The organism is Faecalicatena orotica, assembly GCF_905197545.1.
Classification (GTDB): Bacteria; Bacillota; Clostridia; order Lachnospirales; family Lachnospiraceae; genus Faecalicatena_A; species Faecalicatena_A orotica.
Genome location: NZ_CAJJZH010000001.1, coordinates 403,701 through 634,386, shown reverse-complemented (window position 1 = coordinate 634,386; position 230,686 = coordinate 403,701). Strand labels below are relative to the sequence as shown.

General features: G+C 45.0%; 198 protein-coding genes, 3 pseudogenes and 3 riboswitches (2 of these 204 only partly in view). Of the genes and pseudogenes, 28 read left to right on the top strand and 173 right to left on the bottom strand.

The window, feature by feature from the left end; all coding sequences use genetic code 11:
- Window positions 1-1,414: the 5' portion of a glucosyltransferase domain-containing protein gene (locus ABIN22_RS02750; protein WP_346906422.1), read on the bottom strand. Its footprint begins 122 nt before the window's first position; only the first 1,414 of its 1,536 coding nucleotides appear in the window; the start codon lies at window positions 1,412-1,414; the stop codon falls past the left edge of the window.
- Window positions 1,415-1,651: 237 nt separating this feature from the next.
- Between ABIN22_RS02750 and ABIN22_RS02745 the strand changes: the two genes are divergently transcribed.
- Window positions 1,652-2,632, top strand: a complete 981-nt coding sequence (locus ABIN22_RS02745) for a glycosyltransferase family 2 protein (RefSeq protein ID WP_346906420.1) — start codon at window positions 1,652-1,654, stop codon at window positions 2,630-2,632.
- Between the two features lie 50 nt (window positions 2,633-2,682).
- On the opposite strand, the gene ABIN22_RS02740 is transcribed toward ABIN22_RS02745, so the two are convergent.
- From ABIN22_RS02740 to ABIN22_RS02705, 8 genes are all read right to left on the bottom strand, one after another.
- On the bottom strand, window positions 2,683-5,136 hold the full coding sequence (locus ABIN22_RS02740; protein ID WP_346906418.1) for a glycosyltransferase family 2 protein: 2,454 nt from the start codon (window positions 5,134-5,136) through the stop codon (window positions 2,683-2,685).
- A gap of 9 nt (window positions 5,137-5,145) precedes the next feature.
- Window positions 5,146-5,748 (bottom strand): hypothetical protein, encoded by a 603-nt coding sequence (locus ABIN22_RS02735; protein WP_346906416.1) that lies wholly within the window; start codon window positions 5,746-5,748, stop codon window positions 5,146-5,148.
- A 17-nt stretch (window positions 5,749-5,765) separates the two neighbouring features.
- Window positions 5,766-6,500, bottom strand: a complete 735-nt coding sequence (locus ABIN22_RS02730) for an ABC transporter ATP-binding protein (protein WP_346906414.1) — start codon at window positions 6,498-6,500, stop codon at window positions 5,766-5,768.
- Between the two features lie 10 nt (window positions 6,501-6,510).
- Complete coding sequence (locus ABIN22_RS02725; protein WP_109729428.1) at window positions 6,511-7,287, bottom strand: ABC transporter permease; 777 nt, start codon at window positions 7,285-7,287, stop codon at window positions 6,511-6,513.
- A gap of 93 nt (window positions 7,288-7,380) precedes the next feature.
- Window positions 7,381-9,270 (bottom strand): hypothetical protein, encoded by a 1,890-nt coding sequence (locus ABIN22_RS02720; protein ID WP_509909728.1) that lies wholly within the window; start codon window positions 9,268-9,270, stop codon window positions 7,381-7,383.
- A 41-nt stretch (window positions 9,271-9,311) separates the two neighbouring features.
- Window positions 9,312-9,662 carry a DUF2304 domain-containing protein gene (locus ABIN22_RS02715; protein ID WP_109729430.1) on the bottom strand — a complete coding sequence of 117 codons (351 nt, stop codon included), beginning with the start codon at window positions 9,660-9,662 and terminating at the stop codon, window positions 9,312-9,314.
- Between the two features lie 3 nt (window positions 9,663-9,665).
- Window positions 9,666-10,358 carry a glycosyltransferase family 2 protein gene (locus ABIN22_RS02710; protein WP_118619050.1) on the bottom strand — a complete coding sequence of 231 codons (693 nt, stop codon included), beginning with the start codon at window positions 10,356-10,358 and terminating at the stop codon, window positions 9,666-9,668.
- A gap of 1 nt (window position 10,359) precedes the next feature.
- Complete coding sequence (locus ABIN22_RS02705) at window positions 10,360-11,511, bottom strand: glycosyltransferase family 4 protein (RefSeq protein WP_346906410.1); 1,152 nt, start codon at window positions 11,509-11,511, stop codon at window positions 10,360-10,362.
- Between the two features lie 272 nt (window positions 11,512-11,783).
- Between ABIN22_RS02705 and ABIN22_RS02700 the strand changes: the two genes are divergently transcribed.
- Window positions 11,784-12,926 carry a CDP-glycerol glycerophosphotransferase family protein gene (locus ABIN22_RS02700; RefSeq protein ID WP_346906408.1) on the top strand — a complete coding sequence of 381 codons (1,143 nt, stop codon included), beginning with the start codon at window positions 11,784-11,786 and terminating at the stop codon, window positions 12,924-12,926.
- A gap of 88 nt (window positions 12,927-13,014) precedes the next feature.
- On the opposite strand, the gene ABIN22_RS02695 is transcribed toward ABIN22_RS02700, so the two are convergent.
- The 31 genes and pseudogenes from ABIN22_RS02695 to ABIN22_RS02550 form a co-directional block, all read right to left on the bottom strand.
- On the bottom strand, window positions 13,015-14,037 hold the full coding sequence (locus ABIN22_RS02695; RefSeq protein WP_346906406.1) for an acyltransferase family protein: 1,023 nt from the start codon (window positions 14,035-14,037) through the stop codon (window positions 13,015-13,017).
- A gap of 23 nt (window positions 14,038-14,060) precedes the next feature.
- Window positions 14,061-15,107: a glycosyltransferase gene (locus tag ABIN22_RS02690; RefSeq protein WP_118619058.1), complete on the bottom strand. Its 1,047-nt coding sequence runs from the start codon at window positions 15,105-15,107 to the stop codon at window positions 14,061-14,063.
- 19 nt (window positions 15,108-15,126) lie between these two features.
- Window positions 15,127-16,197 (bottom strand): glycosyltransferase, encoded by a 1,071-nt coding sequence (locus ABIN22_RS02685; protein WP_118619060.1) that lies wholly within the window; start codon window positions 16,195-16,197, stop codon window positions 15,127-15,129.
- An 11-nt stretch (window positions 16,198-16,208) separates the two neighbouring features.
- On the bottom strand, window positions 16,209-17,297 hold the full coding sequence (locus tag ABIN22_RS02680) for an NAD-dependent epimerase/dehydratase family protein (RefSeq protein ID WP_346906404.1): 1,089 nt from the start codon (window positions 17,295-17,297) through the stop codon (window positions 16,209-16,211).
- Window positions 17,298-17,310: 13 nt separating this feature from the next.
- Window positions 17,311-18,180 (bottom strand): glycosyltransferase, encoded by an 870-nt coding sequence (locus ABIN22_RS02675; protein ID WP_118619064.1) that lies wholly within the window; start codon window positions 18,178-18,180, stop codon window positions 17,311-17,313.
- An 11-nt stretch (window positions 18,181-18,191) separates the two neighbouring features.
- Complete coding sequence (locus ABIN22_RS02670) at window positions 18,192-19,376, bottom strand: nucleotide sugar dehydrogenase (RefSeq protein ID WP_346906402.1); 1,185 nt, start codon at window positions 19,374-19,376, stop codon at window positions 18,192-18,194.
- Window positions 19,377-19,402: 26 nt separating this feature from the next.
- Window positions 19,403-20,863: a flippase gene (locus tag ABIN22_RS02665; RefSeq protein ID WP_346906400.1), complete on the bottom strand. Its 1,461-nt coding sequence runs from the start codon at window positions 20,861-20,863 to the stop codon at window positions 19,403-19,405.
- A gap of 6 nt (window positions 20,864-20,869) precedes the next feature.
- Complete coding sequence (locus ABIN22_RS02660) at window positions 20,870-21,718, bottom strand: LicD family protein (protein ID WP_346906398.1); 849 nt, start codon at window positions 21,716-21,718, stop codon at window positions 20,870-20,872.
- A 13-nt stretch (window positions 21,719-21,731) separates the two neighbouring features.
- Complete coding sequence (gene ispD, locus ABIN22_RS02655; RefSeq protein WP_118619071.1) at window positions 21,732-22,454, bottom strand: 2-C-methyl-D-erythritol 4-phosphate cytidylyltransferase; 723 nt, start codon at window positions 22,452-22,454, stop codon at window positions 21,732-21,734.
- Between the two features lie 141 nt (window positions 22,455-22,595).
- Window positions 22,596-24,344 (bottom strand): glycoside hydrolase family 25 protein, encoded by a 1,749-nt coding sequence (locus tag ABIN22_RS02650; protein ID WP_346906395.1) that lies wholly within the window; start codon window positions 24,342-24,344, stop codon window positions 22,596-22,598.
- Window positions 24,345-24,369: 25 nt separating this feature from the next.
- Window positions 24,370-25,395 (bottom strand): acyltransferase family protein, encoded by a 1,026-nt coding sequence (locus ABIN22_RS23350; RefSeq protein WP_430517192.1) that lies wholly within the window; start codon window positions 25,393-25,395, stop codon window positions 24,370-24,372.
- Window positions 25,396-25,498: 103 nt separating this feature from the next.
- Window positions 25,499-27,880 (bottom strand): glucosaminidase domain-containing protein, encoded by a 2,382-nt coding sequence (locus ABIN22_RS02645; RefSeq protein ID WP_346906393.1) that lies wholly within the window; start codon window positions 27,878-27,880, stop codon window positions 25,499-25,501.
- A 68-nt stretch (window positions 27,881-27,948) separates the two neighbouring features.
- Window positions 27,949-30,612 (bottom strand): BNR-4 repeat-containing protein, encoded by a 2,664-nt coding sequence (locus tag ABIN22_RS02640; RefSeq protein WP_346906391.1) that lies wholly within the window; start codon window positions 30,610-30,612, stop codon window positions 27,949-27,951.
- Window positions 30,613-30,722: 110 nt separating this feature from the next.
- A complete protein-coding gene (locus ABIN22_RS02635; protein WP_109729446.1) occupies window positions 30,723-31,637 on the bottom strand; it encodes a nucleotidyltransferase family protein in 915 nt (304 codons plus the stop codon).
- A 40-nt stretch (window positions 31,638-31,677) separates the two neighbouring features.
- Window positions 31,678-31,953: an HPr family phosphocarrier protein gene (locus tag ABIN22_RS02630; RefSeq protein WP_109729447.1), complete on the bottom strand. Its 276-nt coding sequence runs from the start codon at window positions 31,951-31,953 to the stop codon at window positions 31,678-31,680.
- Between the two features lie 16 nt (window positions 31,954-31,969).
- Window positions 31,970-33,262 (bottom strand): CdaR family protein, encoded by a 1,293-nt coding sequence (locus ABIN22_RS02625; RefSeq protein ID WP_346906388.1) that lies wholly within the window; start codon window positions 33,260-33,262, stop codon window positions 31,970-31,972.
- Window positions 33,249-34,121 carry a diadenylate cyclase CdaA gene (gene cdaA / locus ABIN22_RS02620; protein ID WP_109729449.1) on the bottom strand — a complete coding sequence of 291 codons (873 nt, stop codon included), beginning with the start codon at window positions 34,119-34,121 and terminating at the stop codon, window positions 33,249-33,251. Before cdaA ends, ABIN22_RS02625 begins: the two co-directional genes overlap by 14 nt.
- Window positions 34,122-34,172: 51 nt before the next feature.
- Window positions 34,173-35,321, bottom strand: coding sequence for a hypothetical protein (locus ABIN22_RS02615; protein ID WP_346906386.1), 1,149 nt, complete (start codon window positions 35,319-35,321; stop codon window positions 34,173-34,175).
- Window positions 35,322-35,324: 3 nt separating this feature from the next.
- A complete protein-coding gene (locus ABIN22_RS02610) occupies window positions 35,325-35,720 on the bottom strand; it encodes a hypothetical protein (RefSeq protein WP_346906384.1) in 396 nt (131 codons plus the stop codon).
- Between the two features lie 70 nt (window positions 35,721-35,790).
- The gene (locus tag ABIN22_RS02605) at window positions 35,791-36,417 is read right to left on the bottom strand and encodes a ComF family protein (protein ID WP_242995944.1); all 627 of its coding nucleotides are present in this window, start codon (window positions 36,415-36,417) and stop codon (window positions 35,791-35,793) included.
- A 53-nt stretch (window positions 36,418-36,470) separates the two neighbouring features.
- Window positions 36,471-38,681: an SF1B family DNA helicase RecD2 gene (recD2, locus tag ABIN22_RS02600; protein ID WP_346906382.1), complete on the bottom strand. Its 2,211-nt coding sequence runs from the start codon at window positions 38,679-38,681 to the stop codon at window positions 36,471-36,473.
- A gap of 137 nt (window positions 38,682-38,818) precedes the next feature.
- A complete protein-coding gene (locus ABIN22_RS02595; RefSeq protein WP_109729454.1) occupies window positions 38,819-39,808 on the bottom strand; it encodes a rod shape-determining protein in 990 nt (329 codons plus the stop codon).
- A 307-nt stretch (window positions 39,809-40,115) separates the two neighbouring features.
- Complete coding sequence (uvrA, locus tag ABIN22_RS02590; protein WP_346906380.1) at window positions 40,116-42,968, bottom strand: excinuclease ABC subunit UvrA; 2,853 nt, start codon at window positions 42,966-42,968, stop codon at window positions 40,116-40,118.
- Between the two features lie 80 nt (window positions 42,969-43,048).
- On the bottom strand, window positions 43,049-45,037 hold the full coding sequence (uvrB, locus tag ABIN22_RS02585; RefSeq protein ID WP_346906378.1) for an excinuclease ABC subunit UvrB: 1,989 nt from the start codon (window positions 45,035-45,037) through the stop codon (window positions 43,049-43,051).
- A gap of 26 nt (window positions 45,038-45,063) precedes the next feature.
- Window positions 45,064-46,584: an RNA-binding domain-containing protein gene (locus tag ABIN22_RS02580; RefSeq protein ID WP_346906376.1), complete on the bottom strand. Its 1,521-nt coding sequence runs from the start codon at window positions 46,582-46,584 to the stop codon at window positions 45,064-45,066.
- 48 nt (window positions 46,585-46,632) lie between these two features.
- Window positions 46,633-46,758: a hypothetical protein gene (locus ABIN22_RS02575; RefSeq protein WP_346906374.1), complete on the bottom strand. Its 126-nt coding sequence runs from the start codon at window positions 46,756-46,758 to the stop codon at window positions 46,633-46,635.
- A 3-nt stretch (window positions 46,759-46,761) separates the two neighbouring features.
- Window positions 46,762-46,965, bottom strand: a complete 204-nt coding sequence (locus ABIN22_RS02570) for a hypothetical protein (RefSeq protein ID WP_346906372.1) — start codon at window positions 46,963-46,965, stop codon at window positions 46,762-46,764.
- A 166-nt stretch (window positions 46,966-47,131) separates the two neighbouring features.
- Entirely contained in the window at window positions 47,132-48,334 is a 1,203-nt protein-coding gene (locus ABIN22_RS02565; RefSeq protein WP_346906370.1) for a hypothetical protein, read from the bottom strand.
- 192 nt (window positions 48,335-48,526) lie between these two features.
- Window positions 48,527-49,170 (bottom strand): annotated as a pseudogene (gene rhuM / locus ABIN22_RS02560) (RhuM family protein).
- Window positions 49,171-49,823: 653 nt separating this feature from the next.
- Window positions 49,824-49,937 (bottom strand): annotated as a pseudogene (locus ABIN22_RS02555) (DEAD/DEAH box helicase family protein); the annotation flags it as partial.
- A gap of 68 nt (window positions 49,938-50,005) precedes the next feature.
- Window positions 50,006-50,431 carry an ATP-binding protein gene (locus ABIN22_RS02550; RefSeq protein ID WP_346906368.1) on the bottom strand — a complete coding sequence of 142 codons (426 nt, stop codon included), beginning with the start codon at window positions 50,429-50,431 and terminating at the stop codon, window positions 50,006-50,008.
- 291 nt (window positions 50,432-50,722) lie between these two features.
- Between ABIN22_RS02550 and ABIN22_RS02545 the strand changes: the two genes are divergently transcribed.
- Entirely contained in the window at window positions 50,723-51,430 is a 708-nt protein-coding gene (locus ABIN22_RS02545; protein ID WP_346906366.1) for an ATP-binding cassette domain-containing protein, read from the top strand.
- Complete coding sequence (locus ABIN22_RS02540) at window positions 51,411-52,172, top strand: ABC transporter permease (protein WP_181368547.1); 762 nt, start codon at window positions 51,411-51,413, stop codon at window positions 52,170-52,172. Before ABIN22_RS02545 ends, ABIN22_RS02540 begins: the two co-directional genes overlap by 20 nt.
- Before the next feature lie 207 nt (window positions 52,173-52,379).
- Here ABIN22_RS02540 and ABIN22_RS02535 read toward each other — a convergent pair whose 3' ends face one another.
- The 3 genes from ABIN22_RS02535 to ABIN22_RS02525 all read right to left on the bottom strand — a co-directional run bounded on the left by ABIN22_RS02535 (window position 52,380) and on the right by ABIN22_RS02525 (window position 57,010).
- Complete coding sequence (locus tag ABIN22_RS02535; protein WP_346906363.1) at window positions 52,380-52,574, bottom strand: hypothetical protein; 195 nt, start codon at window positions 52,572-52,574, stop codon at window positions 52,380-52,382.
- 180 nt (window positions 52,575-52,754) lie between these two features.
- Window positions 52,755-54,155, bottom strand: coding sequence for an MFS transporter (locus tag ABIN22_RS02530; RefSeq protein ID WP_346906361.1), 1,401 nt, complete (start codon window positions 54,153-54,155; stop codon window positions 52,755-52,757).
- An 86-nt stretch (window positions 54,156-54,241) separates the two neighbouring features.
- A complete protein-coding gene (locus tag ABIN22_RS02525) occupies window positions 54,242-57,010 on the bottom strand; it encodes a family 78 glycoside hydrolase catalytic domain (protein ID WP_346906359.1) in 2,769 nt (922 codons plus the stop codon).
- A 175-nt stretch (window positions 57,011-57,185) separates the two neighbouring features.
- Here ABIN22_RS02525 and ABIN22_RS02520 point away from each other — a divergent pair, with 175 nt between their 5' ends.
- Together ABIN22_RS02520 and ABIN22_RS02515 are read left to right on the top strand one after the other, a co-directional pair.
- Window positions 57,186-58,382: a helix-turn-helix domain-containing protein gene (locus ABIN22_RS02520; protein ID WP_118619103.1), complete on the top strand. Its 1,197-nt coding sequence runs from the start codon at window positions 57,186-57,188 to the stop codon at window positions 58,380-58,382.
- A 120-nt stretch (window positions 58,383-58,502) separates the two neighbouring features.
- Complete coding sequence (locus ABIN22_RS02515) at window positions 58,503-61,265, top strand: family 78 glycoside hydrolase catalytic domain (protein ID WP_346906357.1); 2,763 nt, start codon at window positions 58,503-58,505, stop codon at window positions 61,263-61,265.
- A 55-nt stretch (window positions 61,266-61,320) separates the two neighbouring features.
- Here the strand turns inward: ABIN22_RS02515 and ABIN22_RS02510 are convergent, their stop codons facing one another.
- The 17 genes from ABIN22_RS02510 to ABIN22_RS02430 form a co-directional block, all read right to left on the bottom strand.
- Window positions 61,321-62,709 carry a family 43 glycosylhydrolase gene (locus ABIN22_RS02510; protein ID WP_346906355.1) on the bottom strand — a complete coding sequence of 463 codons (1,389 nt, stop codon included), beginning with the start codon at window positions 62,707-62,709 and terminating at the stop codon, window positions 61,321-61,323.
- Window positions 62,710-62,724: 15 nt separating this feature from the next.
- Window positions 62,725-64,632 carry a molybdopterin biosynthesis protein gene (locus ABIN22_RS02505; RefSeq protein WP_346906353.1) on the bottom strand — a complete coding sequence of 636 codons (1,908 nt, stop codon included), beginning with the start codon at window positions 64,630-64,632 and terminating at the stop codon, window positions 62,725-62,727.
- Between the two features lie 24 nt (window positions 64,633-64,656).
- Window positions 64,657-65,889: a molybdopterin molybdotransferase MoeA gene (locus ABIN22_RS02500; RefSeq protein ID WP_346906351.1), complete on the bottom strand. Its 1,233-nt coding sequence runs from the start codon at window positions 65,887-65,889 to the stop codon at window positions 64,657-64,659.
- Window positions 65,886-66,491: an ATP-binding cassette domain-containing protein gene (locus tag ABIN22_RS02495; RefSeq protein WP_118619113.1), complete on the bottom strand. Its 606-nt coding sequence runs from the start codon at window positions 66,489-66,491 to the stop codon at window positions 65,886-65,888. The genes ABIN22_RS02500 and ABIN22_RS02495 overlap by 4 nt, the downstream gene beginning before the upstream one ends.
- The gene (locus tag ABIN22_RS02490) at window positions 66,478-67,161 is read right to left on the bottom strand and encodes an ABC transporter permease (RefSeq protein ID WP_118619115.1); all 684 of its coding nucleotides are present in this window, start codon (window positions 67,159-67,161) and stop codon (window positions 66,478-66,480) included. The genes ABIN22_RS02495 and ABIN22_RS02490 overlap by 14 nt, the downstream gene beginning before the upstream one ends.
- Window positions 67,162-67,209: 48 nt before the next feature.
- A complete protein-coding gene (locus tag ABIN22_RS02485) occupies window positions 67,210-68,115 on the bottom strand; it encodes an ABC transporter substrate-binding protein (RefSeq protein ID WP_346906348.1) in 906 nt (301 codons plus the stop codon).
- A 120-nt stretch (window positions 68,116-68,235) separates the two neighbouring features.
- Window positions 68,236-68,373: riboswitch (molybdenum cofactor riboswitch) on the bottom strand.
- A gap of 16 nt (window positions 68,374-68,389) precedes the next feature.
- Complete coding sequence (locus ABIN22_RS02480) at window positions 68,390-69,160, bottom strand: 2Fe-2S iron-sulfur cluster-binding protein (protein ID WP_118619119.1); 771 nt, start codon at window positions 69,158-69,160, stop codon at window positions 68,390-68,392.
- Window positions 69,157-70,977, bottom strand: coding sequence for an NADH-ubiquinone oxidoreductase-F iron-sulfur binding region domain-containing protein (locus tag ABIN22_RS02475; RefSeq protein ID WP_346906346.1), 1,821 nt, complete (start codon window positions 70,975-70,977; stop codon window positions 69,157-69,159). Before ABIN22_RS02475 ends, ABIN22_RS02480 begins: the two co-directional genes overlap by 4 nt.
- Window positions 70,978-71,451: an NADH-quinone oxidoreductase subunit NuoE gene (gene nuoE, locus ABIN22_RS02470; RefSeq protein WP_346906344.1), complete on the bottom strand. Its 474-nt coding sequence runs from the start codon at window positions 71,449-71,451 to the stop codon at window positions 70,978-70,980.
- Window positions 71,452-71,465: 14 nt separating this feature from the next.
- Window positions 71,466-71,741, bottom strand: coding sequence for a MoaD family protein (locus tag ABIN22_RS02465; protein ID WP_109729839.1), 276 nt, complete (start codon window positions 71,739-71,741; stop codon window positions 71,466-71,468).
- Window positions 71,742-71,804: 63 nt separating this feature from the next.
- The gene (locus ABIN22_RS02460) at window positions 71,805-73,607 is read right to left on the bottom strand and encodes an aldehyde ferredoxin oxidoreductase family protein (RefSeq protein ID WP_346906342.1); all 1,803 of its coding nucleotides are present in this window, start codon (window positions 73,605-73,607) and stop codon (window positions 71,805-71,807) included.
- On the bottom strand, window positions 73,604-74,083 hold the full coding sequence (locus ABIN22_RS02455) for a 4Fe-4S dicluster domain-containing protein (RefSeq protein WP_346906340.1): 480 nt from the start codon (window positions 74,081-74,083) through the stop codon (window positions 73,604-73,606). The genes ABIN22_RS02460 and ABIN22_RS02455 overlap by 4 nt, the downstream gene beginning before the upstream one ends.
- A gap of 49 nt (window positions 74,084-74,132) precedes the next feature.
- Window positions 74,133-74,263, bottom strand: a riboswitch (molybdenum cofactor riboswitch).
- Window positions 74,264-74,365: 102 nt separating this feature from the next.
- The gene (locus tag ABIN22_RS02450) at window positions 74,366-75,517 is read right to left on the bottom strand and encodes a ThiF family adenylyltransferase (RefSeq protein ID WP_346906338.1); all 1,152 of its coding nucleotides are present in this window, start codon (window positions 75,515-75,517) and stop codon (window positions 74,366-74,368) included.
- 115 nt (window positions 75,518-75,632) lie between these two features.
- Window positions 75,633-75,959 (bottom strand): hypothetical protein, encoded by a 327-nt coding sequence (locus tag ABIN22_RS02445; RefSeq protein WP_346906336.1) that lies wholly within the window; start codon window positions 75,957-75,959, stop codon window positions 75,633-75,635.
- Between the two features lie 81 nt (window positions 75,960-76,040).
- Complete coding sequence (locus ABIN22_RS02440) at window positions 76,041-76,352, bottom strand: ArsR/SmtB family transcription factor (RefSeq protein ID WP_118619131.1); 312 nt, start codon at window positions 76,350-76,352, stop codon at window positions 76,041-76,043.
- 99 nt (window positions 76,353-76,451) lie between these two features.
- Entirely contained in the window at window positions 76,452-79,079 is a 2,628-nt protein-coding gene (locus tag ABIN22_RS02435; protein ID WP_346906334.1) for a hybrid sensor histidine kinase/response regulator, read from the bottom strand.
- Between the two features lie 61 nt (window positions 79,080-79,140).
- Window positions 79,141-80,862, bottom strand: a complete 1,722-nt coding sequence (locus ABIN22_RS02430; RefSeq protein WP_346906628.1) for a two-component system response regulator — start codon at window positions 80,860-80,862, stop codon at window positions 79,141-79,143.
- A 245-nt stretch (window positions 80,863-81,107) separates the two neighbouring features.
- On the opposite strand from ABIN22_RS02430, the gene ABIN22_RS02425 reads away from it, so the two are divergent.
- On the top strand, window positions 81,108-82,565 hold the full coding sequence (locus ABIN22_RS02425) for a GntR family transcriptional regulator (protein ID WP_346906332.1): 1,458 nt from the start codon (window positions 81,108-81,110) through the stop codon (window positions 82,563-82,565).
- A 51-nt stretch (window positions 82,566-82,616) separates the two neighbouring features.
- Here ABIN22_RS02425 and ABIN22_RS02420 read toward each other — a convergent pair whose 3' ends face one another.
- From ABIN22_RS02420 to ABIN22_RS02395, 6 genes are all read right to left on the bottom strand, one after another.
- Window positions 82,617-84,830, bottom strand: a complete 2,214-nt coding sequence (locus tag ABIN22_RS02420; protein WP_346906330.1) for a sensor domain-containing diguanylate cyclase — start codon at window positions 84,828-84,830, stop codon at window positions 82,617-82,619.
- Between the two features lie 115 nt (window positions 84,831-84,945).
- Window positions 84,946-85,149, bottom strand: coding sequence for a hypothetical protein (locus tag ABIN22_RS02415; RefSeq protein ID WP_346906328.1), 204 nt, complete (start codon window positions 85,147-85,149; stop codon window positions 84,946-84,948).
- Between the two features lie 78 nt (window positions 85,150-85,227).
- Window positions 85,228-86,643 (bottom strand): glycoside hydrolase family 1 protein, encoded by a 1,416-nt coding sequence (locus ABIN22_RS02410; RefSeq protein WP_346906326.1) that lies wholly within the window; start codon window positions 86,641-86,643, stop codon window positions 85,228-85,230.
- 29 nt (window positions 86,644-86,672) lie between these two features.
- The gene (locus tag ABIN22_RS02405; RefSeq protein WP_118619141.1) at window positions 86,673-88,553 is read right to left on the bottom strand and encodes a glucose PTS transporter subunit IIA; all 1,881 of its coding nucleotides are present in this window, start codon (window positions 88,551-88,553) and stop codon (window positions 86,673-86,675) included.
- Window positions 88,554-88,582: 29 nt separating this feature from the next.
- Window positions 88,583-89,437 (bottom strand): PRD domain-containing protein, encoded by an 855-nt coding sequence (locus ABIN22_RS02400; RefSeq protein WP_207666081.1) that lies wholly within the window; start codon window positions 89,435-89,437, stop codon window positions 88,583-88,585.
- 231 nt (window positions 89,438-89,668) lie between these two features.
- Window positions 89,669-90,295 (bottom strand): sugar O-acetyltransferase, encoded by a 627-nt coding sequence (locus ABIN22_RS02395; protein ID WP_346906323.1) that lies wholly within the window; start codon window positions 90,293-90,295, stop codon window positions 89,669-89,671.
- Between the two features lie 244 nt (window positions 90,296-90,539).
- Between ABIN22_RS02395 and ABIN22_RS02390 the strand changes: the two genes are divergently transcribed.
- Window positions 90,540-91,775 (top strand): threonine/serine exporter family protein, encoded by a 1,236-nt coding sequence (locus ABIN22_RS02390; protein WP_118619157.1) that lies wholly within the window; start codon window positions 90,540-90,542, stop codon window positions 91,773-91,775.
- An 82-nt stretch (window positions 91,776-91,857) separates the two neighbouring features.
- Here ABIN22_RS02390 and ABIN22_RS02385 read toward each other — a convergent pair whose 3' ends face one another.
- On the bottom strand, window positions 91,858-92,184 hold the full coding sequence (locus ABIN22_RS02385; protein WP_118619159.1) for a DUF6951 family protein: 327 nt from the start codon (window positions 92,182-92,184) through the stop codon (window positions 91,858-91,860).
- Window positions 92,185-92,337: 153 nt separating this feature from the next.
- Between ABIN22_RS02385 and ABIN22_RS02380 the strand changes: the two genes are divergently transcribed.
- Window positions 92,338-92,712 carry a BlaI/MecI/CopY family transcriptional regulator gene (locus ABIN22_RS02380; protein ID WP_346906321.1) on the top strand — a complete coding sequence of 125 codons (375 nt, stop codon included), beginning with the start codon at window positions 92,338-92,340 and terminating at the stop codon, window positions 92,710-92,712.
- Window positions 92,713-92,725: 13 nt separating this feature from the next.
- Entirely contained in the window at window positions 92,726-94,525 is a 1,800-nt protein-coding gene (locus tag ABIN22_RS02375; protein ID WP_346906319.1) for a BlaR1 family beta-lactam sensor/signal transducer, read from the top strand.
- A gap of 25 nt (window positions 94,526-94,550) precedes the next feature.
- Here the strand turns inward: ABIN22_RS02375 and rbsK (ABIN22_RS02370) are convergent, their stop codons facing one another.
- The 19 genes and pseudogenes from rbsK (ABIN22_RS02370) to ABIN22_RS02280 all read right to left on the bottom strand — a co-directional run bounded on the left by rbsK (ABIN22_RS02370) (window position 94,551) and on the right by ABIN22_RS02280 (window position 111,809).
- Window positions 94,551-95,444: a ribokinase gene (gene rbsK, locus ABIN22_RS02370; RefSeq protein WP_346906317.1), complete on the bottom strand. Its 894-nt coding sequence runs from the start codon at window positions 95,442-95,444 to the stop codon at window positions 94,551-94,553.
- A gap of 9 nt (window positions 95,445-95,453) precedes the next feature.
- Window positions 95,454-96,248, bottom strand: a complete 795-nt coding sequence (locus ABIN22_RS02365) for an energy-coupling factor ABC transporter ATP-binding protein (RefSeq protein ID WP_346906315.1) — start codon at window positions 96,246-96,248, stop codon at window positions 95,454-95,456.
- Window positions 96,238-97,098 carry an energy-coupling factor ABC transporter ATP-binding protein gene (locus ABIN22_RS02360; RefSeq protein ID WP_346906313.1) on the bottom strand — a complete coding sequence of 287 codons (861 nt, stop codon included), beginning with the start codon at window positions 97,096-97,098 and terminating at the stop codon, window positions 96,238-96,240. The genes ABIN22_RS02365 and ABIN22_RS02360 overlap by 11 nt, the downstream gene beginning before the upstream one ends.
- A gap of 12 nt (window positions 97,099-97,110) precedes the next feature.
- Window positions 97,111-97,908 carry an energy-coupling factor transporter transmembrane component T family protein gene (locus ABIN22_RS02355; RefSeq protein ID WP_346906311.1) on the bottom strand — a complete coding sequence of 266 codons (798 nt, stop codon included), beginning with the start codon at window positions 97,906-97,908 and terminating at the stop codon, window positions 97,111-97,113.
- 12 nt (window positions 97,909-97,920) lie between these two features.
- Window positions 97,921-98,493 carry a hypothetical protein gene (locus ABIN22_RS02350; RefSeq protein WP_346906309.1) on the bottom strand — a complete coding sequence of 191 codons (573 nt, stop codon included), beginning with the start codon at window positions 98,491-98,493 and terminating at the stop codon, window positions 97,921-97,923.
- Between the two features lie 30 nt (window positions 98,494-98,523).
- Entirely contained in the window at window positions 98,524-99,507 is a 984-nt protein-coding gene (locus ABIN22_RS02345; protein WP_118619169.1) for a nucleoside hydrolase, read from the bottom strand.
- On the bottom strand, window positions 99,508-101,199 hold the full coding sequence (locus ABIN22_RS02340) for a PfkB family carbohydrate kinase (protein ID WP_346906626.1): 1,692 nt from the start codon (window positions 101,197-101,199) through the stop codon (window positions 99,508-99,510).
- Window positions 101,200-101,301: 102 nt separating this feature from the next.
- Window positions 101,302-101,436: pseudogene (locus ABIN22_RS02335) on the bottom strand (LacI family DNA-binding transcriptional regulator); the annotation flags it as partial.
- A 285-nt stretch (window positions 101,437-101,721) separates the two neighbouring features.
- Window positions 101,722-102,654, bottom strand: a complete 933-nt coding sequence (locus ABIN22_RS02330; RefSeq protein ID WP_346906307.1) for a DUF4097 family beta strand repeat-containing protein — start codon at window positions 102,652-102,654, stop codon at window positions 101,722-101,724.
- Window positions 102,655-102,663: 9 nt separating this feature from the next.
- Complete coding sequence (locus ABIN22_RS02325) at window positions 102,664-103,329, bottom strand: permease prefix domain 1-containing protein (protein WP_346906305.1); 666 nt, start codon at window positions 103,327-103,329, stop codon at window positions 102,664-102,666.
- Window positions 103,319-103,669: a PadR family transcriptional regulator gene (locus tag ABIN22_RS02320; protein WP_109729494.1), complete on the bottom strand. Its 351-nt coding sequence runs from the start codon at window positions 103,667-103,669 to the stop codon at window positions 103,319-103,321. Before ABIN22_RS02320 ends, ABIN22_RS02325 begins: the two co-directional genes overlap by 11 nt.
- Before the next feature lie 141 nt (window positions 103,670-103,810).
- Entirely contained in the window at window positions 103,811-104,686 is an 876-nt protein-coding gene (locus ABIN22_RS02315) for a MurR/RpiR family transcriptional regulator (RefSeq protein WP_109729495.1), read from the bottom strand.
- Window positions 104,687-104,768: 82 nt separating this feature from the next.
- A complete protein-coding gene (locus tag ABIN22_RS02310) occupies window positions 104,769-105,722 on the bottom strand; it encodes a phosphoglycerate dehydrogenase (RefSeq protein ID WP_182440622.1) in 954 nt (317 codons plus the stop codon).
- 34 nt (window positions 105,723-105,756) lie between these two features.
- Window positions 105,757-107,250 carry a gluconokinase gene (locus ABIN22_RS02305; RefSeq protein WP_346906302.1) on the bottom strand — a complete coding sequence of 498 codons (1,494 nt, stop codon included), beginning with the start codon at window positions 107,248-107,250 and terminating at the stop codon, window positions 105,757-105,759.
- A gap of 43 nt (window positions 107,251-107,293) precedes the next feature.
- Entirely contained in the window at window positions 107,294-107,938 is a 645-nt protein-coding gene (locus ABIN22_RS02300) for a bifunctional 2-keto-4-hydroxyglutarate aldolase/2-keto-3-deoxy-6-phosphogluconate aldolase (RefSeq protein WP_109729498.1), read from the bottom strand.
- Window positions 107,939-108,035: 97 nt separating this feature from the next.
- On the bottom strand, window positions 108,036-109,334 hold the full coding sequence (locus ABIN22_RS02295; RefSeq protein WP_109729499.1) for a TRAP transporter large permease: 1,299 nt from the start codon (window positions 109,332-109,334) through the stop codon (window positions 108,036-108,038).
- A 6-nt stretch (window positions 109,335-109,340) separates the two neighbouring features.
- Complete coding sequence (locus tag ABIN22_RS02290; RefSeq protein ID WP_146203247.1) at window positions 109,341-109,781, bottom strand: TRAP transporter small permease; 441 nt, start codon at window positions 109,779-109,781, stop codon at window positions 109,341-109,343.
- A gap of 103 nt (window positions 109,782-109,884) precedes the next feature.
- The gene (locus tag ABIN22_RS02285; protein ID WP_346906299.1) at window positions 109,885-110,892 is read right to left on the bottom strand and encodes a DctP family TRAP transporter solute-binding subunit; all 1,008 of its coding nucleotides are present in this window, start codon (window positions 110,890-110,892) and stop codon (window positions 109,885-109,887) included.
- Between the two features lie 2 nt (window positions 110,893-110,894).
- Window positions 110,895-111,809 (bottom strand): dihydrodipicolinate synthase family protein, encoded by a 915-nt coding sequence (locus tag ABIN22_RS02280; RefSeq protein ID WP_346906297.1) that lies wholly within the window; start codon window positions 111,807-111,809, stop codon window positions 110,895-110,897.
- Between the two features lie 273 nt (window positions 111,810-112,082).
- Between ABIN22_RS02280 and ABIN22_RS02275 the strand changes: the two genes are divergently transcribed.
- Entirely contained in the window at window positions 112,083-112,544 is a 462-nt protein-coding gene (locus ABIN22_RS02275; protein ID WP_346906295.1) for a hypothetical protein, read from the top strand.
- A 122-nt stretch (window positions 112,545-112,666) separates the two neighbouring features.
- Here the strand turns inward: ABIN22_RS02275 and ald are convergent, their stop codons facing one another.
- Window positions 112,667-113,794: an alanine dehydrogenase gene (gene ald / locus ABIN22_RS02270; RefSeq protein ID WP_346906293.1), complete on the bottom strand. Its 1,128-nt coding sequence runs from the start codon at window positions 113,792-113,794 to the stop codon at window positions 112,667-112,669.
- 344 nt (window positions 113,795-114,138) lie between these two features.
- On the opposite strand from ald, the gene ABIN22_RS02265 reads away from it, so the two are divergent.
- A complete protein-coding gene (locus ABIN22_RS02265; protein WP_109729842.1) occupies window positions 114,139-115,494 on the top strand; it encodes an MATE family efflux transporter in 1,356 nt (451 codons plus the stop codon).
- A 50-nt stretch (window positions 115,495-115,544) separates the two neighbouring features.
- Here the strand turns inward: ABIN22_RS02265 and ytvI are convergent, their stop codons facing one another.
- The 7 genes from ytvI to ABIN22_RS02230 form a co-directional block, all read right to left on the bottom strand.
- Window positions 115,545-116,669 carry a sporulation integral membrane protein YtvI gene (gene ytvI / locus ABIN22_RS02260; protein WP_346906291.1) on the bottom strand — a complete coding sequence of 375 codons (1,125 nt, stop codon included), beginning with the start codon at window positions 116,667-116,669 and terminating at the stop codon, window positions 115,545-115,547.
- Between the two features lie 2 nt (window positions 116,670-116,671).
- Window positions 116,672-117,274: a ribosome biogenesis GTP-binding protein YihA/YsxC gene (gene yihA, locus ABIN22_RS02255; RefSeq protein ID WP_346906289.1), complete on the bottom strand. Its 603-nt coding sequence runs from the start codon at window positions 117,272-117,274 to the stop codon at window positions 116,672-116,674.
- Window positions 117,271-119,616, bottom strand: a complete 2,346-nt coding sequence (gene lon, locus ABIN22_RS02250) for an endopeptidase La (RefSeq protein WP_346906287.1) — start codon at window positions 119,614-119,616, stop codon at window positions 117,271-117,273. Before lon ends, yihA begins: the two co-directional genes overlap by 4 nt.
- 114 nt (window positions 119,617-119,730) lie before the next feature.
- On the bottom strand, window positions 119,731-121,002 hold the full coding sequence (gene clpX / locus ABIN22_RS02245; RefSeq protein WP_109729507.1) for an ATP-dependent Clp protease ATP-binding subunit ClpX: 1,272 nt from the start codon (window positions 121,000-121,002) through the stop codon (window positions 119,731-119,733).
- A 24-nt stretch (window positions 121,003-121,026) separates the two neighbouring features.
- Window positions 121,027-121,608, bottom strand: coding sequence for an ATP-dependent Clp endopeptidase proteolytic subunit ClpP (gene clpP / locus ABIN22_RS02240; RefSeq protein ID WP_109729508.1), 582 nt, complete (start codon window positions 121,606-121,608; stop codon window positions 121,027-121,029).
- A 96-nt stretch (window positions 121,609-121,704) separates the two neighbouring features.
- Complete coding sequence (gene tig, locus ABIN22_RS02235; RefSeq protein ID WP_346906285.1) at window positions 121,705-122,991, bottom strand: trigger factor; 1,287 nt, start codon at window positions 122,989-122,991, stop codon at window positions 121,705-121,707.
- Window positions 122,992-123,268: 277 nt separating this feature from the next.
- Window positions 123,269-123,817 (bottom strand): DJ-1 family glyoxalase III, encoded by a 549-nt coding sequence (locus tag ABIN22_RS02230; protein ID WP_346906283.1) that lies wholly within the window; start codon window positions 123,815-123,817, stop codon window positions 123,269-123,271.
- A gap of 207 nt (window positions 123,818-124,024) precedes the next feature.
- Here ABIN22_RS02230 and ABIN22_RS02225 point away from each other — a divergent pair, with 207 nt between their 5' ends.
- Together ABIN22_RS02225 and ABIN22_RS02220 are read left to right on the top strand one after the other, a co-directional pair.
- Window positions 124,025-124,477, top strand: coding sequence for a CYTH domain-containing protein (locus ABIN22_RS02225; protein WP_109729511.1), 453 nt, complete (start codon window positions 124,025-124,027; stop codon window positions 124,475-124,477).
- A gap of 110 nt (window positions 124,478-124,587) precedes the next feature.
- Complete coding sequence (locus ABIN22_RS02220; protein WP_109729512.1) at window positions 124,588-124,968, top strand: helix-turn-helix transcriptional regulator; 381 nt, start codon at window positions 124,588-124,590, stop codon at window positions 124,966-124,968.
- Between the two features lies 1 nt (window position 124,969).
- Here ABIN22_RS02220 and ABIN22_RS02215 read toward each other — a convergent pair whose 3' ends face one another.
- From ABIN22_RS02215 to ABIN22_RS02135, 17 genes are all read right to left on the bottom strand, one after another.
- Window positions 124,970-126,421 (bottom strand): HAMP domain-containing sensor histidine kinase, encoded by a 1,452-nt coding sequence (locus ABIN22_RS02215; protein ID WP_346906281.1) that lies wholly within the window; start codon window positions 126,419-126,421, stop codon window positions 124,970-124,972.
- A gap of 207 nt (window positions 126,422-126,628) precedes the next feature.
- Window positions 126,629-127,837, bottom strand: a complete 1,209-nt coding sequence (locus ABIN22_RS02210; RefSeq protein WP_109729514.1) for an aspartate kinase — start codon at window positions 127,835-127,837, stop codon at window positions 126,629-126,631.
- Between the two features lie 45 nt (window positions 127,838-127,882).
- Window positions 127,883-129,088, bottom strand: a complete 1,206-nt coding sequence (locus ABIN22_RS02205; RefSeq protein WP_346906279.1) for a cofactor-independent phosphoglycerate mutase — start codon at window positions 129,086-129,088, stop codon at window positions 127,883-127,885.
- 21 nt (window positions 129,089-129,109) lie between these two features.
- Window positions 129,110-130,327: a homoserine dehydrogenase gene (locus ABIN22_RS02200; protein ID WP_346906277.1), complete on the bottom strand. Its 1,218-nt coding sequence runs from the start codon at window positions 130,325-130,327 to the stop codon at window positions 129,110-129,112.
- Window positions 130,321-131,446, bottom strand: a protein-coding gene (prfB, locus tag ABIN22_RS02195; protein WP_109729843.1) for a peptide chain release factor 2 whose coding sequence is annotated in 2 segments (ribosomal slippage) — window positions 130,321-131,370 and window positions 131,372-131,446 — 1,125 coding nt in all. Because the reading frame shifts where the segments join, the coding sequence is not laid out codon by codon here. The genes ABIN22_RS02200 and prfB overlap by 7 nt, the downstream gene beginning before the upstream one ends.
- A gap of 83 nt (window positions 131,447-131,529) precedes the next feature.
- The gene (gene secA, locus ABIN22_RS02190) at window positions 131,530-134,100 is read right to left on the bottom strand and encodes a preprotein translocase subunit SecA (protein WP_109729517.1); all 2,571 of its coding nucleotides are present in this window, start codon (window positions 134,098-134,100) and stop codon (window positions 131,530-131,532) included.
- Window positions 134,101-134,206: 106 nt separating this feature from the next.
- Window positions 134,207-134,974: a phosphoribosylformimino-5-aminoimidazole carboxamide ribotide isomerase gene (gene hisA / locus ABIN22_RS02185; RefSeq protein ID WP_346906275.1), complete on the bottom strand. Its 768-nt coding sequence runs from the start codon at window positions 134,972-134,974 to the stop codon at window positions 134,207-134,209.
- Window positions 134,975-135,035: 61 nt separating this feature from the next.
- Window positions 135,036-136,268 (bottom strand): phenylacetate--CoA ligase family protein, encoded by a 1,233-nt coding sequence (locus tag ABIN22_RS02180; protein ID WP_109729519.1) that lies wholly within the window; start codon window positions 136,266-136,268, stop codon window positions 135,036-135,038.
- A 12-nt stretch (window positions 136,269-136,280) separates the two neighbouring features.
- Window positions 136,281-136,880: an indolepyruvate oxidoreductase subunit beta gene (locus tag ABIN22_RS02175; RefSeq protein ID WP_109729520.1), complete on the bottom strand. Its 600-nt coding sequence runs from the start codon at window positions 136,878-136,880 to the stop codon at window positions 136,281-136,283.
- Window positions 136,873-138,684 carry an indolepyruvate ferredoxin oxidoreductase subunit alpha gene (gene iorA / locus ABIN22_RS02170; RefSeq protein ID WP_346906273.1) on the bottom strand — a complete coding sequence of 604 codons (1,812 nt, stop codon included), beginning with the start codon at window positions 138,682-138,684 and terminating at the stop codon, window positions 136,873-136,875. The genes ABIN22_RS02175 and iorA overlap by 8 nt, the downstream gene beginning before the upstream one ends.
- Window positions 138,685-138,854: 170 nt before the next feature.
- On the bottom strand, window positions 138,855-139,193 hold the full coding sequence (locus ABIN22_RS02165) for a hypothetical protein (RefSeq protein WP_109729522.1): 339 nt from the start codon (window positions 139,191-139,193) through the stop codon (window positions 138,855-138,857).
- Window positions 139,194-139,279: 86 nt separating this feature from the next.
- Entirely contained in the window at window positions 139,280-139,615 is a 336-nt protein-coding gene (locus ABIN22_RS02160) for a transporter (protein ID WP_109729523.1), read from the bottom strand.
- Entirely contained in the window at window positions 139,608-140,474 is an 867-nt protein-coding gene (locus tag ABIN22_RS02155; protein ID WP_346906270.1) for a sigma-70 family RNA polymerase sigma factor, read from the bottom strand. Before ABIN22_RS02155 ends, ABIN22_RS02160 begins: the two co-directional genes overlap by 8 nt.
- Before the next feature lie 21 nt (window positions 140,475-140,495).
- Window positions 140,496-142,448, bottom strand: coding sequence for a fructose-1,6-bisphosphatase (locus tag ABIN22_RS02150; RefSeq protein WP_346906268.1), 1,953 nt, complete (start codon window positions 142,446-142,448; stop codon window positions 140,496-140,498).
- A 28-nt stretch (window positions 142,449-142,476) separates the two neighbouring features.
- On the bottom strand, window positions 142,477-143,235 hold the full coding sequence (gene dapB, locus ABIN22_RS02145; protein ID WP_109729526.1) for a 4-hydroxy-tetrahydrodipicolinate reductase: 759 nt from the start codon (window positions 143,233-143,235) through the stop codon (window positions 142,477-142,479).
- A gap of 129 nt (window positions 143,236-143,364) precedes the next feature.
- On the bottom strand, window positions 143,365-144,255 hold the full coding sequence (gene dapA, locus ABIN22_RS02140; protein WP_109729527.1) for a 4-hydroxy-tetrahydrodipicolinate synthase: 891 nt from the start codon (window positions 144,253-144,255) through the stop codon (window positions 143,365-143,367).
- Between the two features lie 108 nt (window positions 144,256-144,363).
- The gene (locus tag ABIN22_RS02135) at window positions 144,364-144,993 is read right to left on the bottom strand and encodes a single-stranded DNA-binding protein (protein WP_109729528.1); all 630 of its coding nucleotides are present in this window, start codon (window positions 144,991-144,993) and stop codon (window positions 144,364-144,366) included.
- Window positions 144,994-145,482: 489 nt separating this feature from the next.
- Between ABIN22_RS02135 and typA the strand changes: the two genes are divergently transcribed.
- The 3 genes from typA to hpf all read left to right on the top strand — a co-directional run bounded on the left by typA (window position 145,483) and on the right by hpf (window position 148,638).
- Window positions 145,483-147,309 (top strand): translational GTPase TypA, encoded by a 1,827-nt coding sequence (gene typA / locus ABIN22_RS02130; RefSeq protein ID WP_109729529.1) that lies wholly within the window; start codon window positions 145,483-145,485, stop codon window positions 147,307-147,309.
- A 75-nt stretch (window positions 147,310-147,384) separates the two neighbouring features.
- Window positions 147,385-147,996, top strand: a complete 612-nt coding sequence (locus tag ABIN22_RS02125) for a transporter (protein ID WP_109729530.1) — start codon at window positions 147,385-147,387, stop codon at window positions 147,994-147,996.
- Window positions 147,997-148,080: 84 nt separating this feature from the next.
- Window positions 148,081-148,638 (top strand): ribosome hibernation-promoting factor, HPF/YfiA family, encoded by a 558-nt coding sequence (gene hpf / locus ABIN22_RS02120; protein WP_109729531.1) that lies wholly within the window; start codon window positions 148,081-148,083, stop codon window positions 148,636-148,638.
- 67 nt (window positions 148,639-148,705) lie between these two features.
- On the opposite strand, the gene ABIN22_RS02115 is transcribed toward hpf, so the two are convergent.
- On the bottom strand, window positions 148,706-149,359 hold the full coding sequence (locus ABIN22_RS02115) for a YigZ family protein (protein ID WP_109729532.1): 654 nt from the start codon (window positions 149,357-149,359) through the stop codon (window positions 148,706-148,708).
- 190 nt (window positions 149,360-149,549) lie between these two features.
- Between ABIN22_RS02115 and ABIN22_RS02110 the strand changes: the two genes are divergently transcribed.
- The gene (locus tag ABIN22_RS02110) at window positions 149,550-152,102 is read left to right on the top strand and encodes a transglycosylase domain-containing protein (protein ID WP_346906266.1); all 2,553 of its coding nucleotides are present in this window, start codon (window positions 149,550-149,552) and stop codon (window positions 152,100-152,102) included.
- Window positions 152,103-152,236: 134 nt separating this feature from the next.
- On the opposite strand, the gene ABIN22_RS02105 is transcribed toward ABIN22_RS02110, so the two are convergent.
- The 4 genes from ABIN22_RS02105 to ftsH all read right to left on the bottom strand — a co-directional run bounded on the left by ABIN22_RS02105 (window position 152,237) and on the right by ftsH (window position 158,440).
- Entirely contained in the window at window positions 152,237-153,166 is a 930-nt protein-coding gene (locus tag ABIN22_RS02105; RefSeq protein WP_109729534.1) for an ROK family glucokinase, read from the bottom strand.
- A 36-nt stretch (window positions 153,167-153,202) separates the two neighbouring features.
- Entirely contained in the window at window positions 153,203-154,132 is a 930-nt protein-coding gene (gene hprK / locus ABIN22_RS02100; RefSeq protein ID WP_109729535.1) for an HPr(Ser) kinase/phosphatase, read from the bottom strand.
- A 251-nt stretch (window positions 154,133-154,383) separates the two neighbouring features.
- Window positions 154,384-156,240, bottom strand: coding sequence for an excinuclease ABC subunit UvrC (gene uvrC / locus ABIN22_RS02095; protein ID WP_109729536.1), 1,857 nt, complete (start codon window positions 156,238-156,240; stop codon window positions 154,384-154,386).
- Window positions 156,241-156,400: 160 nt separating this feature from the next.
- The gene (ftsH, locus tag ABIN22_RS02090; protein WP_346906265.1) at window positions 156,401-158,440 is read right to left on the bottom strand and encodes an ATP-dependent zinc metalloprotease FtsH; all 2,040 of its coding nucleotides are present in this window, start codon (window positions 158,438-158,440) and stop codon (window positions 156,401-156,403) included.
- 142 nt (window positions 158,441-158,582) lie between these two features.
- Here ftsH and ABIN22_RS02085 point away from each other — a divergent pair, with 142 nt between their 5' ends.
- Both ABIN22_RS02085 and pyrG read left to right on the top strand, forming a co-directional pair.
- Window positions 158,583-160,061, top strand: a complete 1,479-nt coding sequence (locus ABIN22_RS02085; RefSeq protein WP_109729538.1) for a DUF1846 domain-containing protein — start codon at window positions 158,583-158,585, stop codon at window positions 160,059-160,061.
- Window positions 160,062-160,753: 692 nt separating this feature from the next.
- Window positions 160,754-162,379, top strand: a complete 1,626-nt coding sequence (gene pyrG, locus ABIN22_RS02080; protein ID WP_346906264.1) for a CTP synthase — start codon at window positions 160,754-160,756, stop codon at window positions 162,377-162,379.
- Between the two features lie 89 nt (window positions 162,380-162,468).
- Here pyrG and ABIN22_RS02075 read toward each other — a convergent pair whose 3' ends face one another.
- Complete coding sequence (locus tag ABIN22_RS02075; protein ID WP_109729540.1) at window positions 162,469-163,047, bottom strand: phosphatase PAP2 family protein; 579 nt, start codon at window positions 163,045-163,047, stop codon at window positions 162,469-162,471.
- A gap of 153 nt (window positions 163,048-163,200) precedes the next feature.
- Between ABIN22_RS02075 and ABIN22_RS02070 the strand changes: the two genes are divergently transcribed.
- On the top strand, window positions 163,201-163,785 hold the full coding sequence (locus ABIN22_RS02070; protein WP_207657839.1) for a DUF4230 domain-containing protein: 585 nt from the start codon (window positions 163,201-163,203) through the stop codon (window positions 163,783-163,785).
- 336 nt (window positions 163,786-164,121) lie between these two features.
- Here the strand turns inward: ABIN22_RS02070 and ABIN22_RS02065 are convergent, their stop codons facing one another.
- From ABIN22_RS02065 to ABIN22_RS02050, 4 genes are all read right to left on the bottom strand, one after another.
- Entirely contained in the window at window positions 164,122-164,334 is a 213-nt protein-coding gene (locus tag ABIN22_RS02065) for a hypothetical protein (RefSeq protein WP_346906263.1), read from the bottom strand.
- Between the two features lie 230 nt (window positions 164,335-164,564).
- Complete coding sequence (locus ABIN22_RS02060) at window positions 164,565-165,491, bottom strand: cation diffusion facilitator family transporter (RefSeq protein WP_346906262.1); 927 nt, start codon at window positions 165,489-165,491, stop codon at window positions 164,565-164,567.
- Window positions 165,492-165,627: 136 nt separating this feature from the next.
- Window positions 165,628-165,733: riboswitch (NiCo riboswitch) on the bottom strand.
- A 191-nt stretch (window positions 165,734-165,924) separates the two neighbouring features.
- Entirely contained in the window at window positions 165,925-166,269 is a 345-nt protein-coding gene (locus tag ABIN22_RS02055; RefSeq protein WP_346906261.1) for a hypothetical protein, read from the bottom strand.
- 121 nt (window positions 166,270-166,390) lie between these two features.
- Complete coding sequence (locus ABIN22_RS02050) at window positions 166,391-167,524, bottom strand: M23 family metallopeptidase (RefSeq protein ID WP_346906260.1); 1,134 nt, start codon at window positions 167,522-167,524, stop codon at window positions 166,391-166,393.
- 106 nt (window positions 167,525-167,630) lie between these two features.
- Here ABIN22_RS02050 and ABIN22_RS02045 point away from each other — a divergent pair, with 106 nt between their 5' ends.
- Complete coding sequence (locus tag ABIN22_RS02045) at window positions 167,631-168,236, top strand: manganese efflux pump (protein WP_181368551.1); 606 nt, start codon at window positions 167,631-167,633, stop codon at window positions 168,234-168,236.
- 101 nt (window positions 168,237-168,337) lie between these two features.
- On the opposite strand, the gene ABIN22_RS02040 is transcribed toward ABIN22_RS02045, so the two are convergent.
- The 11 genes from ABIN22_RS02040 to ABIN22_RS01990 form a co-directional block, all read right to left on the bottom strand.
- Window positions 168,338-169,273 (bottom strand): tRNA dihydrouridine synthase, encoded by a 936-nt coding sequence (locus ABIN22_RS02040; RefSeq protein WP_346906259.1) that lies wholly within the window; start codon window positions 169,271-169,273, stop codon window positions 168,338-168,340.
- On the bottom strand, window positions 169,270-170,181 hold the full coding sequence (locus ABIN22_RS02035; RefSeq protein ID WP_109729548.1) for a DMT family transporter: 912 nt from the start codon (window positions 170,179-170,181) through the stop codon (window positions 169,270-169,272). The genes ABIN22_RS02040 and ABIN22_RS02035 overlap by 4 nt, the downstream gene beginning before the upstream one ends.
- A 98-nt stretch (window positions 170,182-170,279) precedes the next feature.
- The gene (locus ABIN22_RS02030) at window positions 170,280-171,191 is read right to left on the bottom strand and encodes a sensor histidine kinase (RefSeq protein WP_109729549.1); all 912 of its coding nucleotides are present in this window, start codon (window positions 171,189-171,191) and stop codon (window positions 170,280-170,282) included.
- A gap of 36 nt (window positions 171,192-171,227) precedes the next feature.
- Complete coding sequence (locus ABIN22_RS02025; RefSeq protein WP_346906258.1) at window positions 171,228-172,004, bottom strand: ABC-2 transporter permease family protein; 777 nt, start codon at window positions 172,002-172,004, stop codon at window positions 171,228-171,230.
- Window positions 171,998-172,924, bottom strand: coding sequence for an ABC transporter ATP-binding protein (locus ABIN22_RS02020; protein ID WP_118619229.1), 927 nt, complete (start codon window positions 172,922-172,924; stop codon window positions 171,998-172,000). Before ABIN22_RS02020 ends, ABIN22_RS02025 begins: the two co-directional genes overlap by 7 nt.
- Before the next feature lie 105 nt (window positions 172,925-173,029).
- Complete coding sequence (locus ABIN22_RS02015) at window positions 173,030-173,740, bottom strand: response regulator transcription factor (protein ID WP_346906257.1); 711 nt, start codon at window positions 173,738-173,740, stop codon at window positions 173,030-173,032.
- A gap of 59 nt (window positions 173,741-173,799) precedes the next feature.
- On the bottom strand, window positions 173,800-174,915 hold the full coding sequence (locus tag ABIN22_RS02010) for an ABC transporter permease (RefSeq protein ID WP_346906256.1): 1,116 nt from the start codon (window positions 174,913-174,915) through the stop codon (window positions 173,800-173,802).
- Window positions 174,884-175,786 carry an ABC transporter ATP-binding protein gene (locus tag ABIN22_RS02005; protein WP_346906255.1) on the bottom strand — a complete coding sequence of 301 codons (903 nt, stop codon included), beginning with the start codon at window positions 175,784-175,786 and terminating at the stop codon, window positions 174,884-174,886. The genes ABIN22_RS02010 and ABIN22_RS02005 overlap by 32 nt, the downstream gene beginning before the upstream one ends.
- On the bottom strand, window positions 175,774-176,523 hold the full coding sequence (locus tag ABIN22_RS02000) for a hypothetical protein (protein ID WP_346906254.1): 750 nt from the start codon (window positions 176,521-176,523) through the stop codon (window positions 175,774-175,776). The genes ABIN22_RS02005 and ABIN22_RS02000 overlap by 13 nt, the downstream gene beginning before the upstream one ends.
- Window positions 176,516-177,070 (bottom strand): RNA polymerase sigma factor, encoded by a 555-nt coding sequence (locus ABIN22_RS01995; RefSeq protein WP_346906253.1) that lies wholly within the window; start codon window positions 177,068-177,070, stop codon window positions 176,516-176,518. Before ABIN22_RS01995 ends, ABIN22_RS02000 begins: the two co-directional genes overlap by 8 nt.
- A 559-nt stretch (window positions 177,071-177,629) precedes the next feature.
- Window positions 177,630-178,655, bottom strand: a complete 1,026-nt coding sequence (locus ABIN22_RS01990) for a LacI family DNA-binding transcriptional regulator (RefSeq protein WP_346906252.1) — start codon at window positions 178,653-178,655, stop codon at window positions 177,630-177,632.
- Window positions 178,656-179,024: 369 nt separating this feature from the next.
- On the opposite strand from ABIN22_RS01990, the gene ABIN22_RS01985 reads away from it, so the two are divergent.
- Together ABIN22_RS01985 and ABIN22_RS01980 are read left to right on the top strand one after the other, a co-directional pair.
- Complete coding sequence (locus ABIN22_RS01985) at window positions 179,025-179,798, top strand: nitroreductase family protein (RefSeq protein WP_346906251.1); 774 nt, start codon at window positions 179,025-179,027, stop codon at window positions 179,796-179,798.
- 11 nt (window positions 179,799-179,809) lie between these two features.
- Window positions 179,810-180,160: an ArsR/SmtB family transcription factor gene (locus ABIN22_RS01980; protein ID WP_118619255.1), complete on the top strand. Its 351-nt coding sequence runs from the start codon at window positions 179,810-179,812 to the stop codon at window positions 180,158-180,160.
- Between the two features lie 55 nt (window positions 180,161-180,215).
- On the opposite strand, the gene ABIN22_RS01975 is transcribed toward ABIN22_RS01980, so the two are convergent.
- From ABIN22_RS01975 to ABIN22_RS01925, 11 genes are all read right to left on the bottom strand, one after another.
- A complete protein-coding gene (locus ABIN22_RS01975; RefSeq protein WP_118619257.1) occupies window positions 180,216-181,631 on the bottom strand; it encodes an MFS transporter in 1,416 nt (471 codons plus the stop codon).
- Between the two features lie 54 nt (window positions 181,632-181,685).
- The gene (locus ABIN22_RS01970) at window positions 181,686-182,627 is read right to left on the bottom strand and encodes a sugar phosphate isomerase/epimerase family protein (protein WP_346906250.1); all 942 of its coding nucleotides are present in this window, start codon (window positions 182,625-182,627) and stop codon (window positions 181,686-181,688) included.
- Between the two features lie 36 nt (window positions 182,628-182,663).
- Window positions 182,664-183,584 (bottom strand): sugar phosphate isomerase/epimerase family protein, encoded by a 921-nt coding sequence (locus tag ABIN22_RS01965; protein WP_346906249.1) that lies wholly within the window; start codon window positions 183,582-183,584, stop codon window positions 182,664-182,666.
- Window positions 183,585-183,605: 21 nt separating this feature from the next.
- Entirely contained in the window at window positions 183,606-184,622 is a 1,017-nt protein-coding gene (locus ABIN22_RS01960; protein ID WP_346906248.1) for a Gfo/Idh/MocA family protein, read from the bottom strand.
- Between the two features lie 83 nt (window positions 184,623-184,705).
- Window positions 184,706-185,311 (bottom strand): cytidylate kinase-like family protein, encoded by a 606-nt coding sequence (locus ABIN22_RS01955; protein ID WP_346906247.1) that lies wholly within the window; start codon window positions 185,309-185,311, stop codon window positions 184,706-184,708.
- Window positions 185,312-185,530: 219 nt separating this feature from the next.
- Window positions 185,531-186,061, bottom strand: coding sequence for a hypothetical protein (locus ABIN22_RS01950; protein ID WP_346906246.1), 531 nt, complete (start codon window positions 186,059-186,061; stop codon window positions 185,531-185,533).
- A complete protein-coding gene (locus ABIN22_RS01945) occupies window positions 186,052-186,702 on the bottom strand; it encodes a J domain-containing protein (RefSeq protein ID WP_118619269.1) in 651 nt (216 codons plus the stop codon). The genes ABIN22_RS01950 and ABIN22_RS01945 overlap by 10 nt, the downstream gene beginning before the upstream one ends.
- Entirely contained in the window at window positions 186,683-187,540 is an 858-nt protein-coding gene (locus ABIN22_RS01940) for a DUF5685 family protein (protein ID WP_346906245.1), read from the bottom strand. The genes ABIN22_RS01945 and ABIN22_RS01940 overlap by 20 nt, the downstream gene beginning before the upstream one ends.
- 207 nt (window positions 187,541-187,747) lie before the next feature.
- A complete protein-coding gene (gene lpdD / locus ABIN22_RS01935) occupies window positions 187,748-188,131 on the bottom strand; it encodes a prenylated flavin chaperone LpdD (RefSeq protein WP_118619271.1) in 384 nt (127 codons plus the stop codon).
- Complete coding sequence (locus ABIN22_RS01930; RefSeq protein WP_346906244.1) at window positions 188,116-188,688, bottom strand: UbiX family flavin prenyltransferase; 573 nt, start codon at window positions 188,686-188,688, stop codon at window positions 188,116-188,118. The genes lpdD and ABIN22_RS01930 overlap by 16 nt, the downstream gene beginning before the upstream one ends.
- A complete protein-coding gene (locus ABIN22_RS01925; RefSeq protein WP_346906243.1) occupies window positions 188,681-190,159 on the bottom strand; it encodes a UbiD family decarboxylase in 1,479 nt (492 codons plus the stop codon). Before ABIN22_RS01925 ends, ABIN22_RS01930 begins: the two co-directional genes overlap by 8 nt.
- A 159-nt stretch (window positions 190,160-190,318) precedes the next feature.
- Here ABIN22_RS01925 and ABIN22_RS01920 point away from each other — a divergent pair, with 159 nt between their 5' ends.
- Complete coding sequence (locus ABIN22_RS01920) at window positions 190,319-191,197, top strand: LysR family transcriptional regulator (protein ID WP_346906242.1); 879 nt, start codon at window positions 190,319-190,321, stop codon at window positions 191,195-191,197.
- 16 nt (window positions 191,198-191,213) lie between these two features.
- Here the strand turns inward: ABIN22_RS01920 and ABIN22_RS01915 are convergent, their stop codons facing one another.
- The 9 genes from ABIN22_RS01915 to ABIN22_RS01875 all read right to left on the bottom strand — a co-directional run bounded on the left by ABIN22_RS01915 (window position 191,214) and on the right by ABIN22_RS01875 (window position 199,913).
- Window positions 191,214-192,773, bottom strand: coding sequence for an SPFH domain-containing protein (locus ABIN22_RS01915; RefSeq protein WP_109729568.1), 1,560 nt, complete (start codon window positions 192,771-192,773; stop codon window positions 191,214-191,216).
- A 178-nt stretch (window positions 192,774-192,951) separates the two neighbouring features.
- On the bottom strand, window positions 192,952-193,737 hold the full coding sequence (locus ABIN22_RS01910) for a LytTR family transcriptional regulator DNA-binding domain-containing protein (protein ID WP_109729569.1): 786 nt from the start codon (window positions 193,735-193,737) through the stop codon (window positions 192,952-192,954).
- Window positions 193,738-193,773: 36 nt separating this feature from the next.
- Complete coding sequence (locus ABIN22_RS01905; protein WP_118619279.1) at window positions 193,774-194,349, bottom strand: DNA-3-methyladenine glycosylase I; 576 nt, start codon at window positions 194,347-194,349, stop codon at window positions 193,774-193,776.
- A gap of 15 nt (window positions 194,350-194,364) precedes the next feature.
- Window positions 194,365-194,685 carry a YolD-like family protein gene (locus ABIN22_RS01900; RefSeq protein WP_330405226.1) on the bottom strand — a complete coding sequence of 107 codons (321 nt, stop codon included), beginning with the start codon at window positions 194,683-194,685 and terminating at the stop codon, window positions 194,365-194,367.
- Window positions 194,678-195,943 carry a Y-family DNA polymerase gene (locus tag ABIN22_RS01895; protein ID WP_346906241.1) on the bottom strand — a complete coding sequence of 422 codons (1,266 nt, stop codon included), beginning with the start codon at window positions 195,941-195,943 and terminating at the stop codon, window positions 194,678-194,680. The genes ABIN22_RS01900 and ABIN22_RS01895 overlap by 8 nt, the downstream gene beginning before the upstream one ends.
- A 2-nt stretch (window positions 195,944-195,945) precedes the next feature.
- Window positions 195,946-196,482, bottom strand: a complete 537-nt coding sequence (locus ABIN22_RS01890) for a methylated-DNA--[protein]-cysteine S-methyltransferase (RefSeq protein ID WP_346906240.1) — start codon at window positions 196,480-196,482, stop codon at window positions 195,946-195,948.
- Between the two features lie 110 nt (window positions 196,483-196,592).
- Window positions 196,593-197,957 (bottom strand): APC family permease, encoded by a 1,365-nt coding sequence (locus tag ABIN22_RS01885; protein ID WP_346906239.1) that lies wholly within the window; start codon window positions 197,955-197,957, stop codon window positions 196,593-196,595.
- 29 nt (window positions 197,958-197,986) lie between these two features.
- Window positions 197,987-199,174, bottom strand: a complete 1,188-nt coding sequence (locus ABIN22_RS01880) for a MalY/PatB family protein (protein ID WP_182440625.1) — start codon at window positions 199,172-199,174, stop codon at window positions 197,987-197,989.
- A gap of 250 nt (window positions 199,175-199,424) precedes the next feature.
- A complete protein-coding gene (locus ABIN22_RS01875) occupies window positions 199,425-199,913 on the bottom strand; it encodes a MarR family transcriptional regulator (protein ID WP_118619289.1) in 489 nt (162 codons plus the stop codon).
- Window positions 199,914-200,272: 359 nt separating this feature from the next.
- On the opposite strand from ABIN22_RS01875, the gene ABIN22_RS01870 reads away from it, so the two are divergent.
- The 3 genes from ABIN22_RS01870 (at window position 200,273) to ABIN22_RS01860 (ending at window position 201,372) form a co-directional block, all read left to right on the top strand.
- Window positions 200,273-200,635 carry a DUF2089 domain-containing protein gene (locus ABIN22_RS01870; RefSeq protein WP_109729577.1) on the top strand — a complete coding sequence of 121 codons (363 nt, stop codon included), beginning with the start codon at window positions 200,273-200,275 and terminating at the stop codon, window positions 200,633-200,635.
- Window positions 200,636-200,709: 74 nt separating this feature from the next.
- On the top strand, window positions 200,710-201,096 hold the full coding sequence (locus ABIN22_RS01865) for an SHOCT-like domain-containing protein (RefSeq protein ID WP_109729578.1): 387 nt from the start codon (window positions 200,710-200,712) through the stop codon (window positions 201,094-201,096).
- 12 nt (window positions 201,097-201,108) lie between these two features.
- Window positions 201,109-201,372, top strand: coding sequence for a hypothetical protein (locus tag ABIN22_RS01860; protein WP_109729579.1), 264 nt, complete (start codon window positions 201,109-201,111; stop codon window positions 201,370-201,372).
- A 92-nt stretch (window positions 201,373-201,464) separates the two neighbouring features.
- On the opposite strand, the gene ABIN22_RS01855 is transcribed toward ABIN22_RS01860, so the two are convergent.
- From ABIN22_RS01855 to ABIN22_RS01755, 21 genes are all read right to left on the bottom strand, one after another.
- Window positions 201,465-203,438 carry an oleate hydratase gene (locus ABIN22_RS01855; protein WP_346906238.1) on the bottom strand — a complete coding sequence of 658 codons (1,974 nt, stop codon included), beginning with the start codon at window positions 203,436-203,438 and terminating at the stop codon, window positions 201,465-201,467.
- A gap of 183 nt (window positions 203,439-203,621) precedes the next feature.
- A complete protein-coding gene (locus tag ABIN22_RS01850; protein ID WP_346906237.1) occupies window positions 203,622-204,182 on the bottom strand; it encodes a TetR/AcrR family transcriptional regulator in 561 nt (186 codons plus the stop codon).
- 94 nt (window positions 204,183-204,276) lie between these two features.
- Window positions 204,277-205,197, bottom strand: coding sequence for a D-ribose ABC transporter substrate-binding protein (locus ABIN22_RS01845; RefSeq protein WP_346906236.1), 921 nt, complete (start codon window positions 205,195-205,197; stop codon window positions 204,277-204,279).
- A 20-nt stretch (window positions 205,198-205,217) separates the two neighbouring features.
- Window positions 205,218-206,156, bottom strand: a complete 939-nt coding sequence (locus tag ABIN22_RS01840) for an ABC transporter permease (RefSeq protein WP_346906235.1) — start codon at window positions 206,154-206,156, stop codon at window positions 205,218-205,220.
- Window positions 206,156-207,643, bottom strand: coding sequence for a sugar ABC transporter ATP-binding protein (locus ABIN22_RS01835; RefSeq protein ID WP_346906234.1), 1,488 nt, complete (start codon window positions 207,641-207,643; stop codon window positions 206,156-206,158). The genes ABIN22_RS01840 and ABIN22_RS01835 overlap by 1 nt, the downstream gene beginning before the upstream one ends.
- A gap of 38 nt (window positions 207,644-207,681) precedes the next feature.
- A complete protein-coding gene (gene rbsD, locus ABIN22_RS01830; protein ID WP_346906233.1) occupies window positions 207,682-208,089 on the bottom strand; it encodes a D-ribose pyranase in 408 nt (135 codons plus the stop codon).
- A 23-nt stretch (window positions 208,090-208,112) separates the two neighbouring features.
- Window positions 208,113-209,003, bottom strand: coding sequence for a ribokinase (gene rbsK / locus ABIN22_RS01825; protein ID WP_346906232.1), 891 nt, complete (start codon window positions 209,001-209,003; stop codon window positions 208,113-208,115).
- Between the two features lie 39 nt (window positions 209,004-209,042).
- Window positions 209,043-210,038, bottom strand: coding sequence for a LacI family DNA-binding transcriptional regulator (locus ABIN22_RS01820; RefSeq protein ID WP_346906231.1), 996 nt, complete (start codon window positions 210,036-210,038; stop codon window positions 209,043-209,045).
- A 298-nt stretch (window positions 210,039-210,336) separates the two neighbouring features.
- Window positions 210,337-212,013, bottom strand: a complete 1,677-nt coding sequence (locus ABIN22_RS01815; RefSeq protein ID WP_346906230.1) for a methyl-accepting chemotaxis protein — start codon at window positions 212,011-212,013, stop codon at window positions 210,337-210,339.
- Between the two features lie 160 nt (window positions 212,014-212,173).
- Window positions 212,174-213,496 (bottom strand): ATP-binding protein, encoded by a 1,323-nt coding sequence (locus ABIN22_RS01810; protein ID WP_346906229.1) that lies wholly within the window; start codon window positions 213,494-213,496, stop codon window positions 212,174-212,176.
- The gene (locus ABIN22_RS01805) at window positions 213,493-214,206 is read right to left on the bottom strand and encodes a LytR/AlgR family response regulator transcription factor (protein WP_346906228.1); all 714 of its coding nucleotides are present in this window, start codon (window positions 214,204-214,206) and stop codon (window positions 213,493-213,495) included. Before ABIN22_RS01805 ends, ABIN22_RS01810 begins: the two co-directional genes overlap by 4 nt.
- A 98-nt stretch (window positions 214,207-214,304) precedes the next feature.
- Window positions 214,305-217,289 carry a glycoside hydrolase family 3 N-terminal domain-containing protein gene (locus ABIN22_RS01800; protein ID WP_346906227.1) on the bottom strand — a complete coding sequence of 995 codons (2,985 nt, stop codon included), beginning with the start codon at window positions 217,287-217,289 and terminating at the stop codon, window positions 214,305-214,307.
- Window positions 217,290-217,498: 209 nt separating this feature from the next.
- Window positions 217,499-219,337 (bottom strand): FtsX-like permease family protein, encoded by a 1,839-nt coding sequence (locus ABIN22_RS01795; RefSeq protein ID WP_346906226.1) that lies wholly within the window; start codon window positions 219,335-219,337, stop codon window positions 217,499-217,501.
- A 10-nt stretch (window positions 219,338-219,347) separates the two neighbouring features.
- Window positions 219,348-220,025, bottom strand: coding sequence for an ABC transporter ATP-binding protein (locus tag ABIN22_RS01790; RefSeq protein ID WP_346906225.1), 678 nt, complete (start codon window positions 220,023-220,025; stop codon window positions 219,348-219,350).
- A gap of 9 nt (window positions 220,026-220,034) precedes the next feature.
- Complete coding sequence (locus ABIN22_RS01785; RefSeq protein ID WP_346906224.1) at window positions 220,035-221,954, bottom strand: MerR family transcriptional regulator; 1,920 nt, start codon at window positions 221,952-221,954, stop codon at window positions 220,035-220,037.
- 217 nt (window positions 221,955-222,171) lie between these two features.
- Window positions 222,172-223,326, bottom strand: a complete 1,155-nt coding sequence (locus tag ABIN22_RS01780; RefSeq protein WP_346906223.1) for an aldo/keto reductase — start codon at window positions 223,324-223,326, stop codon at window positions 222,172-222,174.
- Window positions 223,327-223,377: 51 nt separating this feature from the next.
- Window positions 223,378-224,001, bottom strand: coding sequence for a DedA family protein (locus tag ABIN22_RS01775; protein ID WP_109729593.1), 624 nt, complete (start codon window positions 223,999-224,001; stop codon window positions 223,378-223,380).
- A 107-nt stretch (window positions 224,002-224,108) separates the two neighbouring features.
- Complete coding sequence (locus ABIN22_RS01770; protein ID WP_346906222.1) at window positions 224,109-227,045, bottom strand: transporter substrate-binding domain-containing diguanylate cyclase; 2,937 nt, start codon at window positions 227,043-227,045, stop codon at window positions 224,109-224,111.
- A gap of 184 nt (window positions 227,046-227,229) precedes the next feature.
- Entirely contained in the window at window positions 227,230-229,575 is a 2,346-nt protein-coding gene (locus ABIN22_RS01765) for an ABC transporter permease (protein ID WP_346906221.1), read from the bottom strand.
- Window positions 229,576-229,588: 13 nt separating this feature from the next.
- Window positions 229,589-230,347, bottom strand: a complete 759-nt coding sequence (locus ABIN22_RS01760) for an ABC transporter ATP-binding protein (protein ID WP_346906220.1) — start codon at window positions 230,345-230,347, stop codon at window positions 229,589-229,591.
- A 52-nt stretch (window positions 230,348-230,399) separates the two neighbouring features.
- A protein-coding gene (locus tag ABIN22_RS01755; protein ID WP_346906219.1) for a nicotinate-nucleotide adenylyltransferase crosses the window boundary here: on the bottom strand, window positions 230,400-230,686 show its 3' portion. The gene runs 277 nt beyond the window's last position; 287 of the gene's 564 nt are visible here — the last part of the coding sequence; its start codon lies beyond the right edge, outside the window; the stop codon is at window positions 230,400-230,402.

Here is a 230,686-nt window from a genome sequence, read left to right as displayed (position 1 = left end):
TTAGTTCCAAGGCTGACTGAATGACAGATGGTTCCGGTGCTGTTACGCGGTAGCCTTCTGTCTTCATAAAATTGCACATCCTTGCAATATTGCCGTCATCCCATGCAAATACAGAACTTCCAACAGTATCCGAAACAGGCAGGCCCACTTCATCCATATCTTCCATTCCTAAAAAGACAACGGGTTTGCTGTGATAATCATATCCAAGTTTTTTGATATCATACATAACCTGATTTGCTACGGTTCTGTCATGTTCATATGCGACATTTGCAGAATAAAACAGCATATTCATATTCTTTGCATTTAAAAACAGCAGATACGCCGCGGCTGCAATACCAGCCTTTTTTAAGTTTTCCCGCTTTATACATATAAGCATCATATATAATTCTGCTGCCCCTGCAAGGGACAGTCCCAGAAGTACACGGCCGTGGGTCTTATAAGTTCCTAATGCCAGAAACAATGCGAACGGGGCTGCTGTAAGGACAAAAGCATAGAATAGAACTCCTGCCTTTCTTGCAGTGCCCTTTTCTTTTACCAGTTGCCATATAACGAAGATAAGGAAGGCAAGTGTGACAATTCTGATCACTTCACCTCCATATATCGTTTCCCCGGCAACCGGCACTGCAAATGATACTCTTGCAATATTGGCAACAGCCATAAACAGAGCCTTTAATATCCCGCCTTCCTCAAACCAGCCGACATAGTTATCCGTCAGATAACTGGAGGTCCCGACAGCTTTCATTAATATGATATGTACACCATAGTAAATCCCTATCCCAAGAAGGCAGAGCAACGCCCAGGAGCAGATACGGTATACCAGATGGTCTTCCTTCTCCAGATATGCCTTGAAACAATATACGGCCACTGCCGTGATATAGACACAGATATATGCCTGATATACGGCAAACGCATAGACTAAAAACAAAAGCGCAGCCACCCACACCCTTTTTCCCCCGCCTTGCGCTGCCCGGACACTATATAGAAATGCAGCAGCCACACTCAGCATCCCCAGAGCGATCTGGAAGCTGAACATGGAAAACGAGAACATCTCCCCCAATACAAACGGCAGTGAACACAAATATGCCTGAAAGAAAAACAACGGGACTTTCTTCACCTTGTCTCCAAACAGAGTATAGCTGAACAGAACCCCCGCCGCATTCCATGACAGGATAGCCAGTATGTCCCACATAACCGGGGCATAACGCCCCTGATCCATAGAAAGGAAATTAAAAATATCAATACCCCACCGTCCCTGGACTAGCCACATGGCAAACGGCTTTTCAATCTGGATCCATGTTTCCTCATCAATCGAGATCCCCGGTTTAACCAGCATGTAACAAAAACAAAGCAGCGAAAACAGACATGCTGATAAAAATACTTTTTTATAATTTTTTATGTACTCTTTTATATTCATCTTTTTCTCCTGCGTTTTCTTAAGAACTTGAATCATTGTACCATAAATACTAAACTCGTGTAATACCTCGTTAAGTATTTAGGTGTATGTCTTACTAGGCTCGAAAGTACCTCGCCAAGTGCGAGCATTATACCATATTGGGCACCGCAATTCAAGATAACCCCGAGTCTGTAATTGCATACCACCCCGTTCTCTGATATAATAAGCAGATATTATAGAAACCGAGGATATACACTCATGGAAGTTACTATCGTTATTCCGAATTATAATGGAAAGCATTTTATGAAGCCTTGTCTGGATTCTTTAGCCTGCCAGACATTCACTGATTTTAAGGTTTTGGTTGTTGATAACGCCTCTACTGACGGCAGTCCTGACTATATGAAAGAACATTATCCGGATATAGAGGTCATAGCCCTGAACAAAAATTACGGGTTCAGCAGGGCTGTCAATGAAGGAATCCGCCATGCGGACACCCCATATGTCATCCTGCTGAATAATGACACCACTGTCGATGCCCATTACGTAGGGGAATTGGTGAGGGCCATCCGGCGCTCACCCCGCATCTTTTCGGTCAGCAGTAAGATGGTACAGATGTACCACCCGGATCTGATCGACAGCGCCGGGGACCTGTATACCCTGATCGGCTGGGGAATCTGCCGGGGGAGCGGGCGCCCGGTCACAAACTACACGGAACCGTCCGTAATCTTTACCGCCTGCGCCGGTGCTGCCATCTACAGGAGGTCCGTATTTGATAAGATCGGCTATTTTGATGAAAACCACTTTGCCTATCTGGAAGATATCGATATCGGCTACCGTGCCAGAATTTACGGCTACCGTAATATTTATTCCCCGACAGCACTTGTTTATCATGTTGGAAGCGGGACAAGCGGCTCCAAGTATAATTCCTTCAAAGTAAAATTATCCGCCCGCAACAGTGTCTGGCTGAATTACAAAAACATGCCGTTTTTACAGCTGTTGCTTAACATTCTGCCTCTGGCGGCCGGTTATTGTATCAAATACCTCTTTTTCTTAAAGACAGGGTTTGGGAAAGATTACCGGGAAGGAATTTCAGAAGGTCTTCAGACATTAAAAAAGCAGAAAAAGGTTCCTTTCCGTTTTCTGCATCTGCCGAACTACTTTATGATAGAACTGGAATTGATCATAAATACATTCTCCTATGCCAGAGACTGGTTTACGCGAAAGCTTTTCAGGAAATAAGAAGGACAGGATGACTCGCTATCGGAGTCATCCTGTCCTTCTTTTCAATTCTACCGCATATGCACGTTAATGCTAAAATCGTTCTTATCCAATGTCAGGTTCGGACTATAGTATGGATCTCCTTTTTCCAGAAAGTCGGCCCATCTTTTCGAAAACAGTTCGATCTCTGAGTTAAATCTCCTCACTTTTTCATCCGTATCCTCATATCCTCTGGACTTGGATTCATAATGCTTTAATTCTGCATAAGGAGTATAGACGATCAGATATCCAGCCTTTCGTATCTTCAGGCAAAAATCAACGTCATTAAATGCTACAGCAAATTTCTCATCAAAACCGCCAACTTCTTCAAATACCTTCCGTTTCACCAACATACAGGCAGCTGTTACAGCGCTGTAATCCTGTGCAGTCACGATTCTTCTGAAATATCCCGGATCATCCTGATCATATCCGACAAATGCGTGACCGGCAATACCACCAAGCCCTACTATGACACCTGCATGCTGTATGGTATTGTCTTCGTAGTACAGCCTTGCTCCCACTGCCCCGACATCCTCACGCATACAATATCCCATCATTTCTTCTATACAATCTTCCACCAGAATCTCCGTATCATTATTTAAGAAAAGGATATAGTCACCGTTTGCATGTTCTACGCCAAAGTTATTGATCAGCGGATAGTTAAAACCTTCTTTATCCCATTTAACGACCTTTGCCTTCGGGTACTTACTTTCCAGTTTCTCGTAATATACAAATGTCTCTGGATCCGTGCTGTTGTTTTCAACAATAATGTACTCAATATTCGTATATTTGTTTTTTTCTTCCAATGAACGAATACATTTGTCCAGATCCTCCGTATGATCTTTATTAGGTATCACTACGGAAACAAGGGGGGAGTCTTTCAAAATATACCTGGTGCGGTACAGCCCGTCATATGGCGTCATCTTCACTTCTGCCTGTATTCCGGTTCTGTCATAATGAGCCTGAATCGCCTTCGCTCCGGCTCTGAATGCATACTTCTTACTTTCCGGATTCTCGGCCGTTGAATTCTTATGCGCGCGCCAGTGATATAAGATCTTTGGTATATGCCGGATGTTGTCTGTCTGCTCTACACAACGTAATACAAAATCATAATCCTGTGCCCCGTCAAACTCATGATTCAGCATACCTGCCTTCTCATATATCTCCCGTTTTACTATAAACAGATGGCAAATATAATTTGCACTCCTAAGCATGTCGATATTGAAGTCTGTCTTAAAATGTGGCATGAAATGTTCTTTTCCCTTCATGTCCACTTTGTCTTCGTCTGTATATAGAATTTCTATATTTTGATCCTTATTCAATTCAGATACACATTCATACAGTGCATTTTGGGCCAGCAGGTCATCATGATCCGCAAATGCAATATAGTCACCTGTGGAAATCTCCAGTGCTGCATTTGTATTATCTGAAATATGAAGGGATTTGTTATGATAAACCACCTTAATTCGCTTATCCTCTTTTTCATAAGTCTTCAGCAAATTCTTAATTGGTGAATCACTCCCGCTGCCGTCTGAAAGACATAATTCCCAATTGGAATATGTCTGCTCTTTTACAGATTCTATCATCTCTTTGAGATAGTTTTCAGGTGTCTTGTATAATGGGACAACAATTGAAATCTTTGGCATATAGGAGAATTTTTTTCTCTTCTGCTCTGCTAGAGCCGCTTTTGAAGGAGTCTGTGCCTTATACCATTCTCTGTAACTGATATTATCACGCTTTGTAATCTTCCCAAGAATCTTCTTAATTGTAGACCCTGCCCCATATTGATGGTAATAGCCTTTTGCCTTCTCAAATCCCTTCTTAAGCCCAGCCCCCTTTTTCTCTAAGGCTGACATACGCAGTGGCATAACATAATCTGTCTTCTTTGAGTCTGACTGAAGATGTACTCTTACTTTCTTGGGCACTTCACCTTTATAAGATGCAGTAAATCCTACGACATCTTCCTCTTCAACTTCTGGATAGAGCCGAAGTACATCACTGCGTCTTTTAGAAACCATTGTAACTGGATATTGCTTCCCATCCATGTCATAAAAACCAATCTTTACATGATCCGTGTCAATGTACCAGCCAGAAATGCTAAACCCACTTTCTGTAACGATTCCTTTGTCAATGTACTTCGGGAGCTTTCCTTCAATCCTCTTCAGCCGATCAATTGTGAGCATACAGGAAACATCTCTTTTGGTGCCATAGTCATTAATAACCCGCAATTTTTTCGCTGCTTTCCAGTCCTTTGGAAGATCCACCCAAAGATAATACTGCTTCGTTATGAGCTTTCCATCTTTGCTGCGCAGTTCGCTCATAAACATATCCCTTTCTTCTATATCAACCCGCAGCCTTTTTTTATCCAACAGTACATATAATTTATTATCATTCTTCAGATTATTCCAGAACCACCCCATAATCAGTAGTTTATTTTTATGTTTCGCATGAAATCTACATGCAGTGACTGCAAATCTGTTCTTCATTTTAACTCCTTACTTAAATAATTTATACAGTACCTTTATAAATCCAGTGACAAATGCTACAAATCCCAACAATACAATAAATGTCTCCAGATCAAATCTATGACTTAACGTTCTAGCCACCAAAGTCCCCTGACTCTTTTGATCCTTTATGAACAAAGTATCCTGCCTGTTTTCTGCCGGGTCCACATAAAAACTAATTCCATTGTTTTCATCGGTACCGGTTGCTTTCAGAATAATCGTATATTCTCTTCCCTTTGTACCGCTTATACGTTGAAATTTATACTTATTGAACTTATTGTTTTTTATTTCCGTTCCCTGTATTGTACCACCTATAATCTCATTCGTCCCATTATCCTGCACAGCATATTCCAAAGCAACATTTTCCGCGCTGCCAACGATGGTCGATTTCAGATTGATACCATCCAGTATTTCTTCTTCACACACAAATGTCTGGGTGATGAGATCTCCCTCCAGCAGTACCCCTGTACTTACATAATCCTCAGATGGAGTATCCGTGTCATACAAATACCTGTTCTTATCAATATGTGCGTATAAAAAAACCAATATTGTAATTACGACAAATAAAACGGCCATTTTTATCTTTTTCTTCATTTTACGTGTTCCTTTACTTATGATTCCGCATAAATTTTACAGATTTCCTCAGCATCCCCAAACATTTTCAAATGACCTTTTTCAAGCCATACTATCCTGTTGCATATACTCAGCACCTGTTCCAGACTATGAGATACAAATAAAATCGTAGTGCCGTGATCCCGCATCTTTTGAATGCGGTCCGCACATTTTTCCTGAAAACGGAAATCACCAACCGATAATACCTCATCCACAATCAGGATATCCGGTGTCCCGATGGTTGCTATTGCAAATGCAAGCCTGGATACCATACCAGATGAGAAATTCTTAACGGGAACATCCATAAATTCAGCAAGCTCAGAAAATGCTACAATATCATCATACTGCTCTTCCATCTGAGAACGTCTGTATCCAAGAAGCGCACCATTCAGGAATACATTTTCTCTTGCTGTTAAATCCATATCAAATCCGGCACCAAGTTCAATCAATGGAGCAATATTCCCATTCACTGACACTTTACCCTCCGTAGGCTTGAGAACACCGGCGATTGTCTTGAGCATTGTACTCTTCCCACTACCGTTCAAACCAATCAGGCCAAGAGACTCTCCTTTCTTTACTTCAAAAGAAACGTCCTTCAGAGCCCAGAACTCATCGTAACTAACCTGTCTTTTAATACTCTTAATCACATATTCTTTGAAACTGTCAAATTTTTCTGAAGACAGATTGAATTTCATAGATACATGTTCGGCTTTTACAATTGTATCATTTTCCATATCACAGCTCCTATAAATTTAAAATAAACTCATCCTGATTCTTATAAAACACGTAAACGCCCAGTAAAAGCGCTGCTGCTACTTCTGCCAGTCCAATCAAAAATGATGACAGAGACGGCAGTGTATTTCCCATCATAAGATCACGGAACATAATCAGATAATTGGTCAGCGGATTGATCATTACAATGATTTTGATTTTCTCCGGCAGGATGGACATCGGATAGATGACAGGTGTCAGGTACATCAGGCCAGTTGTAAATACAGAATACAGATGTATAATGTCCCTGAACTTAACAGTTAACGCCGCCAGTATCAGTCCAACCCCCAGTGAAAAACCTACCACCATCATAAGAGGTATGACAGATAAAAATGCAGTATAATGCAGTTCTGCACGTGTTGCCACCATAACAAGTAAAAGAGCCGTGAACGATGCCAACAGATTTATAAAACTAGATACAACTCTTGATAATACAAACAAATATTTCGGGACATACACTTTCTTAATCAGCGATGCGCTGCTGATGATTGATGACATCGAACTGGTTGTCGAATCATTAAAGAAGTTAAATATAACCTGTCCGCTCAATACATACAATGGAAAATTTTCCACATCAAACTTAAAAATGTTCGAAAAAACAATAGACAGAATGATCATCATACACAGTGGATTCAATAAAGTCCACAATACTCCAAGTACGGACCGCCTGTACTTTATCTTTATATCTCTCGCCACCAGCTCTGACAGCAATGGCTGAAATTTCAAAAAATTCTTAATATAACCTGACACAATAATCCTCCCTGCCCATCGACAAAATATCCTGATATAGTATAGCATTGCAGTTTGAAAATAGCAAGGATAAAGGCAATATCCGGGGCGGTGCTATCTATACCATATATAATACGGCCCCTCCTCTATTTCCGAGTACAATACATATCCCATGTCTTCCAGCCATTCTGTACACGCCTCATTCTGGCTGACAATGCAGTTCACACCAGCCGCATCCGCCTGCTCCTTAAATGCTTCACTGCTCTCCTCGTTTGGATCCGACGAAAACTGCATATATTTCTCCTGCTCAAATGATGCTGCCGGAGAACCGTTATTAACCGGAAAACGTTCCACCGCAGAAACCGAAACAATATCCGGGGCATAGGTCCTGATCATAACTGAAAGACCATGCATGGCTCCATTCGGGTAAACCCAGTTTGGCGTTACCACATACAATTTCTCTCCTGACTCCTTTGTCAGTTTTTCCAGTTCTTCTCCCAATTTTATTGTAGATTCAGGCATAAAATATTTATTACCCAATATTACTTTAATGCTATTTTTCACATCGGTTTCCGCTACCGGATCTCCGGGCACAAGTGTATCTCCGGTTTTATTAAACCCGTAAGGAATTCCTGCCATAAGAATCATTCCAATAACAAGATATCCAGCTTTAATGAATCTTTCTTTTGCCTTCAGCTTTAAAAAAACCACACACAAATATATGGAGCTCAGGATGATAAGCGTATATATCCACGTTGTCCATGCCCGCCCGGAAACAAAGCGATATACAGATGCCTGTTCAAAAATATCATTCACTTGCGGGATTATCATGCATGCCGCAATCAGTATCATAACCCCGTTTATTTTGTTTATCACCCGTTCTTTTAACAGGAAACTGCCGAGGAAGATAACCAGACTGACAACCACCACAGGGGAATGCAGGCTTTGCCGAACATCTGCATATAGTGTCTCCTGACATCCTGCCGAGCCCGGCAGAATAAAGCCAGCCACACAATAAAGCAGCAGTACAGCCACTGCAAAAACTTTTTCTTTTTTTCCATAGTTCATCAAAAGGCTTACAATAAAATAAGAAATCGCAGTAACGATGAGAACCGGCAAAACAATCGTAGTTTTTGAAATCATGACAAGAGAGATTGCTGCAACACTTAGGATCATCTTTAAATTGATCCGGGAAACTTCTGTAAAATAGAACAGCAATAGGATAATCCCAAGCATTTTGGGCATAGTTGCGCCCAAAAACATTCCTGTATTGAAATGAAAGGTGTCACGAAGCGGCAGTATATTGTATGAAAACAGAAAAATATAGTACATTCCAAATAACAGTGTAATCAATACAGAAAATTGAATAAGTGAGGATTTTATCTTCACATTTAATTTCGTTAGTATATTTTCGGCGAAGCCTTTTACAACGTTTAGAAATAGGAAGTAATAAAAGACAGACTGAAAAAGTCTTAAAAAAAGTGCGGGATTTACTCCCAGCAGCTTCACATAAACGGATGCCTCCAATTCCCATGTATTCAGAATGTAAGAATCAAAGCCGCACCTTTCTACCCCTACCGCATAATTCGATGCATAGCCAGTTGTTGTGTATGGTAGAGTCGCCACTTTAGTAATATAATAACCATCATCCAAATGATTTCCAAGCCAGAACCCTCTAAAATAAAAAAACAGCATTACTGTAAAAGCTGCCAGTATCACATAGAGAATCCAATTTTCTCTTATATAAAGCCCTAATTTAACGCGAAATAATTCTGCATCCTTTTTTTTACGGACGTATATAATATATCCGCACAATACAACCCATATTACAGCCATACAGCCTGCAAATACAATCCAGGGAAGGTTTAAAAACTGTACAATAAGCCCACAGACAGCAACAGGAAAGCTATAAACCAGATATCCGGTTGTCAGGAAATGTGACTCACTTTTCTTCTCTCCTGCAGCAGCTTTTCCCAATAGTACTAAAAATACAGTGAATAACATCCAAAATATAAAACAAACGATATATTCTTTCATGGCATTTTCTATTCCTTCTCCGCATCCTTATCAATCTTACGGTCTATTGCAATCTGCTGTGCAAGCGCATCCACTTTGTTCTCTAATTGTGATATCTGTATTGTCATGAAAAACATCTTAACAATCAGCACAAAGATAATCACAAGAAATACCATGCTGATTGGAGACTGGAATCCGATCAGGCCGGATATTCTGTAAAAGACCTTAGGAAATATCCCCATCAAAACAAGAAGCGTTGAGAAGGCTATCCAAAATATGGTATACTCAATTTTAAGTTTCGACTGACGAATTCTTTTCAGCATAAAAACGAGCATCAATATTGCACTGATAATCAATAGTATTCTAATTAAAAAAGTCATAATCTAACCTCTTTTCCTAAAATTCTGCACGAACAGAATAGATATCAACATCTTCAGCATATACTTCGCAGATCCCGTCAAATTCAAATAACTCTCTCCGAATTGTCTTTCTTCCATTTTTACCTGAACCTCTGAAATCTTCGCTCCGTTCTTCAGAAGATAGGAAACTGTATCCGGTTCCGGCCCATAATTCAGATTCTGTGCAAACTCTTTTATCATTGGGCGTGAGAACATTCTCATACCTGAAGTTGGATCTGAAACCCTCACTTTTGTTGTCATTTTAATAGCAACTGTCAGGATCTTGCTGCCGGCCATCCGCAAACTTTTCCCCTTCTTCTGATTTAAAAAGCGAGATCCAATCACAATATCATATCCTTCTTTTATTCGATCCAACATAGCCTTGATAAACTCAGGCCTATGCTGTCCATCAGCATCAAACTGTATTGCATACTGGTAGCCCTTCACATAAGCATATTTAAGTCCCGCCTGAAATGCACCTGCCAGTCCCAGATTGGTAGGCAAATCTAAAAGCTCATATCCCTTTTCCCTGCAGATTTCTGCTGTTCTGTCTTTAGAACCATCGTTTACAACGACATAATCATACTCTGAATAATTATTTGTAATATAAGTCACTACACTTTCTATATTCTCTTCCTCATTGTACGCAGGTATCACGATCAACAATTCATTCTGCATCTTAAATCCCTTTCTTTGCTTTTGTTATTTCTTCCACCTCTCTGGCACGGTCATCCCAGGTAAATCTATCTAATACTTTATTATAACTCTTTTCCACTGCACCCAGCCTCATCTTTGGATCTCCCAGAACCTTGTCGATAGAAGATTTCAAAACATCAGCGCTCTGTCCCTTCGGAATTATGGTACCATATTCCAGACTTGTTATCAGCTCTTTTGACCCTCCGGCCGTTGTCGTTATAATATAACATTTACAAATCGCCGCCTCGAGAACAGATGTTGGAAATCCTTCTGGATAATCTGTTGGGAGGCAAAAAATCATGGCTTCCTTCATGAGCTTTAATACCTCCTCATGTTTCAGCCTTCCAAGATATATGCAGTGACTATTCTTAGCTTTAGAAAGTTTCTCGTACAATTCCCCGTCACCCGCAACAACCAGATACAGGTCAGGATACTTGTCCTCCAATTTTGAAACTGCTTCTACTAGTTTTTCAATCCCTTTTTCTTTTAACAGTCTTCCCGCAAATAAAATAATCTGTGCTTTGTTTGGAATATTATATTGTTCATAAATATTTTGTGGTTCCATTTTGCAGACAGATTCTTCTACTGAATTATATAAGACACCTTCTGCTGTAATCCCAAAATGCAGCAGCCATTCATTGCAGGCCTGTGACACTCCCATAAAACTGCATTGTGAACGCTTTATGACCGATGTCATGATATGTTCGTATAGTTCAAACCCCTTGTTCACGATTCCCTTCCCGAAGTCAAGATGGGCCGTTGAGTGATCTAATAAAATGCAGGGTATCCTTTTCTTTGCTGCGTATTTTGCACCAAACAGTGATAAGGGGTAATATCTCGTCTGTACAATCACTAAGTCAAACTGGCATTTTATGATATATTTATAAAAACTGCGAAAATGACTGTTGTAATTTATAAGAGGCAGTCTCCCATTACAAGTCTGAAAACTAGGAAGCTTAATCAGCCTGATTCCTTCTTCCATTACATTCTCAACTTTTTTCCCTTCTCCGCAAGTAATAACAGTGACAAAATCCCCTCTCTTTACCAAAGCCTTTGCGAGACATTTTGTATATATTTCAACACCGCCCAGTTTAGGCAGGTAATTCGCTGTAAAAAAACAATATTTTCTGGACATGCTACATTCCTTTCCTGACTCAGACATATAGATCAGACATGGTTTATCTTATCATTTGTGGTCGATTTTTTCTACCCCTTTTTGTAATTACCGCTTAAATGTGTCTTTTTAAAAACACAATTGCCATGAAATAATTTCTCAAATATTTGAGAATTCCTTTGAACATATGGTATGATAGGCGTATAATTTTATCGTTACTTAAGCCTCACTGAAACCACGAAGGGCACGACAATACACTATAATTCAGATACCGTTCAGAAAGGAAATCATAAATGTCCGATTATTTACAAACTATCATAGCATGTCTTCTGCGCCATCTTCTTAAAATACTCTCCGTTGGCAGGCAGCATGCTAAAAGGGTGGTCTTCTTCAGCTACTTTGGGTCGCAGTACTCATGCAACCCCAAATACATCTGTGAATACATGCTGGAGCATGCTCCTGATTATGAAATCGTATGGGCTTTTGTACAGCCTGAAAAATTCTTATTTTTGGAAGAAAAAGGGATTAAAGTTACAAAGTACCTTTCCCTTCCCTTTTTAAGAATCTGCCTGACTTCCAGATATATTATTACAAACTCTGAGATACCAGCATGGTTCCCGCTCACCGGAAAACAGACGCTGATCAACACATGGCATGGCGGAGGCGCTTACAAAAAAGTCGGAGCCGCCTACCAGAAGGAAACTTCCGGCAAGCAGAGACGGGCCGCAATAGCACGTAAAAACCCCTGCATCTATCTCTCGAGTTCAAAAGCCTTCACTGAAATGACCTTGAAAGAAAGCTTTCAGCATACCGGAAAAGTTCTCTCCTTCGGCATGCCGAGAAATGATATGCTTGTACGGCAGGACCGTGATGACCTGTACATGAAAATCAAAGATTTCTATCATATTCCTGCTGAAAACCACATCCTTTTATATGCCCCGACTTACCGGGATTCAAAAAAGGCTTCCGAATATCTGTTTGACTGTCCAAAAGTAAAACAGGCCTTGAGCAGGCGCTTCGGGGGCAGCTGGTCAGTCCTTTACCGGATGCATTATTTTGTCATGAACCAGCTTCCGGAATCTGACGATTATATCGACGCATCCGGATATCCTGACATGCAGGAATTGTTATATGCTTCTGATGTCCTGATTACAGATTATTCCTCCTCCTTGTGGGACTTTTCTTTAAAGAAGGGACCGTGCTTCCTTTTTGCAACAGATCTGGACCACTATGACCTTTCCAGGGGATTCTACACGGATATCCATACATGGCCTTTCCCCCTCTCAGAGAATACCGAGGAACTGACTGCAGCCATAGAACATTTTGATGAAAGTCAGTATCTGGCTGATATCCAAAAACATCTTGACGGTCTGGGAAATCAGGAATCCGGAAAGTCAGCGGAAAAGGTTTTTGAATATTTACAAAGTAATCAATAACATGAATGGGGAGCGCAGCAAAATGCCGTGCTCCCCGTAATTTATTAAAAATAATATTCTTACATGAAATAATCTCCATGCAAGTATCTTACTTTGATCCAAATTTTATTTTATCAATCAATGAATGAGCAAGCATACTGAGGACGATGCTCAGAGCAATCGTTATACAGGGTATTACAATAGAATACAAAGGGGATGAAACCTTACCATCTTCTTGTATATAATATTCATAAACAGACCTCAAAAATATATGGATCAAATATAATTCCAATGAGCAGGCTCCAAACTTGCTCAAAAGACGATTGAGCCAGCCACAATCCAACAGCCATAGGATCACCGCTGACAGAAGGCAGCAAATGAATCCGATTGGCAGATATGCCGTTCTAAATATGCCAGGAATACTTACCATACGGCTTATTACAATTACAATGGCAATGGTTCCGATCACTGCGGCTGCACTCCCCAGAAACTGCATCCTGCTGAACTTGTGCCCCTCCATCACCCAGACAGCCAAAAGACTTCCAAGAATAAAACTGCTGATACGCCAAAACGCAATCTCTGTTAAAGCAAAGTAGGATGGATTCACCGCATAAATTAATAGCGGCAAAATCAAACTCAAAGCCATCAGTGCAGCCTTCTTATAAGCTTCTTTCCCCTTCAGGAATCCTTTGAAAATAAAAGGATAGACTGCATACAAAATAAGTATCAGAGCTATGTACCATACCTTTCGGTCCCCACTTTTCCAAAAAGCAATAAGACTGTAGTCTAAAAAGAATTTAACAATATCTCTTTTCACCCAGATATCCTGCCAGATCCAATAAGGAAGAGAGATTATCAAATACGGAACCAACACACGTAATGCTCTTTTAGAATAAAATTCTTTTATATTTTCATTTTTCGTCATAGAAAAGAATAAGCCAATTCCTGACACAAGCAGGAACATTTCTACTCCGGTCATCCCCCGTTTAGTTATAAAACTAACAAGAGGTATTGAATGAAATAATTCGGACCAATGAAAGAGCATAATCCAGATTATTGCAATACCCATAATCTGGCTTCTGTATGAACTCAGTATTTTCCAACTCAATTCACTTCGTTGTTTAATTTTCATAAATACTTCCTCTGTTTATGTGCTTATTTATGAATCAGCTTATATAACTTATTCACCCAAAATAAGCACCGTACTTTTTTTCTCTTTATCAATGTCCAGAATACTTTTGTCTGAAACGGTACACCACTCATATCAATTCTGGAGAATGCATCTGCATAAATTTCGTTGCTAATCATTTCTTCCAATTCCTGACGTTTCTCCTTCCGGGACTTTGGATTATTCTCATGAAAGCAGTCATTCTCCATAGCAGTTACTAAGAGGGATGCACACTTTCTGTAATATGCCTGATAAAAATAATCTGGTTTCTGATATTCTTTGATAAATCTTAATATATGTTTCAAAATCCGGGTCAGATATATGATTGCTCCATCTGTATACTTGTGTACTGCCGAGGCATCGTTCAGTCGGTAATGATATAGGTACGCATCAATATAAAGTACTCTATCTGCCCTCTCAAATGCATAAAGATTGAATATCGTATCCTGCCCCCTTCTCAATTCCGGCTCATACTTGAGCTGATTATCAATGAGCCACTGCCTTCTATATCCTTTGCACCATGTAGTTCCAAACGTTGCAAACTCCGGTATAAAATCAGCAGCCTTCCTGTAAATACTCTGCAGCTGCAGCTGTTCCTTTTCTTTCCCTTCAAAAATCTTCCTTTTACAATTCCAGAAAGGATTCTTTTTTTCTTCTTTCTGACTATTTAAAAAAGAAGCAAAGACACATATCTGAATGTCCCTGTTCTGGTCAAACTCCTCTTTCAGTGTTCTGCACATATGAGGTTCGACCCAGTCATCTGCATCCACAAATGTTATAATTGGAGCTGAAGCATGCAGAATTCCATTATTCCTTGCCACCGAAACCCCCGCATTTAACTGCGTCAGGTATAGAATACGCGATTCCTTTTTAGCATAATCCCGGCAGAGTTCTTTACATTCTTCTGTTGTCCCGTCATCCACGATTATAATCTGAATATCTTCAAGGCTCTGATTCCTCAGGCTTTCTATACATTTACGCAGATATTCCTTATCCACCCGGTAAACCGGGATCACAACACTAACCTGTGCCATATTTTTCCCCTTTGTAACCTTATGATTTCCTTTTTAATAAACTCCGCAGTGCCCTTTCCAACTTCACATCAGCAAACAGGACACCATACATATGTGCTTTTAATAACATGAGGCGCAGACGGGTAACAGAAATCCGCATTCCGGTTAATTTCATCTGTTTTATAGATGTTGCATATGGTTCTTCTGAAACCATATGTTTAAACTGCTTTAATCTGGTTCTCTCATCAGTCAGATTATTCTGTGGATGGAGATAATACTTTCCAATCAAAAACCATGCTATATATGCTGTCCGCATGTAATAAGTATTCCTGTATCTCGGGTTATCCTTTATTTTTGGTTCCATCAGATAATATTTTTTTAATATTCTGTTAGAAGTATCCACATTTTCCGGGAAAAATGTATGGGTAGTAGATTCAGAATGCAGCCTGTAATGATACATCGGGCGATTTAGATAAGCAAAGGACTTAATATGCATATGATATGAATAGTTAAACAGCTTATCTTCTCCCTGCTTCAGCGTATTGTCAAATAGCAGATGATTATCTATAATGATATCTCTACGATACAGATGACATGTTGTACTTTCCAGGGTCTGTATCCTGATTTCACCCTTTTTAACGGAAATTGTGCGTAAAAAATTAAGGTTTATCTCCTCTAAAAGAACCGGATCCTTTACTATAAGATCCTTTCCGTAATTCTTTCTTATGATTTCACGGCCTGGGGGATTTAAATATGTATTCCAGACCATCATATCGACCTGCTCCCTGTCTGCAATCTGGACCGCTTTTTCAAAAGCGTCTTTTTCAATCCAGTCATCCGGATCAACGAATGCGATCCAATAACCGGACGCTGCCTGAATTCCATTGTTTCTCACATTAGATAATCCCTGGTTTTCCTGATGAATCACCTTGATTCTTTCGTCTTTCCCCGCATAACTATCACAGATTTCCCCACAATTATCAGGTGATCCGTCATCAATGAGAATGAACTCCAGATTTTTATAAGTCTGCTCCAACAGGCTTTCCATACATTCATGCAGATACTCTTCTGCGATCTTATATATAGGTACAATAACACTTATCTTATTCATACTTCATACCTCTATTTATCTTTTGGCATATCATAGATCATTCTCTGATATGCCTCAATCATATCTACTTCCGGACTCCAACCCAGCGCCCTCATCTTTTCACCACTCAGCCTCATCTTCACAGCAGGAGCATAACCGTAGGTCAGTGCCGATTCCGGAATATCAAATTTTACACTGATATTTCCGTCACATATTTCTTCCGCCACCAGTCTGGCCATCTCTCTGATCTGCATGTGGGAATTTTCATTCACAATATTGTATGGTTCCCCATTATTACCACTGTAACCCAATATAAGAAGAGCTTTTAAGACATCCCTGATATAACAGTAGTTTCCCTCGGATGTGCCTTCGGTATGGAGTATGATATCTTCTCTATTGATAGCACTTCTGGCAAACTGAACATAAACCCTGTTGTCACTCTCTAAAATTCCAGCACCAAATGTCTGTGCAAGCCGTGCCGATCTCACTGGCACCCCGTACTCGGCGGCAAATGCCGTACAAAGGCACTCACATACTCTCTTTCCTTCTGAATAACTGCTTCTGACATTTTCTATATCGATATATCCCAGATCTTTTTCCGTCACTTCTTTTAAAGATACATCTGGTATACCATATACTTCCATTGACGAAACATAAACCATCCCTTTCACATGCTTCTCTCTTGCCAGTTCCAGCATATGAAGGGTACCCTGATACGAAGTCTCCAGTGTACACACCGGATGTTCCACCATCATTTTTGATGCAGTTACGCTTACCGTATGAAAAATATAATCAATCCGGCCCTCGTAACAGACTGGCTTTGTAATATCATCAATGTATATCTCCAATTCTGTTCTTTTTAAAAGATCCCCGAAAAGTTTTGAAGCTTTATTTTCATCTCTTACAGCGGCCACAATATGGATATCCAGATGCTTTTTACGGTTCCCGCACAGAAAACATCTGACCAGAGATGAACCAATCAACCCTGTTGCGCCGGTAATAAACACCGTACTCCCCTGATACTTCTCAAACGAAATATCACTTTCCATAATAAGTTCAAGATCCTCCTGCTGCATGGATCCCTCACTGCATTCTCCTTTTAATTCAAAATGCTGCTTCATATCTCTGCTCCTTCTAGTGTTTTTCATATTCGCTGTAAACATCTAATAAAATATTCAAAGACTTGATATGGTTGTCTAACTCAAAGAGGGCTTTCTGCTTTTCCGTCTTCCTAAACTGATCGGTTGCAGCATCCTCTTCATGGAACACGGTAATCTCAGGCTGGTAAACAGTAACCATATTGTTCTCCAGCATATGTTTATAAAGAATTGCTTCTTCCCGGAAAAGGAACGTCCTATCATCCAGACCGTCAAAACGCTCGGTATATTTTTCTGAGAACACGAGAAAACAGCCATGAAGCTGAACGTTCTTACACCCCTGAATATAATTTTTAGCAGCCCTTTTTCTTTCTGTTCCTTTCAAAAGCTGTAATATCTTATTTCTCATTCCCATTAGATGGTATTTATACAGAAATTGCCTGCGCTTATAAATCTGAATATCTTTTATGATTGCATCCTTTGTCATAGGTGTCGTCCTGATCGGATTAATGTCACACCTTCCATCTGCTGTCATTATAAGCGGACCCGATACCGCAAATCCACTTTTCTTAAATTCTGCGTCAAGTTTGTGTAACAGTTCCTTTTCCAACAGATAGACATCATTATTCAAGAGCACTATATATCTCGGATTCCAACGCTTTTTCGCATATAAGAAACCGACATTATTTCCTTTCGCAAATCCCAGATTTTCTGCGTTGAGAATAACGGTTATTCCCGCCTGCCGGCTATAATAATCCTTAAGCACCGCACCACTTCCGTTGGCTGAGGCATTATCAACGATTATAATCTGATAACTCTCTGTATCTATATTCTCAGTTATATAATCCACACATTTTCTGGTTTCATCAATTGCCAGATAATGCAATATCACAAATACTATATCCATGATGTCTGCTCCTAATCCCGGTAAAAGATATCTCTTGTATATACTTTTTCTTTCACACTATCCAGTATCTTATCATATCGGTTTGCGATAATGACATCGGCTGTTTCCTTGAATTTTTCCAGATCCTGAATGACCTCAGAATGATAAAATTCCTTTTCCTTAATTGTGGGTTCATATACAACTACCCGTATACCTTCCCCTTTAAGCCGTTTCATAACCCCCTGGATAGAAGACTGCCTGAAGTTATCTGAATCAGCTTTCATTGTAAGTCTGTAAACCCCCACAGTGTGTGGATTTCTCTTCATGATCTGTGAAGCAATAAAATCTTTTCTTGTACGGTTTGCCTCCACTATAGCCCCCATAATATCATTCGGTACATCATTATAATTAGCAAGGAGCTGTTTTGTATCTTTTGGGAGACAATAACCGCCATATCCAAATGAAGGATTATTGTAATGATTGCCAATACGCGGATCAAGACCTATTCCTTCGATAATCTGCCTTGTATCAAGCCCCTTCGATTCTGCATATGTATCCAGCTCATTAAAATATGCAACTCTCAGGGCAAGGTACGTATTTGCAAAAAGTTTGACTGCCTCTGCTTCCGTTGTATCTGTAATGAGCACCGGTATCTCTTCCTTGATTGCACCTTCCTTTAATAGTCCTGCGAATTCTTTCGCTTTTTCATGAAGCAGCACATTTCCTTTTGGAACTCCCACTACAATTCGTGAAGGATACAGATTATCATACAAAGCACGCCCTTCCCTTAAAAATTCAGGAGAGAACAGGAAATTATGCTCCCCATATTTCTCAATTAGCTTACTGGTATAACCGACAGGAATTGTTGATTTTATTACGATAGTAGTCTCTGGATTCTCTTCTAGTACCTGCGTGATCACAGCCTCTACTGAAGAAGTGTCAAAATAATTTTTTTCAGGGTCATAATTCGTAGGGGTTGCAATGATAATATAGTCAGCACTTTTCAGTGCCTCTTTGAGGTCTGTTCCGGCATTCAGGTTCAGCTGTCTGTGTTCCAGATAATCTTCTATCTCGATATCCTGAATCGGGGACTTCCGCCTGTTAACGAGCTCAACCCTTGTTTCTGAAATATCATATGCAAAAACCTTATGATGCTGAGACAATAATACTGCATTTGAAAGACCTACATAACCAATTCCGGCAACTATAATATTCATTTTTTACCTCCTCATTTGCAAAAAAACTATCTTCTTTTTAATTTACTGAATAATTTATTTTTGTATTCATTTATATATGGATCCCTTATAAGCAGCAGGATCAAAAAATAGCCGCACAAACAAACTGCCATAGTGACGATGAGACGGACAATCTGATCCTGAAACAACCTGTTAACGCCCCACCTTGCGGCGAAAAACCAGATACTGGCCCCCAGATAAACCGGTAACCTTGTATAGAGGGATTTCATTCCCATTATATTTCCGGCATGTTTTGTTAAAACCAGAAATACCACTGTCTCTGACAGCAGTGTTGCTATAGATGCCCCTGTAACACCTGCGAGTGGTATCAATACAGCATTTGCAACCAGATTAAAAACCGCCCCCGATGAAGTAGAGATCAATACTTCTTTATCTTTCTTGTAAGGCGTACATATCTGATACGCGAGCACTCTGTTAATCGCACCCACAATGACCTTCGCAGACAAAATTTTTGCCGCCAGTGTACCAGCCAGAAATTCTTTTCCACTAAATAATAGAATTAAAATATCACTAGTGCATATCATACCAATTGATGCCGGCACAGATATCATGAGAAGGACATCCATCGAGGATTTCAACAGTTTTTCATATTCCTTTTTCAATCCATTCCCGATATAATAAGAAACCCTCGGCAGTATCGTTGAGGATATCGTTCCAATCAGGGTACTAACCACTGAATTTATCTTAACCGCCGCTGTATAAATACCAACAGCAGAGTCCCCTTTCATCGCCCCAAGCATAGTCGTATCCATTGTCATATATATACTGGATGCCAGACTTGTACCAAAAATCAGAATAATCGGTTTTAAGTGCTTTTTATACTCCAGAACCTGCCTATTTCTCCAGTCGACAAACTTTCTTGAATGCCACAGATTCAGAATAGCCGAACCACCTGAAGAAATCACCGTCAGCGCGGCATACCAGTAATAATCATCTTTACTCCTGACAAGCATGAAGAGCAGTATCAATGATACGAATTGAAATAAAACAGCCCGCTTCGTAATATATGCATATTCTTCCTTTATAATGAAAAGCCACTCCATACCTATTGTAGTAAAAACGATGCCTGCGCTGGAGATAACCATCAGCGTCTTATATCCATGAAGGATAGGAAGCTTTAGAAATATAATCAGTAAAGAATAAGAAATTATTGTTGTAAATAAATTAATATTGAGAATTTCTCTTGAAAACTTATTGAATTTCTCTCTATCATCCCGGATACGGGCGCCTTCCCTCACTGCATAAGTACTGATCCCCAGCGAAGCAAGCAGGGCAAAATAAGATATAATTGAACTGGCATAGCTTACCTTTCCTATACCGGCGGATCCAAGAATTCTAGATGCATAAGGAAATGTTATTAAAGGGAACAAAACGCTCATCAGCGTTTTAATCCCGTTGGCTATTAAATTAAATGTAATTGATTTCTGACGCATACTCTTCTTCTCCATACAGACTTATTCTTCTCCGAAGTCGATAATGTATGGTCTGTGATTCACGCGCTTATCCTCTGGTGGCATCTGCATATAGTCCCCGAAAATTCTGGTCAGCAGCTGGTCAGTATTCTTGGGAATATATACTGTAAAGTCCATAAATGGCATCTTCTTCATAGGATAAACATCACTCTTCTTCATCGCATTCAGCCAGGGTTTCGGTGTTTCAAACGCGGCATAACATTCCGTATGCCTTTTATTATACCGCTGTGATTCTTTCTGGAACCGGCGGTAAACTTTTAACGGTGTGATATGCAGCATTCTCAGTCCAAGCCGAACCATACTGCAGATGAATTCCGACGCCTTCTTTTTGATTCCCTTATAAGGAATAAATGGGATTCCTTTTCCACTCAGGTACAACAGACGCCCTAAAAACCATGTCATAAAAAACTGATATTTCCTTGCTATCGCTCCATCCGCAAGATGATCATAAACGAAGATATCAATATTAATACCTGGCGTATAATCACAATTTTTCACATCTCTTGAGACAAACTTTGTTCCTTTTTTCTGAAAATGTGTAACCGTACATGCATAATTATGATTCGTCTCACAAGTTAGGAATTCGTATTTACTGCCAAGTTCCTCCTTAGCCGCTTTTGTAAAGCGGGGCAGGTCCTCTCTGAAGATTCCAATATCAATATCATCATCCCACGGGATAAAGCCCTGATGGCGTACTACACCAAGTGCACTTCCAAATATGATAAATGTATCAATCACATGTCTATCGCATAAATCCAGAACATCCCTTAATATATCCGCCTGAGTCTGCTGAACTCTTTTTAATGTTTCCTGATCATAAAATTCTTCCATAAATTACCACCACTTATTCATATCCAAAAATCTGTGAATTTTCTTCAGCTTCTACAATCGCCCGGAATGTATAAAAATCAGACGGCGTTGTTATTTTTATATTTTCAGGTCTTCCGATAACCGGATACAGAGTATATCCTTCTTCAGACATCATCGTGGCTGAATCAATCAAGTTATTGATTCCCCTGCTCCTTGCTTTATCATGCGCCTTAAGCAGATTCTCATAGACAAAACTCTGCGGAGCCCTCACGACTCTACATTTGTTTCTGTCGACACTCTGTACGATCTGTTCTTGTTCATCTACAAGCATCACCGTTTCTGTCGCAGGCACAACAGTCACTGCACAGCCTTTTTCTTTGGCTGCCCTGATATTTTCTGTAATCAGGTTCTGATCTATAAGTGGCCGGACTCCGTCATGGATTAAAACGATTGAATCTCCGTCCACGTCATGGCGCATTGCATCCAAACCATTAAAAATAGACTCCTGGCCTGTACTGCCTCCCGGTGATATCCATTTCACCTTCTTAATCTGATACTTCTCCAGAAGTTCTTTCAAATATCCTATCCACTCTGCAATACAAACAACCGAAATCCCATCAATCTCCGGATGCTTTTCAAAATGTTCCAGTGTGTATATAATGATCTCTTTGCCATGCAGGGTAAGAAATTGCTTTGGACGTGTCTTAGTGTTCATCCGGGTCCCGGTTCCTCCCGCAAATATTACTGCATAATTCATTCACTTTTCTCCTTATTAAACCTGAAAAAATACATTTTCACATTCGTAAAGTATAACACTAATTTCTCTCACAGGCAACCGCAGAATACTGAATAAGAAAAAAGCAATGTTTTTTCGCAAAAACATTGCCTCCTTCTTACCTTATTTCCATTTTCCGGCATAGGTAACATCATCTTTTCTTCCATATAAGATAATCTTATCCGCACCTCCGCTCTGGATACTGTTTTTGAAATGATATTCGTTATCTCTTCTCACACACAGTGTATCCATTCCATTCCCATTCCAGTCACCGACAAGGATAGAATCTGTAGCATAACCATATGGGATTGTTGAATCCGCAGCTCCGTTCGATAAGCTGTTTTTAAAGTAATAGGTATTCCCTCTCCGAACACACAGTGTATCTGTACCGTTGGCATCCCAGTCACCCACAAGAACGGAGTCATTTACCCGTCCGTATGTAACCACTTTATCCGCCACACCCCCGGAAAGGCTGTTTTTTATATGATATGTGTTATCCCTTCGTACACATAGAGTATCTACTCCGTCTCCATTCCAGTCTCCTGACAGGACAACATCCCCGGTTCTTCCATAAGTCACCACTTTATCTGCCGGTCCGCTGGACAGGCTGTTCTTGAAATAATAAGTATTTCCTCTGCGCACGCACAATGTATCAATCCCGTCTCCGTCCCAATCTCCTACAAGTACCTCATCATTAGCATATCCATACCTGATAATCAAATCAGCACCTCCGTTACTCAGAGAGTATTTGAAATGATATTCATTCCCTCTTCTGACGACAAGAGTCGCCCCTGCCGTCTGCGAAGTACCCGGATTGCTGTCTGGTTTGTCATCCGGATTACTGTCTGGTTTGTCATCCGGATTGTTATCCGGTTCATTCCCCCCACTGTCCGGGTTCATATTTCCACTGTCTCCATTCATCCAGAAATTCACATCTACATATCCATTGATTCCCTTAACCGTACCACTTGAAGTGCACTGCCACATATCATAGCTTTCCGGAAAATCACAGCTTGCATTATACTGTGCAACCCATTTTGACCAGGAGCTGTTATCGAAAACCGAACTGGTGAGATGATTCAGCCACCAGTGAAGATTTGCATAAATCCCCACCCGATATCCGGCTGCCGTTATTGTATCGCAAAATGTCTGGGCAATCTCCCCTTTTAATTTTTCACTTAAATTTGCTGTAGAATCATCTTCCATGTCAAAATAAACTGGATATGCGAGACTTTTCCCCTGAACCAGTCTCAGCACATGCTCTGCCTCACTCTTTGCCGCTGCCGTAGTTTTCGCATAGGAATAAATATAAACACCATAAGGTATTCCCAGCCGTTCACATTCGGATACATTATTGAGCCACTGCTTATCATCCTGTGAAGTATAGTTATTTCCAAATCCGCAGCGGATGATTGCATAATCAATCCCGTCTGCCTTGACCTTTTCCCAGTCAATCTTTCCCTGATGCTCACTGACATCAATCCCTTTTTTAACAGCACCCTCAATCACTTCACCTGCACTGTTCATATATACGCCATCCACCTTCTGCCATGCATACGGATACTCTGCTGCCCTCGATCTATAGAACTGTGACTTTTGAATCACCTCACCATTCTGGTACCTCCAACTGTTCTCCGTCTGATCCTGCTGTTCTAAAGCGTCATCAGCAGTATCTGTTCCCTGCCCGTCTTTGTTTTCATATTCGGCATCTGTTCCATTTAAATTGGTATTTTCTCCCATCTCTTCTGCAGAGTTTTCCTGCGTTACCTGTGTCTGTACATCTGTTGCATAGACCGTGGTCAGAGACATTATATTGTTTGTCATCATCCCTATTGCCAATATTCCTGCCAGTATTTTTCCCTTATTTTTCAATTGTATGAACCCTCCCGTTGAAAGACTACTCTGATTTCAGAGAAAGCCTTGAATAAAATTGCCTTATAACCTTTGATAGATACAATCTGACAGCCTCTATTATGCTCCCCACACAAAATACTGCGGCTATCACTGCGGCCGAATACAGGATAAAGTAAGGACTCCCGGAATGGGTATTTCCATGAAATATCTTTATCCACAGTAAATTCCTAATTTGGGGATTATCATGAAACAGATAAATCCCAAATGTAGTTGCCGCAACCCTGTTTATAAACTTACTTTGTATATGCAGCGTCTGAAATGCCAGAAACATAAGGACTGCACATACTACCGTAACTGCACGGTTCATTTCTCTGACATTTTCGACCATACCTCTGAAGAATGGATATCTTGTACTCAATAAGTCAACAACGATGATAAGCACAAGCAGCAACACAAAACTACCAGCCGCACACAGCCGTATCCAAATCCTTTTACTTTCCATTTGAACCGGATAAAGTTTAAAGTATGCTGCAATAAAGTACAATACAATAAACCATGCCAGATAGTTAAAACTAAATGACGCCCCAGTAAAACTTGGAAATATACACCATATGATAAGTCCTGTTACAACAAATTTGAAATGCATCCTTTTCCCCATGCTCTTTATGAGGCAGTTTAGATACGGTGAGAATAAATATAACAGAAAATATGTAGTAGCAAACCAGTATTCCCCGAATGGGATAGGCAGTAAGGCTGTTTTTGCCAACTGGATGGCATCAGTCACCGAGTTAACCTGTATTTCCCCCGTCAGAACCAGTAACACCGTGCAAAATGCTGCATATTCAGTTACCTGCAGTACTAGTTTCAAAAGTTTTTTAGGCTTACACTCCGAATTCACTAAAAAGTATCCAGATATCAATATAAACAGGTCTACTCCTAATCTGCCCCCACCGGACAAAATCTGAACCCATATCCGATTAAACGTAATTCCTGATTCTGTAAAATCAAAACCTCCATGTACTGAAAAATGATGCATAACAATTAATATCATCGAAATAATACGAAGCAGTTCAAAATTCGATGCCCGTTCTTTATTGCCTGCTATGCCTGCTTTTATTTCTTGTTTTTCTTTTATGTCTGTTCACCTCTAACATGACAGAAAAAAGTCAGAATCATTTCCTCCAAGTTCCTGCATAAGTAATATCATTAGTTCTTCCATATAGCACTATTTTATCTGCACCACCGCTTGAAATGCTATTTTTAATATGATATGCATTATCCCTTCTTACACATAAGGTATCTTTGCCATCCCCATTCCAGTCTCCGGCAAGAATCTTATCACTGGCATATCCATAAGGAATTGTAGAATCTGCAACACCACTTGTCAAGCTATTTTTAAAGTAGTAAGTATTGCCGCGGCGGACACATAAGGTGTCAATACCATCCCCATCCCAGTCTCCTACAAGAACTTTATCATTTGTCCTGCCATACGGGATTGTAATATCAGCCACACCGCCGGACATACTGTTTTTAATATAGTATATGTTCCCGCGGCGGACACACAATGTATCAACACCGTCCCCATTCCAGTCCCCGGCTAAAACCTCATCATTATCCCGTCCATAGCGTATTACATAATCCGCTGCACCACTTGACAGGCTGTTCTTAAAGTAATAGAGGTTGCCTCTGCGGACACACAGCGTATCTATGCCGTCTCCATTCCAGTCCCCAATGAGCACTTCATCATTTGCCTGACCGTAAGAGTATGTAAGATCTGCTGCACCATTCGATAATGTATACTTAAAATAGTAAGTGGCCCCCCTGCGCACTACTAACGTATCTGCTATCGTTTCTGGTGTTCCGCTGCCTGAACCACCGGAATTACCGGAACCACCGGAATTTCCGGAGCCGCCTGTGCTTCCTGACCCATTCGAAATGCCGGGGGCTGCATAATCCTTATTACCGGAAACTACGCTGACGTAATCTTTACTTACATACAGATACATAGAACCGAAATTATATTCACCGGAATTTCCATTAACGGCTGTTCTGCCACTATTCAGAACCGGATCACTCTGGACTTTGTAAAACCCGTTTGACTCTCCCAAAAGAAGAAATGCATGGCTTGACTGTGAGCCTGTCGTAAAAAGACTGGCAGAAGAAGCACTACTTTCCTTTCTGACATTCAAATCTGTATGTCCGATTCCATCGGCATTTTTTACGCCAATTGTATATTTATACCTGTCACTTCCATCGGAGTCCAGATTCCATGCAATATTAGCAGCTTTTTCGCCCCAGTACGGGTCAGATGCATACTTCACGTTGATCCCACTTGCCTTGTTTCCAAAAAAACTGCCATAATAAAGACTGTTATTCGGATTAAAATACCGTTTTGACATCCATCCTTCAGCAAAATTTCTTACGCAGGCATCTGGAGTTGTATATGTATTGGCACTTGCCCCCGGCGAACTGTCAACGGCATTCAAACCAAAAAGATTATTTTTCTGCTGTGCAATAGAGCTTTTCCCCCAGGCACTTTCATTTGCCGCCAGACCAGCCATCAACAATGCATTCACACCATATGCATTTTGATTGGTAACCATACTGCTGCCTATATTCCACATTTTAGAGGTACTGTCTGTCTTAGCATTGATTTTACTGTTCAACTGTGCCCCTGTATAAGTCGTCGTACTTCTAAGCGGAAGATACTGATAATAATTGTAATAAGGACTGTTTGGATTAATTGACTGTTTTCTTGTATTATTTTTGTAATCCGCAAGCATCACCGAATAATCTGTGTAAAAATAATGACCGTCATAACTGTAGTATGTTGTTCCTGTTGTCATATAGGACTGCTGCGGTCCGACCTTCAGTGAGCTAGACGCACCTGAATTCATATTTAAACATATTTTATGTACTATATTTGTGCCATCAGCGTAATAACTGCTGACTGTTCCCACACTATTTCTGGTGACAATCTGTACTTTGGACGCGTCCACAAGTCCCACTACACCACTGATCATGAACTTGACCTTACCGTTTTCAGTTCCAAGATATGCAGCATCCGTTCCGGATAATCCATACAGATAACCTGCTTCACCAGTTCCATATTCCGTATACTCGGTAACGTCACTTACTACCGTACCATTTTTCATAACCCTTAGATTCACAATGTAGTCATTCGCCGCCCGTGACCTATACTCCACTGACTTGACTGATGGAGATACATCATCTGTAATGTAATAGATATTCCCCTCTTCATCCATGCATTGAATCTCGACTGGCGTCACTCTATCTCCTGATGGAACCTGTTCCCCATCATTACCCTCATCCACATTATTTTCTCTGTTTTCAGTATCCTGATTCTCTGAAGTATCCTGCCCAGTCTCCTGTCCTGCATCCTGTGACTGGTCCTCTCCTTCCACACTTTCCTGCCCTGTCCCCTGCATTTCAGTGCCGTCCAGTTCTCCTGCAGACACCCTGATGCCTGGTACAGAAAATAACCCTATGCTAAGGCATAAACTGAGTGTAATTGCTAAAACCCTTTTTTTCATATACTCACCTTTTATCTCTAGTCCCTTCCGTGCTCACTGCACTAATCTGAACAGACATTTATATACGTCTATTCTTTTATAAATGAAGTTGCATTAATCACATAGATGTTTTCTGTATTATACTGTATCTGTCCCCCATCCGCATGATAGTATTCTTTCTGCAAAAAGATGTGAAGCTGTCTGTTTTTATTCCATAACTCAATATCGTAATTAGGCTCCCACTCCCCTAATGATGAAGCTGTAATATCGATCATTTTTTCTGTGGTAATTTCCATACCCTGCATACTTAACTTTGCAATCGATGACTTACCATCTCTTTCATCATCCCGGAACAGTACATATATATCGGCTTCATCTCCGGATCCGTTAACCAGAATCTGCGGCCTTCCACATGGCAGCTGTCTTGTACCTATTCCTGATAAATCAAAATTAGTATTTCTAATATCTGTATTATATATAATCCATTGTTCTCCCGTAAAACGGATAATATTGTACTGGACTACACCATTCACACGCCAGTAAGAAATAATATATGGTTTGTTATCATTATCAACAGTCATAGAGGTCTGGTTGATGAGGGCACTGTCTTTCGGGATTTCGCAGATAACTTCGGATGTAGATTCTGTAATAGGCAGAAGCTGTGCATCCCCCAGAGAATTCACAAAAGTGCTGCCGCTTGCATCTGTCGATACCGCATACGACATATTATAATTTGTTGTAACATTTCCGGTTTCCCGCCATACCCATGATATATGAAGTCTGCCCTTACTGTCAACACATGCCTGCCAATATGGAGAAATGCGGCCCTCTCCGGAAATCAGATTATCCTGAACCCTCTGCCAGGATCCTGATGACACACTGTATCTGTTCAACACAATATTACCGTTACCAGAGCTGCCATTCCTATATAAAAAGAACATATCTCCTGATGGCTGCACATAAAATTCAGGATATGTTGCCCGGTCTTCAAGGGTACCTATCATCTGAACCTCTTTCATTTCCATAGAATCCGGGGATACAGATTTGGCATACATCAATCTACCTGAGTGATGACTCCACGACATATGCAGATAGCCCGTACCATCAACAGCCAGTGAAACCGCGTTATGAGCGTCACTGATATCTCCTTTGAAACCGGTCCACTGAAATTCCCAGCTACCTTCATTCTGCCTTCTGGCAAGTACGATCGTGCCAAAGGAATCATAATAAGCACAATACTGTACCTGATTGCCTGCATTATCCGTATGTGTTGTCAATGCGCTCTTTCTAAAGGATGCACCGTTCACACAATTTCCCGCAAAAGCCTGACTAAGCTGGGTATATTCAAATCCCCGGGATAAATTAAAGCTTAAATCTTCTTCGCCATCTACTTCCATTTTGGGATTCGAAGACCAGCTCCCTGAATACGTAATATCGTTAGCCCGGCCATAAACTACAGTCGCATCTGCCACGCCTCCGCTGATACTGTTTTTTATGTAATAAGCATTCTGCCGCCTAACACAAAGTGTATCCCTGCCGTCTCCGTTCCAGTCCCCGGTTAGCACCTCATCCCCAACTCTGCCATATCTTATCTCGGAATCAGCAATACCGCCCGAAATGCTGTTCTTAAAATAATAAGTATTGGACCTTCTTACACAGAGTGTATGCTTTCCGTCTCCATCCCAGTCTCCTACCAGTACATTGTCACCGGTTCTTCCATAACGGATTTCGTAATCCGCCACTCCGCCTTCTATACTGTTTTTGAAATAATAGACATTGCCACGCCTAACACAAAGAGTATCCTTTCCATCTCCATCCCAATCTCCGGCAATCACTTCATCTCCAACCCTTCCATAGCGGATCACGTAATCTGCCACCCCGCCTGTTATGCTGTTTTTAAAATAATAGAGGTTTCCCCGCCGAACACACAGGGTATCTCTGCCATCTCCATTCCAGTCTCCTACCAGAACCTCATCACTTGACCAGCCATATGTAACCACTTTATCTGCCACACCATTACTTAATGTATTCTTAAAATAGTATACATTACCTCTGCGGACAACGAGAGTATCTGATTTTTTATCCATTTCACCAGTTAATGTCCCATTCTCAAATTTCTGGGAAATGTGGCCATTCACTGTTAACTGCTCTTCAACCGGTGCCCCAAGGCTTTCCACTCCGCCACTTGATAGAAGAATATTCAATATCGGCTGCCGCACACTAAAAGTTCCCAAATCTGAAGTAACAATCATTGTATTTTCATATTCATAATACGCCGTCTTTGTCCCTTGTATCTGTCCTCCCCTGACCCATTGACCAAACTCTATATCTTTCTGATTTTCTGTCTTATATCTTTCGATCCTGTTTTTTAATGCAGCTTCAACCTCAATGTCAGCCGAAGCTGTCGGCAGCATGCCAAACCTGTCGGCATCGCTTTCTAATGTGGCAGGTGTAATGCCTTTCCCGCGCCCCCAAATAACCCTTTTATTATCATCATCTAGAGGGCTGTTCTCTGCAGGGTCTGTGACCTCTGATACTCCATCCTCTCCTCCATTTGGGGATGAATCATCCTCTGCATCCTGACTGTCTGTATCATTATTCTGATTTGCATTATCCTCAGAATCTACATGATCAGTGCCTTCTTCAACACTTTCATTCATTCCGGAAACATTGTCCGCTTCTTCCGCGTAGCTGATATTTGAAACACCAAGCAGTAAGGCTGTAAGCAGACATGCACCTTTTTTCCACTTCATAATTTATTCCGCTGCCCTTTCATTTTTCCAGTTTTTACCGTTCCCACAAAAACGCACGAAAGCACATGCACCCTAATCAAGGATGCACATGCCCTCCATTATCACTCAACTTAAAATAACTTCTCCGGATATACTCCCGCATCGATCAGTCCCCTTACCGCTGAAACAACAGCTTCTTTATCTTCCTTATAAGTTACCCCAAACCATTTGTCTTTTGACTTCAGTACCTTGACAGCTATCTTTTTCTCTTCCAGCAGCTCCCCTATTATTGTCGGAAGAAGATATTCGCCTTTCAGGTTCTCTGGTTCTACTTTGCTTAGAAACTCTTCAAATCCACTCTCCAGTATCTGGAAGAAGTCCGGCCTCAGCCCCCACATGTTCATGGAAACCGGTGAATTAACATCTATGCTGACTGCACCGTCTTCTTTCTGTACTGCGGCGCCGCCGTCTACTTTCTCTATATTGTGTGTCTCTACAATCTCTGTCAGCATTCCTGCTTCATTTACGCTGCAGATTCCTCTGGTCACCGCACCGTTATCACTGAGTGTATTTTTCAGGACGAAGCTAATCATGCAGATTTCCATGAGGTCTGTAGCAGCCTTGCCTGTCAGATATTCAAATCCTTCCCTGAATGCCTGCTTTCCATAGTAATCATCCGCGTTGATGACCAAAAATGGGCTGTCCACCACATCCTTGCAGCATAGAATTGCCTGTCCGGTTCCCCAGGGTTTGGTCCTCTCCTGAAACCGCTCTTTATATGGCTGCGGAATATCGTTTACTTCCTGATATGCATACCCCACTTCGATGACTTTTTCAATGCGGTTGCCTATTACCTCTTTAAAGTCCTTTTCAAGATCTTTTCTAATCACGAAGACCACTTTGTCAAAACCGGCCTCCATCGCATCATAGATGGAATAATCCATGATAATCTCTCCATTCGGCCCTACAGGCTCAAGTTGTTTGATACCTCCCCCGAATCTGCTTCCTATCCCGGCTGCCATAATCACTAACGTAGCTTTACTCATTTTTTTCTCCTTGTTCCTTTTCCTTATCTTTTATCAAATCCTACTCTCCAAGACCATCCTCTACAATGCGTACCATTTCCTTCAGAGCCGCTTCTTCATCCTCGCCCTCACAGACAATACGGATCTCATCACCACTTTTAATACATGCACCGAGTACGCTTAAGACGCTCTTTGCATTCGCAGTCACATCCTCGGACTTCGACTTTTTCTCTACTGTAATCTTACTGCCATACTGCATGGCCGTCTTACAGAACAACCCCGCTGGCCGAAGATGCAGACCTGTCGGATTCTTGATAATCACTTTTTCACTAACCATCTTTGAGTGCCCCTCCCTATTGTTCTTCCTTTGGTTCTGACGGCTCTGTCTGTTCTTCCTTCTCAGTGACAGTTACCTTAATGACAGGCCTTTTCGTCAGTTTTACCTCATTTTTTATATCATCCGGTAAGGTTACACTTACCTGAACATCATATTTACCAGGCTTTGTATGGTTCTTCATGTCAATCGATACTGCATCTTCCATATCCAGCTTCTTAAGCACATCCTGAGGACCTTTGAACTGCATTTCAATCTCTGTCTCAGACTCATAAGATATCAGAAGGTTATCCTTCAAGTTATCCACACGGATAGATTCCACCGGCAGTTCAATCGTCCTTGCATCGATCTGCTCAATCTTCACCGTCACAATGATATTATTGGCCGTCTCATCTACCAGTTCAATACCTTCCGGAAGATAAGGCAGGATATCTACCGTTTTCTCAAATTTTCCAGTTGCCCCGCTTATATCAAGCGCATCATCCGTTATATCCAGAGATGAAATTTCAGCGAGTGCTTCCTTCGTTCCGCAGACCTGTATCTTTTCAGGTTCACAGGTCAGACCGCTGAATACATAGCCATCTTCCGGCGTCCCTGTGACATTGAAGTTCAATGCGAGATTTTTCGTATCCAGCACCGTCACATTTACAGTAACTCCTTCTTCACCAATGTTATCTGTAAGCTGACTGCGGCCAACCACATTGCCACTGCTGTCATAATATTCCAGCTCGGCCGGCAGGACCCCTGTCTTCGAGATACCGGAAACATCAACCTTTGCCACAGCCTTGTCTATACTGTTAACAAGCGACTCCGAACCTCTGACCTGAACCTTATCCGGATTCGTCGTAATATCCCCTATAACATGACCATCACGCGGGGTTCCGGAGACGCTGACCGTCAGGGGAAGTGTCCTGAGTATACGCTTTTCTACCTTTACTTTTAAATTCCCGGGTACTGCTTCTGCCGTATACTTGCCCTCATAACCGGGAATCGTCGGCGTGATTGGAACCAGAGTTTCAAACTGCATCTCGGCCATATCGGCATTGGCAACAATATTACTAACCGTAATCTTCGCCAGAACGGAACGTTTTGCCTTTACAATGACACTGACGGACTCTGTATCATCAAGCACCCTGTACGTGTGCCCGTCGTTTGTTACAAGCTGCACATTCTGCATTGTAACCGGAACATTTCTGAAAGTGGCAGTCTCTACAGGGTCATCTACATTTACAACGATCAGCCAGAGGAGCGCGGCAAAAACAAGTGCCATAATCTTAAGTCCCAGATTGTTCGTAAACTTATACTTCTTCATGTCTCTGCCGTCCTTTCCGTATAGTAAATTTCTTCCCTTCCGAAGTTCTATACTGGATCTGGCTCAGCCTTGTAGCTAGATATTCTGGTGTAACTCCTCTTGCCAGCTGCCCGCCCATTGCAACAGACACCTGCCCGGTCTCTTCCGACACCGCAATGATAAGGGCATCGCTCACTTCGCTCATTCCCAGAGCGGCCCTGTGCCTGGTTCCCAGGTCTTTGCTGATCTGCATATTGTCAGACAGCGGCAGATAGCATGTAGCCGATGTAATCCTGTCGCCCCGTACGATCACCGCACCATCATGCAGCGGAGTATTGTGTTCGAATATATTAAGCAGAACCTGAGATGAGACTTTACAATCCAGTTCAATTCCTGTCATCTCATATTCCGTAAGACGTATTGCCTGTTCCACGACAATCAGCGCACCTGTACAGACACTTCCCATGTCAAAGCACGCCTTTACAAGGCTCTCCACTGTTTCATCTGAAAAACGCTGATTCTCTTTATTCCTGTCGAACAAATTAATATTGCTCAGCAGGTTCTTTTCGCCAAGCTTCTCCAAAGCCCGGCGCAGTTCCGGCTGGAATACAACGACGGCAGCAACTGCCAGTACATTGATCGACTCTCTTGCCAGAAACAGGATCGTATGCATCTGAAATATTGCCGCGACCAGAATGAAAAGTCCAAGGACGATCATTCCCTTTAAAAGCATCCAGGCTTTTGTATTCTTTATCCACAGCATGATCTCATAAACAATCACTGATACAATCAATATCTCTATGATATCGGTCAGGTGTACATTTGGAAAGTACATATCGCTCACGTAATTTGAAAAAAAGTTTCTTATCCACTGTTCCATACTGCCACCTCCTGTCTTAATTATTATAACTCCCTTATATCATTTTCAAAATTACTTATTTAATTCATCTTCCAGATTCTCTAACCCAAGTTCCTTTGTGAGGCTTCTGGTCAGTAGAATTTCATCCGCGGCCCTGGCATGGTCCACTCTTCTCACCTGATTCCTTGGCTTCGGAACCGGCCGTTTTTTCTGCTGTGGCTGGCGCCTTACTTCTGATGCCTGTTTCACATCCCTTGAATCAATCAGAACTGTCTCCTGTGAATCTGTCTGTTCTTTTCTTTCATTAATATGCTTTACACTCATCTCGGGTGCAGAGACTCCGATTTTGGGAACTGCCTTCACATAATAATAGTATTCGTCATCTTCAAACTGCATACGTTCCGTCCGTGAATAATTCACTGAGAAAAACAGGAATTCGAGTATCAGGCCGACAGCAATAGCCGCCACACCACTCAGGGCCATAGGCCCGTAGGATAGGTGTACATTCAGTGCAATTTTCCCGGCCGCCCCGATAATAATAGCCGTAACAGCCCCCGATGCAGAAGCGATCTTCCATGCATGGTCCACGGAACGGGTACGTACCGCATATACGATGAGGAGGCTGACTGAAAGTGCAGCTACCATCACCCACATTTCTTTGTTTGTCAGGGACTGTTTTGTAAATGCCATCAGTCCTTCCACAAGACTTTTTGCATCGTCACCTTTATATGCTGAGGAAGACATCTTCACAAAATGTATCATATAATAAACAATCGTCCCGAATGCCGCCGGAAGAACACAGATCGGAGCTGAGAGCAGCCCGAATGCTACCGGTATCACGAAAGGTATCTTTAATGCGAATGCTACCGGAGTCAGCAGAACAAGCCATGCTTTTTTCGGTGTGAATCTGAAGTAAAAAATATACATAATCAGAAAGATAATGGCAGACACCAACGCAATCGGCATCGACAGCGCGTAAAAATGTACGAGGACTAGTGCGGTTGCCGCAATAACCATCACGACCAGGGGCAGAAATGCACATATCACCGAAAGTCCCACTGTACACAGTATCGAAGAAGCGGCTTTCATAAATCCAATGTTTGAGTTAATAAGACCGAAAACACATAACCCTAAAACAAACTGCAGTGCTTTCATTATATATGTGGAATACCTGGCGTATATCTTTTGAAGCTGCTCTTTCCAGACAAGTAAAGTACTCATTTTTTAATTATTCTCCTTCATATACATCTTTCCCAGACGGGATAAATCTCGGTAATACTTTTTCACACGCTGCTTTGCCTTATTATGTCTGGACTTGTAAAAACTGCCTGCGCAGACACAATATATAACCAGCAGCACAACATATGCCCCCAGTGCCACGGCAATAATAAAAATCAGCTTGGTCACTGTCAGGTCCTTCAACAGGGCATCTACATTGCATAATATCACCAGCCCCGCCACAAGCGCATACCCTATGGTAACCCAGATTGCTGTAATCAGGGTGTTCAGACTCGCGTAATCTTTTTTATAATAACTGCTGATTTTCAAATCCTCCGGCGCCATTGTCTTCTCATACTGCGCCATCTTCGTCATCAGCCTGATACGGTTCTTATCTAACATGTCTTCACCTCGAAGTATTCTTCTGTTTTCACCAGATGTTAATAAACATCATTTTTAGTATAGCATACAGTCAGAGTCCTTGTCCAATGCTTATGGTTAAAAAATACACTTTTTCAGCCCCTGCAGCCTTTAGCTTTTCAGCCACTCTTTCTATTGTATTTCCGGTCGTATAAATGTCATCTACAATCAGTATATTCGGCTTTATTTTCTGATTTTCCGGCACTGCAAAGGCACCTTTCAGATTATGGATGCGCTGTGTATCGTTTAACTCCTTCTGTGGTCTGGTGTTCCGGATTCTTAAGACTGCCCTGTGATTCACCGGGATATGGAGCAGTTTTCCAAGTTCTTCCGCCACAATGCCTGCCTGATTATACCCACGTTTCCTCTTCCTGCTTTTGTGCAGCGGAACCGGAATAATCTCGTCAATCTTCCATCTCCTGACCTGTGCTTCATAGCACAAAGCCATCTCCCGTGCAAATACCTTTCCAAAATTCCTCTTGTTCTTATACTTGAACTGATAAACAGCACCAGATACCGGCATGCGGTGCAGCCAGATGCTGCGCCCCTGCTCAAAGGAGGCTTCATGCCCGCTGCAGTCACGGCAGTATTCCTGCTCCTCTTTTTCCACGGGCTTTCCGCAGCGCATACAGCGCGGTTCTTTGATGTACCTGACCTTCTTTCTGCAAGACGGACAGATGCCGTCCGGACTGATCTCCCCACAGAACGGACAGACCGGCGGGTAAAGGAGGTTTAAAATTTCTGTATACGCTCTGCCAGACTTGTATAACGGTTCTGTTCGTTTTTGTTTTGTATCATTTCCTGAAATGTTGCATCACTCCCTACGATTGTCAGGCATTTTTTTGCACGTGTGACTGCGGTGTACAAGAGGTTTCTGTTATACAAAAGCCTTGGTCCCGGAAGAAGAGGAATGATAACTGCCGGATACTCGCTTCCCTGTGATTTATGAACCGTAATGGCATAGGCCAGTTCCAGTTCCTCCAACAGCTCATATGGATATTTCACCTTTCTCCCCTCATCATATTCCACTTCTATCGTCTCATCAAATGTATTGATATCTGTTACAATTCCCATGTCACCGTTGAAAATCCCGGTGCCTTTGTCTACTGTGAGTCCAAACTTCGTACAGATCTCCCACTCCAGCTGGTAGTTGTTCTTGATCTGCATCACTTTATCCCCGACACGGAAAATTTTCTGGCCGAACTCCTTTTCAGCCTTTTTCGGACCTGGGGGATTCAAATACTTCTGAAGAATGGTATTCAGCCGTTCTACTCCCAGCAGGCCTTTCCTCGTCGGCGTCATGACCTGGATATCGGTCGGTGCCGCATCTACATACTTTGGAAGCTTTTTCTGGATCAATGTAATCACCACACTGATGATCACATCCGCTTCCTGACGCTTCAGGAAAAAGAAATCCCTGCTTTTATTATTTAATATGACAGCTTCCCCTGCATTAATCTTATGTGCATTCACGACAATGTCGCTCTCCCCTGCCTGCCGGAAAATCTTTGTCAGTGTGACCACAGGAAAACTGCCGGATGCGATAATATCCTTCAGCACGCTCCCGGGTCCTACGGACGGGAGCTGGTTTACATCTCCCACAAGAATCAGGCGTGTTCCCTCCACAACTGCAGACAGCAGTGCATGCATCAGCGGAAGGTCTACCATTGACATTTCATCGATGATTAGCACATCTGTCTCCAGAGGGTTCTGCCGGTTTCTCATAAATCCGTTGACATTTCCTTCCTCCTCCGGATTCCCGCTAACTTCCAGAAGCCGGTGGATCGTCTGTGCCTGATATCCGGTTGCCTCAGTCATTCGCTTCGCCGCGCGCCCTGTAGGGGCCGCAAGCAGAATGCTCATCCCTTCGCTCTCAAAGAACTGGATCATCGTGTTGATCGTCGTCGTTTTCCCGGTTCCGGGGCCTCCTGTCAGGACGAGAAGGCCGTGCTTGATGGATTCGATAACCGCCCGGTGCTGCATCGGGTCCAGTGAGATATCTTCCTGCTCCTCAACCTTTCTGAGCCGCTTTTCCATCATATCTTCAGGCATGTTACAATCAATATTCAGGTCATGGAGCATGCGTGCCGCATTCAGCTCCAGATAGTAATAATGCGCCGGGTAAATCCTGATCTCGTCCTGTTCTTCTTTCCTGACCACCTTCCGCTCAATGCAGAGGTCCATAATATACTTTTCCACGTCCTGAATCTGCACCCCGAGAAGCTGTCCCGCCCTTGCGGCGAGTATGTGCTGGGGAAGGTAGATATGGCCTTCGCCCACAGACTGCTGCAGGGTATAAAAAATTCCGCTCCGGATTCTGAAATCTGAATCCGTGTGGATTCCGATCCGGGAAGCAATCTCATCTGCAGTCTTGAATCCCACACCTTCAATGTTATCTGCAAGCTGATAGGGATTTTCTTCCAGAACCTGATAGAGCTTTGAACCATAATGTTTATAAATTTTAACGGCAAGGGTCGTGGAAATCCCGTAATTCTGCAGGTATATCATGGCCTTGCGCATATCCTTTTTGTCTTCTACCTGCTCCGCAATCTCTCTTGCCTTGCGCTCACTGATCCCTTTTATTTCTGCCAGCCGTTCCGGTTCTTCTTCAATGATCCGGAATGTGTCCTCTTTAAACCTTCTGACGATCCTTGCTGCCAGAGCAGCACCGACCCCTTTGACTGCGCCGGATCCCAGATAACGTTCAATCGAAACCAGATCTTCCGGTTCTTTGACTTTATGGGAATTCACCTTTAACTGGCTTCCATATACGCTGTGATTCACATAATCCCCCTGAACCTCCAGCATTTCCCCCTCATTTATATAATGAAAACTCCCGACACAAGTTACTTCTCCGTCTTCACTGTCCAGATTGAATACGGTATAACCATTCTCCTCATTCCGAAACACGATGTGCTCCACATATCCGGTAACTACTTCCACAATTGCCTCCTAACCAGAACTGGCTATGTAAATTCTCCTCCTGTACCCTGACGCCACACATCAGGTATAACATAAGTTAAGACAGACTCCTCCCTATATTTCCCCGAGGTAGTCTGTCCCATCCCTTTTATCTGCCTTTAGAAATCTGTTCTGCCGCTCATAAATTCTACAAACTGGCCTGTCCCGATCGCCACGACTTTCATCGGGTCTTCCGCAGTCATTGTATGAATCCCCGTCTTTTCTTCAATCAGTTCCTCCAGCCCCCGAAGCATTGCGCCCCCGCCTGTAAGAACGATTCCGCGGTCCAGAATATCCGCGGACAACTCCGGCGGCGTCTGTTCCAGAACTGCGATAACGGCTTCCACAATCTGCCCAGTGGCCTCCCGCAGCGCCTCCTCAGTCTCGGACGAAGTCACCGTGACGGTCTTTGGCAGCCCTGTCACAAGGTTACGCCCCCTGACCTCCATTGTCTCCTCCTCGACGAGAGGATATGTTGTTCCTATCTTAATCTTGATATCTTCCGCGGTGCGCTCACCGATCAGAAGATTATGTTTCTTTCGCATATAGCGAACGATCGCTTCATCAAAATCATCACCCGCGATCTTGATCGAAGTATTCACAACCGTACCGCCGAGTGAAATAACCGCGATGTCCGCAGTCCCTCCCCCGATGTCCACGATCATATTCCCACACGGCTTGGAGATGTCTATCCCCGCACCGATCGCCGCCGCCACCGGTTCTTCAATCAGATGTACTTCTCTTGCCCCGGCTGCAAATGTAGCCTCTTCCACTGCTTTCTTCTCGACCTCTGTTACCCCGCTGGGCACACAGATGCTGATGCGCGGCTTTTTAAATGTCCTTTTTCCGAGTGACTTCTGCACAAAATATTTGATCATCTTCTCTGTGACCGTGTAATCTGAAATCACACCCTGACGAAGCGGGCGGACAGCTATGATATTGCCCGGTGTTCTCCCCAGCATCAGGCGTGCCTCTTCTCCGATCGCTTTGATCACATTCGTATCTCTGTCAAACGCTACAACGGATGGTTCCTTAAGTACCACTCCTTTGCCTTTCACATACACAAGCACACTGGCCGTCCCCAAATCTATCCCGATATCTACAGACATAATGACTCTCCCTTCCAAAACCCTTATTAATCCTTATCATAATCACTGTTCCTCTGCGTTTCTCTGCCAATGGCAGGAATTCTCCCTGGTATAGTAACAATTCATTTGTTTTTATATGACACTTTTCCCTTAAGTTGCACAAATAGTATAATAAACTTTTCCAAAAATGGAAACCCTTTTTTTATAATTTATTTTTTCTTAAGGAATAAAAATTAACCCCGCAAAATCCGACTTTTTCCGCCGGTACGCCTTTTATATGAAACTCCAGCCCGGAATCCCAAGGGAGACCGGGCTGGAGTTTTCTCTGTCAGACCCTGCACTTTGCAAGTGCTTCCGTGATATACCTGCCTGTATAAGAATTCGGATTCTCCGCCACTTCCTCCGGTGTTCCTGTCGCCACAATAGTCCCGCCTTTATCGCCGCCTTCGGGACCGATATCTATGATATAATCTGCCGTCTTTATAACATCCAGATTATGTTCGATTACGACTACCGTATTTCCGTCGGCTGAGAGCCTTCTCAGTATTTCTGTCAGTTTATGGACATCTGCAAAATGAAGCCCTGTGGTCGGCTCATCCAGTATATATACCGTTTTTCCCGTGCTCCTCCGGCTCAGTTCTGCCGCAAGCTTGATACGCTGTGCTTCACCTCCGGACAGCTCCGTGGAAGGCTGTCCCAGACGGATATAGGATAACCCGACATCATTAAGCGTCTCCATCTTCCTGCGGATGCTCGGCACGTGCTCGAAGAATGTCAGTGCTTCTTCTACTGTCATGTTCAGAACATCATAAATCGTCTTACCTTTATACTTCACTTCCAGCGTCTCCCTGTTATAACGCTTGCCTCCGCAGACTTCACAGGGCACATATACGTCCGGCAGGAAATGCATCTCTATCTTCAGGATTCCGTCACCGCTGCACGCCTCACATCGTCCACCTTTGACATTGAAGCTGAATCTTCCTTTTTTATATCCCCTTGATTTTGCATCCGGAGTCGATGCAAACAGGTCCCGGATCAGGTCAAATACACCGGTATACGTGGCCGGGTTGGAGCGCGGTGTACGTCCGATCGGAGACTGGTCAATGTCAATAACCTTATCCACCTGTTCCAGCCCCTCTATCCTCTTATGCCTGCCCGGAATCGTCCTCGCACGGTTCAGTTCCTTTGCCAGTTTTTTATATAAGATCTCATTGACGAGTGAACTCTTTCCCGAACCAGACACGCCCGTCACACAGGTCATGACTCCCAGAGGAATCTTTACATCAATATTCTTCAGATTATTCTCCTGGGCGCCCACGATCTTCAGGTACCCGCTTGGCTTTTCCCGCTTCTCCGGCACGGGTATCTGAAGCTTTCCGCTTAAATATGCCCCTGTTATAGAGTTCTTATTCTTCATGATCTCCTGGGCCGTACCAACCGCAATGACCTCGCCGCCGTGTTCCCCTGCACCGGGTCCGATATCTACGATACAATCAGCCGCCAGCATGGTATCTTCATCATGCTCGACTACGATCAGTGTATTTCCCAGATCGCGCAGATGCTTCAGCGTATCCAGAAGCTTATCATTGTCTCTCTGGTGCAGGCCGATACTCGGTTCATCCAGAATATAGGCGACACCGACCAGACCTGAACCGATCTGGGTGGCAAGCCGGATCCTCTGGGCCTCCCCGCCTGACAGAGATGCTGTCGCCCTAGCAAGTGTCAGATAATCCAGACCGACGTTCATTAGGAACTGGATTCTCGCTTTAATCTCTTTTAAAATCTGGTTTCCGATCATCTGCTGTGTCTGGGTCAGTTGGAGATTTACCAGAAAATCGTGAAGCCTGTCGATTGAATATGCCGTCACTTCCGCAATGTTCTTACCTCCGACAGTAACTGCCAGAGATCCCTTCTTCAGTCTCTGGCCGCCGCATTCTGAACACGGGGTGATATTCATAAAGGTCTCATATTCTGCCTTCATCGTTTCGGAGCCTGTCTCACGGTACCGTCTCTCCACATTCTTGATCAGTCCCTCGAAGGAAACATCATACACGCCTTCCCCGCGCTGTCCCTTATAATAAACTTTTACAGACTTTCCATTTGTACCGTGCATAATGACATCATGTATTTTCTTCGGGTATTTTTCAAACGGAGTATCCAGATCAAATTTATATTCCTTGCAGAGGGCATCCAGAATCGCTCTTGTAAAGCTGGATTTATCTGTGCAGGACTGCCATCCGGTCACGGTGATAGCCCCTTCATTAATACTCAGTGACTTATCCGGTATCATCAGGTCCTCGGAGAACTCCATCTTATAACCGAGTCCAAAGCAGACCGGGCATGCCCCGAATGGATTGTTGAAAGAAAAGCTTCTTGGCTCGATCTCGTCAATGCTGATACCGCAGTCCGGACATGCAAAACTCTGGCTGAAATTCATCGGCTCCCCGCCAATGATATCCACGATCAGCAGTCCTTCCGCAAGACTCAGCACACTTTCAACAGAATCCGTCAGTCTTTTCTCTATTCCCGGTTTTACAATTAAGCGGTCGACAATAATCTCTATATTGTGCTTAATATTTTTATCCAGTGTAATCTCTTCCGTCAATTCATAAAGGTTCCCGTCAACACGCACTCTCACATAGCCGCTTCTTTTTGCCCTTTCCAGAAGCTTTGCATGGGTTCCTTTCCTGCCTCTTACAACCGGCGCCAGCAGTTGGATCTTCGTTCCCTCAGGCAGCGCCATAACCTGGTCCACCATCTGGTCTACCGTCTGCTTCATGATTTCTTTCCCACACTTCGGGCAGTGCGGGATTCCGATTCTCGCGTAAAGCAAACGGAAATAGTCATAAATTTCCGTGACCGTCCCGACGGTAGAACGCGGATTATGGTTGGTAGACTTCTGGTCAATGGAGATTGCCGGGGAAAGTCCCTCGATGCTCTCCACGTTTGGTTTTTCCATCTGTCCCAGAAACTGTCTTGCATAAGAGGACAGTGATTCCATATACCGCCTCTGGCCTTCTGCATAAATCGTGTCAAACGCCAGAGAGGACTTGCCGGACCCGCTAAGCCCGGTCAGTACCACAAGTTCATTCCTCGGGATATCAAGATCGATATTCTTCAGATTATTTTCATTTGCACCGCGTATCTTAATGTACTTGCGGGCATCCATCTTTTTAGCCATGTTCTTCCCTTCCTGTACTCCTGTCTATTCTATTCTTCTGTATTTTCTGTAAATTATTCACCGATATCGGATTGCTTTCGTTAGTCATCCATATCATTGAGACTCTTCTTCAGTTCCACCAGTTTGTCCCTGAGTTCTGCCGCTGCCTCGAAGTTCAGTTCTGCTGCTGCCTTCTTCATCTGCTTAGACAGATCTGCAACCAGCTTCTCCAGTTCTTTCCTGCTCATAGACTCCGGATCTTTCTCCATCTGCATCTCTTCCGCAGCCACTTTTTTAGATATGCTGATTAAGTCCCGCACTGCCTTCTGGATCGTGGTCGGCGTGATATGATGTTCTTCATTATACTTTATCTGGATCCCACGGCGACGCTGTGTTTCATCCATCGCAGTCTGCATGGAATCGGTAATCTTATCGGCATACATGATCACATGCCCCTCGGAGTTTCTCGCGGCACGCCCGATTGTCTGGATCAGGGAAATCTCAGAACGGAGGAATCCTTCCTTATCTGCATCCAGTATCGCAACCAGCGTAATCTCCGGTATATCCAGACCTTCTCTCAGCAGGTTAATCCCGACAAGCACATCAAATACATCCAGACGCATGTCACGGATAATCTCTGTTCTTTCCAGTGTATCCACATCCGAATGCAGGTACTTCACACGGATACCGACCTCACGCATATAATCGGTCAGGTCCTCTGCCATTCGCTTAGTAAGCGTAGTAACAAGCACTTTATTCTTCTTTGCTACTTCTTTATTCACTTCTCCGATCAGGTCATCAATCTGGCCCTCCACAGGGCGCACTTCCACCTCTGGGTCCAAAAGTCCTGTAGGCCGGATTACCTGCTCCGCACGGAGCAGTTCATGCTCTGCCTCGTACACACCGGGTGTGGCCGAAACAAACATGACCTGATTTATCTTACTCTCAAATTCCCCGAAATTCAAGGGCCTGTTATCCTTCGCGGACGGAAGGCGGAATCCATAATCCACAAGCGTCGACTTACGCGACTGGTCCCCGGAATACATGCCTCCTATCTGCGGAATTGTCTTATGTGACTCATCAATCATCATAATGAAGTCATCCGGGAAATAATCAATCAGTGTATACGGTGGCTGACCCGGCGCCAGCCCCGAAAGATGCCTCGAATAATTTTCGATTCCGGAGCAGAATCCGGTCTCTTTGAGCATCTCAATATCAAAATTCGTACGCTCTGCAATCCGCTGGGCTTCAATCAGCTTGTCCTGACGCTTAAACTCCTTCACCCGCTCTTCCAGTTCTACCTCTATATCTTTTACCGCACGTGCGATGTTCTCTTTATCAACAACATAATGGGAAGCCGGGAAAATCGCTGTATGCTTAAGCTCATCCTTAATCTCCCCTGTCAGGATATCAATCTCCGTGATCCTTTCTATCTCATCCCCGAACCATTCGATACGGATTGCACTCTCCTCCGCATTAGCCGGAATCACCTCCAGTACATCCCCGCGCACCCGGAAGGTTCCCCTGTGGAAATCCATCTCGTTGCGGTCGTACTGGATCTCGATCAGCTTGGCCATCACTTCATCCCTGTCCCTGACCATGCCCGGACGGAGCGAGATTACCATGTTCTGATAATCGACCGGGCTTCCCAGGCCATAAATACAGGAAACACTGGCTACAATGATAACATCGCGTCTCTCCGACAGCGACATCGTCGCAGAAAGACGGAGCTTGTCAATCTCATCATTGATGGAAGAATCCTTCGCAATGTAAGTATCGGATGAAGGGACATAAGCTTCCGGCTGGTAATAATCATAATAGGACACGAAATATTCCACAGCATTATCTGGGAAGAATTCTTTGAATTCTCCGTATAGCTGTGCCGCCAGCGTCTTATTATGTGCGATGATTAATGTTGGTTTATTCAGTTGTTGTATCACGTTCGCCATTGTGAACGTCTTTCCCGAACCGGTGACACCAAGAAGGGTCTGGCACTGGTTACCTTCCTTGAAGCCTTTAACGAGGGCTTCTATGGCTTGCGGCTGGTCGCCGGTTGGGGAGTACTCTGATACTAAGTTAAAGTGGTTCATAATTATACTCCTCTGTTATTTTCTACCTAATCAATATTTTTTATAACCCAACGGCCGTTCCTGTTTGAACCTTCTCTTTCAAGTTTTCCTTCCTCCTGCAACTCTTTTATATCTGTTTGGATTTGCTTTCGGGTTAAGGCTAATTCATTCATTAACTGTTTTTGAGTTATAGTAGGTGTTTCAACTATTAGATTTAAAATTGCCTGCTTTCTTTCAGTTCCTTTTTTCAGCTCCTTTTCGGCTCCTTTTTGGCTCCTTTTCGGCTCCTTTTCCGATATATCATATGTCTCTCTATTCTTGAACCCATTATGAATGTAAAACCGTGATATAAAGTAGGTTCTTGCTTCATCTGTTTCAAATTCTGGTTTTGGTGAGCCATTTGCCTCTAATGCATCAAGAATTTTCTTAAATCCGGTATTTCTGCCCTCAGTCAAATGTAGTTCTTTTAAAAAATCTCCAATCCTACGATTTCGATACCGACGATTTGATACACGATAAGATTTTAATCCTTCCATTGTTACAGAACGATCCGGCCCTGGAAAACTTAAAATCTCTATTCGATCATTTTCCACCCGAACCTCAATTGGCTCTCTTTCATCATAAGCACGATGATACACAGCATTAGATAATGCCTCCTCAATTGCTGCAAATGGGTAATTGAAAAAACGATCTGCTTCCGCACGTTCCGGATGTTTTACAACTTTTTCAGTAATAATTGTATTTCTGATATACTGTAACGCGTCTCTAAGTTGCTGCTGTATCGGTCCTTTAAAAGTCTGTTCAATAATACTATTACCACCTAGTCCATCTGGAAACTGAACAACATCTATCTGTGTATATGGGAAAAACTTATCAGGTTCCATACTAAAAAACATTAATCCCACATTCTTGGGTTTCGTATATTCAGGAAGATTACTGATAATATTCATATCGCTACATACTTCAACAAAATCTCCCGTTTTTGATCTTTCATACAACGAACTTTTAACTTCCTTCAAATAATTCTGAATAAGTGTAATATTTAAATCTGATATTTCTGCCTGATGATTTACACGATCATCAAACGGAATTCTATTTGCTAAAGAAAACAAATCTTTTTCTTCATCATCCGTTGGTTCCACCGTACTAGACATTTTTCGAATATAGTGAATACGTTCTTTATTATCTTTTGCCATTGTTTTCGGAGATGAATATGGTCTGCTATCTCCACCCGGACACCAAAGAACAATAAATTTTTTATTTTTATAATCTACAACTTCCACTATTGGCATATACGCAGGTCTAATCAACTTACATTTCTCTAAAATACTTTTCTGATAAGCATCGACTTTATCTACAGGTATACCTTCAAGAGGGTAAACTGGTTGTCCTTCATTTTCTCTTACACCTATAACAATATATCCGCCACCCCAGTTATCTAAATCATTCGCAAAGGCACATACTGATTTCAAAGTTGTTTCTGCATTCCACATTTCCTTAAATTCAATTCTTGCCCATTCAACAACATCTCCTGCTAACAACGTTTTTATATTTGTTGGTATTGCCATAAGATTCCCTTCCTTTCATATATCATACTAGAAATTCAAGAATACCTTTTAACATATTTTTATAAAATCCCTAAGTAAATCCTCTTTATCATTTCCGTTATGCCAGAAGCACTCTTCCAGAATTTCTACAACATCAGTTAAATTTTTCAATTCCAAAAGTGCTGCCCAGAACATTCCTTAATCATCTTTTCTTCCTTTATCACTATAAATTCTTCTTTCCAAACAACTACCACTACACTTCAAATCTTCTTTCTCAAAAATCCGATCTATTTGTTCACATAAAAGTTTTGCACTTTCCGGCTCAATTTTATCTTCTCTAAACTTAATCTCAACTTTATACATAAGAAATGTAATCTTTTCCTTTACCCTATTCTTTTTCATTAGTATTATTCCGTCTATTGAACTATTTCCCCTTTGGAACAGTTGACCTTTTATTATTTTACTTCTAATTCAGGCAAATTTTCTAGTCTTACAGCCTCCAATATCTTTAATTGCTGTGTTTCCAGTTGGCGAAGCAACTCCATTCTTTCCACACTATAGTATATATTTATCCCTTGGGCGTTGTATACTTTTCCAGTAATTTTCTAGCCTCCTCAGCCTGCAAATAGATTGTCATGTTCTTCTTTTTAATCTTCTTCCACATTTTTTCTTTGCTCAAGCCACTTTGCATTGTTAAATCATCTATAGTCATATATTCATTCTGCATATAATCCCCGCTATCCGAAACAGAATTAACCAATTCATATATACTATCACTATTTTCTTCCAAAAAAAACTCCGCATTATATTTAGGCGATTTTTTCAAATATTTATAAAGATAATGATAGATAAATGTCACTGATTGGGAATAATCCTCATCTGGATTATATTGAAACGCACATCTATGAATTTCTTGTTCATCTCCACCTCTAATATTGCCGTCAACTATTTCATTTTTTAATTTATTATAAGCCAACACAATGCTTTCTTCGTCTGTTAACGAACATTTGGATTTAATTTGCATGATTCCTACAGTTGCGCTCCTCCCCACCAACATCTTTAATTTTTCTATTTTTCTAACAAATTTTCCTCTATTATAATTTTCAAAAAGCATAATAGAAAAAAGCAATATCCATATACCATTATCTTCCCTTTTAATATATACCTCATTTCGAAATTTCTTGTAAAAAAATTCGAACTTATGAATAATATATTGTTCTAACATCTCCTCACTTACAACCGTTTTTTGTTTAAATATCTTATCACAAACTAACACTGCAAATTTATAAACAAGCAGGATTATAATCAACCAAAATTCATTCACCAGTTCCGTTATTGGAATAAAAATCTGCTCTGTATTTCTCAAAAAATCTTTTACTAAAAAGACAGCTATTCCTATTCCAATTGTACAATTTAAGAGCTCATATCTTGCGCAAAACAATTCCTTACGGTTCAGAATCCAACAAATTAGTATCACTCTATAAAAATAATAAAAACAGACATATAAGATTAATATGTCTATATTTTTTAATATTTGATTTTTATAACAAAATGCATACATAAAAACCAGACAAATATTTGGCATCAAAATATTTATAAGCATATTCGTTGTCATTGGTTTATTCTGATCATAACGAAAGGTGAAAACTGCATATTGACTCCCGCCGACACTAGGTACACTATGTAATACACTCCCTATCCAAGAAGTTATATGTACTGTAAATCCTCCTAATAGAAACAATATCGCTATCTCTAAAGCTTGTCTCCACATTTTTCTTTCCCCTTTACTGCATTTCTAAATTCAAACCAGTATGTCAAAATTTACGACATACTGAATTGACATTAATAATTAAATACTAGTTTTCACTTTCTATTTCCAGCAATACACGGTCAAAATCACTCTGATATAACCTAGCCTGCTTCACACGATATTTTTCAAACTCACTCAACACATACTGTTCCGCTATTTTGTAGAAATAGTTCTTGAATGTGTCAAGATTTCTTTTTTAGACAAACTTAAAATCCCCTCAAACTGTTCTGCCCAGTCCTCCATAGTCCTGGGAACATGCTCTTCTGCGCGCATTTCTGCAATATCTAAATAGGCATTCACATTACTTCTGCCGCTGTTTCACCATGAATTGCCCAATGCAATAGATTTTGAACTTTTGCAAAAAACAATCTAGTTGTCTGTAATTTAGGGTCATAAACAATACTCGTTGCATAAATACCTGTAATCTTTTGATAAAATCTCTGTTCAGACAAGCGAATCTCCCGAATTCTCTGCAACTGTCCTTCAAAATAATCCTTTGTCAGTATAGTGCCGAAATTCTTTAACCGTTCATCATCCATTTTAAAACCTTTTATTGTAAATTTCTCTATAATACCATTCGCCCATTTCCGGAATTGAACTGCTCTCAGTGATTCAACCTTATTCCCTACAGCAATAATTGCTTTTAAATTATAATGATTCGCGTTATAACTTTTCCCGTCAACAGCAGTTATTCGAAATTTTCGAATAACTGAATTCTCATCCAACTCTCCATCTGAAAATATTTTTTTCAAATGATAGTTTATGGTATGCGTCTCTACATTGTAAAGAAAACCCATCATTTTTTGTGTCAGCCATACATTTTTATCGCAATATATGGCGTTCACATCACTTTCTCCAGTTGCTGTAATTATTCTGAATAAAGTATGAATTTATCCATAGTCTGATCCTTTTCTATTTTGGATTATATATCAATTGATTTCGTTTTAATTATTTTTGTAATTCCTCTACTGTTGGTAAAACAGTCTTCTTCCAACATTCCAATAAGCATGCTTCACTATAGCACTTGCATTTTCATATGCATGTTCACGTGCTTACTTTAATATATTTCGTATATCCTGATAAAATTTTTCTTCTTGTAATCCTAGCAATGTATCTTCAGTATGCTGTATTAATTCTTTCTTATCCATAGTTCCTCCCTTGTGGATTCGATACACGCGTGTAGCGAATCTTTTTTTGCAATCATTATATTACATGTCTTATGGATAACCCTCAAACACTTCTAGACTTATGTCGCGTTTACGAAATCCCATTTTGCTTCCATTTCAATCATATTCTGCACACAATATTTTTTCCAAAACTCGATATAATTTGATGTTTCTTTGACTTCACGTTCATAATTTTCATTTAGTTTTCCATTTGCAATTTTATCTAACTCATCGCAAACCGCTTTCCGTTCTGGCTTCTTCAATTCTAAGATAGCATTATATGTTTTATTCAGTTGTTGTATCACGTTCGCCATTGTGAACGTCTTTCCCGAACCGGTGACGCCAAGCAAAGTCTGGCATTGGTTGCCTTCCTTGAAGCCCTGAACGAGGGCTTCTATGGCTCACGGCTAGTCGCCGGTTGGGGAGTAATCTGATACTAGGTTAAAATGATCCATTTTTCTTTCCTCTATAATTTTGTAAATTTATATTTGCCTGCACCAAGACCGGTAACTTTTTCAATTACTTTGGCGGCTTTCATTGCATTCATAATATTCATTGCTTTTGATTTTGCCCCCCCTAAACACCTCATTATATTTGCCTGTCCAAATGGTTTCTCAACTCCAACTTCTTTAAATATATATCCTATATTTTCCACAAATTTTGTAGTTATTTCTGCTTCCTTAAATAAAGGTAAATAATTATCAAAAGTGTTGCTTACTTTTCCCAGAGTGTTGCTTACTTTTCTAAACATCGTAACCTTAAAGCCATCACCAAATTCTTCAAAAGCAGGCTCTGGTAATCCATATTCTTTACATCTATTAATAATCCTCGGCATTCCAGTTCCCCACGCTTCTACAATACGCATATAATGAAATGCCTCCACTAGTACCATTGATTCTAATATAATACACCAAAGAACAAATGTTCTTTTTTATTTTACTCCAGATAAGCGTTAGAGTCAATCAAAATAGTATTCCTTTTTTCTTTAAATTCATGACATTAGTTTTAATCCCACAGTATTCTCAAGGGAGGTGTGCCTATATTTTTCCCATAGTGCTTTGACTTGCTATTACAAATGACATATAATAAATAAGTAAGCCATTTCCTCTATATTATTAGTGTTTATTTGGAGTTCTGCTGTGCTTTTTACTATACTATTAAACAAAAGGAGTTGAAAATCAAAATGATTCATATAAAAAACATATCAAAATCATTTGATAATAAGGCTGTGCTTAATAATGTTTCTTTTAGCATTGGCGATAATGCAATTACATCCTTGATAGGTCCCAATGGTATAGGCAAGACTACCCTTCTAAATATACTTTGTGGTGTTTTGTCTCCAGACCAGGGAATCATTGAATGTGAAACCCCTCATTTTACCAGAAAAATATTTACAGTTTTGTCAGGAACCCAACATTTGTATGCAAAAAATACAGTTAAAGAAAACATTTATTTTCTCTCCACTCTTCGTGGTTTATCAAAAGGAGAAATAAAGTCCAATATAGAAAAGTACCACACCTATTTCCCGCTATATGACTCAATACAGGGTTCTTTATTCGAAGAACTTTCTTTTGGCCAAAAACAATTAACTACTATTTTCGCCGCATTAGTCGCCAACTCTCAATATTTGTTTTTAGATGAACCAACGGAGGGGTTAGATCTAGCTCACAAAAAGCAATTAGCCTCAGTTTTATCTTTAATCAAACAATTTAAGACTATTTTGCTTACATCTCATGATTTGGATTTTGTTTCATCTCTTTCAGATGAACTCGTTTTTATAAACAATGCTAAAATTGTTAATATTTCAAAATCACTTTCAAAAGAGCAGTTTCTAAAAGTTTATGAAACAATATATGGGGAGGAGCAGGGGAATGAGAATTATTTACTATGAATTCAAAATGGATTTTCTAAGAACAATCAGATATAAAATGGGGATAGTATCAGACATTGTTGTGTTCACTATACTACTATGCTTTTTTTATATATCAAATACTGGTGCTTCATTTCAAAAAGTATATGGAACAAATAACTATAAAACCTTGTTGTTATTAGGTTACATTGCCTGGACTCTTGCTGTTTCTGCAATTTCCACCATTGGGAATCAAATCACCAGTGAATTACAGCGCGGTACATTGTTTTTTAAACTCAACTGTAAACTTCCACTACAAATTGTATATATTGGAGATCTCGTATCAGCAAGTATCATACAACTTTTTATTATTTTTATATACTCCATAGTAACACATTTTGCATTTGGCGTGGATTATTTTGTAAGTCCTGCTGTTTTAGTATCTCTTATAATCTGTACCTTTGGTATGTATGGAATAGGACTTATTGTCGCTGGATTATCAATTTATTTTAAAAGAATTGGCTCGATTATATTTTTAATCCAGCTATTTCTGCTTTTTGTCACTAATACGGTACCAACAGCATCAATAATCACAAATGTTTCAAAAATTTTACCCCTGACTATGTGTAATACAGTTTTACGATTAAGTTTTTCAAATGAAAATATCTATTCTTCTTTTGTCTTACTATTATTAACAAGTATTTTTTGGTTTGCCCTTGGATACATAGTTTTTGGCCTTTTCATAAAATTTTCTAAGAAAAAGGGGAATTTACTATTATATTAAAATCTTCATTGAAGGTATCAGGCCATACAGAAAAAGAAGCTGCGTGACACAGCTTCTTTTTTGTACAATCTAATCAATTCCGTTGTTTTTCTTACCGGTCCTTTTATATTTCGGACTCCTTTAAAACTTCAACTTTACACTGATGCTTTTTTTCTGTCCTGTCATAGCTAATGCCTACTGCCATAGCTTAGGAGCGGTACTTCCGTATTAGCGAATCTCTCTGCTCTCATCATTAAAGTCAAAAGCCTCCAAAAGCTGCCTTTTTTCTTCCTCTGCACACGGAATCTGCCCGCTCTTCACCATCTTCACAAGACCCAATGCCTGTTCCAGTGTATACGGCTCCCCATAGTTTTCCTCCGCCCAGTCCTGATCCGCAAGGGAGAGCCCGTGACGCCCGTGCAAGATCTTTTGCAGGCTGGTCTTTCAGGGGTGCAGCTCCCGTTATATTGACGGTGTATGTACACACGAATGTCTGATAACCTTTCTCATAGAATTTCTTAGCAACGATTTCCCCTTCTTTCCATAGGTTATACCGCTCTCTGATCATAATCCATTCCCTCTCTTTGCGATTTGATTTTCCCATTATTTTGCCTGATCTTTCCTCTGGGCAATCTCTGCATGGATCTGCGGCAGTTTCTTCTCAAGGTCAAATTTGATTGATAGGATAAACAGCACCGTAAACAGGATCAGCGGCACATAAATATTGAATGCAAAAACCGCTTGTTTTACCGCCGTGGAAGCCACTGCAGCCTCCGGATTATAAGATGCGATTGCTAGACACCATGCAACAAGAGATGCACCCAGTCCGTTTCCTACTTTGCTTCCAAAACCGCAGGCCGCCTGAGATGACGCCAGCATACGGTTGTTGAATTTGTATTCATTGTAGTCAATCGTCATCGCTGTCAGGACTCCAAGAAGGCACATCATCGGGATGTTGGCAAATGTTCCGAAACATCCAAGCACTGTGTTGTATACAAAATTGTACGGATTAAGCAGACGCAGGGCGTTCCCCGCCATTCCGATAAAGAACGACACTTTCAAAGTCTTTGTGACGCCCAGCTTTTTGATCATCGGCCCTACGAGTATAAACCCAAGTATTGTTGGGATCATACCGATCGCTCCCTGAATACCGACGAGATTATCGTTTCCGTAGATCCATTTCGCATAATAAGTTCCGGCTGAGTTTGCAAGTCCGTATGTAATATTTACCGCCAGTCCCATGATAAGGACCATGACCCAGTATTTATTGTGAAACAGGTTAGTAATTGCTTCTTTAAACGGAAGTGCCTCATCCTGCACTCCTGCATTATTTTCCGCTTCCATGACGGGGTTTGTCTCCTTGCCCGTCTTCCATGTAATCAGCAGGCAGATTACAGCGACAACGGCAAGCACTGCACTGAATTTGATCCATGCTGCCTGATCACCACCGAGCATATTCGTGATTGGAATGATTGCCACCGCGATGATCATACCGGATACATAACCCGCCCCTGCGCGCCATGTTCCCATGTTTCCTCTCTCCTGCTGACTGGCGGTCCTGACGACCATAAGAGATGCGTATGGAATACAGAGCGCCGTATAGATCACTGCCGTTAGCAGAAAGTTTGTGATAAACATGTAAACCATCTGCATCGTTGAACTAACATTCGCCGGCACGGTGAACAAAAGTACAATCATAACCGCTGCGGGTACCGACATCTTAAGAAGCCACGGGCGGTAACGCTCTTTCCCCGGTTTCGTGTGGTCTACAATGTATCCCATGATAAGATCGGTAAATGCATCTATTAACTTAACGATCAGAAAGGCTGTACCGACTGCCCCTGCTGCCAAGCCAACCTTATCGGTATAAAAATATGTAAGCTGTCCGACCAGACCGCTGATTGCGTTCAGCGTAAACTGCCCTGCAGCATCTCCGAGATAATCACCAAAGCGCATCACTTTCTGGATGCCGTCTTTATCTTTTCCTAATGGTTTCCTACTCATTATATTTCTCCTCTTTCCTTTTTCTCCGGTTCAGATCTGATGGTATCAATTTACCACAGTCTCACGCTTCCGTATTGTAATTTTGATTAAATACTTGTAATCTGGTTTTCATTTCTATATTTCTCGTTCAGCGCGCTAATGACCGCGATATACATTGGTTTCGCGTCCGGAGCCTGCACAAGCAGCTCCGAGATTGTCATCCCGTATGCGAATTTAATCATCGGACTGTCCAGAATTCCCGGCGCCATCTGTTCGAACATCTGCCGTCCCAGATCCTCCGCCATCAGTTCCCCGAAGGTCGACTCCACCGTATATTTTTCCAGTTCCAGACTTGTCACCGTCTCATATTCGTAGTGATACCGTCCGGATCCGGTCTCGATCTCCTCTTCTTTCTCCGGCAGACAGATCACAGCAGTCGTATTAGCGGGAATCTCCACATCTACGCAGATCTTCCCTTCTCTGCATGTCCATGAGCTCCGGATCGTTCCGTACATGGACTCAAAAGAAGCGGACACCTCCGTCATGCCCTTCGTCAGGATCGGCTGTATACGGATCTTTCTGTACCCCGGCTCCGCACACCGGATCCCCGCTGCCTTCTCATAGAGCCAGCTTCCAATAGAGCCATACGCATAGTGGTTCAAAGAGTTCATGCCTGATTTATCAAAGTCCCCCTCCGGGAGTACCGAGTTCCAGCGTTCCCAGATCGTCGTCGCGCCTTTCTTCACAGCGTAGAACCATCCTGGAAAATCTTCTTTCATAAAGATTTCATCTGCAAGATCATGCAGTCCGTTTTCCGACAAACAGTGGCACAGATAGGGCGTTCCTACAAATCCCGTCGTCAGATGATTGTGGTGTGCTCCGATATTTGTCTCCAGAATATGCAGGATACGTTCCCGGAATTCCGGTTTCACAAGATCAAAGTAGAGCATCAACACACATGCTGTCTGCGTCTCACTTACGAGCCGTCCGCCCGCTGTCACAAATTCCCTGTTAATAGCTGTTACGATTTCTTCATATAAATCTCCATATGTCTTTTCATCTTCTTTATATTCCAGTGCTCTGGCCGCATCCCGGACAATCCTCGCAGAATATGCATAGTACGCGTTTGCGACAAGATATTTGTCCGTACCGCCCGTGCGGTCCGTACTTCCTGACTCAATATCAAGCGCCAGCCAGTCCCCATACTGGAACCCGTTCTGCCACAATCCGTTGTCCGACGCTTTCGAATGAATATAATTTACCCACTGTTTCATCATGGGATACTGTTCCTTTAGCATCTCCTTATCTCCGTAAACCTGATAGAGCGTCCACGGTATGATAGTCGCGGCGTCACTCCATGCCGCGGCTCCTGCCTGATCGCCAAGGATGTTTGGGACCACATGGGGTACGCCCCACTCGTCCGTTGTCTCCGCCGCCATGTCACGCAGCCATTTCCGGAAAAACAGCGCTGTATTGAAGTTGTAGGAAGCCGTACCGCAGAATACCTGTGCATCACCCGTCCACCCAAGGCGCTCGTCTCTTTGCGGGCAGTCCGTCGGGATATCCAGAAAGTTTCCTCTCTGTCCCCACTGAATGTTACTCTGAAGCTGATTCACCAGCTCATTATCTGTGGAAAACTTTCCTGTCTGCGGCATATCCGTGCACATCGCGCATGCGGTGAAATATTCCGCTCCCACTTCAGTCCCCGCTCCTTCCACACAGATATAACGGAAACCGTGGAATGTAAAATGTGGCATCACTGTCATTCCCACCTGATCGCTTCCATAAATATAGGTATCCGTACATCTTGCCGTGCGCAGGTTTTCCGTGTAGAAGTTCCCGTCCTTGTCCAGAGTCTCCGCATGCCGGATCACCAGCTTTCCACTCTCAGTCTCTGGAAGCCTCACTTCCACAAGTCCCGCCATGTTCTGTCCAAAGTCAAATACCACTTCCCCTTTCGGAGTCACGATCTTCTCTTTCACTTCAAACCGCTTCGTCACGCGGACAGGCTCTGACTCCTGTGCAGTGATGTGCCCAATGCGGTTTTTCTCCTCAAAGAGGACCGCCTGTCCCGCCTGAGTTCTCCCGGCCGTAAAGTCCTGTGTCTCGCCGTGATAAATCTCAGAAAACCGGATTTCTCCTGTTTCAACCTCCCAACCGGTATCCGTGCCGAACTTAAGCACCTCTCCATCCTCATATTCCACACGGACCATCGCCGTAAGCGCCGTCCTGTTTCCATAATGATCTGGTTTCACATCAAATCCGAGTTCGCCCCTGTACCAGCCGTTTCCAATCTTAATAGTGATCTCATTTTCTGAAGGTCCAAGCAGTTCTGTAATATCATACGTCTGGTACTGGATGCGGTTGTGATAGGACGTCCATCCCGGAGCCATAAACTGGTCTCCCGCTTTCTCTCCGTTGACGCATACCTCGTACACGCCGCACGCCGTTGCATACAGCCTCGCCTTCTTAACCGGCTTCTCTGCCTTAAAACGCTTCACAAAGATTGGGCACGCAGTCTCTCCGGCCGGAAGCGTATGTGTGATCCACTCCCCGTTCCAGTTCTCCTCCCCGATAATGCCTGTCTCAAAACATCCTGACATCTGGCCGAACCTGCCATAATTATTCCATACATTCACCTGAACCTGATACTCTGTAAACGGCTTTAATGCTTCTCCCCGGTATGGCACAAGAACAGACTGGCTGCTCTTCACCCTTCCACTGTCCCACATCATCCTGCCGCCGCTTATGACCAGTATCTGATAGTCTGTCTGTATAATGTCCTGTCCCGTATTCTCAATTTTCCATGAAAAACGGGGCCTCTCATCCAGCCCGACCGGATTGTCTCTGTACTCGATTGTAAGATCGTAAACCATTTTTATCCTCCTTATGCCCTGCTGCCTTTATCGGCATCAGTTTTTAACTTGTTTTCTATAACATATCAGTTTATATGTCTTTTGTATTATGATATCGTTTTTAATATTGTAATTTTGGCTTTACGGGTCGACAATTCTGCACTATAATAAAAGGAAAAACAAAGGAGCATCCGATATGATCACAGATTTAGAAGCATTCTGCCGCCTGTTTTATGCCACCACCTCCGTCCCCATCACCTGTTATCAGGCTCCATCCGGGAATATATTCTCATTTCCCTCCATACTTGGAAACCAGTCACTCTTTCAAAATGACCTGTCCAGCCTGTTTCATTTTCAAAAAAATCCGGAATATTATATCTCACAGTCGTTCGGCTATTTTGGTTCTATCCGGTCAGTCAGGGACGGGAGCTTCTTTACGGTCGGCCCAGTCTTCAGTACTCCGGTATCAGAACTTACCATCCGTCATTTCATGCAGGAATGGGCCATTGATCCTGAATACAGGGAAGAGATTTCCCGCTTTCTGTCCAATACGCCGCTGATCTCCTTCAACCGCTTTCTGCACACTCTGGCGTATCTACATCTGTCTGTCAATGATGAGGAGATCGATGTGGGAGAACATTTCGGGATTGAGAATACGAATGCCATCGGAGAATTTTCCACGCTTCATTCTGATCAGGTCATAAATGCAAAGGAAAACCAGCATTTCCACAACACATGGGATTTCGAGCGCCGGCTGACACAGTGCATCCAGAGCGGCGATACGGAAAAGCTGAAAGCAATCCTCAAAGCGACTCCCCAGCTCTCCGGCGGGATCGTAGCCGACAATTCCCTGCGTCAGGAAAAAAATATCTTCATTAGCATGACAACACTTGCAACACGCAGCGCCATCGCCGGTGGCATGGATATGGAGCAGGCTTACATGTTATCCGACATCTATATTCAGGAATGTGAGCGTTCCCAGAACATCACACAGGTTTCTGCACTGAACTACAGCATGCTGACCGACTTCACGGAGCGTGTTGCACAAAATAAGATCCCACAGGACATGTCGCCGGAGATCTTTAAATGCATCCAGTTCATCTCCCACCACGTCAATGAGCCAATCCAGGTTGGCGATGTCGCGGAACATATCGGCAGGAGCCGATCCTACCTGACCGGTAAATTTAAAAAGGAACTGGGCTTTGATGTAAGCAGTTTTATCATGAGATGCCGTCTTGAAGAGGCGAAAAGTCTGCTCACTTATTCCAATAAGACACTGAGCGAGATCAGTAATTACCTCTGCTTCTCCAGCCAGTCTTATTTCCAGAATGTATTCAAGAAAATGTATGGTATGACGCCGCTTCAGTACCGCAATCATACACACAAAGTATAGAGGATATCTATTCAGGTATGAGCTTTTCAATATTTACAATTTTATCTCCATATTTACAATAACAATCGTCTCTGTCCTGTTAAAATACAGTCATCATTCATAATATAGGAGGTATCTTTCATGAATATTCAAAATGTAACCTGTGAATTTACACATCACCCCATCTCTTTAGACTGCAGGCATCCTCGTTTCTCGTGGGAGATTGAAGCACAGGAAAACAATATCTTTCAGGCTTCATATCAGATCATCGTCCGTGACGAAAGCGGAAATCTTATGTGGGACAGCGGCGTCCGAAACAGCTCTGATTCGACCGGGATCCCCTATGACGGAACAGAACTCAAGTCCGCTTCTGTCTATACCTACAAGATCTCTATCCGGACAAATACCGGAGAAACGGCCGATAGCGGGGAACATGCTTTTGAGACGGCTTTCTTCGATCTCTCCGGCTGGAAGTCCCGCTGGATCGAGCCAGACCCACTCCCGCAGCTTCCTGTTAATCCGCTTTTGACCGCCCGGCAGGAGTGGGAGACCTCCCTGGCCGCTATGATGAGGGGTGAGCCGGTGGAAATGAAGCTGGAGGGCGATATTCTGGACGGGCTCCCACTTGAACCCTACGATCCCGCCGTCCGCCTGCGCCATACTTACGTCTCTGCATCTCCCGCCGTAAAGGCACGTCTGTATGTCACAGCCCACGGCATGTACGAAGTAAAAATCAATGGAAAACCAGTCACAGATAGTCTGCTTAATCCCGGATTCACGACTTATGACAAACGGTTGAAATATCAGGTCTACAATGTGGACAGCCTGATCTGCCCCGGTCAAAACGCTATTGCGGCTACTGTCGCCGACGGCTGGTACAAGGGTAAGATTGCGATCGGAAGAGGCTGCGAGTATGGAGAAGTTCCTGGACTACTTCTGCAGTTGGAACTCACGGGTCCGGACGGTACACAGCAAATTGTTACTTCCGGTGAGGGTTGGAAATATTCCTTTGACGGGCCGGTCCGCACCGCGGATCTCTTCCTCGGGGAAGTGTTCGATGCACGTATGGATGACGGAGACCCTTCTCTGTCAGGATATGACGATTCTGCATGGAAAACAGCTCAGGTGAAGTCCTCTCCCGACAAGACTCTGGAGGCACAGGCCAGCCCCCTTGCCCGTGTGTTCAAAGAGGTTCCTGCCCGGGAAATCCTGACTGCTCCAAACGGCGATACAATCATTGATTTCGGCCAGAATCTTGCCGGAGTGATCCGTGTACAGGTTCATGAACCCACAGGAACAGAGATTACGTTTGAACACGGAGAACAACTTGATAAAGACGGAAATTATTTCTACTGTTTCTCGGGAACAAACAAAGAGCAGAAAGACACCTACATCTGCGGCGAAGCAGAATACGAGACATTTGAACCGCATTTTACATACCACGGGTTCCGTTATGTACGCGTAACAGGCGGCACTGACTGGAAGAAAGAGGATTTTACTGCCCTCGCTGTCAGCACGGATAACGAGGTAACCGGAACCTTCTGCTGTTCAAATGAGCAGATAAACCAGCTGCAGAGCAATATTTACTGGAGCCAGCGCTCTAACAATATCACAATCCCGACCGACTGCCCTACCCGTGAAAAGGCCGGCTGGACCGGGGACGTCTTCGTTTACGGAGCGACCGCCCTTTTTAATCAGGACATGACTGCATTCTATGAGGACTGGCTGAAAAGCATACGCGCAGAGCAGATGGAGAATGGACACATCCTCGGGACTGTTCCACAAATCAAAAACTATGTACAGCAGGCCTACGCCGGGTCTCTCGGATGGGGAGACGTGATAATGACCCTGCCTCTTCAGCTTTACGGATTGCGCGGAGACAAAGATGTCCTTGCCGCTAATTATGAAGCAATGGGAAAATGGATGGAAGCGATGGTTCAGGCTGCCGACGAACTCCCGATGCCCTCCAATACACTCGGTGCTCCCACTTCGGATACTCCTGAAAGCGGGCGCAGCCTTGAGAATCAGCATTACCTGATAAACAGCGGCTTCCACTTCGGTGACTGGATTATCCCAAGTGTCGTAAACGAACAGGGATTTACGGACGGCCCTGCCTCCGCATTCCTGACGATGAACTATGTAGGAAGCAGCCTTCTCGCTGCCGACGCAGATATGTATGCAGAGATCTCCGAACTGCTCGGACACAAGAAAAATGCAAAGAAATACTGGGCTTACGCCGCAAGGGTACGTCAGGCGTTCGAGGAGGAATATGTATCCCCGGACGGACGTCTCGGTCAGGAAATGCAGGGCAATTACATTCTGGCCCTGAAACACCATATGGTCTCTGCCGAAAAAGAGCCGCTGCTGGCTGCACGCCTGGATGAACTGGTCGCGGCAAACCGTTTCCGTCTCGATACCGGATTCATGTCCACGCCGCACCTGCTGGATATTTTATGTGAATATGGATATCAGGACACTGCATGGAAGGTTCTCCTCCAGACAGAATGCCCCTCCTGGCTGTATGAGATCCGACAGGGCGCGACGACCATATGGGAGAACTGGGATGCCGTCCGCCCGGACGGGGAACTGGCGGGATGCTCCTTTAACCACTACGCATTCGGCTGCGTCGGCGACTTCCTATACCGCAGGGTGCTCGGACTTCAGAACGCCGGAACTGCTTATGACAGAATTCTGATCTCACCGGAATATGGATGCCCGTTTGAGTGGGCAGAGGGAAGTTATCACTGTCCGCACGGCACGATCAAACTGAAATGGGAGAAAGACGGGGATAAAGTACTCGTCACAGGCAGCATCCCGGCCAATACATCTGCTGGGCTGAAACTGCCGGATGGAACAGTGAATGAACTCGGAAACGGAAAATTTAAGGTGGCAGCACCACTTTAACATGTTATAGGACAGGAAAGGCACGGAGGAATCCCCCGTGCCTTTCCTTGGTAAATCATATATCTCCTCTTTTATCCGAAAATAATCTGACCTCCAGTAATTCCATCCCTTCCGGATTTTCAAACCGCAGCATGAGCTCATACTCTCCCGCGTCCATAGTAATCGGAGCGCTGACCGTATGCACATTTCCTTTTTCCCCTGAAATACTTACTTCTCCCGCCTTTTCCCCATTCAGGAATACAGCGGCCGTGCCATTTCCAAAGCAGGTAAGTTCAATCCTGTTCCACGAGGTTTCACTTTTTACATAGCGGAACACAGCCTCATCGGCATCACATATATTCGTCAGTTTTTCTTCATAACCGTGGTCATTGTCAACATCAATATAGCAGTTTCCTTTCAGAGAGCATGCCTGATATCCCATAATCTTTTCTCCAGGCGCGAACGGTTCTCCGATCCCCTGGGAGGTCATCTTTACTTCATCAATCGAGCCGTCGGGATTGACTGTGAGTTTCTCAACGCACAGCCTCCTGTGCTGCTGTGTCCCCCTGCTGCAGCGGTGGTAGAATACATACCACTGCCCTTCCACACACTCGATTGAGCCGTGGTTATTCCAGCTTTGCGGGTCACATCCGTCATTATCAATGATGATGCCCCTGTATGTAAACGGTCCAAGGGGATTCTTCCCTGTAGCATATCCCAAAGAGGTGGGCTTTCCCCTCTCCATATCCGCATAGACATAGTAATAGGTATCACCGATTTTACGCATGGATGATCCCTCATGAAAACAGTGCTTTTCCTCTGTTACGATATCATCCACGACACTGTCTGTGTCAATGGATACCATATCATCATTTAGTTTTGCCCCATGTGCGAAAACCTGTCCCCAGTAATAATATGCCTGCCCGTCGTCATCAATAAAAACCGCAGGGTCAATCCCTCCGCAGGGAAGCCGGACAGGATCTTTAAATGGCCCTTCCGGCCTGTCAGATACCGCAACACCTTCACTGTCATCAGATAAACAGAAATATAAATAATATTTTCCGCCGCGGCTGATACAGTCCGGGGCGAACAGAAGCTCCTGCTCTCGTTCCCCTGCATCTGTATACTGTGCTTCAACGTTTTCTGTCTTCGCCTCCTCTGGCATTGCATCGATCATCTTCTGAAGAAACGGAGTCGGATGATACCAGTCGATCCCCGGATAATGTTCCGCCTCAGGATCTCCCATCCACGGCACATCCTGCGCCTTAAATGCCACATCATAAACCGTCCAGTGCTCCATATCCTTAGTAGATATAACATGATACTCCTGGCTGCAGTATGCCATATCCAGCGCATCATAACTGCCATACACATACAGTTTCCCATCTGGCATCACATGCGCTTCTCCATCCGGCACATGGTATCCGGGAGGAAGAATAGGGTTTCTTTTGTTTACGTATTCCATCAAACTTTGTCTCCTTTATACTTCAATGACTTCCCCTGCCATGCTGAGTTCATACCCTCCTATTGTCATAGCCTTTTCTTTAAATCCGCTGCTTTTCAGCACTTCTATGAATGCCTGCATCTTCGGCAGCTCCAGATTTTTCTTTTCCGTGGCAAAATCATATTCTTCCTCTCCCACCGGGATGAAATCCAGGTCCATTGCTTTAGCAGCGGAATAAATTCCCATACCTGCATCTGCGCCGCCATTTTTCACCAGGGCGGCTACTGCCATGTGTGTTGCCGCCTCTCTGTCGTACCCGTTGACTTCTGAAGGGGCAATTCCCGCTTCTTTTAATTTGTAGTCAAGGAAAACTCTTGTACCCGCCCCCCGCTGGCGGTTCACGTAATTTACCCTAGTGAGGTCACGGATTTCTTTGATTCCCAGTGGATTGCCTTTTTTCACAATGATCCCCTGAATTCGCCTGACGCCCTTGATCAGCACCATATCTCTGTCACTAAACAGCCTCTTCAGATAAGGTATATTGTAAACACCTGTATCTTCATCCAGAAGATGTGTGGGGGCAATGTGCGCTTCTCTTCGCTTTAATGCCATCAGGCCGGCCATACTGCCTACGTGGGTGCTGGAAAGATATATTCCCGGATGGGCAAGGGGCATCCTGTCTGCCAGAATATCCAGAATTAAGTCATGGCTTCCGATCGCTACCACCGTATTACTGATTTCTTCAATATCCCTGAATAACTCAACACTTACCGTCTCCCCGGCCTCATATCCTTCACTGTTTTTTTCTATAATACAGAACCCGTCGGCGCGGACAAGGCTCATCGCGGCACCTGCGCCTCTGGCAAGGGGGGATGCCACAAAACGGTCATCCACCTTTCCCACTTTCACACGGACATATTCCTTATGTTTTAAGGAGGACACAAGACGCTTGGACAAAACGGCTTTCATCACATTCCTTGATGAGTTCATTTCCCCGGAATACAGGTCCATAACCGGACGGACGAAATTTTCAAAATCAATATATGCGGATACAGGATATCCGGGAAGTCCAATCACAGGTTTACCTTCTACAATGGACAGAATTACGGGTTTACCGGGCTTGATTGCCACCCCGTGGACAAGTACCTCGCCCAGCTCTTTTAAGATATGCACCGTATAGTCCTCTGTCCCTGCGCTGGAGCCTGCATTTACAATCACAATATCATTTTCTTTCACTGCCGCCTGTACCGCATGCTTTATTTTTTCATAGTCATCCGGGATGGGCGGATAGCGTCTCGGAATCCCACCTGAGCTTTCTGTCATTGCCGCAAACATCCGGGAATTGGATTCAATAATATCTCCCTCCCGGGGCACCTGATCTGCCTCTATGATTTCTGTACCTGTAGGGATAATGCCTGCCTTAGGTTTCTTTATGGCTTCTATCTCCACAATTCCCCCACTCAGGAGAACGCCAATATCAATGGGGCGGATTTTATGGTTTCCTGCCAGCAGCATCTCTCCGGCCACAATGTCTTCACCCACGGGACGGATATGCTGCCAGGCCGGAACCGAGGCTGTGATTTTCACACTGTCATCTCCTGCATCAAGCAGGTCTTCCGCCATAATCACGGCATCATAGGGCATACGCACCGGATCGCCTGTATCGACAATCTGATAATCCGTTCCCTGTTTCAAAACGAGAGGGTTCACTTCTGAAGCCGTCACCGTATGTGCGGATATGACTGCAATACCATCCATAGCCGCCGCATTGTAAAGGGGGGAGCAGTACTTTGCATACACTGCCGACGCCGTGATCCTCCCCAGACTTTCCTCTGTCTTAACCATCTGTGTCTCCCGGTGCATCACCTTAAGGACAGCATTTCTGTAAATAGCCGCCGCTTCTTCTGCCGGGATCGTATTCAAATATAAATTTCTCCTGCCCATATTCCTTCCCCTTCCCTTCGTCTATCAAAACAGGTATACCGTTACCTGTTCTCCCTTTTTCAGTCCTTCTGCATGCTCCCCGGTCATGACATAACCGTCTGCTTTTGTAAGAATCGTTATAAGCCCGGAACTGCCCAGTACGGGAACCGCCAGATTTTGTCCGTCTTCTTCCTTTTTCAGTTTTACAAGCTGGCATGTCTGCCTGCCGGGCGCTGACGGAAGGTTGGTAGACATTACCGCCGTGATCCCGAAGGCTTCTTTTTCCCCTGTTAGTTCCCGCCAGAGCCATCCTGCCAGAATCTCAAATACCATCATCGCGGCAGCCGGATGCCCCGGCAGCCCCAAAAGTAATGTCCCGGATGGTTCATCATAGCCGGTAATTGTCGGTTTCCCCGGTTTTAATGCAAGACCGTGGGTAAACACGCCTTCACTTGCAATCTCTTCTATGACAGATGCTGTCACATCCTTTTTTCCCTGGGAGCTTCCTCCCGATACCACCACGATATCGCTGTCCGGCATAAAACTTTTCACTGTGTTTTTGAGAAGGGTCCGGTCGTCCCTTAAGACTGCCTCATGCTGTATGCGGAAATTTAACTTTAGAGCCAGGGCATGCAGGCCATAAGTGTTAATATCCCGGACCTGTCCCGGAGACGGTACTTCCTGCGGGGATACCAGTTCATCTCCCGTGGATATAATAGAGATGCAAAAGGGCTCATATACCTGTACCCCGGTAATTCCAAGTGCTGCCAGGGCTCCCGCTTCCTGAGGCCTTATTTTCCTTCCCCTTTTTAAGACAGCTTCCCCCGCCTTCATGTCTTCTCCTGCCTGTACTACATACGCCCCGCAAGACGCGGCCTTGTACACCGCTGCTTCCTCACTTGAGAAAAGCTCGCAGAATTCCACCATAACCATAGCATCTGCCCCATCCGGGACCATGCCACCGGTAGGGACATAGACACACTCCCCTGCATGAAGTTTCATTTCTGCCGGACAGCCCATCTGTACTTCACCGGTAATCTTTAGGAATACCGGCATATTTTCCGACGCCCCTCCTGTGTCCAGAGACCTCACCGCATAACCATCTACTGTAGACCTGCGAAACGCAGGTACCGGTTCACTGCAGCAGATATCTTCCGCCAGTACATACCCCACTGCATCCAGTATCCCCTTCTTTACCGTTTTCCTGCCCTTTTCCTTTACCGCATCAGCAATTTTCCTGCGGGCCTCATCAATCGTATCAACCTTAAGCAGCTTCATTTTTTTACAAACCTTCCTTTTTCCATGTAGTGTATCTCGTCACAGAGCTGGTATATATGATCCATCTGGTGATTCACAATCAGCCAGGTGATAGGCCTTTCCTTTTGAATCTCACTGATTATTCCTACAAACATCTCTTCACTCTCTGAATCCAGATTGGACAATGTCTCATCCACCATAATCAGCTTTGGTTTGAATATAACAGCCCTAAGGAAAGACAGCTTCTGGCGTTCTCCGCTGGACAATGACCTGGCATACTGGTTTTTCTGTTCCCTAAGCCCAACGCGGTTTAACATTTCATCAATCTCATCCTCATCCGGGCGGGTCCCCCTGATTTTCAGGGGATATACCAGGTTCTCATACACAGAAGTATGCATCAGATAGGGCTGCTGGGACATCATCGTAATATCCCGGGATGAGAGCCCTTCATAATCAAGTATCCCTTTATCCGGCGTGATAATTCCGGCCAGCATTTTCAGGAATACCGTTTTCCCGCAGCCGTTAGGCCCTACAATACCATGTATTTTTCCCGGCTCTATATAAAAATCGTTCACTTCCATATGGAACTTCCCGATCGTCTTTTCAAGATTAGTAATTCTCATCTTCCTCCCCTTCTTTCTGAAGCAGGTCACAAATCCACTGCAGGATAAATGCCATTACAAGCAGCAAAATCCCCAGGGCTACCCCTTCCGTAAATATCCCCTGGCTCTTTAGGAGAGAAATCGTCGTAGTCATGGTACGGGTCCGGCCTTTAATATTCCCGCCTACAAGCATCACAGCCCCTACTTCACTGATTGATCTGCCGAATCCGGTTACCATGCAGAAATAGATTTCTTTTCTCAATTCCCTGATAATCAGTTTTGCCGTCTGCCATCTTGTCGCCCCCATAGTGACAGCAAACACCCTGATTGACGGGGCCGATTTTCTGGCATAAGAATAAATCATGCCGCTTATGATCGGGGTAATAATCAGAACCTGGGCGATTACCATTCCCTTAATGGTGAATAAAAGCGACAGAGGGCCTAAAGGCCCCCTCCGCATAATAAGAAGGTACACGACCAGCCCCGCCACAACCGGAGGCACTCCCATAAGCGTCCTGTTAATCCGGACAATGATTTTTTTGCCGGGAAAGGAAAAACGTTCCAGCAAAAGTCCAAATAAGATTCCCAGTACAGATGAGATGGCAGTCGAGGAAACTGCCATGATAAACGTCACCTTGACCGCACTTATTATTCCTGCATCCGATACTACACTTTTCAGCCATTCCAACATATTATCCTTCCCCCGCTGCAATCAATCATATTACGTTGTAAACAGTAACTAAGAATCTGTACCTGCATTTGGTGTGAATAATGCCTGTCCATACTCATCAATTCCATATTCGCCAATCAGCTTCTGGATTTTATCTGAACAAATCCACTCGATAAAATCATTTGCCCCTTCATTATTAAGTTCCGGATATTTTTCAGGGCTGACTGCAATGACACCATATTGATTTAAAAGATTGGCATCTCCTTCACAGACAATTTCCAGTTCACTTTCCAGCGTTGCATCTTTGCTCTGCTTTAACCATGTTCCCCGGTCTGTCAGGCAGTACGCTTTCTGCTCGTCTGCCATCGTAATGGTTGCCCCCATGCCCTGTCCGGATTCTATATAATTCGGATCCGATGCCGGATCAAGACTTAAGTTCTCCCAGATTTTCTTCTCCTTTTTATCCGTACCGGAATCATCTCCCCTTGATACGAATGGAAGCTGGTCATTGATAATCTGCGTGAATACTGCATTGATGTCATCTGTCTTTGCAATTGGCTCTTTCGGACCAATTACTACAAAATCATTATACATGACAGGGAACCGCTCTACTCCGAACCCATTGGCAACAAATTCTTCTTCACTGGCTTTTGCATGGACCAGCACTACGTCCACATCGCCATTTTCGCCCATCTTAAGCGCCTCTCCTGTTCCTACTGCATTCCATTCCAGATCCCAGCCGGTATCTTCTTTAAAGATAGGCTTCAGATAATCTAAAAGCCCGGTATCTTCCGTACTGGTCGTGGTTGCCATCATAAGACGCCCCTTATCCCCGGCCTTTTCTTCCTTCTGTTCTTCTGTCGCCGCTTTTGTCTCTTTTTTCTCTTCTTTCTTCTCTTCCCCGTTTCCTCCACAAGCTGCCAGAGAAACGCACATCACTGCAGCAACTAAAACTGCTAATACTTTCTTCTTCATAAATTTTCCTCCTTTTCAAATTCCATGTAATATTTACAGCAGGCCATCATATAAAGTCAAAGCTACCGGGAATAAAAAATGGCCTCTTGAAAAAGAAGACCACGCAATACTATCCCCATAGGGATTCAGTGCGGATATTCTTTTCAAATACGGAAGGCATCCTCCTTTCGGAACATACCCATTGGCTTTCCATCATGGCATCCCGGATATTATCCTCCGGGATACTTTAGATGGCAAAGCTCGAATTCCTGCAATCAATATGTTATTTTATTTTTCACTCTGTGCCATAGGTATGTGCCATCACATCCGACATCTTTTTCTTCCTGCACTCCGGGCACAGGTCCTGTACCTCTTCCCCGCTTTTCCCTGCAGCAAGGGCAATCTCTTCTCTGGTCCCTATAACCGCCCCGCATTCCTGACAGTGTACAAGAGGGAACTCCCTTCCCCAGATGCTCCTCTTTGTTTCATCCTCTGTATAGGGAATGGCATCCACAGGACACACCCTGGTACAGCTAAGGCATCCCACGCAGGCATCTGAAGGTTCATCATAGGGTGTAGATATCTTTTTTGACGTTCCCCTTAAAACCGTTGAAATAGCCCCGGTCCCCAGACTTGCACAGGCTCTTGCACAAAGGCCGCACATGATGCATTTCTCCCCCTCAATGGGTTTAAAACGGCTTCCGTCCATGACCCCGTACTGTCTGCACAGAGCTTGTATCTCCGTGCTTTCGGGGGCCCGCAGGGCAAGGAGCATCAACACTACTTTCCGGTCTTCTTTCACCCGTTCACTGTCTGTATATACTTTACAGGGCTTCTCTACCGGGTAGACACAAGATACTACAATCTTACTCCTTTCGTTTTCCACCACTTCTGCGAGGCACACCCTGCAACACCCCTGTTCTGCGATTCCCGGATGATGGCAGAGTGTGGGGATATAGAAACCGTTCCTCCTCGCTGCTTCCAGAAGAAACTCCCCTTTTGTGCAGGTACAGGCCCTTCCATTGATTTCAATTTGTATCTGGTTATCCGGTTGAAATTCCGTCATACAGCCTGCCTCCCTTCTATCACATTCTGCCGGGCACCAGTCCTGACCGCGTCAAATTTACAAGTTTCACGGCAGCTTCCGCAGGCAATGCATTTTGATGCGTCAATGATATGTACTTCTTTCTTCCCGCCACTGATCGCATCCACTGGGCATCCTCTGGCACACATATCACATCCGGTACATTTTTCTGCCTCAATTTCAAAACATGTCAGATTTTTGCATACCCCTGCCGGACATCTCTTTTCCCTGATATGTGCCTCATACTCCTCCCGGAAATACTGTATTGTTGTCAGCACCGGATTGGCTGCCGTCTTGCCCAGACTGCACAGGGATGCCTCCTGCATCGTATGGCCCAGACGTTCAAGCAGTTCAATATCTCCTTCCCTGCCCCTGCCTTCGCAGATATCTGTAAGGATTTCCAGCATCCTCCTTAAACCTTCCCTGCAAGGCGTGCATTTTCCACAGCTCTCTTCACACAGGAAGTTTGTATAATATCTGGCTACCTCCACCATGCAGCTCCTGTCATCCATGACAATCATGCCGCCGGAACCCATCATGGCACCATAACTTGCCAGAGAATCAAAATCAACCTCCAGGTCCAGCATGGATTCCGGGATGCATCCCCCGGAAGGGCCTCCGGTCTGGACCGCTTTAAATGGCCGGTTTCCAATAATCCCACCGCCGATATCATAAATCAGGTGCCTTAAGGTCGTTCCCATAGGCACTTCCACGAGCCCCGTCCTTTTCACTTTACCAACAAGGGAAAATACTTTCGTGCCAGTGCTCCCCTTTGTTCCTGTAGCGGCAAATTTTTCTCCGCCCTCCAGAATGATTTTCGGAATATTTGCCAGCGTCTCCACATTATTTAACACGGTGGGCTGGTTCCAGAGCCCCCTCTGGACAGAACGGATATATTTTGCCCTCGGTTCCCCCACCCTGCCTTCAATAGAGGCCATAAGGGCCGTTGATTCCCCGCAGACAAACGCTCCGCCGCCCCGGACTACCGATAGCTTCAAAGAATATTCCGAGCCCATTACGGATGCTCCAATGATCCCCCTTTCTTCTGCATCCTGAATGGCTTTTTTAATACGCTTTACCGCAAGGTCATATTCATCCCTGATATAGAAAAAGCCCTCTTTGGCCCCCACTGCAATGGCTGCAATTGCCAGGCCTTCAATAACGGAGTGGGGGTTTCCTTCCAGTATGGAGCAGTCCATGAACGCTCCCGGATCTCCTTCATCCCCGTTGCATGCCACATATTTGGGAAAATTATTGTACCTTTTCGCAGTCCGCCATTTCCGTCCTGCCGGAAATCCCGCACCGCCCCTTCCCCTTATTCCGGATTTTTCCACCTCATCAATAATTTCATCCTGGGACATGGACACTGCTTTCCTTAATGCTTCATATCCCCCCCTTTCCAGATAATCTCCGATATTCTCCGGGTCAATCTCCCCTACATCGCGCAGCACCATTTTGTACTGATGTGCATAAAAAGGATTTTCTTCCTGAGAGCGGACCGGCCTGCCGGAATCGTCTTTATACATCAGGCGTCCTATCTCTTCTTCCCCCAGTACACTTTTTTCGACGATCTCGTCTGAATCCTCCGGCTTTACTTTATAGTATACCAGATTATCAGGCAGAATTTTAACAATTGGGCCATTTTCACAAAAACCGTGACATCCTGTTGTTTTGATGTCTGCTATAACCTTAGCATTTCCATTATGGCTTTTCACAGCCTGATTCAGGGCCTCAGCCACTTTCATGCTTCCATTGGCACGGCAGCCGGTGCCGCAGCAGATTAAGATCTGTTTTTTCACTTACTTCGCACCACCTTCCCGGACCGTCTGTATGATTCCTTTGAGCTTTTCCGGTGTTACCCTGCCATAATACACATCATCCACCACCAGTACCGGGGCCATCGCACAGGAACCAAGACAGTTTACCGTTTCAAAAGAAAAAAGACCGTCACTGGTCGTCTCTCCCGGTGAAATGCCAAGTTCCCTCTCCACCCCGTCTATCAGTGTGGATGCCCCGCGGATGTGGCATGCAGTCCCGTCACAGCATTTAATAATATGCTCTCCTTTCGGCATAAGACTTAATGCTTTATAAAAAGTAGCCATAGCATAAAGGGAAGACACCGGACAACCGAGGTACTTGGCAAGCGCATTTAGGCCTTCCCTCGGAATATACTGGTATCTCCTCTGCATATCCTGCATGATTGCCAGGGCATGTCTCTGACTGCACTCATAAGAGTGGATTAACTCTTCAATATTCTCTCTGGATACCTCCAATATTTACACCACCTTTATCCCCCTGCTACAACCGGAAAAATAGACACAATATCTGAAGGCACCAGTTTTGCATGGATTCCTCCCAGATGTGCCACATGTCTTCCGTTCACAAGGATAATAATCTCTTCTCCTAAATCTTCCCCATCCGGCGAAAGCATCTTCCCTCGAAGTTTGTCTCCATATTTATCGCACAGTGCATGTGCAAGCTGGTAAATATCTTCCTGATAAGGAAAATCCGTTATCTTACAGCCTGTATAATCACGTAGATATGCAAAAAATTTTATCTGCATCTTCTGTCCTTTCTTTTTGGGGAAGGACAGCCTTCCCCAAATACAGCGATCCGGCATTCTGGATTACAGCCCAAGTTCCCGGTCTTTCTCAGCCGTGGGAACACCGTCTGTATCCCAGCCTCTTACCCGGTAGTATTCTTCCAGCATGGTATGAAGTTCATTTACCTTACCCTGTGCCGGTCCTTCCGGAAGCTGTTCCCTTAGAAGCCGTGGCGGCAGAGTATCCTTTTCTACACCTGCAGCCAGATTGAATTTCTTCTCCAGATTCCACACGCGTTCTCCCTTTAATAAGATATCCGCATCTGATTCGTCACTTCCAACTGCTTCCCTGTACTGGGCTGCAACTTCCGGAAGACCAATTGCAAAGGAAGTGAACAGGCAGATTCCTACAGAGTCTATTAAGGCAGTCAGGTCCTGGAAAATCTTCAGCATTCCTGCTTTTCCCTCTGTCACAAGGGGATCCATCTTTGTTGGAAGGCCTAATACTTCCGGCGATGTCATATATCCGCGTACATGGCAGCCGCCCCGGTTGGACGTTGCATATTCCAGACCGATTCCCTGCATTGCCCTTCCGTCATATGCCGGCATTTCCTGTTTCTTTACAGACATTGACAGTTCCGGATGTCCGTATTTTTCTGCCAGCCTGTAAGAACCTAGTGCCAGCTGCGCTCCAAAGCCTTCGTTTTTGCCGGTCAGCTCTGCAAGCTTCACCATAGTGGCGGCATCGCCAAAGCGGATGGCAATTCCACCGGTATCTGCTTCTGTAAGGTGGCCTGCTTCAAATAATTCCATAACACAGGCTATGGTCGCACCCAGTGTAATCGGGTCAAAACCATATTCATTGCAGATAAAGTTCGCTTTGCATACTGCTTCCAGATCATCAATGCCGCAGTCTGCCCCAAATGACCATCCTGCCTCATATTCCGGCCCTTCTCCCCTTGATTTAAACGGACCGTCAGGAATATCAACAACACGCCCGCATCCTATACAACAGCCAAAACAGCCCTTATTGCGAACCAGATATTTCTCTGCCAGCGTCTCGCCGGAAATATTGTCTGCATCTGCAAATACGGAGCCATCGCGGCCATTGCGCAGAGGCAGTGCACCGGACTCATTAATAATATTGACCAGAATCTCTGTCCCGTAAGCTCCGAGCCCCTCTCCTGTTACCGGGTGTGCCTTCAGCATTTTACGTGCATTGGTAATTGCATCCATAAAACCTTCCGGGCGGGCTACACGGATAGATTTTGTACCTTTCACTACAACTGCCTTTAACTTCTTGCTTCCCATTACAGCCCCCAGGCCGCCCCTTCCGGCTGCACGGTGTTTATCATTCATAACTCCTGCATAAAGGCAGAGATTCTCACCCGCAGGCCCGATACAGGATACCCGGAAGGAAGCCCCGCATCTGTTGTTCAGTTCATCTGTTGTCTCAAAAACTGTCCTGCCCCACAGATCTCTGGCATCTCTAAGTTCCACTGTATCGTCATTAATATACAGATAAACCGGGTGGTCACTGGCGCCTTCAAATATAATGCCGTCATATCCTGCATACTTTAGTTCAGGTCCGAAATGCCCTCCCGAGTTGGCTGCACCAATTGTACCCGTGAGTGGTGCCTTAGACACTACCTCGAACCGGCCGCCGCAGGAAGCCGCTGTTCCGGTCAAAGGCCCTGTCATAAAAATAAGCTTGTTATCCGGGCTAAGGGGTTCTACTTTTGGGTCTGCCTCGTCACAGAAATACTTTGTCCCCAATCCTCTGGCTCCTACAAAATCTTTGGCCGCCGCCATATTCAGCGGTTCTTTCGTTATCTTCCCACATGCCAGATCCACTCTCAATATTTGTCCCATATATCCGTTCATCATGCTTTTGCCTCCTCTCCAAATACATCCTTAAAGTGGTCAGCAACTGCACGCCTTCTGTCAATCCCTTCTTCCGGGTCTTCATATGTAATAGCTTCGGTAGGGCAGAATTCCGCACATTTTGGTTCTCCGCCGCACAGGTCACATTTATGTACCTGCCGCCGTTCTGTGTTAAATCCAATATTGCCGAGCGGGCACGCATTCATACACATCTTGCAACCTATACATTTTTCTCCGTTAATCACAACTGCATCTTTGTCGTCCCGTGAGATAGCGCCAACCGGGCATACTTCCAGACAGCAGGGGTCTTCACACTGCATACACATAACAGGAATGCTGATAGCTGCCTCTTCATATGACATGACACTTACATTGGCAAATCTCGGATTAAACGCACCGTTATGGCCAAAGGAACAGACCAGTTCACATGTTCTGCACCCCAGGCATTTTTCGGGTTTAATCAATAACTGTTTCCCCATGTTTCAAATACCTCCTTTACTACATAGAAAAATCCATTATCATACCTACCCGATATAATAATGGACTCCTTCGCAATCAGGCAGGCACCCCTGTTCCCAGCGATACCCATTGGTCCTGCTTTCCCGTATGGTTTTCGGCTCCATGCGTCGGAAATGCAGGACTCGGAGTTTATTAATTTGTTCTTATACATAGTATAATATATGTTCACAGAAAATGCCATCAAAAAACTTCTTTTTTTGTATAATTTTATGTATTTTTAACTATTTTTCGTTATTTTTTTGTCAATTATACACATTTCCACACACTGCGCACTCTGGGTTCTTTTTTACAGGAAGTTCTTCCAGTGTTCCATATATTCCATCATAGCTTAAGACTGTTCCTCCTTTTATCGGAATCCCTGCAAGATGCTGCAGTGCAAACTGTGCTTCCAGGGCACCCACAACCATTGTGGTCGTTCCAAGGGAGCTGCTTGTGCGGGAGGGTTCCTTTCCTTCCGGGTTGATACACGCCAGACAGGGGCATTCATTCCCGAAAATTGCTGTTACTGTACCATAAAAACCATCGATAGCCCCGTCAATCAAAGGCTTCCCTGAAGAAACAGCGGTTCTGTTAATCAGAAGCCTTGTCGATATACGGTCAACTGCCGCGATCACCAAATCATAATTGTTTATAATAGAACTTCCATTTTCTTCTGTAAACCATTCCGGATAGATGTCCGTCTGACAGTCCGGACGGAATGCACTTACCCATCTTCCGGCACATTCTGCCTTGTTTTTTCCTAAATCTAAAGGGCTGTAAAGAAACTGCCTGTTCAGGTTGGTCTCTTCCACTACGTCCCCGTCCATAATGCCAATCCGCCCCACACCGGCTTCTGAAAGCGCTGTCAGTACCGGACAGCCAAGACCTCCTGCTCCAATAACAAGGACGGAAGAATTACAAAAGGCGTCCTGTTCTTTCCTTCCGATGGAAGGAACCATCATCTGTCTTTCATAGCGGTTCCAATTGTAACCACACTGAACTTTGTCACCAATATGTATCTCACCATCTGAGACTGCCGATGCATACCAACAGGAATCTTTCAGCATACAGTCCATATGTTCCCTGCAGCGTGCGCACTCTTTAAAACAGTGCTTTTTACCTTCCACTGCAAGCACTGCCCCTCCGGCTTTTAATCTCGGTCCCGGTATGCTGCCTCCTTTGGTATCTATTACGATATTAGCCTTAAACCTTCGGAAACATAAGCCCTCCACTTCCTGTGCCTGTATCCATTCATATGCATTCCTCGTCATAATGCTGATTTGTCTGTCTTTGTCAAAACAGTGGCGGTCTCCTTCAATCCCGCCTCCTTTTAGAACCTTTACTGCATCCTTTTCGATGCCGGGCTTCCCCTTCTCTTCAAACATCCACAAACCGCTGACTTCCTGATCTTTCATAACAGGCACCTCCAATCAATATACCATTATTCATAGCATTAACATATCCAAATTATACTATGTTTCATATGTAAAGTAAACGAAGGTGCCCTATGTGAAGAGAATCCTGAATTAACTATACTTTGTTTTTCTCAACAAATTCTATGATATATGTATGCAATTGCTCTAAAGCCGTTTTTTCGACAGGATAATGACTTCCGTTTTCCAGCTTCTTGGCAAGCGGTCTGCCTATGATTGTCGTCATTTGACGCCCGTTCGTTCCGACTCCATGAAATAAAATGATTTTAACTTTGGCATCCGGGTTTCTGTATGCATCCATATGAACGATATTTCCATGCCAGTCCCAGTGCTCCTCCCGAGGCAGAAATTTTCCTTTAAAATGAAACTCCTCCGGAAGGTAAGACATAATTCTTTCCCAGTTTTTTTGTTCTAAATAATCCATATAATGTTCTTCTTTATTTTTATAAGTTTAAACACATAAACCTATCATCTGAAAGATAACACCTCACAATGGAGGTGTTATTTACTTCATTTGCTCAATATCCTTTTCGATAGATGCAGTCAGATTTTTCAACTGATCAAGCGCTGTCTTCAAATTCAACTGATAGTATCTTTCTTTTCCTTCCTGGCGGACCGTTACTAGTCCGGTATCCAGCAGTAATTTCAGATGGTGTGACACTGCCGGGCGGGATAATGATAACTTCTCAGTGAGCGAAGAAACACTTAATTCACGGTTCTCAAACAAAAGCTGCGTTATCTCCTGACGTCTCTCATCCTGAAGCATTGAAAATATAGGAGCGCATTCCTTCATGTAAAACATTGTCTTCTTGCTCATAGGTTCTCCTTTTAATACAGGTTTACATGTTTGAACATATATTATCATTTTCTAACTTAAATTTCAAGATAAGTAAATAATTCAGAAAATTATTTATTTTCAGGCATTCGCTTTATGAATACATTCCGTAAGTATCCTGCAGAGCTGCAGGACATCCAGCGGCTTGCTGACGTGGGCATCCATCCCGGCTGCAAGGGCCGCGGAGATATCTTCATTAAACGCATTGGCGGTTGTGGCAATAATCGGAATCGTGAGAGCCATTGGATGGTCTGAAGCGCGGATGCATCTCGCAGCCTCATGCCCATCCATGACCGGCATCTGGACATCCATCAAAATGGCATCGTAATCACCTGGGTCAGAGTCAAGGAAGGTATCCAGCGCCTGTTTTCCATCCTCCACGCAGTCAACCTCGGCTCCATTCATGCGAAGCAGTGTTGCCGCAATCTCCTGATTAAGTATATTATCCTCCGCCATCAGCAGGCAGAAGCCATCCAGAGGTTTTACGCCAGAGTTTTCTTCTTCTGCAGGCACCCGCCCTTTTTGTTCCAGCGCAGACTTGATCGCCGCATAGACAGAAGACCTGTAGAGGGGCTTTGGAAGAAATCCGTTCACACCTGCAGCACGCGCCTCCTCTTCCATTTCTGAAATATCATATGCTGAAATCATCACAATAGGAACGTTGTTTCCTACTTCCCGGCGAATACGCCGTGTCACCTCGATACCATCCATATCCGGCATTTTCCAGTCAATTAGGCAAAGGTCGATATCCCGGCCCTTCCGGTGTGTCTCTTTCACTTGTTCTATGGCCTCGGTACCGGACTGGTACCACTTCGCATCAATCTTTATTTTATTCAGAAGGACCGCTGTCTGTTCGCAAACCTGCTGCTCGTCGTCTACAATGATCGCATGCAGTCCCTGTTGTGCAAAATCAGGCTCCGGCAGACTGCTCTCTTCCCCTTTCTTAAATGGCAGATCTACAATACAGGTCGTTCCCACACCGGGTTCACTCTCTATCTGAATCTGTCCATCCATCAGAGTAATCAGGTTGCTGGTAATGGACATCCCCAGTCCTGTTCCTCCGTAACGTTTTGCAATAGAGGCATCTGCCTGTTCAAATGGCTGAAAAATCTTCGCGACAGCCTCCTTCGTCATACCGATTCCGGTATCAGACAGGATAAATCGAAGAATATCCGTCGTGTTTCCGTTCCTGTGACGCGAGACATCAAGCCGGATGGTTCCTCCCGGTGAAGTAAATTTCACTGCATTGGAGCTGAGATTCAAAAGAATCTGGTTGAGCCGCAGCGAATCGCCGATAAAGATAGTGTCTGCACCAAATCCTTCCATTGTTTCTTCGAACTTTATACCCTTTTCTTTTGTCTGCGCATAAACGGTGGATACAAAACCATTGACAACCTCAAAAATATCAAAAGTTTCCTTCTGCAGCACCATCTTACTGCTCTCAATCTTTGACATATCGAGTACGTCATTGATAAGCATGAGTAAATGTTTGGAGGAAATATTTATTTTGGAGAGGCAGTCCTCCACTCTGGCAGGCTCTTTGACCGAAGCTGCCGCAATGGTTGTCATACCAATAATTGCATTTAAAGGGGTACGTATTTCATGACTCATCCGGGACAGGAATTCACTCTTTGCCATGTTGGCACGTTCCGCCGCCAGCATAGCGTCCTGCAGTGCCTGACGCGACCGTACCTCGTCTGTCCGGTCAGAAAACACCGTGATTAACTGAGGAGTATTTAAATCTTCGATCCGGTAGACACGGATCAGCATCCAGCATTTTTCATGGTCCGGTTTTGTATACTCCACCAGTCTTTCAAACGGGGAAGCGAAGTTTGGATCTTTGATCCCTTCCTGAAACGCCAGGGTATCTTCTTCCGTCAGCCCCTTGTAAAGAGTCTCAACATCTGGCATATGGATCCCCAGAATCCGTTCCAGATTGAGTCCCCGGTAATTGATAATACCAGTGTTTGCATCCCGGATAATGAATGCATCGTCAATACTCAGTGATAAATTGTCAAAGAGCTTACTTCGGTAAACCAGCTCCTTCCGCTGTCGGTGCAGAACATACTGGGAACCAAGCAGCACGACAATCATCAGCCCCATCAGCACAATAGATCCGACCAGATTGGTGATTCGCAGTTTCTCTGAAGTTACACCATACCCCACTTTTTTTGCCTGGGCAATTCCTATAATATCTTCTGTATAACGGAGCGCCTGATCATAGAGTGGCTGCAGATGTTCCTGAGCGTATTTTTCTATATTCTCCTCTGTAAGGTCCTGCTGTCCACAAAATGTCAGATACTTCATCTGTTCTGTCCGCAAAACTGCCAGTGCGTTCTTAAGCTCCCGCACATCTTCTGCATCGCCCAGATACAATTCCTCAATCCGTGAAACCGGTTCTTCCAGTAGAACTGAAAGTTCCTCCAGCTTGCTGCCGGCAATTTCCACGTCCTCACTGTTATGATGGCGCTCCAGCCGCCCGGTCCGCAGGCTCATCTCTGATACATAGAGCTTCACATCACCGGCAGAAATCACCACCTCGAAGGGATGGTTCGATATGATCTCCGTCTGCGCCGCCAGCTTAGCGGAATTACTGATAGTCATAGCCAGAAAGCAAAGCATCAGCAGAATCAGAATTCCCGTACTAACCACACTCATCCGCTGGCTCCGCCCTACAGAGTTCTTTTTATCCCCCATAATTTTTTGCATCTGTCTTAACTCCTTGCCTTTCCGGCTGCATACTATTCCTTTCCAAATATCTGCCGCCCATTCATTTTTTTACCTTTAAGTCCATATCATCTAAATGGGTACCTGCATAGGCATTCTGCACCGCAGAATCTGCAGATTCCATAAGCAGTTCAAATTCTTTCACGGGAAGCGGTTTAGAAAAAAAGTATCCCTGCATACAGTCACAGCCGATCTCCCGCAGGCGCTCCAACTGCTCCGCTGTCTCGACACCCTCTGCCACCACATCGAGTGACATCAGGTCGGCAAGGTTTATAATGAAACGCATAATCTCCTGATTGACCGGAGTTACCGGATCATTCTGGATAAATTTCATATCCAGCTTTAAAACATCGACCGGCATCTTATGGAGCATATGCAAAGATGAATATCCGCTTCCAAAATCATCCATCTCCACGACGAACCCCAATTCCCGCAGATTGCTGACAGTCTCGATAATCTGCCGTGGGTTTTCAGTATAGGCACTCTCGGTGATTTCCAAATGAAGCCTTGCAGCCGGCAGGGCGTATTTTCGCAGAAGCCCCGTTAAAATGTCTGCCAGATCTACATTATAGATATCCGCCCGGGACACGTTTACAGAAACAGGCAGGGGAGGCATCCCCCTATTCTCCCAGTCACGCATAACAGCACATGCTTTTTCCCAGACATACTGGTCCAGCCTTGTAATAAATCCGTTACGCTCAAACAGCGGTATAAACACAGCCGGGGACTGCTGCCCCCACTGCGGATGGTTCCAGCGGACCAGAGCTTCGGCTCCATCCATCCGGCTGTACCTGATATTGTATTTCGGCTGAAGATAAATCTCAAACTGCCCCAGATTCAGGGCCGACTCCATGCTATCAACGATTTCCTGCTCCTTTAACAGTTTTCTGCGAAGGACATCATCGTAATATGCAAAATACTTCTTGTACTGTCCCTTGATACTCCGGGCAGCCAGCAGTGCACGGTCACACATATGTTCTACGGGAACCTCCCTGTTCTCCACCCGGTAAATACCCCATTTCATCACTATATTCTGTGTCTGGGACATGGCATTGAGCCGGGCGCAGGCATCCTGAAACATACTGACTGTATACTGCCACTTATGCTCTATGATGCATGCAAACTGATCTGCATGGAAATGGCTGCAAATCCCCTTTCCACGGGTCATCTCAGTATACATCTGTGCAGCCATGCAAAGAATGCGGTCCCCTGCAGGAATACCAAATACATCATTGACAAGCTTAAAATTAACAATATCCGAGCAGATGATATCATACTCTTTATCCGGGTTCTGACGCAGGAGTTCTTCCACCTTCTGACAGAAAAAGCCTTTACTGTACAGTCCTGTCAGCCGGTCATACTGATACTCATTCACCAGCGCAGCTGTTTCCCGCAGATGAATAATATTTGCAACCCGGTGCAGGATAATCTGCGGCCTATAGGGCTTGGGCACAAAATCGGCGGCACCACAGGACAAAGCCGTTACCTCTTCAGATTCCCTGTCATTTTGTGTCGTAACAATTACCGGGATTGACGAGAATTCCGGTGTGTCCTTGACGGCAGTAAGGAACTCATATCCGTCCATAACAGGCATGACAAGATCCAGCAGGATGAGAGAAAAACTTCCCGCATACTGCTGTAAACATTCAAGTGCTACCTTCCCGTTTTCCGCCTCCACAAGGTCATAGTCAGGCTTCAGTATCTCACACAGGAGACCACGATTGAGTGCGTTATCTTCTACAACAAGAATTTGTTTTTTTACCATTACTGTCACAGAATTCACCTCTTTACACAGAATGCATCTGATCTGGTCCTGTCTTTATTGCTCACATACATATGTCATTGTTCATATACATATATAATTGAGTATAGCAAATACAAAAGGAAATAGCAACTCTCTATGTAAGCTTAATCACATGTAAACTTAAAGAGATTATAGAAACACAGCATAAAAAATGTTATACTAAATTCACTATCTATTGAATGGCCATTGAAAACGGAGGAATAAGTTTGGAAAACAGTGTAGAATTACGCAGGGTGGTTTACAGCGTCCTGCTTACCCAGATACAATTCGGTATTTATCATTACCGGGAGAAGCTTCCTAATATAGAAGAAACAAGTACACGCCTCTGTGTATCGATTGATACGGCGCGTGCGGCATACCTCAAACTTAAGGAAGAAGGGTATATAACCCTGTCGAAAAATATCGGTGCCACGGTTAAGGTCAACTATGATGCCAACGAAACTGAGCATTTTATCCAGACCTTTTTTTCTGCACGGGAAAAAGCCATGACCGACCTGAAAAACTCCATACTGCCTTTATTAGGTAATGCCCAGTGGACAGGCTTAAAGAATGCATCCCCTGAGACACTGCTGGCAATGGAGCAGCTTTTTCATCATGAAAATCCCGTAGTACCTTATGCGATGTTGAAGCACCTCAATCAAAAATACCGTTCCCTTGGAAACAGCCTGCTCATGCGTCTTGTCTGGCAGATTTTCATGTTTCTGTATGATCCCTTTTTTGGTATAGAAGAAAATCTCCAGTATTTTGATCAGTCGAACGGTTATCTGCCTAAGGTCCTGTCGCTTTGCCGTAATAAAGACTGGTACTCACTGCGTATTGAGGTTAATCAATCTATAGAAAGATTGTCATCTGCCCTTTCACGGTTTTACGAGAACAGGATTACTATGTCCCCACCGGAAACGGAGGTTGCTTTTACATGGAGCTCCTATAAAAAAAGCCAGCAGCTTTGTTATTCCATTGCCATGGAACTGCTCATATCAATCAGCCGGGGAGTCTATCCGGCCGGAAGTCTGCTCCCATCGCAGAAGGAACTTGCAAGGCAAAAGGGTGTTTCATTAAGTACCATGCGCAGGGCACTAGAACTCCTTGGCAGCGTCGGGGCGATAAAATCCACCAAATATGTGGGAACACAGGTCCTTTCCTTTGATCAGGCAACAGAAAACAGTGATTTTACTAAGCCGGTCCTCCAGAGACGTCTAATCGATATGGCTGAAAGCATTCAAATGTTCGCATTGTCCTGTCAAAACGTCTCCCTGCTCACGCTCTCGTCTTCCGGCTCCGATTTAGCAGAAGTACTGTGCCGGCAGTTAAGAGAACACAGACAGTTTCAGCGCGGTGAAACCCTATCCTATTTTATATTAGACTTAATCGGAAAATCGGCACCCTGTCAGGCTATCCGCACCGTTTATTCCGAGCTGCTCCGTCAATTCTTTTGGGCCTATGCACTACGCGGAATGGAAAAGGACCAGAATATTATCAATACCATGTACGCCCCTTATTTTGATTCATTAATCGGGTCGTTAGAAAACTTGGATTATTCTCAATTTTCTGCCAGTCTGGAGGCACTTATTGTTTTTGAACTTCGCAGAACTTTAAGTACTATGTCCCGGCTTGGTATACCGGGAGTTGAAAATATTCTGGTCCCGGATACAAACGTTAACTGAGAAAAAAGACCCTGTGGTTCATTTTTACCGCAAGGTCTTTTTTCATATAATCTATTTTGAGTCATTCTCTTTTCCCTGTATCCGTTTATATTCTGTAATATCGATACAACTGATCAGATACGCGCTGCTGCCGCCCCATTTCATGGTGGAATACTGAACTTTAGTCCAGACGTTATACTGTGGGTTGTATACTTCCACTGCACCGGTCAGGGGACAGGCTTCACATGGAATACTCCTGCCGAAAAAGGCCTGATAGCAGGTCATGCCTGTTTTGGCATACGGGTCAAGCCGGAGTGTCTTTTGATTCAGATACAGCAGTTCATAGTTGTCCTGCCTGATGGCATAAATATAGGCATTCTGCATATCAAGTATCGTGTTGAGCTGGACCAAAATCTGTTCATTACGGTCCGACTCACGCTTTTTCAGTAAAAATGTAGTCAGAATCTGGGCAATCAGCGAGAGTGTGCCTACTTCCTCCTTATTCCACATCCGCAGTCCCGTGCATTCATCGAACCCAATGAAGCCACGGAATTCTTTCCCGTCATACAGCGCACACTGTAGTGTCGAGCAGATACCCTGACTCTCAAAAAGCCGGGTTTGTTCAGGCGTGAGGGATCGGATATCCCGACAATAAAAAACAGATTGATCCTGAAACAGTTCCTTATACCCCTTCACATTTTCATAGGGATAGTGCTGTAAGAACTCCTTCTGGGGCTTAATTCCTTCATTGCACCATTCGTATGTATTGTCGACATATTCTCCGTCATCGCTGTTTTCGAACACATAGGCCCTGCTCACATCGAACCGTCTGCCTACAATTTCCAGAATCGCATCCACGGCTATATCGATATCATTTGTATCATACAGGATCTGGAATACATAATTAACCAGATCCCCACGTTTACCCCTTGGAGCTTCATCTGAATCAATGGCTGCGCCCAAAGATGAGTATCCGATCCTGTCCACAGCCTCCATACTCTTGGCATCAAACCGGGCATACCGGTTTTTCCCCAGGCTTTTTGCCTGATAAAGTGCCAGATCCGCACAGTGGTAAAGGGTCTGATAATCAGTACCATCTAAAGGATAAATTGACAGTCCTATACTGCAGGTCACCTTAATGGGCTGTTTTTCTCCCTGAAAAAGCTGTTGGAACATCTCTAACAGCTTCCTTGCCTTTTCCTCTGCAACCTGAGCGGAAGGAAGGTCTTTCAGGAACATCGCGAACTCGTCCCCGCCGATCCTGCCTATCACATCTGTCTTTCGCGTCAGCTTCTTCATCCCCGCCGCCAGTTCTGTCAGTACGGCATCTCCAAAAAGATGTCCCTGTCCATCGTTCACTGATTTGAAATTATCCACATCAATGATAAACATAGCCCCAACCGACTTGGGATTTCCTGCCAGATACCGCTTTGTCCTCTGCTCTGTTTCAGCATGATTATAAAGTCCGGTAAGGGCGTCCAGCTCCGCGCGTCTGCGCAGGTCTTCCACCATCCTTTTTTCTTCATCAATGTCAGAAATGGTCCCTACTGCACGGAAGGGGACATTTTCTGTACTGAACTGGGTAGTAGCCCTTATCCGGCACCAGATGTACCTGTCTTCCAATGCCCGGATGCGGACGTCAATAGATGAGTTGGGTGCACCCTTTCTGACTGTTTCCATAAACGCAGCCATAGGATCAATATCATCGGGATAAAAGTTATGCAGAATTTCTTCCTTCTGCAGACTTCCATCATAGCGCGGGGCATATCCAAACTTTTCCAGCCAATTAGGAGAAATAGATATAGAATCTGAGGTAAAATCCCATTCGAAAATAATATCGGAGGATTGGCTCATAATAATTTCCAGATGTTCCAGTGACAGGCGCAGTTTCTCCTGTGCATCCCGTACTTCAGTAAGATCCAGAAAAATACAGAAAAAACGTTCTTCCTGTTCGTCCCCAAAAAGCTGGGCACTATTGGCTGTCCACTTGTAGGTACCGTCCTTGCACAAGACACGATAGCTTAAGGAAAGTTTATTTCCTTTGTTCATTTGCCGGTCGACCTCTATAAGAAAATTCTGCCGGTCTGACGGATGAACCAGGCTGAGGAACTGATTTTGAAACTTTTCATCCAGTTCTTCCCTGGTAAATCCGAACATACTAAGAAAACCATCATTGACCTCAATAATGGTGTAAACGCTGTTATTCCTGCATTGCATGACTCCGCCGGGAATAAGATTTAAGAGGGCCTCACATTCAGGGCTGAGCCCTTTCAGCAGTCTTCTCATGTTTGCCTCCTCACGATCCTAAATCCGCCTGCCGCTCTCATTACGGTTACCGGATTACTATCCGCTATGATAAAATAGCTTTTTCCAAAAACTCTCTAATTGTTCATATACATATTTATATGCTATTTAGTATATCAAAAGGATCAATAAATATCAATAGGGCATGAAGGATCCCCTCTGGAATTGATGCTTTCACAGCATTTAAATTTCCAGAGGGGATAATCATCCTCAATCTTTGTGCATCACTGAAAAAAAGCATTTCATCTTCCGTTTTCTCGGCAAGGACAACATCCTTTGGGCTGCATGTCTTGGGATACATCGGTCCAGATAGCAGCAGACTCTGCTTTCTTCAATGATCCTATAAATATGCCTTCCTGTTTTTCATACCGGAACATAATTATAAAACTTCCCCGTTAGACTCAATTACCCTTTTGTACCAGTAAAAACTGTCCTTTTTATAACGGTTCCCTGTACCCGTCCCGTCGTCATTTAAATCAACATAGATAAAACCATACCTTTTACTCATCTCTCCCGTAGACTGGGAAACCAAATCAATACATCCCCATGTTGTATAACCTAGTACATCCACCCCATCGTCGACTGCCAGATGAAGCTGTCTGATATGTTCCCGCAAATAACTGATTCTGTAATCGTCATGAACCTGAAGGTCATCTGTCAATACATCTTTCGCTCCAAGGCCATTTTCCACAACAAACAGCGGCTTTCCATATCTTGTATAAAATTCATTGGCTACAATACGTAATCCAACCGGGTCAATAGACCATCCCCACTCACTTGTCTTCAGATAAGGATTCTCGAACATTTTTGTCCCGCTATTGTCTGAAAGATCTACCTTGTCCAGTTCTACAGGCATTCTGCTCATGTAGTAGCTAAAGGGAATATAGTCCCCGGTTCCTTCTTTTAAAACCTGAAAATCTTCCGGTCTCATATCGAGCTTCAAGTTTAATCTTTCAATTCTGTTTAACCAGAAATACGGGTACTCGCCTTTCAGCAATACATCCAGATACGCATAGGTATACTCCTGATTAGAACACAGGGTCCTGAACACATCATCTGGGCTACAGGTGGGCTGGTAGGCAATTGCCGCTTCCATCATGGCACTGATACAGGAATCCGGAATGATTTCATGACACAGTTTCACGCATTTTGCATTTGCGACAAACTGATTGTGTGCAACCTGATACTGCAATTGTTTGATGTTATCATTCTCATGCAGAATAACACCGCCATTTTGATACAGAAATCCTTTCATGAAAATAAAATTGATTTCATTAAAAGTAATCCAGTACTTCACCTTCTTCTGGTATCTGGTAAACATCGTCTCTGCATACCGCACAAAGATATCAATTAAATCTCTGTTTCTCCATCCACCATACTTTTTCAGCAGAGCCACCGGCATCTCGCAATGCGATAATGTAACCAGCGGTTCGATTCCATATTTCCGGCATTCATCAAATACACTGTCATAATGACGGAGTGCCTTCTCATTCGGCAGCTCGTCATCTCCGTTTGGGAAGATTCTGCTCCAGGGAATGGAAAGCCTGAAGCATTTGAATCCCATTTCTGCAAATAACTGAATATCTTCTTTATAAGTATGGTAAAAATCAATTGCTGTATGGCACGGATAATAGTAATCCTGATTTAATTCCAGTTTCATCTCATCTTTGCCATACGTTTCTCTGCACAGAAGGTCCGCGGTACTCAGCCCTTTTCCGTCTTCCTGAAAGGCACCTTCACACTGGTTGGCAGAAACCGCGCCGCCCCATAAAAATTGTTCCGGGAAATTTTTCATAATCCTGACTCCTTTTCATTTTTGTTCTTTTAATTAATACTGAAAATAATATCCCCGCTCCTTACATTGCCTTTTGCCGCCAGTGTAATGCTGTGATAAGACTCTTCATTCGTTATAATGACGGGGGTTACGAGGTCATACCCCTTACTTTCCAAAGCTTCTTTATCGAATTCAATTAATTTGTCCCCCATGTGGACATGATCACCGACATCTACAAATTTCCTGAAACCGTTCCCCTCATTCATCACAGTATTCAGTCCAACATGAATCAGAATATCCGATCCATTCTGTGCCCTGATTCCTACTGCGTGCTTTGACGGAAGCAGCACAGAAACCTCACCGTCACAGGGCGCCGTCACTACATTATTCTGAGGGAGCACCGCACAGCCCTGCCCCACAATTCCCTTTGAAAATATTTCATCCTCTACCTTTTCCAGTTCCATCACTTCCCCTTCTAATGGAGAGCATATATCTAATTCCTGTACCGCTTTTGAACCTGCCTCCATTATGGGAACAATATTCTCTGCCATCGGAACAGCCTCATGACTGGCTCTGTAATCTTCCATCTCGGATTCCGGAATAGCCCAGAAATAGGTTAAGACAGTTGCAATTGCGAAAGCGGCAATAACAGCAATCAAAATCCCATGTAATGGGGTGTAGGACATAAAGGCCAGTGAAAATACATTGTGCAGCACATATGCCTTCTCTGCTGATCCGAATAATCCGGCAATGAATCCGCCGATACCGCCTGCAATCATGATCGTTGGAATCAGACGCTTATGCTTCAAAACAATACCGTACAGTGTAGGTTCCCCCACACCTGCCAGAAGCTGTGAAGACAGGCAGGAAGCCGCAACAGCCTTCATCTTGGAATGTTTCTCCGCTTTTAGGTATGCACCGAATGCAATCCCTGCGCATCCATAATTCGAGGCAATACCACCGGTTCCTTCATATGGGTCAAGTCCTGTCCGGGATAAAGCGTCGAAACAGATAGGCGCCAGCCCCCAATGAATTCCGAAAATAACAAGAATCTGATAAAACATACCCAGAATCCCTCCGGCAATAGCTGTATTTAAGCTAAACAGATATGAAACAACACCCGCAATCCCCTCCGATATAATTGTCCCAAAAGGTCCAAAAACTATAGTACCCAACGGCACGAGTATAATAAATTCCAGAAATGGCACCATAAAGAAGGCGATTCCGTCAGGCACATGCTTTCTTAAAAATTTATCAAGTCCGGCATATATCAAAATGATAATAAATATCGGAAGCAGTGAGGAGCCATAATCAATTGCTTTTAACGGAATGCCAAAAAAAGTGCTGCCCGGTACATCAATCAGGCTCTGGAAGTTTGGTTCAAGCAAAGCTGCACCAATTACCGCACCCACATATGGATTTACGTTCAACTGCTGAGAAAGTGTAAAACCAACTAAAATAGGCAGGAAATAAAAAACAGCATTTGCCGCCGCTGTTAAGACAAGGCAGGTAGAACCAGTCTCGGCAAGGACCCCGAAGTTAACCAGTGCCGAAAGAATGGCCCTGATCAGGGCACTGCCGCAGACAGCCGGCAGTAATGGCGTAATAGAACCAGAAATACAGCGAATCACAAAGTCGGCTGCCCCGCCCTTTTTTATTTTTTTATTTGCTTCCTTACTCTTTTTTATATCTATCTGGTCATTAATTGCCTCAAAATACTTTGAAACCAGCGGGCCAATTACAATCTGGTACTGCCCGCCTTTATTCACTACAGATAAGACGAATCCCAACTTTTCAATCTCTTCTGTGTCTGCCTTACCGTCGTCTGCTAATTGAAAACGTAATCTTGTGGCACAATGTACTAAAGAGAGAATATTTTTTTCACCGCCAAGAAGTCCGATCAGCTTCCTGCTTTCTTCAATAATACTCATAATATTTTCCTTTCTGATTTTACATCGTTTCAGTCCTTTATTGATGCTGAGACTCTATTGAGATGTAATGTCAAATACAAAAGTTCACTTTTATCAATTTCCCATTTATAGGCTTTAACAAGAAACTTCTCTATTTTTTTTGCACAGGCATAATCAAAAGGACATTTCTCCGCAACAATTTCCAGTAATTCAGAATTGCTTTTCATATCAATTCCTTTTAACTGTCTCCTCACAAAATAACGGACATGGATCACAAAACGTGAAAATTCAAAAGAATTTTGGTCCACTTTAAATCCATAATGATATCTCGTTATATCTAAAATGTTCTGGATGATTCCTGTATAGAGGATTGTTTCTGTCATATCATTCAAGCTGTTGGATTCATTTGCCTGCGAATTGATGAAATGTAAAGCTATGAAAGGTGCCTCTTCATTAGGCATCTTAATCTTGCAGTAATCAGCTATATATTGGACCGCTTTTAATGAAAATTCATACTCCTTCGGGTATATGACCCGTATATCCCATTCCAACGGTGTACTGAAAAACGTATTGTTTCTTCCACGCGAAATTGCAAAATCCAAATGGTCCGCAAGCGCCAATAAAATAGAATCATTACATTTATAGCCTAATTCTTTCTCCCCTGCCTCAATAATCTTGCTGGCCAGTACAATATTATCCGGCTGGATGTTTTGAATTACCTTTTCCAGATTAGAATATTTTGTGTCTTCGTCCTTGACAACATAAATATTCTGGATTTTACTTTGGTCTACTTCATCGCCTTCCCGTTTCTTGAATCCAATCCCATTACCTATGGCGACTTGTTCAATACCATTTTCATCCTCTGTTAATATTGCATTATTTCCTAACGGCTTTTTAATCTTCATCAAGATTTCCTCCTACGCTAAATGGACATGCAGATTTCTTTATAACAAAAAAATGGCACAACATTACACCATAGTGCAAGGTTGTACCTAATTTAATAGTAATACGCTTGATATATTCATATTATATTTTCGTTTCATTGTTTTGTCAACAATAAACGAAACATTCATTCTTTTTCAGGAAAAACCACCAAAATCAAACAAGATGCATTTACATTTTTCTTCGTAAATTTGTTAAAATTCCCTAATCACCTGACAATCACTGTCATTTAAATATTCCTGAAGCTGTTCCTTCCAGTACCGGCTGTCCTCCTCAGTAATCTTCCTTAACACTTTACAAGGATTTCCTGCCGCAACAACTCCGTCAGGAATGTCTTTCGTAACTACACTCCCAGAACCAATAACAACATTATTTCCAATTGTAACCCCAGGATTGATGACCGTATTCCCGCCGATCCATACATCATCTCCAATCGTAACAGGTTTCGCACATTCCAGATCCATGCTGCGTACCTCAGCATCAATCGGATGTGTCGCCGTATAGATACTAACATGCGGTGCCAGAAAGACACGGCTGCCTATTGTTACATAATTCTCATCTAAGATAGTAAGTCCTGTATTTGCATAAAAATGATTCCCGATGCTTATTCTGTCTCCGTGGTCACAATAAAAAGGCGGTGTGAGTATCACGTCCTCCCCCACGGAACGAAATAAACTTTTAAGCCGCTCCAATGCAGAAGTATCTTTCCAGAACTCCGAATCATTAAATTCTTTTACTGCTTTTCTGATCTTTGGCCACTGGCTTTTCACTTTACATGGGTTATAAATTTTTCCTGCAAACATTCTCTCTTTTTCATTCATTTTAACTACCCTCTTTTTTCTAAATTAACTCAATACTATGTGCCCCTTTATCCCCTCACTTTCCTGTATTATTATACCTTTTTATATTATAAATGTAAACAAAAGCCACATCTGCGGCAGCATGACTCCTCATTATATAATATTTTATGCAGATTTTTGAAACATAAAGGAAATTTTTGTTGACACCTGCGAAAACAATGCTATGATTACATCATGTGATATTAAAAAGGCAGGGGGCGATGTGATGGATTATAATAAGATAGTACAGGGTATTCTTGATATCGGAGAAGCGATGCTTGTGTGCGGAGCAGAGAATTTCAGACTGGAAGACAGTCTTTACAGGATGTGCAGGAGTTATGGATTTAAGCAGTATGATGTGTTTGCCATCCCCAGCAACATCCAGATAACGGTAGAAACGCCGGAAGGTGAAATCATTACCCAGATCCGGCACATTGAATCGACCGACATTGATTTCGACAGGCTGGACTATCTGAATAATCTGTCCAGATTTGTCTGTCAGAATAAACCGGATGAAAAGCAGATGCGCGAAAAGTATGAAGAGGTCATGAACAGGCCGCCGCAAAAGCCATATACAAAATATTTTGCTGCTGTAATGGGAGGTACCGGGTTTGCGGTCTTTTTTGGGTGTAATTTTCAGGATGCAATTGTTGCAGTAATTGTATCGCTTATGATCGTTATCGTCGGAGGGTGGCTTAGCAAAAGGGAAGAAAACCTGATGGTATATAACCTGATCCTGTCTTTTTTCTCGGAGGTTATCATTCTTCTGTCGGTCCATCTCGGACTAGGGAGCCATCCTGAGAGAATTATGATCGGTATCGTTATGCTGCTGATCAGCGGGCTTAGTACTACGAACGGGATTCGGGATGTGCTCCAGAGGGATTTCATCTCCGGCTCGATCAATATCATGAATTCGATACTCGGTGCTGCCGGTATCGCATGTGGTACTGCGCTTGCCCTTCTTCTTTTCAAAGAGGTATCACCGGAAGGCTATATATTGAACAATAACCTTACCATTCAGTTGATATCCTGTACGGTTGCCTGTATCGGATTTGCCTTCTGGTTTAAAATCCGCGGAAGGCAGGTTGTCTACTCAGGTGTAGGTGCATTCATCACATGGGGGATTTATGTGGCAGTCTATTATTTCTGGCCAAGCAACTTTTTAGCAACACTGGTGGCATCCGTCTTCGTTGCACTTTATGCGTTTATCATGTCCCGAATTAACCGGGCGCCGTCCACAATCTTTCTGACCGCCTCCGTATTCCCGCTGATCCCGGGACCCAATCTCTATTATATGATGTACGGATGTGTGAGCAGGGACTATAATATGGCAATTGACGAAACGATTATTCTGCTTGTCACTTGTCTGGCCATCGCTTTCGGATTCAACATCGTAGATATCCTATCGAGGTCAGTAATGAAACTCTTAAAAAGAGACTACCATATCGGGAAGAATTCGTAGTCAGAATAGAAATGAATACATAAGAACTTATTTTTATCAGAAAAGCTATCGTATCCGTACTGAATACGATAGCTTTTCTTTTTTATTCATCCTTCATAAATGTAATAGACACATCCTTCGGCAGCGCCAGTCTGCATTCCACTTCAATGCATTTGATAACCCCTGCGATAGCAGGGCAGGATGCATGTCCCGGCATGTGCTCTTCTGCATATTCATACAACGGTCCGGTTCCCGGTTTCCCCAGACAGACATCATATGCATCCCATGTGTCACCCAATACCTCTGTCATCTTCGCAATAGATTCGCAGGCAGATGAAATTTTCACCTGTACTTCCATCCCGTCCTCTGACACGGCCTCTACTCTTGTTTCTAAATTACACGGTCCCGGCTGAATCTTGACTTTTGTCATTCGTATACCTCCATTTCGATTACACAGACTTCTGTAAATAGTACCCTAATTATATTCCCTCTCTGCCAGCCGCGTCAATCTAATCTACATTGACAGAAAGCTTTTCCGCCGGTATAATATTTTTATTACATATGTAAGATTTGGAGGGTGCTTATGAAATCTTTACCTCAGATTACCGAAGCAGAATACGAAGTAATGAAAGTTGTCTGGGCCTGCGCGCCGATCAGCACGAATGATGTGACAGAACATCTGACAAGGACAACCGACTGGAAGCCGAAGACGATCCAGACACTGCTGAAACGTCTCGTAAACAAGGGCGCCCTGACTTATGAGAAGCAGGGCCGGGTGTTCGTCTACACCCCTTTAGTTGGAGAACATGAGTATATCAGCCAGGAAAGCAGTACCTTCCTGAACCGTTTTTTTCACGGCGATATCACTGCTATGGTATCCTCTTATCTGGAAAATGAACACCTGACAGAAAGTGAAATCGACTCGCTTCGTTCTCTCCTCTTTGAGGAAAAGGAATAAGGAGGAAAATAATTTGGCCGCATTCAGCATCCGGTTTTTGATCAGCAATCTCTATATTGCCTTGTTTATTGCCATCTTGTATATGGTGAAACATCTCATGAAGAAGCAGTTATCCGGACGTACGCAGTACCGGCTCTGGTTCTTCATGCTGTTTCTTCTGCCTTTTCCTTTCCTGCCTTTTCAACCTGCCGGTTTTTTCAGGATTTCCTCATGGATTTCCTCGCTGCAGAGGACCTCTTTGCATAATGCAGCTTCCGGGCAGCCCGCGGTTACAGGCCTGAACGTTGCTGCTACGGAACTGACAAGAGATCTCAGTGTATCCGTCACTGGTAATCCTGACCATCTTGGAACGGCAATACTCGGTCTCTGGCTTTTCGGAATAGGTGTCATGATTCTATATTTTTCTTATATGAAGATACATATGCACCGGATAGAACGCACTGCACTTCCTCTTCAGAATAAAGAGGCCAAAAGACTTTATGAGGACTGTAGGAAGGAACTGTTTATCCGCAGAGAAATACCGGTATACACTACTGCCTATATCAGCTCACCTTTTACGGCCGGAATCCTAAACCCCCGCATTTACCTGCCCCTCCATCTGGTTTCAGACTTTTGCGGCAGTGATATGAGGTACATGTTCCTGCACGAGCTCCAGCACTATAAGCACAAGGATTCCATCCTTAATTTCTTTATGAATCTGTCACTCACCGTATACTGGTTCAATCCGCTCGTGTGGTTTGCCTTAAAGCGTATGCGCGATGAACGGGAAGTGGCGTGTGACTCTTCCGTTTTGCAGATGCTTGGGGAAGATGAGTATAAGAATTATGGAATGGTCCTATTGAATTTTGCACGGAAGATGTCTGAAAGAACCATTCCTTTTGTTTCAGAAATGGGTGGAAACAAGAGTCATATAAAGGAGCGTATCTTAAATATTGCCTCTTACCACCGGTGCAGCACTAAGGAAAAGGTAAAAGGCATCTGCATCTGTATACTGGCAGCTGCCCTTTTGTTTATCTTTATCCCGCTGCTCCCTGCCCATGCCGAAAGCAGCGATTACGCCCCGGTCCCGGCAGGAACAGAAGACATCTCCTATGCAGACCTGCGTTCCCACTTTGGAACATATGATGGAAGCTTCGTGCTTTTTGATGCCTCTTCTGAGCATTGGACAATTTATAATAAGGACCTTGCACATACTCGTTTTTCACCGGACTCTTCCTATAAAATATATGATGCACTGCAGGGTCTGGAGGCCGGGATCATCACACCCGGAAATTCGCAGATGGCATGGGATGGAAGCACGTACCCATTCGATTCCTGGATGGCAGACCAGAATCTGGATACTGCCATGCATAACTCAGTCAACTGGTATTTCCAGTCCATTGACAGCAGACTGGACAGAGCTTCCGTAAAAGAGTACCTCCACAGAATCGGTTATGGTAATGAACAGGTGTCCGGGGACCTTACCACCTACTGGCTGGAATCTGATCTAAAAATTTCGCCTTCTGAACAGGTGGCTCTTTTGAGAAACTTCTATTATAACAAATTCGGGTTCGCCCCGGAAAACATTGAGGCAGTGAAGAAAGCAATTCTCACTGCCTCCGGCCCTGAGGGCTCCCTGTATGGAAAGACAGGCACCGGGCAGATCGACGGGCAGGAAATCCGGGGCTGGTTCATTGGATTCATTGAGCGGTCCGAGAATCCGGTCTTCTTCGCCTGCTATATACAGGATGAGGAAGAAGCTACGGGAAGCAGGGCCTCCGATATCACATATTCTATACTGAAAGACATGAATATCTGGACCCCGGAGCCATAAAACTAATCATTGTTTCTGCTTCTTGTCAGGCTTCTTCCAAAACCCTTTCCACATCAGCCAATGCCGGCATTCCCGACTGGGCCCCGTATTTCTGTACGGAGAGCCCTGCTGCCGCATTGGCAAATCTCAGCGCCTCTTTCTCACTCATATTTTTAGATAGCCCCACACAGAAGGCGCCATTTAAAGTATCCCCTGCCCCCGTTGTGTCCTTCACATCCACCTTCATGGCCGGAATGGTAATGATCCCCTCTTCTTTAAGGTTTACGCTGACCCCTTTTTCTCCCCGGGTCACGACCAGTTTTTCGGGGTAATGCATAAGAAGGTCATCCATGCTTTCTGCTTTTTCTCCCCAGATTACTCCTGCTTCATGCTCATTTGGTGTCATATAGGTGATCATATCCAGAAGCTCTCTGTCCAGTGTTCTCGCCGGCGCAGGGTTCCAGATGATCTTCTTATTGCATTTATGACACATACGGATCACATACTCTACCGTTTCTTCCGGTATCTCATTTTGTAGGACAATGATATCGGCTTTCAGTATACTTTCCCTGTTGGCCTCTGCATAAGCTGTACTGACACAGTCATTAGCCCCTGCTATAATCACAATCGTGTTATCACCCTCACCGACAGTTATGACAGCCTGTCCCGTTGGCACCCCCTCCACAGTCTGTATTTTTTCTGTATTTACTCCACACGATGACATATGGTCAATCAATTCTTTTCCAACCGCATCATTTCCTGTGCAGCCGTACATCGTAACACTGGCCCCGAGTTTTGCCATCGCAACTGCCTGGTTTGCCCCCTTGCCTCCCGGCTGGTACTCTATCCCGCCGCCCGCGATTGTTTCTCCTTTCCTTGGAATCCTGTCCGCATGAACGATCATATCCATATTCATACTTCCTACTACAGCTATTTCCATATTCTTCTCCTATCTTAGTGCATTTGTAAGTTCTTCCCGGAACAAGATGCTGCCCGGCAGGTTCAGCCGCTCTGCAACCTGCGCAATCTGCGGCTTTTTGATTCTGGATTCTTCCACAATCGCAGAATTCCAGAAAATCTCCTTGGCAGTTCCGTCCGCTATAATATTTTTGTGTGCCATTGCTACAATCCTCGGGAAATTTTTTGCGACAAAATCCATGTCATGTGTAATGGCAATGACACCGGTTCCATCCCTTTTTAGTTCTTTGATAATATTCTCAAGAATCTCATTCCCCCGCTTATCCTGACCAGCCGTAGGTTCATCCAGAATCAGGTATTTTGGCTGTGTCGCAATGATCGCGGCAATTGCTACAAACTTCCGGATTGCATAAGGAATATCCAGAGGGTTCATTTTCAGATAATGACTGATTCCTGTCATTTCTATCGCCCTGCTGCTTCTCTTCTTCACCTCTTCTCCTGAAAGTTTCATATAACGCGGCATATATTCTATCTCCGCAAGAGCTGTACTGTTGAAGATCTGGTCATCTGGATTCTGGAAGACATATCCCACCGTTTTCGAAATCCACGCACAGCTTTTTTCTTTCGTATTCACGCCGTCAACCAGCACATCCCCCTTCGATGGCTTATTCAGACCGTTCATCAGCTTCACGGCTGTCGTTTTACCCGCGCCATTCTGCCCGACGATCGACAGAAGTTCTCCGTCCTTTATAACAAGATTTAAATCCTCATTTGCCACATATCCATTCGGATAGGCAAAGGAAACATCCTTAAGTTCAATTGCCATCAGCCATACTCCCCCTTTCCCTGACAAGCCTGACCGCCTGTTCTACTGTAATCGGAATCTCCTGAAGCGGCATCCCTGCCCTGCCCATCTCATGCCCCCAGACTGCGACCTGAGGAATTAAGGCGCCATAATCCAGTAATTCCATTCTGGAGAGGATATCCTTCGTCTCGCCGGAGCACACAATCTGTCCCTTCTCCATCACGATAATCTCGTCACAATATTCTGCAATCAGATCGATTTTATGTTCAACCAGAATAATCGTTTTTCCTGCCTGTTTCAGCTTTCTGATAATCTCAAACACATTTTCCGTCCCCTGCGGGTCCAACTGGCTGGTCGGCTCATCAATAACAAGCATATCGTTATCCATCACTATGATGGATGCGAATGCAACTCTCTGCCGCTGGCCCCCGGAAAGTTCATTCGGGTTTTTTGTCATCAGATCCTCTATCCCAAGCAGTTCCAGCACATCTTCCACCTTCCGGATGATCTCATTTTTTTCAACTCCCAGATTTTCCAGTCCCATCGCCACTTCTTCGAATACAGTACTTTTAATCCCACTCATCTGATTAAATGGATTCTGAAAAACATAGCCAATCTTTACTGCCAGTTCTTCTACATTATGTTCCTTAATATCTGTCCCGAAAACCTTCGCGCTGCCTTCCAGCTCACCATTATAAAAGTGGGGAATCAGCCCTCTGATCAGATTACACAATGTTGTTTTTCCTCCGCCGTTTTCGCCAATCAGGCCATAAAATTTCCCTTCTTCAAACTGGAAATTGATTTCTTTCAGGGCATATTCATCCGTCAGAGGATACTTATAATTTACGTTCTTAAATTCTGCAACAACCATCTTCAATCCTCCTTATCCGAATACCTGATAAATCTTAAATACAACCAGAAGTACAAAACAAATATCTGTCAGAATCACGACAACCTTTTCTGGGAACGGCACCGGCCGCAGTTCTCTTAAAAAGGTGTGTCCGCATTTCACGGAAAAAGCTCTCGCATCCATCGCAATTGATTTTTCTTCCGTACTTGAAATAGCTCCAAGGACAAGCGGTCCCAGAATCGGGAAAAATGCTTTAATTCTGTTAAGGACATTCCCTTCTGTCTCAATGCCGCGGGCTTTCTGGGATTCCATGATCAGGTCCGTGTTCTTTTTCAAGTCAATAATTGTCTGGAATGAGGCCAGCACAATATACGATATTTCATGCGAAACGCCCTTTTTTTCCAACGCATACATCAGGTCCCGCATCTCTGTCGTTACAAAGAACAAAACGATTGCACCGGAAAATCCAAGCAGGTAGGAAGCTGTGTTCAAACCGTTGATGAGCGCTTCCTTTGTAACAGGAAGCACCCCGAACAGTTCAAATAATACCGTCGTTCCGGACACGGAAAACTGACGGATGACCAGTGTGAAAAATCCAAAGATCAGTACAATCACACTGAATGGTTTCATAAACTGTTTTCCCCGTCCAACTGCAAACGCAAGTATACAGAACAGGATACACAGGCTGAATCCATATTTCCAGTTATTCAGCAGCATACTGGAAAATCCGAGGGCCAACAATATATTCAGTTTTGACAAAGGATTAAAATTGATAAACCAATTGTCAAACTTCTGATATTCCCGAAATGAATCAATAAAACTTTTCTCCACGCTTTTCACTCCTTATTTTTTGATATAAACATTTCCAAGACGCAGTTTCACAAGGAACCGGTTTGGCATACTCTTCAGGATAAAGAAGGTTGCCAGAATTGCCAGGAATTTATCCGCAACATCCATACAGATCGCTGCGACCATTTCTGCCAGGAATTTCGGCAGCCCGACTACAGAATGCAGCGGAATTGCAAAAAGCGCTGTTGTATCCGTTGCAAAGTTGAAACCAAACAGAATCCATGTAATGCAGGAGTTCATGACTCCCCCGATCAGTGCAAATAAGAATGCGGCCAGGATGGACTTCCATAAGGTACAGAATACTTTCCGCTTAGACAGGTATGCTGCCAGTACACCATAGATTGCACTGATGACCCCGTACCAGATATATGTAGGATATGTAATCGAATTGATGGTATTAGAAATAACACCGACTACTGCGCCGGGCAGTCCCCCACAGAGGGCACCCACCACGATGGTTCCTATCGCGTCCAGATACACCGGCAGTTTCAGGAGCATCGCGATTTGTGCTCCGATAAAGTTAAGTGCCACGCCGATAGGGATCAGAAATACTGATAATTTGTCCATTTTTTTCATATTGATTTTCTCCTTTTCCTTTTATCTTGTCAGCTTCTCAACCAGGTCCTCCAGAAGATTATCCCGGTTGATATAATATACATACTTATAAAAGTGGCCGTCTTTCCTGACTGAATACCGGTTGTCATATTCCGGAACCGGGGCATATTCGATCCGGTCATTCATCAGGTCTTTCCCAATCAGCCAGCCGACTGCCGTCACATCCCATATCGGCCTGCTCCAGGTTTTCCCTGCACCGCATGAGACAGCCTCTTGTTCCGTAAAATCTGCCAGATAATCACAAAGTGGATTTTTCCCCCGCAAATGAGTTTCCAGTTCCGGCCCGCTGACGGTAAATGCAGAAACCACACCCATACACGGAAGCTGGACGAGAGGGACCCCGCATCCGAATACAATCCTTGCACCTGCAATGTCCTGATACAAATTATATTCCCTGTTATTGGGCCAGTCATGGGCATTTCCGCCCAGCCAGACAAGAACGATCCGATTGATAATCTCCGGGTTCATCAGAATTGCAGATGCAACATTTGTTATGGCTGCAATCGCTACCACATACAAGGGATGCTCTTCGGAATAGTTCATGGCACGCCTGGCGAGATCTCTGGCTGCGTCTGAAACCACGGGTGTATGTTCATCCTGCAGGTAGTCTTCTGAACCTTTATAAACACTCCCGTACATATCCTCCCGTCCCATCAGTTCCAGCACATGTCTGATTTCCTCATAGCTCTTTTCCATGCCATCCTTCGGCCCGTCTGACTTACAGTTTGTAAAGGGTGCTGCGTAGATAGCTTTTACCCGGACCGATTCTTCAGATTTCAGCATATATGCCAGTGCATACTGGTCATCTATTTCATTGTAAGTATCCGTATCAAGCACAGCATCCACGATCTCACCGGGTTTTTCCAGCCGTTTCAGAATCCGGATATTGCGCTCACTCTGAAACACTCCGCCCTCAGATAGTCCTGCAAACTCCTCCCATTCCTTCTTCAATTCTTCATTTACCATTTAACCTGCCTCCCTTTCATCCTTTTTCAAATATTTTGAATAAATCTCTTCTTCATAGATGTCCACCGCTTTTCTGTCCGGCAGTGCAGGCTGGACTCCATATCTGGTCACACTCAGGCCGGATGCATAGATCGCGAATCCTATAGACTGTATGATGTTCTTGCCCTCGCTGAGATAAACCGCCAAAGCACTTATGAAGGAATCTGCACCCCCTGTCGTATCTACCGGTTCGAACCCTGTCCCTTCAAAATACATGGACGTCCCTGCATTCCTGAAATAACAGCCCCTTGCCCCAAGCGTAACGATTACATTGCCGATTCCCTTTTCAAGCAGCATCTCGGCCTTTTCCTCCAGACTGTTTCCATTTGGCACAAATACATTTAATTCATGCTCATTCGGTACAAAATAATCAACATACAGGAGAAGTTCCTCTTTAATTTTTTCAACTGCTGATGGTTTCAGTATCACCTCTGTTTTATTTCTCTTGCAGAATTTCATGGTATATTCCGCGATGTCTCCCGGGATTTCCAGAGACAGCAGGCAGTATTTTGCACTCTCAAACAGATATTTATAACGGTTGATATGGGAAATGCTTAAATTCCGGTTTGCCCCCGGATATACCACAATCGTGCTTTCCCCGGACCGCTCTACATTGATGTATGCTTTGCCGCTTGGCATGGAGGTATCAAAAAGTACTCCGTCCATGTGCACATGATTCTCCGTCAGGCTCGTATAAAGCTGTTTGCCGTCCATATCATTTCCGAGACACCCGATCATATAAACCTGACCGCCCAGTTTGCCGACGCCGACAGCCTGATTTCCGCCTTTTCCACCCGGATATACATAGACCCTCTCGGCAATCTGCGTTTCTCCATTGACAGGAATTCTGGATACCTCAATCGTCACGTCCATATTCATGCTGCCTACCACGATGATCTTTTCCCCCTGCTTTGTCTGGGCCGGTTCTGCAATGCTTCCCCGCTCTGTAACTGAGGGCGGATATCTCCTCATAACCTCAATTTGTTTCTCATTCTGAATCATTTCAGTCAGGTACTCAACCGCATCTCTTGCCATGTTTTCAGCAGGAAGCTTCACTGTGGTTATTCCATTTCCAAGCATTTCCATCAGCCTGCCGTCACCGATTGCAATTACGGACAGTTCATCCGGAATCACCGTACGGCTTCTCTCCAGAACCTTGCAGACACAGCAGGCAATTTCCTGTGACCCGCAGACAACCGCTGTCACATTCTCGCTCATGCACTGGCTGACACCATATTTTTCAATCTCTTTAACTGTTTCTCCTTCATATATCCATACCGGCTGTACAGGAAAATTGTTATCCTGCATTGCCTGTTTATATCCATTCAGAATACTTCTTTCGTTTTTGTAAATAATACAGGCTATTTTTTGATGCCCTGCCCTGATAAGACGTTCAGCCGCAAGCTTCCCCGCTTCTGAAAGCCGGTAATAGAAAGTTGCTTTCTGCCGTTCATCAAACTCCTTGGTACAGGACAGATACACCGATGCATTTTCAAACTTTGTGCCTGTGATCAGCTGTTCAGAATCAAGCAGAATACCTGCAATCTTTCTGCGTGCCATCTCATCGACACCCTGCTTCATCTCCTTTATCCCGTCCACATAGCTGACAGCCAGATTAAATCCTGCCTCCCGGGCTGCTTTCTCGGCGCTCATCACAAGTGCTTCCCGCTCTCTGTTATCCTTTCTTACCAGAAAACCAAGCAAATGATTCTTCAGTCCCTCTTTTTCCCGGTATTTTAAATACGGTACATAATTCTCTTCCTCTATTACCTTCAGGACCTTCCTCTTAGTCTCCTCGCTGATATCCTTATCTTTGCCGTTCATTACTTTTGAAACCGTCGATGCTGATACTCCGGCAAGTTTCGCAATATCATTTATATTCATCTTTACCTCCTTTCGTTTATTTTGTTATTCAACAAGTTTAGTAAATTATTTTTGTTGTTTGAATCTTATCATTTTATGAATTTTAAATCAATATTTCCATTAAACGAAAGTATTTTCCGACACATTCAACAAAACCACTGGTTTTCGAAACATTTTTCGCTCCATAGTTTCTGGTAAAATTGCCGATGAAAAAATTCAAATATTTTCATAGGAAAAAGAACGCACAAAAAAGGATGAAAGCTTATATTCTCATCTCAGCTTTCATCCTATTTAGTGGCCTCTTCCGCCTCTTTATTTTTTCTTTATCGTGAAATCCCCGCTCACTGAATCAAGGTTAAAGGATGCCCCGCCATCTTTATATGTTCCCCGTTCATCCGCATGTGTCACTCCAAAATCACAGTTAAATGACCCGCTTACGGTATCCAGATGGTAAGTAAATCCGTCATTCTCCGGTATCGTCAGCATAAACTCTCCGCTTACACTGTCCGTTCTGATTTTATCCGGGCAGGTACTGGATTCTATCACAACATCACCGGATACTGTATCGGATTCTACCTTCCGGCAGCTGCCCTTTACATTTACACTTCCGCTTGTGGTGCTTGTGTTCAGCTTATCCTCCACTGTCACGTCAAGTCCTGTCAGGCAGCCGCTGGTGCTGTCCATCTCCAGTTTTGCTGTTTTGCACTTTTCCAGTTCGAAATCGCCGGAAGTTGAATTCAGATTAAACCTGTCTGCCGTAATCCCTTTGATGCGTGTGTTTGAGGAAATGGTATCTATTCCCACATACCCCAGCCTTTTCCCTGTATCCTCCGGGATCTTTATTGTCAGTTCTTTACTCAGGCTCTTTCCCATTGACAGCATTTTTTTCTGTGCCTTCTGGTATTGTATCATCAGCCTTCCATTTTTGTTGTAATAGTGAAGCTGCTCATTTTCCTTCAAATCTCTTGAAGCTTTCTCATAAAACTGAACCGTATCGCCATCATATACTTCAACCCTGACACTTCCACCCATCCAGTTAATATCAAGATCGTTTATCTCGCTTCCGTCTATTTTTCCGGCCCCTGCCTGATATTTTCCGGAATCCCGATAATAATACCCGCTGCTGAATCCGATGTTGAACCAATGGAAATTACCTGTCAAACCGAGTACCAGTATGGTGACCAGCGCTGCTGCCGCAACAGACCAGGCTATAATCCGAATGATTGCTGATTGTCTTCTATCCATGTCCCCACCCTACCTTTTTAATTCAAATACAGCCTTCAGAATTCCTTCAACTGCAACACCAATCAGGAAAATCACCCATGTGATGTGCCATGCCATCGTCCAGAAACTAATCAGTATATAAATCACAACGATCAGTGCCCACAATGCACTGCTGATCGCCCTGAATGCCCTTCTGGCGGAATCTGTCTGCTGCTGCCACTCTCTGAATTCATCTACAATAGAGTCATCCGCGCGGTGATAATATGGCTTTGTCAAATTATTATAAATAAGGATTGCTGTTGCCACACCAATCATGCTAAACATCAGGGCCGGGGCAATGCTGTTCTCATAATCGCTTCCTGACATCAATATCGGAGGTAACAGACACATAATGTACAATGCAACTGCCACGGAAATCCGAAGTGCTGACTTCCTCCTCCATTTGTCCATCTTTTCGTCATATACAGGCTGCATATCCGTATTCTCATTCTGGAGCCCTGCAAGCAGTTCATCCATATCTCCGATAGTTGCAACTGCAATGTTATAGGCAGCCTCCTCCGTCTTTCCTTCTTTTAGCAGATCATGGTATTTGTCGACCAGATTCTGCAGAATCTCTTCCTTTAACTCCACTGTCTTTCTCGTTGGCTTCACATCCCTGAACAGGTGGTCCATATATGCCCTCAGTTTATCTTCCATCTTGCCTCTCCTCTCCACTTTTGATCAGAATATCTATCAGCTCTTTGGCTTCGTCCCATTCTTTCTTCATCTGATCATATGCCTGACGCCCTTCCGGGGTGATTGTATAATAGCGTCTCCTTGCCCCTGTATTCTCGTTTCCCCAATAGGAACAGATATACCCTGCCCCCTCCAGCCTTCGAAAGGCGGTATACAGTGTTGCTTCCTTTAATTCATAATTATTATTTGTCTTCACCTGAATATCCTTGTTAATCTTATAGCCATAGCTGTCCTCCCTTGTCAGGTGTGCCAGGATGATAGTATCTGTATGCCCGCGTATTAAATCTGAAGCGATTGACATATACATACCTCCTTTCTTATACTTACATTTAAACATATGATACCTCGCCTGTCAAGGTATATATTTGAATAAACCAATCCATATGAACAAAGCGGTAATAAAAATACTGCCCATGAATTCTCAGCTTCATGGGCAGTATCTTTATTTCTTAATTTCTTTCTCGGCAGATAATGCCTGCCTTGTCTCATGGATATTCCTGATATATTGCTCCTGGTTCTTTAGTGCAATTGCAGTTACAACTACATCTATGATGGCAAGCATGGCAACGCGGGAACTTGAAGGTTCCTGCTTGTAAGAGGTTTCTCTCGCCCTCACCTCAAAGACCAGATCCGCCATTTTCCCCAAAAGGGATTCTTTGAACGAGGTAATCAGTACTGTCTTGGTTTTATTTTTCTTCGCAATATTTATTACTTCCGCAAAATGCTTTGTAGTCCCTGAATTTGAAAAGATGATAATTAGGTCTTTCTTTCCAAGCAGCGCCGCACGCATTAGCTGAATATGGGAATCTATACACACCCAGGTATTGATGCCCGTCCTTAAAAACTTATTTTCTCCATCGATGGCAACTGTACCTGATCCACCCAGTCCGTAGAACTCTACTTTTCCGCCCCTGCACAAAAGCTGGAGCAGTTCTTCCATATTCTTATAGTTTATATAAGTAAATGTCTGCTGCAATGCAAGAATATGGGAGTTGACAACCTTCTGCGAGATTTCCTGCAGTGAATCGGACTCCAAAATCTCTTCATGTATAATCTTTAATGTTTCATTTGTATAATTGCTTCCCTGTGCCAGAGCAATTTTGAAGTCCTGATAGCCGTCGAAATCAAGCTTTCGGCAAAAACGTACAACTGTCGGTTCTGAAACATTGACCTGCTTTGCAAGGCTCGCAATTGACAGACGCATCGTCTCATCTGAATTTTCCAGAACGTATCCTGCCACTTTCTGTTCTGCCTTGCTTAACATATCAAACAACTCCTGAATACGCAGTAATACTTCATTTTTTGAATGTAAGATCATAAGTGAATCCTCCCCAAAGTCATCCTGTTTTCCGGGATTACACAATTATCTTACCACAGGAAACTGTCAAGTACAATTAATTTCAGACATTCAGCATGTGTTCGGGATTCTTCTCAATCAAAACTTCAACCAGATGTTCTGATACGATTCTGGTAACATTCTTCATTGTTTCTATGGTAGAAGCCCCTATATGAGGAGTCATTGTTATGTCTAGTTCCCGAAGCGGAGATTCTAAATCCAGAGGCTCCTCTGCAAAAGCATCCAGTGCCGCCCCGCGGATCCTTTTTTCCCTAAGCGCCTCAATCAGCGCATCTGTCTCTATAAGGCCCCCTCTGGCGGTATTGACTATAATGACCTCTTTTTTCATCTGTCTTAAACTTGTTTCATTGATTATGCCCTGTGTACTTTCCAACAAGGGCAGGTTAAGGCTGACAAAATCACTTTCCCTGTAAATCTGATTAACGTCATCTACCAATTCCACCTGAAACGCCTTACACCACTTCAGATCAGGAGCTGCATCATAGGCTAGCACACGCATCCGGAATCCTTGCAACAGCTCTACAAACCGCCTTCCAATAGCTCCCAGTCCAAGCACTCCGATCGTTTTCCCGGAAATCTCCACCCCTACCTCTCTTTCCCATCTCCCCTGATCAATCAGGCGGGAATGTTTTACAACTTTCCTTGCCTCGCACAGCAAAATCCCCAGATTCAGTTCTGCAACTGCCTGCGCATTGGCTCCCGGGCAGTTTCCCACATAGATATGCCGCTTTGATGCCTCCGCAACATCGATATGATCCACCCCGGTACCGTTCATATGTATGACTTTCAGCTTCTTTCCTGCCTCCAGAACCGTTTTATCAATCCTGTCTATTCCGCAGACCAGTGCATCATAATCTGGAACTGCCTCTGCTATTTGTTCACTTGACATATTGCTCACAGATGCTCTTTCAATTTCAATTCCTTTCTCCTTAAGTTCCTCAATAATTTCAGGATTATATCTTGCAAATGATTTTGAAGTTACTAACACTTTATACATATTTACCTCCTGGCTCTGCCAGGCATTAAACTTTCTATAATTCAATGTTATACATTGCATTTCTGAGTCTTATGTATTTCACATATTTTTTCTGATATGAAATATGTTTGTCAATATCCGGCTGATATACAAAGTCCACAGCCAGTTCTTTTTCAAGTGACAGTTCCTTTAGTACACCAATCCCATAGAGGGCAAAGATAGCCGCACCCATAATAGAACCTTCCGCCATATTGAGCGTAATAATCTTTTTCCCCAGTATATCTGCAAGCATCTGGCACATCGTTTTTGTTCTGGAAAGACCACCGGTAAGAATCAAGTCCGGGCATATTTTCACCTGTTCATGAATAATATTTACAAGCGAAAACAGATCAAACCCAATACTTTCCAGATATGACTTTACAATATCTACAAGAGTGTGCTCATGAGTCAGCCCGTAAATCGTTGCCTTCACCTTATCATCCCAGTAGGGACTTCTGCACTTAATCAGATAGGGCAGGAATAAAAGATCATCGCAGGCCGGGGGAAGTTTATACAGCTTTTTGTCTACCACATCAAAAATCTCATCAAAGCTCTTTGCATACGCAAATTCTGCAATATTCCGGATCATCCACTGATATCCATTTCCCACATTACTTAAGATCCCACCATATACCCACATATGATCTGTCACGGCATAAGTCCACATCCGTTGCTCACTGTCCACCACCGGGACAGATGTCAGAACCCTTGCAGCTCCGGAGGTACCCAAGTCAATATTGATGACTCCTTCTTTTGAAGCTCCGCTCCCCAGATTTGCAAGTGGCCCGTCTCCTCCGCCCGGTACAACTTTTATTCCTGATGGAAGCCCCAGCTCTTCTCTCAATTCCTGATTTCTGAACTCAAATACTGCTGCACCTGAAACAGGGCAGGATAACTGCTCCTCTGAAATTCCGATCATACTCAGGGCACGGCTGTCCCATTCCAACTGATGAATATTGAACAGCCCGCTTCCTGATGCCATCGAGTAATCTACAACATACTCACCAATTATTTTTTCCATAATGTACTCTTTAATCGAAATGTATTTATAAGCCTTCGCTGCAATCTCCTGTTCATTCTCCCTGAGCCACATAATCTTGGATAAAGGATACATCGAGTTCAAAGGACAGCCGGTTGCCTCATAGAGATAACTTTTTCCATAGATCATAGAAAGTCTTTCTGCCTGTTCGTCACTTCTGGAATCCGACCAGAGAATCATATGATACAGTGGATGTCCGTTTATATCGACTGGAAAAATATTATACATCTGACTGCTGAATGACATCGCTTTAATACTCTGTCTGTCAACTCCGGCATTCTCAACGCAGGCCCTGACTGTATCTTTGAAATACTTCTCAATTTCACCCGGAGACTGTTCCTGCATATACTTACTCACGAGAATGACATCGTATCTGGTCTGCTCTCTATGCAGGATATTTCCTTCTTCATCGATAATCATGGCTCTCACACTTGATGTTCCGATATCCAACGCAAGGACATTTGTACTCATATATTTTTTACCTCTCTTCCTGACCGGATTCTTTTATGGTTACCTAACTCTGGCGTGCTGCTCTGATATTGGCCGAAAACCGCCTCGCAAGATCAGTAATTGCCCCATAATCACCTGTCTTTGCTCCTGCTGTCAGGCTTCCGCCTGCGCCAACAGCAACACAGCCTGCCTTAATCCATGTTTCTACGTTATCAACATCCACACCGCCCGACGGCATCATTTCAGCCTGTGGCATGGGACCTTTGACGGCTTTCACAAAATCAACTTTTAAGACATTGCCCGGAAAGATTTTTACGATGTCCACACCATATTTTAACGCTTCAGAAATCTCTTTCAGGGTCATACACCCCGGCATATAGGGAATTTTATATAAATTGCAGAGCATCGCAGTTTCTCTGTCAAAACTGGAGCTTACGATATATTGGGCTCCGCTTAATATTGCAATTCTTGCCGTAGGTGCATCTAAAACGGTTCCTGCACCGATTAGAATTTCTTCCGGTTTATATGTTTTTGCCAGTTCTTCAATGATGCGATGTGCTCCCGGCACTGTAAATGTAATCTCTACTGAGGCGCAGCCTCCCGCGATGCAGGCTTCTGTAATCTTCTTTGCCTCATCCGCGTGTTCCGCACGCACGACCGCAACTAATCCATTTTCTTTTATTTTTTTTAATATTTCTTCTTTTTTCATTTTCATTCTCCTATATCTTTCATAAATTTACAATAGTTTTCTTGAAAGGGCACATATTTTAAAGTAAAAAGAATACCTTACCTCATCCAGACTGCTTTTACTGATAAAGCAGATTTGGCAGGAATGTTATAATCTGTGGGACGAATACTGCAATCAAAATAACCGCAAATGTGACAATTGTATAGGGGATGAGTTCTTTACTCACCTCGCTAAATGTCTTCTTGGTCATTCCGCACGCCGTGAAAATCAGTGTCCCGACCGGAGGTGTAATAAGCCCTGTTGTCAGAATTGCAAGGAAAATCACTCCAAAATACACCGGATCAATTCCATACTGAGTCACCGGAGCAATAAAAATCGGTGCAAGTATCAAGATTGCAGGTGTCAGGTCCATGATCATCCCGACAATAACCAACAGTATAAATACGATCAACATGAACACCATTTGAGAATCCGCAAATTTTAATAAATAGTCAGCAACCTGCTGTGGTACACGGTTATATGTCAGTACCCAGGCAACTGCTGACGCACTTCCTACGATTGCCATAACAGTTCCTGTAGACTTCATGGATCTTTCAAAGATTTGTGTGATGCCTTCAAGCTTCAGTTCTTTATATACAAACTTTGAAATAATAAATGCATAAACTACAGTAAAGGCTGCTGCTTCCGTTGCAGTAAAGATTCCTGCTACGATTGTCACCATGATAAATATCGGAAGCATAATTGCCCAGATGACGCCTTTTGATTCATTTTCTTCCACATCAATAACATTTCCCATATTTTTTACTGCACTTTTGGGAACATAGTATCCGCGCTTTTTCCCAATAATATAACTCAGGACCACATGGCCGGCAGTAATCAGAAGACCCAGTATCATCCCCCCTACGAAAAGGCTCGGTATTGCGGCTCCGGTAATAGAGCCATAAAGGATAACCGGTATGCTGGGCGGAATGATGGGCCCTACAACACCGCCTGCTGCCACCACTGCCCCACTGTATGCAGATCCATATTTTTGTTTCTGCATGGCCGGAATCATAATTGCACCGATAGCCGCTGCCGTAGCGATGGCAGAACCGTTAATCGCTGCAAATATCATGGCGCTGACACCTGCAACCATTGCAAGCCCTCCGGGAATATTTCCCAGCTTTTTTGAAACTGCGGCAATAATTCGTTTTGTCATCCCGCCTGAGTTCATAATCTCGCCTGCCAGAATAAAAAAGAAAATAGCCGTCAGAGAATAGTTATCCATTGATTTAATAAACTGATGTGCAAATACCAGTACCTGTACATCACTGAAATACAGCAGTATAATTGCAGATAGAGACAGTGACAATACGATTGGTACACCAATCACAAAAAATACTGCAAAAATGCCCAAATATAATAACAGTGTACTCATATCTTTTTACTCCTCCTGCCTGTCCTTTTCCTGTTTACGCAATGTCTTAACGATTCCCCAAATTCCAATAAATATCCAGACTACACCTGCAATTACTCCCGGTATATAAAACATGGCTCCCGGCAGTTTTGTGGCAGGCAGCGGAATCTTTCCGATTACAGAGATAATTCCGGCACCATATACCATCAAATTCCAGCCTATGATAATCAGTACAGCATACGCAGCCACTGCACAGACTTTTCTGGTCGTTTTGTTCCTGTTAGAAACAACATCAAACCCGATATGACCGCCCGTTATAAACAGATCGGTGATTCCAATAAACATTGCCCATGCAAAAAGAAGGCGTATGACTTCTTCTGCCCAGAGAAATGTATCCCCTAGTATGTACCGTCCCAATGCATTTATGAACATAATCAGTGTCATGGAGAGACCCAAAATCATTAACATTATATTTTCAACCTTTTTTACCTGATTTTTCACTTTTTAACCCTGCTTCCCTTTCCCGGATCTGCCGCTGTGGCTCACGCTCCTGAAGCGGCTGCTCCCCGTTTTATTTTTGTGCTTCTTCAATTACTCTGTCCATAAATTCCTTTCCAATTACCGATTCAAATTTCACATATGTGCTTTGGGCGGCCTCCTGAAAGGCCATCTTTTCTTCATCTGTAAGTATATAAATATCAGATTTCTGAGCGATCTCATCAATATATTCCTGCTCCTGTGTGCGCCCCGCTTCTCTCTCATAAATCCGGACATCATATGCGGCTTTCGTTACAATTTCCTGCAGTTCCTCCGGCAGATCCTCAAGAAGCGCCTTACTGTACAAGACCGGGACAGGCGAATATACATGATCTGATATCGTTGTATATGGCTGGACCTCATAGAACTTATTCGTTGCAATAATTGAAAGTGGATTTTCCTGTCCATCAATAACATTCGACTGAAGTGAAGTGTATATTTCACCAAATCCAAGTGGGGTCGGTGCGGCTCCAAGCTTCTGGAAGAAATCAATATGCACATCATTCTGCATGGTCCTCAGTTTGATTCCTTTCAAATCCTCAGGTTTTACAATTTTTCGTTTATTGTTCGTCAATTCGCGGAACCCGTTTTCCCACCAGGAAAGTCCTACTATACCGATATCCTCCATGCTAGAGAGCATCTCGGTTCCGATTTCGCCATCCAGCACCCTGTCGGCCTGATCGGTATTGAGGAAAAGGAACGGCAGGTCAAATGCAAGATATGAAGGTTCAAAAAGTCCAAGCGGGCCAGTCGTTGTCGGACACATATCCAGTGCTCCGATCTGTAACAGTTCTATCATTTCTTTTTCCGAGCCAAGCTGTGAGGAAGGGAAAAGCTGTACATCTACATCATATCCCATCTCCCCTGCTTCCTTTTCCACCCTTTTTTCAAATTCCTTTGATGCCAGATCAATTGGATGGCCGGGGTTAGTTCCATATCCTACTTTGATTGAATAGGATTTTCCCTTTACTGACACTCCACATCCTGAGAGCATACTAATCGCCAGAGAAGCTGATAACAAACACACAATCCATCTTTTCATTCTTATCTCTCCCATTTTTTGATAAATTCCGCAGAACTATATGCGTTTTCAAATGCTTCTTTCTCCTTTTCGTTCAAGTCTCTGACCGGGAGTCGGAAACCACCGAATTTAAGTCCTCTCTTCTCAATTGCATATTTATAACCAGATGCATATGGCCCGATTTTAAAGATACTTCTCATCTGGTTAATTTCTTTTTGGATTTCACATGCGTGATCCTTGTCTCCCGCATTGTATGCGTTCCACAGAGCAACGAAAATTTCGGGATGAGAATTAGCAATCGCTGTCACGATTCCTTTTGCACCTGCACACAAGGAAAGGTAAAATAGTCCATCTGATCCGCTGATGGCGATTGCCTCTTTTGGAAGCTCATTTATGTAATCCTGAAACAAGACCATATCCTTACTGCTGTCTTTTACACCAACAATGTTCTCACAAGTCTGTACCAGTCTCTTGTATAACTTCACTGACAACTTATTATTTGCCCTGTCCGGATTGTTATAAATGAAGATTGGCATCTGAGGAACTGCACTGGCAATGGCTGAAAAATTTTGATACAGGTTTTCTTCATCATAAGGATAGAACCACGGAGTGATAAGTGCCATTGCATGAACACCTTTCTCATAACAGTATCTGGCAAATGCTATGCTCTCAGCTGTATTTACACAGGTACCCTGTACGATGATATCTACACGGTCCTTTACCTGATCCACCAGAACATCAATGATATGCTTTTTCTCCTCCAGAGGAATGTTGATTCCCTCCCCCATCGTTCCTATCGGAAACAATCCGTGGATACCACGTTCGATCATAAATTCAATATGTTCCCGGTAAGCAGTCTCATCTAACACGCCTTCCTCAGTAAACGGTGTTAAATTTGCAACAATGATTCCTTCAAATTTTCTGACTAATGTAATCATATTTCTCTACCTCACTTTTTAAAATGTAATTTAACTACATTTGAATCTTATCATGTTAGTAGTAATTTTACAATATATTTTTTATCAATTTATGTATTAATACTACTTTTCGTCAAAATTCACAATTTAGTAACGGTAGATTTGTTAAGAAATCATAGTTGATTTTCTAAATCTATACTATAAAATAATCACGACACACAATCATATCCTTCCTCCACGTAACATTCTATATCTAGGCTAATATACTAAAAAGAAAAAGAAAGAAGTATTTCTATGAAATTTTGTTGTCCAAATCCGCCCGAACCTCCCTGTGGGGAAGATGATGGACGCCGCTTTTTCGCCCAGTTTGCGGTCCAGTCCAGCCCGCCTTCGGGTTCTGAACTCCCTATGCTGGTTTATTTTCAGGAAGGGGAGCAGATTCGTCTGGAACAGGACAGCCAGATCATCCTCCCTCCCGGCTATCTCTACCTGATAAACTACCTATTCCTGGCCATACCGGAAGCCGATGGATATATGCAGATCATTCCTAAGATTAATAACTCCCTCCGCCTGCTTTACGCCTCCTATGCGCCGGCCGGAAGCGTGGGCCGAAATGCTACGGCTTCGGGAAGCTTTACTACCAATGAGGCTCTTACACAGGAAGCAGCGCTCTCTTTCCATCTGACGTATCCGCCTACGGTCAGAAATATCGATATTTCGGGAGCTATATCCGTTACCCCAGTCATTAAAATATAAAGTCACTGTACCACTCCTTTTTATTGATAATCTGACTAGCTCATTATAAAAGCAGCCGGATTTACATTAAATTTGTAAATCCGGCCGCTCTCATAACCGTCTGAAAAGCGAATATTCAATTGTTACCGGCCCGGGTTCATGCAAAGTGATTTTATATCTGTATACTCCATTCCAAGGCTCAGCGCCACATTTTGATATGTCACCTTCCCCAGATAAGTATTCACAGCAGAATAAATCACTTCATTCTCCCTGCATGCCTCTTCCAGACCCTTCTTAGCAATCTCCAGCCCATAACGCAGGGTGGCGTTGGTCAGTGCGATGGTTGAAGTTCTCGGCACCGCTCCCGGCATGTTTCCGACACAATAGTGAACAACACCGTCCACTGTATAAATCGGGTCATTGTGGTAAGTCATCTTTGTCGTCTCGCAGCATCCGCCCTGGTCTACTGCCACATCTACAATCACGGCACCTTTTTTCATCTGCTGAAGGTATTTCTTCTTAATGACCTTTGGGGCAGCTTTTCCGGGGATCAGTACACATCCGATTACGAGGTCCGCATTTCTCAATGCTTTTTCTATATTTCTATCATTGGAAACCAGTGTCTGGATTCTGGCACCGAAAATATCATCCAAATATTGCAGTCTCTGGGTATTCACGTCCATGATGGTAACATTTGCCCCCATACCGGCTGCAATCTTACACGCGTTTGTTCCAACGGATCCTCCGCCTATAATGACAATATCTGCCTTTGGAGTCCCTGGGACCCCTGCCAGAAGCACCCCTTCCCCTCCATACATTTTTTCCAGATACTTAGCCCCTTCCTGTACACTCAGTCGTCCTGCAATCTGACTCATAGGCGCTAAGAGCGGCAGGCTTTTGTCCCTTTCCATGAGTGTTTCATAAGCCACCCCTTTTACTCCTGATTCCAGCAGTGCTTCCGTCAATGGTTTATCCGCCGCAAGATGGAGGTATGTGTAGAGGATCAATCCTTCATGGAACAGTGGATATTCTTCCGGAAGTGGCTCTTTTACCTTCACCATCATTTCAGAAATATCCCAGACCTCTTTTGCCGTACCCATAATTCTTGCCCCGGCCTCTTCATATTCCGAATCTGGAAACCCCGATCCCACGCCCAGTCCGGATTCTACATATACCTCGTGTCCGGCATTGACGTAACTTCCTGCATTATCCGGTGTCATTCCTACACGGTATTCCTGTTTCTTGATTTCCTTCACACAACCGATTCTCATAGCACTTTCCGCCTTTCTCATAGAGATTCCGTTACTGATTTTTCTGTTTTTATTTTTATTATACAAAATCTTTTTGGGGAAAGCTATGCTTATCTGGATATATGGTGTTATAATATTATGATGTTGGGGTCAAAAGGTGTTTTGACCCCTGATGCTTACGAATTTCTCCGCACTTCGTGCTCCCGAAATTCTAAAAACATTCGAAATCCGCCCTGATCGGGCTACTTTCTCATGTTTTACGGGTCCCAAAGTCATCCAATTGCATGCGAGCATGCATTGTATGACCTTTTGACCCTGGCATCATATTATTCGTCAATATTTATTATTTAGGGGGATTTACTACAGTGAGAAAAAATGTTGATTTACTGAACGGGCCGATCGCCGGCTCACTTGCCCGGCTCGCGCTCCCGATTATGGGGACTTCGCTGATCCAGATGGCTTATAACCTGACGGACATGCTCTGGATCGGGCGCCTGGGAAGCAATGCCGTTGCCGCAGTGGGGGCTGCCGGCATGTATATATGGCTTTCGGCCGGTTTTACTATGCTTGCCCGCATGGGGGGACAGGTCCTGACCGCCCAGTCGCTGGGTGCGGGTAAGAATGAAGAGGCTGTACGCTATGCATCTGCCGCGCTTTGGATGGGCCTTATTCTGGGGCTTCTGTACGGTGCCGTTTCTATTGTTTTTCATGTGCCGCTTGTCGCCTTCTTCCGGCTGAACAGCCCGGAGGTCATCCGCAATGCACAATGGTATCTGATCATTACATGTGGAGCCATTGTTTTTAACTTCATCAACCAGATCCTGACCGGACTGCTGACTGCGATGGGCAACAGTATCACCACATTTTGGTCTACAACGACAGGGCTCCTCATTAATCTGGTTCTGGATCCGATCCTGATCTTTGGCCCTGGCCCGCTTCCTGTACTGGGTGTAAAGGGAGCCGCCATTGCAACGGTATTCGCACAGGTTATTGTATTTGTGATCTATATCATGCGGATTCGAAAAGACCCTGTCATTTTTTCAAAGGTTAAGATTTTCCACCGGCCTGATTTCCGTTATATCAAAGAGATTCTGCTGATCGGTCTGCCTGCTGCCGTACAGAATATTTTCTTCACAGCCATCTCGATGATCATAGCAAGACTGATCGCGGGATGGGGCGATGCAGCCGTGGCAGTACAGAAGGTCGGCAGCCAGATCGAATCTATCTCATGGATGACCGCGGAAGGGTTCGGAAGTTCGGTCAATGCATTCACGGCCCAGAATTACGGGGCCGGAAAAAATGAAAGAGTCCGGAAAGGCTATTTTACGGCACTAAGGATTATGGGAATCTGGGGTGTATTCACCACACTTGCACTGCTGCTCTTCCCTGAATTTTTGTTCCGCCTCTTCATATCAGAGCCGGATGTCATACCGATGGGCGTCGATTACCTCCGTATCCTTGCACTGTCCCAGCTTTTCATGTGTACAGAGGCTGCCTCTGCAGGAACCTTTCAGGGACTCGGCAAATCCATGCCGCCTTCCCTCACCGGGATCACGTTCAATCTGCTGCGTATCCCCCTGGCAGTCTTGCTCTCTGCAACTGTGCTGAAACTGAACGGAATCTGGTGGAGTATTACCATATCCAGTATTATAAAAGGTATCATACTTCCTGTCTGGCTGATGTTGTTCATGCACCGGCTCTGGAAGAATAAGAAATCCTGACATACAAAAATACCGCAAAATGAAAATGAACTTCATTCTGCGGTATTTTTTTAATCGGTCTCTCTGAGTCCCAGTATCCCTTCTACAAGAGTTCTCACATCGTCAAGAATATAATCAAACGCGCCCGCCTGGCACATGTTAATCAGCACCATGCCGATCGGAACGGCAAGGATCATTCCCAGTACACTGCTTACTTTATAGCCGATATAAAGCAGAAGCAGCGTTACAAGAGGGTTCATCCCCATGCTATCCCCGACCAGTTTCGGCTGCAGAAGCTGGCGCACGAGCTGGGTCACTGCATAGATGACAAGGAGCATTACCGTTGTCTTATAATCCCCTGTCAGGACCTTATAAAGCGCCCAGGGAATCATGGCCGTCCCTGTCCCGAAAAACGGGAGAAAGTCAAGAAATGCAATCAAAAATGCCACCAGCACGGAATAATGGACACCGAGAACCGCAAAACCTGCAAAAAGTATCAGGAACACAACTCCCATGATTTTGAACTGCGCCTTGAAGTATCCCCCCACCGCAAATTTCAGATTGTCCATGACCAGACTCATCCTCTTTTCAACAGACGGAGGTGATACTTTCTTCAGCCAGCTTATGACTTCCTCTCTCTGTACGGTGAAGAAATAAGCTGACATAATTGCCACAATAAAAGAAATCAGCCAGGAAGGAAGGCTCTTGGCAAAATTGCCCGCCGCAGTCACTGTCGGCTGGCTGATTTTTGAAACCAGATTTCCCATATATTCATCCAGATTCAGCACAACTGTGTTCCAGCCGTTCTGAATGCCTTCCGGAAGTCTGGAAAATGCGCCGGACAATGTATCCCCGATCTGCCGCAGTCCCTTTTCCAGTTGTGCGTACAGCTCTGGAAAATTCTTGACCAGATCTCCGATCTCTGCTGTTATACGGCTAATGGCAAAATACAGAACCAGCACGATGAGTGCCAGCACAATGATGACAATAAGCGCAGACCCCAGCTTTTTTACAATCTTTAACCGCTTCTCCAGCCAGTTGACCAGCGGTGTGGCGATTGCAGAAATGATCCAGCCTATTACAAACGGCATCAGGAAACCAATCGCCTTGATTCCGATTATAACAAACGCAGCCGTTGCAATCAGGCTGAAGATAAGGCTTACAGCTACCTGCCAGTAAGGCCTTTTTTTCTCCATACTTATTCCACCTCTTGTCTGTCCAAATACTCCGTTTCAACGAATTCCCAGATTTCATCTCTGCCCTGTTTGGTAACGGAGGAAAAAGGAATGATTTTTGTTCCCGGAACCAGATCCAGTCCTTCTCTTACCATTTTGACATGTTTCTGTATCTGGCTTCTCTTTAGTTTGTCCAGCTTCGTGGCAATTATAACAGGGGCAAATCCCTGGTCCACAATCCAGCGGTACATCATTTTATCATTTGCGGATGGCTCATGGCGGATATCAATCAGCAGGAATACCGCGCGCAGCTGGCTGGAACCATGAAGATATCTTTCAATCAGCTTTCCCCACTGTGCCTTTTCCTTCTCTGATACTTTTGCATACCCGTATCCCGGAAGATCTACAAGATACATCTCCTCATTGATGTTATAAAAATTGATTGTCTGCGTTTTTCCCGGTGTCTGGGAAATCCTTGCATAGGATTTCCTGTTCATCAGGGCATTGATCAGGGAGGACTTCCCGACATTTGATTTGCCTGCAAATGCAATCTCAGGCTTGTCATTGTCCGGCAGTACGCTTGTGATCCCGCAGACCGTCTCCAAATTGATACTTCTGATTATCATACATCTCTCCTGTCTTCCTGTTCGTCTGCCAACAGGGCGGTCTTTAATACTTCGTTCATATGCTCTACCGGAAGAATCTCCAGTCCCTTCGTAATTTCTGAAGACAATTCTTCCACGTCTGCCACATTCTCCTTCGGGATCAGTACTGTCTTGATTCCGGCATTCTTTGCAGCAAGCAGTTTCTCCTTCAGCCCCCCGATCGGAAGGACTCTTCCGCGCAGTGTCACCTCACCTGTCATGGCCAGATCCGCCCTTACTTTATGTCCGGTAATCGCGGAAATCATAGCCGTCGCCATCGTAATACCCGCAGAAGGGCCGTCTTTCGGAACTGCTCCCTCCGGGATATGTACATGGATATCATGCTTTTCAAAGAAATCATCTGCAATCTGGTACTCTCTGCTGACAGAGCGGATATAGCTGATGCCCGTCTGTGCGGATTCCTTCATCACATCGCCGAGCTGTCCTGTCAGCATGATGTCTCCGCTTCCCGGCATGACATTGACTTCAATCTGGAGGGTATCCCCGCCTACACTGGTCCATGCAAGCCCTCTTACAATACCGACTTCGTCTGTTGCATTGACCATCTGGTACGTATATTTTTCTTTTCCCAGATACTTATGGATATTCTTCTCTGTCACCGCAATTCCCTTTTTCTGCGTTGTCAGGATCTCTTTTGCCGCTTTTCTGCAGACATTACCAATCTCTCTCTCCAGCTGTCTGACGCCGGCTTCCTTTGTGTAGTTGCGTGCCATTTTCCAGATTGCGTGCTTACTAAACGTCAGCTGTTCCGGCTTCAGGCCGTGTTTGTCTAGCTGCTTTGGAATCAGGTGTTCCACTGCAATGTGCAGCTTTTCATTCTCCGTATAACTACTGACCTCGATGACCTCCATCCGGTCCAGAAGCGGTCTCGGGATTGTCTGAAGCGTATTCGCAGTTGTAATAAACAAGACCTCGGACAAATCCAGCGGTACTTCCAGATAATGGTCACGGAACTTGCTGTTCTGCTCGCTGTCAAGCACCTCCAAAAGTGCGGAAAATGTATCTCCTTTATAATCTGTACTTACCTTGTCGATCTCATCCAGAAGCATGATCGGGTTCTTTGCACCGGCAGTCTTCATCGCACTGGCTATTCTTCCCGGCATTGCCCCCACGTAGGTCTTCCTGTGTCCGCGAATCTCTGCCTCGTCACGCACACCTCCCAGAGAGATTCTTACATATGGCTTCTTCAGGGCCCTTGCCAACGATTTTGCAATAGATGTCTTACCTGTTCCCGGCGGCCCAACCAGACATAAGATCGGGCTTTCCCCCTTCTTCGTGAGAGATCTCACTGCAAGGAATTCCAGAATCCTCTCTTTTACCTGATTCAGCCCGTAATGGTCCTCATCCAGCACCTTCTGTGCAAACTCAATGTTATTGCTGTCTTTTACCGCCTTATTCCAGGGCATTTCCAGCAGCGTCTCGATATAGGTCCTGATGACCCCGCTCTCGGCAGGGCTGTTCAGGGAGCTTTTGAAACGGCCGATCTCCTTCTCCAGCTTTTCCTTTACTTCCTTCGGCGCCTTCAGCGCTTTTGCCGCTTTTTCAAATTCTTCTGCATCGGATATCGTTGTATCCTCGCCGAGTTCCTCACGGATTAGTTTTAACTGTTCCCTCAGAATATATTCCCTCTGGTGTTTATCGACCCTTTCCTTTACTTTCATCTGGATCTCTTCTTTGATATCCATGATCTGGACTTCATTTACCAGTTTGAATGCAAGCGCCTCATACCGTTTCCAGAAATCCGTCTCGTTCAGGATTTCCTGCAGGTCTGTATAATAAAGGGGAGTGTTTGCAGCAATTTCATCTACAAGCTTCTTCAGTCCCTGTATCTCCAGCACCTGTGCCACAGCCTCCTTGGACATCTTTCCGTTCTTTGCCGCAAAGTCAACAAACATATCCTTCAGTCCGCGCTCCATCGCCTGTCCGTTCAGGTCCTCGGGAATCGTGATGTCAGATTCATCAATGACATCCACCTCAGCGCGCATATACGGATCCTCATACTCGATTGTGCTTAGTATGCCCCTTGTCTCTCCGGAAACAAGTACTCTTACAATATGCTTGGGCAGCTTGATGATCTGCTTGATCGTCCCCACTGTCCCCACTTCGAACAGGTCCTCCTTTTTGGGATTCTCTGTCTCTATATCCTTCTGTGTTACCATAAATATCTTCTGGTCTTCTACCATAGCCTCCTGAATAGCTGCTATGGAACGCTGGCGGCTCACATCAAAGTGAACAATCATCTCCGGCATAATTGTCATGCCGCGCAGCGCAACCATCGGAAGGCTTCGCCTCTCACTTTTCATTACGTCTCCTCCTGCCTGTATGTCTTTTCTTAATGTTTCAATAGCTTTCCGCCTTTTTATCAGACATGCTAAAAGGGCGGATACATGGTCATTCCATTGCACCCGCCCGAATCTTTACGCGCTCACTGAGTTCAGGAACGATCTGCGTTCTTCTCCATCGCATTCATACAATGGCCTTCCCGTTCCTTTTACTACTTCTTTTGTTATCCGGCATCCCTTGATCGTATCATCAGACGGCACCTTAAACATCGTATCCATCATGATGTTCTCCATAATCGCCCTGAGACCTCTGGCCCCGGTCTTTCTGGCAAGAGATGTCTCTGCGATTGCATACAGGGCTTCTTTATCAAATTCAAGTCTTACCCCGTCTAATTCAAGCAGTTTCTGATACTGCTTCACAATCGCACTCTTCGGTTCTGTCAGGATTCTGATCAATGCTTCCTCGTCGAGCATATCCAGTGAAACATTCACCGGCAGACGGCCTACAAGCTCCGGGATCAGGCCATATTTGACCAGATCCTGCGGAAGTACCTGATGAAGCAGTACATCTACATCATATTCATGTTTGGAAGCGATCTCCGCATTAAAACCGATTGACTTCTTGTCGAGACGTGTCTCGATGATCTTGTCAATCCCCTCAAAAGCACCGCCGCAGATAAACAGGATATTCGTCGTGTCTATCTGGATCAGTTCCTGATGAGGATGCTTCCTGCCGCCCTGTGGCGGAACAGAAGCCACGGTTCCCTCAACAATCTTCAAAAGAGCCTGCTGTACACCTTCCCCTGATACATCACGGGTGATGGACGGGTTCTCTGATTTTCTCGTAATCTTATCAATCTCGTCTATATAAATGATTCCATGCTCCGCACGTTCAATGTCCCCGTCCGCAGCCTGAATCACCTTCAGCAGGATATTCTCAACATCCTCGCCTACATAGCCTGCTTCCGTAAGCGCCGTCGCATCTGCGATGGCAAACGGCACATTCAGAATCTTGGCCAGTGTCTGGGCAAGCAGCGTTTTACCGCAGCCGGTCGGTCCCAGCATCAATATATTACTCTTCTGCAGTTCAACCCCTAAGTCCTGTTCTGCCATAATCCGCTTGTAATGATTATATACAGCGACTGAAAGTACCTTTTTGGCTTCATCCTGTCCGATCACATATTCATCAAGGAATGTCTTCATCTCTTCCGGTGTCAGAAGATTGATGTCATCGAACTCTTTTCTTTCGTCATATTCGAATTCTTCCTCAATAATCTCAGCACACACATCGATGCATTCGTCGCAGATATATGCCCCGTTAGGGCCCGCAATCAGCTTGCGGACCTGTGACTGGGTCTTATTGCAGAAGGAACATCTTACTGTATCATCACTTACTTTTCCTGCCATATTACATTTCACCTCATATTGCCATTAGTGTCTGGCAAGTATTTCATCAATTAATCCATATTCCTTTGCCTCTTGGGCGGACATAAAGTTATCTCTCTCTGTATCGCGCCTGATCACTTCCAGGCTCTGTCCTGTATTCTCTGCCAGAATCGTGTTCAATTTTTCACGGGTCTTCAGGATATGCTCTGCAACAATCTTGATTTCTGTAGCCTGACCCTGTGCACCGCCTGAAGGCTGGTGGATCATAATCTCTGCATTCGGAAGTGCAAAGCGTTTGCCCTTCTGGCCGCCTGAAAGCAGGAATGCCCCCATGCTGGCCGCCATTCCGACACATACTGTAGATACATCGCACTTGATGTACTGCATTGTATCATAAATCCCCATGCCTGCTGTTACAGAACCTCCCGGACTGTTTATATACAGCTGTATATCCTTATCCGGATCATCTGCCTCGAGGAAAAGAAGCTGTGCAATAATGACACTTGCTGAAACATCATTCACTTCTTCTCCAAGGAATATAATTCTCTCTTTTAATAATCTTGAATAAATGTCGTAGGAGCGTTCTCCACGGCTCGTCTGTTCAATGACGTAAGGTACTAAACTCATCGATGTCCCTCCTAATTAATTTGAATCAAATCTGCCACACCTGTGCAGCAGTCTCACCGGGTTATCTCCCCTCAAACCTGAATTCCGTTAAAAGGATTATGCCTCAACTGCTGCCTCGGCAATCAGTGTAACTGCTTCTTGTACAGCGATGTCTTCCTTCATCTGGTTCTTCTCATTCTCTCCCATAAACTCTTTCAGTTTATCAACTTCCATCTGGTATGACTCAGCCATCTTCTGGAGTTCTTCTTCCAGACGTTCATCTGATACTTCAATGTTCTCAGCTTTTACAACAGCCTCAAGTACAAGTCTTGTCTTGATGCGTTTCTCAGCCTGTGGCTTCAGTTCTTCCATCATCTTCTCTTCTGTCATTCCTGTGAACTGGAAGTACTGCTCAACAGACAGGCCCTGCTGCTGGATACGGCGTGCAAAGTCATCTGCCATCTGTCTTACCTGCATATCAATCATAGCTTCCGGAATGTCCATCTGTGCATTCTCGATCGCTTTATCTACTGCCTGGTTCTCTTTTTGTTCTTTTCCTTCACGCTCTTTGCGCTCTTTGATGTTCTTCTTTACTTCTGCCTTGTAATCATCCAGTGTCTCGCACTCAGATACTTCAGATGCAAATTCATCATCTAATTCAGGCATCTCTTTTGCCTTAATAGAATGTACGGTACATTTGAAAACAGCTTCTTTCCCTGCCAGTTCTTTTGCCTGGTAATCATCCGGGAATGTCACCTTTACTTCTGTTTCCTTGTCAATCTCAGCGCCGATCAGCTGCTCTTCGAATCCCGGGATAAAAGAACCGGAACCGATTGTCAGCGGGTAATCCTCACCCTTTCCGCCTTCGAATGCTTCTCCGTCAACGAATCCCTCAAAGTCCAGTGTTACCTGATCCTTGTCTTCAACTGCACGGTCTGTTACATCAACAGTTCTTGCATTGCGTTCGCGTTCTTTCTCGATCTCTTCGTCAACTTCTTTTGCTGTAACCCTTGTAGATACCTTATCTACTGTCAGTCCTTTATATTCACCAAGAGTCACTTCCGGCTTCACTGCTACTTCTGCTGTGAAGATAAACGGCTTGCCCTTCTCTAACTGGACAACGTCGATCTGAGGCTGGGAAACCAGCTCCAGTTCACACTCGTCATAAGCTTTTGAGTATGCTTCCGGGATCATCTTGTTGGCTGCTTCATCATAGAACACTTCCGGTCCGTACATCTTCTCAATCATCTGTCTCGGGACTTTCCCTTTACGGAACCCAGGCAAGTTAATCTGCTTGCGCTGTTTTAAGTATGCTGCCTGGAGTGCTTTCTCCACATCTTCTGCCGGAACTTCGATTGTAAGTTTCGCCATATTATGTTCTAAATTCTCTACCTGTAAACTCATTTTTTATTTTCCTCCTTGATTCGTACCATTCAAACGCTAATCCGTATCTTCCAGAATTTCTTCATCTGAAAATATACCCTCGCAGTCATTGAAACAGTATAGCACATAAGTTCGTAAATTTCCAGTACTTTTTACGGGTTCTTGGGCTTTTTAAGGCTCCTTATGCTATTTTACTTTCATATCTGTCACTTTTTTGTCATGATTCTGCTGTTTTACACTGGCATCCGTCTTTTTTTACGGCAGATACCGGCGTCTTTATATGCTATGCCGTGCTTTTCTATGCATATATGACCGATTCACTTACTTCATCTGCTTTCTCCTGTCCGCATAGTATGGAGATCAGCGTGAGTGCAAAAGGAATGGCAGTCCCCATCCCACGGCTTGTTATAATATGACCATCCACTGCCACAGATTCTCTCACCACATCCGCACCTGTGAGTGTCCCCTCCATAGAAGGATAGGAGCATGCGGTACGGCCTTTCAGGAATCCCAATGCCCCAAGTATGCTCGGTGCGGCACAAATAGCTGCGATATATGCCTGTTTCTCATAAAATTCTTTCAGCAGCTCTTCGAGTCCTGCGTGTTCCTGCAGGTGAACCGTTCCCGGCATCCCGCCCGGAAGTACAAGCATATCCACGTCGGAAAAATCCATATTCCCAAACAGTACATCCGCATTCACACCAATCCCGTGGGCGCCATGTATAACGAGGCTGCCTGATACAGATACTGTATCCACATGCACTCTCGCCCTTCTCAGTAAATCAACAACCGTAAGACCTTCAATCTCTTCAAAACCATCTGCAAGAAAAACACTGACACGCTTCATTATAAAAACTCCTCCTTTGACGACCAAGATAAATGGGCTTTGATACCTACTGAACAACAGTGTAACAAAAGCAGGGAGAAAATGCAATTACCGGTGTTTAAAAATGCAGCGGGCCAATGATTTACTTTTAGGCGGCAGTGTATTATGATGAAGCTGTATAAATCTGGAAACTATAGATAAAATAATTTTTAGGAAAGGATTATTATAATGGAAATTGAACGCAAGTATTTAATAGAAGAAAAGGACCTCCCCTCCGGATTTTCCTCATATCCCTGCCGGCATATTGAGCAGGGATATCTCTGCCGGGAACCTGTCGTGAGGGTACGGCGGGATAATGATCGCTATTTCCTCACTTACAAGTCCAAGGGGCACATGGTCCGGGAGGAGTATAATCTCCCCCTTACAGCTGAGGCTTATGAACATCTTAAGGAAAAGACCGACGGACGGCTGATCATAAAGGACCGTTATATGATTCCACTGGAAGGAGATCTTACAATCGAATTGGATATCTTTGGCGGGGATCTGGCCCCCCTGATTCTGGCGGAAGTAGAATTTCCAGATACTGAATCAGCAGAAACCTTCCAACCGCCTTTGTGGTTCGGGGAGGATGTCACATTCTCTTCCCAGTATCATAACAGCACGCTTAGCATTTGCAACTAAACGTGGCATTGTGGCATTTTGATTCGTTTTGCGGCATAGAATATCCATTTACAGGGAAACGTTATATAATTTACAAAGAATTTTCAATCCCTGTAAATGGAGGTGCGGCTTTGGCAAACATACAGCTTGTGAAAAACATGAAGACACTGAGAAAAAAATACAATCTTACACAGCAGGAGCTTGCTGACCGCCTCAATATCTCCAGACAGGCGTACTCCAATTATGAAACGAATAAACGGGAACCTGAGATGAGTATCGTCATACGGTTTGCAGAACTTTTCCATGTTTCCTTAGATATGCTGTTCCTTCAGACGATCTCGCCTTACGATGACGATATTATCCGTGAGCGAAAAGGTCCCTACATAACGGCAACTGAAGCTGATACGAAGGATACACTCTATCTGACTTCCGGGGAAGTCGATGTGATACTGAAATACAGACAATTGACAAGCGATAACAAGAGGCTTGTAGATAAAATTCTGGAAAATTAGACTATTCCTGTATTCCTTTTACAAGTTCCAGAGTAAACCAGAATTCCACGCCGTCTTCCTTGTTCTGCGCCCCATATTCTCCGCCAAGTGTCTCCATAATCGTCTTTACAATAGCCAGTCCTATTCCCGCATGGCCGGCATCCCGGGTGCGCGCCCTGTCCTGTTTGTAAAACTCAATCCAGATATCCTCTAATTCACTCTCCGGTATCCGGCTGCCGGTATTAAATATGGATACACGGATGAAATCTCCAGCATTTTCTGCCTGAATCCGGATTTCCTTCTCTCCTTCTGCATATTGGATTGCATTGGACAAATATTGCCGGACTACCTCTTCCACCTTATCCGGATCACTTCTCACATACACAGGCCCATCCGGAGCAAAAAGAATCTTTGCCTCCCTTATGGCAGCCTCCGGACCCTGTTCTGCTATCGCTTTATAGACAAGTCCTGCCACATCAAATGTCTCATATTTTATGTCATCATGTTCCAGCTGGTTCATCTGAAACAGACGTTTCAGTATACGGTCAGTCTTTTGCACCTCGTCTGCTATGATCTCACAGTACATATCACAGGCTTCCGGGTCCTCTTTTACAAGCGCTGAAATCCCTTCTGTATAACCCTGGATCAATGCCAGCGGAGTTTTCAATTCGTGGGAAATATCCGTGACCAGACGCCTCCTGCGCTCTTCTTCCTGCGTTTTAAACATCAGATATTCCTGAAGCTTAATATTTGATTCTCTCAGTTGTTCCAGCGTCTTCTTCAGGGTCCCCGTCATCCTGTTCAGATTCTCCCCGAGTACATCTAGTTCATTATTGCATTGTCCGAGGTACATCCGTTCAAAATCCAGAGATGCCGCATGCTGTGACACGTCAACAAGTTCCATAATCGGCTGTGTCTTAACCTTCAGAACTTTATTAATAAAGATTAAGCTAAGCACGCAGATAACACCGCCCACAGCAATATAAAACCGGTTGGCAAGAGACACGCTTTCCCTCATACTCTCAAGCGGGCTCTGAATAATCACACATCTTCCATCCCGCAGCCCGATTAGCTGCAGATAACCGTCATGAACCGCGCTGCGGTTCATCTCAATCACATACTCATCCTTCTGAAATACTGCCTGTCTGCTCGGTACATTCTCAGCCACATCCATGAGCTTTTCCGGGTCCCGGGAATATCCTACAAAGTTATGGTCACCCTCCTGCCCCGCGGTAACGATGATCCACGACAGGTTCCCACTCTCTGAATCCCGATAAATCCCTTCCGGTACCGAATCCCCCTCAATTTTTGTTAATTTACTGTACATCCCCTTTAGAGCCGCCTTTTTCTGGAAGATATAAATATCTTCCAGAAACAAGAAAGACATCCCGGCACTCAGTCCCACTAAAACCACAATCACACCCAGAATCAGAAACAGAACCTGCCTCTTAAACCGCCCTCGTATCCGTCCCATACACCATCAACCCTTATCCTAAAAAAATATAGAATCATATGCTGTTTTGACAGCATCACCAAGTTATCTGGTTTAACTATAGCAAAACATTGTGTTCAATCCATGTAAATTCTGTGACGGGGTTCCTGTACGCCGCTGCAATGCGCAAAAATCGCCGGGGTTCCCTTAAGTAGGTACTCCCGGCGATTCGCTCTTAACATTTTCCAATTAGTCAGCCAGACCAAATCCGTCATGTACTGCAATCATGGCTCTTTCTACATCTTTTTCATCGATCAGTACTGTAATACGTACTTCCGAGGTCGCAATCATATTGATATTCACACCCGCATTAAACAAGGCCTCAAACATCTTTGCAGCAACACCCGGATTGCTCATCATGCCTGCACCTACGATAGAAATTTTAGCGACTGTATCCTGATGCGTTATTTCCTTAATCGTCAGTGCCTCTTTGTTTTCCTCCAGAATCTCCATCGCATGTTTCAGGTCATCCTGGGCAACCGTAAATGAGATATCCTTCGTTCCTTCACGTCCGACAGACTGCAGGATAATATCCACATTGATTCCTTTTTTTGCCAGTGTATTGAATATTTTAAATGCAACGCCCGGTTTGTCATCCACACCGATCACAGAAACTCTGGATGTGTTTTTATCAGATGCAACCCCGCTGATCAACATTTTTTCCAATTTAACTACCTCCTTGACTACCGTTCCTTCTTCTCTGTTCAGGCTGGAGCGTACTACCAGCTGTACCCCGTATTTCTTTGCCATCTCCACGGAGCGGTTGTGCAGGACCCTCGCCCCCAGTGACGCAAGTTCTAGCATTTCGTCATAGCTGATGGCATCCAGTTTTCTCGCATTTGGTACGATTCTCGGATCGGCCGTATATACGCCGTCCACATCCGTATATATTTCACAGGCGTCCGCATGAAGTGCCGCGGCAATTGCCACGGCCGTCGTGTCGGAGCCGCCCCTGCCCAGAGTCGCATAATCATCATATTTATTGATTCCCTGAAATCCGGTAACAATAACAATCTTTTTGTAGTCCAGTTCATGGCGGATACGCTCCGCATCCACCCGCTTAAAACGGGCGTTGCCATATGTGGATGTACAGTGCATTGCAACCTGAAAGGCATTCAGGGATACTGCGGGTACTCCCATCGAATTAATCGCCATTGCCATGAGTGATACGGAAACCTGTTCTCCGGTTGTGAGGAGCATATCCATCTCCCGTTTGGACGGTTCCGGCGTAATCATCTTCGCCTTCTCGATCAGTTCATCTGTTGTATCGCCCATTGCCGACAATACTACGATGATGTCATTTCCCTTTCTATAATCCTCAATGCAGCGTTCTGCCACCCGGAAAATACATTCCTTGTCAGCAACTGAACTGCCCCCAAATTTCTTAACTATCAGCATGTTATCCTCCTAGTTCCTATGTCTTCCAAGCTCAATGAAGATGTATTACCTTTTTTCAAAGAGATGGTCAATGAGCGTATATCCTTCGTCCTCACGGATTCCGGTTTCGGAAGCCTCTGCTTCATTATATGCATCTGCCGTATGTTCCGCCTTTCTGCTGTCATAAAGCATATAAGGCACCGGATCTGATGTATGGGTCCGCACCCTGATTGGCGTCGGGTGGTCCGGCAGGACGAGCATACGGAAGTCTTCTCCCGCATCTTCCAGCATACCGGCGGCCGGCCCTATGATATCATGATCTATCTTTTCAATGGAAAGAATCTTATTAGCCAGATTTCCCTGATGACCCATCTCATCTGGTGCTTCTATATGAATATATGCAAAATCATAACCGTCCTGAATCAGCGCATCAGCCGCTGCCTTCGCCTTTCCTGCATAATTTGTGTTAAGGCCGCCATTGGCCCCTTCCACAGAAATATTGTGCATAGATGCCCCGACTGCGATGCCTTTCAGAAGGTCTACTGCCGATATCATAACACCCTTCTTCCCGTTTTTTTCCTCAAAAGAACGGAGCATCGGTCTTGTTCCGGCCCCCCAGAACCATGCGGAATTTGCCGGATTCAGCCCTTTTCGTTTTCTTTCCAGATTCAGCGGGTGGACGGAGAGAATCTCATAGCTTTTCTCCATCATTTCCCTCAGGACCTGATCCTGGGGCAGATAGTCCCCGATTCTCCTTGTCAGAATATCATGGGGCGGCGTCAGTTCCACTACCCGGCCATTTTTCCAGATAAGGAGATGCCGGTAGCTCGTTCCTGCATAGAATTCGTATCCTTCTCTTTTCAGGCCCTCCTTGAGCGCCTCAACAAGCACGGCTGCATCTTCCGTGCTGATTTCCCCTGAACTATGGTCAACAATCACTCTGTCCTCATAACGCTCCTGCTCTTCTGTCAGGGTCACGATATTACAGCGGAAAGAAACATCCGTCTGTTCCATATCCACACCGATGCTCAATGCCTCCAACGGAGACCTTCCGGTATAATACTCACGCGGATTGTATCCGATGACAGACAAATTCGCCGTGTCGCTCCCCGGAGACATCCCCTCTGGCACGGTCCGGACCATGCCGATCTCGGACAAAGGCGCCAGTCTGTCCATATTAGGTGTTGCAGCTGTTTCAAGCGGAGTCTTTCCGCCCAGTTCTTCCATCGGCTCATCTGCCATGCCATCACACAATACGATTACATATTTCATGTCTTTATTCAACCTTCTTTTTTAGCCCTCTACGCGTATCATATGCAGAATACTCGGAAACTCTCCCGCATTTCTTTCATAAGTACCTTCTGTCATCGTCTCAGTCAGGAAGCCGAATTCACCTTCCAGCCCTTCTGCCTTTACAATTTCTATAGGTCCGAATTTACTCTCCAGATGTGCCTTCATCGCTTCGGCATCACCTTTTATTCTTACGAAATAACGCTTGCTTGTATCTGCGATCGGCTGCAGTTTTAACTTGTCACTCTTCCACATAGTCATGATATTGCGGTTCAGGTGCTTTGCCTCGTCTACCACATCCGCAACGACTGCACTGGCTGTCGGCAGTTTTCCTGCCCCACTTCCATAAAACATGGCATCCCCCAGTACATTCCCATGTACGAAGATTGCGTTGAATACATCATTTACATTGTAAAGAGGATGTTCTTTCTGGAGCATATATGGCGCAACAATTGCATGAAGATTATCCCCGTCACGTTTGCTGGAGGCTAAAAGTTTAATCGTCATGCCGAGTGATTTGGCATACATCATATCTTCTTTCGTAATCTTTGTGATACCTTCTGTATAAATGTCCTCGAAATCAACCTGCTGCCCCGAGATCAGGGAGGATAGGATCGCGATCTTCCTGCATGCGTCAAATCCTTCCACATCCGCCTCCGGATTGCGCTCCGCATACCCTTTGTCCTGCGCCTCTTTGAGCACCTCATCATAATCGGCGCCTTCATAGAACATCTTACTAAGCATATAGTTGGTCGTTCCATTTAAAATTCCTGTGATTTCCTCGATCTCATCTGCTGTCATGGAAGAATTCAGAGGTCTGATAATCGGTATCCCGCCTCCCACACTTGCTTCAAACAGGAAATTGATGTTATTGTCTCTAGCAATGGACAAAAGCTCTGCCCCGTGTTTTGCCACGAGGGCCTTGTTGGATGTAGCCACACTCTTTCCAGCCTGAAGGCAGCGCTTCACAAATGTATATGCAGGCTCGATGCCCCCCATGACTTCCACGACGATCTGCACGTCCGGGTCATTTACGATTGTATCAAAATCATGGACCAGCTTCTCCTGGACTGGGTCTCCCGGGAACTCTCTCAAATCCAATACATATTTAATATTTAATTCGTCCCCGATTCTCTGGTTGATGCGCTCACCGTTCGTATTAATAACCTCAACGACTCCCGAACCAACTGTACCGTATCCCATAACCGCTATATTTACCATGTCTTCCTCCTTTTCCCTCCTGAACACTCACTCAGATATGCATTGATAAACGGGTCTATATTCCCGTCAAGCACACCGCTTACATTGCTGATTTCTGTATTTGTACGGTGGTCTTTTACCAGCGTATACGGCTGCATGACATAGGACCTGATCTGGCTCCCGAAGCCAATCTCCTTCATCTCACCGCGGATATCAGAAACCTTTTCCGCCTGCTCCTGCTCTTTTAAAAGATACAGCTTTGCCTTTAACATCTGCATTGCCTTATCCTTGTTCATGTGCTGGGAGCGCTCGTTCTGGCACTGTACTACAATCCCGGTCGGCAGATGTGTAATCCTGACGGCAGATGATGTCTTATTGACATGCTGTCCGCCCGCACCGCCGGAACGGTATGTGTCAATCCGCAGATCCTCGTCATTGATCTCGATATCAATCTCATCCTCTATATCCGGAATCACATCACAGGACGCAAACGACGTCTGGCGCTTTCCGGCCGCATTAAACGGGGAAATTCGTACCAGACGGTGCACACCCTTCTCAGAGCGCAGATACCCATATGCATTCTCTCCCTCTACCTCAAAGGTTACGCCTTTGATGCCTGCCACGTCACCGTCCAGATAGTCAAGTACTTCAAGAGAAAATCCCTTTTTCTCGGCCCACCTGCTGTACATCCGGTACAGCATGCCTGCCCAGTCGCATGACTCCGTCCCGCCTGCCCCGGCATGAAGCGTCACAATTGCACTGCTTTTATCATACTCACCGGTAAGAAGTGTCTGGATACGCAGCTCCTCGAACTCTTCTTCAAACTGCCCGAGTTCCTCCTCGATCCCTTTCACGGTCTCATTGTCCGCATCCTCTTCACTCATCTCGATGAGCAGCCCAAGATCCTCATAATCCGCATACAGCTTTTCTATCTGTTTGACTGAATCCTGAAGCCCCTTTAAATGCTTCATTGTATGGCTTGATTTCTCAGGGTTATCCCAGAATCCAGGTTCTTCAATCTTTCGTTCCAGTTCTTCGATCCGCTCTTTCTTTGACGCTAAGTCAAAGTGAATCCCTCAAATCTTTCAGCGGTTCTTCATAAGCACTCAGTCTTGTTTTCAGTTCGTCTAACAAAACCACCTTCATCACCTCTTTCTTACTTAAATGAGAATCTGTAAACACAGATTCTCTTATATTAACTGATTCATAAATTGATTTTCTTATTACCTTCGTCCGCAGCACTGTTTGTACTTCTTACCGCTTCCGCACGGGCATGGGTCATTCGGGTAAATCTTCTTCTCTTCCCTCTTCTTCGGGGCACGTACAGCGCTTTCGTCCTTGTTCGTGCCTGTTGCCTTGGCAACCTGTTCTCTCTCAACCTTCTGCTCGACACGGATGTGGAACAGGGTACGGATCGTTGTCTCGGCGATGGAATTCGTCATCTCACCGAACATATCATATCCCATCATCTTATACTCTACAAGGGGGTCCCTCTGCCCGTAAGCCTGGAGTCCAATTCCCTGACGGAGCTGGTCCATATCATCAATATGGTCCATCCACCTTCCGTCAATAACTTTCAGAAGAACCACACGCTCGATCTCACGCAGATGCTCTGCCTCCGGGAATTCTGCCTCTTTTGCCTCGTAAGCTTTGACAGCTCTTTCCTTCAGAAGGTGCTTCAATTCCTTCTGCTGCATCTCGTGGGCTTCCTCTGCTGAAGGCAGCTGAAGCTGCGGGATCACATCGTGGAGCACAACATCAAGTTCTTTCAAATCCCATTCTTCCGGATCTACATCGGGCGAGATAAAACGATCAACAGAATTCTCAACATATTCCGTGATCATATTATAGATTGTGTCCCGCATGCTTTCCCCATCCAGTACACGGCGTCTCTCACTGTAAATGATCTCACGCTGCTCGTTCATAACCTGGTCATATTCCAACAGGTTTTTACGGATACCAAAGTTGTTATTCTCTATCTTCTTCTGTGCCTTTTCGATAGCACTGGAAAGCATCTTATGTTCGATCTGCTCCCCTTCTTCCACGCCAAGGGTGCTGAACACACTCATCAGCTTCTCCGAACCAAACAGGCGCATGAGGTCGTCCTGCAGGGAAATATAGAAACGGGATTCTCCCGGGTCTCCCTGACGTCCGGAACGTCCGCGCAGCTGGTTGTCAATACGTCTGGACTCATGGCGTTCCGTTCCGATGATCTTCAGTCCGCCCGCTTCCCTCGCTTTGTCGTCCAGCTTAATATCGGTACCACGGCCTGCCATGTTTGTCGCAATGGTCACCGCACCGTGTACACCGGCATCTGCCACGATCTCGGCCTCGAGTTCATGGTATTTGGCGTTCAGGACTTTATGCTGGATGCCTTCTTTTTTCAGCATCTTGCTGAGCAGTTCCGAAATCTCGATTGTAATTGTACCGACCAGTACCGGCTGTCCTGTCGCATGTGCTTTTTTCACTTCTTCGACAACTGCCTTGAATTTCTCTTTCTCCGTACTATAAACGGCATCTTCCAGATCCACTCTCTGAACAGGTTCGTTGGTCGGGATTTCGATAACATCCATCCCGTAAATATCACGGAACTCCTTCTCCTCTGTGAGGGCCGTACCTGTCATACCACTCTTCTTTTCATACTTATTAAACAGGTTCTGGAATGTAATAGTTGCAAGGGTCTTGCTCTCTCTTCTTACCTTAACATGTTCCTTTGCCTCAATTGCCTGATGCAGTCCGTCTGAGTAACGGCGTCCCGGCATAATACGCCCGGTAAACTCATCAACAATCATAACCTCGCCCTCAGGTGTCACAACATAGTCCTGATCACGGAACATCAGGTTATGTGCACGCAGTGCAAGGATGATATTATGCTGGATCTCAAGGTTGTCCGGGTCTGCCAGGTTCTCAATGTGGAAGAAATTCTCTACCTTCTTCACACCGTCTTCTGTCAGGTTCACGGCTTTTTCTTTTTCATTAACAATGAAATCCCCAGTCTCTTCGATGTCCTCTCCCATGATGGCATTCATCTTGGAAAATTCACCGCTTGCCTCACCACGTTCAAGCTGGCGTGCCAGAATATCGCATGCCTCATACAGTTTGGTAGACTTGCTGCTCTGGCCCGATATAATCAGAGGTGTTCTGGCCTCATCAATCAGAACCGAGTCGACCTCATCGATGATGGCAAAATGAAGGCCGCGCTGAACGAGCTGTTCCTTATAAATAACCATGTTATCACGCAGATAGTCGAAACCAAGTTCATTATTCGTTACGTAAGTGATATCGCAGTTGTATGCCGCACGGCGCTCATCATTATCCATAGAATTCAGGACAACTCCCACCGTCAGTCCAAGGAATTCATGAACCTTTCCCATCCATTCAGCATCACGTTTTGCAAGATAGTCATTGACTGTTACGATATGCACGCCTTTCCCGACCAGGGCGTTCAGATATGCAGGAAGCGTTGAAACCAGTGTCTTACCTTCACCGGTCTTCATCTCAGAAATACGCCCCTGATGCAGAATGATACCGCCGATAAGCTGTACACGGTAATGACGCATTCCGAGGCTTCTCTTTGCAGCTTCTCTTACAACCGCATAAGCCTCCGGGAGGATATCATCGGTTGTCTCTCCATCTTCAAGACGTTTCTTGAATTCTCTGGTCTTATCTTTTAATTCTGCATCGGACAGTGCCTCCATCTCTGGCTCTAATGACTCTATCCGGTCCACAATCGGGTAAACACGCTTTAATTCATTTTCGCTGTGTGTTCCGAAAATTTTCTCTATTAAGCTCATAATCCGTAATTTACTCCTTGTCTAAATTTACTCTAAGCTTCATTCTAACACTATCTTCCAGTGAATTCAACAAATTAATGATTTGTTCAATTTGTTCATAACTTATTCATACCTTTACCAGTGTATCGTACGGAATCTTTCCGCCGAACAGGTCCAGCGCGCTTCCGATCGTAAAATCAAGTTTTCCCCTGCAGGCTGAGCGGAATTGCCCAAGATCCTCCATACTGCCGATGCCCCCTGCGTAGGTAACCGGTATTTTCGCCCATTCTCCAAGCATACGTACGAGATTCATCTCGACCCCCGATGATTTTCCCTCCACATCGACGCCGTGTACAAGAAACTCATCACAGTATTCAGACAGTTCTTCCAGAACCTCAGGCGTCAGGCACACATCCGTGAATGTCTGCCAGCGGTTTGTCACTATATAATAGGAAGCATCTTTCCTGCGGCAGCTTACATCCAGAACAACATGTTCCTTTCCCACTGCCGATACCAGTTTTTTCAGATTCTCCCTGTGGAACTGCCCGTCCTGGAATACATAAGATGTCACGATCACATGGCTGGCACCGGCGCGGAGATACTCCGCCGCATTCTCAGCCGTAATCCCCCCGCCGATCTGCATCCCTCCCGGATACGCTTCCAACGCACTAAGCGCCTGTTTCTTCGTCGCCTCGTAATACTCGGAAGACGCAGGATTCAGCAGAATAATATGTCCGCCTTTCAGTCCGTCCTTCTCATAAAGCTTTGCATACCATGCCGCATCCAGTTCAGAAGCAAAATTCGTCACGGCCCGGTCCCCCTGGTCCTTCAGGCTGCCCCCTACAATCTGTTTTACTTTCCCATTGTGAATGTCAATACAAGGTCTGAATTTCATAACAATCCTTTCATTTCTTCAAAGGGGTCAGACCCCTTTGAAGCTGCTTGTTAAGTATTTATCAATATCTGTTGTCGAATATCCTCGTGGATTTCTTTTCACTCCGCGGCAGGTCCCCGATCGATACCGGCATGACGTTGACCGTGATTCCGATTTTGGCCTTGAACGCCTTTTTCACAGCGTCCTCTGCCTGCTTTTTATCTACGTTTTTGTTGATCTCTACAAACAGGGTACAGACATCTTTTCCATTCATATGATCCAGCATAAACTGGTACTCGCTGGACGCCTCCGGAACATCCTTTAACATCTCTTCGATCTGGCTCGGGAATATATTGACACCCTTGACTTTTACCATATCATCTGTTCTTCCGATCAGGGTATCGATCCTCGGGAATCTGGAACCGCATTTGCAGTCTCCCGGAATGAAGCGGGTCAGGTCATGGGTACGGTAGCGCACAAGCGGGGCGCCCTGCTTGCGCAGTGTTGTAATCGCCAGTTCTCCAATTTCCCCGTCAGGCACATTTTTCCCAGTCTTTGGGTCCACGATTTCAAAGTAAAGGTAATCATCCCAGTAATGCATCCCGCATTCGTAATCACAGCTCATGGCGATTCCCGGTCCATAGACCTCAGTCAGGCCGTAAATGTCATACAGTTGTACACCCAGCTCTGCCGCGATGCGTTTTCTCATCTTCTCGCCCCAGCGTTCGGAACCGATCACACCTTTTTTCAAGTGTATTTTATCCGAAATCCCTTTTTTTGCGATCTCTTCCGCAAGAAGCAGTGCATAGGAGGATGTGGCACATAAGACGGTCGCCTTCATATCCTTCATCATCCGGAGCTGCTTTTCTGTGTTGCCCGGGCCCATTGGGATCGTCATGGCTCCCAGATATTCCGCACCTGCCTGAAACCCGATCCCTGCCGTCCACAAACCATACCCCGGTGTAATCTGGATTCTGTCGAGTGCCGTAATCCCAGCCATCTCATAACAGCGTGCAAACATTTTTGCCCAGTCTTCTACGTCCTTTTTTGTATAGGGAATGATAACCGGTGTGCCGGTTGTTCCTGAAGAAGAATGTATCCGCACAATTTCCTCATCCGGCACCGCCTGGAGCCCAAGCGGGTATGCCTCACGAAGATCTCCCTTCCATGTAAAAGGCAGTGTTTCAAAATCCTCCTGTGTCTGGATTTTGGAAATGTCGATCTCCTTAAACTTTTCTTTATAAAAGCAGTCCTTCGATGTCAGCTGCTTCAGATTCTCTCTAATCAGCTCAAGCTGTAATTCTGTCATTCTCATGTCTGTTCTCCTTTATAGCCTGTCAGCATGTTCGTACGCCGCTTTTCCAAGTGCCAGTGCCTTTTTGTTCATCTCCAGGAAACGCTCCTTAACATTGCTGGTGACCGCTTTTTCCATTTCTTCCGAAGAAATATCCAATGCCCCGCTTGCAGCAGCGGCCCCAAGCAGCGCGACATTCAGTACCTTTGCGGAACCTGCCTGAAGGCAGAGTTCTTCCCCATCCAGTATCGCCAGATTACTTACGTTTTTCTTCAGATACTGAATCATGTCTTCCCCTTCATATGTACTTCCGCCCAGTGTATCTGTAACCGGCTTTACTGCCTTACTGCTTACAATCACTGTGCCGCCTTCTTTCAGGTAAGGAAGGCAGCGCACCGCTTCTGCAGGTTCAAAAGCCAGCAGTATATCCGCAGTTTTCATTGGGATCAGGGGAGAGTGGATTTCCCCGCCCATCCGCACATGGCTTACGACTGAGCCCCCGCGCTGTGCCATTCCGATCGTCTCGGTTGTACGCACGAACTTTCCCTGCTCCATAGCCGCAAAGGCAATCAGTTTGGAAGCCAGAACAACGCCCTGTCCCCCGACTCCGCATAATAAACAACTTTTATTCATCACATTCTACCTCCCCAATCGCACCAGACGGACAGACCTGACTGCACAGGCCGCATCCATAACACAGTGACGGTTCAATCACGACCACGCCATCATTCACTGCAATTGCCGGACAGCCCAGCTGTGTGATACAAACCTTGCATTTCGTACAGGCATCCTGTTTCACTTCATATAACGTTCCGGGCTTTGACACGGCAATGCACGGTGACTTGAATATGATGGCACGCACACCTTTTTCTCCGGCAGAACGTTTCACGGCATCCACCGCTTTATCCAGATCAAGCGGATCAACCGTCTCGATCCATGTCAGTCCGATACCTCTTAAAATATTTTCAATGCTGATCTTCGCCGCAACATCTCCCATCATCGTCACTCCGGTTCCCGGATGGGGCTGGTGTCCGGTCATGGCCGTTGTGGAATTATCCAGTACAACCAGCACGATATCTGTCTGGTTATAAACCGCATTCACGACTCCTGTGATTCCGGAGGCAAAGAATGTAGAGTCCCCGATAAACGAGAAATTCACTGCATCCGGTTCTATAATGTGCAGCCCTTGGGCGATCGTCACATCTGCACCCATGCACAGGCAGGTATCTACCATATCAAGAGGCTTCGCATTTCCAAGCGTATAGCAGCCGATATCTCCACTGAATACGGCCTTTTTGCCCCGCATCGCTTTCTTAACGGCATAGAAAGAGGCTCTGTGGGGACACCCTGCACACAATACAGGCGGTCTCACCGGCAGTGCCGGGGCCCTGTCAAGCTCCTCGCCCCCCTCTGTCTTATCATCCTCAATCCCCAGAAAACGATTCAGGTCACCGCGGATACTTTCTACACTGTTTTCCCCTGCATTCTTCGTATCATGGGTGAGTTTTCCACATATTTTTACATCCAGATGGTACTTACCCGCAATCTGGAGAAGTTCTTTCTCGATTACCGGGTCCAGTTCTTCCAGTACAAGCACTTCATCCAAATCCTCCAGAAACTCCTTCGCGAGCCGTTCCGGGAACGGATGAGGTGTACCGATCTTCAAAAACGGAATATTCCCGTCTATCACTTCACTCGTATAAGCATATGACACTCCGCCTGATACAACGCCCTTTCTTTCGCTTCCTTTTCTCAGCCGGTTCATCGGATAGGAAGAGAATACTTCTGACAGTTCCACGTTCCTTGCTTCTATTTTAATATGGTTCTGATAAGAAAGCCGCGGGAAGATGACCCAGCGCATCGTATCCTTGATAAACCCTTCGGGCTTTGGCACTTCTATTTTCGGAAGAAGTTCAATACTCACACAGGCATGGCAGATTCTCGTTGTCGGGCGGAACAGAACCGGTGTCTGGTACTTCTCGGAATACTCGAAAGCATCCGCTATCATCAGATAGGCCTCCTCCGGTGAAGATGGGTCGAATACAGGCAGTTTTGAAAACTGTGCAAAATGTCTCGTATCCTGTTCCGTCTGGGAGGAAATCGGTCCCGGATCATCGGCAGACACGATGACCATGCCGCCCTTAACCCCCACATAGGCAAGGCTCATCAGTGGATCAGATGCGACATTTAAGCCGACCTGCTTCATCGTAACAAGAGTCCTCGCACCCGCATATGCGGCCCCTGCCCCGACTTCCATCGCCGCCTTTTCATTCGTAGACCATTCTACATGGATACTTCCGTCATTCTGCTTTGCGATCGTCTCCAGAATCTCGGTGGAAGGCGTTCCCGGATAACCGGTTACCATCCTGACACCGGCCCGGACAGCACCCAGACCGATCGCCTCATTGCCCATAACAAGCTTTTTCTCAGTACTCATACTATGTATTACTCCTTTGCTTTATCAAACGTCTCATTTTGATATTTTACCACATTAAAGTTGAAAAATCCATATGTAAGTAGTTCGGGTATAAACTAACAGCAGGACTTACGCCCTGCTGTTAACCCTGCAGACTCATTCCGTCCCTGCGGGACAGGGGTCTGCTTTCTCTATCGGTTATTTGTTGTATCGTCTGCTTTGTTGTCGTCATTTACATTTTTGTCGTTTGTGTTTCTGTCATTTAAGTTATCCTTTTCAGGACCGTTGTTATCTGTCAGATCATCTGCTGCATTGTCAACGCCGTCTGTGATATCGTCTACTGCATCATCAACAACTCCATCACCGTTTTTATCCCTTGTTCCAGTACCATCGGTAGCATCATTTGTGTCACTGCTGTTTGTTGTATTGTTTGCGCCATCATTTGTATTCTTGTCTGTACCACATGCAGTAACACCGCAGAGAACTCCTGCACACATCATTAATAATAAAAACTTTTTAATTTTTTTCATTTTGTTTCTCCCTTTCCACAAATATTCTTGTGTTAGTAATATTTGCAATTTCGGGATCTTTATGTGTGGGAAAAATTTCTATATTTTTATTTTCTTCTGATAAATTCATAAAATGCAAAGATGATTGATACTACAGTCAGCACAGATACAATCAGTTCTGACATATTATTTGCATAATCAGTCATTTGGGGCTGCACAGCTCCTAGAATAAAAAAGTATACGGTCCAGATCAGTCCCAATACTAAGATCAGCAGTGTGAAAAATGTTAAAAAACGTGAGCCTGCTTTCCATAATTTCTGATATAATAATTTCTGCTTCTCCGTATATTCCTTTTTCCTTATCCGGCTCTTAATTGCACCACATATGACTCCTGCTATTGTACCGACAGACAGGCAGACACATAATAAATATATTTTATGCATTATTTCCTGCCGCCTCCCGCAGTTTCTGCATGGCGCGCTCTTCTATCTGGCGGATGCGTTCTCTGGTAACATTCATCATTCCGCCGACATCCTCCAGTGTATGGGCCTTTCCGTCCTCAAGACCGAATCTCAGGCGGATGACTTTCTGCTCTTTTTCACTGAGTTTTTCCAAAAGCTGTGCCACTTCTTCCTTGCGGATCAGGGATGCGACCGCATCCTCGGGCGTCTTTTCTTCCTCATCCTCTATGAAATCCTCAAGGCTGGATTCACCATCCTCGCCGACCGGAGTTTCCAGAGACAGGGGGTTTTTAAGCAGTGCCTGTATATTCTCTACTTCTTCTGCCGTCCTATCCCCAAGTCTTTTAGCGATCTCTCCTGAAGTCGCATCTCTTCCTAGTTCCTGCTTTAATAACTGAGCCGTCTTCTGGACTTTTCTCATATTTTCTGCCACATGGACCGGAACCCGGATCTCATGGGACTGTTCATCTATCGCACGCATAATGGCTTCCTTGATCCACCACGACGCATAGGTGGAGAAACGGTTCCCCTTCGTGTAGTCAAACTTCTCGACCGCACGCATCAAACCGATATTACCTTCCTGGATCAGGTCCATAAACTGCATACCTCTCCCAGAATAATGTCTGGCTATGGATACGACAAGGCGCAGATTCGCCTCCTCCAGCTGCCGTCTCGCATCCGGGTCGCCTTTTGCGATCCGTTTTCCCAGTTCCTGCTCCTGTCCGGCATCCAGAAGTGGTATCTGCCCGATCTCTTTTAAATAAATCTTCAGCGGCTCTGTTGCCTCCACATCTTCCGGAATGGATAAATCATCTGTCAAAAATTCTTCGTTATTCTCCATACTGTCCCTAATACCTTTCGCCTATATCTTTTCGATAATCTCACCGCTTCGGTAAGCAGCCAGAAGACGTTCCAGATCTTCCACCTGTTCTTTTAAATCTTTTCCGATATCCGTATCTCCTACAAGCCGCCGTTCCATAACTCTTTTGACAACCATATATTCCGAATGAATATCACTTTCCTTCTGAATCGCCGCCTCCGTTGATTCAAACGGCTCATGCGCAACTAAAAGCAGTCCATAGGAATTGTAAATCAGAGTGTAGCCGGCAATGCCGGTCTCCTGCTGGTATGCCTTGGAAAATCCGCCGTCAATTACCAGCACCTTGCCGTCACATTTGATCGGACTTTCACCGTTCTTGCGCTTCACCGGGACATGTCCGTTTACGATGTGGCCGCCGTCCGGGTCAAGGCCAAATTCTTTCATAATATTATCCACAACCTCTTCCTTCTCCAGACGGAAGTAGTAGGGATTCTTTTTCTCTATATGTGTCTCTTTCTCCGCAAGGAAGTATCTCTCAAAAGTCGCCATCTTATCCTTCCCAAACAGTGGTGAATTGGGATGGAGCCAGATGTACCACATCATATCCCTGCCGTTATCCCTGTCCTCCTCGTCAAGTGCAAAAAATCCTTTTCTGAGGTAACGGTCCAGGGCATCATAAAGCGTACGCCCTTTAAACTTTCTTCCGAACAATTCTACTTCCTTTAAGCTGCCGTCATCGTTCAGCGGCACGCATCCATGATACAGGAGGTTATTATTATATACCTTGTAAAGGCCGCCCTTGGCAAGCAGAAAACGCATGTGCTCCTGAAGCTTTTCGCACCCAAGGAAGGCGCGTTCCAGACGTTCCATGACTTCTTCCTCTTCCGCCGAAAGTTTATATGGGTCCTTCGGGTCTATCGTCGGAAAATTCGTATCAAGAAGCTGGTATTCCTTCCCGTTCAGGGTGATGGTTCCCTTTTCATAATCGATCCGGTGCAGAAGCGCCCGGTCATCCAGATGGAAATCCTTCTGCCTCTTAATAATCTGTCCTTCCACCTTGAACTGCAGGATAGAAATTGCCTTGTGCATGCGCAGGTCCATCTCCATCTCGGCCTTGTTCGCCTTCTCCTGTCCCTTCAAAGTAAAGCAGGTACACGGGTCATCACCATAGGTACGGATTGCAAACGTGGCCAGTGGCAGAAGGTTAATCCCGTAACCATCCTCCAGAATATCCAGATTCCCATATCTGGCACAGATCCGGATGACATTGGCGATACATCCGCGCTGTCCTGTCGCAGCCCCCATCCAGAGTACATCGTGGTTCCCCCACTGGATATCAATAGAATGATAACTCATCAGTTTATCCATGATAATATGGGGGCCCGGCCCTCTGTCATAAATGTCTCCGACGATATGTAAGTGGTCCACGACAAGCCGCTGGATTAGTTCAGATATTGCAACGATAAATTCTTCCGCACGTCCGATTCTTATGATGGTCATAATAATTTCATTATAGTAAGATTCCTTATCACTGAGTTCCCCCTTCTCCGTGATCAGTTCCTCGATGACATAGGCAAAATCTTTCGGCAGGGCCTTACGCACTTTCGAACGGGTATACTTGCTCGCCGCACGCTTGCTCACCTCGATAAGACGGTACAGATTGATCTTGTACCAGTCCTCCATATTGCTCTCCACCTTCTTTACCTGTGCCATCTTATCCTTCGGATAATAGATCAGCGTAGCCAGAGACTGCTTGTCCCTTGAACTTAAGGTATTGCCGAACACGTCGTCAATCTTTCTTCTTACAGAACCTGAACCGTTCTTCAGCACATGGGAAAATGCCTCGTATTCCCCGTGGATATCCGTCAGGAAATGCTCGGTCCCCTTTGGCAGGTTCAGGATCGCCTGCAGATTAATAATCTCCGTCGATGCCGCAGCGATCGTCGGATACAAATCAGAAAGACGCTCCAGATATCTTGTCTCCAGATTTTTCATAATACTTCCTCCTAAATCCCCCGTGTGATTAAAACTGAATCACATCACTCATATCATACATGCCAGCCGGCTGCCCTGCCAGGAATTTAGCCGCCTCAACAGCACCTTTTCCGAAAACACTTCTGGAATATGCGGTATGTCTGAACTCGATCACCTCATCCGGTCCGGCAAAGATCACTTCATGATCCCCGACAATGGTTCCTCCGCGTACCGCCGAGATTCCCATCTCTTTTGCATCTCTTTTTCTGCGTACCTGGCTGCGGTCATATACATAAGTATACTCCCCGTTTAATGCTTCATTCATGGAATCTGCCAGAGCCAGGGCTGTTCCGCTCGGTGCGTCGAGTTTCTGGTTGTGGTGCCGCTCCACCAGTTCGATGTCATACCCTGCGGGTCCGAGCACCTTGGCCGCATCTTTCAGCAGTTTCAAAAGGAGGTTGATTCCCACCGACATATTTGCAGACTTCAGAACCGCTACTTTTTTAGAAACTTCTTCCACTTTCCTGAGCTGCTCTTCTGAAAGGCCCGTTGTACAGAGTACGACCGGCACCTGCTTTTCCACGCAGTAATCAAGCAGGGCATCGACTGCCCCTGCGTTTGAAAAGTCAATTGCAACATCCACATCCACGTCACACGCACTGATACTTTCGAAAACCGGATAGTCATTGGCAGTCCCGGTATACGCATCCACCCCCGCGGCAATCTCCAGCTTCTCATCCTCTTTGACCAGCCCTGTGATCATCCGCCCCATTTTCCCATTACATCCATGCATTAAAACTTTAATCATTTTTAACTCCTCCTGTGTATTTTTCATGTTTTTTTCACATTAGATTGCTTCTGATATAAAAAAGGATACCACATTTGAGTACTTTACTCAACTTATGATATCCCTTTAACAAACATAAATTTCCTTTAATTAAGCAAGCTTCAGTCCGAAATCAGCCATTGCTTTTGCAAGTTTTGCTGCATTGGCTTCTGTCATTTCTGTGAGAGGCATTCTCACACCTCCGACTTCCATTCCCATCAGGTTCGCAGCCTTTTTAACCGGAATCGGATTCACTTCGCTGAACAGCTGGTTGATGAGCGGCAATGCTTTCAACTGTAAAGCCCGGCTTCCCTCAATATCCCCTTTGAAGAACATCTCACAGATATCATGTGTCTCCTGAGGTGCGACATTAGATAATACAGAGATTACACCTTTTCCACCAAGGGAAAGCAGTGGCACAATCTGGTCATCATTGCCTGAGTACAGGTCAATGTTACCGTCTGTCATCTGCATAATCTTTGCAATCTGTCCGATATCCCCGGAAGCTTCCTTGATACCGACGATATTGTCAACTTCGCTTACCAGCTGTGCCACAGTAGCCGGTTCGATGTTCATCCCGGTCCTGCTCTTAACACTGTATAAGATAATCGGAGCCTTCGCCTCAGCCGCAATCGCCTTATAATGTGCCACCAGGCCTGCCTGAGTTGCTTTATTATAATAAGGAGTCACAAGGAGCAGTCCGTCCGCACCTGCTTTAGCTGCATCTTTTGACATCTCAATTGCTGTGCGCGTACAGTTGGAACCTGTTCCGGCAATTACCGGAATACGCTTCTTTGTGCGCTCTATTGTAAACTTAATACATTCCATATGTTCTTCTTCTGTTAACGTAGAAGATTCACCTGTCGTGCCACAAATGACAATACTGTCTGTGCCGTTCTCGCAGTGAAAATCAATCAGTTCATCAAGCTTATCGTAGTTAACGCTTCCATCCTCGTGAAATGGTGTGATGATCGCCACTCCGGCTCCTTTAAAAATTGACATATACATCCTCCTAATCTTAAACACTTATCTTTCCAAAGTTTAACATTAAATGCACCTAATGTCAACGTACAGAATGTGCAAAGAGGATTTCCAGAACATACATTTTACTTATTCTTCCATACACTCCAGCTTGCTCACAGAAACCTCATAAGCAATCCGTGTCTGCGTTTCTGTCTCGGATAATTTTTTTACATATTCCCGGCTCTGGATTCTTCCAAGGATCTGTACATGTTCACCTACCTCAAATCCGGATGCATAGCGGGCATTTCTCCCCCAGCAGATGCATGGGATATAATCGGACTTTCCATAGGGCCTGTTCACTGCCAGCAAAAGATCTGCGATTTCTCTTCCAAGCGGCGTTTTGCGGTAAACGGGTCTCTTACAGATATAGCCTTCCAGAAGGATATGGTTCGTTTTTGCCCCGTCCAACTCCTCATCAATAAATTCAACCTCACGTACAAAAACAGATAAAACAAGCCTGTTCTTCTGCTCTTCATGACGGTTGTAAGAACGGAACTGTCCGGAAACCATGATGAATTCCCCTGTGTAATCCTGAGTCACATCAATCAGTCTCTCTGATATCATAAGGGGGATCCGGTCATCGGAATTGCTGAGCCTCTTTACCAGCACATCTACCATATAGAATCCTTCTCCAAAAACCTCGTGGCTGTATGTAAACTTAGATGCCACCTCTCCCATGATTGTTACCTGATTGTTTTCAATAATCTTATCTGACATAATTTTTAGTACTCCCTTCCTCTGAGTGGTATTTTTGAGTCAATACTAAGTCTATGAACATGATATAGGCATTAGACTAAAATTCCCACCTAATTCGTTCGACAAAATATGATAGCGCGGTATAGCGGTACAGCGGGTTTGCGGTTGAAAACACCCTCCACAAAGAGCAGCTTTTAAAGGCAGGCATGACCTGTTTGCTTTTTCACTTCTGCAAGGCTTTTATGCAGATTAAAAAGACCGGATAAAGGGAATGAATCTGATACTTTTTTTCTGGTTTTTTTATTGTTTTAAACACTTCGAAAAGTGGCGATTCCTTTATATTACTGTAAGATTTTGTCGGGAAGTTTTTATATAAATCCAGGAATCCTGGGAATACTTTTTAAGCCGTGCCGCCTCCGAAGTCTGACATATCCCCTTCCCATATGGAAAGTTTTGTGATAGAATAAAAAAGTTGTAACCACATATTATAGTAGAAAGAGTGTTGAAATTATGAAAACAAAGCGTGAAGATGTTAGAAATATTGCGATTATCGCCCATGTTGACCACGGCAAAACCACACTGGTCGATGAACTTTTGAAACAAAGCGGTGTATTCCGTGAGAATCAGGAAGTGGCAGAACGTGTCATGGACTCCAATGATATCGAGAGGGAAAGAGGTATTACGATCCTTTCTAAAAATACTGCCGTATATTATAAAGGTACAAAGATCAATATCATCGATACACCGGGACATGCCGATTTCGGTGGTGAAGTAGAACGTGTTCTGAAGATGGTGAACGGGGTTATCCTCGTTGTCGATGCCTTTGAAGGCGCCATGCCACAGACTAAGTTCGTCCTGAGGAAAGCATTGGAGCTGGACCTGCCGGTTATCGTATGTATCAATAAGATTGACCGTCCGGAAGCAAGGCCGGATGAAGTCATTGACGAAGTGCTCGAACTGTTCATGGATCTGGAGGCTTCCGACGACCAGTTAGACTGCCCGTTCGTATATGCCTCTGCAAAATCAGGTATCGCCGTACTCGACCTGACGGATGATGAGAGGGACATGCAGCCTTTATTTGAAACAATCCTGGATTATATCCCGGCGCCGGAAGGTGACCCGGAGGCCCCGACCCAGGTTCTGATCAGTACCATTGACTACAATGAGTATGTCGGACGTATCGGAGTCGGTAAAGTAGATAACGGCAGAATTGCCGTGAATCAGGAAATGGTGCTTCTGAATCACCATGATCCTGACAAGCAGCAGAAAGTTAAGATCAGCAAGTTATATGAGTTTGACGGGCTGAATAAAGTAGAAGTCAAGGAAGCTTCCATCGGTTCTATCGTTGCAATCTCCGGTATCTCTTCTATTTCAATCGGGGACACACTGTGCTCACCGGAAAACCCGACTGCTATCCCGTTCCAGAAGATTTCCGAGCCGACGATTTCGATGCAGTTTGTTGTAAATGACAGCCCGTTTGCAGGACAGGAAGGAAAGTTCGTGACTTCCCGCCATCTGCGTGACAGACTGTTCCGTGAACTCAACACCGATGTCAGCCTCCGTGTGGAGGAGACAGACAGCGCCGACAGCTTTAAGGTTTCCGGGCGCGGTGAGCTCCACCTTTCTGTTCTCGTTGAAAATATGAGGCGTGAAGGTTATGAATTTGCAGTCAGCAAGGCCGAGGTCCTCTATAAGACAGACGAAAATGGCAAGAAACTGGAACCTATGGAGATTGCGTATGTAGATGTTCCTGATGAATTCACCGGTACTGTCATCGACAAACTCAGCCAGCGTAAAGGGGAACTCCAGAACATGGGAACATCCAACGGCGGCTATACAAGACTCGAGTTTTCAATCCCGTCCAGAGGGCTGATCGGATACCGCGGCGAGTTCATGACAGATACGAAGGGAAACGGAATCCTCAACACAAGCTTCGACGGATTTGCTCCATATAAAGGTGATATCCAGTATAGAAAGCAGGGCTCACTGATTTCATTCGAGACAGGTGAATCTGTCACTTACGGATTATACGGCGCCCAGGAACGCGGAACATTATTCATCGGAGCCGGGGAAAAGGTATATGCCGGTATGGTTATCGGACAGAATGGAAAGGCCGAAGACATCGAGCTCAATGTCTGCAAGACAAAGCATCTGACGAATACCCGTTCTTCCGGTGCAGATGATGCACTGAAGCTTTCCACACCGCGCATTTTAAGTCTCGAAGAGGCACTGGATTTCATCGATACAGACGAACTTCTGGAAGTTACCCCGAAGTCACTGCGTATCCGCAAGAAAATTCTGGATGCAAGAATGCGTAAAAGAAGTAATTTAAAATAGTCAGCCACGATTCTGAACAGTTACAATTTGATAGACCACAGGTTCAAATAAGACAGTCCAATAGGAGAAGAACACATGAAAAAATATGCAAATGCGTTTCTAAAAAGCTTGACAACTGCCTTGGAATTAATCATTGCCGCACTGCTGGCCGCCGGTATTATTATCATGACCGTGCAGCTCATCATGTCTTTCGGCAATCTGACAGACCTGAATGCTTATCCAAATTATGATGATCTATTGACAACATGCTTCAACCTGATCATCGGCGTGGAGATGATCCGTATGTTATATCTCCATACGCCGATGACCGTTTTCGAAGTACTGCTGTTTGCCATTGCGAGGCAGGTCATAATCGACCATTCCTCCCCTATCAACAGTCTCCTCGGTGTCATCGCCATTGCAATTTTGTTTGCAACAAGGAAATTTTTATTCGTAGCTTTCGATGAATCCGAGAGAATCATCTTCCGGTCCAGCCAGAAGGTCCGCCACGTAAACCGCCTCATCCATGCAAACATCCCATATGAGGACGATGAGACTCTTCTGGAGGTAATGATGAAGAAAATGAAAGCCGATGAAGTAGAAGCTGGTGTCGGCGCATGTATCTATTTCCAGAAATTCGGACTCCGCATTGCCAAAATCACAGATGGAAAAATTACTAGAATTGAAGTGATTCGTTCTATACAATAAAGTTTTTCCATGCTATAATATTTACATAATACAGGCGGGATATTATAATCTGTCTGTATAATATGAACAAAAGGAGTTGAGCACATGAATTTTATTATTAGTGGAAAGAACATCGACGTAACACCAGGCTTGAAGAACACTATCGAAGAAAAGTTAGGAAAACTCGAAAGGTATTTCACTCCTGAAACAGAAATCATCGTAACACTCAGCGTGGAGAAAGAAAGGCAGAAAATTGAAGTAACCATCCCGGTAAAGGGAAATATTATCCGTTCCGAGCAGACAAGCACCGATATGTATGTATCCATCGACCTTGTTGAGGAAGTCATTGAACGTCAGCTTCGCAAGTATAAAAATAAACTGGTCGCAAAGAGCCAGGGGCACCCGACAGCAGCATCCAGCGGAAGTAACTTCAAGAAGGAGTTCTTCGAATCCGATGACGAAGGACAGGCAGACGACGATATTCGTATCGTAAGGACCAAGCGTTTCGGAATCAAACCGATGTATCCGGAAGATGCATGCATCCAGATGGATCTGGTTGGACATTCTTTCTTCGTATTCTGCAATGCAGAGACTGATGAAGTAAACGTAGTTTATAAGAGAAAAGACGGCTCTTTTGGATTGATCGAGCCAGAATTCGATTAAATGAATTGATAAGAACGCGAAGGTATCCGACTGCAGCCGGGTACCTTCTTTATTCTTGTTTTCTTTTTTATTCCTGTTCCCAGACCTTGATTTCGTTATCTATTTCTGCAAACCAGCAGGTTCCTTCTCTCCGGATAATGCTTTTTCCATTTGTCCCTTCTGTGATTTTTGCAGCCACCATTTTCTCTTCCTTTTCCGGAACCAGTACCGTCAGCTCTACAGAATCTGTGTAGGCCGTGTCTGTAATATGCAGGCCTGCCTGTCCGAGTATATACTGGATTTTGCCAAGCCCTGTATAATCGGTCTGTATTTTCAGTTTAAAACCGTAAATTCTGGTTATAATCGTACTATGGGCAAGGCCTTCACGGGATGCGGACGTATATGCCCTGACGAGTCCTCCTGTGCCAAGCAGGGTGCCTCCGAAATAGCGTGTAACGATAATCAGCACATTTTCAAGCTTTGCACCCTTTATAACGTCTAAAATAGGCTTGCCAGCCGTGCCGCCCGGTTCTCCGTCGTCGCTTAAGCGTTCCAGTGTCCTGTCCGCCCGGATTACATAGGCCCAGCAGTGGTGTCTGGCATCCCAATACTGCTTTTTTATCTTTTCCAGATACTCCATTGCTTCTTCTTCCGAAGAAACAGGAAATACACTGGATATGAAACGGGACTTTTTTTCGACAATTTCCGCACCGGCGCCCTGATATACTGTTTGATAATCCATAGTTTTCTACCTCTGTCAATGATTTTTCTGCAAAATAGTTATGCTTATGAATATAGGATATAACAAATCAGTAGAAAACCACAAGAAATTATTAAGATTTTTTTAGAAATATGAACTTTTACCGTTTTTTCTTTATTTAGAGAAGTAAATTTGATATAATGAGTGGAATGAATAAAGGAGGATATTATTCATGAATTACGGAAAAGAGAATCTCGATAAGAGAAAGAAGAATATTTCATCAAAAAAGAACATGAAAAAGAAGCGGGTCGGGGTCCGCTTTTTTAAGGCTCTCCTTATCTGTATACTACTTATTGCAGTTATCGGGGCCGGCGGGGTTGGCCTGTTTGTTAAGAAGATTGTCGACGACGCCCCTAAGGTTACTCCTGCAAATGTCAAGCCGTCCGATGAAACATCCTTTGCTTATACAGAGGACGGAAAGTTTCTGGACTCCTTTGTACAAAAAGGTTCTAACAGGGTTTACAAAAACTATGACGAGATACCTGTCAACCTGACTCATGCATTTGTTGCCATTGAGGACGAGCGTTTTTATAAGCATAACGGAATTGACCTTCAGGGAATCCTAAGGGCCGGTGTTGTCGGACTTACTTCCGGTGGTAACTTCTCAGAGGGTGCAAGTACCCTGACACAGCAATTGATTAAGAATAACGTGTTTCCTGAGTTTACTGAGGAAAAGACATTCTATGACAAGCTGAAGCGTAAACTTCAGGAACAGTATCTGGCAGTAGAGATTGAAAAGCAGATGAGTAAGGAAGAGATTGTCGAGGCTTATATGAATACGATCAACCTCGGCCAGAACTGTCTCGGGGTACAGACAGCCGCACAGCGCTATTTTGGCAAGGACGTCTCAGACCTGTCACTTTCCGAAAGTGCTGTCATCGCCGGCATCACGCAGAGCCCGTCCGACTATGACCCGGTCCTGCATCCGGAGGCAAATGAAAAGAGACGGAACAAGGTTTTGAAAAACATGCTGGAGCAGAACTACATTACACAGGCGGAATATGATGAAGCCAAGGCTGAAAATGTTTATGAAAAAATCCAGCAGACCGTGGCTGCAACACCGGAGGACAAGCCGAACTCTTATTTCATAGACAGGCTCTCCCAGCAGATCATAAAAGATCTGATCAACCGGAAGCAGTATACAGAGACGCAGGCATACAATGCACTGTACAGTGGCGGACTCACCATCACTGCAACACAGGACCTGAATATCCAGCAGATCTGTGACGAAGAGGTAGCGAATCCGAACAATTATCCATATAACGTGGAGTATGGTCTCGAATATGCATTGACCGTGACACATCCTGACGGCACGTCCGACAATTACAGCAAAGAGATGCTGGCTAAGTATATTAAAGATACACGCGGCGACCAGTACCCACTTGTATTCTCATCGGAAGATGCAGCCAATCAGGCGATCGCAGAGTACAAGAGCACTCTCGGCATTACGGAACAGGATACGATAGCGGAAAATATCGATATCACACCTCAGCCGCAGACATCTGTCGTTGTAATGGACCAGTATACAGGCAAGGTCAAGGCCATTGTCGGAGGACGCGGCGAGAAGAAGACAAGCCTTTCCCTGAACCGTGCAACAGACTCCCCGAGACAGCCGGGTTCCTGTTTCAAAATACTTTCCACTTATGCGCCCGCACTTGATTCTGCCGGATATACTCTGGCATCAACAATCGACGATGACGCGCCGTTCCAGTATGAGAACAGCACACAGTATGTGGAAAACTGGGACAAGAAATATATCGGCATGACACGTGTCCGTTACGCTATTGAGCATTCCATGAATGTATGCGCAGTCAAGACACTGACAGATATCGGTACACAGACCGGATATGATTCACTCATAAACTTCGGATTCACAACACTTGTTAACTTTGACGGCGACTTTCCTGAATATACAGATGTGGCACAGGCTACTGCTTTGGGTGGTATCACACAGGGTGCCTATAATCTGGAAATGACAGCTGCCTATGCAGCAATTGCAAACGGCGGTGTATACACAGAACCAATTCTGTACACAAAGGTTTTAGACCATGACGGCAATGTCCTTCTGGACAATACCGAACCGGCTACACACCAGGTGATTAAAGATTCCACTGCCGCCCTCCTTACAAGCGCAATGGAAGATGTTATTAACAAGGGAACCGGAACGGCTGCCAGACTGAACAACATGGCTGCGGCAGGTAAGACAGGTACGACAGAGAACAGTACCGACCTCTGGCTCTCCGCATATACTCCTTATTATACATGCAGTGTATGGGGCGGGTATGATTCCAACAAGCCGATGGACAATATGGACCAGGCATGGCATGAAGTCCTCTGGAAGAACATCATGGACCGTGTCCATGCAGACCTTCCTTATAAAGCATTTACAATGCCGACTTCCGTAGAACAGAAAACAATCTGCACACAGACCGGCCTGCTTGCAACTTCTACCTGTCCCCCGCTGACAGAATATTTTGCAAAGGGAACTGCACCGACGCAGAGCTGTCCCGGACATTATGTTCCGAAGAAGGAAGACGAAAAGAAAGACGATGAGAAGAAGGATGATGACAAGAAGGATAACACCGAGAATCCTGATGACGGTGGCAATACCGAAAATCCTGACAATGGAGGCGGTACCGAGAACCCAGACGAAGGCGGTGGAGATGTTCCGACACCTGATCCGGGGACTGATGGAGGCGGCGGAGAGACCACTCCTCCGGCCTGATCGGCTTTAGAAATGAATACAGGCAGGTTAAAAACCTGCCCATACAAGCAAAACAGCAGAGACGATAAGAGCAATTCCTTATCTTCTCTGCTGTTTTATAATTCATAAACACTTGTGAATAGATCTAAACGACTTTACAGTACAAGCTTGGCTGCCCCACATATCCCTGCATCATTTCCCAGTGTTGCCAGTGTAAATTTCACTTCTTTATTTGCAAATAGTGCAGACTCCATATAAGGCTTCTCAATATAAGGGATCAGAACTTCTCCCGCTTTGGACACTCCTCCACCGATTACAAATACAGCCGGATCAGTGACCGCTGCAAGATTTGCGAGTGCACGGCCAAGATAAATACCGAATTCCTCTGCCACTTCGGCGGCAACGAGATCTCCGGCTTTTACCGCATCAAACACGTCCTTCGCTGTCACAGTGTCCCTTACAAGCATCGTATCACGGGTCTCATTCTCAAGCTTTCTTTTAGCCAGACGAACAATCCCTGTCGCAGATGTATACTGCTCCAGACAACCGCGTTTTCCACATCCGCACACTTCCGTCTCGTCATAATTCACACAGATGTGGCCGATCTCTCCGCCGGCTCCATGCGCCCCTGTCACGACTCTGCCTGCAATGATCACGCCGCCGCCAACTCCGGTGCCAAGGGTAACCATGATCATATTCTTCTGGCCTGCCCCGCCGCCTTTCCACATCTCACCCAGAGCGGCTACATTCGCATCATTATTGATCTCTGCACGCAGTCCGGTCAATTCTTCCATCTCTTTTTTCACTTCTTTATAGTTCCATCCAAGATTAGCACTGCCATTGACAATTCCGTCTTCTGTCACTGGTGCAGGTACGCCGACTCCTGCCCCAAGCACATCTTCTTTGTGAATCTGCTTCTCCTCAAGCTTTGCAAGGATGGTTTGTGCGATATCCGGCAGGATCGCCTTTCCTTCCTCTTCCGTGTGGGTCTTGATCTCCCATTTGTCAAGAATCTCCCCTGTTTCCTCAAACAGACCCAGTTTTACTGTAGTTCCTCCGATATCAACGCCAAAACAATACTTCATGATTCTTCTCCTATCTGCCTTTTATGTTCGTTAAACCTATCTGTTCTTTGCCAGATTCTCCTGCACACGCTTATATAATTCCTGTGCAGCATTATATCCCATCTGTTTCTGTCTGTGGTTGACAGCCGCTGATTCTACGATAATCGCAAGATTACGTCCCGGACGGATCGGAATGCTGTGGCAGACAACACGGTTGCCCAGAAACTCTGTATAATTCTCTTCCAGCCCCAGTCTGTCATATTCCTTGTCCCGGTTCCAGTCTTCCAGAGTAATAACCAGATCGATATTCTGTGTCTCTCTGACGCTCTGCACACCGAACATCGACTTCACGTCAACAATGCCAATGCCCCGAAGCTCTATAAAATGTCTCGTAATATCTGGCGCAGCTCCCACTAATGTATCATCGCTTACTTTTCTGATCTCTACAACATCGTCCGTAACAAGACGGTGTCCTCTCTTAATCAGTTCAAGGGCCGCCTCACTCTTACCAATCCCGCTCTCGCCCATAATCAGAACACCAACACCATAAACATCCACCAGTACCCCGTGTATGGAAATGCACGGAGCCAGCTTCACATTCAGCCAGCGGATGATCTCACCCATAAATGAGGAGGTAGATTTCGAAGTTGTAAAAATCGGCACCTGATGCTGTACGGCCTTGATAAGCAGTTCCGGGTCAGGCTCCATATCTCTGCTGAAAACAATACAGGGGACCTGATGGCTCAAAAGCTCATCATATATCTGGTGCTTTCTTTCCTCACTCAAAGTCTCAAGATATGCATACTCCACATATCCAATCATCTGTACCCTGTCCGAGTCAAAATGATCAAAAAACCCAGTCAGCTGAAGTGCAGGTCTGTTAATATCCGGCACATTCACCTCACGTCCGATCAGTTCAACATCAGGAGTCAGATTCTTTAAATCCATCTTTTCAACAATTTCGCTTAACTTTACTCCTTGTCCCATAATAATCTCCTTTATCATTATCACTTTCAACACAAATTCTTTATCCATTATACCATAAATACTAAACTCGTGAAATACCTCGTTAAGTATTTAGGTGTATGTCTTACTAGGCTCGATAATACCTCGCCAAGTTCGAGCATTATACCATAAATACTAAACTCGTGAAATACCTCGTTAAGTATTTAGGTGTATGTCTTACTAGGCTCGATAATACCTCGCCAAGTGCGGGCATTATACCATATCAGACCGCCTTATTCTCCGTGAAAAAACTTATACACTGCCTCCGCCGATTTTTCATTCATGGACGGAACGGCCGACAGTTCTTCCACCGTTGCAGCCTTGATCGCATCCAGGCTCAGATAATGGCGCATGAGTGCCTTTCTTCTGGCTGGCCCGATGCCGTCTATATCATCCAGAATTGAATGTACCTGTCCCTTTGACCGAAGCTGCCTGTGGTACTCTATGGCAAAGCGGTGGGCCTCGTCCTGAATCCTTGTAATCAGCCGGAAGGCCTCGGAGGATTTGTCGATCGCAATCTCCTCATTGTGGTAGTAAAGCCCCCTCGTCCTGTGGAAATCATCCTTTACCATGCCGCAGACAGGAATATTGAGACGCAGTTCATCCAGAACTTCCAGTGCGACATTCACCTGTCCTTTTCCGCCATCCATGAGGATCAGGTCCGGGAATGAAGTGAAACCGCCGAGTTCTTTACTCTCCTCACGCTCCCTGAGGCCATGTGTGAAACGTCTTGTCAGGACTTCCCTCATACTTCCGTAGTCATCCGCGCCCTGGATCCCTTTGATCTTAAACTTTCTGTAATCATTACGCTTTGGTTTCCCGCGCTCATATACGACCATCGAACCAACGGACTCAAATCCATTTGTATTCGAAATATCATATGCCTCCATGCGGCTGACGCCGTCCAGATCAAGCATTTTTGCGATTTCCCTGACCGCACCGATCGTCCTGCCCTCTTCCCTCTTTAAGCGCTCTTTATCCTTATTCAAAACGAGCGAAGCATTATTGGCAGCCAGTTCCACCAGCTTTTCTTTTGTTCCTTTTTTAGGGACCCTGATGCTTACTTTCCCGCCCCGTTTTGTACCCAGCCATTCTTCCAGCAGGTGCATGTCTTCCAGTTCTTCCGGAAGCATCAGCTCACCCGGGATAAACGGTGTTCCCGCATAATACTGCTTAATAAAGCTGTCCAGCACCTCACTGTGCGGCTCGTCCTTTGAAATGCGCAGGTAAAAATGGTCCCGCCCGATCAGCCTTCCGCCGCGGATAAAGAAGACCTGCACCACAGCATCCTCTTCCTCTGAAGCCACCGCCAGCACGTCACGATCCTCGCCGCTGCTGTCTGTTATCTTCTGCTTCTGTGCGACCTTCTTCACACTGTTCAGCAATTCCCGGTATTCAATCGCCTTCTCGAACTCAAGTGCCTCAGAAGCGGCATCCATCTTTTCCTGCAGTTCCTTTAAGATTACGTCAAAATTCCCGTTCAGGAAGCGGATTACCTCTTGAACCGCTTTTGCATACTCTTCCTTGGAAATATACCCCTGGCAGGGAGCGTCACACTGCTTAATATGGTAATTCAGGCACGGACGTTCCTTCCCGATATCCTTCGGCAGGCTCCTGTTACAGCTGCGTATATGGTACAGCTTGTGGAGCAGGTCGATCGTATCGCGCACCGCCTGTGCACTCGTATACGGGCCGAAATACCGGGCCTTATCCTTGAGCATCTTTCTTGCAAGCATGACCCTCGGGAACGGCTCATTTGTCGTGACCTTAATAAAAGGGTAAGCCTTGTCATCCATCAGCATGGTGTTATACTTCGGCCTGTGCTCCTTAATCAGGTTACACTCCAGAACAAGCGCCTCCAGTTCCGAATCTGTCACGATATACTCAAACCTCCGTATATGCGTAACCATCTGCTCGATCTTAACCCCCTTATTCCTGCTGCTCTGGAAATACTGCCGTACCCGGTTCTTCAGGCTGATGGCCTTGCCCACATATATGATATTGTCCTTCTCGTCATGCATAATATAAACTCCTGGCTTGCCCGGGAGCTTTTTCAATTCTTCCTGTATATCAAAATTATTATTTTCCATGACCTATATTATAATGCCTGTTCGGGTATTTGTGAAGGATTTTTACGAGAAAAGGAAGCGCTAAAGAAAAAAATATTACGGTTTACATGCGCGTACATAACGCACAAACTGAAAAGCCGGACTACGCTTAGCGTCTCCCGGCTTTTCCTGTATTCCTTCTTTATTCCTGGCTGTGATCTACAGGATAATCCTCGTTCACATGTGCCTCTAAACCTTTTTGGCCGCCTTCTTCCGCCGGCTTCATTGTAACACGGACATCTTTTTTCGGCTCACTTCCCTCTTCCGGCTCCTCGATCCCTTTCACTTCACGGAAGATTCTCATGAATTCTTTTCCGGTGATCGTCTCCTTCTCAATGAGGAATGCGGAAATCTTATCGAGTGCTTCTCTGTTCTCGCTTAAGAGGCGCTTTGCCTCCTCATATGCATTCTTCAGCATAGTCATGACTTCGCCATCTATCTCGGCCGCTGTCGCTTCACCGCAGTTCATAACCGGACGGCCGTCAAGATAACGGTTCTGGATTGATTCCAGACCAATAAGGCCGAACTTCTCAGACATTCCATACTGGGTGATCATGGCTCTGGCAATCTTTGTTGCCTGCTCGATATCATTGGATGCCCCTGTAGTAACGGTGTCAAATACAATCTCCTCCGCGGCACGTCCTGCAAGTGCACCGACCAGCATAGCCTCCAGTTCCTTCTTCGTGTTCAGGAACTTCTCCTCTTCCGGTGTCTGCATGACATATCCAAGAGCCCCCATCGTTCTCGGGACGATCGTGATCTTCTGTACTGGCTCTGCATCCTTCTGGAGCGCGCTGACGAGCGCATGGCCGACCTCATGGTAGGATACGATCTTGCGTTCCTCCTCGCTCATGATGCGGTCTTTCTTCTCTTTACCGACCAGAACAACTTCCACTGCTTCAAATAAATCCTTCTGGCTGACAACCTGTCTGCCATTCTTGACTGCATTAATCGCAGCCTCATTGATCATATTGGCAAGATCGGAACCTACTGCACCTGAGGTAGCCAGTGCAATTGCCTCCAGATCGACTGTCTCATCCATCTTAACATCCTTGGAATGTACCTTCAGGACATCCACACGTCCCTTCAAATCCGGCTTATCCACGATAATACGCCTGTCAAAACGTCCCGGCCTTAAAAGCGCCGGGTCCAGTACCTCCGGACGGTTCGTTGCCGCCAGAAGCAGAAGGCCCTTATTCGTGTCAAATCCATCCATCTCAGCCAGCAGCTGGTTCAGGGTCTGTTCACGTTCATCATTCCCGCCCATTGCGGTATCACGTGTCTTACCGATCGCATCAATCTCATCAATAAATACGATACATGGCGCCATCTGCTGTGCCTGCTTGAACAGGTCACGCACACGGGATGCCCCGACGCCGACATACATCTCTACAAACGCCGAACCGGACAGGGAAAAGAACGGCACCTTTGCTTCTCCTGCAACAGCCTTTGCCAACAGGGTCTTACCTGTACCCGGAGGGCCCACGAGCAGGGCTCCCTTCGGAAGCTTAGCACCGATTCCGGTGTATTTTCCCGGGTTATGCAGAAAATCAACAACCTCCTGAAGAGACTCCTTCGCCTCATCCTGGCCTGCCACATCCTGGAATGTGACCCCGGTCTCCTTCTCCACGTATACCTTTGCATTGCTCTTGCCGATTCCCATCATGCCGCCGCCCTTTGACATACGCTTCATGAGGAAATTAAACAGAATTACGAGCAGAAGTATCGGAAGTATCACTGTAATAAATATCTCAAATATCATGGAGGATGCCGTATCCGGTATGTTCTGCTCATACTCTACCCCGGCTTTGTAAAGCCGTTCGGACAGTGTATCATCCCTTACTGCGCCGGTATAGTAATCCGGTGCCTTTTCCTGATCCTCTTTCTTATCCTCCAGCTGGCTGACAATATCAGATGCCGTCTTTGTACCTTCCTTTTTCCTGGCATCATCCTTCAGCGTGATGTACAGCTTCGTTGAATCAATCGTAACTTTTTCAACTTCACCGTCATCCACCATCTTCAGGAATTTATCATAGCTGATCTCCTCAGGATTCTTATCCTGCATCATTGAAACCAGTCCCATTACTATAAAAACAGTCAACAGCGTTGTCACGAGGATGATTCCCCAGCCCTGGCGATTGTTTTTAGGATCTTTGTTATTTCTGTTATTCTGATTATCCATTCTTAAGCCTCCTAAAATCCACTATCCCCATTATAAGTACAGGCTCCCCATAAATCAATAAAAAGATTATGAAAATATTGTAAACACGGGGCATTTTATAGTATACTGGTTACGAAATATGTCATGAGTGAGGAAAGAGAAAATGAAAATAGGATTCGATAATGAAAAATATTTAACCATGCAGTCAGAACATATCCGCGAAAGGATAAACCAGTTTGATAACAAGCTGTATCTTGAATTCGGGGGAAAGTTATTCGACGATTACCATGCAGCCAGAGTCCTGCCGGGCTTTGCACCGGACAGCAAATTAAGGCTTTTGAAGCAGCTCAGCGACCAGGCCGAGATCGTCATCGTCATCAGTGCTCGTGATATTGAGAAAAATAAAGTCCGCGGTGATCTGGGTATTACATACGATTCAGACGTTCTGCGCCTGATGGATTCCTTTGGGGACAACGGCCTGTATGTAGGAAGTGTTGTCATTACCCAGTACTCCGGCCAGGAAAGCGCTCAGCTTTTCAAAAACCGCCTTGAGAATCTCGGCATCCGTGTCTACATCCATTATAATATCGCCGGCTATCCGTCAAATATCCCACTGATTGTAAGTGATGACGGATACGGTAAGAATGAATATATCGAAACGTCCCGCCCACTGGTTATCGTCACAGCCCCGGGACCCGGGAGCGGAAAAATGGCCACATGCCTTTCACAGTTATATCATGAACATAAACGCGGAATTCATGCAGGCTATGCCAAATTTGAAACATTTCCCATCTGGAACCTGCCGCTTAAGCATCCGGTTAATCTGGCATATGAAGCTGCCACGGCCGATTTGAATGATATCAATATGATCGATCCGTTCCACTTAGAAGCATATGGCAAGACAACGGTAAATTATAACCGCGACGTGGAGATTTTTCCGGTATTAAATACCATTTTTGAAAAAATTTACGGGAAAAGCCCGTACAAGTCTCCGACAGACATGGGTGTCAATATGGCCGGCAACTGTATCTGCAACGATGAAGCCTGCCGCGAAGCATCCCGTCAGGAGATTGTCCGCAGATATTTTGCCTCCCTGAACTCCCTTGTACAGGGTACAAGCTCAGAGGAAGAGGCCCAGAAGATCGAGATTCTCATGAATCAGGCCAACGTGACCGTACAGGACAGGAAGGTCGTGGAAAAGGCCCGTGAACGCTCCGAAGAGACACAGGGCCCTGCTGCTGCCCTCGAACTGGACGACGGCAGGCTCATAACCGGAAAGACAACGAACCTGCTCGGAGCTTCCGCAGCCCTCCTGCTGAATGTCATCAAAGAACTGGCCGGGATTGACCACGAACTGCATGTCATCTCTCCGGAATCCATCGAGCCGATCCAGAAGCTGAAGGTAGACTACTTAAAGAGCAAGAATCCTCGCCTCCACACCGACGAGGTGCTCATCGCCCTCTCCGCCAGCGCCGCCAACAGCAGCCTCGCAAGAAAAGCACTGGAACAGCTCCCCAAACTGGACGGCTGCCAGGCACATACCTCCGTCATGCTGTCAGACGTAGATATCAAAACATTCAAAAAACTAGGCGTACAACTCACCTGCGAGGCAGTTTATGAGACTGATCATATTTACCACTAGATAGGATGAGGGACGCTAAGTAAGAGGCGGGGGAGGGCGCCGTGTGGCTGTGTGGTGCCGGTTCAAAGCCTGTCCGCTTACTTAGCTGCGTTCATCCAGTTAGCAGTGACAAATATAATCAGGAAGCTCATTACCAAGTGAAGCGTATTGGTATCGGCAAAACAGAACTTTATTCCTCCCCTATACGAATCATAAAAATGTCCTCGCAGCCAACTCCAGTTGCGTATTGGCGAGAAACCCACCGGGGTATGAGTTTTTTGTGGTTGGATGCGCCTAGCTTGATATGAGGATGGGACAGAGGACTGCGCGGGTGCATATGCCAGTTTAGGAGGCGTAAAGAGACCCTTAGCGGGACTTAATAAAAAAACCGGCGTATACTCGGAATGAAATTTGTTCTCCAAAACAAATTTCAACAAGGGCCGAACTGCGTTTGCATCGGCAAACGGAGTGAGTCCCTTGGGTTTCCGAGCATACGCCGGGTTTTTATTTAGGCCTGCTTAGGGGAACGTCCAGCCTCAAAAACTGGCATATGCACCCGCGCAGTCCTCTGTCCCATCCTCATTTCAAGCGACCCCTTCCCCCACACAAACTCATTCCAAATTTCTCCTCTTGTAAAAAAAGCTGTATTTTTTTTGGATTTTGGTATATACTCTTTAAGTATTTTTTTAATGATTCACACAAAGGAGGATTTTATGGCAGTAAAGTATGTATTTGTGACCGGAGGAGTTGTTTCAGGTTTGGGTAAGGGCATCACTGCCGCATCTCTCGGGCGCCTGCTTAAGGCACGGGGGTACACGGTAACGATGCAGAAGTTTGACCCGTACATCAATATTGACCCCGGAACGATGAACCCGGTACAGCACGGTGAAGTATTCGTAACAGACGACGGCGCGGAAACAGACTTGGATTTGGGACATTATGAACGTTTCATAGACGAAAGCCTGACGAAGAATTCCAATGTGACCACCGGTAAGATATACTGGTCGGTTCTGCAGAAGGAACGCCGCGGAGATTTCGGTGGCGGGACCGTACAGGTTATCCCACATATCACAAACGAGATCAAAAGCAGATTTTACCGCAATCCTGCCGCTTTAGGCACGGAAATCGCAATCATAGAAGTTGGAGGGACCGTTGGCGATATCGAAAGCCAGCCTTTCTTAGAGTCCATCCGGCAGTTCCAGCACGAAAAAGGTCACGAAAACGTGATTCTGATACACGTCACTCTAATTCCCTATTTAAAAGCTTCACAGGAAATGAAAACAAAACCGACCCAGGCAAGTGTCAAGGAACTTCAGGGTATGGGAATCCAGCCGGATATTATTGTATGCCGTTCTGAATTTCCTCTGGATACTGGCATGAAAGACAAGATTTCTCTTTTCTGCAATATTCCGTCAAAACACGTCCTTCAGAATCTGGATGTGGAATACCTGTATGAAGCTCCGCTCGCTATGGAACGCGAGAATCTGGCACAGGTTGTATGCGAGTGCCTGCACCTTGACTGTCCAAAACCGGATCTAAAAGACTGGACCGAGATGGTGGATAACCTGCGCAATCCGACGCAGGAAATCAATATTGCCCTTGTTGGAAAATATATCCAGCTCCACGATGCCTATATCAGCGTGGTAGAGGCGCTGAAACACGGTGGAATCTACAGTCACACTACGGTCAATATTAAGTGGGTTGACTCGGAAACCGTTAGTGCTGAAAATACTGATGAAATTTTCAAGGATGTCAGCGGCATTTTAGTGCCGGGAGGATTCGGTGACCGCGGTATTGAAGGAAAAATAGAATCCATTAAATATGCACGTACAAATAACATCCCGTTCCTCGGGCTCTGTCTTGGTATGCAGCTCTCCATCGTCGAATTTGCCCGAGATGTACTCGGTTATCATGATGCACACAGTATGGAATTAAAACCGGACACTACGCATCCGGTCATCCATATCATGCCGGACCAGATTGGCGTGGAAGATATTGGCGGCACACTCAGACTTGGCTCTTATCCCTGTGTTCTGAAAAAAGATTCAAAGGCTTACAGCCTGTATGGAGCTGAGGAAATCAAGGAACGCCACCGCCACCGCTACGAAGTAAATAACGATTACCGCGAAGCGCTGGAGGAACACGGCATGATGCTTTCCGGCCTTTCCCCTGACGGGCGAATCGTCGAGATGGTAGAAATTCCGGATCACCCGTGGTTCCTTGCGACACAGGCCCATCCCGAGCTGAAGTCGCGTCCCAACAGGCCGCATCCTCTTTTTAAAGGCTTTGTGGAAGCCGCACTCAAATATTCGAGTCAACGTAACGGCAGGCTGGAATAGAGGCCTGATAACAGAACAAGCCCTGAGATGGCAGCGCTATGCTGTCATTTCAGGGCTTGTTTTTCTGTAACAACCGGAATCCCGGATTATCATCCTTCTTTTCCCTCTTTCCCGCACTCTTCTGTCCCCGCGGTCCGCTTCTGACTGATATAACCGGACAGCTTCAGGGCTGCCCATGCTGCAAATATGCCGATCAGGAGTCCGGCCAGCACATCCGACGGATAGTGGACCCCGACATAAAGACGTGAAAATGCGATCAGGGACGCCAGAATGACCGCAGGTATTCCCCATTTCCGCGGCGCCATTTTGTAATATACAAGGGCTGCGGCAAAGGAAGCACAAGTATGCCCCGACGGGAACGAATAATCACGCTGCCTTTCTATCAGGAGCCTCAGGCCGTCCACCACCTCATACGGCCGTATCCTCGCAACCAGGTTTTTCAGCGCCACATTCGTTATCAGGGCGCCTATCGCTAATGCTATAATAGCCGTAATCCCTATTTTCCTTGTTCTTTTAAACAGCAGCAGCACAATAGAGAGTACAATCCAAAACCATCCAGCATTCCCCAGAGATGTAATAAACTTCCAGAAAGGGGTCATCCAGTCATGCCGCAGATACTGCTGTATAAAAAGCAAAATATCACCATCTAACTGTAACAGATAACTCATCATTCATTTACCCGGACCTTTCATTTTAGTCAATATGTTTTATAGTATATCATATTACCAGGGCATTTTAAATGATAGACTATCTTTTCCAAACAAGATATACTATATACAGGTACACCATACCTGTACAGAGATTAAGACGGAGGGATACACATGAAAAAAATGCGTTCACTAATTATCATCATCGCTGCGGCCGCCCTGGTTGCGGTCGGGTTTCTTGGGGCAAAGCTTCTGAATAAAGAGCCCAAAGTTACAGTCAGCGCCGTTTCCATCGAGGAGCGTCTCAGCAAATGCAGTTCACTTACTACTGCCAGACTGGACTACAGAGGCATCATTAAATACTCGGAGGGTGAGATCGATTTTATCAACAAAAAGAGTTTCTCTATGATCTATGATGCACATATTAAAGCGGGCATTGACTTATCACAGGCTGTTGTCGAAGTCTCCGGGAAAAGTATCAGTATCCGGATACCGGCCCCTGAAATACAGGATATTACGATTGATTCCGATACACTCGAATTTTACGATGAAAAGTTTGCACTCTTTAACTGGACAAACAAAGAAGATACGACAAAGGCAATCGCATATGCAAAGAATGATGCCGAAGCGAAAGCGGGACAGACGGACATTCTTGAACAGGCCAGAGAACAGGCCGCAGCCGTCATCGAAACGCTGATACAGCCGATTACTGAAGACAATACCAATTCATATGAACTCACCGTTACTTATGCGGAATAAATGCACCGGGGGTAAAAGATCATTCCATGACATGCAGATATGTATGGAATGACCTTTTGCCCCCGTTATCATATAATAAAGAGACATCATAAACAGGAGTAACAACATGCCACTGAACAACATCGGAAATATTATCCGGTTTGGAAATATGATGCAGGCCAGTAATGCACTTGTGGAAGAAGTTTTCCTGCAGACCCGTACAACTGGATCTGTAACAATATCATACTCCTCCAAAACTCCGGACGGAATTACTTTTATCAATCTATTGCAGCTAAACGTGCACCGTAATACTGTGATTCTCAACTCGCTGGGCAGAACCATGTGTTTATGTGATATTCACAAGGGAATGTGGGTGGATGCCATCTTTTCGCCAATTACAACCAGAAGCATTCCGCCCCAGTCGAATGCCTTTCTGCTGTTGGTACGCAGCGGGAGCCGTCCTTCAAGCACCACGTCCACCGGCAGGATCGTCAGCGTAGATACCAGCAACCGTTCTATTACAACCGGCGTTCCAGGTGACATAAACAGGCAGACAGTATTTATCATCACGGATAATACCATTATAAGAAACCGCGCAGGCAGCCCGGTCAGACTTTCTAATCTGCGCCCCGGGCAAACGGTCCGGATCGTCCACTCAAATGCGCAGACAGCCAGTATACCCCCTCAGACTACGGCTTTTTACGTGCAGGTTATTTAAAAGATTGAATGCAGAGTTCACTTTACTGCGAAGGAACCCGGCTTATGCCGTACACTTCGCAGCAGAACCCTGCTGACAGCCCCTACCCATCGATTTCAAGTATTTCCTTTTTTGTCAGTGGATTTACATGCACCATGCAGTGTTTTACCTCTGGAAATTGTTCCTCCACTCTGGTATGTACTTCCTCTGCTATCCCGTGCGCCTCGCGCAGTGTCAGGTTCTCATCCGCGGCGATTTCAATATCCACATAGGCCCTTGCCCCGAACATTCTTGTACGGATTGTATCAATCTTTTCCACACCCCTGTTTTCCAACACCGCCTGGCGGATTTGCTGGATCGTCCGGTCATCACAGGACTTATCCACCATCTTATTCATCGCATCCTGAAAAATGTCCCACGCCGCCTTTCCTATGAATACACAGATAACAACGCTTGCAAGCGGATCAAGTACAGGAAATCCAAGCCGCGCACCGAATATTCCGGCAAACGCCCCGATGGAAGACAGCGCGTCGGAACGGTGGTGCCATGCGTCAGCCATCAGTGCCCCGGAATTTATTTTTTTAGCAGCCGCCCTAGTATACCAGTACATCCACTCCTTAACCAGAATGGATATGACTGCTGCGATAAGTGCCATCCGGCCCGGAACCGAAGCCGATTCCAGATTACCTGACGCTATCTTCTGTATCCCGCTTATTCCTATTCCTGCACCGGTCGCAAACAATACAACTGCCAGCAGGATCGATGCCACACACTCCATTCTTTCATGGCCGTATGGATGTTCCTTGTCAGACTTTTTCCCCGAGATCGTAACCCCTATCATGACAATGACCGTACTGAATACATCCGACGCCGAATGTATCGCATCCGACAGCATTGCCCCGGAATGAGCAATCAGCCCGGCAGCCAGTTTAAATGCCGACAGTGCTATATTCACCCCAATACTGACCTTGGATACGCGCATTGCAATCCTTGTTCCCTCTGTTTGTATGTTTTCTGTGTTTTGTGCCATTATGATGTCCTCCTTCTCATTTAGCTGTCTGAACAGTATTATCTGGTTCACTTCAATGCACATCCTGTCCGGAGGTTCCTGCAAGCGGATTTTTAACTCCGTTTACACAAAAAGAACCTGTGGAACATTCGTAGTAAACTGTCCCACAGATTCTTCCTGTTCATCTGCTGCCGCGTCCGCGGCCCGGCCCCATTCATACTGAGTATCACCCCTGTATGGATCGCCTGCTCAGTTTGTACTGTAGAATAAATATGCAGTGCAAAGAGTTTCCTTTTATAATATGCAATCCGCCCTTTTTTGTCAATCATTATTTTTCATAACGAGAATTTTTCTCTGTATGCAATCTTCCATAAATAGATGCGGCTGTTACAGAAATTAGATTTCGATAACAGCCGCATCTCTATGAGGGGGGCAAATTCGTCAATTTGTCAAATCACATGTTTGCCTTGATCCTGGTCTTTTTTTCCTTCCTGATGTATTCTGTATCCCTGCTTTTCCCTTCTTTGTCTGCTGCTTCCATGATACGGGGACCCCGCTGGCTCTCTGTCGGTACGCTTTCCATCTCTTCCTCCAGACGCATCCTCCGGAAATCTTTTTTATGGTTCACGCCTCCGCAGAAATCTTCAAAAGCGAATGCCATTCTATCCAGGATGCCAAGGCTGGATATCCTTTCTACTGAAAGCTTCCTTACAGAGCGGAGCCAGTACTCTGCGAGCATCCAGCAGACAATTAAAAGTGCCAGCGCCGAGATTAAAATAATAAATAATTTTTCTAACATAGGTTCCACTCCCTTCGTCTTTCTTGTTATCTTTATATTAGCTCGTACGCTTCAATTAGTCAATATTTTAATTGTATTTTTATAATTATTTCTGTCTTTAATTTTAATTATTCACTATTTTTTATTTATTTTTGTTTTGTTCATCATTTTTTAGATATTTTTCTGCAGCCGGGTCCTTCATACTATATTTCCGGTACCACTCTTTGCTGGCATCATTTCTTACCACTTCTGAGCGGTTCTGTGAAAGGAACCTCACAAGAGGGTACACATCCACCCATATTTCATGATTTCCCTCCCTCTGGCTTTCATCGAAAATCAGCTGCAGCCCAAAATGAAGGTGGTAGGTGTCAATGTTATTTACATTTTCCGTTGTACTGTACCCGGTCCTGCCCATGTAGCCGATTACATCCCCCGCCTGTACGACGTCACCTTCCTCCAGTGATTCTGCAAACGGGATATTCTGCCGCAGATGTGCATAATAATAGTAACGCTTCCCATCAAAACTGTTAATCCCGATGCGCCAGCCTCCGTACTGGTTCCATCCCATAACGGCCACATAGCCGGACTCAACGGCCACAACGGGTGTTCCCACCTGTCCCATCATGTCATGCCCTAAGTGGTTGCGCCTGTAGCCATAGCTTCTGGACACCCCGAAATCATCATAATCTGTATAGGGAAATGTCTTGGCGATTGGAGAATATGCCTTCAGCCCGTAAAATTTCTTCCATACCTTTTTATCCGAATCTTCACTTTCCGGTTTCTCAATCTCATATTCCCCCACCATACCGTCCAGAACAGCACCATAAGCCTCACGGTAATAGCCGTAATACTCCATATCGGCCGCCATCTCCTCGATCGTCGACCCTCCCGTAAGAAGCTTTTCTGCCGCCTGGGTCATGTCAGCTTCCTGATATCTTGTAAAATCCCCGCCGTATCTGGCCCCAAGATACGCCAGCAGTTCCACCCAGTTTAAATGGACGTCCTCCTGATATGTTTCTACGTCATATGTATAGGCACGGTTTAATGCTTCATAAGAAACATTAAATTCCACCCATTTGATATACTCTGCCTTCTCTCCACCGCCACTGCCGGCTGCATCACTGTTTTCTTCCGCAATCCCGCGTGCACCGGCAGAAACAGCTGTTTCCTGATCTGCTGACTGATTCTGCCCACTCCCCTGCCAGACACAAAACACAAGGAGAAGCAGCAGGATTTCGGCCGCAATTCCTGCCGGGAAAAATAATCGTTTTCGCATGTACATGCTCCTGCCATAAACTCTTAATAGTCTATGCGGCATGAACGCAACAAATTCTTCTGAATATACTGAATACAAACAACATTTATGGTGTCAGGAGCAGATCATGCATCTTATATCATCACTTTTATTCGCTCTTTCCGCTAATATAGACAGCTTCATTGTCGGAATGTCCTACGGGATTAAGAAATCGAACATCGATCTTTTAAAGAGCACCATTATCAGCCTCGTCACGCTGGCAGGTACTATCGTCGCGATCCTTATGGGCACAGAAATCTCACAGTTTCTTCCGGCTTCCTCTACCCAGGCCATCGGCTGCGCCCTTTTAATCGGGCTGGGGCTGTACTATATACTGAAGTCTCTCTTCGGCTTTCTCAGTAAGAAATGTAAAAAAACAGAAGTAAAATCAAATGAACTCTCAGCCAGTTCTTCTAAAAAAGAGCCAGCCGAAGCAACCCTGCTTACGCTAAAAGAAGGATTATTTCTGGGGCTCGCTCTCTCTATCAATAACTTCGGCATGGGGATCGGCGCCAGTATTACGGGACTGAAGCTCGTACCCACTGCAATCATGTCACTGATCGTATCCGTCGTCTTTCTGTATGCCGGAAACTTCATTGGAAAGACAAAGGTTCCCCGAATCTCAGACCAGCTGGCAGATGTGATCTCCGGACTGATACTGGTCGGGCTCGGGGCATATGAACTGTTTTTCTAACATACTGTTTTTCTAACATACTGTTTTTCTAACATACTGTTTTTCCAGCATGAAAAAAACAGCACCGGAATGGGTATACATCCACATCCCGGTGCTGTTTTTCATACAATTTCCTGTTCACTAAACAGTGCTTCTACCGCCTTTTCATAGACCGTAAGCTTCTCTGATTTTCTAATCTTCTTCGCATATTTCTCATAATTCGTAAACAAAGGCGCCATATAGAACCACAGCTCCTTCATTTTAAACAGGATTGTCCGGTCACCGCTTAAGACCTTCTGGTAATCTACATAGATCCGGTCATGAAAGGCCTTCAGGGTCGATTTCTCAAGTGGTGTATGATTTTTGATCTCACAGACCAATCCCGGATTCGAAAGAATCCCACGGCCCAGCATCACACAGCCCACATCCGGGAAAGCCTCCTCAAACCGCCGGTAATCCTGAACGGAAAAAATATCCCCGTTATAGCAGATATTGCAGCCGCATGAGCCAACTGCCCTGCCAAACACTTCCCAGTCCGGTGTATTTTTATAAATATCCGTCTGGAGCCTTGGATGGATGATCAGCTCGGCCAGTGGGTACTTCTGGTATATTTCCAGCAGATGGTCAAATTCTTCCGGGCTCTCTTTTCCAATTCTTGTCTTGATTGAGATACGGATATCCGCCGCCGAAAAGATTTCTTCCAGAAAATGGTCCAGTTTATCGGGGAATGCAAGAAACCCCGAGCCCCTTCCTTTTGTGACAACAGTTCTTGAAGGACAGCCCAGATTCAGGTTCACTTCTCTGTACCCGTATGTCTTAAGCTTCCTTGCCGTGCGGATGAAATCGTCTGCCGAATTCGTCAGTATCTGCGGGACGGCAGTCATCCCTTCATTGTGCTCAGGCAGGATATCATTCTTCTCTTTCGAACTGAGGTGCCCGAACTGGTTCGGCATAATAAACGGAATAAAATACTTGTCAATCTCTCCAAAATATGTATGGTATGCATTGCGGTATATGTAACCGCTGATCCCTTCAAGAGGGGCGAAATAAAATCTCATAGTGCAGACTCCCGTTCCTTTCTAAACTCTATCTTTCCTTCTGACAGAATCAGCCCCGCCAGTGTAAGTCCCGCGCCTAAAGCCGCTGTCCCTGTGATCTTCTCATGCAGGATCAGCACGGATGTAACAATCGTTACGACCGGGACGATGTAAATATAGACACTTGTGCGGACTGCACCCAGTATCTGTACGGCCATGTTCCATGTTACGAAGCAAAGTGCAGATGCCCCCGCCCCAAGGAAAAGGATATTCAGAAGATTCACAGGATCCGCCAGTCTTGACAGTCCCAGACGGAAGTCAAATGCTACTGCCGCCGGTATCATGAACAGAATCCCGTAGCCGAACATATGTCTTGTATTCTGAATTGTAGAATATCCATATCCGCTGATTTTCTTCGTCAGGACAGAATAGCATGCCCATACAAAAGCGGCAGCCAGAGCCAGAATGTCCCCCTTCGGATTCAGCTTCAAGGTTTCACTCCCGCTGAAACTCATCATACAGATTCCCACGATCGCTACCGCAAACCCCAGAAAAAATGATACACGCATATGTCCGTCTTCTTTTAAAAAAATCTTGCTTAAAATAGCCGTGAAAAACGGAGCCGCTGAAATAATCACTCCCACATTAGAGGCAAGTGTGTATGTCAGGGCAATATTTTCCAGAAGATAATACAGGCAGATCCCACAGAGTCCTGCCGCTGCAAATACCCATTCCTGCTTCCTGTCTGTCAGCCTTATGAGTCCCGGTTTTGCCAGAAAAAGCAGAATATAGCCGATCACAAAGCGGATAATCAGTATTTCCACAGGCTGGAAATTCCGAAGCAGAACCTTTGTAGAAATAAAAGTAGTACCCCACACTACAATCGTAAATAATGCCGCCAGATGTCCCATCCCGTTTTTATCCTTCATCACGTCTGCCCCCTGTCCATGTCTCTTTTTTCATAAATTTAATCACCTCACGGGCATTATTATACTATATCTGCACCTTTCAGGCTTGTAAAATATCTTCATTTATTCAGTTTCAAATAAAATTGAAGCCATTTTCTGCTGCCATGCACCTTCACGCAGGCTGTTAATTCCCCTCCCATATTTTCCGCCAGATATCTGGCAATCGGAAGCCCCAGCCCGGTACTGCCTTCGCTTCTGGAATGGTCAGCAGTATAAAACCTGTCAAACAGAGCATCCACCTCACCGGCATCCAGATGCTCCGTGTCATTTTCCATGAGAACCGTAATCCCGCTTTTCTCTTCCTTCAGGCTGACTCTGAGTGTGCTAACCGCATATCTGAGTGCATTCTGAATCAGGTTTGAAAAAATCCTTTCCAGCGCGGCCTCATCCGCCAGCGCGAATACTGCTTCATCCGGTATATCAAGCCGGACATCCAGATTCTTACGGACAAGTTCCTGATAACTCTCCAGTGTGGTTTCCCTTAGGATTCTGCCGGCATCTGCTTTCCCGACTTCCAGCTCATAGTCTCCTGCCGTTAGTCTTGAAAGATCATAAAACTGGGCGGTCAGCCTTTTCATGGAGCGGGCTTTTTTCCTGACAATCTCTAAGGAATCCCTGTCCTCCGCCTTAAGGGAACTCTCATCGATCAGGTCCAGAAACCCCAGAATCGATGTCAGCGGGGTCCGCAGGTCATGACTGATATTTTCAATCTGTCTTTGCAGCATCTGCTCTTTCTCCTGATAACCCACATGGATTCTTCGGATTGCCTCCAGATTCCGGTTCACTTCTTCCAAAAGTACTTCCATCTCAGTCTGCGGTGACGGCAGCCTGACAATGCGGTTTTCTTCCAGATCTTCCGTGATCTCCCGCAGTTCCTGCGCCGCCTCCCCCAGTGCTTTTTTCAGCAGGAAAAAGCGTATGCAGAAATACACTGCTATAAAACATACTACTGCCAGAATGAGACAGGTCATTTCTGCACACGCTCCTTTCTCCTCACATCATATCCTCTATGCAATATCCCGTTTCCTGAAGACAACGTATCCCGCCACATAAAATACAACAATTCCTATGACACCGGCGATCAGGCATTTTGCCAGTCCCTCCGGCGTATCCCACAGACACTCATACTGTGTCATGTTTACAGAGGTTTCATATTTCAGATAGTTCCACGGCATCCATTGTGCGGCCCTGTTCAGCCACTCTATCTTGAATCCCACAATGAAGCTGATTATAGGAATCCCCCATATGACGGCCATCCAGCAGATCGTCATAAGGATTTCTTTTTTGATCATACACATGAGTGCAACTGTAAGGATGACGGCTGCAAATGCCATAGGCAGGTTCGCCGCAACACCCCTTAATCTGACCATGACAGTGATTCCGCCGGGGTCATCTAAGAGCAGGTAGGCACTTCCATAGTAAACCGTCAGTACAACTGCCATACAGGCAAGGGATGCCGCCGAGCATACGATACATTTTGCAGTGAAAAACTGCCCTCTTGAGATGCCGAAAGAGACTGCGTTTTTCAATGTCCCGTTTTTGTGCTCTTCTGAGAACACAAAGCTGGTAACAAGCAATCCGCCCAACAGCAGGGTTGTCATACTGCTGGATAGTATATTTAATGAATATCTTATCGAACCATAGGGGAAATCGAATACAAACCGGTTGAACAGATATAAAATGACGTTCATCAGGACAGTCAGTCCGGATAAGACACCCGTCAGTACATACAGCTCTTTTCCGTGGATCACTCTGTAGCATTCACTCTTCATATAATTTAACATGACAATCTCCCTCTCTCCTTCAGATTCATATAGTATTCTTCCAGCATCATCTGCTTCTGCTCAAGACGCAGCACCCCGATTTTATGTTCCGCCGCCAGCAGGCTGTACGCATCTGCTGTCATCTCAGGGCTCTTGATCCTGAACGATGAATCCGGCAGTACCTTGTAGCTGATACCCTCCCACTTCTTTTCCAGAAGCGCCGCGTATTGTTCCGGTTCCGTCACCGCTATATCCAGATAGACCGCGCACTGCTCATGGAGCTGTTCTGCCGTAATCTCATTCAGCAGCCATCCCTGGCTTAAGAATCCATATATGGTCGCGATCTGTTCCAGTTCTGAAAGAATGTGGCTGGAAATAATGATTGTTATGTTTTTTTCCCGATTCAGCTGTAGCAGCAGGTTCCTCATCTCGATGATTCCACTGGGGTCAAGGCCGTTGATAGGCTCGTCGAGTATTAAAAGCTCCGGTTCCCCGAGAAGTGCAATCCCCAGACCGAGCCTCTGCTTCATGCCCATCGAAAGTGTTCCGCCTTTTTTCCTGCGTTTTTCCCACAGACCTACGCTCTTTAAGATCTCTTCTACCTTTCCCTTCCCGGGTATTCCTTTCTGGATACGGTAATATTCCAGATTTCTTTCCACAGAGAGCTTTGGATAGAATCCCGGTGACTCCACAATGGCCCCACTGCGTTTCCTGTTCTTCTGAAGTTCCTTTTCCGGGTAGGCCCCGAAGAGGCGGACTTCCCCGCCTGACGGGTATATCTGCCCGGTCAGCATTTTTAAAAAAGTCGTTTTTCCGGCGCCGTTATCTCCTATCAGGCCGTAAATATCTCCTCTTTTGACAGTAATATCCACGTCCTTAAGTGCCGTTACACTGCCATATTTCTTAGTCAGGCTTCTGGCTTCAATAACATGTTCTCTCATCTTTTATTCCTCCGCATATTTCACTTTGCTGCTTACATGAATGATTGTAACCGGGAGGCTTTTAATAAGTCCTCAAGAAAGTTTAAAGAAATCATAAAGATGCTTTTATGCCATTTTAAAACCGACTCCCCATACGGTCCTGATATACTCTTCCCCTGCATCTGCCCTGGCAAGCTTCTTCCTCAGGTTACTGACATGTACGTTCACGGTGTTGTCCTCCCCGTAATAGCCGCCGTTCCAGACCTGTTCATAAAGCGTTTCCCGGGAATATACCTTCCCCGGGTCCTTGATCAGAAGGTACAGGATGTCATATTCATGCATGGTCAGGGAAATCTCTTTCCCTCCTACAGTCACTTTCCGGGATTTATGCAAAAGATGCAGTTTTTTGTATGTATACTCCTCTGTTTCATTTTCCTCTTTTCCTGAACCGCCTTTCTGCCTCGTCCCGGAGCGCCTCAGGGCGGCATATACCCTTGCCAGAACCTCATCTGCCTCGAATGGTTTTGTCAGGTAATCGTCCGCGCCGCCTCTTAATGCCCGGACTTTCGACTCCAGCGCCGCCTTTGCCGACAATACTATGACCGGGGTATCCAGTTCCATCTCTTCCCTGATCACCGAGATTAGTTCCTCCCCGCTCATTCCGGGGAGCATCAGGTCCAGTAAAATCAAATCAGGCGTTTCCATCTGAAGCAGAAGCTTTGCCTCTGTCCCTGAAAACGCCTGAACCGTATCGTATTCATTCTTTGCCAGAATTTTTTTCAGCAAATGATTGATATCTGTGTCATCCTCTACAATGAGAATCCTGCGTTTATCCATATCCGTTTACCTCCACACGAATATCATTGTACACGATTCCCGGAAAGAAAGGAAGCCCCCTATCCCTGATAATTTCTATATTTGTGGTAGCCTGCCGTTATACATACAACTGTGACTGTCAGTGCGATGAGCAGATGCATAACAGTTACATCCTCTGGAAATGAGAATCCCCAGCCCAGCGGCAGATAGACTGGCTGCGACAGCATGAAATGATTCACAAGCATAGTCCCTTTTCTCCCCAGTATCCACATGGGGGAAAAGATTTTTATCCATGCAACCGGGATTACAAATACGATCATGGAAACAACTACCGCCATAAACGAGTTCCGGCATATTGCTGAGACTGCCAGCACAACCGCCGAAAGCAGGATGATTCCCGCCACTCCCAAAACAAAAATAAATACAAAAAATGCCCCTATCTCTTTCGGGTAAGTCCCGTGGTAAGGCAGTGCCCCGCATAACACCGTGGAGGCATCCAGTCCCTGTGTGCCGAAAACATACCGGTAAGCCAGCCATATATAAAGAGAGGCCAGACAGTACACTGCCGCCGTAAAAAAGACTGCCGCCGATATTTTCATCCATATGGCACTCTTTTTGCCCCTTCTGGTTGTCAAAAGGATGTCTGCCGTCCGAAGCGTATACTCTTCCGCGAAAACAGGCGACAGGCCGATGATCAGAATGACGCTCAGCATCAGCATCATCGTAATCCCATATGTTTCCACCATATCATCCCATCCATATACATAGTCAAACTGTACATCCCCCTTTAAAAGCGGCGCCGCATTGTTTTCCCATTCTTCACCCTCCATAAACTGGATCTCATCGGGATTATCGCCACTCAGCTGCCTGTAGTTCGTCATTTTTTCCGTAATATATTTATTGCAGAAGTTCCCTCTAAAATTATCTATCTTTTCATCGTAATAGTAGAACCCAAACCGATCATAGATTGCCCTGACCTTTTCTTCCGTCAAAGGTCCCGCATATTCTTTTGCCAGTTCCTGATCCTTCCTGATCGCAGTCTTCCCATAATAGGTCTGCCCGTCAATGGTCACCGCATAATCCTGCTGGATCGTCCACAGCCGGAAAGTCAGGAATGCCAGCAGTACGAGTATACCGCACCAGATGATTTTGCGGGATGCGATTTTATAAATTTCTTCTTTCCAGATTTTCCACATTCTCTGCCGCCTCCTTAAAATGATACAGATATACGTCTTCCAGCCCCGGTTCCGCGTTTACTGCGCCTTCACACGGGCAGCTGTCCGCCACGATCCGTAAATAAACCTGATCCCCTTCATTCTTTAAATTACTAACCGCAAACTGCTCATTCAGCCTCTGCGCCTCTTCAGGTCCGGCCAGATATTCCCATACCCTGCCTTCTGCACTTTTTGTCACTTCCCGGGAAGTTCCCTGCTCCACGATCCGTCCCTGCTTCATCAGAAGGATCTGGTCCGCGATGAACTCTACATCAGACACAATATGGGTAGACAGGATGACGATCCTCCCCTTTGACATCGCGCTTATAATATTCCTGAAACGAATGCGTTCCTTCGGGTCCAGCCCGGACGTGGGTTCATCCAGAATCAGTATTTCGGGATCATTGAGCAGTGCCTGCGCGATTCCAAGCCTGCGGATCATCCCGCCGGAAAATGTTTTAATCTTGTGTTTCTGTTCCCCCGAAAGCCCTACGAGCTGAAGCACCTCCTGTACTTTATCCTTTGCCAGATCCTTCGGCACCGCCTTGCACGCAGCCAGATATTCCAGATATCTTTTTGCCGAAAAATCCGGGTAATACCCAAAATCCTGAGGCAGATATCCCAGCATATGCCGGTATTCTCCGTCCATCCCACGGATTTGTGCCCCATTACATAATATTTCTCCCGCTGAAGGCTTTAAGACACCGCACAGCATCCGAAGCAGTGTCGTCTTTCCTGCTCCATTCGCACCAAGGAATCCATGTACCCCCTCGGTAAGACGCAGTGAAACCTGGTCCACTGCAATTTTATTCTGAAACTGTTTTGTAACCCTGTCTAATACTAATTCAGGCACAGTACTTCACCTCCTTCTATTTTTCCAAACAGCCTGCGGATTTCAAGAATCAGGACTCCGACCCCCACCGCCGCTGCGATCCCCCATACCATCAGGTATTCCAAATGATATGATTCTTCCACAAACACAGGAAATACAGCAAGTATTCCACTGAGGACACCCGCGGAAAGCTGTCTGTATCCCCTCAAACCTCCCCTTAAGGCTGTCAGCATATGCAGATAAAGGATATCAGACCATAAAAACGGTACCAGCATATACAGCAGGTATGCCCCCGTCCCTGCCCCGCTCCTGCCGCCACAGAAGATCACGAGCAGGCCCAGCACTGCCAAATCTATCATCCCTGCCAGAAGCATCTGGATACTTACCATCTGCCTCAGGTTCAGGTACAGCGTCTGCTCCAGTTCCGCCATATGCCAGGAAAACAGCCTGCTGACCCCGCTTAAACATACATTGCCAGTCAGGACCATAAAAAGCGAGCATACAGTAATTGATGCCTCCCCATCGCCGCCCGGCAGGTTCAAATACCGGATCAGAACCAAAGCAAGCACCAGCATGCCGCCCTGCAAAACCCAGAAAGACCATGTCTGGTACCGGAGCTGTTCGATCAGACAGGCCAGAAAGGAAGGATAATATCTGACCTTCTTTTCCTGCACCGCCCTTTTGATCTGAATAAGCCCCTCCTGTTTTCTTGTCTCATCTATTTCAAACCTCCATGATTTCTTTTTCCCGCTACTCATAAAAATCCTCCTTATCCAGCAGGTCCTTTAATTTGTCAATCCCCTGATTAATCCTCGACTTTACCGCAGCATAGGATGCCCCTGTCATACGGGCAATTTCCCGGTTCTTATAACCATAAAAATGATGCAGCAGTACGGCCTCCCTCTGCATATCCGGAAGCTGCATGAGCGCCTCAGCCAGAACCTGGCTCTCCTCCAAACCTTCCATTTGTACAGAGCCGTCCCTGTTTTCCTTCTGGTTATCCTTACTCCTGTCCCCTTCCCGGTACTCAAGTTCCAGACGCGTCCGTCCTGACTCGTGAAAATACGACCGGCAGAGGTTCATAGCTATCGTGAGCAGATACCCCGGCAGGTTCCGGTACCGGTAGCTGTCCACATACCTGATAAAACGGAGGAACGTTTCCTGAGTCAGATCATAGGCATCTTCCCGGCTCCCGGTCTGATACGTGCAGAAGTAGTAAATATCATCGTAATATTTTCCGGCAATCTCATTTAAGTACTCTTTCTGCCCGCTCTGAACCAGCCGGACCAGCTCCTTATCGTCCATAAACGTCCTCCTTTCCTCACTGTAAAACGCCTTACACTAATATAACCCATTTTCTTCCCCAAAGGATTTATTTTATGAAAAACTTTTTTAATTCGGGGAATAGGACGCCTGCTGCAAGACAGTTGTAGAAGCCCCGGCAGGGCCCGTATGGTCTGTTCGATTGCTGTCCATTCACGAAGAACTACTAATGCTAAACGCGGCCTTTCACAGGGCACCGACCACATTTACCGTCCAATCTTAATGATTGAACGGTGCAGGTGGTCTTAAAATCTGTTTTGGAAAACAGATTTTATCCCTGTAAAAGACCGTGTTTAACATAAGTAGTTCTAACGTTTATTCTATGCATCCGAACAGACCATACGGACCCTGCCGGGGCTTCTACAACTGCCTAGCCTCAGGCTTACGTTCATCCGGACGGAAGAAAAAGAGTTTTTTAGCCGGTGGAATCCTACACAAAAGCGGCGTATTGATTCGCAGGGTGAAACATATTTGTCATAAGGAAATTTCTGCCGCCGGCTCCCAGACTTAGCTTGTCCTTGGCGTCCCTTCATTCGCTGTTTTAGATGCTTTCTTTGAGCATGATTTTTATTTCTGAATACAGGTGTTTCCGAACCGGCATTCTGTCGTAGATTAGGTAATCCATTAAGACTTCCAGTGCTTTTTTTCCCTGTTCTTCAATATCGCTATCTAGTGTGGCGGTTACGATGTCTTTTTTTAGAAGTTCGATAATCTCAGGATAGTTTTCGTAGCAGATCAGTTTTATGTCTTCACGCTCATACTCTTCCAGTACATCACCGACTGCCTTGACACCACCGCATGTAATGAATATGCCTGACAGTTTTTTTTCGTTTTCACACAGTTTACGCATCTCGCGCCGGATGACCTGGGATTTTTCCTGTGTATGTATATTATCCATGACCTGAATATACGGGTATGCTTCCGCAATGATCTGGCGGAAACCGCCTTCTCTTGTTCCAAAGGGAAATGACTGGTGGTTATCACCGTCACTTGTGAAGACTGCAATTTTGCCCTGTCCCCGCAGAAATTCTCCCATCAGTCTTCCTGCAACGCGTCCTGCCTTGAATCCATCCTGACCGATGAAGCAAAGGCGCTGGCTGCCTTTAATATCTGTATTAACTGTTACGACCGGGATCCCCGCAAGTGTACAGGCATCTATTTCTTTTACAATTTCCGGAGAATTGATCGGACTTAAGATGACCCCCTGCACTTTTTCCCCTATGCAGCTTCGAAGCGCCCTCACCTGTTTCTCTGTCTCTGAATAGGGTATGGTCATATAATCCAGTTCAATCTGAAAGGAACCGTATTTTTTTAACTCCTCTTCAATCCCCTTTTCCAGATAGGAACGGGCATCTACTTCCAGAAGAATAACCTTTATCCTCAGTTCCTTATCCTGCATCTTCAATGCCTTGCCAATCGGGTTAGCTTCATAATTACACTCATCAATAATCTTCTGCACACGCCTGCGGACGGGATCACTTACCCCCGGCCTGTTATGAAGCACTTTATCTACTGTGGACCTGTGCACACCCGCCATTTCTGCAATCTGTTTAATTGTAACGCTCATCCTTTTATCTTCACCTCTTCTATTCTTATGCATCCTCACAAACAGTCATCGAGTACGAACTCTTAAACGAATTATACCATACCTTGCTATTTATGTGCAATTAAGCGTATAATTTCATTTGATCTTAATAAGCAATTCTGATATTCTTTTCATGGTGATTTATTCACATTCGTGATTATGATATGTGCTATTATTACATTAGCCAGAAATGGCAGAGACAGAAAATAGCCGCCCTGCTCTCTGGAGCAGCCCACAAAATAGATATAATCCCCTCAGACCTCCATTGGTAACGTATTTCTTTACCAATGTTGTAACTGGCATTTTTGTTTTGTATAATGGTTAACAAACATTAACGAAAGGATTTTTGCTATGGAAAAACATGAGGTAAGAATTGATACAGATAAATGTATTGGATGTGGGTTATGTGTGAAAACGTGTGCCGCACGTAATATAAGATTAAAGGATAAAAAGGCCGACATTGTTTCAGAACACTGTATTCTTTGCGGACAATGTACGGCAGTCTGTCCGAAAGAAGCGGTTTCAATCAGTGGCTATGACACGGAGCCAACCAGGAAAACAGGGAATGCACAATTAAATCCCGGGGAAGTTTTAGATGCTATCCGCTTTCGAAGAAGTATCAGGCAGTTTCAGGATAAAAAAATTCCAAAAGAAGTCATAGACCAGATTTTGGAGGCGGGGAGGCTTACCCATACTGCAAAAAATAAACAGGATGTGTCATTTGTTGTACTTGATAAAGAAAAGGACAGAATAGAACAGATGGCTGTCCGTATATTTAAAAAAGTGAAACCGCCTGCAGGTTTATTCAGCCCTATGGTGAAGCGTTTTGAAATTGACAGACACTTTTTATTTTTTAAGGCGCCTGTTGTTATTGTTGTGCTGGCCGAAGATAAGACGAACGGAATTCTTGCCGCACAGAATATGGAGTTTGTGGCTGAAGCAAATGGCCTGGGTGTGCTGTTCAGTGGATTTTTTACGACAGCAGCCAACATTTCACGCCGAATCCGAAAAGAGCTGCGGGTACCGAAGGGGAAGAAAGCAGCGATGACTTTAGTCTTAGGTTATCCGGGTATTAAATTTCTCCGTTCCACACAGCATGAAAAGTTAGATGTCAGATATATGTAATGTAAGGGAGGATGTATATGGAATGTGAAGAAAGGCTGGAAAAAATAGTGTCGGGTTTTCAAAAATGCAGGAATGCTTTTACTGCTATCGGCGATGAGACAAGGCAGCTGATTCTGCTTGTGCTGCTGGAAAGTGATTTATCCGGAATCCGTGTTGGAGAGATTGCAGAAAAAACGCATTTGACAAGGCCGTCCGTGTCACATCACCTTCAGATCCTGAAGGAAGCAGGAATTGTAGCAATGCAAAGGGAAGGAACCAAAAACTATTATTATTTGAGTGTAGATGGAACGCAGTGGAAAGAGATTGCTGACTTGATCAACTTAATCTATGGAAGTATTCAGGCAATTAGTACTCAAAAATAACCGGGCGACAGCAGATCAGGGTCTGCTGCCGTCCGGTTTTTGTCCAAAGTCTTATTTATTCTGATTCCACCTGTTTCGTCTTGATTTGTTTTGCCTCGCGTTCCAAAAGTTCCTTAATAATAGCCGGGTATTCTTTATCCAGCTTATAGAAGAGCAGAATCACGATCATGATAACGCCGAGTATGGTCACTCCATATACAAACAGATTTTCAATCGTCTGAATTGCCTGCGGGGACTGTGCAGCCAGATTTCCGTTATACTCATTTGCCTCCATGATAAATCCAATCAGGGCCGATCCGATCCCCTGTCCGAATTTCTGGCCGGAAGTGGTTGCAGACTGGATTGCCCCAGCAGTACGCAGGCCGGTCTTCCACTGTCCATACTCGATCGCGTCTGCGATCATGGTGAAGATCATTCCCAGAATCGGAGTCATACCGATACCTCTTAAGAGACCGCCGAATGTAACAAGGGCCACACTCTCCGGACTGATCAGCAGGATCAGGGAACCTGCGATGATAAAGCACGCCCCGAGTATGCACCAGTTGCGCTTACTCATCAGATGCATAACTTTTCCAAGCAGAAGTGTTGCAAAAATTGTGATTCCAAAACATGCCGTGTTTACGTTTCCGATGATGTTTGTGTCACCCACGATCCATTTGCAGTAATAGGTGGCCATTGTCCCGGCAAAAGTCTGGTACATTGCAAAAAATACAAAGAATAAAAACAGCATGATAAAATATTTATTCTTAAACAAAGCCGGAATTGCTTTTTTCAGCGGAAGCTTCTCGCCGCCGGCTTCATCATGAACTTCCACACGTTCTCTGACAGTTGCAAAGCAGAACAGCATCAGTGCCGCTGCACCGAATGCATAGATTGCAGTCAGAATCACCCAGTTTCTCTGGGAATCCATTCCGCCGCCCGGCATTACATTTAAAATACGCGTGAACAAAAGGGTTACCAGAATGTTACCGATCGGGCTCATTGCCATACGGATGATATTGATCTTGGCACGTTCATTCTGGTCACGTGTCATATAAGTCATCGTGGTTGCGAAGGGCAGCTGGAACAGAGTATAGACTACTGTCAGCATCAGGTTATATGTAATAAAAATGTAGATTGTCTGCGCCATCCGGCCAACCTGCGGAACGGTGATCAGAAGGATTGCCGCAATTGCATAAGGGATTGACATCCGCAGCATCCAGACACGGGCACGCCCGTACTTGGAGCGTGTCCGGTCTACGATAAAACCTGCCGCGATATCTGAGACCCCGTTGAACACCTGTGATACAGCTATAATCATACCTATGATCGCCGCGGACACATGTGCAACATCTGTATAAAACATGACTAACAGGCTGGTAGCAATCGTAAATACAATGTTGGTTGAGATTTCACCACACCCGTACGCAAATTTTTCAAAACCGGTTACACGGTCTTTCTGGACCAGTTTATTAAAACCATTCAGATTCATTTGTGTACCTCTCTTTTCTTTCCATTTATATATCTGTTCAAAACCATGAACATTTTATTTACTGATTGTCTGATTAAGTGCGTCGATTGACGTAGCCAGACCAGCCTCTGTGCCCATTGTCAGGTCTTCCATCTCGAGGGATACATATCCATCATATCCCATCATATGTGCTACTGAAAAAAATTCTTTCCACCACTGGAGGTCTTTTCCGCATCCGACTGCCACATAATTCCATGTCCGGTTCTTTGAATCTGTGACAGGCTTTGTCTCTGTCAGTCCATTGATATCACATAATCCTCTTTCTATTCTAGCATCCTTTCCATGAATATGGTAGATTGCACCTTCCAGATTTCTTAAGCCGGCAATCGGGTCTGCCCCCATGACCATCAGGTGGGAAGGATCCATATTCATACCGATTATCGGATCTACTGCATTGCGGAGTTTCCAAAGTGTCTCCGGGTTATGTACGAGCTGGCATGGGAATTCTTCAATCGCAATCTGCTCTACACCGTTTTCCTTACAGTGCCCTGCGAATTTCTTCCACCACGGGATCGCAACATCTTCCCACTGGTAACGTACGCTCTCCACCATGTAATCTGGCCATGAAACGGTTGATGTGAACCAGTTCGGAGTCTTATCTCCGGATGCACCTGCCGGGAGCCCTGACATCATGACTAATTTCTTCACACCCAGTTTTCCTGCCAGTACTGCAGTATCATAGATCGTCTTCGTATGAAGTTCTCCCATCTCTCCCGGACAGAGCGGGTTGCCGGAGCAGTTCAGTGCTGCAATTTCCATTCCCCTTTTTTCAAGCTCTGCCTTGTATGCCTTTAATTTCCCTTCATCCTCAAGCAGTTCCTTCGTCGGTACATGCTTACAGCCGCCCCATCCGCCTGCTGTCATTTCTACTGCATTGATCCCCAGTGATTTCACCCGGTCAAGCATATCTGTAAATGACAAATCTCCTAATACATCTGTACAAAGTGCTAACTTCATATTCATTTCCTCCCTATTTTTCACGAACAATTTCTTCTATTTTATTAATTCTTTTTCAATTCTCTCTCTTGCTTCCGGCGCCTGCTTTGCCATTTTTTCGGGAAAGCCAAACATGGATACGCATGCGATATTGTCCCCGCCTGCTTTTGGTGCATCCTGCTTCATCTGCTTTCCGGCAAAATCCATTTCCCTGAGTGTCTCGAAGATACCGTCAAAGTCTACATCTCCCTCACCCATTGCCAGATGCTGGTGGATCGTCACATCCGCCTTTCCGCGTCCGTTGAGCCACGGAGGATTGGCAATATAGCGGCAGTCCATTGTCTGGTTAAAGGTATCTGCAAATAAAACATGTGTCAACTCATCTCCCGCATACTTCAGCATGGAGCGTACATCTCCTTTTCCCTCATCATAGAAGAAACCATGTGGCGCTGAATATACATATCCCAGATTCGGTGAGCGGAAAGACTTCACCATATCACAGGTCTCATTATTTAATTCACAGAAATCATACGGATGGGACTGAATCTCTACGCGGATTCCTTCTTTTTCAATGAGCGGAAGTAGTTCCTCCATTGACTTAAACCACATCCCGTTACAGATCTCCTGCTGGTTCGGGTCTCCTGAAAGCTCGGTGTTAATGACCTTCACCCCCATGTCTCCTGCAATCTGTATCATCCTTTTCCAATTGGCTACGGCAAACTGCCTCTGCTCCTCGGTCGGGCCTGACCAGCGGTAAACAACAATAAAGGATGAGATTTCAACACCTGTTTCTCTCAATGCTTTTTTATATTCCATCTCGCACTCCTTCGAGAAAAGCGGATGTTTGTAAAATGGGTTGATCCTCGGGTGTGGGGACTGTTCGATATATTTATACCCCCAGTCCGCTGCCTGGTGGACCATCCAGTTGATATCCATGGACTGTTTTGCCAAAACGTCTACGTCAAATGCTATTTTCATGCTCTATACCTCCTGTTTCGATTATTTCTGATAGAAATCCGGTGTCGGCTCCATCTCGATCTGAACAACTGTCTGTGTGTCTCTTGCTTTAGAAGCTGCAGCAGCCGTTACCTGACCAACATAGCCGTCCCATGCAGTCGGCCCGTCAACTCTTCCTTCTTTTGTTGCATTGATCCATTCCTGTACCTCTACGTTATATGCCTCAACAAAACGTGTAGACCAGTCACTGTGGATTGCGTGTCCGCGCTGTGCATTTGCACATACCTGGATGTTAGCCGGTTCCGGAAGATTCAGGATGGCATCCTCACAGCAGACCTCACATTTGATATCATAGCAGTGTCCTGTATTGACAAATGCTTCCACATCAATCCTTACTCCGGATTTTGTTGTCAGGATCATGATCTGCGGGTCCATCAGGTCCTTATGTGTACGCCTTGTGTTCTTCGCAAATACGACCTCTGCCGTCGCATAATCTTCATCCAGCAGCCATCTGAGCACATCTATCTCGTGGATCATGGAGTTTTCCACTGCCATCGGTGTTGTGTAGCTTTCATCTACAGCCGGGTTCCTGTGTGCACAGTGAAGCATCAGTGGCTCACCATATGTACGATTCTGGATGGCTTCTTTTAACTGACGGTATCCCGGATCATATCTTCTCATGAATCCGACCTGAACAAGCTGCTTTCCCCCTGCGATCTCCGCATCCACAATCCGTCTGCAGGCCTCCGCTTCCGGTGCAAGCGGCTTTTCACAAAATACATACTTCCCGGCTTTGATTGCTGCCATAACATACTTTTCATGGAAGGGGTCAATGGTTGTTACGATAACTGCATCAATATCATCGGATGCAATCATTTCTTCTCCGTCTGCATAGAATTTACAGCCATACTTTTCAGCTACTGTTTTCCCAAATTCTACATTTACGTCCGCACATGCAGTCACCTTTGCTCCCTGCAGCTGTCCGTTAATTCTTTCAATGTGCGTCCTTCCGATTGCACCGACTCCTACTACTCCAACTCTTAATTCCTGATTACTCATCTTTGTTTCCTCCTTATAATATGTGTGAAATATATTTCATTTAAAAGAGCTCGTGCTCTTTAATGTGCATAAAAAATGGACTTCTAATCATCCTTCTGCCTCTTCTCTACATATGCTAAAATTAACTCTGCCGCATCCTCAAGACTGATTCTGCTCGTATTGAGCATCATATCATAATTATTGCAGTCGCCCCATTTCAGCCCTGTATAATACTGATAATACTCAGCTCTGTTTTTGTCTTCCTTTTCCAGTTCCTCCACTGTCGCACTGCCATACAGTTCCTTTGCTCTCTTTTCCTTAAATTCCCTGTCCGCATAGATGAAAAAGGAATAGTGGTTCTCATACTCTTTCAGTACATAATCTGAACATCTCCCCAGAAATACACAGGACCCCTGCATTGCAAGTTTCTGTATGATTCGGGCCTGTTCCAGAAACATCTGGTTATAAACCGGGATATTCCCCATTCCCATAACACCTGTGATACCGCCCAGACCGATGTTCCCTCTGTCATAAGCCAGCTTGTTCACAGAGTCAATATCTACGGATTCTGCCCCTATTTCCTGAGCTGCCAGGTATAGGATCTGCCGGTCGTAACATCTTACCTTCATCTTTTCTGCCAGGATATCACTGAGTTCTTTTCCACCGCTTCCATATTGGCGGCTGATTGATATGATTGTATTCTTTAACAAACTCACCTCTCCTTTCTGCCTTTAAAGAGCTCGTGCTCTTAACTTGTTTTTACTATACTCTCTTTTCAAAATATTGTCTATTGCCATTTTTACCTAATCTGTAGTGAAATTATTGTGAATAATTACCAACTAAAACAGGGCATCATGATTTAACCGAATCATGATGCCCTGTATTTATAATATCTTTTTCCTGATGTCCCTCTGTAAAGTATCCTTTTTCTAAAAGAGCCGCCCACGCATCTTATTCCATATATATCCCTGCACATACTCATATGCGCGGTCGTATATCCATAATCCGGCCTGGCCCGCTGCAATGATTCCGGCCAGCCACACGGCAGACAGACTTCTACCGAACAACAGCTTCTGGAAAAAGAAGAGGATGGGAATATACATCAGATTAAATATGACATATTTCACCGCCCAGAACAGTAACTTCCTGTTCACATTTCTTTTGATCTTCCCGATATAATAGTAGCTCACTTCTACAGCTAAAATATAAAATCCCATCGCGGCAAAAGAAACTACGTACAGCTTATTCGGTGCTACCATAAATCCAAGCAGGACGGCAGCCAGATAGAAGGCTCCTCCTGTCCTCATACCGGCCTCACGTATGAATATTCCTACAAAATAAGAAGCGGCCGCCAGTAAAAACAGCGTATTGGACTCAATGACGCTCCCCAGTACCATACAGACGATTGTCAGTGCGAGCAGCAGCCCGCCGAAAGCCATCTTTTTCGCATTTACATGCATGAACAAAGATCTCCTCCCATACATTCACATAATGAATCTGCACACCAGAGGTCACAGCACAGGTTTCCCGTGCCGCAAGACTGATTGCCTGAACCGTAGCCTCCGCCATAAGGATTATTCTGGTATCTCCTGCTGTTCCAGTCGAGCTGGTTCAGCAGCTGGCGGTACTGCGGATTATTGGGTTCCATATTCACAGCCTGGCCCGCATGGTCTCTGGCCAGGACATTATTCCCCATTCCTGCATTCGCTGCCGCACTCAGATAATACCACTGTGCATTCCTGTTCGGCATGCGGTTCAAAAGATTAAGGGCGTCATTAAAGCGTCTGGAATTAATGAAATTGTAAACAGCCTGCATCTCTACATCCTGTTGTCCTCCCCCACTGTAACTGCTCTGCTGGTAGCTGCCGGCGCCCCTGCCGTAATTGTAGCCGCCGTTATATCCGCCATTCTCTCTTTCTTTCATAATAACGTCGTATGCTTCCTGCACCTCTTTGAACTTCTCCTCCGCCAGATCAGCCAGCGGATTATTCACATTCGCATCTGGATGATATTTCCTTGTCAGGTCTCTGTATGCTTTCTTTATCTCATCATCCGATGCATTCTGGGGCACCCCCAGAACATCATATGGATTTTTCGTCATGACTCTTGTCCTCACTTTTCTTCTTTTGTTCCTGAATCTTTCGATATCGGGTCCACACACCATCATATAATATATTTCTCAGAATGTCTACATCCAAAAGGCATGGAAGTCCTTCAAACTGTGCACTGCATTCTGCAATCATCATACACAGCATCTCTTTGCAGCGCTCCTCATAATCTTCTTTCTGCCGTAATTCCTTCAGGGGATTGTAGCAGCCCTCCTTCAGGTCCTTGTCCAGGTCCTCATAGGCATCCATAAGATAGATGAACTTACCCAGGAAAAATCCCATCCTGCGCAGCCTCTGCTCCCACTGGTCTTCCTTATATACAAAAAGCTCCGCCATCAGGCGGCCAAAACAGCCGGCTGTCTTATCTATATCTGCAGAACCTTCTTTTTCATATTCAGACAGCTCCTTTAATTCCTTCTGGATCACACAGCTCTGCCTTGGATAATTCCTGATGATTTTCTTTACCCTGCCGCGCAGGGCATAAGTTCCCGCAAAGCCGCTAACTTTCTTCTCATCTATCCAGTCATCCTTCATATGATAGTAAGTCAGGATCATATTCATATCTGCCGCATACTCTGTAAACTCATTCTGAAGCATATCCTGCTTCTTCACAGGGTGCACTTTACAGCGGTGAGTAGAATGCTGAGTCTCACTTTCATACAGGGAAGTAAGCAGAATCACAGAAAACGTCATATCATATGACAGCGTCAGCTGCCCCAGACTCCCATACCGTTCCTTTAAGGTCCTGCACAGACCACAATAATATGCCTTATATTTTCTCAAGTCCTTGACCTTAAGCTCAGGTTCACTAATCGTTATATAACCAAACATAAATCTCCTGAACAATGTATATGGAAAATACACTGTCTTCCTTTCACGGTTTACCGGTATCAATTGTACAGGTTTACTTCACTGCACGTCTAGTTATTATAACATCAAAATATCATGTTGCAAAGGTGTGCGGGTAAACAAAATCGGAAATTGGTGGACTAGCGTTACTGTGCACGCCCGCAGGGTGTGAACAGTAACGGACGGGCTTTAGCCCCGCCGGCCTGCCTCCTTTGATTGGCTCATAATTTCTTCTACTGCCTTTATAACTTCTTTTATCTGTACCTCTGTAATGTCATCCATATGGAATCCGCCTGTACATACGACTGCCGCATTTTTCAATTTAGCCGTCTGCTCTGCAAGGTAACGGCAGATTTTCTCGTCTTTATGTCCTGTCAGATTCAGTACCGAGGAGGTTACGCTTATGCTGCCGTCCCCAGTCAGCGACGGACGGGGGACGGTAAGCACGGTGCATCCAATATGTGGTTTTGTGCCACCTGCCAGCAGGATGCTGTAATCTTCTCCGATTTTTGTGATTCGAACTGTTATTTTTGCAAACGGCAGTTCTTTTTCGTATGTTATATCCCCATCCATCTTCGATACTCCTTTGCTTCTATTTTAAATGGTTCTAATAGTTTTGCTGCTGTATGGTATATCATATCCTGAATATTTTCCGGCCGATGATAAAATGTCATCATCGGGGGGATGATTCTGACTCCGGGCAGCATGGACAGCTCTGACAGGTTCCTTAAGTGTATCGGGCTTAGCGGGGTCTCTCTGGCGGCCAGAACAAGGGGGCGCTGCTCCTTGATTGTTACATCGGCGGCTCTCAGAATCAGGTTATCCGCATAACCGCTGTGGATACCCGCAATTGTCTTCATACTGCAGGGCACGATGAGCATTCCCTCCGTCTGGAAGGAACCACTGGCCGGCCCTGCGCCAATCTGCTCTTGCCCCAGCACATAGTCCGCCAAATCTGTAACTTCATGTACTGTATAGTCTGTCTCCTGTGCCAGCGTTATTTTAGCGCTTTCGCTCATGATTAACCATGACTCGTACTGTGATTGTCCGCGGATTAGTTTCAGGCACTGTACCAGAATAGGAAGCCCGCTCGCGCCGGTCGCAGCAACTATGATTCTTTTTTTATCCATAAAAATCTGCTCCTGTCCACTTTTGTGCATCTACATCCAGAAAACGGGCCCGCACAAACCGCTCTTTCTGTGAAAATGGCACGGTACAGTCAAAAATAGTCTTGCAGGCAATTCCCTGATCCAGAATACTGGAAGAATAGGATGGAGAATTCGACGGATCCAGCGGATGGCACCTGACTCCCGGAATCGTAATGATGTCACGGTCTCCCTGAAATCTTGTATTCATGGCCCACAATACATCATTCATGTCAAAGCAGTCGACATCCTCATCAACAAGGAATATATGCTTGAGTTCACTGAATGCAGAAAACGCTAAAAGCGCCGCCTGCCTCTGTCTCCCTTCATCACTTGCCGCCCTTTTCTCAAACTGGAGGACTGCCATGTATTTCCCGCCGCCTGCAGAAGTGCAGTAAACATTCTTCAGCCTCCCCGGCATTGCTTTCTCTACCATACCGTAAATGCTGGCTTCCGTCGGGATTCCTGCCATTGAAACATGTTCTTCACTTGGTCCGATACATGTCTGCATAATCGGATGTATCCGATGTGTGACAGCAGTCACCTTAATCAGCCGGCACTCCCTGCTCGCCGGACCTGTATAACCCGGAAACTCAGGCATTGCATAGCCGGTATTACTGTTCTGGTCCTCTCTGACCCGGACGTTGGGAACCACCTCTCCCTCAATCACGTACTCCGCATTTGCGATTGCCTTTTCATCCACAGTCACACATGGACAAAGCTCAACAGACTCACCTCTGAGGGCACCTGCAACGGCCAGCTCATCATACCCCATCGGAGTTGTAGGCGGTTCAAAGCATGATCCAATCTCAATAGCCGGATCTACGCCGATACTAATCGAAATCGGCAGCCTCTGTCCCAGTTCTTCCGCCCGTTCAGCCATCGCCCCGATATGTCTGGCTCCGGGTGTAAAGAAAATCGAGAGTTCATCCTTTCCCTGAATACAGAGCCGGTGGATTGTCACATCACTCTCTTTCGTATCAGGATGCGATGCATAACACATGCCGAGCGTGATATACGGACCTGCATCATCCGGCGTGTTTGTCGGTGCCGGTACTAATTCTGCCAGATCAAAACCGGGATCTTCTGCCAGATGTACTACCTCCTGACACAGTGCCGGGCCTTCTGCCAGTACAGGCGGAACCGGATGATCAACACTCTTCCACAGCAGCTTTCCTAACTCCTGAGGCTTAGTATCCAAAAGGGCCGCCACTCTCTTTCTGCTGGCAAGTACGCCGATTGCAACCCTTGCCCCGGGGTGTCCTTTTACATGATTAAATATCATAGCCGGTCCCTCTTTTGTCGGACGCATTACTGTTCCACCTGCACCGACATACCGGTACACTCCTGACAATTCCGCTCTGGGATCCACCTCAACATCCGTCTCAATAAGCTGTCCGGGCATGTTTCCCAGCATGTCCAGCGCACTGCGCAAATCTTTTATTTTCTCAGCCATTTTCTTTCACTTTCTCCTTCCTTCTCGCCATAATTCACATCCTTAAAACAGATACAATAGCGATATTAACATAATTTTACCCTTTGAATACTACGCAATCAATTCAACTTATGGTATAATTGTTTCCAATATGGAATAAATAAAAGAGAGGAAATCCCTATGACATTTGACCAGTTAAAATATTTTATTGCCGCAGCCGAAGAAAACACCTTTTTTGATGCGGCAGAAACGTTGCATATCTCCCAGTCTTCCCTGTCCAAACAGATCATGAAGCTGGAAAAAGAACTGGACATCACACTGCTTGACAGAAGCAGGCGAAGCTGCTCTCTGACAGAAGCAGGGCAGTTCTTTTACCAGGAAGCTCTGCAGCTTACAAAACAGTACCGGCAGACACTTTTCGGACTTAAATGCTTCAGAGAAAACTGTGACAGTGAACTGCATATTGGAACACTGCCCATCCTGTCCCATTACCGTCTGATCCCCCTTATAAAAAAGTATTCAGAGATACACAGCCAGATTCATCTCGAAATCGACGAAGTGGAAGAAGTGGAATTAATCAACGGATTCAATGCAGGAAAATATGATCTCATCATTGCGAGAGAGCCTCTGCTGCGCCAGTGTTCCTGCGAGACCTCCATACTGGTACACGACGAACTGGCCGCAGTACTCCCCTCCTCCCACAGATATGCACACTCTTCCTCTGTCAGTCTTCCTGAACTTGCCTGCGAGGACTTTCTTTTGATGAACAGATACACTTCCGTATTTCACCTGTGTATGGAAGAATTTAAAAAATATGGCATCTCTGCAAATATCATCCGTAATGCACGTGCAGAATCTATAATCGGGGCCGTCGCCGCGAATGAGGGCATCAGCCTCCTCCCTATGAGTAATTTTGAGGTTTTCCGCCATCAGAATGTTGCTGCCCTTCCCCTGACCCCCCCTGTACAGCTTCCTGTCGCTGCCGCCATGAAAAAAAATGGCAGCTCTGCACGAGCTGCCAAAGAGTTCATCTCTTACTTATGTAAAAATATAGAATAAAATTGGTTTCAGATTTCTATTCCGTCTCTGATTTTCCATCCGGCAAATCAATATCCGGGATACCAGTTATATGTACGTTCCTGTCTGTTCTGGCTTCAAGTGTCTCTGCCTTGATTACATCTCCAAGATCAATACCGGTTGTCTCTTTCATGCTTTCAATCAGCTTCTTCATGACAATCGGTACATTGCCTGCGACAGCATCCATGCCACTGCCTTCGCCGCTTCCTCCGATGATCGTGATCTTATCGATCTGTTTCAGCGGCTCGGCAATGCTGGATGCGATATCCGGCAATACCTTAATCAGCATTTCTGCCATAGCAGCTTTATTGTACTTCTGGTAAGCATCCGCCTTTTTCTCCATTGATTCAGCCTCTGCAAGTCCTTTGGCACGTATTGCCTTAGCTTCCGCTTCTCCCTTTGCCTGCACACCTTCAGCCTCTTGTACCATCCTGTACTTCTCAGCTTCCGCCTGTGCTTTTTTGGCAATTGACTCCTGCTCCAGAGCATACTTGTCGGCTTCGGCCTGGATCTTCTTAGCAGCGGCTTCGCGTTCCATCTCAAACTGTCTCGCTTCTGCATCTTTCTGTCTGCGGTACAGTTCCGCATCAGAACGCTGCTGCTGTTCAAACTTCTTCGCTTCAGCTTCTTTCTTAATCTCTGCTTCCAGTGCCTTTTCTTTTACTTCTACCTCACGGGCTTTCAGCTCTACCTCGCGTTCCTGGCGGGCGATGTTGGCATTCGCAGTCGTGATCTCGATTTCCTTACGCTGCTGTTCTTCCTGAATGCGGTATGCAGCATCCGCCTCTGCCTGCTTGATGTCGGCGTCTTTTTTCAACTCTGCTTTCTTGATCGCGAGTTCATTCTCACGCTGGGCAATCTCGGTCTGGGACGCAATCTGACGTTCATTGGCCATCTTATCAGCATCTGCCTTAGCCATCGCAATATCTCTCTCAGATTCAGCTTTTGCAATGGCAGCATCCTTTTTGATCTTCGCGGTATTATCCATACCCATATCATTGATCAGTCCGCTCTCATCTTCTACGTTCTGGATATTACAGGAAATAATCTCAATACCAAGCTTGCGCATATCAACCATCGCCTTGCCCTGCACCTGATTACCAAACTCATCCCTGTTATTGCAGATTGTTTTTAAATCCATTGTACCGATAATCTCCCTCATGTTACCCTGAAGGGAATCCTGCAGATCCATGATGATCTCTTCTGACTTTTTATTCAGGAAGTTCGTCATCGCAAGCTTAATCATCTCCGGCTCCGTGCTGACACGCACTTTTGCCACGGCATCAACCTGAATATTGATAAAGTCCAGCGTCGGAATATATCCTTCTGTCTTGATATCAATGGTTACCTGCTTTAGTGAAAGCTTATCCAGCCTCTGCAGAAACGGAATGCGAATCCCCGCCCGCCCAATCAGAATCTTAGGGTCTTTTTTGAATCCGGAAATGATAAATGCCGTGTCCGGCGGAGCTTTTACATATCCGCAGACGATGAAAATTAAAAGTAATGCAACGACAATGACAGCTATGATGATGCCTATGAAATCTCCTATGTAGAACATGTGTCTCTTCCTCCTCATATTGTGGCACATTACCGGCCCCTGTTCCGGCCGTCTGTATACCAATCTTGACTGGTGCCTGTTCGCTTTTGCGGCCTTCCCAGCCGCCTTCCCGCCCTCCTTATCGTGAGAATTTATTATGCTTTATTGTACCATAAATAGCACTGCTTTAAATAGTAGATTATGTTAATTTTCCGGAAATTCGTTTTTGAATCTCCTTATAGCGCGTCTGCCCGATGGGGAGCTGTGTTCCGTCACTCAAAGTCGCCTTATACCGGCAGATTTCCCGGATATAACGGATATTCACGAGATAGCTGTTGTGGATACGGACGAAATGGGGGTGTTCCATCTCATTCAGCGTTACCCTGGCAGTAATGGAATCCGTCTCTGTAGAAATGGTAGTAATCTTATCATCCGATTTCATATATATGATTTCACCGGGAAAGAAAAAATGGATATTGCCATTTAAGTCCTTTATCCTGATCTTTTCCATCTTCCCACCGGAAAGGATTTCTGTATTCACGCGGTCAAACACTCTTGCCTGCGGTGTCTGGTCCTGCGGCGCCTGTTCATTCTGAATATGGCAGGCATTGGCGTGAAGCAGATGCAGATCTTCTTTCTCCTGCTTCCAGACGAACGTAAAATGTACCCCGCTGGATAATGATGTGCCATCCGCTCCCCGGCTCGTTACTATAAATCTGCCATAAGTCACCCATGTATGCCGCTCATGCGTCAGCATAGCATACTCCTCCTGTGAAATCTCCAGTGGCGGCAGTTCCCCTTCCGACTCTATCGTTTTTAAAAACTTGTCACGCCCCTGAATATATTGTGAAGAATAATCCCCGACCCAGACAAAGTCTTCATCCAGCAGTTCAACAAAAGGAAGAAGCTGTTTGTTCATAAATGCGTGAATCAGCTCCCTCGATTTGTCCAGAATATTCTTTTCAGTATAACGCTGTTTTCCCATGTAAGCCACCTCCGGTTTGCCCTGAAACGTTGAAGATCAGCTGTGCTTTACCTCCTCATAAACGAAACAGTCTTTTATATGGTCATTGACGATACCTGTCGCCTGAAGGAATGAATATACGATAGTTGTTCCCAGAAATTTAAATCCCATTTTTTTCAAGTCCTTGCTTATCCGGTCAGAAAGCGCGGTGTTCGCAGGCAAATCTTCTATATTATCCCAGTGCCCGGTCACGGGAGTGCCGTCTACATATGACCATATAAACTTATCAAAACTTCCGTACTCCTCCTGAATCTTCAAAAAGAGATTCGCATTATTAACAGCGGCTGATATCTTCCGCCGGTTCCTTATGATTTTCTCGTTCGACATAAGCTCTTCAATCTTATCATCCCCGTAATGTGCAACCTTCTCCGGGTCAAAACCATCGAATGCTTCACGGAATGCCTCTCTTTTTTTCAGGATTGTGATCCACGACAGTCCTGCCTGCATACTTTCCAGAATCAGCATCTCAAACAATTTGGCGTCGTCATGAACCGGCCGTCCCCATTCATTATCATGGTAGTCTATGTATATGGGAGTATCTCCCGCCCAGGAACATCTTGTCTTATTATCCATACTGCTGTTATCCTTTCATTCGATTATAATATCATACAAATCATCAAATGAGATCTTTGTATTCACAATTTTAAGAAGTCTGGCTGTCTCATCTATCCTTGACACCATCCCTGTCAGCTTCAGATACTCATGATTGGCAAAATAAATGACTGTTATGATATCATTTTTATGAACCTGCCTGAGTTTCTGATCCAGTTCCTTCTGGTACTCTTCTGACAGTTCCCGCTTTGGGACCACAATTTTTTCTTTTTTCTTCAATGCCTCCGGATAACCTTTTAAGGCCGCAAACGGCATGAACTGCTTTGCCCGCTCTTCCCTGCTCATTTTACTATTCACTGCGGTGTCCTCCGATCTGCCGGTTACGTTCTATTGTCGTTCCATTTTCCATCAGATTCATGCCTTTTAATATCGCATTCTTACCATACTTTTCCTTGATATTAAGCATCGCCTGCTGCATGCGGTGTTCCCTTTCCAGTCCAGCCGGGTCTGTAAACAGGTCATACTGCTGGTATGCCTCATCTATGACATGATTGAATGTGAGATATACCCTGCGGACTGCCGTGAATCTGTCTACAATCCTTTCATACAGCTTCAGTGCATACGACCTGATCTGCCGGGCGGAGCTTGTCGTAACCGTCATGGAGATCGTACCGTGCGCAGATTTCTTTTCTATCCGGTTACTGTATCCAACATGAAGCGTGAGAGAATCCGTAACCAGCCCCTTATCCACCAGTTCCAGACAGAGCAGTTCTGCCATCTCCTTGACAATGAGTTTCCCTTCCTCATAATGATAATCCCGGCTCAATACCTGCCCGCTGGATATGGAATTTGATTTTGCCTTGTAATTCTTAATATCCGCTATCGTCGTTGGCTCCCGTCCCCATGCATGGTCGATCAGAAGTTCCGCATCTATGCCGAATAGCTGATAGAGAAGCCCTTCATCTGCCCGGGCTATCTCTCCCATCGTCGTAATCCCCACCCGCTCCAGACGGACGGCCGTCCCTGTACCGATCCTCCAGAAATCTTTGAGCGGTTTGTGGGTCCACAGTGTCCCACGGTATGATGCTTCATCAAGGATGCCTATATGGTCGGGCACATGCTTCGCCGTAATATCCAATGCAATCTTAGCCAGATACAGGTTCGTGCCAATCCCGCAGGTGGCAGTAATCCCTGTGCTGTCCATGATGTCCTGCATGATCCTCATACCCAGCTCCTTTGCCGTCATCTGGTACATTGACAGATAGTCGGTCACATCCATAAAAACCTCGTCCACAGAATACACATGGATGTCCGCACTTTCTATATATTTCAGGTAAATGGCATAGATTTCAGCAGAATAATCGATGTACAACTGCATCCTCGGCGGTGCCATGATATATTCGATGTTCTTTGGAATCTGGAAAACCCTGCATCTACCGGGTACTCCCAGCTCTTTCATCGCCGGCGAAACGGCCAGACAGATCGTCTTTTCCGACCTTTCAGGGTCTGCCACTACCAGATTCGTCTCCAGCGGGTCCAGACCACGCTCCACACATTCTACGGATGCATAAAAGCACTTCAGATCTATACAGATATAGACTTTATCTCCGGTCATATTCACTGCCGCCCTTTCTTAGGCCAGTGATACCGGCTTAGATCTACCCCTTCCAGACGCAGGAATGCTTCTTTTTTTTCTATTCCGCCTGCATAGCCGGTCAGGCTTCCGTCGCTCCCCACTACCCGGTGGCAGGGTATCACAATGGAAATCGGGTTGTGCCCGACTGCGCCCCCGACAGCCTGGGCGGACATGCGGCTAAGTCCCTTCTTTACAGCGAGTCTCTCTGCAATTTCTCCATAAGTCATGACACTCCCATATGGGATCTCACAGAGTATCTTCCAGACTTCCTGTCTGAACTCACTGCCGGCAGGAGCCAGAGGAAGCTTCGATATCCCGGGCTTCATTCCTGCAAAATACCGGTCAAGCCAGTCTTTCGCAGACTGCAGGACCGGGATGTTATCATTTTCCGTTGGTTCTTCCTTAAGTGTTCCATAAAAATACTTCTGACCGTCCAGCCACAGGCCTGACAGATTCACCCCGTCAGATACAATTGTAATCCCGCCTGCCGGTGAGGAATAGTGTGCTGAATAATACATGGGCGCCCTCCTTTTGCCTTCCATTTTACCAGAACATTCGTTCGTTTTCAAGGTCTTATTTAAAATCAGACAGACAATTTTCCCCACGGCAGGTAAATTCATACTTTTACTTATTCCTTATAAGAAAGCGCTTCTTCAATTACCTTCTGTTTTTGTGACTTAAGATATTCAATGCTCACAGCCTTTATTTTCAGCCTCCAGATAACGTAAACTGCAACTATTAGAATTGTCGCAAATGAAGCAATAATAAATCCAAAACTTTGTCCTGCACAGGAACCATAAATCATATATGCACAGGCAATTAAACCTACGCTGCAAAATATGTAGTAAACAGGAATCGGCATTGCGTGCAGGAAAGAACATTTCCAGGGTTCCGGATATTTTTTAGGGAGAGCCATGCACTTTACAACAGCAAAGAAAATAATAATGTAAAATACCAGATTCGTCAGCGATACTATTGTATCAAATGAAATATCAAATATAATCGGAATCAATGTAATAAGATACAATGCAATCATGGAAACGTACGGCCATCCATTCTTCGCTTTCTTTTTAAATACAGGGGGGATCCATCCTTCATCTGCCATCTGCATGATCGGATAACGGAAGGTTGTAACCGATGTAAATAAAGAAGTCAGCAGTGCCAGTACTGCCCCGCACAGTATAAATGCCACAAACACACCTTTCGGGAAAATATACTGGGCTACAACAGAAAGATCCTTATTGGCAACCTGCTCAATGGGAAGTACTCCCGTTGCAACGAAAACAATCAATGTAGAAATAACCAAAACAATCAGACTGCAGCCAATCATGGCTTTTGGCGCTTCTCTCGTAGGTCTTTTCAATTCAGAGCTTAAACTTACCGGAACTAATGTACAGCCAAGTACTGCATATAAGCACATATTGCAGGCTGCCGCAAAATTTGAAAAACCACAGTCAAAAAAGCCACCCTCACTTATATATTTTGAAAAATTTATCTTAGGAAGACCCATTATTACAAATAGTAATAAAGCTCCTAACAGTATGACCGTCATAGCGCTCTCTACTTTTCCCCCAAATTTCGTACCAAAATAGCTGATTCCAAAAAACAGCGTGATAATACCAATTGACAGCAGTTTGCTCTCTGAAGGTACGGAAGTAATGACAGATGACGTATAGGAAATCGCGGATGTTGCATATCCTGCCATAGTCAGTGAGGCAATCAGCCAGAGGAATCCGTAAATTCCACTAACAACAGGCGGCATAAGGAATGCCATCTGGCTGTAATCCCCTCCTTTTAAAGGAAACATCGAGGCTATAATAAAGTTAAAGAGTTGTGCAAAGAAAGCCAGCAGCACACCCATAATCATTGCAAAAATGGCTCCTTTCCCAGCCAGTCCTATCGCTATCGGAAGCAGGATAAAGAGACCTGAACCAATGACGCCGCCAATCGTATAACTATAAAGTTCCAATGTTGTCAGCTTTGTGGATTTCATAAAATACCTCCTTATTTATAGAAATAATTCTACTTGAATTGACTGCAGATTCTTGAAAATGCTTCTTCTAAACGGATGCGGGGGATGGATGTGCAGACACGGATATATCCTGGTGAGCCTCCCTCATCAAAATCTCTTCCTTGTTCCACGAAAACACCTGCTTTATTATAACAGCGGTCTAACAGTTCATCATCTGACAGTCCATAAGCTGAAAAATCCATCCACAGCAGATATGTTCCTTCCGGCCTCCATACCTTTACTTCGGGCATATTTTCTTTTAAAAATGCGATGACAAAATCAATATTTTCATCCAGATATTCCCGCAGCTGTTCGAACCACTCTTCCCCTTCGTTATAGGCTGCTTTCACCGCCTCCAGAACAAATGGTGTCGGGTTACAGTGAAGCTGTTCTGCAGTTTTACATCTTAGCGCTTTATCTTTTATAATCAGATGGCTTGCTTCCAAAGATGCAAGATTAAACGATTTACTTGCTCCTGCACACACAATCAGGTTTTGTGCATCTGTTATCTTTCCTATCGGTGTAAATACTGTTTCTCTGCGTACAATATCCCCGTGTATCTCGTCAGCAATCACGACCACATCATTTTTGGTACATATGTCATATATCCGCTTTAATTCATCTGCTGTCCACACACGCCCGACAGGATTATGCGGACTGCATAATAGAAAAGCTTTCACTTCTGCCAGTGCCGTCTTTTTTTCAAAATCCTCCCAGTTAACCGTATAGTATCCGTCATTATCTAGTAAATGGCTTTTCACTACCTTGCGGTCTGCGTTCCGGATGGTTGAATAAAACGGAGTATATACCGGGGGTGTGACAAGTATGCTGTCACCATACCCAGAAACCGCCTTAATTGCAGCAGTAATTCCTGTAAGCGTCCCTGCACTGTATAAAATTTCCTCTCTTTTCACATGCCAGTCATGTCTTCTGGCGTACCAGCCAATAATGGCTTCATAATACCCATTGTGCAGACTGGGGTGGGTAAAGCAGTAACCATAAAGATTAAAATCTACTACTTTCTGGAGCGCTGTCCTGATACACGGGGCACACCGGAAATCCATATCAGCAACATCAATTGGTATAAAATCGGCAGGAACAGGCCCCCAATTAAACTCTGCCATATACTCATCCGTGACATCATATTCCATACTGTTTGTACCGCGCCGGTCAATTATTTCGTCGAAATCAAATTTCATCTGAATACCTCCTGTTGTAAAATACATAGTTACAGATTCTGCACTGCATTACTATGCATAACATTAAAGTTATTTAATTGTTAAGCTGCTTAACTTTTATTTTAATATAATACCACTGTCTAAAATTGTCAATACATTTATGTTTTTTACCATATTTTTGTTATATTTTCACAAAAACAAGCATAAAAAAAGAGCCCCTGATGCAAAGAAAAAATCCTGTTAACAGGATTCTCTTGCACCAGAAAACTCATTATTTTGAAACATCATAATTGCGGCTACGCTTAATATCTTCCCTGTATGCAGCATTCAGCATTTTCTGAACTGCTATATGATTCTGCAATTCTTCTTCTGAAAAGTCCTCCAGCATATGATAGGTGGTCCGCTGGCATAAGTGGTTGAATTCTACATGGTCTTTGTATAATTCTTCCCCCTTTTTAGTAAGGCACAAATTATAAATGCGGTTATTCTGGTCATTCCGCGTCTGGTCTACATATCCTTTACTACGCAATTTCCTTACGATCTGTGAACACGCACTTGTTGTCTTTTTCAAAATCATTCCCAGCTCAGTTACCGTAATACCGGGATGTTCTGCAATCAAATCTACAATATGGCCTTCTGTCTGAAACAATATATGATTTCCATAATGATGAGGAAGGGTGTCATACTCACACATTAAATCATATGCCTCATCCTGTGCATTCCATAGCTGTTCAAAAAGCTTATAGCGGTCTTCTTCCATGTCTAACTCTACTCCTTTATCGGCTTAATCTTGCATTCAATGGCTTCCTGCGTCGATTTCGTACTGCTGCCTCATCAATTCTTTTATAAGTATACAATTATAAAGTATAGAAATCAATAAATAGCTGATAAATTTCTGTCACTTTATCGGCCCCGGTGCAATGCAGCTAAGTGCACGGCACGGTGGGAACAGTAATGCTCTGCCCTTATGATATGTCCATATACACAATATATATTTTTATATTTTTCATGATTAAATTAATTTTTTCAATATTTATATTAAAATCTTTAATTTATATATTGATTTTTTTAATATCTGTGTTATATTATTAGTAGAAGCAATCGAAAGGGAGTGATTATATGAACAAAGTCATCAGCCGCTGCCCCATCTGCAATAACGAGCTGACCGTAGTCAGGCTGAAATGCGATTCCTGTGAAACCGTGATCGAGAATAATTTCAGACTCAGCAAATTTGATTATCTGTCCGACGAGGAGCTCTATTTTACAGAGACTTTCATCCGGTGCAGGGGCAATATCAAAGAGATGGAAAAGGAACTGGGTATCTCTTACCCAACCGTCCGCTCCAGACTGGATTCTGTCATAAAGAAGCTGGGCTATGAGACAGAATCCTCCGACCAGAAGTCAAAAAAGAAGGAGGAGATACTCCGGGCTCTGGAAAATAAGGAGATAACTGCTGAAGAGGCACTCGCACAGTTGAAATAGTGTGATCTAAGAAGGAAATGAAAGCTTCACCGCGGGTATACCGCGGTATCTTTAAAATGAAAAGGAGAATTGATATGGATGAAACATTAAGAATTTTAAAAATGATCGAGGATGGAACGATTACCGCGGAACAGGGGGCAGAGCTTATGTCTGCCATTAACACAGAACTGAGCGTACCACAGGCTGCAGTCACAAAAACAGGGTATGATAAGAAAATGTTCCGTATCATCGTAGACAGCACGACCGGAGACAAAGTGAAAGTCCAGTTCCCGGTTGGTGCGATTAAGAAGATTCTCAAAGTAACGGGGAAACTCCCGATACCGGAAGCGGATCTTGAGGGATTCGATCTGCCCGCTATGATGGATGCCATTCTCGAATGTCTGGAAGACGAAACCGACGGGGATTTCGTCAATGTGGAAGCCGCTGACGGAACAACCGTTCGGATATATGTTGACAAATAAGAGGATGCTGTTATGAAGATAAAGATCAGGACAACGGGATTTCATTTATCCATTCCCGTCCCCATCGGCATGGCCGGGTTCGTTATCAGGGTGATCCCTGAACACGTCTTTCTGGAAATGAATAGGAATATACCCGAACCTTATTCCGGTTTGGTTACAAAAGAGAATGTGCGGATGATTCTGGAAGAATGTCAGGATATTCTTAAAGAGAATAAAGGGCTTGAGGTGGTTCATGTGGAGGCTGCTGACGGAACCTTTGTGTCCATACGAATATAGAAAGTATGAGACGTACTTTCCACGTATGAAACAAGAATCATAGAGGGAGATCTGCTAATTAAAGCATGGTCTCCCTCTCCTTGTTCACATGGCTACATATTCTCTTTCAGTACATCATGGTCTCTTAACAGCTTCTCTATTACGGTTCCCTTAACAAGGCCGATCAAAGGCTTTTTCAGTACATTGAGCGGTCCGGGCAGTTCGATCTCGAGCGGGGATTTTCCATCCATCAGTTTTACGGAGCTGTCGAGCAGTTCACGGATATCATACACACTTCCCCATACTTCCGGAACGCCCCTGTCGACGCCGAGCAGTCCATAAACCGCTTCCATAGCCGTTCTTACTGAGTATTCTGTTGTGAAAACAGTATCCCTCGGTGTCTCGGCAAATTGTCCGAGAAAGGCAAAGTTCACACAGCCATCCGGGATGACGTCCGGCCTGTCACCTTTTGTCCTTGGCATAAAGAATGCTGTGATGTACGGCATCATGGTCGGTACACAGACGGCACTGTTTTCAGCCAGATCAGGAATCAGCTCGACTGGAACACCTAAGTGGAACAGCCATTCTTCGGTAATCTCTTTTCCGGTGCATTCTTTCATCGGTTTTTTCACATAATCCCCTGGCACATCTGTAAATAACCCATATACCCAGACACATACCTTCTCCGGGTCCTGATCCTTGAACTGCCCCTGTCTGTTTATTGTCCAGCTCATCAGCCATTTTGAATCCTTACAGCTTACGATACCGCCTGTAACGACTTTTCCACTTCTTGGGTCACGTTTGCAGATATTTGTAATATAAGGGATAATCTTATCATCCAGTGTTGTAATTGTGGCGGATTCCCAGTTCGTCTTCTGGATATCGGAGCAGAACTTCTCCGGATGTCCGAAGGACGGGTCCTGTTTTGCAATGTTTTTCCAAAGGCTCCAGCATCCGCTGGTCCTTACTTCCGCATCGCCGTTCGGTGCATGATTCTGATCGCCATAAATTGTTCCCTCCGTACAGCTGCCGTTTGTCACGAATACAAGGTCATTTTCGGTCAGAAGAATTCCTTTTTCAACACCCTTCACTTTACACTCAATGGCTGTTGCGACTTTTTTGCTGCCTTTGCAGTCAAAGATCACATTTGTCACTTCCGTGTTGAACTGGAAATCAACCCCTGCCTTTTCCAGATATCTCTGCATTGGAAGAATTAGTGATTCATACTGATTGTATTTTGTAAATTTAAGGGCACTGAAATCCGGCAGGCCTCCGATATGGTGGATAAATCTCTGGAAATATAATTTCATTTCCAAAGCACTGTGCCAGTTCTCGAATGCAAACATGGTCCTCCAGTACAGCCAGAATGTGGAATCGAATACTTCTTCGTCAAACACATCTTCGATCGTTTTATCGTAGAGGTCCTCGTCTTTTGTCATGAAAAGTTTCATGATCTCCATGCAGCCCTTCTGGCTTAAGTTGAACTTACCATCCGTATGTGCATCTTCTCCCCTGTTTACAGTTGCCCTGCACAGAGAGTAATTCGGATCATGTTTATTCAGCCAGTAATATTCATCTAGTACGGAGACATCCGGCGTTTCGATGGATGGGATACTATGGAACAAATCCCACAGGCATTCGAAATGATTTTCCATCTCTCTTCCGCCCCTCATGATATAGCCGCGGGTGGAATCGTATATGCCGTCACAGGCTCCTCCTGCAATATCCATCGCCTCCAGTATGTGAATGTGGGAGCCCTCCATCTGTCCGTCCCTCACGAGGAAACATGCAGCCGCGAGAGCCGCGAGTCCGCTTCCTACGATGTACGCATTTTTTTCATCCACGCCTTGCGGCTTCTCCGGACGGGCAAATGCTTCGTAGTTTCCGTTCGTATACCGGATTCCCTTACTGTTTTTCTCGTCTTTTCCGCGCTCTGTATTGCGGTATTCATTTTCCTCTGATACGGATGCTTTTTCTTTATTTTCGTCTTTTTTACTTTCCCTTGATTTCTTCGCATATAATGCAGCTGCGCCTGCGCCTACTGCAATTGCAGAAGCAACACCTAATTTTGTTCCTTTTTTTGCCATAGCTGTTACCGCCTTCCTGAAATATCTTTCTCTTTGTTACAGCTACATCATAGTCCTGAAGGTTCTATCCCGCAATTTACAAAACAGGGGATTTGATAAAAAACTTATCAAATCCCCTGTTTTGTATAATACATGTAACTGTCCGGGTCCATGAGCAGTTACGAATTCATATCTTTTTAAGAATCATGGACGGAGGCTGAAATTCTGGATAGAGTTTGCTATATTTCCTTTCAGGGTAATGCTGAGTTTATCCGTGATATCCCCATAATCCTCCTTCATCCCGTCCTTAATCCAGTCCAGCATGATTCCCACGAACCCGTATTTGTAAAAATCTGCAATGAAGGCCATTTCCTCTTCCGTAATATCAAGCCCCGCTGACTTCTCCTCCACAACACCGATCAAAAGGCTGTGGGTCAGCTTGAACAGATAATTCTCGATCTGCTCACGGCTGAGCGTACGGTACACGTTCATGATAAAGGGCTTATTTTCAATGACAGCCTCAAAAATCTGCTGCAATCCTTCCTGCCATGTATCATAAGTTTTCTTTCCCTGGAGCGCCCGTCTGGCATCCTCCAGACATACCCATTCGATCAGGTCATATATATCTTTGAAGTGATAGTAAAACGCCATCCGGCTGATTCCACAGTCATTCGTTAAATCGCTGATTGTAATCTTATCCACCGGCTTTTGCAGGAGCAGTTTTTTCAAAGACGTTTCCAGTGCATATTTTGTTGTATTTGACATGATGAACTCCTTCCTCTTGGCATCGCAAAATAGATTGCTTACCTGAATTGTACACAATTTTTACGAAAAAGGAAAGAGTCCTCTCTTACATTATCTACTTAATCAATTCCACTTCTACCGGGATGGATTTCTCCACACTCTCACCGCTGATCATCTTCAATGCTGTCAATACGGCGGTCTCTCCCATAAGCTCCGGTTTCTGTGCAACTGTTGCCGCCATTTTCCCTGCCTTTACTGCTGCCACTGCATCATCAGTCGCGTCGAAACCGACCACTTTGATATCCTTCCCGGATGCAGCGATCGCCTCTACGGCTCCGAGCGCCATCTCATCATTGTGTGCAAATACACCCTTGATCGCTCCGTCAGACTGCAGGATATTTTCCATAACGTTCATCCCCTCTGCACGGTTAAAATTTGCAGACTGGCTTGCCACAACGTCAAAGTCCTGATCCGCTACCAGATGGAAGCCATCTCCGCGGTCAATTGTTGCAGATGCGCCCGGAACACCCTGAATCTCCGCAACCTTTGCGCCTTCTCCAATCAGTTCCTTCAGGTACTCCGTTGCCATTTTTGCACCCTCCACGTTATCAGATGCGATCTGGCAGTCTACTTCCGCACCGTTTACCACACGGTCCACAGAAATGACTTTGATCCCTTTTGACAGCGCATCTTTTACTACAGGGCCCACTGCATCAGAATCTACCGGATTAACGATCAGCACGCTCACGTTTCTGGAAATCAGATCTTCGATGTCACTTGTCTGCTTAGCTGCGTCATCTCCGGCATCTACGACGATCAGATCTACATCTTCCTCTGCCGCTGTTTCCTTTGCCCCGTCGGAAAGGGATACGAAGAACGGGTTATTCAGTGTGGATACAGAGAAGCCGATTGCACCGCTACCCTCCGAAACAGTTCCCGAATTATCCTCTCCGTCTATTGTGATTGCATTGCATCCTGTTGCTGTAAATAAGACTGCACATGTCAGTACTGATACTATTAATTTCTTTAATCTCATAACTTTCACCTTTCCTTTCTCTAACGCTTGCGGTCTGACAGTACGGCAACGAGGATGACAAGCCCCTTGATGACATCCTGATAATAGGATGAAACACCTAAGATGTTCAGTCCGTTATTTAATACTGCAATGATCAGCACACCGATCAGTGTCCCGTATATTTTTCCGCGTCCGCCGCTCATACTTGTTCCGCCAAGCGCTACTGCCGCGATCGCGTCCAATTCATATCCGTCACCGAGTGTCGGCTGTGCGGAACCGAGTCTGGAGAGCAGGATCAGACCTGAAAGAGCTGCCATGAAACCAGAAATTGCATAAGCTATAATTTTTGTCCTGTGAATGTTGATTCCGGCAAGTTTTGCACACTTTGCATTACTTCCAGTTGCATAGATTGCACGTCCGAACGTTGTTTTCTGCAGCAGGATGTAAAATCCGATAAAAATAAGGAGCAGCAGGATAACCGGGATCGGAATATGGTAGAAATTCCCTTTCCCAACAACTTTTAATGTAAAGCTGTCTCCAAGGTTGGAAATCGGCTTTCCATTTGTAAAAATCATTGTCAGGCCGCGGTAAACTGTCATCGTAATCAATGTTGCAATAAATGGCTGGAGCCTTCCTTTTGTCACAAGTACACCGCTCACACAGCCGAGCAGTATCCCGATCACAAGTGCAAGGAGCATTGCCAGACCTACCGGCACGCCGTTTACGATCATGCCTGCACACAATGCGGTCGAGAGGGCGAGCACAGAGCCGACTGAAAGGTCGATGGCATCTGTCAGGATGACGCACGTCATACCGAATGCGATCAGTCCGTTGATGGAAGACTGGCGCAGCAGGGATAAAAAGTTATTCCATGTTCTGAATTCAGGGCTTACACAACTGATTCCCACTACAAGCAGAATCAACGCGATCAGGGCGCCCAGATCCTGGGCATGATTTAAAATTTTCTTTTTCTCATTCATTAGATTGTTCCTCCTGTTGCTAACGTCATAACATTTTCCTGATTTGCTTCCTCTTTGCTTATGATTCCTCTGACAAGGCCTTCACGCACTACCATGACCCGGTCACTCATCCCAAGGACTTCCGGCAGTTCAGAGGAAACCATGATGATAGCCACACCCTTTGCCGCCAGCTTATTAATAATGGTATATATCTCCTTCTTTGCACCGATATCCACCCCCCGGGTTGGCTCATCCAGAATGAGGATTTTCGGGTCTGTATAAATCCATTTTGCAAACACAACCTTCTGCTGGTTTCCACCGCTTAAATTATTACACTCGTGATCCGGTCCGAAGCATTTGATGTGAAGTTCCTCTATTGCCCTGCTCACCAGGTCCGCCTCTTTTTTCTTCTTTAAAAATACATTCCGGCTGGATACTTTATCCAGATTGGCAAGTGCAACGTTTGTCTGGATGCTTTCTTCCAGCATCAACCCTTCGGTCTTTCTGTCTTCCGTGATAAATCCAATTCCGTATTTCATTGCCTGCATAGGTGATTTAATCTGTACTTCTCTGCCTTCAATCAGGATATGCCCGCTGTCATAGGAGAGGTTTCCGAAAATTGCCTGCATGATCTCCGTACGCCCGGCGCCCATGAGCCCGGATACCCCAAGCACTTCGCCTGCACGTACCGAAAAGCTTACGTTCTGGAAAACGCCCTCTTTTGTGAGGCCTTCCACACTGAGCATTTCTTCTTTTATTTCACAGCTTCGTGCTGGATAGCGTTCCCCGATCTCACGCCCGATCATCATCTTGACAATTTCATTCATGTTTGTATCCGGGATGTTCTTCGTTCCTACATAGGTTCCGTCCCGCAGCACAGAAATACGGTCGCAGAGTTCAAAAATCTCTTCCATGCGGTGGGATATGTAAACGATGGAAACACCTGATTTCCGAAGCCCCTGAATGACTTCAAAAAGCACTGCTGTCTCACTCTGTGTAAGTGCTGCCGTCGGCTCATCCATGATAATGACTTTGGCATCCACCATCAGCGCTTTACAGATCTCTATCATCTGTTGCTGCCCGACAGACAGATTGGACATCGTCTCTGCCGGGGAGATGGATACTCCCAGCCTGTTCAGTGCTTCCTCAGCCTTTTTCCTCATTGCTTTGGAATCACAGAGGCCAAATCTTCCTTTGATCTCCTTCCCCATGAAAAGGTTTTCTTCCACCGTCAGATCAAACAGCACGTTTAATTCCTGATGGATAAATACGATTCCGTCCTTCTCCGCTTCCTGAGGATTCCTGTAGTGGACCTCTTTGCCATCCACATACACTTCCCCGGCATCCTTTGTATATACGCCGGTCAGTATCTTCATCAGTGTAGATTTCCCGGCGCCATTTTCCCCCATCAGCGCATGGACTTCCCCGTCACCTAAGACAAATCCGGCATCTTTCAGAACCTGATTGGTTCCGAAGGCTTTGTCAATTCCTTTCATTTCTATCTGCATACTTCTTCCTCCTAAAGGTCCCCTGAATCCGGCTGCTCTTAAAACAGGCAGGCTGACTGCAGGATGATATTTGCATATGGTGTTGTCTCTCCGGTCCTGACCACGGCCTTACATGATTTTGTTCTTTTTTTCAGTTCTTCATGAGGGACATACTCTGTTTTGAAACCGGTTTCAAAAGTAACAGATAACGACTGGATTTCATTTAAAACCTCTGGATTCTTTTCTTTCATTTCTTCCGCAAGCACTATTTTTTCAATCTTCATGTCTGCGGACACCGCTTTCAGTACATCTATGAAAGACGGCATGCCTTTCATAAGTGCCAGATCAATGCGTTCTGTCTCCTCCGGGACAGGAAGTCCACAGTCCCCGATTGCAATCGTATCTGTATGCCCCATATAGGAGAGCACCCTTGAAATATCTGCATTTAATATTCCTGATTTTTTCATCACTTTTCCTCCTTTCTTTCCTTCTATATCCTGTTAAGCTCTGCCGTTACCTCTTCGAATGTCGGCATACCGCCCTGTGCCCCAAATTTTTCTGTTGAAAGGCTGGCTGCAATATTCCCAAATTTCAGGGCATCTTTTACACTTTCACCTTTTACAATCTGTACTGTAAATGCCCCGTTCAATGTATCTCCGGCACCTGTTGTGTCTACAACTTCCGCCCTGCGTGCAGGAACCAGCAACACTTTGCCTTCTGCAAGGCACATGCTGACACCTTTTGACCCTTGAGTGATGAGAAGTTTCTCCGGATATTTCTGAAGAAGTTCTTCTGTCGGGATTTCTTCGCCGAAAATAATCTTTGCCTCATGCTCATTCGGGGTCAGATAGGTGACCAGATCAACGATCTCCTTTTTCACCGGTCTTGCAGGTCCCGGATTAAGCACAACCTTTACATTATTTTCATGACAGAGGCGGATAACATATTCATTTGTCTCCTGTGGTATCTCATGCTGCAGGACTACGACCTCAGACTGGAGCAGGTCCTCTTTGATACTGTCTACATATTCCTTATCCACACAGTCATTCGCTCCGGCCACCACGATGATCGTATTATCATTCTCTCCGACCGTAATCAGGGCAATCCCCGTCGGTACACCGTCCACAGCACGGATATTGTCTGTCTTAACCCCCATGTCCTTCAGATTCTGAACCAGTTCTTTCCCTGCACTGTCATTCCCGACGCACCCGAACATTTCCACATCCGCGCCCAGCTTCGCCATTGCCACTGCCTGATTCGCACCTTTCCCTCCGGGAATATACTTTAAATCCTCACCCTTAAGAGTCTCACCCTTGAGCGGAATCCGTTCCGCTTTTACTGTCATATCCATGTTGATGCTGCCTACCACTGAAATCTTCATAAAAATCCCTCCTGCTTATGTTACTTAGGCCTGGTCTTTTCAGGCCTTAATTACCTTGTTTTTCGTTGTTTCCCGCTGGATCAGTTTTACTTCAAAAATGTTCTTCTGGGGTACTTCTTTTCCTTCGATATGGTCAATCAGTATCTGAGCCGCCTTTGATCCCATCTCTGTAATTGGCTGGGCTATCGTCGTGAGTTCGGGGGTCATCAGCCTGCTCATGATGATATTATCAAACCCGATCAGTTGGATATCCTTAGGGACCCTTTTCCCATGCCTTGTCAGTACCTTGTAGGCTGAGATTGCAGCCATGTCATTTGCGGCGATGATGCCGTCTGCATCTGGATATTCCCTCAAAATTTTTTCTGTACTCCTCAATCCGTCTTCATAATCATACAGACAGTCCACAAACTGCACTTTTACATTCTTTTCCCTGCATATGTCCAGATATCCTTTATACCGGTCCCTGCCGCTGGACAGATTCTGCGGTCCACGCATTGCCACAATATTCCTGCAGCCAGCCGCCAGCATGTGTTCCATGCTCATGCGGCCTCCCTCATAGTTATCGGAAATGATGCTTGCCACCTCATTTTTATGCCTTACTGCACGGTCCAGTACAACAACCGGAATCCTGGCATCCGCTATCTGGTCGAATATCTCCTCCTCATTCGTCAAAAGGATGATTCCGTCCGCATTCATCCTTCCCAGAAGTTCAATGCTGTTCTTTTCTTTTTCAATGTTATCATTGGAGCTGCAAAGTGTAAGCCTGTAACCGCGCTCATATGCTTCTCCCTCGATTGCCTTTGCCATCTCATTGAAGAATGGGTTCTCGATATTTGGCACGATCACACCAATCAGGTGGGCCGATTTCTTATATAAGGTCCTTGCAGCTTCATTTGGTTTGAAACCGGTTTCCTGTATAACCTGCTGTACACGCTGTTTTTTTACTTCATCCACATTTGCCGTGCCGTTCATTACTCTTGATACAGTCGCCGGAGAAACACCGGCCAGCTTTGCAACATCTCTTATACTAATCATTCAAGTCACTCCATTCGTCAGTTTGTGTGTATTTTACCTTTTGAAACCCGTTTCAAGCTTGATTTCATTATATGTTTTGTATATTATTTTGTCAATCCATTTTACATCATTCATATTTTTTTGGATGTTTTGTATATTTTTAAGCATATTTACCAACTGAAACCTCCTCCGGATTTAGTCAAAACATACAATACCCAGACTTATCACAAGTCCAGATACCGTATCTCATCCCCAGTAAATTAAATATGCATGCCATCGCGATCTGCGGGACATGCATATCCTTTCATAGCCGGTTCGGCTACTCTACTTCAAAATGGCTTACTAATTCCATTAACAGCTGCGCCTGACTGGCCAGTTCTTCACTTGCCGCAGCACTTTCTTCCACCGTAGCAGAATTCGTTTGTATGACATCTGCGATCTGATTAATGCTCTCCCTGATCTGCCTGATGGAGACTGCCTGGTTTTCAGAGGCTGTTGTAATATGGCTTACAGATTTATTTACCTCCCCAACCCCCTTTACCACTTCTGTCAGTGACCGGTCCATCTCACTTGCCAGTTCCTTTCCCTTTTTAGCAGACTGGATACAATTTTCAATTAGCATCCTGCTGCTTTTAGATGCATCAGATGTCTTTGCAGCCAGGCTGCGCACCTCATTTGCAACTACGGAAAATCCCTTTCCTGCCGCGCCGGCACGTGCTGCTTCCACACCCGCATTTAATGCCAGAATATTAGTCTGGAAAGCAATGTCTTCAATTGTTTTGATAATTGCCCTAACCTCATTGGAACTCCTGCTGATATTCCGGACAGCGTCCATCATATCCTGCATATGCTCCCCGCTTACTACAGCATCACTTCCGACAAGGGCTGCTCTTTGATTGGCCCTTGCAGCATTTTTCGCATTCTCTTCAACCTTATCAGATAAATCATTGATCGAGTTGGATATCTCTTCCGATAGTGCCGCCTGCTCAGATGCTCCCTGAGCCTGAATCTGAGCACTCGAAGCAATCTGCTCGGATCCGGAAGATACCTGGTTGGAAGACTGCTGAATCTGGCATATTGTCTCACTTAAATCACCCTTGATCTTTTGAATGGAATACAGAACCTGCTCCAGATCTCCCACGTAGTATTCTTCCGCACTGCTTTGTATCTGGAAATTCCCTGAAGCCATTTCATTTAACAGATGGGATTCATCCTGAACGATTCTGGCCAGCAAATTCATTACATACCGCATGTCATCTGCCAGTTTTCCAAACTCATCCTCCGATTGATATTCGATTTTAATATCGGAAAATTCCCCTCTGGACAACTTCTGTGCAGCAGTCTCCAATTCTTCAACAGGCTTTGTGATTCCACGTGTAATGTAGACAGCAAAAACCATGCTGATGGCGACACTCATGCAGCCTAAAGCCAGTATCACTATTACCGTATTCCGCTGCCTGTCTTTCAGAGCGCTGATTAACTGTTCCCCTTTCTGATTGCCATTCTCAATTAAGCTGTCTAACTCCACCTTTGCCTTATTAATCACAACCCGATTATTTTTTTCCATATACGCAGCTGCTTCATCATTTCTATTTTCGGCGGCCAGTGCAAGAACATGTTCCCTCATGGGTTCCAGCTCTGTAAATGCTTCTTCAAGCCGGTTTACAATCTGTTTGTCACCCAGAAAATGTTCTTCTATCACCGGTAACTGCTCCTCTATGGCGGCAGCTGCATCTTTCGCATTCTGCTTTGCATCCTCTATAATCTCAGGATCGGTATTTGACATAGTCCGGTAAACTGCCTTCTGCATTTTTTCAAAATTAGAATTAATGATATTAGCACTTCCTTTTACGAGAAAAGGACCCTCATAAAAGGTTTGGATCTGGTTTCCCAGACTTACAAGATTCATAATGCTGACAACCATCCCCATAATCATCAATCCGAGTACTACCGCATAAGAAACGATTAATTTCTTCCTCACCCTCAAGTTTTTCACTGCAATTGCCTCCTGTGTAATATGTTCTATTGTAACATACTAAATATCCCTTATCAAGGAATACAGGGCAGCCGGACGAGTATCCTAAAATAACTATTTAAATATCAGATGAGATCTGGAAAAGTAACAGGTGGATAGTCCCGGCACTGCTCCCAGTGTTTCAATTTTTCCCGGAAAATGCAGGCAGTGCTATTTGAAGTCTAAAGATATTTTCCTCCGTATCTATTGTCATGTATCCACCGTACTTCTGCACGGAATACCGGATACTCTTGAGGCCATATCCATGACTGCCGTCTCTGTCTTTCGTGGATTCCGGCAGTTCTCCGTGGCGGATAATCTCTGACTCATAGTAATTTTCAAACTGGATGAACACCACATCCATGCGTACAAATGATAATACCGATATCATTCGTTTATCCGGTTCTTCAATCTGGCTCACACTCTCCACCGCATTTGTAAGGGCATTTCCGAATATGGCAAAAATGTCTATCGTTTCCATAAATTCAAAACATTTTCCATCCACCATACAGGCCATCGTAATCCCATTCTTTTCGCACCAGAGATTTTTCTCTGTCAGGATAGTATCCAGAATGTCGTTTCCTGTATTCACATAGGCATCATAGATCATCACAGACTCTTCCACTTTCCTGAGTACTTCTTCAGGTACCTTACCGCCTATGCCGCGCAATGCAGCCACCTGCTGTTTGAGATCATGGCACTTGTAATTGATCAATTCCAGATTCTCCTGATAACTCTCAAACTGGTTCATTTGCTGTCGTCTCAATTCACTCTCTGTCAGCATTTGTTCCTGAAGTGCCAGTTCCCTGGATTTATTGTATTGTGCCCAGAGAGTTACGATGCAGCAGAGCATGGCATATACCCTGCATATCCCGAACAGTTTTCCCCCACTGACTGTCTCCTGACTAAATACGGTTGAAATATGGCTTAATATGATGGTACTTAATAGTGTAATCATCATAAGTGCAAGTGACTGTCCACTCTCAATGCGGTATCTCCCATCTTTGACCAGATGTCTGATAAACAGAAAATAGACAGGTATACAAATTCCTGCAAGAGGCAGGTAATAATACAAACATAACCTGAGCTGGTCCATCTCAAATGTTTCACTGCCATAAGCCATGAACTCTGATATCGCAGTTACTGCCGAATAAAACAGATGCTGTGTCAGATAGACACAGGCAGCACAGTATACAGACTCCGTAAAACGGATTCGGCAGACCGCCCAGATCATCAGCACAAGAAATAAATACAAGGTAATATAGACGGATATTGTAATCCCTCGTGTAAATGTAAGATACTTCGCCCCGGTTATAGTCCCCGCCACTATCAGGCATAAAACCGCCATAAAACCGCTCTTGTAATTTTTCCGTTTCTTCACCGGCAGCATATAGATAATTCCAAATATAATAAGGGTTGGCACCATAATGACAAGTGCCCTTCCTTCTCCTGCCATGCCTGTCATTTCGCCAGCCCCTTTCCAATATAATCCATGACTGCTTTTAAAAATACTTTCTTTTTCGGTCTGCTGATCGGAATCCGTTCCTCCCCCACTACTACATATTCATCACGGTAGCTTGTCACATGATACAAATTGACTAAATATCCTGAATGACATCTTACAAAAAAACTTGATTCCAGTTCTTTTTCCATCGCCTGAAGTGTTCCGTAAAATTCAATTACACTATCCCGCGTATGGACATACAGATTATGGTTATACGTCTCCAGATAATAAATATCCCGCACAGAAACCTTGCGTTTTTCCCCGTCAACCGGCAGAAAAAGAAATTTTTCCTTCTTATTCCGCACGGTTTCAAGGGCTTTCTTCAACTTTAAGGCGAACTGAAAATACTTCACAGGCTTCACCACAAAATCCAGTGCATTGACCTCATACCCGTGGATTGCGTAATTCGCCATGTTTGTGATGAAAATAATCACCACCTCGGAATCCTTCTCCCGGATACGTTTTGCCGTCTTCATCCCATCCAGATGTGGCAGCATGATATCCATAAGGATAATATCAAAGTCCGGCGAATAGGCATCCAGAATCTCCAATCCATCATGAAAAACCGTCGTCTTAAAAGTCTCCTGATACTCTTTTTCATATTGCTCCAGATAATCTTTCAGCCTCCGGACAGACGCATTCTCGTCTTCCACGATTACAACATGTGCCATTTTCCCGCCCCCTTACGGATGATTCCTGATAATGATCAGGTTCTATGTTCCATCTTATCATAGTTATCCCTTATATTGAAGCGGTCCGTGGTACAATTTTATGCCTTTATCTTTCTGGGCCTGCGCCGTTTTATAATACTTCTGATCCACAGTATAATCAGCACCAGTGCAACTGCATCATAAATAATCTGAACCTTTGTTACAAGTGACACTGCCTTTTTCTCTACCGGTCGTATAACCGGATTCTTGGCTGTCTCATTATAAATTTTATTTTCATAGCCTGCATTTACCCACATGTATATGATGTTCTTGCTGGCTCTTCTAAGTGCCTGTCTGAATGTATCTGACTCTGTTTCAAACTGGAATTCCCCTTCAAACATGCCGTCCATCCATAAGTCTCCTCCGGCGCGGAGAGCGTGATCCATATTCATATATTTATGGTGATCACAATAATCTGTGATAATTGCACCTTTAAACCCTATTTCACCGCGGACCACATCTGTAAGCAGTGTTCTGCTTCCGCCTGCCCACACAGCTCCAAGACGGTTATAGGAGGTCATGATTCCGGTTGCCCCGCCCTCCTGGATTGCAATTTTAAATGGTTTCAGATATGTTTCACGTAAGGCCTGTTCTGTCATCCATGTATAGAGACCGTCTCTCATGGAATCCTGGTCATAGGCAATCAGATGCTTCATATAACGGTACATCCCTGAATCCAGTGCGCCTTCTACTGTTTTTGCTGCCAGTGCCCCTGAGAGAAAACTGTCTTCTGAATAATATTCATAGTTCCTTCCTCCAAGTGGGGTACGATGCATATTGAAGGATGGAGCATACCAGCCCTCGTAGCCTTTTTCGCCTGCCTGTGCCCCCTGAATATGCCCAAGCATCCAGGCCAGTTCCCTGTTCCACGTCCGTGCCACTACATTTTCATCCGGAAATCCAGTCGCTTCTTCCCCACCGCCTATGCCTGCCGTGAAGCCGCCAAACTGTGCCGGTCCGTCAAGTTCCTGATTATGGATTTTACCAATGGATTCTACATCATAATTCTTGGAATACCCGTGCAGCACCAGCCTTTCCATCTCTTCCACCGTCATCTGGTCCAGCAGGTCGTCCCATCTTTCATTGTCATAATCGGCTCCCAGTTCAAACGCAAGGTCAGTAAACCCATTTTCATCATACAGTACGAGACCATGATCCGCACCGGTTACAATTTTTTCGTCTGAGTCGTCGATCCATGCATCCGCCATTTCCTCTGTATAAAGGTTCAGTGCTTTGGCATTGTCTGTAAGCGCCCGGTCCGGTGTTTTTTCTGCCGGAAAGGTTCCTTTAAAGTCAGCTCTTGTCATATACCGGATGTTGGCATCAGTATCACTTCCGTCTACTGAAATGCCGTCCCCGGCATTTTCTCCTGTAAACTTATTGTCTACAGAGGCCCCTGTTACGGAATCATTTTCATAGTGGATTCCTTCACTTAACTGGTAAGAAATACTCATGCCGCTCCCTGCTGCCTCATGGGCATTACGCATCACTTTTACCTGATACTCCCCGGGGTCCAGTTCATATCCTGTCACTCCATTTCCATTGGCGTCATAGCAGTCATAGGATGCCATATCCTCTACATCAAAAGCCAGCGTCAGTTCCTGGCTTTCGCCCGGCTTAAGAATATCAGTCTTTCCAAATTCTGCCAGCTCCACCGCCGATTTTTCAATCCCACCCTTGATATAAGGAGGTGTATAGTACAATTCTACGACTTCTTTGCCCGATGTATCTCCTACATTTGTCACCTTCACAGTGACCTCAATCTGCCCGTCCTTTGTAAGCTCACTTCCGGCTTCTGGTACAGTTTTTACTATTTCATAATCAAATTCTGTATAGGAGAGGCCATATCCAAACGGGTACTGGACCACGCCTTCATAACCTTTGCCATATACATTATCCACATCGTCCCAGTATCCTTCTGCATCTGCTGTCTCGTACCACTTATAGCCAATATAGATTCCCTCGGCATAATCGACATAGTATAAACCTTCATAGAACGGGTTATCCCCTACATTACCGTTAGTTGTCTCCCCGTCTGCCGGATATAGTTTTTCTCCCTCGGTGTTGGTATACATCCCCTCCCCCTCTGCGCCAGCATTCGCAAATGCTGCGGATGATGACAGGTCATAGGCGTATGTATCCGCCGTTTTTCCGGACGGGTTTATTTCCCCATAAAGCACTGCGGGAATTACCGATGCCGCATTCACTCCAGTCGTCCCGGCCAACAGGCAGGAATCAATTCCCGGAATTGTCTCCAGAAATCCCATTGTCATAGCATTTGTTTCATTTACTACCACAATGACATTCTCGAACTGCTGTCCGCAATACTCCAGAAGTTCTTCTTCCTCAACAGAGATATCGAGATAGGTGCGGCTGGCATCTGTTATAACATCCGATTCCTCATAGGTTCCGTCTTTCGATGTACGGTTGATTTTATACTGTGTCTTTGGGCAGTCATTAGACTCGCCACAGTACCGGCCCAGAACTACGATCGCGGTATCTGAAAATTCCTGTGCACCTGTCAGCATTTCCTTTGTATAGTAATCTGTATCATGAACGGACGGTTCATATAGGCGGCACATCTGTGTACTGTATGTACTGAGCGCATTTGCATACGGTCTTTCCGCCATAAATTTTTCATACATGTCCGTCAGTTCTGTATTGTAGCTGATTCCATAGTCCTTAAGTGCTTTCAGGAAATCTGTTTCCACACCTGATATCTGGGCAGAACCAGAGCCTGAACCAAGCCATGCTGTTGAAGCCCATCCAAATACATTTACCTGCTTCGTATTCTTATTAAGGGGCAGTGTTTCCCCCTCGTTCTGCACCATTACAATGCCTTCTGCTTCCGTCTGGCAGGCGTATTCCTCCCCCTCTGACAGATACCTTTTCATTGTCTCCTTGTCACTCTTCACCTTGTAGGTTCCCAAAAAACCATCCGCAATAGGCCGTCCGATCGTTGCCGCTGCATTTAGGGCAACAGTAAGCACCAGAACAATCACCATTAAAATATGGATCAGGACCCTTCCCACTTTTTTCATCATTTCTTTCATTCCTCCTAAATCTTTCTCCCGATATACCAGTATACCGGGACAAAAGGCCATCCAATTGCATGCGGGCATGTATTGTATGGCCTTTTATCCCTGCCACTATTTAATTTAGCAGGATATATAAAAAAATGGTGTCTTTTCTCTTAACCTGTATTTTTTTCCCCTTAATTTGCTGATTCAAAATGAGTTTTTTTGAACCGTATTTACTGCTCCTCTAAGCTGCCAAGCAGCTGAAGGGGTTCCTTCTTTAAGCTTTCTTTCATGTAGCAGGAAGATATCAGCAATGCAGCCACTAACAGCCCTCCGCCCGTCCCCACTGCCAGAACGGGGTCCGGTTCCGGCCAATAGACCTTTTCTTCTTTTGTATTCTCTGTAATCAGATTGCTGTAAGCCGTATCAAAGACCACCTCCGTATCTGCCTTTTTTGCAGCTGTTTCTGTCGCTTTCCAGCCCGCTGTACTTCCCAGAATACTTCCAGCTGCGGCGAGTACGAGAATCCCGGTCAGAATAGATCTTGAACACTGCCGCTTCGTCCTTCCAAGCAGCCGTTCCACCGCAATACGTTCCTGCTGTCCGGTTATAAACAGGTTGGCGAAGAACAGCAGTATCATAACAGACATCACGCAGCCGCTGACCAGAAATATCCACGACATCAGCATACGGTTCTCAATCCCTTCCTTCAGCTGGCTGTAGCCCTTATCATAAAACGTGATCTTTAAGTCCTCAATCCCCTGCTTATCCCATTTGTCCATGAACTCCTGTATGGAGCCATTGGGGATCTGGAAAGATGTCGTAGCCCCGCGCATCCGGCTGAAAGCAGCGATATTATCTTTCCATGAATCCTCCGGAACCGCGTTCCAGGGAATCACTGCTTCATAGCGCCCGATCCCGTAGGAACCGGTGCCGGTATCCTTTATCGTATAGATTCCCACAATCTCATAATCCTGTTCGTTGAATACAGAGTATATCTCTCCCTGTGCGTTCAGAAATGAAAAACTCAGTCCCCCACCGCCTTTTCCTGAAAATGTATCTGTAGGTGCCTGTGCGTAATTGGCATAGTATAACGGAAGTGTCAGCTTATCCCCCAGAGATTTTCTAAGCAGTAAAGCCAGTGTATCCGGGATCAGGCAGACCTTCTTCCCACTCTGGTATTCTTCTTCTGTGATATCACGTCCCTCTGATATAACCACCTCATCCCGGTAAAAGGGCATCAGAAGCTTTGTACCGTCGACAGGCTGGACAGGAATCGTATGATCGTAACAATCCTGTTCCTGAGAAACTGCAAGCCAGCGTTTTCCCCTTTCTGTCTCATAGAACCCTTCCGTCACCTCATCGTATACCGGGCCTTCATTCATTTTGTCATATACACGCTCTCCATCCAGTGTATACTGTGTTGAACAGATGCCATCGGTTATCTGGTACTCTATAGTAAATTCATCTACTGCCTCACCGGCCGGCCTGCCGTGGACAGCCCCGCTCTGGCTTAGCTGCATGATATAAGTCTTTCCTGCCACAAATTCATCCGGGTCGGGGTTGGAATGTTCACAGACATAGACGACGTCGCTTCCGTTTAGATTTCCCTCCAATACCTTTAATACCCTCATTTTTACCGAATGGTCCGCCACTGCTGTCTCCTCAGGAGTCACTTCCACTGTGATCATCCAGTCATGTCCGACTCCCTCATACAGTTCTTTTACATAAGCGCCGAAATATGGACGCTGCCGCGGTTTCAGCAGATAATCCGCCCCTTCAAAATCCAGCACATCCTCACTGATTCTGTCCCCATAAACAGTGCCTTTGAAATATTGGTAGGTTTTTGATCCTGCATCCCAATAAGACACGGTTCTTGAACCGACAGCCGTCTGTTCCACGGTCCCTATTGTTGTAAATATCCTCTCAAACTCCTGCATTCCCGCCCTGCTCATGTTCCACAGGTTTCCTCCCAGGGCCAGAAAGAACGCTGATACTCCCATAAGAAGAAAGAACAGGAAACTTTTCAGGGGGCTTCGGAGCATCTGTTTCATGCTGTAATAAAATGTCATGCCATACACCTCACTGTTCTTCTATTGATATCATTTTCCCATCCTTCATTCTCATTTTAACGTCTGCCTCGGCCGCAATGTAGGGATTATGAGTAACAATGATGACTACATAATCTTTTTCATGTGCCAGTTTCAGCAGCAGTTCTACAATATTCTCCTCATTCTCCGAGTCCAGATTCCCAGTCGGCTCATCTGCGAGGAGAATCTTCCCGCCTGCCGCCATTGCCCTTGCAATCGCAACCCTCTGCTGCTCGCCCCCGCTCATCATCTTCGGGTACTGCATCAGTTTCTTCCCGCTTAGTCCCACTTCCTCGAGACATTCTACAGCTTTATCTTTTGCTGCTTTACGCGGAATACCCTGAAGCTCCATTGGATACATGACATTCTCCCATGCGGTCAGCAGCGGGAATAAATGAAACGCCTGATATACTACTGAAGCCCGCTTACGCCTGTATGCATCCCTGTCGATTTCCGCCAGATTCTCTCCGTCTACAACAATCCTGCCCTCTCCGGGCTGGTCAAGTCCCGCAAGCAGGGACAGAAATGTGCTTTTCCCGCTCCCGGATTCGCCTGTCACCGCATACATCTTCCCAGATTCAAATGTACAGGATACCTTTTTTACCGCCTCGATCGTCTGGTATTTATTCTGATAAAAATAGCTGATATTTTCTACTTTAATTCTCTCCATATATCCCTCTCAATCTCTGTGTGATAACACAGCCGCAACGCTAAATCTTCCAAACATCCACATAGCCGCAGCCGTTCCTGCTGCATAGCAGGCCAGAAACAATACCCATACCAGCAGTGCATCCCTGATATCTGCCGACTGGAATAAAAGCCCAGTCATTGCCCCGGCTACGCCGCCTGCAGCAGCCAGCAGAAAGTGTTCTGTAAAAAACAACAGACTGCACCGTCTTCTGCCTGTTCCGAGTGCGCGCATAATGGCATATTCTTCCCGCCTGCCCTGCAGTAACAGGTGGGGCACGATATATCCCAGCATCACCACGACCAGGAGTACAAACGGAAGGAACCCTTCCAGCAGCGACAGACTTTTTTTCAGGCTTGTAACCGTATCAATGAAGACTGCATCATCAATTTTCAGGCCGGCACCCGCAAAGGAGGCGGGTGATCCCTGAATTACAGACTGAAGCCCTGCATCCTTCAATTCCTTTTTTAATGCATTGAGTTCCATTGGATCTTTTACAACAAAAGACAGAGACGATGCAAAATATGTCTTGTCACAGTCTTCAAAAATCCGCTTTCCCATTTCGAGAGGCAGAATCACATCCGGCACATCTGTCTCCTTATCTACATTGCTGAAATCACCAACACCCACAACTTCCATATTCACAGTCTCAAGAGATTCCCTTTCCAGACTGACACCTGCCATATTCTGCCGGTACCGTTCCATAGAAAAGGAAAGCGTATCTTTCATTTGTGTCTGTCTCTCTTCGGAAAATGTCCCGTTCACGATGCAGACATCCCTGCTCTCCTGAAACTTCTTCCAGTCCCAGCCATCTGCCCATGTAATATCCTCTTCTGAAAATTCTTCAACAGCATCCGTACGATTCATGCCTGTAAGCATATATAAATCGGATTCTTCCCTGCCAGAATCCTGAAGGTACCCCAGAAATTCCACTCCTTCTGCAATCTGTTTCGTATGGGAGGACCCATAGACCGTATCCAGTACCCGCTGTGGGATAAATAACCCTGACTTGAGTTCTGCACAGACGTTCCAGACCTGGGCTGATACAGTAAGTTTTTCGGGCAGCTCCTTTAGCTGCAATTTTGCGCTGTTAAGATTTCCGAGATAAAAGGACATGACCAGAACAATCAGCAGGCTGATCACTCCATTCAGTATACTTTTCAGCCGGTGCCGCCGGATATTGACAGAAACCGTGTGCACCCCCTGAAAAAACATTCTCCTTTTTTCCGGAATCTCCCGTTCAATTTTTTCATATTTTTTTCTTTTGCAAACGATCTTCACCACAGCCTTACCTGTCTCTTCATTCCCCTCTAAGATTCTGGCCGCTGTGTAGGTAACCCCTTCCAGCGTAAATTCAGGATACATGCCCGGCTTTATCATCTGGAACTTCACGTTTTGCTCCAAGGCATACTCCCGCAGGACTTTTTCAAACATCCCAGCCGTATTCACATCCTGTGATGTATAAAACGTAATCTTCCCCTGCTGCTCCTGCAGGGCCACCTGCTTATAATCGTCTACAATTCTGGCAAATATGCCTCCGTTTTGGGACATGTTCTCCATTTTTTCCAGATAACTGTCCACATCGACCGTTTCAGTTTTTTCTTTATGGATGCTCGTGCAGACCTCGATCGCCGCCTGAAGCTGCCGCTGCTGCTTCTGCAGGGCCTCCTGCTGCCGGGCGGCCGCCTCTTTAAGAGATACCTCTTCATTCAGGATACTTTCGATTTCCTTCAATGGCATATCAAGCATCCGGAGCATCTTGATCAGTTTCAGACGCCGGACATCTTCTTTTGAATAATCTCTGTATGCATTCCCTGTCTCCCGGACCGGTTCGAGCAATCCCTGCTTTTCATAATAGCGTATGTTCTGCCTTGTGATACCAGTCAATTCTTCAACTTGTTTTGTATTCAAAGATCCACCCCCTTCTTGCTCCCCCGCCCCGGCATACACTTGCTTTCCGCTGTAGAATAGACGGGTTTCATACATTTCTGCTGTTTGATACGTTTATTTTAAGGTGTATAGCAGGTATACAGTCAAGCTTTTTGCGTAATTCACCTTAATTTTTCCCAAAAAAGAAGCATCTGAACTTTTCAGTCCGGATGCTGTCTTTTTCATCTATAGAACAAATTTATACTGATGCAGAGTCTCCAAATAATCTCTCTGCCTCTTCCATGTTTTTCACAACAGGCACACCGAAAGGACAACGCTCTTCACAGCTTTTACAGCCGATGCACTCATCCCCCTTATGCAGAAGCCCGTTATAATGTGAACGGATAGAAGCCGGCACCTGCCCCGGTGTAAGACGCGCTATATCGAGATACTTGTTGACCGCGGCAATATCTATTTCAGACGGACAGGGCTGGCAGTGCCCACAGTAGACACAGTTTCCCTGAAAATCATTTCTCATGGTCGAAATTACCTGCGAATAATCTTTTTTCTCTTCATCCAGATCAAAATAACTGACCGCGGACTGTACTTCTTCTATCGTCTGTGCTCCTACCATGACACTTCCGACAGACGGACGTGATAGAGCATAATGGATGCACTGCGGCACAGTAAGCGGCTGTCCGAATGGTGTATGTTCTTTCGAAATCAGCTTCCCGCCGCCGAGTGATTTCATTACTGTGATCCCTATCTGCTTTGCACTGCAGATCCGGTAAAGTTCTGCCCGCTTCGGATCAAGCCCCCTATATAATTTTACACCCATGTCAGTTTCCATATGGTCAAATATGGATTCCTCCGATGGCAGCATATCGAATGCCGGATTGATGCTGAACATCATCATTTCCGGGATCCCTGTATTGATCACTTTTGCCGCTGTGACCGGATTATGTGAACTGAATCCGATATGCCTGATATCGCCCTTTTCTTTCAGCCGTACCACATAATCAATAAACTTCGTCTCAAAAACATCCTGATAATCTTTCTCTGTATCAATAAAAAACATCATACCATAATCTATGTAGCCAAAAATACGAAGCATATCTTCGAAATATTTCTTTACCGTCGGCAGGTCACGGCTGATATCGTACTGCTGATTCACGTCAGTAGAGCCGATGTGTCCCTGGATCATCACCTGGTCCCGCCTGTTCCCGACCGCCTTTGCGATGTTCTCACGTATCTCCCGGCCCGGCATGAACACATCAAATATGTTGATACCACTGTCAATGGCTGTATTGATTACCTCACTCACCTGTTGGTACGGTTTCCCATCAAGGTTCTCACATCCCAGACCGATAGCGCTCACCTTTTTTCCTGTCTTTCCAAGTTCATTATAGTACATACACATTTCCTCCTGTCCGGGCAGTTTAAACTGCCCTCAAGCTTTTGTTTTTTATCCCTGTTCTTTACAGGCGATTTTCTTCCACATAAACCGTATAACAAGAAACAGGGCCGCAACAATCAGTACTGCTTTGATAAACGCTGCATATTTCCCTATGTATACGAGCACCACTTCCCATGAGGCCCCCAGAACTGCCCCCAGTGACACAAGGATAATATTCCATACTGTGCTTCCGATTACCGTATAAACCAGAAAGACCGGCATGCCAATGCCAGCCATTCCTGCCGGGACCGAGACGAGGCTCCGGATGATCGGAACACAGCGCCCCAGCAGAATCGCCTTTTTCCCATGTTTATCAAACCATCCAATTGTCTTTTCCACATCTTCCTTTTCAAATCCAAGTATTTTAAAAAGTCTTCCCTTCGTCAAAGTCTCCAGACGCTCCGGATTTAACGCAGTCCCTACCCAGTACAATACAATTGCACCGATTGTAGAACCAAGTGTCGAGAAGATAATCACCCCCGGCACGGTAAGCCGCGTATAGGTCGTCATGAATCCCCCGAAAGTCAGAATCACCTCCGATGGGATCGGGGGAAAGATATTTTCCACCGCGATCAGAAAGCAGACTCCCAGATATCCAAACTGGTTCATGATCTGAATCATTAATTCCTGCATATACTCATCCCTGATTTACATTATTATGTATCTTAAGTATATGTGGAATTTTGAGAATCATTCCCTGCAAATTCATTTACACCGGGATGGTTCAGCATGCTGCATTTTCATTCTTCTGTGCCGTAAAATGTATAGCAGTTGCGTCCGGCATCTTTTGACCGGTACAGCGCCGTGTCCGCATGTTCAAGCAGAACCCCTAGGTCAAAACCGCTTATCATGGATGTTGTAACCCCGATACTTGCTGTAATCTGTACCTGGTATTTCCCGTTACTATAAATACAGCGCAGTTTTTCCCTGAGCCACTCTACTTTTCTGGTCAGCGCCTCCATCGTAATATCTTTCACGAGCACACAGAATTCATCCCCTCCGAATCTGCCCACTACATCCTGGCTTGAAAAAATGGCCTTTAATGTCTGCGCAGCATCTTTTATCGCCTTATCCCCTTCCATATGCCCAAGCAGGTCATTGATATTCTTAAAATGATCCAGATCGACAAAAAGTACGGCACACTCTTCATCCAGATTCTGCCTTAGATATTCTTTTGACTCACGGCGGAATGCTTCTTTATTATACAGTCCGGTCAGGGGATCCATTCTGGACTTCTCTGCCAGATTCTTCTTTTCTCTCATATCCCGGTCCACATCCCGGATCAGCCCCAGTATCTCCAGCGGATCACCTTCCGAATCCAGCATAATAAACTGGCTGACACTGCACCAGAGGGCCCGTCCGTCTGCCAGCATCAGGCGCACCGTTATATTCGTATCCTCAAGTGCATCCAGCGATTTTCTAAAGTTCTCCGTAAATGCAGCCTGATCTTCCGGATGGACACGCCATATGCTTAAAATCTCGGCCGCATCCAGTCGTTTATAGGTTTGCATAAGTCTCCAGCCAAACTTCCGGCAAAAAGACTCTGAAGTTTTAATTTCCTTTTGTGCAAATTGGATCTCATAAACGATCTGCTCCGTCTTGTCAATCAGCAGCTGGTGTTTTTGCTCCTCTAGTTTTAACTGCTCTTGTATCGCAACCTCCTGTGAAATATCCATGATCACACAATACAGTTTGATCAGTCCCTGCTCATCAGCAGCAAGTGTCCCATTAAATAACGCTGGAATATAGGAACCGTCCCGCCTTCGCACACGCAGCCTTAAAGAAACGGAACCTGCATCTCCCTCATCCGCCTTCTCCATAAGTCCGGCAAGCTGTTCTTTATCATCCTCATGGACATACATCACATAGTTATCCTGCTCTGGCTGTTTCATCCTGTCTGCATCATACTCCAGAAGATTCCAGAAGCCTTCGTTTGCATAGAGAAGGTGCAGTTCCCGGTCAGGCTGGAGAATCAATACACCGCCGTTTATATTATTTGTAATATTCTCCAGCTGCTTTTCACTGTTTCTGAGTATTTCCAGATTTTTCTTTTTTATCCGCATGGAATATGCCGCTGCACAGCCTGCTGCAGCCAGTGCCGCTATAACGGCCATACACATATATTGATAGCGGTATATGAAATCTCCCAGTGTGAACTGGTAGCGTCTCTTTGTTGTCTGGTCGATCAGTATTTTCGATATCTCATCCTCGGTTATGTTATTGATTCCTTTGTTGATCACCTTTATAAGAAGTGGATTGGATAAATCCTCATCCAATGTATCATTGCCCGATTTATAAAGCACGGGAGACAGGCTCTGTGCATCCCCGATGCCTTCTGCCGCCAGAGCATTCAGGCTTTCATATCTCGGTTTCTGGAGCAGACGGTCTATGGAATACTGGTTATGCAGCATAGCATCCGCCTCCCCGGATTTCACAGCCTCCAGACATTGTTCCGGCGTCTCATAAGTCACAATATGAAAGGACGGATATGTATTTTTAAGAACGGTTCCGAGTGTCTGGGAGCCTGATACAATTGCCAGCGTCAACTCTTTCTCTGTATCAAATTCTGTGTCCTTTTTACAAACAACTACTTTTTTTGCCTGGAAATAGGGACTGGACAGATGCACCCCCGGACTCTTCGCATTCACACTGTTATACTCCACGCAGGCAATCAGGTCAACGCCTTTCGCCCGCAGATCTTCATAAGTAACCTGTCCGGCGGGAAGTGCCTCGTATTTGAACTTCAATCCTGTATTTGCCGCCACCCGGTCCAGGATATCCCGGGTAATTCCTGCCGTCTCACCGCTCTCCTTATCCAGATAAGATACCGGATCCGTATTCACCGGACATCCCACAATGAGTTCCCTCATCCCCTGTGCAAATTCGATCTCTTCTTTTGTCAGAATCTCTGCATCAAATACCGGGAAATATCTACTTCTCAGTTCCTGTTCAAACTGGGGCGATTCTACATCGATCTGATACATGGCCTCGTTCAGTCCGGACATAAGAACACGGTCATTCTTATTTGCCATAAAATAATATTGGGAAGTTCCGAATCTCCCCAGCAGGCTCATCGTTTTCTGCGTGCGCATGATATTGTCCACAAGGGCATCGATTTCACCTGCATTCAATGCCTCCACCATAGACTCAAAGTCTTTATAGTACATAATATCAGGTGTGAATTGATGCTCACTGGCATAAGCTGCAAATGTCTCACTGTGGATAGAACCCTTTTCTACTCCAAACGTCATATGGGAAAATGCCTCAAAGTCTTCATAAATGCATTCATTCGTATTCAAAGCCATGACTGCACCGTACGTCTTACCCAGTGGAAGTGAGGAAAACAGGAACTCCGCATCCCTTTCTGTCGTAAACTGTGACGGAGAAAGAAGGTCGATCTCACCATTTCTGAGTGCCTCCATTCCCTTTTCCCAACTGGCAAGCCTGACATATTCTATGTTCCACCCGGTAATCTCTGATACCCTTGAAAGATAATCTGCCTCATAACCTTCTACTTCCCCGTTCTCATTTTCAGCATGGTAATTTTCCAGCGGATAATATCCGACTCTGACCGTCTCTCCCGATGCCGCAGCAGCATGACTGTCAAATGCAGCAGACAGGACAAAACAGAAAACCAGTAATGTCAGCAGCACCACGCTATACTTCTTCCTTTTCAAATTCCCCCACACCCTTCCCGTCTTCCGCCCGGATACAAGGCATTCTGAACTCAAAAAATGCCACGCAGGACTGATTTTTACAAATGCTTATCTATTTCCATAGTATAGCATATTTTCTGTCCTGCGGGGCATGTTATTTTCCCGTGAATCTCATAAACTTAATGTATTTTTACCCTATTTTCAATTATGCATCTTCAGCCAGTTCCCTTGTCCCTGTCCTTTTTATCCTCCGGGATATCAGATAAGAAAAAGCGGTCAGGAATCCGGCAAGGATGGACACAGGAAGGATAATTGCAGGTACCGTCACATCTGCATGGAACTGTGCAATACCGATCGTCCGAAACAGGATGCCGAACATCTTATTTGTAAACAGATACACGGCTGCAATTCCCAGAACTGCCCCCGCCAGCCCTGCGAGGCCAAACATATACGCAAACTGCAGGCGAAGGGTTTTCAAATGATATCCCATGCTTCTCTGAATCGCGAACTCCCTCTTCTGCCGTTTCAACAATGTGACTGCAAGCAGGAATGTTACCAGCCCCGTCATAAGAACCGCAAGCAGATAGAACAGGACAACCAGCGCAAGGATACCGGCCTGGGCCTCCTTCATAGATGATTCAATCTCATTTCCCACATCCTCGATCTTCAGGTTCATCTTTTCATCCTCTGCCAGCCTTTTGATCTGTTTTATATTCTGTGAAAGACTTTCTTCATCGTTTAAAACAATTTCACATGTGCTGTACTTGAAATCCGGGGCAATCCGTAACATTCCCCCGTAAGTCACACATGCGATCTTACCACCGTCATTGCTGGACTGATAGTATCCGGTAATCAAATACTCCTCTTTGCGGTCCTGTTCTTCAATCACAACGGTATCACCGATCTGTTTTCCCAGATATTCCGCCGCGATCTTCGTTGTCATAATCTCATTATTATATTTCGGGATCCTTCCTTCCAATGGTTCCTGATGATTTTCATCCGTAAATTCACTGACAGCTAAAAGCAGCATCTTCTGCCCGTCTATGCTCATATATTCATGTTCCGAAGAGTAAACAAGCTTTACATTATCCTGTTTTTTCACCATTTCAATGAAGTCCTCAAACCGTTTATCGTTCTCCGGCGTTTTTTCGGCCCTGTCTGTGATTGTAATATCTGAAACAGTGCTGCCAAACAGAGCAGACAGTTTCTTGAGATCATGCAGGTTTTCATTTAATGCCGAAATGCTGATCATGGAAAATATCATGAAACCGCAGACAAATACGAGCAGTGCAAACTGCCCCGTCCTTACGGACAGATTTTTTACCGCCATCCGAAGCGGCAGCGGCAGAAATCCCAGTTTTTCCAGTGGAATCTGGAGGCGGCTTTTAAAATAGATGTCTTCATTCCCGTTCCTGATTGCCTGAACCGTAGACAATTTCTTGATTTTTCTTAAACTGATCCATGTGACCGACAGGATGAACAGGAAAATGAGAAGAACCGATAACACGGCAGGAAGGACCTTCATACCCCCGTGCCACAGGATTCCTGTCCCATCCATTGCATAACTTCCGATCACCGGAATCGTATATACCGACCCAATAAATCCACATAGACCGCCGCCTGCTGCAAGCAGGAATATCTGAAGTACTTTTGCTGCAACCAGGGAATTCTTTGTATATCCCACGGCATGCAGGGCACCAATCTCCCGATAGTCATCCTCCAATGAGGATAAGAGCAGGTACCGTATAGTGATCAACAGAATCATTAGCAGCAGAAGTCCAAACAGAAAGATCAGGCTCAGGAAAATATCTGTCAGTAGCATTGTTGCCGTTTTTAACAAGGTACTTTCTGTATACATCGTTCCCGTGCTTGTTACTCTTGTCTTCTCATTCAGTTTCTTCATGACTTCTGACAAGCTGGCTTCTTTATGCGGCTTCAGCCACATTCCCATCAGTTTCCCGTGGCAGGTACTCTCTGCGGTAAACAGACTTCGGAATGTCTCTTCTTCCATGAAAAACTGCTTAAAGCCTATCATTGTGCCGCCCAGAAACGGATCCTCGAAGAATCCTGCCACCGGATATTCCACACTCCGGTCTGAAAATTTCAGCCGGACCTTATCTCCTATTTTTAGTCCCTGCGAAGATTTCAGACTGATCGGGAGATAGACTCCGTCTTCCCTCCATTCCCCCTCGGCGAGGGAATACTTATCCGGCACCGCCCGCAGGAAAACACTGCTGGAATACCAGTCGGCATCCCCCATTTTGACAGAATTATTGTCCGTCATCAACAGGATGTCTTCCAGAAAACAGTTTTCCACTTCTTTCTGCTTCTGCAGCTTTTCGTAAACTTCTGTCCCCTCCCCGATCTGCTGTGCCGAATAAATATTAACAATCTCGGGCGTTCCTGTCTTTTTGGATATGTCCTCATACGTTTCATCACTTTTCCATATAACAGATACCGTCGTTGCCAGCAGAATCGTAATCAGCAGGGAAAGGAGAAAGATAATGACAGACTGGCCTTTCCTTTTGCGCAGGTCATTTTTTAATATCATGAAGCTTCCCATGCTACCACCCCATTCCTGACAGCCAGCCGATCAGCTGCTTCTCTCTGACGGGTGCTTCTGTTTCCTGATAAGGGGGCATGGTGAGTTCTCCCTCTATTTTTCCATCCTTCAGATACAGAATACGGTCCGCCCTCAATGCCGCTTTCAGGTCATGGGTAACCATGAGTATGTTCTGCCCGTTGCGGCTCATTGAATAAAGCAGGTCCAGAATTTCCTTCCCTGCCGACGAATTAAGTGCTCCGGTAGGCTCATCTGCAAACAATATCTTAGGATGGTTAATCAAAGCCCTGGCAATCGCACACCTCTGCTGCTGTCCTCCTGACATCTGGGCCGGCAGCCTGCCGCCAAGCTCCGGTATTCCCGTCAGCTTTAGAAATGCCTCTGCCTCACGGTGTACCTCCTTCCTTGCACGGCCTTTCTTCAGATAACCGGCTGCACAGATATTCTCAAAGCTGCTCATATGGGATAACAGATTCATCTGCTGAAAGATAAATCCTGCCGTCTCCTGACGGAACCTTGCAATTTCCCTGTCTTTTTTCCCCGGCAGTTCTTCCCCGCAGACCTTCACACTCCCGCTTGTCAGCTTATCCATTCCGCTTAACATATAAAGCAGCGTGGATTTTCCCGAACCGCTGGCCCCCATGATGACTGTAAACTGTCCCTCGTGGATCTCCAGATTAATGTTTCGCAATACGTGTATCTGATGTCCTTCGCTTGCATAGCTCTTACATAAGTTCGTTGTCTCGATCAAATTCTGCATATTTTTCTCCTCCTTGTAATGCCATACTAGCGCAGGAAAGATTAAATAATCTTTAAATCTGGTCCTCTTCTTTTAATAACCCGGAAATTCTTTCATCTATCTTATGTGTTGTGATGTACTCATAGGTCGCTTCCGGTACATACTGCCTCCACTGGCAGTTTCGGCCTATCGCCTGACGGATCATTGTAGAAGATATGTGCTTCGGAATGTTTTCCCACAAAACCATGACCGAGTAGCCCATTTCCTCAATCCGGTCTTTTTTGCAGTAGCCCCATTCGTCCAGAATCGTGATGAAATGACAGGCATTTTCCGGCACATAGCTTTTTATAAACTTAGGTC

Coding starts and splice junctions, on each gene's coding strand:
- ABIN22_RS02440 (WP_118619131.1), bottom strand. CDS start 76,352: ATGAGCAAGAAGACAATGTTTTACATGAAGGAATGCGCTCCTATATTT.
- secA (WP_109729517.1), bottom strand. CDS start 134,100: ATGAGCTTAATAGAGAAAATTTTCGGAACACACAGCGAAAATGAATTA.
- ABIN22_RS02275 (WP_346906295.1), top strand. CDS start 112,083: ATGAAATTTTGTTGTCCAAATCCGCCCGAACCTCCCTGTGGGGAAGAT.
- ABIN22_RS02365 (WP_346906315.1), bottom strand. CDS start 96,248: ATGGCAATTGAACTTAAGGATGTTTCCTTTGCCTATCCGAATGGATAT.
- ABIN22_RS01840 (WP_346906235.1), bottom strand. CDS start 206,156: ATGAATGAGAAAAAGAAAATTTTAAATCATGCCCAGGATCTGGGCGCC.
- ABIN22_RS02055 (WP_346906261.1), bottom strand. CDS start 166,269: ATGTTAGAAAAATTATTTATTATTTTAATCTCGGCGCTGGCACTTTTA.
- ABIN22_RS02280 (WP_346906297.1), bottom strand. CDS start 111,809: ATGATTACATTAGTCAGAAAATTTGAAGGAATCATTGTTGCAAATTTA.
- ABIN22_RS02700 (WP_346906408.1), top strand. CDS start 11,784: ATGTCCGATTATTTACAAACTATCATAGCATGTCTTCTGCGCCATCTT.
- ABIN22_RS02210 (WP_109729514.1), bottom strand. CDS start 127,837: ATGCTGATAGTTAAGAAATTTGGGGGCAGTTCAGTTGCTGACAAGGAA.
- ABIN22_RS01790 (WP_346906225.1), bottom strand. CDS start 220,025: ATGGAGAGAATTAAAGTAGAAAATATCAGCTATTTTTATCAGAATAAA.
- ABIN22_RS02135 (WP_109729528.1), bottom strand. CDS start 144,993: ATGTCAGATAAGATTATTGAAAACAATCAGGTAACAATCATGGGAGAG.
- ABIN22_RS02515 (WP_346906357.1), top strand. CDS start 58,503: ATGAATATTCAAAATGTAACCTGTGAATTTACACATCACCCCATCTCT.
- ABIN22_RS01835 (WP_346906234.1), bottom strand. CDS start 207,643: ATGCAGATAGAAATGAAAGGAATTGACAAAGCCTTCGGAACCAATCAG.
- ABIN22_RS02545 (WP_346906366.1), top strand. CDS start 50,723: ATGATTCATATAAAAAACATATCAAAATCATTTGATAATAAGGCTGTG.
- cdaA (WP_109729449.1), bottom strand. CDS start 34,121: ATGGAACAGTGGATAAGAAACTTTTTTTCAAATTACGTGAGCGATATG.
- ABIN22_RS02530 (WP_346906361.1), bottom strand. CDS start 54,155: ATGAGTAGGAAACCATTAGGAAAAGATAAAGACGGCATCCAGAAAGTG.
- yihA (WP_346906289.1), bottom strand. CDS start 117,274: ATGATAATCAGAAGTATCAATTTGGAGACGGTCTGCGGGATCACAAGC.
- ABIN22_RS02175 (WP_109729520.1), bottom strand. CDS start 136,880: ATGAATAAAAGTTGTTTATTATGCGGAGTCGGGGGACAGGGCGTTGTT.
- pyrG (WP_346906264.1), top strand. CDS start 160,754: ATGGCAGTAAAGTATGTATTTGTGACCGGAGGAGTTGTTTCAGGTTTG.
- ABIN22_RS01970 (WP_346906250.1), bottom strand. CDS start 182,627: ATGAAGTTAGCACTTTGTACAGATGTATTAGGAGATTTGTCATTTACA.
- ABIN22_RS02165 (WP_109729522.1), bottom strand. CDS start 139,193: ATGAAAAAAATTAAAAAGTTTTTATTATTAATGATGTGTGCAGGAGTT.
- ABIN22_RS01765 (WP_346906221.1), bottom strand. CDS start 229,575: ATGATATTAAAAAATGACCTGCGCAAAAGGAAAGGCCAGTCTGTCATT.
- ABIN22_RS02610 (WP_346906384.1), bottom strand. CDS start 35,720: ATGTTAGATAAGAACCGTATCAGGCTGATGACGAAGATGGCGCAGTAT.
- ABIN22_RS02030 (WP_109729549.1), bottom strand. CDS start 171,191: ATGACCTGTCTCATTCTGGCAGTAGTATGTTTTATAGCAGTGTATTTC.
- ABIN22_RS02330 (WP_346906307.1), bottom strand. CDS start 102,654: ATGGATAGAAGACAATCAGCAATCATTCGGATTATAGCCTGGTCTGTT.
- ABIN22_RS02390 (WP_118619157.1), top strand. CDS start 90,540: ATGGATTATAATAAGATAGTACAGGGTATTCTTGATATCGGAGAAGCG.
- ABIN22_RS02525 (WP_346906359.1), bottom strand. CDS start 57,010: ATGGTTTACGATCTTACAATCGAGTACAGAGACAATCCGGTCGGGCTG.
- ABIN22_RS02435 (WP_346906334.1), bottom strand. CDS start 79,079: ATGCAAAAAATTATGGGGGATAAAAAGAACTCTGTAGGGCGGAGCCAG.
- ABIN22_RS02705 (WP_346906410.1), bottom strand. CDS start 11,511: ATGTCCAGAAAATATTGTTTTTTTACAGCGAATTACCTGCCTAAACTG.
- ABIN22_RS01860 (WP_109729579.1), top strand. CDS start 201,109: ATGAAGATAAAGATCAGGACAACGGGATTTCATTTATCCATTCCCGTC.
- ABIN22_RS02625 (WP_346906388.1), bottom strand. CDS start 33,262: ATGAAGAAGTATAAGTTTACGAACAATCTGGGACTTAAGATTATGGCA.
- ABIN22_RS02490 (WP_118619115.1), bottom strand. CDS start 67,161: ATGTTGGAATGGCTGAAAAGTGTAGTATCGGATGCAGGAATAATAAGT.
- ABIN22_RS02510 (WP_346906355.1), bottom strand. CDS start 62,709: ATGGAATACGTAAACAAAAGAAACCCTATTCTTCCTCCCGGATACCAT.
- ABIN22_RS02575 (WP_346906374.1), bottom strand. CDS start 46,758: ATGTTCTGGGCAGCACTTTTGGAATTGAAAAATTTAACTGATGTTGTA.
- ABIN22_RS02025 (WP_346906258.1), bottom strand. CDS start 172,004: ATGTTAAATTATATGAAGAGTGAATGCTACAGAGTGATCCACGGAAAA.
- ald (WP_346906293.1), bottom strand. CDS start 113,794: ATGAGAATCGGTTGTGTGAAGGAAATCAAGAAACAGGAATACCGTGTA.
- ABIN22_RS02340 (WP_346906626.1), bottom strand. CDS start 101,199: ATGAGCGCCGAGAAAGCAGCCCGGGAGGCAGGATTTAATCTGGCTGTC.
- ABIN22_RS01780 (WP_346906223.1), bottom strand. CDS start 223,326: ATGTACTATAATGAACTTGGAAAGACAGGAAAAAAGGTGAGCGCTATC.
- ABIN22_RS02045 (WP_181368551.1), top strand. CDS start 167,631: ATGCATCTTATATCATCACTTTTATTCGCTCTTTCCGCTAATATAGAC.
- ytvI (WP_346906291.1), bottom strand. CDS start 116,669: ATGGAGAAAAAAAGGCCTTACTGGCAGGTAGCTGTAAGCCTTATCTTC.
- ABIN22_RS02285 (WP_346906299.1), bottom strand. CDS start 110,892: ATGAAAAGATGGATTGTGTGTTTGTTATCAGCTTCTCTGGCGATTAGT.
- ABIN22_RS02635 (WP_109729446.1), bottom strand. CDS start 31,637: ATGAGTAAAGCTACGTTAGTGATTATGGCAGCCGGGATAGGAAGCAGA.
- ABIN22_RS02150 (WP_346906268.1), bottom strand. CDS start 142,448: ATGAAAAATCTGGAGACAAGATATCTGGAGCGTCTTTCTGATTTGTAT.
- ABIN22_RS02685 (WP_118619060.1), bottom strand. CDS start 16,197: ATGAATAAGATAAGTGTTATTGTACCTATATATAAGATCGCAGAAGAG.
- ABIN22_RS02015 (WP_346906257.1), bottom strand. CDS start 173,740: ATGGATAAACGCAGGATTCTCATTGTAGAGGATGACACAGATATCAAT.
- clpP (WP_109729508.1), bottom strand. CDS start 121,608: ATGAGTTTAGTACCTTACGTCATTGAACAGACGAGCCGTGGAGAACGC.
- ABIN22_RS01810 (WP_346906229.1), bottom strand. CDS start 213,496: ATGACAGGCATGGCAGGAGAAGGAAGGGCACTTGTCATTATGGTGCCA.
- ABIN22_RS01870 (WP_109729577.1), top strand. CDS start 200,273: ATGAACAAAGTCATCAGCCGCTGCCCCATCTGCAATAACGAGCTGACC.
- ABIN22_RS01845 (WP_346906236.1), bottom strand. CDS start 205,197: ATGAGATTAAAGAAATTAATAGTATCAGTACTGACATGTGCAGTCTTA.
- ABIN22_RS01960 (WP_346906248.1), bottom strand. CDS start 184,622: ATGAGTAATCAGGAATTAAGAGTTGGAGTAGTAGGAGTCGGTGCAATC.
- dapA (WP_109729527.1), bottom strand. CDS start 144,255: ATGTCAATTTTTAAAGGAGCCGGAGTGGCGATCATCACACCATTTCAC.
- ABIN22_RS02715 (WP_109729430.1), bottom strand. CDS start 9,662: ATGACTTTTTTAATTAGAATACTATTGATTATCAGTGCAATATTGATG.
- ABIN22_RS02565 (WP_346906370.1), bottom strand. CDS start 48,334: ATGTGGAGACAAGCTTTAGAGATAGCGATATTGTTTCTATTAGGAGGA.
- ABIN22_RS01985 (WP_346906251.1), top strand. CDS start 179,025: ATGGAAAAACATGAGGTAAGAATTGATACAGATAAATGTATTGGATGT.
- ABIN22_RS02645 (WP_346906393.1), bottom strand. CDS start 27,880: ATGAAAAAAAGGGTTTTAGCAATTACACTCAGTTTATGCCTTAGCATA.
- ABIN22_RS02495 (WP_118619113.1), bottom strand. CDS start 66,491: ATGAGAATTACTAATCTTGAAAAGACGATCGGGAAGTTCCATATGGAA.
- lpdD (WP_118619271.1), bottom strand. CDS start 188,131: ATGGATGGGGATATAACATACGAAAAAGAACTGCCGTTTGCAAAAATA.
- ABIN22_RS02420 (WP_346906330.1), bottom strand. CDS start 84,830: ATGAGAAGACTGCTGAAAGGGCTCAGCCCTGAATGTGAGGCCCTCTTA.
- ABIN22_RS02085 (WP_109729538.1), top strand. CDS start 158,583: ATGAAAATAGGATTCGATAATGAAAAATATTTAACCATGCAGTCAGAA.
- hprK (WP_109729535.1), bottom strand. CDS start 154,132: ATGGGACAAGGAGTAAAGTTAAGCGAAATTGTTGAAAAGATGGATTTA.
- ABIN22_RS02310 (WP_182440622.1), bottom strand. CDS start 105,722: ATGTATAAAGTGTTAGTAACTTCAAAATCATTTGCAAGATATAATCCT.
- ABIN22_RS02500 (WP_346906351.1), bottom strand. CDS start 65,889: ATGAAGCTGCTTAAGGTTGATACGATTGATGAGGCCCGCAGGAAAATT.
- typA (WP_109729529.1), top strand. CDS start 145,483: ATGAAAACAAAGCGTGAAGATGTTAGAAATATTGCGATTATCGCCCAT.
- ABIN22_RS02040 (WP_346906259.1), bottom strand. CDS start 169,273: ATGAGATTTTATTTCGCCCCTCTTGAAGGGATCAGCGGTTACATATAC.
- ABIN22_RS02670 (WP_346906402.1), bottom strand. CDS start 19,376: ATGAATATTATAGTTGCCGGAATTGGTTATGTAGGTCTTTCAAATGCA.
- clpX (WP_109729507.1), bottom strand. CDS start 121,002: ATGGCAGGAAAAGTAAGTGATGATACAGTAAGATGTTCCTTCTGCAAT.
- ABIN22_RS01995 (WP_346906253.1), bottom strand. CDS start 177,070: ATGGACGATAAGGAGCTGGTCCGGCTGGTTCAGAGCGGGCAGAAAGAG.
- ABIN22_RS02485 (WP_346906348.1), bottom strand. CDS start 68,115: ATGAAGAAGAAAGTATTAGCAGTTTTAGTTGCTGCAGTGATGTGCGTT.
- ABIN22_RS02180 (WP_109729519.1), bottom strand. CDS start 136,268: ATGAGAATGACAGAATTACAGCTTGAGCTGATTAGAGAGAATCTGAAG.
- ABIN22_RS01965 (WP_346906249.1), bottom strand. CDS start 183,584: ATGAAAATAGCATTTGACGTAGACGTTTTGGCAAAACAGTCCATGGAT.
- ABIN22_RS02675 (WP_118619064.1), bottom strand. CDS start 18,180: ATGGATATAGTATTTGTGATATTGCATTATCTGGCAATTGATGAAACC.
- ABIN22_RS02050 (WP_346906260.1), bottom strand. CDS start 167,524: ATGCGAAAACGATTATTTTTCCCGGCAGGAATTGCGGCCGAAATCCTG.
- ABIN22_RS02060 (WP_346906262.1), bottom strand. CDS start 165,491: ATGGCACAAAACACAGAAAACATACAAACAGAGGGAACAAGGATTGCA.
- ABIN22_RS02070 (WP_207657839.1), top strand. CDS start 163,201: ATGAAAAAAATGCGTTCACTAATTATCATCATCGCTGCGGCCGCCCTG.
- uvrA (WP_346906380.1), bottom strand. CDS start 42,968: ATGGCTAAAAAGATGGATGCCCGCAAGTACATTAAGATACGCGGTGCA.
- ABIN22_RS01885 (WP_346906239.1), bottom strand. CDS start 197,957: ATGAAATCCACAAAGCTGACAACATTGGAACTTTATAGTTATACGATT.
- ABIN22_RS01775 (WP_109729593.1), bottom strand. CDS start 224,001: ATGCAGGAATTAATGATTCAGATCATGAACCAGTTTGGATATCTGGGA.
- hisA (WP_346906275.1), bottom strand. CDS start 134,974: ATGAAATTCAGACCTTGTATTGACATTCACAATGGGAAAGTAAAACAG.
- ABIN22_RS01915 (WP_109729568.1), bottom strand. CDS start 192,773: ATGTTCTACATAGGAGATTTCATAGGCATCATCATAGCTGTCATTGTC.
- ABIN22_RS02075 (WP_109729540.1), bottom strand. CDS start 163,047: ATGAGTTATCTGTTACAGTTAGATGGTGATATTTTGCTTTTTATACAG.
- ABIN22_RS02320 (WP_109729494.1), bottom strand. CDS start 103,669: ATGTCAATCGCTTCAGATTTAATACGCGGGCATACAGATACTATCATC.
- ABIN22_RS01895 (WP_346906241.1), bottom strand. CDS start 195,943: ATGACCGGAGATAAAGTCTATATCTGTATAGATCTGAAGTGCTTTTAT.
- ABIN22_RS02665 (WP_346906400.1), bottom strand. CDS start 20,863: ATGGAGAAGAAGAGTATGCGTCAGAAATCAATTACATTTAATTTAATA.
- ftsH (WP_346906265.1), bottom strand. CDS start 158,440: ATGGATAATCAGAATAACAGAAATAACAAAGATCCTAAAAACAATCGC.
- ABIN22_RS01760 (WP_346906220.1), bottom strand. CDS start 230,347: ATGCAGAATTTGATCGAGACAACGAACTTATGTAAGAGCTATGCAAGC.
- ABIN22_RS02505 (WP_346906353.1), bottom strand. CDS start 64,632: ATGGGCAGGAGAAATTTATATTTGAATACGATCCCGGCAGAAGAAGCG.
- ABIN22_RS02480 (WP_118619119.1), bottom strand. CDS start 69,160: ATGACGGAATTTCAACCGGATAACCAGATACAAATTGAAATCAATGGA.
- ABIN22_RS02720 (WP_509909728.1), bottom strand. CDS start 9,270: ATGTTATTCACTGTATTTTTAGTACTATTGGGAAAAGCTGCTGCAGGA.
- ABIN22_RS02550 (WP_346906368.1), bottom strand. CDS start 50,431: ATGGTACTAGTGGAGGCATTTCATTATATGCGTATTGTAGAAGCGTGG.
- ABIN22_RS02455 (WP_346906340.1), bottom strand. CDS start 74,083: ATGGGGAAACAGTTATTGATTAAACCCGAAAAATGCCTGGGGTGCAGA.
- ABIN22_RS01925 (WP_346906243.1), bottom strand. CDS start 190,159: ATGGCTGAGAAAATAAAAGATTTGCGCAGTGCGCTGGACATGCTGGGA.
- ABIN22_RS01795 (WP_346906226.1), bottom strand. CDS start 219,337: ATGACATTTTATTACAGCATGAAACAGATGCTCCGAAGCCCCCTGAAA.
- ABIN22_RS02730 (WP_346906414.1), bottom strand. CDS start 6,500: ATGGAAAATGATACAATTGTAAAAGCCGAACATGTATCTATGAAATTC.
- rbsK (WP_346906317.1), bottom strand. CDS start 95,444: ATGGAAATAGCTGTAGTAGGAAGTATGAATATGGATATGATCGTTCAT.
- ABIN22_RS02640 (WP_346906391.1), bottom strand. CDS start 30,612: ATGAAGTGGAAAAAAGGTGCATGTCTGCTTACAGCCTTACTGCTTGGT.
- ABIN22_RS02350 (WP_346906309.1), bottom strand. CDS start 98,493: ATGGACAAATTATCAGTATTTCTGATCCCTATCGGCGTGGCACTTAAC.
- ABIN22_RS02035 (WP_109729548.1), bottom strand. CDS start 170,181: ATGAAGGATAAAAACGGGATGGGACATCTGGCGGCATTATTTACGATT.
- ABIN22_RS02160 (WP_109729523.1), bottom strand. CDS start 139,615: ATGCATAAAATATATTTATTATGTGTCTGCCTGTCTGTCGGTACAATA.
- ABIN22_RS01805 (WP_346906228.1), bottom strand. CDS start 214,206: ATGGCACATGTTGTAATCGTGGAAGACGAGAATGCGTCTGTCCGGAGG.
- ABIN22_RS02690 (WP_118619058.1), bottom strand. CDS start 15,107: ATGGCACAGGTTAGTGTTGTGATCCCGGTTTACCGGGTGGATAAGGAA.
- ABIN22_RS01905 (WP_118619279.1), bottom strand. CDS start 194,349: ATGGATAATAAGACAAGATGTTCCTGGGCGGGAGATACTCCCATATAC.
- ABIN22_RS01865 (WP_109729578.1), top strand. CDS start 200,710: ATGGATGAAACATTAAGAATTTTAAAAATGATCGAGGATGGAACGATT.
- ABIN22_RS02315 (WP_109729495.1), bottom strand. CDS start 104,686: ATGATCTTACATTCAAAAAATGAAGTATTACTGCGTATTCAGGAGTTG.
- ABIN22_RS02380 (WP_346906321.1), top strand. CDS start 92,338: ATGAAATCTTTACCTCAGATTACCGAAGCAGAATACGAAGTAATGAAA.
- ABIN22_RS01975 (WP_118619257.1), bottom strand. CDS start 181,631: ATGAATCTGAATGGTTTTAATAAACTGGTCCAGAAAGACCGTGTAACC.
- ABIN22_RS02205 (WP_346906279.1), bottom strand. CDS start 129,088: ATGAAATATGTAATCGTATTGTGTGATGGCATGGCAGATGAGCCGATG.
- ABIN22_RS02615 (WP_346906386.1), bottom strand. CDS start 35,321: ATGAGTACTTTACTTGTCTGGAAAGAGCAGCTTCAAAAGATATACGCC.
- dapB (WP_109729526.1), bottom strand. CDS start 143,235: ATGATTAAAGTTTTAATGCATGGATGTAATGGGAAAATGGGGCGGATG.
- ABIN22_RS02445 (WP_346906336.1), bottom strand. CDS start 75,959: ATGGATTATTTAGAACAAAAAAACTGGGAAAGAATTATGTCTTACCTT.
- ABIN22_RS02395 (WP_346906323.1), bottom strand. CDS start 90,295: ATGAATGAAAAAGAGAGAATGTTTGCAGGAAAAATTTATAACCCATGT.
- ABIN22_RS02580 (WP_346906376.1), bottom strand. CDS start 46,584: ATGGCAATACCAACAAATATAAAAACGTTGTTAGCAGGAGATGTTGTT.
- ABIN22_RS01990 (WP_346906252.1), bottom strand. CDS start 178,655: ATGAGCGTTACAATTAAACAGATTGCAGAAATGGCGGGTGTGCACAGG.
- ABIN22_RS01945 (WP_118619269.1), bottom strand. CDS start 186,702: ATGACGAAAAATCCATATGATGTTCTGGGGGTGCCCCAGAATGCATCG.
- ABIN22_RS01820 (WP_346906231.1), bottom strand. CDS start 210,038: ATGATTAGTATAAGAGATGTTGCAAAGCTGGCCGGTGTTTCTCCGGCG.
- ABIN22_RS02110 (WP_346906266.1), top strand. CDS start 149,550: ATGAATTACGGAAAAGAGAATCTCGATAAGAGAAAGAAGAATATTTCA.
- ABIN22_RS02000 (WP_346906254.1), bottom strand. CDS start 176,523: ATGAGTAGCGGGAAAAAGAAATCATGGAGGTTTGAAATAGATGAGACA.
- ABIN22_RS02345 (WP_118619169.1), bottom strand. CDS start 99,507: ATGGTAAATGAAGAATTGAAGAAGGAATGGGAGGAGTTTGCAGGACTA.
- ABIN22_RS02325 (WP_346906305.1), bottom strand. CDS start 103,329: ATGGAAGATAAACTGAGGGCATATATGGACCACCTGTTCAGGGATGTG.
- ABIN22_RS02115 (WP_109729532.1), bottom strand. CDS start 149,359: ATGGATTATCAAACAGTATATCAGGGCGCCGGTGCGGAAATTGTCGAA.
- ABIN22_RS02215 (WP_346906281.1), bottom strand. CDS start 126,421: ATGGGACGGATACGAGGGCGGTTTAAGAGGCAGGTTCTGTTTCTGATT.
- ABIN22_RS02740 (WP_346906418.1), bottom strand. CDS start 5,136: ATGAAGAACAGATTTGCAGTCACTGCATGTAGATTTCATGCGAAACAT.
- ABIN22_RS02105 (WP_109729534.1), bottom strand. CDS start 153,166: ATGAAGTATTGTTTTGGCGTTGATATCGGAGGAACTACAGTAAAACTG.
- ABIN22_RS01930 (WP_346906244.1), bottom strand. CDS start 188,688: ATGGATAAAAAAAGAATCATAGTTGCTGCGACCGGCGCGAGCGGGCTT.
- ABIN22_RS02745 (WP_346906420.1), top strand. CDS start 1,652: ATGGAAGTTACTATCGTTATTCCGAATTATAATGGAAAGCATTTTATG.
- tig (WP_346906285.1), bottom strand. CDS start 122,991: ATGAGTTTACAGGTAGAGAATTTAGAACATAATATGGCGAAACTTACA.
- ABIN22_RS02230 (WP_346906283.1), bottom strand. CDS start 123,817: ATGAAGCGTGTCAGTGTTTTTCTTGCAGATGGTTTTGAAGAGATTGAA.
- ABIN22_RS01800 (WP_346906227.1), bottom strand. CDS start 217,289: ATGATGAAAAAAGTGGGAAGGGTCCTGATCCATATTTTAATGGTGATT.
- lon (WP_346906287.1), bottom strand. CDS start 119,616: ATGAAAAGTGAGAGGCGAAGCCTTCCGATGGTTGCGCTGCGCGGCATG.
- ABIN22_RS02305 (WP_346906302.1), bottom strand. CDS start 107,250: ATGAGTACAAATGTCCTTGCGTTGGATATCGGAACATCAAGTGTGAGA.
- ABIN22_RS02410 (WP_346906326.1), bottom strand. CDS start 86,643: ATGAAAAATTTCCCGGAACAATTTTTATGGGGCGGCGCGGTTTCTGCC.
- ABIN22_RS02360 (WP_346906313.1), bottom strand. CDS start 97,098: ATGGTTGTTGCAGAATTTAAGAACGTAAATTATAAGTATCCTCTGACG.
- ABIN22_RS01875 (WP_118619289.1), bottom strand. CDS start 199,913: ATGGAAGAAGACCGCTATAAGCTTTTTGAACAGCTATGGAATGCACAG.
- ABIN22_RS02405 (WP_118619141.1), bottom strand. CDS start 88,553: ATGAGTATTATTGAAGAAAGCAGGAAGCTGATCGGACTTCTTGGCGGT.
- ABIN22_RS02415 (WP_346906328.1), bottom strand. CDS start 85,149: ATGTATCCCAAGACATGCAGCCCAAAGGATGTTGTCCTTGCCGAGAAA.
- ABIN22_RS02735 (WP_346906416.1), bottom strand. CDS start 5,748: ATGAAGAAAAAGATAAAAATGGCCGTTTTATTTGTCGTAATTACAATA.
- uvrB (WP_346906378.1), bottom strand. CDS start 45,037: ATGAACCACTTTAACTTAGTATCAGAGTACTCCCCAACCGGCGACCAG.
- ABIN22_RS02010 (WP_346906256.1), bottom strand. CDS start 174,915: ATGTGGAAAATCTGGAAAGAAGAAATTTATAAAATCGCATCCCGCAAA.
- ABIN22_RS02385 (WP_118619159.1), bottom strand. CDS start 92,184: ATGACAAAAGTCAAGATTCAGCCGGGACCGTGTAATTTAGAAACAAGA.
- ABIN22_RS02225 (WP_109729511.1), top strand. CDS start 124,025: ATGGAAATTGAACGCAAGTATTTAATAGAAGAAAAGGACCTCCCCTCC.
- ABIN22_RS02295 (WP_109729499.1), bottom strand. CDS start 109,334: ATGAGTACACTGTTATTATATTTGGGCATTTTTGCAGTATTTTTTGTG.
- ABIN22_RS02300 (WP_109729498.1), bottom strand. CDS start 107,938: ATGAAAAAAGAAGAAATATTAAAAAAAATAAAAGAAAATGGATTAGTT.
- ABIN22_RS01880 (WP_182440625.1), bottom strand. CDS start 199,174: ATGAAATTTGATTTCGACGAAATAATTGACCGGCGCGGTACAAACAGT.
- iorA (WP_346906273.1), bottom strand. CDS start 138,684: ATGAGTACTGAGAAAAAGCTTGTTATGGGCAATGAGGCGATCGGTCTG.
- rbsK (WP_346906232.1), bottom strand. CDS start 209,003: ATGAAGATTTCAGTGGTAGGCAGCATCAACATGGATATGACAGTAAAA.
- ABIN22_RS02290 (WP_146203247.1), bottom strand. CDS start 109,781: ATGTTAATGATTTTGGGTCTCTCCATGACACTGATTATGTTCATAAAT.
- ABIN22_RS02520 (WP_118619103.1), top strand. CDS start 57,186: ATGATCACAGATTTAGAAGCATTCTGCCGCCTGTTTTATGCCACCACC.
- ABIN22_RS02125 (WP_109729530.1), top strand. CDS start 147,385: ATGAAAAAATATGCAAATGCGTTTCTAAAAAGCTTGACAACTGCCTTG.
- ABIN22_RS02460 (WP_346906342.1), bottom strand. CDS start 73,607: ATGATGAACGGATATATGGGACAAATATTGAGAGTGGATCTGGCATGT.
- ABIN22_RS02570 (WP_346906372.1), bottom strand. CDS start 46,965: ATGAAAAAGAATAGGGTAAAGGAAAAGATTACATTTCTTATGTATAAA.
- ABIN22_RS02450 (WP_346906338.1), bottom strand. CDS start 75,517: ATGAAAGATCAGGAAGTCAGCGGTTTGTGGATGTTTGAAGAGAAGGGG.
- ABIN22_RS02400 (WP_207666081.1), bottom strand. CDS start 89,437: ATGAAGATTAAAAAGCCGTTAGGAAATAATGCAATATTAACAGAGGAT.
- rbsD (WP_346906233.1), bottom strand. CDS start 208,089: ATGAAAAAATCAGGAATATTAAATGCAGATATTTCAAGGGTGCTCTCC.
- ABIN22_RS02540 (WP_181368547.1), top strand. CDS start 51,411: ATGAGAATTATTTACTATGAATTCAAAATGGATTTTCTAAGAACAATC.
- hpf (WP_109729531.1), top strand. CDS start 148,081: ATGAATTTTATTATTAGTGGAAAGAACATCGACGTAACACCAGGCTTG.
- ABIN22_RS02595 (WP_109729454.1), bottom strand. CDS start 39,808: ATGTCTGTAGATATCGGGATAGATTTGGGGACGGCCAGTGTGCTTGTG.
- ABIN22_RS01950 (WP_346906246.1), bottom strand. CDS start 186,061: ATGCATGTAAATGCGAAAAAGATGGCTTTCGGCGGGCTGCTGCTCGCA.
- ABIN22_RS01890 (WP_346906240.1), bottom strand. CDS start 196,482: ATGTATTATTCAGCACACTATTCCTCACCGGCAGGCGGGATTACAATT.
- uvrC (WP_109729536.1), bottom strand. CDS start 156,240: ATGGAAAATAATAATTTTGATATACAGGAAGAATTGAAAAAGCTCCCG.
- ABIN22_RS02710 (WP_118619050.1), bottom strand. CDS start 10,358: ATGCAGAATGAATTGTTGATCGTGATACCTGCGTACAATGAGGAAGAG.
- ABIN22_RS01920 (WP_346906242.1), top strand. CDS start 190,319: ATGACATTTGACCAGTTAAAATATTTTATTGCCGCAGCCGAAGAAAAC.
- ABIN22_RS02200 (WP_346906277.1), bottom strand. CDS start 130,327: ATGGTAAATATAGCGGTTATGGGATACGGTACAGTTGGTTCGGGAGTC.
- ABIN22_RS02155 (WP_346906270.1), bottom strand. CDS start 140,474: ATGGAGAATAACGAAGAATTTTTGACAGATGATTTATCCATTCCGGAA.
- ABIN22_RS01940 (WP_346906245.1), bottom strand. CDS start 187,540: ATGTTTGGTTATATAACGATTAGTGAACCTGAGCTTAAGGTCAAGGAC.
- ABIN22_RS02630 (WP_109729447.1), bottom strand. CDS start 31,953: ATGGTTAGTGAAAAAGTGATTATCAAGAATCCGACAGGTCTGCATCTT.
- ABIN22_RS02695 (WP_346906406.1), bottom strand. CDS start 14,037: ATGAAAATTAAACAACGAAGTGAATTGAGTTGGAAAATACTGAGTTCA.
- ABIN22_RS02430 (WP_346906628.1), bottom strand. CDS start 80,862: ATGGTAAAAAAACAAATTCTTGTTGTAGAAGATAACGCACTCAATCGT.
- ABIN22_RS01910 (WP_109729569.1), bottom strand. CDS start 193,737: ATGGGAAAACAGCGTTATACTGAAAAGAATATTCTGGACAAATCGAGG.
- ABIN22_RS02680 (WP_346906404.1), bottom strand. CDS start 17,297: ATGAAGCAGCATTTTGAATTAAAAGGAGAATGCAGTGAGGGATCCATG.
- ispD (WP_118619071.1), bottom strand. CDS start 22,454: ATGAATTATGCAGTAATATTTGCGGGAGGAACCGGGACCCGGATGAAC.
- ABIN22_RS02020 (WP_118619229.1), bottom strand. CDS start 172,924: ATGAGAGAACATGTTATTGAAGCCAGAAGCCTGACTAAGAAATATGGC.
- ABIN22_RS01980 (WP_118619255.1), top strand. CDS start 179,810: ATGTATATGGAATGTGAAGAAAGGCTGGAAAAAATAGTGTCGGGTTTT.
- ABIN22_RS02465 (WP_109729839.1), bottom strand. CDS start 71,741: ATGCAGATAAAATTTTTTGCATATCTACGTGATTATACAGGCTGTAAG.
- ABIN22_RS02660 (WP_346906398.1), bottom strand. CDS start 21,718: ATGGAAGAATTTTATGATCAGGAAACATTAAAAAGAGTTCAGCAGACT.
- ABIN22_RS01855 (WP_346906238.1), bottom strand. CDS start 203,438: ATGGCAAAAAAAGGAACAAAATTAGGTGTTGCTTCTGCAATTGCAGTA.
- ABIN22_RS01850 (WP_346906237.1), bottom strand. CDS start 204,182: ATGTCAAATACAACAAAATATGCACTGGAAACGTCTTTGAAAAAACTG.